Here is a 230686-nt window from a genome sequence, read left to right on the forward strand (position 1 = left end):
CAGCTTTAACTACCGCTAAATGGTATGATGCCGCCACTGGAGGAAACTTAGTAGGTACAGGAAATAGCTTTACTACTCCTCTGCTAACGACTACGACAACTTATTATGTTGCGATCGTTAAAAATGGCTGTACAGAAGAATCTATTAGGGTGCCAGCCTTGGTTACCGTGCTTCCAGCTCCAGATATCAGCCCAATTTTGGGAACATTAACTGCATGCGTTGGGAAAACAACTTCATTAAGCAGCTTAACTGCAGGGGGTAATTGGACTAGCGGTACTCCAACCGTGGCAACCATTGATCAAATTACAGGAATAGTGACAGGCCAAACTACTGGTACCTCAATTATCACCTATACAGTTACTGGCGCAAATAATTGCACCAAAAGTACTACAGCCATAGTAACGATCAATACATTACCTGCTGTTCCCACCATTAGCGGAACATTAACTGCCTGTGTGGGTAAAACCACTACATTAACAGGTAATCCAACTGGCGGAGTTTGGAGCAGTGCTACTCCAGCAGTTGCGACCATTGACCCGGCTACCGGAATTGTGACTGGTGTAACCTCCGGAACTTCTGTGATTACCTATACAGTGATCAATGCGAATGGTTGTACGTCTTCGCAAACAGCAACAGTCACCATCTACGCTTTACCTGTGGTTGCTGCTATTACAGGAATAATGAGCACCTGTATTGGTAAAACAACGCAGTTAGCAAATACCACAAGTCCGGGAGTATGGAGCAGCGCAAACCCAACCATTGCAACGGTAAACAGTACTGGTCTGGTAACTGGTATTGCTGTTGGAACTGCCACAATCAACTACACAGTGACCAATGGGAACGGGTGTATTACGATCGTTACGGCCAGCGTGACGGTTCATCTGCAACCGGCCCTCCCCACAATCACTCAGAAAAATTTATGCTTAGGACAGGCGGTAGACCTAAACACCTTAAATCCAAATGACGGAAACGGAACAACTGGTGGCACCTACTCCTGGTCTGCGATCAGCGCTGGAGGAACTCCTTTAAGTTCTACAACAGTTTCCCCGGCGCTTGGCAATACTACCTATTACTTACGGTACACAAAAGACGGTTGTTTTAGCGACAGCAGTGTGTTGATCATCATGCACCCGAAACCACCCACCCCACATGTCATTTTAAATTAACCTACATAAACTCTTAAAACTTAAATTATGAAAACGAAATTCAAAACCCTGAAACTAATTGCAATTGCAGTGACTCTATTTGCATTGCCTTTTAACGCGTCAGCAAGTGCCTTTGATCTGTATTTATGCGGAGGCGGAACAGCAAGTCTGCTCCCAGATGTGACAGTCACAGGTACACTTAAAGTGAATGACATCGTCGTTTGGCAGGAATTCAATGCGACAACCGATGTGCCAATGGGAACGGCAACGCAGCTGACGGTGACTGCAAATGGAGTTGCTCCTTCATTTCCACTTCCAGCATTAGGTACCGGTGCTCATAATTATAAAGTTTTTGTCATCTCGGCCAGTGCAAATTCTTGTTCTGGAGATGTATCCGATGCATTTAAAATATATGCATTGCCAGCACCAACAATTACGCTTGCCGCTCCAACACTTACTTTTTGTGAATCTGGTTCAAATACCGCTTTAACAAGTTCAGTAATTACCGCTACCGCAGCAGCACTTGCAACAGAACTGACAGATGTAAGCTACGAATTCGTATGGTCTGCAACAAAAGATGCTAACGCTGTAGGTGATGTCACCACAGTAGGTACTATCGATCCGATACTACCAGCAAGTTTAAACGTTAACACCTTCACTTTAAACAATACTGCAGGACATGGCGCTTATATATTTAAAGCAAAAATAAACTACAAAGTTGCGGCAGGTACGCTTAAAGGCGACACTGGTACTGGATGTATTGTGGAATCAGGGGCCTCGCCTACGATTAACGTAACGGCTAAACCAGCTAAACCAATAATTAGAATTGCACCATAATCATTAGTTCATAATTAATGTTTAACGGAAAAACAGGATTTGTGTCAGGTATGCTGTTGCTCAGTGCAACGGCATGCTTTGCGCAATCTAATGGCCAGGCAACCGCAGTAATTCCTGCGGGTTCGTCCTTAAAATTACGGGCCGCTTCTGTTAATGCAGTGAGTTATCAGTGGTTAAAAAATGGCGTCATTATACCTGAGGCCACTAATATTGAATATGCCGCTTTCGATCCTGGCATCTACACCGTGATTTCTTACAATACAAATGGTTGTGCTTCTGACATTTCAGACCCCCTCCTGCTCACTGGAGGGACGGTACTGGTATTGAGTGCAGACCTAATGATTACCAAAAGTTCAGAGAATAAATCGATTACCGTAAATGATGCTTTTGAATACTTGTTACAGGTAAAAAACAATGGTGTCGGCTCGGCCAGCAACGTGAAAGTTCAGGATATCCTTCCGGAAAACATGGTCTTAGAACAGTTGCTTCACCCTAGCTTAGGTTACGCCGATTATGCACTGGGCAGTAGAACCGTATTATGGCAGATTCCGAAACTGGAGAATGGAGAATCAGCAAGCTTAAGAATCAGAGTGAAACCTTCAAAACCCGGTATGCTGGAAAACACAGCGACTGTGTCCGCCACAGAATCAGATCCTGATCTGTCAAACAATACTTCTACCAACCGGAAATCGGTAACTGATTTAATTATTAGTAATGTATTTACGCCAAATGGCGATGGAAAAAATGACACCTTTACCATTCCAGGATTGGAAAGATATCCTGAAAATGAGCTGAGTATTTTCAACCGCTGGGGATCAGCGGTGCTGGAGAAAAAACCTTACAAGAATGACTGGGACGGATCACAACTGTCGGAAGGGACCTATTTCTACCTGCTGAAAGTTAAAATGGCCAATAACACCTGGGAAATTTACAAAGGATTTGTCACGATTATCCGCTAAAATAAAAACATGCGCTCGATTATTGAAAAAATCCGGCTCCTCTTCCTGAGGCAGCCGGATTTTTCATTTTTAGTTAAAACCCATTGTTCTGTGTCAGATTCTCATTTAATGTTCTTTCTGTTTCAGGAACAGGCATTAACAAGTATTTGTCATCCAAGGTGATGTTGTGTATTTTCAGCTGCTGCTGTTTCATTCTGCCTAATCTGAGCAGGTCATACCTTCTTTGTCCTTCAGCAGCAAACTCCCATCCCCTTTCCTCCACTAAAGCAGTGATGAAATCTTCTTTTGAAGGGGTAGTCACGGTGGTTAGCGGCGATAAGCCAGCTCTGTTTCTAACCGCATTGATCCCGTTAAATTTATTTGGGTCGCCGCTATTCAGCTGATTCATGGCTTCGGACTGCATTAATAACACATCTGCATAACGCAGAATTACCCAGTTGTTTCTCGCACTATTCCCTTGTCGGGCAGGATCAGTAAACTTCAGGTAATAGAAATTAGCAGTACCTGGAACTACACCAATAGTGGCTGCTTTTCGCAGGTCAGTATTACTGTAAGTTAAAGCAAACGCATTTTCTACGTAAAAAGCCTCATTTCCATCATTCGGGAACACCGATTTTGGCAGGTGCATTCTTGGCGTAATCGTGCCTGTACTTGGCGCCAGGCCAAACTGAACCACAAAGATCTCTTCTTTGTTGCCCACCTTTTTATCCGGATTAAAGACATCTGCAAAAGGCAATAAGGTGTAAACTGATGGGCTCACTGCGATGACCTTATTACAAGCGGCCAGGGCATCCTGATCATCGGTGGTTTCTGCTGCTGCACTCGCTGCTCTGGTCAGGTATACTTTTGCCATTAATGCGCTTGCAGCACCACTGGAAACGCGACCTTTACTTGCTGCAGGGATCTTATCTTCTTTCAGACAGTTTGCTTCTGCGAATTTTAAGTCTGCTAAAATCTGTTTGTACACTTCTTTGATGGGTGTTCTTAAAGGTTTCAAATCGTCTGAACCTTCAGTTGCCTTAAGGATTAATGGTACATCTCCAAAACTCCTAACCAGGTCAAAGTAAGCCAGAGCACGTAAAAACTTGGCATTACCAACAATGTTGTCTCTTATTGGAGCTGAAATCGGACCTGCTTCTACGTTTTGAATCACATCATTTGCACGGTTAATCAGTACATATGCATTGTTCCACCAGTTACTGATCTCTCCATTGGTGGAGGTATAGGTTTGGCTATACAATTCCGGCCTGTTTGTTTGAGGCAATCCAACTTTCATCTGATCACCGGTCAGGTCGTTCACCACCCAAACTGTACGACCGTAATATTGCTGCGTTTGCATGATGCTGATCACGCCGTTTAAAGCGGCGTTCGCATCCCCTTCTGTTTTATAAAATTTGTTCTGAGAAATAAAATCGTAAGCATCTTCCTGAAGGAACTTCTTGCAGGACGATAGATGAAGCACCACCAAAACGGCAATTAGTATATTTATCTTTTTCATTATCTTTTCTTAATAGGATTAAAATCTTAACAGTTGATCATTTAAAAGCCCAGCCTGATTCCTGCAGTATAGGTTCTAGTGGTTGGATACGCGTTATAATCCGTGTTTAAACTTAAACCATTGCTGAGTGCAAAAGAATTTACTTCAGGATCGTAACCACTGTAATCCGTGATGGTCAGCAAGTTGGTTCCGGTCATGTAAATACTGGCTGATTTAATGGTTTTACCCAATGCTTTGCCAATTGGCAGATTGTAGGCCATTGAAACCGTTTTCAGTCTTAAAAAACTGCCGTTTTCGACCACATCGCTGGTTACCCCTGTCCTTCTGCGCAAGGTAGAATTGGCTTTCGGAATGGTGTTGCTGCTATTGGGTCCCGTCCACCTATTCACTACCGAAGCCAGTTTATTGGTGGTAAAATCGCCAGATTCCATTTCATATCTGTTGAGGTTTAATACTTCAGATCCCTGTACCCCTTGAATAAAAACATTCAGGTTTAACCTACCATAAGTAAAGTTATTGGTGATCCCATAGATAAAATCCGGTTGCGCATGCCCAATGATTTCGCGATCTTTCGCATCAATTACTTTATCTCCGGTCAGGTCTGCATAACGTGGATCTCCAGGCAACACCCCTTTAATGCCACTGGCATCGATCTCTGCCTGAGTTTGCCAGATGCCCAAAAAACGGTATCCGAAAAATGAACCGATCGGTTCTCCTACTCTTAAAATACTAGTCCCTCCTGTTCCTGACGGGAACAATGCACTGCTGGCATCGCCAACAAAACGTTCTTTTTCTCCAGCCAAATCGGTCACTTTATTTCTGTTCATCGAGAAATTAAGATTGGTGCTCCATTGGAATTTTTCTCCGTTAACATTCTCTGTATTCAGTGCCAACTCAAATCCTTTATTTGACACCCCACCTGCGTTCAGTAAAATACTGGCATAACCCGCTGTCCTAGGCACAGAAACATTAAGCAGCAAATCTTTGGTCTTTTTGCGGTAGTAATCGGCAGTTAATGAAATCCTGTTGTTAAAAAAGGCAAGGTCTATACCCAGGTCAAATGAAGCGGTAGATTCCCAGGCCAGATTGGGATTAGGAATGTTATTCGGCGATACACCTACCACACGATTTCCACCCAAAGTGGCGCCATTCACACTGTAACGCGCAATAGATTGGTAGGGATCAATTTCCTGATTACCAGAAATCCCATAACTAGCCCTCAGTTTCAGGTCGCTCACAAATGGCAGAGTTTTCATAAAATCTTCTTGTATCACACGCCATGCCACCGCACCTGAAGGGAAATACCCCCATTTATTATTTACACCAAATTTCGAAGAACCATCGGCACGCATCGTGAAAGTCACCAGATACTTGTCCATGAAACGGTAATTAACACGACCAAAAAAGGAAGCCAGGTTATTCTTAACTTTTCCAGATCCGGGAACCAGTACGTTTGCGCCGATGCCAATATTATCAGCCCCCAGTACATTGGTGAAAAAATTATTACTTGCTGCAAAGAAGTCTGTGTTGTAGAACTCCTGCATACTGAATCCACCAATCACATTGATCGCATTGTCCTTATTAATTTGTTTGTCGTAGGTTAACGTATTTTCATTGACCCAACTGATGTTATCGGCATATTCTTTTCTGGCAGTGCCGAGTGTATTGCTGCCCACAAACAGGTCGGAAGGCACATAAAAATCCCTGGTCTGCAGATTAAAATCTGTACCGAATGTTGATTTCCATTTCAATCCTTTAATCATCTCATATTCTCCATAGAAATTAACCAGGCCGCGAAGATTCTTGTATTGATTTTTTGTTTTATTGGCATAAGCAACGGGATTTCCTAAAGCAAAAGCATAACCTGTAGGGCCATTTTGAAAGGTGTAATCTCCATCTGAATACACAGGTACCGCCGGATTTATCCGTAAGGCATCCAATAAAACTCCACCACCAGAACCGCCGCTGGTATTCACTAATGCACGTTTATCAAGGCCTGCAGTAAGATTTGACGTAAAACCGAAGTTCAGTTTCTCCCCAACTTTTTTATCCAGGTTAAAACGGACAGAGGCTCTTTTATAGCCGGAATTGATGACAATACCTTCCTGGTCAAAGTAATTCATACTCAGGTTGTATTTCGTATCTGTCGTTCCTCCGATAAAATTAAGCTGGTAATTACTGATCGCTGCTGTTCTAAAGATCTCATCCTGCCAATCTGTTCCTTTTCCTAAAGTGGCCAGCTGCGCATCGGTATAAGGTAATGCCTTTGCAGAAGCTGGGGTTTCGATATTGGTCAGCCTTTGTGCATCATTCAAAAAGTTAGCATATTCAGTTGCGTCCATCATTTTGTAAGGATTTCTTACCTTTTGAAGTCCATAATAGGCTTCAAAATTGATCGCCGACTGCCCCGCTGTCCCTTTTTTTGTCGTCACGATCACTACACCATTTGCGCCCCTGCTGCCATAAATAGCAATAGAAGAAGCGTCTTTCAAAATATCAATGGATAGAATATCGTTCGGATTTATGGCGCTTAAATTCCCTGCTCCAGGAAATCCATCAATCACAAATAAAGGCTCATTACTAGAATTAATGGAGTTGGTACCACGAATTCTCAAACTTACCGTTCCACCTGGCTGAGACTGGGTCTGCGTAACCTGCACCCCACTTGCGCGTCCTTGAATCATTTGATCCACACGCGTGATCGGCACATTTTCCAGGCTTTTTGCCGTAATGGAAGAGACTGCACCCGTCAGGTCTTTTTTCTTCTGAGTACCATAGCCGACCACCACAATTTCGTCTAAGTCGGTATTGTCTTCAGTCAGGATGATGTTGATCTGCACTCCGGCAACAGTATAGTTTTGTGAGGTAAAACCAATACTGGTAAATGTCAGCACATCCCCCTTTTTAGCCGCAATAGAAAATTTACCATCCGCATTGGTTAATGTTCCAAGTCCGGAGTTTTTCAGTTTTACGGAAACACCAGGGATCGGATTGTTCGATTTGTCTTTAACCGTACCAGTTAGGGGTATGGTTTGGGCAAATGCAATCATGCAGCAGAATTGCAGAAAAGCAATAAGAAGTGTGATTCTTTTTATCATAATATATTTGGTTTTGATGATTAGTTGCGGGTTTTCATTGATGGCGCTCAAATATTACGGCAGAAGATCTCTAATGAAATTTCCAATAGAGTGGTCGATACTTTCGAGAAAGTATCCGTTCATAAAATAAATATTTGGCAATCCAATGTAGGAATCGATAAGGTCACCGAGGGGTGAAATTCTTAAATCAATAGGAGGAAAATTATAAAATAAGTTAAAAAACAAATCATCTAGGCCTTATGTTATTAGCAACAACTGATGAATGCAATGGAATCGAAGGTAGAGGTACTTATTATAGGAGCTGGATTATCCGGATTAACGGCAGCGCTTCATTTTTTAAAATCAGGATTCCCCGTTACCCTGGTTGAAAAAGCTTCCTACCCTCATCATAAGGTTTGCGGAGAGTACTTATCAAATGAAGTATTACCCTATCTGGAATGGCTGGGCGTAGATTTGAACCTGTTATCCCCGGTATCAATTCATCAATTTCAATTTTCTACAAATGACGGACAACTGTTACAAACCACTCTGCCTTTAGGGGGATTGGGAATCAGCAGGTATGCTTTAGACCATTTCCTTTTTCAGGAAGCCATAGCCAGGGGCTGTCACATTCTACAGGATACGGTGGTAGACCTGAGTTTTAAAGAGGATTTGTTCCTTGTTAAAATGGCAAATCACGCCCCGATTACCGCAAAAATTGTGATTGGCGCTTATGGCAAACGGGATGGATTGGATCAAAAACTATCCAGGAGTTTTATGCAAAAGAAATCACCCTGGCTCGCCATAAAAGCGCATTATGAAGGGTCATTTCCTGATGATCTGGTTGGCCTTCACAATTTTGAAGGCGGCTATTGCGGCGTATCCAAAGTTGAAAATAATAAGATCAATATCTGTTACCTGGTAGAATATGCCTCATTTAAAAAGTATAGAAGCATTCCAGAACACCGGTTACAGGTACTTTATAAGAACCCTCATCTGAGGAAAATATTTGACGATTGTAAGCTCCTGTTCGACCAGCCATTGGCTATCGGACAAATCTCTTTTGAAAAGAAATCAATTCTGGAAAACCATGTGCTGATGATCGGTGATACTGCTGGCCTGATTCACCCATTCTGTGGAAATGGAATGGCCATGGCCATTCATAGTGCAAAACTTTGTGCATCCAGCGTGATCGACTACCTGGAAGGGAAATCTTCCTCAAGGACACAGCTGGAAAAGCAATACCGAAGTTTATGGAATCAACATTTCCTGAGTCGCATCACTGCTGGAAAAGTAATGTCTGGAATTTTAAGAAAAAAACAACTAACCCGCAGATTCATGCGTATATTAATAAAATATCCTTTTCTATTGTCTATGATGATCAAGCAAACCCATGGAAAACCCATCATACCCTAACTAATGGTAGATACAACTTACAGAAGCGAATTGCCGGAAGTCATGGATAACTTTTCCATGGAGGGAGAAATATTAAAAGATGCACTCGACAAAATAGCAGGAATTAACCAATTGCTGGGAGGTAACAAAGTAACGCTTGATGGTGTAAAAAAACTATTAAGCACAACGGCAGGAACAACTACAGAAATCAACATACTTGATGTTGGCTGCGGCAATGGTGATATGCTGCGTGTGTTAGCAGATTATGCTGCCACACATCATTTAAAATTCAAGCTCACAGGCATAGACGCCAACGCTTTTACCATTCAGCATGCGAGTCGGTTGTCTGCTGCCTATGAAAACATCAATTATGAATGCATTGATATTTTTGACAAATCGGCTTTATCAACCCCTTACGATATTATTTTATGCACGCTTACTTTACATCATTTTAAAGATCCAGAACTGCTGCAGTTACTCTCTATATTTAAAGAAAATGCTCAGTTAGGAATCGTCATTAACGACTTACAGCGGAGTGCAGTTCCTTATTACTTGTTTATTGCCTTATGCTTCGTGTTCCGACTAAATAAAATGTCAAAAGAAGACGGACTGGTATCCATCTTAAGGGGATTTAAAAGAAAAGATCTGCAGCAATACGCCAATCAATTGAAACTAGTAAACACCTCCATCCGTTGGAAATGGGCATTCCGTTACCAATGGATTATCCCGACCATATGAGCGTAAAAATTATAACAGTAGCAAAAGCAGTTCCTGAATTTTCCAGAACCACCAGCGAAATCATTCCATTTCTAGACAGCTGGCTGGCTGGACAGGATGACCGTTTCAAAAGAAAAGTAAAGAAAGTTTTTGAGAACGCCATGGTGGACCAACGATACTCCATGATGTCGCCAGAGGATGTTTTTGGAAAAGCTAGTTTTGAGGAACGCAATGACCTCTACATCCGGGAAGGTATCCAACTCGGCACGACCTGTTTAAGGGAGGCCCTGGCCAAGGCAAACTGGAAACCTGCAGACCTGGATTATATCATTACGGTCAGTTGTACCGGAATCATGATTCCCTCCTTAGATGCTTATCTGATCAATGCTTTAAACCTCAGACAAGACATTGTTCGCCTTCCAGTTACCGAAATGGGTTGTGCGGCAGGCATCTCCGGTATCATTTACGCGAAGAACTTCTTAAAAGCAAATCCTGGAAAACGCGCAGCTGTAGTGGCGGTAGAATCCCCAACAGCCACCCTGCAACTGAATGATTTTTCTATGGCTAATATGGTCAGTGCCGCTATTTTTGGTGATGGTGCAGCTTGTGTCTTATTATCAGCGGATGAAAATGATCCCGGGCCTGAAATCATTGGAGAAGAAATGTATCACTTTTACAATTCCGAGCAGCTTATGGGTTTTCATTTGAGCAATACCGGCTTGAAAATGGTGTTGGATGTAGACGTTCCTGAAAACATAGCCGCTCATTTTCCAGAAATCATCCATCCTTTCTTAAAGAAACATGATTTATCCCTGGAAGATATTGATCATTTGATCTTCCATCCGGGAGGAAAAAAAATCATTCAGGTGGTAGAAGAACTTTTCGGAAATTCCGGAAAAAACATCCTGGATACCAAAGAAATATTGCGGCAATACGGGAACATGTCCAGTGCTACTGTCCTGTATGTACTGGAACGTTTTATGGACAAGCAGCCGAAAAAAGGAGATCTTGGTCTGATGCTCAGCTTTGGACCTGGTTTTTCTGCGCAGAGAATATTATTAAAGTGGTAACTTTACCGGATAATTGAAACTATTATGAACAAAGAAGAAATCCTAACCCACTTACCTTATAGCAAGCCCTTTTTATTTGTTGACGAACTATTATCTATCGATGAAAATGGTTCTGTTGGAACTTATACCTACGATAAAAACCTTGATTTTTACAAAGGCCATTTCAAAGATAATCCGGTAACTCCTGGTGTAATTTTAACGGAAACGATGGCACAAATCGGATTGGTTTGCCTAGGTATTTTCCTGACTGCAACGACCAGTTCCGGACTTCCAGGACACGTAATGCTGACTTCTACGGCCATCGATTTCATGAAACCAGTTTTCCCGGGAGAAAAAGTAACAGTAACTACTGAAAAAGTTTATTTCCGCTTCAAAAAGCTCCATTGTAAGGTACAAATGACCAATGCTGCTGGTGATGTTGTTTGTAAAGGAACGATTTCTGGAATGGTAACCAATAAAATGAATGCTGAATAGAGTGGTCATAACGGGCATGGGTGTAGTTGCACCAAATGGAGTTGGTTTAACTCCATTTCTTGAGGCTATACAAAATGGCCGTTCCGGCATCAGTTACCATCCCTTATTGGCCAGCCTTGAATTTTCCTGTCAGATTGCAGGTACCCCTGTACTTTCGGATGCGTTAATTGCCAGGTATTTCTCTGAAATTGAATTGAGGAACTTCAACAGTTCCGGCATCCTTTATGGCGTAATCGCGGCAATGGATGCCTGGAAGGATGCAGGACTCACCATTGCAACATCCGATGAACCGGATTGGGACAGCGGAACGATATTTGGCAGCGGCACTTCCGGAGTGGATAAATTCCGGGAGGCCATTTACAAAATCGATGCCCTTCAAACCCGCCGTTTGGGCAGTAATGTGGTGTCCCAAACGATGGCCAGTGGCATCAGTGCCTATATTGGTGGAAAACTGGGACTGGGCAACCAGGTCAGCAGTAATTCATCGGCTTGTACAACTGGTACAGAAAGCATTTTAATGGCTTATGAGCGCATTAAATCCGGGCAGGCGAAGAGAATGCTTGCCGGAAGCACCAGCGACAGCGGGCCTTATATCTGGGCCGGATTTGACGCCATGAAAGTTTGTACATTTAAACATAATGAATCTCCGGAAACCGGCTCCCGGCCAATGAGTGCCAGTGCCAGCGGATTTGTACCCGGAAGCGGCGCAGGTGCATTTGTTTTAGAATCCCTGGACAGCGCTTTGGCCAGAGGTGCTAGAATTTATGCGGAAATTCTGGGTGGAAACCTCAATTCCGGCGGACAAAGAGGTAGCGGCACTATGACTGCTCCAAATGCGATGGCAGTACAGCGCTGTATCCGCAAAGCGATTCAAAACGCAGGCATAAAGCCCAGCGAAATCGACCTGATCAACGGACACCTCACCGCAACCTCAAAAGATGCTTTAGAGATCCAAAACTGGGCTGAAGCACTGGAAAGATCCGGCGAGGATTTTCCTTACATCAATTCTTTAAAATCAATGGTCGGTCATTGCCTGAGTGCTGCAGGCAGTATTGAATGTGTTGCTGCCCTATTGCAGATGCAGCACAGTTTTATCGCCCCAAACCTCAATTGCGAAGACCTGAATCCAGCAATCACCCCATTGATTTCGACCAATAAAATCCCCCAAAAACAAATCCCCCATCCCATTCATATCCTTGCCAAAGCCAGCTTCGGTTTCGGAGACGTAAATGCCTGTATCATTTTTAAAAAACATATTGACAACTGAGCTGTTTGTAAGAAACACCATCTATGATCCACCAATATGTTAGCCATACCATTTCAAAAACAAAACATGGACAGATCCGTTTTACTCTCCAAATTAAAAGTCATTGTTGCCAATTACAGCCATGATAAAGATGCTTTAGAGTACTTTAATGAAAGCACAGACTTCATTAAAGACCTTAAAATTAATTCTGCCAATCTGGTAGATGTGGTCTTAGACGTAGAAGAAGAATTCGATATCGAAATCGATAACCTCTCAATGGAAAGGATGGTCAATGTAAGTGCGGCGATGGAAATCATCAGCGACAAATTGAAAGAAAAATGATAGGAAATGATATTGTTGATTTGCGACAGGCCAGACTGGAAAGTAATTGGCGCAGAAAAGGATATCTGGAGAAACTGTTCTGCCCAAGAGAACAATTTTGGATCCTGGAAGCTAGCGATCAAACGCAAATGGTTTGGTTGTTATGGAGCATGAAAGAATCAGCCTATAAAATCCATTCCCGCAGAAAAAACTGGCGCGCATTTGCTCCTTTAAAACTCATTTGTCAGACGCTAGAAATCAAAGGAGCACTGGTTACGGGCAGCGTGCAATGCGAAAACATAACTTTTTTTACGCAAAGTATACTCAGTCAGCATTTCATTCATACTGTGGCAACGGAACAATTTCCCTTACCACCTATTAAAGTGAATATTAGCGGCTATAATCCTATGGACACCAGTTATAGAAATACGGAGCCAGCCACAGTGAGTCACCATGGCCGATACCTGGCATTGGCCTATACATAAACACTCCGCTTACTTATAGTTCTGCTGATTTAAGTTTTCTTCGATCAAAAGATTGATAATTCCATCCGCGAGTCCCACTTTAGGTACATAAATCTGCTTAATTCCTGTCCATTTTAACAAGGTGATGTAAATCTCACATGCCGGAATAATTACATCTGCCCGGTCCGGATTTAACCCAAAAACCTGGATCCGTTCCTTTAGTGAATGACTATTCAGGTTATTATAAAGCGTCTTTAATTTCAAAAATGACATTGGCATTCCTTCCTTCTCATCAGACATCCGGTACAATTTATTGATGTTACCACCTGTACCAATTCCCGCTAGATTTTTAAGTGATTTTGTGTTTTCTTTAACCCACAATTTCATTTCTTCCCAGGTCTCCTCTCTATCTTGATTGTCAAGAATTCTGATCGTACCAATATCAAAAGACTTAGAAGCCACTGGAATCCGGTTTACAAACACGGAAAGTTCCGTACTTCCTCCGCCCACATCGATATATAAATAACTTCTTTTATTGTCTAGTGTTTCCTCAATATGGTTGGCATAAATGATGTTTGCTTCCCTTTGGCCATGGATAATTTCCAGATTAAGGTCACATACCTCTTTGACCTGTTTGATGATTTCTCCCCCGTTTTCTGCCTCACGCATTGCCGAAGTAGCACAAGCCAGGTATTTAGATACCTGATAGACATCCATAAGGTTTTTAAATGCGCTCATGGTCTTTAATAAATCTTCCGTTTTTCTTTTAGAAATGCGGTGATCTAAGAACGCATCATCCCCCAAACGTAAGGGCACCCTGATCAATGTGTTTTTCTTAAAGCCAAAACCTTCCTCAGTTTTAGTGATGTCGGCAATTAACAACCTCACGGCATTGGATCCTATATCTATAGCAGCATATCTAAGCATTGGCTTTATTGATGTTTGTTTTTTAAGTAATTATAAGTTTGAACCTGCGCCCTTACCTTTGTTTTAAGTCTATTTTTATGGTATTTATTGTTGTTCATTTTGGTGATATCGCGAGCTTTTACATTATCCTGAAGTTGGAATTCGATGATGTCACGGATTTCTTGTTTTACCTCTTCATCCAGCACTGGAAAACCAACCTCTACACGGTGTTCGAAATTCCTGCTCATCAGATCCGCAGAAGAAAGGAACATTTCTTCTTTGCCATTATTCCCAAAAATGAAAACCCTGGCATGCTCCAAAAATTTATCAATGATACTGATGACGGTGATATGATCACTGAAACCAGCTATCCCAGGCACCAAGGTACAGATTCCTCTCACAATCATCTTTACCTGAACCCCTGCATTACTCGCCTCATATAATTTCTCTACGATTCCTTCATCCGCAAGACTGTTTACTTTCAGAATCATGTAGGCAGGTTTCCCTGACTTGGCGATCTTAATCTCCCGATCGATCAAGTGATAAAACTTAGTACGGCTTTCCAGTGGGGAAACGATCAGATGCTTAAATCCACTGACCACCGTTTTCTTGTTCAAGCCATCAAACAATTTTACCAGATCCTGTGTAATTTCTTTTTTTGCCGTAAAAATACTATGGTCACAATAGATACCTGCGGTTTTTTCATTGAAATTACCCGTGGCCAGGTTGGCATAATAAACCCCCTTCCCTTTTTCCATTCTTTTCACTAAACAGATTTTCGAATGTACTTTATAATCCGTCAATCCATAATTGACATTAACCCCTTCTTCCTTTAACCTTGTGCTCCAGAAAATATTGGCTTTTTCATCAAACCTTGCTTTTAACTCCACCAAACAGTTTACCTTTTTACCATTTTTAGCGGCATTGATTAAAGCATTGATCACTTTTGAGTTTTCAGCAAGGCGATACAGCGTGATATTAATTTCCGTCACCTTCGGATCAATCGCCGCTTCTCTCAGGAATAAAATGATGTAATCATAAGATTGATAAGGCAAGTTGACCAGATAATCCTTCTCTGCCAGCTTATTGAAAATACTTTCCGTACGGTGTAATCCAGCAACTTTCAAAGGAACATTTGGCGGATATTCCAGCTCTTTTCCTCCCACATTCGGGAAGGCAATAAAATCACCAAAACGATGGTACCTGTTTCCAGGAATCAAGCTCTCTGCTTCAATTTTCATCTTATTCAGCAATACGGTCAGCATCTCAAAAGGCATTTCTGTATCGTATAAAAGACGCATAGGTTTGCCTCTTTTTCGCTTATCCAAACTACTCTTTAATTCTTCAATAAATTTATCACTAACCCTTTTATCAATATCTAATTCTGCATCTCTAGTCAACTGTATAGAAAAGGCGTCAATTACATCATAATTAAACACATAAAAAATATCATCCAGACAATATTTAATAATATCCTCAGCCAGAATGATAAATTTTAATCCATTGGTTTCTGGTAACACCAGGAATCGGGGAAGATTAGTGGGCAATTCTATGAGTGCATATCTTGCACTTGTTTTGGAAGAAGCCTTTGAAAGGCGCACAAAGAAATAAAGATATCTGTCTTTTAACTCTGGAAATGGTTTATCCAGATCAATCATAATGGGCACCAGGTTGGAAAGGATTTTATCTCTAAAATGGTTCCTTACAAACTCTCCCCTGGCTACATTTAACTGCGTTTCATTGAGGATAAAAATCCTGTTTTGAGCCAGTTCATTGATCAAAGTGGCCTGGAATAGCAGTTCAAATTTCCGCTCCTGCTTCACCACAATATTCTTTATTTCATTTAAGATCTTTTTAGGATTAAAACCCAATAAGGCCTTCGCTTTTTCATTGAGATTTGCCAAACGGCTCATAGTGGCCACCCTTACCCTGTAGAACTCTTCCAGATTGGAAGAAAAAATAGAAAGGAATTTGATCCTTTCTATCAAGGGTACAGTTTCATCTGCCGCTTCCTGCAAAACCCGCTCGTTAAAATATAACCAGCTGATCTCTCTATTTAGGAATGGTGCCTTTTTTCGTGTCATGTATAAATAAAAAAATCCCTGTAAGAAACAGGGATGCTCAAAACTGCAAATTCTATTGTTAAGTCAGTGTTAATTATCACCTCCTCATAGAATTAAAACTTAACCTCCCGTTATTTGCTTTCTACAGCATCATTTACTGGGCTGAAATCTGTTCCCGCTATTTTTTCTTCCGCTGATTCCACAGGTGTATTTCCAGATTCAGGTGTTTTTGCCGGAGTTTTAGCTGCTGTAGGAGCCGCTGCTTTTTTAGCAGGTCTGCCTACACTCGCTTTAGCTGCAGGAACTTTTGCAGCCGGAGCTTTCGCTGCAGCAGGTTTTGGTGTGGCTGTTTTACTGGCAACAGGCTTTACTGCTGCAGTTTTAGGAGCAGCAGGAGTTTTAGCGGTAGCAGTTTTAGCTGGAGCTTTCGCTGTACCAGTAACTTCTTTCTTTACCACAGCCGCCTTTTCAGCTGCTGTTTTGGCAATAGACTTTGCTTTAACTGCTGCTTTTTTCAATGGCTTAGCCAAGGCAACAGCAGCTTTTTCTTCGGTAGCAATCGCTGGAACTTTTACGCTTTGAACTACAGGTTTAGCTTTTGCTACTGCTTTCTTAACTACTTTCTTGGCTTTCTTTACCTCCTTATTCAGTTCTTTTTTCAAAACTTTAGCCTTTTTCTCTGCTTTCTTTTTCAAAGGTTTATTCGCTTTGGCTGCTTCTTCCAGTTTTTGGTTTACAGCTTCTTTCACTTCAAGGAATTTCGTCGACAATTTTTTTGCGACTACTTTACTCGCTTTTGCAATGTCATCACCAATCTTCTCTGCATCATGTCCCAAATGTTTTACCACTTCGAAAAACTTCTCACTTAGACTTTTCTCCAATTGTTTTTTCGCCGCACTTTTAGCAACTTTCTTTTCTACTCTTGATTTTTTGCCTTTCATATTCTTTTATTTATAAGTTTTTAGATTGATCAGATAAATAGGACACTGCTCAGTTCATATTCCTTGTTTAATGTTTATATTTGTGATGATCACCCATTATGGGTTAAATTTTAATTAAATCTAATATTTTTTTTATTCTAAAGCTATAATCATGCCCACTTTCGATATTGTAAGTAAAGTTGACGCGCAAACATTTGATAACGCGATGAACAATGCCAAAAAAGAAATCCTAAACCGTTATGATTTCAATACTTCTAAGAGCACAATTGATCATGATAAAAAAACCAACCAGATCACCATTGTAACCGAAGATGATATGCGTTTAAAAGCTATTCAGGATGCTATCATCTCTAGAATGGTTAAACAAGGACTGGATTCCAATAGTTTGGACTTTGGAAAAGAAACTTATGCTTCTGGAAATATGATCAGAAAAGAGATTTCTATTAAAGAAGGTATTGACAAAGAAACTGCTAAAAAAATTGTTGCAAAAATAAAGGCCAGTGGATTAAAAGTTCAAGCTTCCATGATGGATGACCAAGTTCGAGTACAGAGTAAGAGCATTGATGACCTACAGGGTGTCATCGCACTTTGTAAAGGCGAAGATTTTGGCCAGCCCTTACAATTCATTAACATGCGCAACTAACCATCTGGTACTGCTATCCAACTGATCACCGCATTTACAATGCAGTGATCAGTTCATTTCGCGCTTCATTTTTTTCAAACCCCTCCACTAAAAACACGAGCCAATGGAAATTATTGATAGTGGATTTGTTTATTCTGATGATCCTCAGAAAATTGATCCGATTGCCATTCATCATTTTTTAAGCACTCAATCTTATTGGGCGCAGAATATCCCGTTGGAAACTGTAAAAAAGTCTATCGCTCACTCCCTGTGTTTTGGTATTTATACCGAAGGAAAACAAGTCGGTTTTGCAAGATGGATTACCGATCGGGCAACCTTTGCGTATATAGCAGATGTGTATGTAGAAGAAATTTACCGCGGACAAGGCCTGGCAAAAAAACTGATGTCCTTAATGCTTTTTCATCCTGATTTACAAGGTCTAAGAAGGTATATGCTGGCTACAATGGATGCCCACAATTTATACGCGCAATTTGGATTTAAACAGATTGACCACCCGGACCGCCTGATGGCGATTGTCATTAAAGATCCCTATCTGGATAACGAATAATATAAAATATTTATATATTGATATCTAGCTATCAATTACACAGTTTTCACGTCCCCTTCGCTGTAATCTCTGATATCAGCGATATATCCATTCAGGATCAGGAAGTCGAACAGTGGCTTTGCATCCGGAGTGACCGGCATATTCGCACTAGTAATTACTGTATTAGTCTTCTTATCCAGAAAAGGATAGGCAAATAAACGTACATTTTTACTAAACATATCACTCACATAACTCAGCAGCTGACTAGAATAGTTCTCTCCAAAATTACTCGAGTTGAACACGAATTTCAAGTTGTTGATGTTCGTAGAAATCCCTACACTTTTTGGCTTGCAGCGGTCCAGGTATTTCGCCAGCTTATTGTGTCTGGCAAAGTTGGATACCATCACAAGATTGCCTGTTTTACACATATCTTCTGCTCGTTTTGCAACAGCTTCCAGATCGAAACTTTCTGGCTCATCATCTCCTGCACTCAATACATTAGATAAAAGTACCTCGATCAATACGCTTAGGTTTTCTTTATGGACACTTTCTGAACGAACAAACTGGTCTACCGCCTTGTTTAACATGCTAAAGTTAGGATTTGATTTCTGCGCATATTTGGTGCGTAAGATCATGATGTCCTTTTTATAAAGCAAGTCTTTCGGCAGGCAAGGGTTTCCTAATGAATCAAAAATCGCTGCATCAGAAAAGTCTTTTACAATCAGATAAAGGTTCAAAAGGATATTGTTGATCTTTCCAAAAGCAGGACCGCTCACAGAAATAAGATCGATCTCTACAGAACCTACAGTCAGGTTATCTGCTAAAGATTCAATCATTGTTTTCGGATCATTGTTGTAATAAAAGGCTGCGTAAACCAAATTTACACCGATAATACCCAATACATTCTGCTGTAGCGCAGCATCAGTATCCAGCAGCCTTACGTGGAAGAATATCTCATTAGGCTCCCCTCCTGGTTCCGATTGAAAACGAATTCCAATCCATCCATGAGGATCATTTGATTTGTTGTAATTTAAAGTCGTTACCGTATCTGCGAACGCAAAGAAAGTACGGTCATCATACTTCTCCCCATTCAATCTTTCATTTAACAGGCCAAATTCATGACCCAGCATTTTCAACAATCTGGATTGACTCACATACCTTCCTGATTCTTCTACACCATAAATGGCATCACTAAAAGTCATGTCATACGCAGACATGGTTTTCGCAACCGTTCCAGAAGCAGCACCCGCAGTAAAAAAGTTACGGGCCACTTCTTGTCCCGCGCCAATTTCTGCAAAGGTTCCGTAAATCTTAGGGTTTAAGTTAATCTTCAAAGCCTTACGCTTGGTATCCAGAATTTCTCTTTCCATGCTGCAAAAATAACACAATAAGACGGAATTCAGGCCATAAAATTGCCTATCTTGAGTCAAAAATTTAAAGATCAAAACAAAGCTTAATTTCCGATGCTAAATGTGACCAACCTCCATATAAAATTCCTGAATAAAGAAGAAAATTCCTGGCACAATGCGGTGAGCGACATTAGTTTCCGTGTAGACAAAGGAAAAGTTTTGGGAATTGTAGGAGAATCGGGCTCAGGAAAATCGGTTACCTCTTTTTCCATTATGAGGCTTCATGATCCGCTGAATACAAAGATTTCCGGAGATATTGAGTTTGATCGAATCGACTTACTTCAGCTTTCTGCTGAGGAAATCCGCAAATATAGAGGCAATAAGATTGCCATGATTTTTCAGGAACCCATGACCTCCCTGAATCCGGTATTTACTTGCGGCTACCAGGTACAAGAAGCAATTATGCTCCACCAAAACAGCTCGAAAGCATTGGCCAGAGCCAAAACTATTGCCTTATTTGAGGAAGTACAAATGCCTCGCCCGGAGCAAATCTTTGAAAGCTATCCGCATCAACTTTCCGGCGGACAAAAGCAAAGGGTGATGATTGCGATGGCACTAAGTTGCAATCCAGAACTTTTAATTGCTGATGAACCTACTACAGCGCTCGATGTGACCGTCCAAAAAACAATCCTTCAACTGCTCATGCGGATAAAAAAAGAAAGGGATATGGCCATGATTTTCATCTCCCATGATTTGGCAGTAATCGCAGAAATTGCCGATCAGATTGCAGTGATGTATAAAGGCGAAATCGTAGAACAAGGAGACACAAAAAACATATTTGAATCTCCAAAACATCCCTATACAAAAGGTTTATTGGCTTGCAGACCAAACCCACTGCATCACTTAAAGAAACTACCAGTGGTGGCTGATTTTTTATCTGGTGATCCAGATCTGGCCGTCGCCCATCTTTTAGAAAGCAACACCTACCAGCCTCAGGAAATCAGCGATAGAAGATCATTTCTATATGGACAAAGGCCAATTTTACAGGTAAAGAATCTATGTACCTGGTTTCCCATCAGGAAAGGTCTGTTTGGAAAAACTACCGACTATGTAAAAGCGGTAAATCAGGTCAGTTTCGAGGTCTTTCCAGGAGAAACACTTGGTCTGGTTGGAGAATCTGGCTGTGGCAAAACAACTTTAGGCAGGAGCATTTTAAGGCTGATCAATCCAACGTCAGGTCAGCTGTTTTTTGAAGGAAAAGAGCTCTGTAAACTCCCTAAATCTGAACTGCGGAAAATAAGACGAGACATACAGATCATCTTCCAGGATCCTTACTCCTCTTTAAACCCAAGACTTACCATTGGGAACGCTTTAATGGAGCCTTTACAGGTGCATGAGTTATTTGGAAATGATACTAAAAGAAAAGCTCATGTCATGGAACTTCTGGAAAGAGTGGACTTAAATCCGGACACCTTTAATAAATATCCTCATGAATTTTCCGGCGGACAAAGGCAACGTATTGTGATCGCCAGAGCATTGGCTTTACAACCAAAATTCATCATCTGCGATGAATCCGTATCGGCCCTTGACGTTTCCGTACAGGCGCAGGTATTGAATTTATTGAAGCAATTACAGCAAGATTTCGGCCTGACCTACATCTTCATTTCGCACGATCTTTCTGTAGTAAAACACCTTTCCGATCGAATCATTGTGATGAACAAAGGAAAAATAGAAGAACTGGGCTTTCCAGAAGACATTTACTTCCATCCCAAATCGGAATACACGAAAAAACTAATTGCAGCAATACCTGGTTTTTCTCCTAAAGATTAATACCAAAAACCGAATCAATTGTTCAAATCCAGGTAGATTTTAATGAATTTCCGGTTCTGCTGAGCCGCTGGCCAACTGGATAATTGCCGTATTCAGCAACCTTCTTACTGCACGTTCTTTTACCTTATCATAATGTTTCAAAAGCACCATCACTTTAAAGACGGCAACATCTTTATTGATGGCAATCGTTTTGATCGACAAACCACCTTCTACTACATTATCAGCATCATTTTCAATCGATTTTTCCAGATATTCTTCCAAAAAATCCGGGGTATAACTGTGTCTCAGTGACAAGTCAAATTCTATACTCAATTTCTTCGTATTTTGCTTCGATTGGTTCACAATCACAGAACCAAAAGCCACTGAATTAGGAATAATCACCATATCACTGTCTTCATTCTGAAGAATCATATTGATCAGTGTAATGTCTAGAATTTTCCCTTCATACTCGCCCAACTTGATATGATCGCCTAAAGACAATCGATCTGAAAACATAATGATCAATCCATTGATCATATTGGTGATATAATCTTTAAACGTTACTGCTAATGCAGCCGCCACAATGGAAACACTAAACACCAGATCTAAAGGATTTACACTGAATAAAGTGGTTAAGGCCAGGGCCATAAATACCGTATTTAAGATCGATACCACCCTGTTGATTCCAAGGATAAAATTATCTTTAACCGTCTTTTTTAACCGATGTTTCTTGATGTACCAAAAAATTACGACCTGTCTGAGGACAGAAACCAGCAAACTTGGTCCTAAAAACAAGATACATGCTTTGTTTAATTTACCAAGAAAAGGAGAATTTTCATACAATTGCGGAACCTCGATGGCAAAATAAATCAGCACCATGCAAATCACTGCCTTAATCAGAATCACGATCAGCTCTTTGCCTGTTTCCCGCTCTTTATCGTCTATAGTTATCAAAACCTATTTTCTTTAATAAAACCTTATTTAGTCAAAGATACAAAAATCAGCCATCCATTATCACAGATTTAAGCCCATTTACAGCGTCGTATTGCCTGATTAAAGACATTTAACTGGGCATTTAACAGCTTTTCCACTTCAAATTGTTACCTTCGAATGATTCATATCTATACTATGGCAAAAAATAAATCATCTCACTTAGAACTCGTTTTAATACAATTAATCAGCGATGTTCTGGAGAAAAGCAATAAAGAGGCCCTGAATTACAAACAGGTGTCCGCAAAATTAAACATTACAGATTCCGATGCTAAGGAAACTATCCTCGATATATTGAAACAACAGGCTAAAAAAGGCATTTTCGCTGAACCTGAACGTGGCAAGTTCAGATTGAAAGACCTAAAAACGTTTATCATAGGAAAAGTCGACATGACTGCCGATGGTGCTGCGTTCATTGTCCCTGATGATGAGTTTGAAAAAGATGTATTCGTTTCTTCCCGTAAGCTTCACAATGCCCTTCATGGTGATAAAGTAAAAGTTTATATCTACGCCAAGAAAAGTGGCCGTAAGAACGAGGGAGAAGTAGTCGAGATCATTCAACGTGCAAAAACTGACTTCATTGGTGTCATCAAAATTTCGGACCGTTTCGCCTTTGTAAACGTGGACGACAAGAAAATGCTGCATGACATTTTTGTCCCATTGAGCGACCTTAACGGTGCGAAAAATGGGCAGAAAGTACAAGTTAGCATTACGGACTGGCCGGAAGGCGTGAAAAATCCAATTGGAAAAATAACGACTATCCTCGGAGAACAAGGAGAGAACAATACAGAAATGAATGCGATTCTTGCGCAGTATGGTTTTCCTCTGAGCTTCCCACCGGAAGTAGAAAAAGAGGCAAATGCCATCCCTGAGCAGGTTTCTGAAGCCGAAATTGAAGGTCGGAGAGATTTCAGAGATACCGTAACTTTCACGATTGACCCTGCTGATGCAAAAGATTTTGATGATGCCATTTCTTTCAAAAAGCTGGAGAATGGAAATTATGAAATCGGTGTGCACATTGCTGATGTTTCTCATTATGTAAGACCAAATTCAGCGCTTGATAAAGAAGCGTATGGCAGAGCAACCTCTGTTTACCTCGTAGATCGCGTGATTCCAATGCTTCCTGAGCGCCTGAGCAATGGCGTATGTTCTTTACGGCCAAATGAAGATAAGCTATGTTTCGCAGCCGTTTTTGAACTGGATGAAAAAGCAAACATCATTAACCAATGGTTTGGTCGTACGGTGATCCATTCCAACAGACAATTCAGCTATGAAGAAGCGCAGGAAGTGATTGAAACCAAGGAAGGCGATCATGCAGAAGAAATCCTTAAACTAAATGAACTGGCCTATATCCTGAGAGAAAAGAAATTTAAAGAAGGCGCGATCAGTTTTGAAAGTACCGAGGTTAAATTCAAACTCGATGAGCATGGCAAGCCGATTGGCGTGTATGTAAAAGAACGTAAAGATGCACATAAACTGATTGAAGACTATATGTTACTGGCCAATAGAAAAGTAGCAGAATTCATCTCCAAAAAAGGAAAAGGCAAGCAGAAATATACTTTCATTTACCGTTCACATGATTCCCCGAATCTGGAAACCTTAAACACTTTCGCACTTTTTGCGGCGCGTTTCGGTTACAAGATCAATACGAAATCAGATAAAGAGATTGCAAAATCACTGAATTACCTGATGGAAGATGTGGAAGGTAAAAAAGAGCAGAACGTATTGACACAGCTGGCGATTCGTTCTATGGCAAAAGCAGTTTATACCACTAAGAAAACCAGCCATTACGGCCTGGCATTCGACCACTATACCCACTTCACCTCTCCGATCAGACGGTACCCTGATGTGATGGTGCACCGCCTCCTTGCCGCTTATCTGAATGGTGAGAAATCTGCAAATGAAGAAGAATATGAAATTGCCGCTTCACACTCTTCTGCAATGGAAAAACGTGCTGCTGATGCAGAACGTGCTTCGATCAAATACAAACAAGCAGAATACCTGGAAGATAACATTGGAAACACCTACACAGGCCTCATTTCCGGCGTTACCGAATGGGGAATGTACATTGAGCTGATGGCCAATAAGTGCGAGGGTATGATTCGTCTGAGAGACCTGACGGACGATTTCTATGTACTTGACGAGAAGAACTATTGTATTGTTGGACAGCGTAAAAAGAAAACTTATCAGCTGGGCGATGAAGTACAGGTAAAAGTGAAAAAAGTAGACCTCTCGAAAAGACAAATAGATTTTTCTTTAATCCAATAATATTAAAACAGATACTTCGGTAAATTCCTTTGCAAAAACATGTATACTCCTACCCAATTACAAGAAATTATAGAAAATGCTATTTATAAGATCGAATACCCAGCACACCCTGCAAAACTTTATGAGCCGATCCGCTATATCATGAGCCTTGGTGGCAAAAGGATCAGACCAGCCTTAGTTTTAATGGCTGCTGATTTATTTGACACCGACATTGAGCAGGCGATCCCTGCGGCATTGGCCATCGAGACCTTTCATAATTTCACCTTAATTCATGATGACATTATGGACAATGCGCCATTGCGCAGAGGTCAGCAAAGTGTTCATGAAAAATGGGGCGTTAACAATGCCATCCTTAGCGGTGATGTCATGATGGTAGAGTCCAACAAACACCTCTCTATGTTAGCCAGCAATGTGCTGAAAAACGCTTTGGATACCTTTAACACCACTGCGCAAGGTGTTTGTGAAGGTCAGCAGCTCGACATGGAGTTTGAAGAACGTGAAGTCGTAGGCATCGCCGAATACATCAATATGATTCGTTTAAAAACAGCCGTTTTATTAGGCGGCGCGATGAAACTTGGTGCTCAGGTGGCAGGCGCAAGCGTAGAAGATGCGGAACAGCTCTATGAGTTTGGAGAAAACATAGGAATTGCCTTCCAATTACAGGACGACATTCTGGATGTTTATGGTGATCCGGAGAAATTTGGAAAACAGGTTGGCGGAGACATTATTGCCAATAAGAAGACCATGCTCCTGCTGAAACTAAAAGAACTGGCTGAACCTGCAGACCTGCTGGAGATGGAGCAGCAAAGCAGCAACATTGATTTCGATGATAAAATTGCCAACATGACCATTTTATATAATAAATACGACATCAGAGGTCTGGCGATTCTGGAAATGAGAAACTATTCCGATAAAGCCTTTCAGGCCCTAAGCGCATTAGCGGTCCCTGAAGAGCGAAAAAAAGAATTGAGACTATTAGCTAATCAGTTGATGAATAGAGAGCACTAAGGCGCTTAAAATCAATGCAAAACAAAGAAAGCAGCTGTAAGGGGAATGACTAATCTTCTAATAGCTGCTTTACTTTTTCTGCGGTCAGCGGTTTTACATAGAAATCCTTAACACACATAAAAGATTTGGCTCTCAATCGCTCTCTTGGATCTATAGACGAAGAAACAATAATGACATCCACAAAGATTTGATGTTCTTCCATCATCTGCAGAAAATTCCATCCATCAATTTCCGGCATGTGCAGGTCCAGCAGGATCAAATCAGGTTTGTGCTCTTTAATGTATCCTAAAGCGATTTCCGGATCGTTGAATAAGGCTATTTTTTTCTCATAGCATTGTTTCCGGATCAGCATTTGGTGCAGCCTGTTGGTGATCACGTCATCATCTACAAGTACAATATGGTTAGTATCGGTCTTTTCTGTCAGGTCTGCAAAAAGGTCTTCATCCTCCTGTTTGTGCATCATGGAATTGAGCATCTTAATGATTCCATCCAGTTTTACGGCCTGCAGGTTAATGTCATTCAGCAGCTGATTGATTTTAGTAATTTCAAAGCTCTCCAGCTGCTGGTAATTGGTCAGTGTAGAAAGGCTCAGAATATTGGTGATGGGTGCCCTCAATTCATGCGAAGTCAGGTGAGAATACTCGCCCAGCATTTTTAAAGAGCCAGAACGATCGTTATCATTCACCAGTGTACACAATACCTGATCAGCGATCCCGGCTTTAAACATAGGGGTAAAAATGATCTGAAGAAACAAATCATTGATATTTTCAATTCCAAATCGCTGTACAATGCTGAAACTTTGTCCGCCAAAACACCTAATCAGCAAACTTTGAAAATTCTTCCTGTATTTCTGTGTAATGATTTCCACAGCTGAGTCCCCAATTGAGGGAGATTTTAACAGAAAGCCTTCCAGATAATCCTGTGACTCCATTTTAAAAGATACCAGCTGGTAATTTTTATCAATGGTAAAAAACGAGCAGTCTGAAGCTTCGCAAATCCTTCTAATTGGCATATTTTAGGTCTTTTAACGCACTTAATGAGTATAAACAGCCTATAAATACTTTCCTCGTGGTTTTCATTTATTAGCCTTAGCATTCACACAATTGAATTCTGTTTCGGTTAAACTGGTACTAAAACAGATTATGGAGTCATAATTGTCTTATTTATTAAACAATTAACTCATTTGTAATCAACGCAAATCAACGAAATATATATTAGTTATGCAAGAAATTCTATCAAAGAAGGATATTGGGGACAGGATTAAAGACTTGAGGGCTAGAAATGGTCATTCCCAGTCATTAATTGCGGAAGTTCTTAATTTATCAAGAAGTAATTATTCTCAAATAGAACTTGGAAATCAATATCCCACCTTTCATACGCTCCAGAAACTGGCCAGGTATTATGGCAAAACCTACCATTGGCTGATTCACGGCGAAGAGGAAGAACATTGCGCAGCAGGCTTCGCTACTGCCAACCAGATCATTCAGGAGCTGGAGCAGACCTTAAAGCAGTTCAGCAGTACAGTAGATAAGCTGTCAAGGGAATTGGAAGTCCTGAAAGAGAAAGTCCACTAAAATAATTAAGCAAGCAAAAAAGGGCCATAACATTACGTCATGGCCCTTTTAAATATTGTTCTACTATTCTGCTTTAGCAGCTTTCTTAGCAGGTGCTTTTTTAGCTGGAGCAGCTTCTTCCGTTGCAGGAGCAGCTACTTTTTCAGCTTTAGCAACTGGTGCTACAACTTCTTCTTCAGTAATTACTACTGGAAAAGGCAGGATAGAAACATAAGATTTGTTATCTTGTTTCTTTTTGAAAATTACAGTACCGTCAACTAAAGCGAATAAAGTATGGTCTTTTCCGATACCTACTCCTTTATCTGGATGGTGTTTTGTACCGCGTTGGCGTACGATGATGTTTCCAGAGATTGCTACCTGTCCACCAAAGATTTTGATACCAAGGCGTTTACTATGCGATTCACGTCCGTTTCTCGAACTACCGGCTCCTTTTTTGTGTGCCATGATTTATATTTTATGAACTACCTGATGATCTGGTAATTCGTTTTGTTTAACAATTAATTATAAACTGATACCAGAGATCTGGATTTTAGTGAAGTACTGGCGGTGACCATTTTTCTTTTTGTAACCTTTTCTACGTTTCTTTTTGAAAACGATTACTTTATCACCTTTTAAATGAGACACGATCTTAGCTGAAACAGTAGCACCTTTCAAAGTAGGAGCACCTACTTGAATTTTACCATCTTCTTCAACCAACAATACATTGTCAAATTCAATACTAGCGCCTTCATCTCCTTGCAAACGGTGTACAAAAAGGTGCTGGTCTTTTGCAACTTTGAATTGCTGTCCTGCTATATTTACTATTGCGTACATTGTTAAATAATTATTATTTTAAACTGTTTATTTTTTTTATCGAGGTGCAAATATAGAATTAATTATTTTAAATCCATAACAGATTTACTTTTTCTTTCCATACCTTTCCTCTGCGTCATTGATACTCTGTGACACAAGGGTTTTCATTTGCTCTGCCAGCCCTTTTAATTTAGGAATTTCATTGTAATCCGTCAGGTAAATCACCTTTTTAGATTTTTTCTTGTAATTGAAAGTGATCTCATAGCGCAATGCCTGATTCGCATCCAGGTTGGTTCCCTGGTTGGCAATTACATCAGGAAAGTTCCAAAAACCAATCTCCGCAGCTTTGCTGTGTAAATAAAGCATGTCATTGTGACGAAGCTTTACGTTGGTTTTGATCACTGAGTCTCTCCCATCCACATACTGATAATCCCCTGTTTCGGAATTATAAGTATTCTCCAGATTATTGCCTACGCCCCATTTGTATTCAATAGATTTGAATTCAGTAGATTTAAAAGGCGCATTACGAAACATTGGCGTGTAATAGATGACACAATAGGCCAGGAAAGGGACGACAATGGTGAATAATAGGAAGATTTTCTTCGCGTTTGTACTCATGTTATATATGGTAATTATTGGTGTGTTTATAAATTAGTCGAGGGGCTCAGTGAGTTCACCTTCCCATTTGCTGACTACCGCTGTGGCGATGCTATTTCCAACTACGTTAGTTGCAGATCTACCCATATCCAATAATGGATCGATACCGATCAATAAAGCCAGTCCTGCTTCCGGAATGTTAAAGGTGGCAATTGTTCCTGCAATCACCACTAAAGATGCTCTAGGCACACCCGCTATCCCTTTACTGGTCAGCATCAGAATCAATAGCATCGTAATCTGCTGCTCAAATGACAAATGAATGCCATAAGATTGTGCAATAAATAAGGAAGCAAAGGTCATATACAGCATTGATCCATCCAAGTTAAAGGAATAACCCAGCGGCAATACAAAACTTACAATTTTATCTTTACAGCCAAAACGCTCGAGCTGAAGCATGGTTTTAGGGTATGCCGCTTCACTGCTGGCGGTACTAAAAGCAAGCAGTACTGGTTCTTTCATTCTGTTCATCAGGTTAAACACCCTACCTTTAAGAATGGTCCAGCCGATCAAAATCAAGACCACCCAAAGCAGGAACATACTGCCATAGAATTCTCCGATGAATATAGCGTAGGTAGACAATACACTTAAACCTTGCTTGGCCACAATCGCAGCCATGGCACCAAATACAGCGAAGGGTGCAAAATTCATCACATAACCTGTTACTTTAAGGATCACGTGTGCGACCGCATCAAAGAATTTAATGATGATCTGACCTTTCTCTCCTATTGCAGCTGTTGCTACCCCAAAGAACAGGGAGAACACCACAATTTGCAGGATTTCATTGGTTGCCATCGCCTCTGTCATACTTTTAGGGACGATGTGGGAGATGAAATCTTTCATGGAAAGTGCCACTTTATGAATCCCAGTGTCCGCATTTGCCGGCGGTAATGGTAAATTCATCGCTAATCCTGGTTCGAAAATATTGACCATGATCATTCCGAGAATCAGTGATAACAAGGACGCGCTCATGAACCATAACATAGTTTTACCACCAATACGTCCTACAGCTTTAATGTCACCCACTTTTGCTACACCTACCACCAGGGTGGAGAAAACAAGGGGGGCAACGATCATTTTGATCAGTCTCAAAAAAATATCACTTAGTAAAGTCAGTGGCTCTAATGCCTTCTCTCTCACTTTTTCAGCTTCTGCTCTTGCCTTTGTAGCGACTACCTTTTGCGTTTTCAGTTCTGCGTATTGCTGTACAGTTGTGTCTTTTACGCTGAGCAATTTCACTTCAACATTTTTGAGCTGAGTTTCTGATTTGGCAATGTTTTCATTGTAATCTTTAAATGAAGAGACATTTAAATAATATCCTAATCCAACGCCTAATACCAAGGCCAGAAAAATGAAAAATGTTAACTTATTATTTTTTGACATACTAACTTTTAAAGTATTTATACAGTTTGTAAAACTACAACAATTACTTTATTCTCTAAATATTATTACCAAAGCAACTAACTTTATACAATCAACTTGTAACAAAAAGCTATATTTTTATCTAACCCAATAATAAAAAGACGCATATTGAAAGAGAAAGACCTGTTATTTAAGCAAATCTTCGACACCAATTCCAAGAAAATATTCCATCTTTGTTACGGTTATACGGGCGATCAAGACGCTGCAAATGACCTGCTTCAGGAGACTTTTCTTAAGGTTTGGCAGAACCTGGACAAGTTCCGGAATAAGTCGCTGATCTCCACCTGGATTTATAGAATTGCAGTAAACACTTGCCTTACCTATTTGAGGTCAGAAAAGCGTCAGGCAAAAGACGAACTCACAGAAAACATCATTGAAACCCGTCCGGAAGAGCTCTCTGAAAAGAATGAGCAGGTCGCATTACTTTATAAATCGATCTCTCAACTGGAAGAAAACGACCGTTTAATCATTACGATGGTACTGGATGAATTGCCATATCATGAGATTGCGGATATTTCAGGAATCAGCGAGGGGAACCTGAGGGTAAAAATCCACCGCATAAAATTAAAACTTACAGAATTATACAATCAGCATGCAAGAATTTGATCAGATACAATCGCTTTGGCAATCCCATACTGTAGCAGTTAAACTATCTTCAGATGAGATGCTGGCACAGGCAAAAAAAGAAGTGAATACTATACGCAGAAAATCGATCTTAAACATCGCAGGTATGGGCATCTCTTTTCTTGCTGTGGCAAGTTTATGGGTTTTCTTTGATTTTCAATCCTGGACTACCGATGCCGGAATCGCAGTAGTGCTTCTGGCTATTGCCGCGTCTATATTTATGTTATATAAAGGTCACCTGTTAATTTCTAAAAATGATTTCACTACCCACCCAAATGAGTTTCTGAACCGATTGAAACAATATCAGCTCAGCAGATTCAACCTGTACCATCAGATGTACTGGATTTATACTGCTGCATTAAGTATTGGTTCGGCACTTTACCTCATTGAAATCGTGACTTATATGCCGCTCTGGGCACAGGTACTCATCGTTCTTTTCACGACCCTTTGGATGGTATTTTGTTCCACACTTGTGAGAAAAGCAGTTATTAAAAAAGACAAAGAAAGAATTTCTTTACTAATTGAGAAATTCGAACGTTTAGGAAGCCAATTTGAGGAAAGGTCCTAACCGGTTTCAATTTAACTAAACAAAATAACAAAGGGAGCGATGAAGATGGCTCCTTTTTTCTTGAAATTTAGCCTAGCATCAGGGTTTCATTTACCCGTCATTTGAGTCGGATTTATGGTCATTTCTCAGAGGGCTATCAGTAGGCGCCAGCAGGGGTCTGGCAGGGCCCAGCCACCTACCAAAGTCTAGCTAAGTAACTGTTACCTCCCGGCATCAACCGAGGACTACTGCCAGACCAGGTAAAGGGTATATAAAAAAAGTCAGCTCCATTACGAAGTTGACTTTTCCTTTTATTAACTAACCCAAATTTAAATCATCCGAAATTATCTTTGGATTTCCTGCTCCAAATATAGGTAGGAATCAAAATTCCTAATAAGCGAAAATCACCAAGTTAAATATTTTCATTAAACCTATTCACCTGTGTAATTTCCCAAAGACCTTCATCGCCACGTTCGATGGTAATATAACTGCGCTGTACAAACAGCGGAAATTTAAGGTCTACACGCACTATAGTCAGCGTACTGCTGCTGGATACAATTTCATAGTCGGATTCGCAGTTCAGATCTGTTTTACCGGTTTTTTTATAAAATGAAACCAATTGCTGTTTAGAATACTTTCCTATCTTTTTCCCCTGGCATACACCTACTTTTGCATTATCGCTCAATACTAAATGAAGCAGTTTGGCATCCATGTGCGTGCTTGCATCAATGAATGCATTTACAACCGTTAGGGGTTTACTATTAACTGTTTTTTTGAGCAGTTGATCATCATTATTTATCGGGCGACTGAAGCCGGATGTGCTGCCGATACAAAGCATCAGAAAACAGGCAAATAAAATATTTTTCATGAGCAGTTTTTTTTACTAAAAATACCACAATACACTGATTACCAATGTGCTAAAAACACTTATAATAAAATATCGATAGAAAAACTAGCGGTATTGACCGGGAGTAATGTGGAAAGAATTTCTAAAAAGCCTGATGAAGGAACTCGGGCATTCAAAACCTACGATATCTACAATTTCATTGACTGGATAATCGGTATTTCTTAGAAAATATTTGGCCTGACGGAGCCTGATGCTGGTCAGAAATTGATGCGGTGACTGATGATAGGCTTGTTTAAAAGTCCTCAGAAAATGGTTCACTGAAAGACAGGCAATCCTGGCAATTTCTTCTAAACAAATGTTCTTATTATAGTTGCTGATGATGTAATCCCTGGCGATGCTCAGCCTTCTCAGAATTTCTGATTTGGTAGTATGACTGAGAAATTTCAGAGCAGCTGCTCTGTTCAGTACTTCCGCATCATAGAGGGCATAATAGTTCAACAGGCAATGCTCTAGATAAGTGTTCAACAATAAATTATCCGTATTTCCTTCTTCAACCTGCTTTTTCAGGTTCAGGAGGTTAAATTTCATATCTCCCTGCAGCGGGTAAATGGCTTCGACAAAAACTGGTGCTATTCTTTGTTCAGCTTTAGGCTCATCCAATAACAGTTCATCTTTTGCCGTTCTGGAATACTCAAAATCAATCACAAAATCAGGATCGAAAAGCACAGACATCGCATCGACTTTCACAGAAGAATCAATTTTCCTCGAGTAGGAAGTATCCTGATTTAAAAAGATAAAATTTCCTGAGTAAAGATTCAATTCCCGATTGGCAATCGTATAGGCTGCAGCACCATTAAAGATCATCTGAATGGCGTACTTCCCTGTGGTCAGGGGAGAATTTGCCTCGTACGCAGACTCCATAATGACTTCATTTTTATCGACCAATGTTTTCTGAAACCTCATTTTTTTTAATTAAGCATCTGTATAATCTCTTTCCTCCAATAGCAAAATATGATTCCCTGAAGGGTCAAAAAACTCACATGACAGTCCTTTTGTCCGATAGATTGGAACAGAGAACATCTCTATACCCTTTCTTTTGAGCTTACAAAAATCCCGCAGGCAATCATCTGTATAAATCACTGTGGGTTCAGTTTCGGGTTCAAAATGTTTCAGCAGCATTAGACGATGGCCATTAAACATTTTCAACACCGGACAGTTTATCCCGGCAACCAACAAATCCTCTTCCTTTTTCAAATCCAGGTTCTCCATAAAAAAAGCTGCTGCTAATGAAACATCTCTGACAAAAATGACCTGGTAATTTAACTCATCAGTCATCATAGGAAGTAACGGGTTAGTTTTTTAATAATTTATTCAACAAATTTAAGCTTCACAAATCACCATCTGTTCCTCCCTGAGGGGGTATATTTCCCCTATTGCAAAAAATCACCCTTTAGGGGGTATTTTTTAATTCTATCAGTATAAATATATTTACACTGGTTTAAACCATGAATTCCCACCAAAGTGTATTACAAAACGATTTTTTCCATTGGGTTGTCCCTCCTGCTATGCAGTATGTACAGCTTCGCGCAGCGATATAATTTCCGACAGTATGATATTGAAGACGGCCTGACGCAATCACAGGTAACTGCTGTTACTCAGGATAGCAAACGCCGTTTATGGATCAGTACCCTCGGTGGTTTAAGCTGTTTTAATGGTAAACAGTTTTCCAGTTACACTAAAGCCAACGGCCTGAGTAACAATTTCGCCCTGGCCCTTAGTTTGGGGAAGAACGATGAAATATGGCTGGGAACTGCCCGGGGCATTTCTAAATTCAACGGCAATCGATTCGATAATTATGCGCAAACCAAAGAATGGGTGAGCAAACTCGTGACCAGTGCCAATGGAACAGTGTATGGACTCTCCTCTTCCCGACTTTTCAAAATCAACGAAAAGCAACACATTTTTTTGAATGTTAGCCATCATCCTCAGGAAAATGTGACTGCTTTAAAAGTAGACGATAAAGGAAAAATTGCCGTAGCAATTTTAGAAAAAGGTATTTTTTACCTGGAAAAAGACCGATGGGTGCCGCACCCGCAAAATGAGCTTTTAAAAGGCCTGATGATCTCTGATTTTTTCACAGATCATCAGCAGCACGATAAATTCTGGCTGCTGGCAGCCGATGGATTATATGGTTTGGATGCCAAGCGCATCCGTCAGTATGTATCTGGCAAATTTACAGCCATAGAACAGGATGCCAAGAACAATATATGGATCGGTTACAGTACAGGAGCCTATTACCTGACCAGCAACAGCTTAATTCACTTCAACGGAAAAAATGGGTTTACCAACAATATGGTCAATGCCATCTTTAAAGATGCAGAAAACAACATTTGGCTAGCGACGGATGGGACTGGCCTTTTCAGATATGTGGACAGGGACTATGTGATTTTCGATGAATCTCAGGGGCTCAATAGCAAAATCGTAATGAGTCTGGCGAATGGACCTGCTGCCGACGAAATATGGATTGGCACTTATGGTGGCTTATTTCAATATAAATCAGGAAAAATTAAGGAAATTCCTATCCCCTCCAAGCTGGAGGATACTAAGAACATCAATTTTCTATATAACGACCGTCAAAAAAACATCTGGATAGGAACAGTTTATGGCGGCCTTTGGTGTCATGATGGCAAGAAAATCATTCAGATGGCACTAGACGGTCATTCTATTGCTTATAATGCCATTTTAGAAGATAGCAAAGGTAAGATTTGGCTGTCCACCAATGCGGGTTGCTATTTGCTGAATAAAAAAACAAAACAATTGGAATGGGTGAGTAAGCAATTTGGTAGCACTCTTTTAGAAACTCCGGAGGGAGAAATTCTTGTAGGTACCCAGGATGGGGTTTACCCCATCAACATTCCAGGACAGACCAAACCTTTAAACCTGCCGCAGCTCAACAGTTCTTCCATCCTTTGTATGGAAAAATTAGGAAAAAACACCTTACTCTTCGGAACTTCCGATAACGGGATCCTAAGCTGGGATCGTAAAACCGGAAAAACCAGGATTATAAATACCCAAAATGGCCTGGCATCTGATCATATTTACAGCTTACTACTGGATCAGCAAGGCATTTTATGGGTAGGTACCGGTAAAGGCATTAATAAAATTAACATCAGGGACTTTAGTATAATCCGCAATAACAACGAACCTAATTTACTGGCAGAATGTAATCAAAATGCTATTCTTCAACGAGATAACGACATTTGGGTAGGTACCACAAAAGGCGCAGTAGTATACAACCGGAACCACGAGTTAAAACCTTCGGTCCCTCCTTTTATCTATATCAATTCGGTTACCTCATTTGCACAGAATAAAGGAAGACAAAATAAACTGCAAACGGTTTTCAAAGGGAATGAGCTGAGTAACATGGCCACACTTCCCTACCAGCAGAATAACCTGAACATTAATTTTACCGGTATCTTTTTAGCCAGTCCCGATGGATTAGTGTATCAGTACCGCTTGGTTGGCCTGGATAATAAGTACAGCGAAAGTATCAGCACTACTTCCATGAATTTCTCTTCGATTCCTCCGGGAAGGTATACTTTTCAGGTAAAGGCCATTACAAAAGCAGGGGTTGCTTCTTTAAATACGGCATCCTTTTCTTTTGAGATTACCCCTCCATATTATCAGACGGGTGTATTCCGACTGTTTATCTTTGTACTCATTGTATTCTTGATGTTACTCATGGTATACATTATTCTGAACTTAAACGAGCGTAAGCGAAAACTAAGGTTAACCATCAAGCTGGAAGAGCAATTTAAGGTTAGAAAACAGACGGCTGAAGATTTTCATGACGATCTCGGTAACAAATTGACCCGAATCTCCGTCTTATCAGAGGTATTGAGCAGTATGATCGATGAACATGATACGGAAAAGAGAGGTATCATCTCAAAAATCAACGACAATGTCAATGAATTATATAGGGGTACTAAAGACATATTGTGGTCACTAAATCCTAAAAATGATAAGTTAACCGAACTGTTGGGGCATATCCAGGAATTTGGAAAGGAAATGTTCAACAACACTAATATAGCGTTCCATTCTCATATTGACCTGGGAGGATACGATGGTAAATTATCATTAGATGTGAGCAGAAATCTGCTCATGATCTTTAAGGAGGCGATTCACAATGCGCTGAAACACGCAAAACCGGGGATGGTTGTGTTTTCAGCAACAGTAGATGGGGAAACTTTGAAAATCGTAGTAAAAGACGACGGACAAGGGCTTGATCCCATAGGATCCATGGATGGTCATGGGATAAACAATATGAATGTGAGAGCAAAAAGAATCAATGCAAAATTAAATATCAATTCAGACTCAACTGGTACAGAGATTAAATTAACGGTTAGTCTTTCCACTCTAATGCGTCTAAAAAATGTATAGTCAGCCGGAATCAAGAGTTGTGATCATTGAAGATGATCAGACCATTAGAGAAGGGTATGCCTACTTAATTAACCACACTTCTCCTTATCAGGTGGTGGCTACTTATCCTTCTTTCGATGCGGCAAAACATAAAATCAGTAAAGATCAGCCAGATGTGATCATTCTGGATATTCAGCTTCCGGGCACCAATGGCATCGATGCCCTTCCACAATTGAAGAGGCTGCTGCCACAGGTATATATCATTATGCTCACCGTTTATGAAACTGAAAAGACGATCCTTGATGCACTGGCAAATGGGGCATCCGGCTATTTCACCAAAAACACGCCTACAGCTAAGTTAATTGAAGCCATTAAAGATGTTTTGAATGGTGGTGGCCCGATGAGCCCTGATGTGGCTAAAACGGTGATCCTTTCTCTTCAAAAGAACCAGGACAGTCCGCTTACTAAAAGAGAGACGCAAATACTGGAGCTGATGACCACCGGTAAAGATCGAGGACAAATTGCCAAAGAACTTTTTATAGAGGTAGAAACTGTAAAGACACATACCAAAAACATCTACACGAAGCTGAATGTAAATACTAAAGCTGAAGCAATTCAGGTGGCAAAAGATAAAAGGCTAGTTTAGTAATTTGCTTAAACACCTAATAAAATGGCCATATCCTTTTTGGAATACGGCCATTTTACTTAATCAAGCAGCTATCTCGCTATTCTTTTATTTCATTGGTTGAAAAGCTGTTTCCATTTAACCGGTATTGCAGCATTTTAACTGTCCCCGCCTTATGGGTAGTATCTTTATCATCTTTTACAGGAAAAGACCGGAAAAGGTCTCCGTTTTTAATGATAAACTTATCTCCACCAGCATAATTTTTCTTCATGGAAGCGCTCAATGGAGGGAAGTTGATTTTCCTGAATTCTCCACCAGCGTACTCATATACATTCAGATCCAGCACATTTTTCTTGCTTAGTAACTCTATGTAAATTTCTGGGTTACCATCATTGTCAAGGTCCATATTCCAGGCATCAGTAATGATTCCTTTACGTTCATTAGAAAAAGATTTATAATTATTTCTTAGCGTATCTGACAAAAGAATCAGGTATCCCCCAATGCTATCCGCGCCTTTTCCCCAGCTGACTACTTCAAAGTTAACCCCTGGTCGGATGGCAATGTCCTTGTAAAAGGGAAACTGACCCTGCGTTTTTTTTGCTTCAGCGGTGTTGGCGGTGATCGATGGAGCAGCTATCTTTTCAGATGTACTGTTCCCGCAAGCGGCCAATAAAAGCAGTCCTGCAAATAACAGGGGCAGCTTTAGGAGATATTTACCTGGTTTCATTTTTATATTTATTTTGCAATGTATTTCGTTTTGCAGCCTATTTCGTTTTTACATCAGCAGCACCATTGTTCAGAATGGTTTCTGTAACGACACTTTGTTTACCCGTTGGAGTGATCACGATTGTTTTCAATACGCGTTTTTCTCCTTTAGGAACGATCACTTTCATTCCCTTAGTATACAAGTTTGCCGCTGTTGAAGGACGGGTAAGGTCTAGGGTATAGTAGATATTAGCTCCTGGCATTGGTTCTTTCAGATCAATACTGATCGTTTCTCCATTGATTACCTTTTCATTTAATCCCAGTGGTGTAGGTACCCAATAGTTAGTTCCTGTTTTATCTAATCTGGCCAAATGGACAGGAAGACGTTCTTCGGAGAAATTTTTCAAGTCTTTACGTTCTGGCTGTGACCAGGCAATTTCCGCAAGAGAGAAAATTCTTGGCAGGATCATGTATTCCACTTTTGCAGGTGTCTGGATGTATTCTGTCCATAAGTTAGCCTGAACACCGATGATATATTTCTGCTGATCTGCTGTCAGTTCTTTTGGCATTGGATCATAGTTGTAAACCTTCGCATAATTAGAAAGGCCGCCAATATTTGTTGGTTCATCCTCAGAAGTAGATTGTTTATGATCGAAATATAAACCACCACCGTTAGGCGTCATGATCACATCATGATTTTGCTGTGCTGCGGCAATACCGCCTTCAGTACCTCTCCAAGACATTACCGTTGCATTTGGAGCTAATCCGCCTTCTAAGATCTCATCCCATCCGATGATCTGACGGCCTTTTGCATTTACATGTTTTTCAATTCTTTGGATGAAATAGCTCTGTAATCCGTGCTCATCTTTCAGGTTCAAGTCTTTAATCATTTTCTGGCAGAAAGCACTTTCTTTCCAGTATTCTTTAGGACATTCATCACCACCGATGTGGATATATTTAGAGGGGAATAAAGCGATGACTTCATCTAATACATTTTCAAGGAACTTGAAAGTGTTGTCGCTAGGCACGAATACGTCATCAAATACACCGAATGTTTGTTGTACTTGTTTTCCTTTTCTGCTGCCCGACCATGGTGTTTTTGCATCTACAAAAGTATCTCTTTCCGGGAAACAGCTCAATTCTGGATAAGCGGCAATTGCTGCTGAAGCATGACCAGGAAGTTCAATTTCAGGAACCACATTGATATACCTAGCCGCAGCATAAGCAATCACGTCTTTCACTTCATTTTGCGTGTAATAACCTTTATATTCTTTATGATCTGTAGCGACACCTGGATGATGACCGATGATGGTTCCATTTCTTTTACCACCAACTTCGGTTAATCTAGGGTATTTTTTGATTTCGATTCTCCATCCTTGATCATCTGTTAAATGCCAGTGGAAATTGTTCATTTTATAGTCAGACATCACGTCGATGTATTTCTTAACCAGTGCGACCGGATACATGTGACGAGATACGTCCAGGTGCATTCCTCTGTATTTGAAACGTGGGTAATCGTTGATTTCTGCTGTAGAGATCAATACCTGGTTGTTTGCTTTTTCAGGCATCAGCTGCATCATAGATTTTAATCCATAAAACAAACCTGCTTCTGAACCAACAATTGTGATGTTCTTGTCTGTAATATTAATTTTATACCCTTCGGCAGGCAATTTATCAGCACCTACAGAAGTGAGGATGATCGCTCTTTCATTCCCTGCTGCTGCTTTAGCTGGTCTTAATGCAAATCCAGCTTTATTGGCTACAAAAGCATTGAATAGGTCTGCCATTCTCGAGTTTTTCGGTTCATTGGAGATTAAAACTACCGTTTTATCCAATTTAAAGTTACCATTGGACTTCTTTACAGATACCGGAGCGGGAATAATCCCCATGTTTTGATCCTGCTGTGCAGAAGCTTCTATTGCAATAAATGCCAACAGAACAATTGTAAATAATTTCTTCATTTGTTTTTCTTGTGTTTTTTAGTTTGGTTAATCGAGCGCAGTTTTAAATTGACTGCACAAGATAAAAAAAACCTTTGATACAAAAAAAAACGGAATTCTTACGAATTCCGCCTTTTCAAACAATATTGTTGTCGATTAAGATAAAACTTTTACCTCATCTTCTTTAGCAGCCAGGTAACGTTCTGCATCTAAAGCAGCCATACATCCTGAACCAGCGGCAGTTACTGCCTGACGGTAATAATGATCCTGTACATCACCAGCAGCAAAAACACCTTCTACATTAGTTTTTGTTGATCCCGGAATAGTTTTAAGATAACCGGTTTCATCCATATCTAACCATCCTTTAAAGATGTCTGTATTTGGCTTATGACCGATGGCCACGAAGAAACCATCTACAGGAATCTCAGATTCCACACCAGTTTGGTTGTTTAATACCCTTACCGCAGTAACATTTTTACCATTACCCAAGATTTCCTGAGTTTCCGTATGGTAAATGATTTCAATATTAGGAGTATTTAGCACCCTGCTTACCATTGCTTTTGAGGCTCTGAATTCGTCTCTTCTTACCAGCATGTATACTTTTTTACAAAGTTTAGCTAGGTAAGTTGCTTCTTCTGCTGCAGTATCACCAGCACCAACGATGGCTACATCCAGTCCTTTAAAGAAGAAACCGTCGCAAACTGCACAGGCAGAAACACCAAAGCCATTATATTTTTGCTCAGAAGGCAAGCCTAACCATTTTGCGGTGGCGCCAGTTGAGATAATTACCGTATCTGCAGTAATGGTTTTAATATCATCTACTACTACTTTATGTGGCATTGAAGAAAAATCCACTGAACTTACGTAACCAAAACGAATGTCAGTTCCAAAGCGTTCTGCTTGCTTACGGAAATCTTCCATCATTTCAGGACCCATTACTCCACCAGGATAACCTGGAAAATTATCAACGTCTGTGGTTTGTGTCAATTGCCCACCTGGCTCCATACCAGTATACATTACTGGTTTCAGTTCTGCACGAGCGGCATAAATTGCTGCGGTATATCCTGCCGGGCCGGAACCTATAATCAAACATTTAACGTGTTCTATTTCTTGTGACATATTATTTTTTCTGTTATACTACAAAATTACACTTTTCTACAACGCTTAGCAAGTCCCATTGCGCCAGAAGGCCGCATTATGAGGCAGCGATTATAAAATGATACCGGATGATTTGTTCGGAAAAATTAGGTTTGAATAATACCTACATTAAAAGCTTTTTTAATTGGCGATTGATTTGCAGCCTCTATGCCCATAGAAATCACCTTCCGCGTTTCCAGTGGATCGATTACGCCATCCACCCAAAGCCTGGAAGCGGCATAATATGGTGTCGTCTGACTGTTATACCGATCTGTAATTTCTTTTAGAAGTTCTGCTTCTTTCTCTGGAGTAATGGTTTCTCCTTTTGCTTTTAAAGACGCTTCCTGGATCTGCAGCAGTACTTTTGCCGCCTGAGACCCGCCCATTACCGCTATTTTAGCACTCGGCCAGGCATAGATCAATCGTGGATCATAGGCTTTGCCACACATCGCATAGTTACCTGCGCCATAAGAATTACCCAATACGATCGTGAATTTAGGTACTACAGAGTTGGCCACAGCATTCACCATTTTTGCTCCATCTTTAATGATCCCCCCTTGCTCAGACCTACTCCCTACCATAAACCCGGTCACATCCTGTAAAAATACCAAAGGAATTTTCTTCTGGTTACAGTTCATAATGAAGCGGGCTGCTTTATCGGCACTATCCGAATAGATTACGCCGCCAAACTGCATCTCTCCTTTTTTTGACTTCACTACTTTTCGCTGGTTAGCCACAATACCTACTGCCCAGCCATCTACCCTGCCCAATCCACAGATGATGCTTTGACCATACAGTTGTTTGTACTCGTCAAAATTGGAACCATCTACTAAGCGATGAATGATTTCCAGCATATCATAAGGTTTCTCCCTGCTTTCCGGCAGCATTCCGTAAATATCTTCCGGATTCAGTTTTGGCATTTCCGGTTTAATCCGGTCAAATCCTGCAACCTCCGGTTTACCCAGCATGCTCATGATGTTGCGAATGCTATCCAGACAAGCCTGGTCGTTGGGGTGTTTATAATCGGTTACACCAGAAATCTCACAATGGGTAGTTGCGCCACCTAAAGTTTCATTGTCGATATCCTCTCCAATGGCTGATTTCACCAGGTAAGAGCCCGCAAGAAAGACAGATCCTGTACCATCTACAATCATCGCTTCATCGCTCATAATCGGCAGGTAAGCACCTCCGGCAACACAGGAACCCATGATTGCAGAAATCTGTACGATTCCATCCGCAGACATCAGGGCGTTGTTCCTGAACATTCTTCCGAAGTGTTCTTTATCAGGGAAAATTTCATCTTGCATCGGAAGGTATACCCCGGCACTGTCTACCAGATAAATGACAGGCAAACGATTTTCCATGGCAATCTCTTGCGCCCTTAAATTCTTTTTGGCAGTCATAGGAAACCATGCACCGGCTTTTACCGTGGCATCATTGGCGATGATCATGCATTGTCTGCCGGAAACATAACCGATTCCAGCAACGACACCAGCAGAAGGGCATCCCCCTTGCTCGGCATACATGCCATCCGCAGCAAAAGCACCGACTTCCAAAAATTCGCTTTCTTTATCGATTAAATAAGCGATGCGCTCACGCGCTAAAAGCTTCCCTTTATCTTTTTGCTTTGCTGCATTCTTTGCTCCCCCACCTTCATATATCTTTTTAAGCCTCGTTTTCAACTCGTAAACCGACTGCTTATTCAAATCTTCATTTTTGTTGAATTCTATATTCATTTGGGCAAGTTAAATCTATTTTCCAATGAAACAAAAGTCCGTTTCGGGCTTTGGTATAAAGCTTTGATTTGTTTACTTTGCAGCTAGAAATTTCTGCCAATTATTTTTACCCATTATCTTCTTTTACCCTTTAAAATTCACAAAGTAATCCATTAGAAATAATCTAGTAATTTTTAGGATCAATAATTGCGATAATTTAAAAAATAAAGGCCATGAATGATCTATACAGCGTAGTCAAGAAGTTTTTCAATTATCGGTTCAACTTACAGGAAGACAGCGCTCCGCAGGCAGAAACCATCGCTTCTATTAAGAAGAATGTAGCTTTTAAAGGGGCCAATTTATGGACTTTGATTTTCGCAATTTTTGTAGCCTGTATAGGGCTAAATGTAAACTCCACCGCAGTGATTATTGGCGCCATGCTGATTTCCCCATTGATGGGACCTATTGTAGGAATTGGCCTTGGGATCGGCACTAACGACTTTGACCTGGTTAAAAAAGGGCTTAGAAACTTAACCCTGGCCACCATTATCAGTATTATTGCTTCCACGCTATATTTTACATTTACCCCACTTCATGAGACTTCTTCCGAGTTATTAGCCAGAACTTTCCCTTCCATATGGGATGTTTTTATTGCCACTTTAGGTGGATTAGCGGGTATTGTAGCTGCTACCAGAAAAGAAAAAAGCAATGTAATTCCAGGTGTAGCCATCGCAACAGCCTTAATGCCTCCATTATGTACTGCCGGATTCGGGATTGCCACAGGAAATCTATACTATTTTATGGGGGCTATTTACCTTTACTTCATCAATAGTGTCTTTATTTGCGTGTCTACCTTTCTGATCGTTCGTTACCTAAAATTTAAAAAGAGAACCTTTGAAAACATAGAGGATGAACAAAAAGTAAGTCGTTATATCCTGATCGTTGTGATGATTACGATCGCTCCAAGTATTTACCTTACTTATCAGATTGTCGGTAAAAGCATTTTTGAAAACAATGCGAATAGGTTTATCAGTCAGCAATTGAATTATAAGAATACACAAGTGATTTCAAAAAATCTGAAGTTCCACAGAAAAGGAAGTGAAATTGACTTATTATTGCTGGGTGCAGAACTTTCCAAGCTGGAATTGGATTCTTTAAACCAAAAGCTTTCGAATTATCAGTTGAAAGGTACAAAGCTGGTGATCAGACAAGGCTTGAATGCAAAAAATGAGGTGGATCTTTCCCAGATTAAAGCCAGTATTCTGGAAGATGTATTTAAAAGTAGTAAGGAATCTGCCGCTGTTAATGACCCATTGCAATTGCTCCTTCCAGACTTAAAGCCGGAGCTTCGCGTGCTTTATCCAGATTTAAAAGATTACAGCATCAGCAACACTGTATTTAACAGACTGGACACTAATAAATCAGATACACTAACAATGGTGGTCGCTTCTTTTTATAAGCCGATTCCAATAGCTGATCAGGATCGGCTGAGGTTATGGCTGAAAAGCAGGGTAAAAGCAGATTCTTTAAAGCTGATTGTTTTGTAAAATCTCCATCAGCCAGCAAAGAACAGGCATTTAACTTATATCAGCATTCATCTGTCATCCTTTAGGGCAGCAAATCAATGTACCAATACCCTGAGGTCTCCCCTTCTTCAGCCTTAGGTTTTGGAAACTCTTTGTATACTTTTTCTCCGAGACTGAATTGTATTGGATGCTTAAAAATCGGACCATCAAAAACAAAGGTGTGAAACTCTCCGTTCTCGCCGCAAGGATCAATCCCGGCAGGTAAATCGGCGATAAAATGCTCATCAATGACTCTTCCACAGAAATCTTCCAATCCTTTCTGGGCACAAACTACAATTGTTCGGTATCCCAGCGTGATAAACTCAGCAATCAGTTCCTTTGTATCACGTTTCCATAACGGGAATACTGCGTTTAACCCTATTTTCCTGAGTTCTTGCTCCCGGTACGTTCTCAGGTCTTCCAGAAAAATATCTCCAAAAATTGAATATTCCACACCCTTACTACGAAGTGTGTCCAGATGTTTGTGCATGCTTTCTTCATACGCCTCCATGGTTGGCGAGGCTGACAAGCGCACTTGGTACAACGGAATGCCTATACTTTCTGCCTGGGCAATGAGTAAAGCTTCCCTTACTCCATGCATACTCACCCTATTAAAAGCTTCATTTACGGTAGTCAATAAACAGCGAACCTCGAAAGTATTGGCTGCTAAAGTATGATGTAATGCCAGGCAGCTATCTTTTCCGCCACTCCAGTTAAAGAGGCTAATCTTTTTATCCATGAGGCTGCAATATTACAAGAAATTCTATTGCTGATTCAATAAAGACACTTTTTTAGTGGTATGAACGTTATATTAAATGTATGAAACTAAAAATTATTCTATTTCTTCTAGGCTGCCAGACTGCGGTTTACGCACAGAATTTCAAGTTTCCGACCTTAGCAAATCAAGGGAAATCGTTAGCCGATATGGTTCCTGCAAAATGGAAATTACTGGATTCTGTATCCGGAGATCTGAATCAGGATCAGGTAAAGGACTTGGCTGTTATTTTAGAATACCATCAGGAAATACGCGAAAGCAGGGCTTATGGTGATAATACTACAGACCTCATCACCGAAATTCAAAAACCAAGGATACTGGCTATCTATTTTAAAACCAGGAACGGTTATCAGCTGGCTACCCAGAACAACAACTTCATTTTACGGTCGGAAGAAGGCGGTAAGATGGGCGATCCTTTGCGTCCAATGGGCATTGAGCAAGGACAGCTTTCTTTATCCTTTCAGGGAGGCGGAGAATGGCGCTGGAAATTAAAATATAACTTCAAATACCAGGAAAAGAACTGGACCCTGGAAAAAGCAAGTAATTACTATTACAATGAGAATTCTGGGGAACTGACGGACAAGCAGTACGACTTTGTGAACCAGAAGCGGATGGTTACTACCGGACTCGGCCATCAGAGCAGGGTAGTTAATAAAACAGTTACTCAGGATTTCCCATTAAAAAACTTGCGTACTTTTCAAAGTTTTAAGAAGCCATGGACCTGGGAAATCAGCCCTGACGAATTCTTATAATAAAAACCTATTACTTTAAAATACAAAAGGGGGTATCCAAATCATGGATACCCCCTTTTGCTATGATCCATACACTAGCTTCTGCTAGAGTAGTTTGGTGATTCTTTAGTGATAGAAATATCATGTGGATGACTTTCTCTCATCCCTGCAGCAGTGATGCGTACAAATTTCGCTTTCTGAAGATCATCAATAGTTGCAGCTCCACAGTAGTGCATTCCAGCTCTCAATCCACCAACATACTGATAGATTACTTCTGCTAAAGTACCTTTGTAAGGAACGCGTCCAACGATTCCTTCCGGAACTAATTTGGTCACTACATCTTCTTCATCCTGGAAATAACGGTCTTTAGATCCTTGCTGCATTGCCTCTACAGAGCCCATACCACGGTAAGATTTAAATTTACGTCCTTCATAGATGATCGTTTCACCTGGAGATTCTTCTACTCCTGCGAACAATGAGCCTGCCATAATACAGCTTGCTCCTGCGGCGATTGCTTTTACAATATCACCGGTTTGTTTGATACCACCATCAGCGATTACAGGAATTCCTGTGCCAATTAATGCTTGTGCACACTCAAAAACTGCATACAATTGAGGTACACCAACACCAGCGATGATTCTTGTGGTACAAATAGAACCTGGACCAATACCAACTTTAACTGCATCTGCACCAGCTTCTGCCAATGCTCTTGCGGCGTCTGCGGTAGCGATATTTCCAGCGATCACCTGTAAATCAGGGAAACGAGCTTTAATGGCTTTTACCATATCAATTACTCCTTTAGAGTGACCATGCGCCGTATCAACGGTTACTACGTCTACTCCTGCGGCTACTAATGCCGCCACACGATCGATATTGTCAGCTGCTACACCTACAGCTGCACCAACGCGTAGTCTTCCACGTTCGTCTTTACAGGCTTTAGGGTAGTTTTTATATTTTTGGATGTCTTTGAAAGTGATTAAACCTGCAAGGTGCCCTTCTGCATTAATTACAGGTAACTTTTCAATTTTATAATCTTGTAAGATTTCTTCTGCTTGTAAAAGCGTCGTACCTTCCGGAGCAGTGATCAGATTTTCTCTGGTCATCACTTCTGAGACTTTACGTTGCATGTCTTTTTGGAAACGTAGATCTCTGTTGGTGATGATACCTACCAATTTATTGTCGGCATCAATCACAGGAATTCCACCTATTTTGAAATCCTTCATGATCTGGAATGCATCTGCTACTCTAGCATCTGCATTTAGTGTAACAGGATCCTGGATCATTCCACTTTCTGAACGTTTTACTTTTCTAACTTCTTCAGCCTGACGTTCGATGCTCATGTTCTTATGCAGCATTCCGATACCACCTGCCTGCGCGATGGCAATTGCCAAACCAGCTTCAGTTACGGTATCCATTGCTGCAGAAACTACAGGTACATTTAAACGTATTTTTTTAGTTAAAAAACTTCCGGTATCCACGTCACGTGGCAGAACTTCAGAATATGCAGGTACTAACAATACGTCATCGTATGTTAAACCTTCAGATATAAATTTATTGGGATCGAGTTGCATAGCAAATAATTTAGGAGTTACTATTTGCCGGGCAAACATACGATTATTATTGCAAATACGCAACAGGTCTGCAAATATGGGCAGTTTTAACCAAAAGATTACAAGAGATTAACATTTCTTAACTGCAGTAAAGAAATTGCTAGTGCTCCTCCGCCAGTGATGCATTGTTTTCCCTATTTTCTGGAGTCATCAGCTGCATGAACTCTTCATATCGATCGTCATGAAGCTAAAATAGAAAAAATCACAAAAACACAATAACGTCATGTCAGCAAGCCAACATGACGAATCGAGCTTAATATATAGGTATACTATTTGAAGTACTGAGCAATGTCTTTTTAAATTGAGAAAATATGGGCAGTATTCTGTTTAATGTTCCAATCGAAAAATCATCGAGATAAATGTAGCCGATATGCTTTCCTCCGCTTTCCATAGTTTGATAAATGGCTGGCTGGGCATAAGGTGTTAATCCAGCGATCATATTCAGTTCCCGATCTCCATCAAATACCCCATCCTGAAACTTTGCTAAAGTCAGCTGAGTGCTTCGACCACTGATCAGTTCTTTTTCCAAGGCCAGAATCCGATCTTTACTAAATTCCTGCCTATTAATTTTTCGGATATAATCACCTCTTTTCAAGCCATATCGCTCTGCGGGAGATCCCTTCAAGACAGATTTAACAACGCAGAGTACCTGCTTGCTCGCTGGTTCTTCAAATGCGGCATAGTCAAAACCGTATAAAGCGCGGGTGTTTATCGCAAAAGTACTGGCGTCACTGTCCAGATAAAGCCAGGAAAACCGGTCTGCTGAATTCCTGATGGAATTAAAAAATGCTGGTGGTGTTTGTTCGAGCCCTGCTGTTTTAGGCAAGACATCAGCCCAGTAATAATACTTTCGAAGGCTGTCTAAGATCCAGGTATTGATCTGTTCATGACTTCCTTCTGGATAAATGGGTGTGGATTTATCCTTTTTACAGGCCACAAACAACAGGAGCATAACCACACAGTAACACAGGCTTTTAAATTTCATAGGACAGCGTTAACCCTACAAAATTAAGGATGCAGTATAAACAAATTGTTAAGCCAGCAGGCTAAAAACATTACATTTGAACATTCAAATTATAGATTTATGACGACTTATCAGGCAGAATTTAAAAAGATCCCATTAACCACTTATCTAAACTTAAGAAAAGACTCAGGCCTGAGTCCTAAAACACTGGAAGCAGCAGAAATAGGTCTAAAAAACTCTGTCTGTGAAGTATTGGTGTCCGATCCGGAACAAGTTGGAAAATACATCGGCATGGGTAGGATTACCGGTGATGGCGGCTGCCATTGTCAGATTACTGACATGTGCGTATTGCCAGAATATCAGGGCAAAGGAATAGGTAAATCGATTATGGAGAAACTCATGGAATTTATCAATAATGAATTACCCGTTTCTTGTTACATCAGCTTAATCGCGGATGGGGATGCCTCGTTTTTATATGAGAAATTTGGCTTCAAAGACACTTTACCTGCCTCAAAAGGTATGGCCTATTTGAGGCGCTGATCTTTTTAGCATTAGCCCATATCTTAGTAAGATTTCGGAATCTCTGCTAGTTTCCTCCTTAAATACCATCCCCAACTTCTCCAAAAGTCAGATCATGCACATTCCGCTCGCCAATAAACTGCTTCCAGCCCCTTGTATTTAGCAGTTCCTGCATAAATGAAGCATCATTTATACTCAACTGATCCACTATAAGGCTGGAAGTAATTATCGGCTTCATTTAGATTATTTTTTGGGATTAAAAAGCTCAAAGCCTTTGTACAAAGCGTTGTGTAATACATTGGCATGGTTTCCTTCCGGAAAATACACAAAATGAACTTCTAAATTAGTGGTCTTTAAAGTTTCTGCTAGCTTTTTCGCATCATCCTCCATCACTGCTCCTTCTTTTCCTACCGCAACATAAACTTTGGTCTTTGCAGCTGGCAATGATCTCAAGAGTTCTGGTGCTTTGGCCAGTAAAGATTCATTATCCCACCATAGACTTGGACTCACAATCATGTATTGATGGAATAGCGCTGGCGATTTCAACAATATTTCTGTCGCTAAAAGGCCACCAAGGCTTTGGCCAATCAACATTTTACTAGCATTTGTTTGATAGTTCTTTTCGATATAGGGCTGCAACTCTTTTCCGATAAAATTGATGAACTTTTCCGAATGTCCCGTAGTAGGGTAATCTTTAATGTCCGCTGCAATTGTACTAGGAAAGGTATAGTCTCTTTTTCTATCCACGTTAGCAATACCTACTACAATCGATGCAGGCATAGTTTCCGTCATGCTTAAAAACTGAGTCAGGCCGGCAACGTGTACAAAATCTTCATTTGCGGAACCATCCAGCAGGTAAATTACCGGATAATTTTTTGCAGAATCAATATGGTAGCCATCGGGCAGGTAGATATTTAGTGTTCTGCTTTCGCCAAGTATGCTCGATTGAATTTTATCTGTCCGGCCAATAGAAAAAGGGCGGCTTTCAGTTTTTTCGCTGGTGGTTGACCTCGTTGTTGTTGAGGTGGTGATAGTGGTGGTTTTTCGGGCAGGTTTCTTTTGTTGTGCGCTGGAATCAATAGTCGTAAAAAGTCCCAAAATAAAAAGGGAATACAGGTATTTCATAAATAGGTGTTTTTTCAAAAATAGTGATCATTTGACACAAAAAAACCAAAACCAATGATTAAATATGATAATTTGCAGCACACATTTTACTATACCTACAAATGAAAACATCATCAAAAATTACTATTATTGGCCTGGGCGGAGTTGGTGGTTATTTCGGATTTAAATTGGCGCAACGCTATTCAAATCAAGAAGATACCAGGATCACTTTTGTGGCCAGAGGAGAAACCTATGAAATTGTGAAGAAAGACGGACTCCGCTTATTATCTCCTGAACATGAAAATCCAATAGCTCATCCTGCGGAAATTTATGCTGACTTAAGAGAAATACCTGCAACAGATGTATTCTTAATCTGTGTCAAAGAATATGATCTGGAAAAAATTTGTCTGCAGTTAAAAGACAAAATTAAAGCCGATACCGTGATTTTACCTTTAATGAACGGAGTAGATATTTATGAGCGGATCAGGAAGGTAATCAGTACTGGAATTGTACTTCCTGCCTGTGTGTATGTGGCTTCTCATATTAAAGAACGAGGAACTGTAGAACATAAAGGAAATGCAGGTAAAATTCTAGTTGGCAATGACCCAAGGCATCCGGATTACAATGCAGAGAAATTAATAGATTTAATGAAATCCGCGGGTATTGACGTTCAATATAAGCAGGATGCTTTCCCTGACATCTGGACAAAATTCTTCTTCATAGCAAGCTTTGGACTGGTTTCTGCCCGATATAATCAGTCGATTGGTCAAATCAATGAATTCCCGAAATTACGTGAAAGAGCAACCTGGATTATGGAAGAAATTAAAGCAATTGCGAACAAAAAAAACATAGCTATTCCAGCTGACATTATAGAAAAAACTTTCCAGAAAGCAGCTACTTTTCCTTACAGCACCCCTACTTCATTACAGCTGGATATTCAATCGGGAAAGGAACATACGGAACTGGAATTATTTGCCGGTGCAATTATAGATTATGGAAAAATACTGGAGCTTCCCGTGCTGGAAAGCAACAGAATATATGAAGAAATAAAATCAGGAAAGATCAGTTGATAGGAATGATCCGTAATTCAGTATTCATCAAAAAAAAGCAGGCCTTATCTTTTGATGAATACTGAATTGTCTTTTTATAAAGTGTGAAAGCGCCCATTTGTGGAGCCCTGTTTTTCTTTTTAAAACCCTGCAGCAGCTGGTCTTTTACCTTTCACATTAATGATCGTTCTACTGATCACTGGCTGAAGTGCAATCCACACGATAGTAAACAAACAAAGTGCAGTAATGATCTCGTAATAGTTGACACAATATTGGAGAAATGCTTGTTTTTGCACGGATTTATTTAGGAGTCCAACTGCAACTTTTGCTGCTTCATCTTTTAACATTCCATGACTGGTGAGCGCGTTTTGATAGCCCGTTAATCGCTCAGAGAAACCTAAATCCAACACCGTTAATCCGCCCCTCATGTCATTGTTATGGCTTCCTTTAAAATACAATTGAAAATAATTCATCAAGGCGAGACTCAGGCTGAAGGCTGAGAAACGCACCAATACCCCTACTGATGCTGCAGATTGGCTCATTTGAACTGGAACTGCCGACACGATAAACATCACTATTGGCGACATCACCATTCCTGCACCCAGCCCTTGCAAAAATAACGGCAGGATAAAAGTACTGGCATCTGCTTCTGTTGCAAACAGAAAGCACATCAGCGTAAAAAAAACCGCTAACAATGTAAATCCAGCAACCCATAATACCCGGAGCATTTTTTGCAGAATTAAGAAGCGAATCGCCATACAAGAGCCTGCAATAATCCCTAGAATATTGAAGATCATGAGCTCATTTGCATGTAAGGAATCCATTCCCAATACCATGATAAAGTAAGTACTCGTTAAAGTAAAAGCACCTCTGACCAAATATAAAATCACTAAAAACACAATTCCGATACTAAAATTGCGATACTTGAATACGGAAAGATTGACGGTAGGACGCTTTAAAGCTTTCTGTCGCAAAACAGAAAGAACAGCCAAGCTGAAAATAGACAATAGGCTGTAAACAATGCTATGATCTTCTAGCCAATCTTTTTGCTGGCCATATATTAATACGTAAGCAATAAGGATCAGCAGGATGACAAAAAGCAAAAAACTGGCCCAATCCAGTTGGTATAAAGGTTTTTTACGAATCAGGTGCACACGGTTTAAAATCGAAAACAGCAAAGCTGCGGTCGGCAAAAAGCAAAAGATAATTGCTTTATACAAGACATTATATTCAAAATTCTCTACTAAAGGTGCAGCAAATAATGCCGTAACCGGCGATACACACAGAATCATTCCATAAAATATCGTGTACCCTATTTCTCTGGAATGTTCAGATTTTAATCTTCCAAACAATAGCGTCAGACAAATACTGGTAATACCGCAATTGACAATTCCCTGTAGAAATCTAAAGGTAAAAACGAGCCATATTTCCCGGGTATGGTAACAGCAATAAGCGATCAGGATTTCGAGCACAATACAGATCAGGAGGTAATCTTTGGTGATGATTCGCTCAAGAAAACGTCGTTCTACCCCTGCAAAGCTGGCTACTGCGGCATAAAACAGTAATAAGGAAAATTGCACATCTGCAGGTTCCATACCATAATATCCAGCAGCTGCTGCCCCATCTGCAGTAGATAAGGCGAACAATAATACTGAGGACAGCAGCAGTAACAAAATGCTCAGCTTGATGAGCCATTCTGGAACCCATGATTTAAAAATGGGCAGTGATTTACTCATGGTCTTTTTTGATCTGAACAGTTGCGCTCATTCCAGCGTTTAATTTTGTTAAGGAGGCATCTGCACCTTCCAGACGGATTCTTACCGGAATACGTTGCGCTATTTTCACAAAATTACCAGTGGCATTATCAGGAGGTAATAAAGAAAACCTGGAACCTGTTGCTGCAGAAAGAGACTCTATTTTCCCTTTAAAGGACTGACCCGGGAAGGCGTCTACTTGAATAGTCACAGGTTCACCGACATACATTTTTCCGATCTGCGTTTCTTTAAAATTTGCAATCACCCATTTTCCTGCATCTTTGTCTACGATATAAGCGATCGTTTGCCCGCTTTGCAGCAATTGTCCCGGCTGAATGGTCCTCCTACCCATTTTACCGTTATAAGGTGCTAAAATCACAGTGTAAGAAGTATTCAAATGATTTCTTTTTAATACTGCTTCTCTACGTTGGATTTCAGAAAGGAGCACTGCTGACTGCACTTTTATGTCGTTCGTTTTAGAAATTGCCGCGGCATAGTCTTCCTGAGCGGCATTGTACTCCGCTTGTGCTACTTCCAGCATACTTTGCATACGCTCTAACTGCTGACGGGTAGCTGATTCTGCCTCAAATAGTTTTTTATAGCGATCATAATCTGCCTGTTGCTTCCATAATTTTGCTTTGGCTGCCGCAATTTTTGATTTACTTGCACTTGCAAGTGTACTAGCCGTTTGCACATTGCTCTGCAATACAGAAACCTGGGCTTTTGCATTGGAAAGCGAAGCTGCAGCTTCCTCTTGCTGTACGGTATAATCACTGTCATCAATCACGACCAGCGTATCTCCCTTTTTAACCTCTTGATTTTCGATATAACGAACAGATTTAATATATCCATTTACTCTTGCAGTAACTGGATTGATGTATTCCTCTATCTGGGCATCATTGGTTTCTTCAAAACGTAAATAACTGAAGACCGTTTTGCCTCCCCAGACCAACAAAACGACCATCACTATAGCCGCAATGACCGTCGTGACTACTGAAATTCTTTTATCTGTTTTATTTTGTGTTTGCGTGTTCATATTATAGGTTTCCTACAGCTTTTTCTAATTGATAGTATTGTATTTTGGCATTTACTTTGGCAGTTGTCAGTTCAAAACGCGATTGCAAAAGCTGGGTTTCTGCATCCAGTAAATCCGTCAGTAAAGACAACTGATTGAAATAGGTATTCTGTACGATTCGATAACTCTCTGCAGCTTGTTTAATGTTTTCATTTGCTACTTCAATTCGTTTCAATGACTCTGTATAACGGATGTAGTTCTCCTGTACTTCCTGACGGATATTGTCTTTCACCTCTTCGTCTTCTACTTCCTGTTGATGGAGTTTAATCTCTGCTACTTTAACCTTGTGTTTATTGGTATAAAGGTTAGAAATAGGGATTTTCAATTTGATACCGGCCATACCATTGCGATATGGTGCAAGTGCATAAGGATAAAACTGGATCTGCGGATAGGCCAGCATATATTCACCGAACAAGCCAACAGAAGGCAGGATATTAGATTTTACCTGTTTCAATTTCAACACCCTAAGTTTTTGTTCTTTCTCAGAGATCTGCAGCTTAAAAGAATTCGATTGTCCAGCTGCGAGGTAATTGGCCAATCCCTTGATTAAAACCGGATCATTTTCCTGATCAGAAATAACAGGTATTAGAGGCGTATCATCAGCCCTTCCTATTAGTATATTGAGCTTCTGCTCTGCAATATGGATGCTGTTTTGAATTTCTGTCAGCATCATTTTTTGCTTCGACAAGCGCAGTTCTGCACGCAGCACATCGCTTTTAAGGACCGTCCCATTTTTATATAGTACATTGATTTCCTGCAGTTGTTTTTCCCTGTCTTTAATGTCTTGCAGCAGCAGCGTCTGATACGACTGATTGCGGTAAACATCATAGAAATACACCGCAGCAAGGAAATGTATTTCCTGCTTATTCAGGTTCTTTTTGGCAATTGCCAACTCCGTTTCCGTCTTTGAAGCTTCGATTTCACGATTGGTTTTACCACCATTGTAAAGGTTCAGGTAAGCATCGCCGGATATTTTATAATACTTTGGCTCTACTGGAAATTGCGTGGGTGTATGAAACAAACCATTTTCATAAATGGGCATTTTAAAGATGTGCGCCAATACACCGTTTGCCGCAATTTCTGGCAGCCTTTCTGATTTGGCTGCTTTAATTCCTGCCTCGGAAGCTAGCACATCAAGGTGTGTCATTTGTATCTTCCTGCTGTTGCTATCTGTAAGCTGCCAAACCTGGCGAATTGAAAGTGGATTTCCGCTATCCACAGGCCCTTGTGCATGGGTAAAAAGAGAGGATAAAAGAAGGGTCATTCCGCCGAGAAATGTTCTTTTATACGAGCTATAATTCATATATATTATTTAATGCTACAAATTTCGGTTAACATTTCTTTCTTTATTTTATCTAAAGTGACATATATTTGTTCAAACCAGCCATATGGATCATAACAGTAAAGAAAGCCTTTTATCGGCCATAGATGAACAGCCAAAAAGTACCTATGTATGGCATAGTAAGTTTGAAGACCGCTTTCGTCACCACCAACATTTCAAAGGTCAGCTGACTTATGTGGAAGGTGGAGTAATTTTTCTATACGCGAACGACAAGTCGTACTTTTTACCGGGCCGTCATTACCTCTGGATTCCTGCAGGAGTTGCGCACCACTTGGAACACCGCTATCGCTCTGCGGTGGTAAGAAATATCTATTTTGCCCATGATGACTTAAACCAGGATCCTTTTTTCGATCGCATCGGCATTTATCCTGTGAATAATTTGTTATTGGAAATGCTGAAATACTCGGAACTTTGGAATGGAAATATTGTTCCTGGGAGCGCTCAGTATGATTTCTTAAATACACTAAAAAACATCCTGCCAGACATCAGCAAACATCCGCTTCCAATTGTGGTTCCTACCACCGACAATGAGCGTTTGCGCCCTGCTTTGCAATATATTCATCAGCATTTGTCAGAAGATTTAACGCTGGAAAGTATTGCCGCAGTAACCGGTTTTTCCGAACGCACGTTATCGCGTATTTTCCTGGCTTCTCTGGATATTTCTTTTTTTCAATACCTGAAGTTGGTCAGGATCACTAAGGCAATGGAAAAGTTATTAGAAAGCGATCTGACAATAAGTGAGATCGCTTATGAGGTAGGTTACGACAGTATCTCCTCCTTCAGTAATACCTTTTTCAAGATGACCGGAAGGAGACCTTCTTCGTTTAGGGCGCTGAAAACTGCTAGCCTCAGCACAGATTAGCGAATTACGCAGTCGGTTCTTCCGGATCTGGCTCAGTATGCAGTCTTTTTTGTTTCGGTCCTTGTGGCCAGATGTAACAGGTAGACTGTTTTTTCCAACCCAGACTTTTATAAAAATCACCTTTACCAGGAGCGGCAGTCAGGTTAACGAAATGATAATTGTCGCCCAGCTTTTCATTTAACGTATTTACCAGGTATTTACCCAGTCCATTTCCCTGAAAATCAGGATCCACAATGATATCTGCAAGAATGGCATAATACCTGCCATCGTCTATGGTTCTTCCAAACGCAATCAGCTGATCTCCCTTATAAATGAATAAAGTCCAGCTGCTTCTTCTGAAAGCTGCTTCTATGTCTGCTTCTACCCTTGTTCTCCAATCCACCTTATCAAATAACTCACATACGTAAGTCCAGTCGATCGTCGACAAATCAGGATTTATTTTGTAAGTCAGGTCGTTCACATCTATTTTAATCGGAGACATATTTAGCTTAAAGATTTTAATTGGGCACAAATATCAACAAATAATTCATCTGTATTTAATAGTTTAGATAATTGTGGAAAAATCAATTTCAGCCGTAAAAGGTCTAATTATCATTCGTTACGAGCAACATCAAGATAATTACTTTATTATAAAAATAAAAAACATCATGTTTTTTTTACTATAGAGAAAAAGTATTTATATTGCCCTATCAAATTAACGCTCATGAATAAAATCAAGTCCATACTGTTCATGACTTCCCTTTATACCTTTGCTCAGGAAAACGGGAAAGAAGTAAAAACCTCCAAATTTGGGAAGATAAATCCTATAGAATTTGACATTAAGCCGACGGGGGAAACGTGGTCATCAAAGATAACACACTGACTTACCAGCGCAAGATCATCATCTCTAATAAAACCTATCCTGCAGAAAGATATAATGATGATGTGGCTTTTCGTAAAAAGCTGCATCAGGCCGATAAACAAAAAATTGTCCTGGCTAAGCGCTAACAGCCAGGACAATTTTCATAAAAAATATGCTTATTTCTTTCCTACAATTACTTTACTAAAATCAGCAGTATTCAAGTATTGATTTGCCAGTTGTTTTAAATCTTCTGGAGTGATCGTTTTCACGGTTTTGATATAGTTCTCGTAATATGTGTAATCTAAGCCAGAAAAATAGGCGTTTTTAAACTTATCTGCATGAGAAAATGCATTTTCTAAACTGCCTAACATAGAACCTAACATATAGTTACGTACCAGGTTCAATTCTTCTTCCGAAACCAATTCGGATTTTAATAAATCAATCTCTTTCTCGATTTCAATCAAGGTGTTGCCACAAACCTCTGTCCCTACTTCCGTAGCGATAAAGAAATAACCAGCATCTTTTAAAGAAACAATTGCAGAGCCGATCCCATAAGTATATCCTTTATCCTCGCGAATGTTGGCCATTAAACGAGATCCGAAATATCCACCCAACAAACAGTTCATCACCTGAAATCCAGGGAAATCTCTATGTTTCCTGGTGATGGCTAATGCGCCCATACGGATGGCCGATTGGATCGCATCTGCTTTTTCAATCAGCAGCTCCTTCCCCGCTACCGGAGAAAAGTCAAATTTATTGAGGACAGATGCTTCGTTGTTATTCCAGGTTTTCCCTAAAATACTATTCAACAAATCAAACTCTGATTGTTCAAACTTACCTGCCACAAAGATGGTACAGTTTTCAGGTTTATAAGCTGCTTTAAAGTAGCTGAGTAAATCTGCCTGCTGTATGGCTTCGTAATCTGTAGCTGAGATATTTGAGCCATAGCTGGAATCTCCAAAAATAGCATGGGCAAAATGCTTTCTGGCTAGGAAGTCATTTTTTTGCAAGCTAACCTGTAAAGATTGCTTTTGATTCTGCACATAAATATCCAACTCCTGCTGAGGGAAAACACTCTCATTAAGAATGGATTGCAAAATCGGTAATACCGCAGCCAGGTGTTTATTCAAGGTATACACTTTTACGCTCGACTGGTCTGCACCATATTCTGTTTGCAGGAAAGCACCATAATAGTCTACTTTTTCAGCAATCTCTTTGGCCGTTAATTTTGCCGTTCCATTATTGATCAGGTGGCTCACTGTAACCGCCTGCAAAGGTTTATTCTGGTCCCAGTTTACGTTTTCAAAGATAAACTCAATACGTACCAGTTCCTGTTTACCAGCATTGATGGTAAATACCGGGATTCCATTATCCAGCTGCTGTTTTAATGGCTGTATAAAATTTATTTCCTCTACCTGTTTTGATTCAGGGGCTAATGTACGGTTAAGCATCTTGGGCAGTTAAATAGTATAAAATTGAAGACTGTTCTTTAACGAAGGTGCGTTTTGCCACCTCCAAAATACGCGATGAAGTCACTTCATGGTACCTGTCGATCTCTGTGTTGAGCATATTTGCATCCCCTAGCAGCTCGTAATAAGCCAGGTTCATGGCCTTATCTAAAAGGCTCATTTCTGCAAATACGATGATAGATTCCGACTTGTTTTTTACCTTAGTCAGCTCATCTATTGTCACTTCTTCGGCAGCAATAGCATTCAGTTCTTTCCAGATCGCGGCTTCTGCTGCTTCCATCGTCACCCCTTCTACTAATTTACCCTCAACGATGAATAAACCTTTGTCTATACTTCCAGTTAAGTAAGCATGAATATCACTGAACAATTGCTGTTCTTTCAATAGGCTATTGTATAATCTGGACGATTGACCCTGAGAAAGGATATCAGACATCAGGTCGTAAACCTGATAATCTTTATCGGCACGGTCAGGCATTTGGAAAGCCATATAAATCGCATTCAATGGTACTTCTGCCACCACTGTTTCCTCACGGGCTGCAGTTTGCTGTGGTTCTACAGGAAGATTTCTATCGGTTTGTTCCCCAGCAGGGATCGACGCGAACCACTTTTCAGCCAATGCTTTGACTTCTTCTGTTTTCACATTTCCTCCAACTACCATAATGGCATTCTTCGGGTGGTAATGTTTTTTGAAAAATGCTTTTACATCTTCCATTTTGGCATCTTCGATCTGCTTTAAATCTTGACCGATAGTTGCCCAGCGGTAAGGGTGTTCTTTATAAGCAAGTGGTCTCAGCTTCAACCAAACATCACCGTAAGGTTGATTCAAGTACCTTTGTTTGAACTCTTCACAAACCACATTTCGTTGTGTTTCCAGACTTTTCTCTGAAAAAGCAAGACTCAGCATGCGGTCACTTTCCAGCCAGAAAGCAGTTTCCAGATTTGTAGCCGGCAAGGTGATGTAATAGTTGGTGATGTCATTGCTGGTGAAAGCATTGTTTTCACCGCCAACTCTTTGCAAAGGCTCATCATAGCTGGGAATATTTACAGAACCGCCAAACATCAGGTGTTCAAATAAATGGGCAAAGCCGGTTTTATCTTGTTCTTCGTCTCTTGCACCAACGTCATATAGAATGTTCAACACCGCCATAGGCGTTGTATCATCTTCGTGTACCAGGACACGCAATCCATTGGCCAATGTAAAACGGTTAAAATCTACCATATGTATATCAATAATCTGTCAAAGATAAGCATAAAGCAAAAGGGAAATGTGATAATAATGTGAAATAAAAAGAAAGGAACTTATGGTATATTTGCAGTATGAATACAGCCGAATTATTGCATAGGGCGCTAAAATTCGACTTTCTTACACAAGAAGAAGGCGTTTTTCTGTATCACCATGCGTCAACTGCCGAACTGGCCTATGTGGCCAATGAACTTAGGAAAAAACAAGTACCTAGCGGGAAAGTCACCTGGCAGATAGACCGTAATGTAAACACTACCAATGTATGTATAGCAAATTGCAAATTCTGTAACTTCTTTAGAAGACCAGGACATGACGAAAGCTATATCACTGACATTGAAACTTATAAAGTTAAAATTGAAGAGACTTTCAGATTAGGCGGAGATCAGTTGTTATTGCAGGGTGGGCACCATCCAGACCTAGGACTGAAATTTTATGCCGATCTATTTAGAAAGTTAAAAGAGTTATATCCTGATTTGAAGCTCCATGCTTTAGGTCCGCCGGAAATTGCCCATGTGGCTAAACTGGAAGGAATTTCCCATACCGAAGTTTTAAGTGCTTTAAAAGCAGCCGGAATGGATTCCTTGCCTGGTGCAGGTGCTGAAATTCTGAACGATCGTGTGAGAAGGTTGATTTCCAAAGGCAAATGCGGTGGAAAAGAATGGTTAGACGTGATGCGTGCAGCGCATCAGCTCGACATCACCACCTCAGCAACCATGATGTTTGGTCATGTGGAAACCATTGAGGAACGTTTTGAACACTTGGTTTGGATCAGGGAAGTACAGAGCGAAAAACCAGCAGATGCCAAAGGTTTCCTTGCCTTTATCCCATGGCCTTTCCAGGATGATGGCACTTTATTGAAGCGATTAAGAGGCATCAGTAATAATGTTTCGGGAGATGAGTACATCAGAATGCTTGCACTGAGCAGAATTATGCTGCCTAACATTAAAAATATTCAGGCTTCCTGGCTTACGGTAGGTAAAAATGTAGCGGAGCTATGTTTACATGCAGGTGCCAATGATTTTGGATCGATTATGATTGAGGAAAATGTTGTTTCTGCCGCTGGTGCGCCACACCGTTTTACTGCGAAAGGCATTCAGGATGCGATCAGAGAAGCAGGTTTCGAGCCTCAGCTTCGCGGCCAGCAGTACAATTACCGCGACCTTCCAGAACATTTAGAAGAACAGGTGATCAATTATTAAAGAGTAGCTGATCGATCACTAAAAGAAAAAAGGGAAGGAGCACTTGCTCCTCCCCCCATCTTAAACCTAAACAAATCCCTATGTTATTTAAGAAACCCCAAATAGCTTCACAATATCTAATACTTGCTGTGTAGTTAATGGCTCATCAAATGATTCTGAAGCGGCATTCGCAGTTACTGCAGTTCCGTTAATTCCAGTAATCGTTAATCCTGCCTGGATCACATTTTCTTCTCCTGCATATACTGCTGCTGCATTTGGAACACCACTATCATTACCACCAGTTATCCATGGTTTAATAGAAACTCCATTTTGTGCACGCATGTATCGGATTTTTGCAGCATGACGGGCTTCCACAGAATGAATATTCAATGCTGCTTCTAACACGCCTCCCTGCCCCACTAATGCTGGAGCCTGACCTTTATAGGCACGAACTCCAGTATCTTCCAAAGCCTGGGCAACAGCAAGAAAAATACCGTAATTACCCACTGCAAAGGGATTTGGAAAAGCACCACTCGCAGTCCAGTCGTAACTAGGTTTAGCGGTAACTGCATCTGCACCAATCACTCCTTTTAAAAAGTTAACGTGTGAAGTTTCATGCGCAGAGATGATCCCAATAGCTGCTTTATCCAGCGTTGCCTGCTTAGATCCGGAGAAATCCGCACCACCAGTAGTTTTCAGCGCCTGAGTATAAAACGCAGCTTCAAAATGTTCCAGAGTTAAGGCAAATTGCAATACTGCTTTCACATTAGCCGGTAAAGTACTTTGTCCATATGCTTTGTTAAACATAGAGCCGAGTGCCAATGGAACTGCAGCCAGACTTATTTTTTTTCCTACATTGAAGAATTCCTTCATTGCAGTTCTACGTGGACTAAAGCGTTCATACACTTCTCCATCTACTTTTTCAATTTCTTCTAATATATCGACGATATTCATGATGTTTCAGGTTAAGGCTATAAATTAATCACGTTGATTTTTGTTTTAACAAACCCACCGGCAATAGCCAGTACCGCTTTTGGGTCACGGGAAGTCTCTAATCCGTTTACGGCATCGACTACTTCTAAGTTAGAGAAGGAGTTTGGGGAAATCAGCTCTCTGATGTAGGCAGCATGACGCGCTTCTACAGAAACAATCTTTCCAGCCAAAGTCAGGTAAGTTGTACTTTTCAATAATTTTCCAGCTCCATTATAAGCGGAAACGCCTAAATCTTCGAAAGCTTTTGCTGTGCCCAATACACTGGTTCTATCTGCGAAATTGATTTTTGAGAAGTCAACTTCCAATCCCGCGATTGCAGACGCGCCCAACGCATTTTTTAAAAATTCACGGTGTGCAATTTCATGAAACTGTATGTCTTTAAAATAGGCAAGCTCTGGAGCACTAATATTAGCATACGGAGTGGCGGCTACCTGAACATAAAATGCAGCCTCTAATTGTTCCAGGGCATAAGCATAATTTAATACGCCTACATCGTCTTTAAAATCAAGGGTGACGCCTCCCATACTTCCACCATTATCAATGATGTTTTTATCTTTTTTACATCCGGCGGCGATCAAAGCGATACCTGCCGCGCCTGCACCTGCAAATTGCAGAAATGAACGGCGTTGCAACGGAGCGGTAAGAATACTGCGTTCCTCTTGCAGCACTTCTTTTTCATCGTGTAAGTTTTTCATAGTTGTAGCTTTGGGTTAAAAAATCACGATTTTGCATCTGCAAATCATAATTCTAATTTTTAATTCAAAAGTTTATGAAACTTACCTGCGCAGGTTTTAGTTTTCTAAAATTTCTTAGGTTTTATAGAGGCACTTACGGTAGAAATGAACCCCTGGTTTTCAAACTGCTCAAAAAATATTCTTACATCCCTCATTTTTTTAATAAATTGACCCTATAAACCCCATAGAAGTGCTAAATACAATTATTGTTGATGATGAAGAATTTGCCCGATCCTCTCTATATTTCCTGGTTCAGGAGAATTGCGAGCACATTCATATCGCCGGGATTGCAAAATCTGTAGCTGAAGCGAGGCTGCTTTTGAGCAATAACCAGATCGATCTGATCTTTCTGGATATTGCTATGCCCGGTGAAAACGGATTTGAACTGATCCCTCAGGCACAGCAGTACAATTCTCATGTGATCTTTACGACCGCCTTTGATCAATATGCACTGAGGGCCATCAAAGCCAATGCATTGGATTATCTGTTGAAACCTATTGATATCGATGAGCTTAAACTGGCGGTGGAAAAGGCAGGAAAATACATCGCGCTGAATAAAAAAGAATACAACAGGAATGAAAGTTTACAGAACCTGGCTGCGAATCTTGCAGACCGCTCAGAAATCCGAAAAATTAGTCTGCCGAATGGTCAGGGCTATTCTTTAATTGACATCAACGATATTATTCATATTGAGGCAGACAGCAATTATTCTGTCTTCCATCTGGCTAATAAAGAAAAGATTACCGTTTCTAAGGTCTTAAAAGAATATGAAGAAATCCTTCCTGAGCAGCAGTTCGTTCGCATCCATAAGTCAAGTATTGTGAACCTGAACTACTTAAAGGAATACAATTCGAAAAATGGTGTAGAAGTACTTTTGAAAAACGGCGAAAAGATTGCCGTTTCCAGAAGACGTGCCAGTGATTTTGCGGAAAAAGTTAAATCCTATATCAGAATTGAAAGTGATAGATCTTAATAGAAAAATAGTCATAAGGCTAATTCTTTCCCTTATTATTTGCCTGTTGGGCAGCATAACGGTTTTTGCTCAAAGCACGTACCTCCAGCATTTTGACACCAAAGCCGGCTTGCCCAGCAACAATTGCTTTTATACCATGCAGGATAGTAAAGGCTATATCTGGATCGCGACGGATGCAGGAGTAAGTCGTTTTGACGGGAAAATTTTTGAAACTTTTTCTGTTAATGATGGTTTACCAGACAATCAAATCCTGCAATTAAAGGAAGATAAAGCTGGAAAAATCTGGTTTCTGGCTTTAAATGGTCAGCTCAGCTATTTTTTTAACGGTAAAATCTACAATGAAACCAATAACCAGCTGCTAAAACTGTTAAAATTCAATGCAGTGATTGTTTCTTTTTTTCAGGACAGCAGAGGAAGGATTTGGCTGGGTACCAATAAGAACACCCTCGTGATGTACAATGGGAAATCGATCACCAAATATATTTCGGCAAACCACGACCGTCAATTTATCAATACCTTTATCCATGAGGATGAACAGGGAAAAATATGGGCGATCAGCAATACCTCTGTGCGAGTCATGGAGCATAACACTTTCAAAGTTGTTCCACATGAAAGTTTGCCATTGTCTTATAAGACAGCCCTGAATCTACCGAATAAAACCATGGCCTATCTAGATAAAAAGGGCTTGAACATCAGAAGAGGCAGCCAGGAATTACTGAAGATAAAGCTGAGTCCAGACCTCCTGAACAATGATCCTGGATATTTCTATACCGATCAGAATATGGACCTCTGGGTGAGTAATGCCTCAGGGATTCAACATGTGGAAGCGGATGGAAATACCCGGCGCTATCTGAATAACATCGCTTCCAGTCAAGTTATCAAGGATGCAAAAGGGAATATGTGGTTTACCACTACTAATGGTATTTATATGCTGCCACAGCAAAATGAACGCTTATACGTGTTTAATAAAAGCTATGGACTGAGCAGTGATATCGTAAAAAGCATTACCCAAGACGACCGCAACAGGCTTTGGCTTGGTCTTGATGAAGCAAAAATCAATATCGTAGAACTTAAAGATGGGATGGTTAGTAAAATCGCATTGCCAGATCAAAAAAAATACAACATCATCAAACAACTTGCTTTTGACTCCTTGAACCATGCCATTTATTTTGCTTCTGATTATGGCCTGGGCAGGATTAACAACATAAAACAGAACAATCGGCAAATTGATTTCCTGAAGGAGACCAATAATTCTATGTTTGTGATCAAAAGCTTTAGCATTGCTGCAGGAAAAAATCTGGCATTGGCCCTTTCCTCTGGAGTAGTGATCCTCCCAGACCGCGAAAGAAGGTTCGAATTCACCTCATTGTCCTTTAAGCAAGGGGAAGATTTCTTTAACAACCGCTCTTACCGGGTGTTTTATGATGAGGCGCAGCAACTTTGGTTTTCTAATGTGAATGGGCTTTCGCTATTTTCTAAAGGCATATTGACCAATTTATATGTTAAACAACCACTGTTAACGAAAAGAATCAATGACATTCAGGAGCTTTCTGATCACACCCTTGTACTGGCGACAGATGGAAATGGCTTAATATTCATGAGAAATGGCCGTATTTTAAAGGTCATCACTCAGGAAGACGGGCTGGCAGATAACATTTGTAAAAGGCTGTTTGTAAAAGACGATCAAACCTGGGTAGTGACCAATAACGGCATCAATAAGATTGATTTCAAAAATGACAAAGCGGTAGTAGAATCCTTTGGTTTTACCAATTCCTTATTGACTGATGATGTCAATTGCTTATTTATAGGAGATAAAAATGCCTATTTCGCAACCAACAGCGGCCTGGTTTATTTTGATGTGAACTACTCTATTCACAAAAATGAAGCGCCAAAAGTGTACATCACTTCCGTGCTGAACAATAAAAACAAACTGGGCATGAACCATCCGGATCATGTATTGGAGCCTTCAAATAATAGTATTACGTTTTTTTACAGTGCTATTGATTTCCAGAATAAAAACATTTTATACCGGTATCGCCTAAAGCCTGATGCACCATGGACCGAGACCAGAAGCCGGAGGATTGAATTCTCTAGTTTAGAGCCTGGAGCTTACATTTTTGAACTGTCTGCAAAATCCAATAACAGTGGCTGGAGCAGCCCTGCTAAGGTGAGCTTTGTGCTGAAAGCTTATTTCTGGCAGACGACCTGGTTCCTCTTGCTGATATTTTTACTTGCAGGACTTGCTTTTTATAAGTTGGCAGTAGTAGTTACACGCCGTCAAAAGAACAAAGAACAGGAACAATTGCTGTTGAAGAATAAAATACTGATGCTGGAACAGCGAGCTTTACAAGCGATGATGAATCCCCACTTTGTATTTAATGTGATGAATTCTATTCAGCATTATATCAATACAAAAGATACCAATTCTGCCAATAAAATCCTGACAGGATTTGCAAAGCTGATCCGGAAAAACCTGGAAATCTGTACCCGAAGTTTCATTACATTGGAAGAAGAACTGGATTACCTGGAGCTTTACCTAAGCCTGGAAAAGAAAAGGTTTGGAGATAAGCTAATCTATCAGATCCGGGTGAGCCCTGCAATCGATAAGGAAGAAACGATGATTCCTTCCATGATTTTACAACCTTATATTGAAAATGCGATATGGCACGGCATTATGCCTAAAGAGGAAGGAGGAAAAATCGATATCCTCATTGACCTGCATGGTCCGGACCACCTCATCATTAAAATCATAGATGATGGTATCGGAATTGAAAACTCTTTGAAAAATAAAAAAGGAGAACACCAGAGTAAAGGAATGGATTTGACTAAAGAACGCATCCATTTATTGAACCAGGTAGAAGCAAATCCTATACAGATTAGTGTACAGCAAACTGGTTTATCAGGTACATTTGTATCCATTTCTATCCCTATGTACCCATAAATTACCGTTTACTCAATTATAAGTACCACTTACTAAGTAAAAAGAATTGATATCTAAATTTGCACTAATCTTGTTATAGATATTAAAACAAACATAGTTTGTAAAAAGCGTTCTTATAGAATTGATCAAAGATATTTTACCTAACCTAAAACTATATCTCAATTCAGGTTTCATTTGTGTGTTAAAAAATGGTAAAGCCTCAAACTTTACCATTTTTTTTGCCCTATATTTTTTGTAGCAAGGTCCAGTCCAGTCCTTTGCTAATTTGTCCAGGTATCCAATAAAACTTTTTTTAATTGTAGCAGTTAAGCTATTTTATGAAAAAGTGTAAACCGCTTCGCGTCCCCTATCCTTTGAATTGTTGGTGGATTGGAAATGATGACATCATCGCCTGTATTCTTTTTCACAAATACCCCAGCACCAACAATATTATGATTTCCGATGATCACATCTTCTTTCACAGAGGAATTGATGCCTAGGAAAGAATTGTTCCCCACCTTCACATTTCCAGCAAGGATATTACCAGAGAGCAATACATTATCTCCAATTGTGCAATGGTGGCCGATACGCGCACCAATTAACATACAATTATCACCAACAACAACAAAAGGCTGAATATCACAGCATTGATCTATAAAAACATTTTGTCCGACTATTAAATCCGGCCAGAGATTTGCTTTTGAGGAGATGTAATTTGCAAAACCATATCCAGCTTCCTCTACTTTATAATAAAGAATTTCTCTGGCACTATTTCTGCCGATTGCAATATGCATCACGTAGTCTTCTTTAGGATAATCGTCTAAAACCTGATCAAAACTAAGGATGGGCAATCCAAGAAGTGTAGTACCGGGTTCAGGCACGTAGGCGTGATCCACACAAAAAGCGACCACTTGATGAGGACTATCATTGTTAAAAGAATAGCAAATAAATTCTGCCATTTTTCCAGTTCCGTAAATAACTACTTTCATAATATTATGTCTTTCGTTTGGATATGTCAATTAAAGATATATTAAAATGAGCATAAACATGACACAAACAGCGCTATTGAGCAATACATATTACACAGATTTACAGTCAATTAATTAAAAAAACCTTCTTATAAAATCAACCATTGGACCACTTAGCTGTACCTATTTTCATCATCCAATGAAAGCAATCCTCTTTTGATCGGTGCCTGGATAAATGTTCGATTGTAAACCCTATTTACATTTTTAGTGTTTCAGCTTCACAGTTTTCAAAAGAGTGAAGCTTAGCTTTAAGCTCAAGTTATTGGTTCTAGGAGACTTAAAAAAAGATCAGCTCCTCATTTCCGTTCTATTAATTTTCCAAAAAAATATAATTCCAATTGAACTGATCGCTAAAGTATTTAAGCATCCACATATTTATCAAATCAGGAGAAATTCTTCTGTAATTAGGGGCAGATTTCAATAAAAATTATACTGGAAATTAAGCCCTGTCCAATTGAGATTTTTTTTTAAATAACTCTTCCCATAAAAATTTTTTATACTAATTTTGATGCACGAAAAAATCAAATAAACACTGTTGTGTATATTTAAAAAGATTTTTTGTAATTTTAACGTATCAATACAAACCTTACTGAATTTATTTTTTTGTAATGAAAGATCCAAAAAAACCTACTAGCAAAAGTTCATTAGTTGACCCTGAAACTGACATCGATGATTCAAGTGAAGAAACCGGCAACAAGAAGTCGTATCAAGATGAGGACGACGACTTTGACATGCCTTTAGATGATCTGGATGGCTTCGATAATTTCAGTGACGACGATGACGACGATTATTAAAGAATAGTACATAGTATATCTTTAAGCATCCCCCTATGGGGATGCTTTTTATTTTAATTCAGCCCAGCATACATGCAGATTATACCCGTATCCGATTCAAAGACAAAGCAGGAATTTTTAAATGTGGCCCGTTTTCTTTACAAAAATGACCCCAACTGGATTTGTCCACTAGATAATGATATTGAGCAAATATTTGATGCGAAGAAAAACACCTTCTTTAACCATGGAAAATGTGTCCGCTGGATTTTAAAAGATACTGCAGGCCAAACTATTGGCCGCGTTGCTGCTTTTATCAACGATAAAAAAGCCCACCAATATGAGCAGCCTACTGGCGGCATGGGCTTTTTCGAATGTACTGCTGATCAGCATGCAGCCTTCCTCCTGTTTGATACCGCAAAAAATTGGCTGCAGGAACAAGGAATGGAAGCGATGGATGGCCCAATCAATTTCGGGGAGAATGATTCTTTCTGGGGTTTGCTGGTAGAAGGCTTTACGCCGCCTTCTTACGGAATGAATTACCATCACCCATACTATCATGACTTTTTCAAAAACTACGGATTTGAGAAGTCTTATGAGCAAATTACCAATCACCTTGCGGTTAGAAAGCCTTTCCCAGAACGTTTTACCAAAATTGCCAACTGGGTAGCCAATAAACCTGGTTATACTTTTGAACATTTCTCCAAGAAGAATGCTGAAAAATACGTAAAGAACCTAATGGAAATCTACAACGATGGCTGGCAGGATTTTGAGAAGTTCGTTCCCATTAAAAAAGAAACTTTACAGGAAAGCTTTAAAAAAATGGAAACCATTATGGATGAAAAGCTGATCTGGTTCGCTTACATCAATGGGGAACCCGCCTCTTTTGTGGTGATCATTCCTGATGCCAATCAGATGATCAAGGGGTTTAAAGGTAAATTGGGTTTAATTGAGAAGTTAATGTTCCTTTACAAACGCTGGGTTGGCGTTAACAGAATGCGTGCAATCGTAATGGGAACCAAGAAATCTTTCCAGAAACATGGATTAGAATCTGCACTTTTTATTAAACTTAAAGAATATGTGCTGCCTTTAAATCAATATGATGAGCTGGAATTGAGTTGGGTGGGAGATTTTAACGACAAGATGCTGTCGATACATGAAGCAACAGGTGCCACTTTTGGCAAGCGACACCTGACGCTACGTAAAATATTTTAATAGCGCAAGCCTATCTTTCGCGGATCTCTTCATAAAGGTCAATCACCTTCTTTTGAAGCTTAATGATTTCCTCTTCTCTTAAAGCAAGTTTATCCTTAAGTGTATTAATTTCTTCAAAATTAAGTGACTGAGGGTTTTCACCTTCTTTGGAGATGATATCCATCGTCGATACCTGGAATAGGTTAGCAATTTGCTCTAATCTAGAGATGTTAATATCTGTAATACCTGTTTCTATTTTTGAAAAGGCAGGAATTGAAATATTTAGACGTTTGGCCACTTCCCCTTGGCTCCAGCCGTTCTTCTGGCGTAATTGTCTAATGTTTTTTCCAATGATATTCATGTGATAAATTTAGGTGTATTATTCTAGTTTGTACTTGATGTTAATTGGTAGTCAACTCACGTGCCAATTTCACTAAATCTAAACCACCAAAATTACCAGAGCTCATTAATAATAAATTTGTGTGATTAAAATTCATACTCATAAAGTAATCTTTTAATTCGTCAGAATTATTAAAAAACTGTAATTCATTACAATTAAACGCATTTTGCACATCTAATTTGCTAAATGGTTTAATCTTTTTATGTTTAAAAGTTTCTTCATCGATATATACAATGGAACAGTCAGCTTGTTTCATGGTATCTCGATATTGTGCTAAAAATTCTTTATTCAAACTACTAAATGTATGTAACTCTATACACGCCACCAATTTCCTTTCCGTAAACTGTGTTTTCACGGCTTCTATGGTTGCTTTCAACTTTGAGGGAGAATGCGCAAAGTCTTTATAAACGTTGGTATGGTCCTTTTTAATCAGCACTTCCAGTCTTTTTGCAGCGCCTGTAAAGGATGAAATAGCCGCATTAAACTGCTCATTGTCCAGTCCTAAAGCTTCACAAACCAAACGTGCCGCATTGAGGTTCATCAAGTTATGATTTCCAAATACATTTAATTCGATATGCTCGGGTAAAAGATAAGTCAGCCCATCTTTCAGTTCATGCTGAGGAATCCCGTATCCTATTTTCTGTACATTAGCAGTAGACCTGGCCACCAATTGATTTAAATCTTCATCGGCAGTGCAGTAAATCAATTTTCCTTCCGGTTGAATGGTATCGATAAACAATTCAAACTGGCGGGTATAATCTTCAAAAGTTGGGAAAACATTGATATGATCCCAGGCAATTCCGCTAATTACCGCAATATTTGCTTTATATAAATGAAATTTCGGTCTCCTGTCTATAGGAGAAGCCAGGTATTCATCTCCTTCGATAATGATGAGCGGAGCTTCATCTGTGACTTTCACCATCGTATCAAATCCCGCCAGCTGAGCACCTACCAGGTAATCAAAATCGCGGTTATAATAATTTAAGACATGAAGAATCATAGAAGTAATGGTGGTTTTCCCATGACTGCCACCGATCACTACGCGAAGTTTATCTTTGGTTTGCTCATAAATATATTCCGGGTAAGAATAGATTTTGAGGCCTAATTCCTGAGCTTTCAGCAATTCCGGATTATCCATCAAGGCATGCATTCCCAAAATTACCGCATCTAAATCTGCTGTAATCCGATTGGCATCCCAGCCCATTTGCTCCGGCAAAATACCATGTCGGGCTAATCTGCTTCCTGAAGGTTCAAAAATAACATCATCGGAACCTGTCACCTGATAACCTTTTTTATGTAAGGCAATGGCCAGATTGTGCATGGCACTACCGCCAATTGCTATAAAATGTATGCGCATATTTCAATGATAAAAATAAGGTACAAAAAATACCGCCGAAGCGGTATTGATCTTTAATCTTTTTTAAACTGGGCAGCCACCCATTCTCCTATTTTCTTATGATCCACATACCTGATCTGCAAAGCTTCACAAGCTATTCTAATCATATCCAGATCTGGACTTTCATAGAATCCACTGAAGAAAATACTTCCTCCTGAGGCGAGAACACCAGCATAAGTAGGGATTTGGTCTAATAAAATGTTTCTATTGATGTTTGCCAGAATAATGTCGAAAGTATGTTGAGGAATGGTCTCCTTACCACCGCAGGCAGCGGTTAAGTGCTGAATACCGTTCAGCTCAGCATTTTCTAAGGTACTCAGGTAACACACGTCATCGTTATCAATCGCGACCAATGATGCTGCACCTTTTTTAGCGGCTAAAATTGCAAGAATACCTGTTCCACAGCCCATATCCAGGATATTTTTCCCCTGAACATCGGTAGACAGAATATATTGCATCATCATGGTGGTGGTTTGATGGTGACCAGTACCAAAAGCCATCTTAGGATCAATCACAATCTCATATTGGTATTGTGGCTGAGGTTGATGGAAAGTCGCCCTTACATAGCATTGCTCGTCGATAATCAGGGGTTCGAAATTCTTCTCCCATTCCTCATTCCAGTTTTCCGCTGCAATCTCTGTAATGTCGTACGTAATTTCCAGTTCTTCTTTATAACTGTCCAGCACTTCCGTTAGATTTTCTAACGAATAACTGTCCAGGTCAATAAATGCGGCAAAGCCATTTTCGGTATCTTCAAATGTATTAAAGCCAATCTCCGCCAAATCACTGATCAGCAAATCCTGCTGATATTCTTCTATCGCTGTAAAGCTGAATGTTACCTTGATGTATTGCATTAAGAATTGAAAGTTTTAACGATGTCAGTAAAGTCTCTAGATTTCAATGAAGCACCACCGATTAAGCCACCATCAATATCGGGCTGAGCGAATAATTCTGCTGCATTTTTCGGATTACAGCTGCCACCATAAAGGATGCTCGTACCTTCTGCGATATCAATACCATATTTAGTAGCAATTTCAGCACGGATAAAAGCATGAACTTCCTGTGCTTGCTCAGAAGAAGCGGTTAAGCCTGTTCCGATTGCCCAAACTGGTTCGTAAGCGATCACAATTTTAGCAAAATCAGCAGCTTCTAAACCAAAAACACCGTTTACCAATTGAGATTTAAGGACATCAAAATAACTTCCATTATTTCTTTCGTCTAAAGTTTCACCGATACAAAAAAGTGGCGTTAGGCCGTTTTGTAAAGCAATTACTGTTTTTTGAGCCAATAACTCATCAGTTTCCGCAAAATACTGGCGTCTTTCTGAGTGTCCGATGATGACATATTCGCAGCCTACAGATTTGATCATCTTTGCAGAAGTCTCTCCTGTAAAAGCGCCGCTTTCGTTTTGGTGACAATTTTGAGCACCAATTTTAACGGTTTCACCACCTAATTGTGCCAAACTGTTTAAATGAATAAATGGAGAACAGATGATGGCGATTTGGTCACCTTTTTTCTCATCTCTTACCATGTTCACAATTTCTGAGAATAAAGATATCCCTTCGGCATAATCTAAATTCATTTTCCAATTTCCGGCAACGATTTTTTTTCTGGTCATAATTTTTATTGTTTTAGCGCCATGAAGCTAAGATAAAGGCTTCAATTCTACTGTTTTTTTAGTGATAATTAACTCCTGTATGACTTAGTCAATTCAAATACAGCGGTTAATATATTTCTTTCTTTCTCATCAAAAGGCAAGTTTCTACGCATAAACACCTGTTCTGCTGTTTCAAACATCTTCTCCAGGCGATAAGTTTCAAATCCTTGTGCCCCTCCCCATGAAAAATCAGGAAGGAAGGTTTTAGGGAATCCGGCGCCAAAAATATTGGCTCCTACACCTACAACGGATCCGGTATTGAACATGGTATTGATGCCGCATTTTGCATGGTCAGCCATGATCATTCCACAAAACAACATGCCTGTTTGCCTGAAATCATCCAGGGTATAGTCCCAGATTTTTACCGAGGCATAGTTATTTTTAAGGTTGGAGTTATTCGTATCTGCACCAATATTACACCACTGCCCCATTACAGAGTTGCCCAGATAACCTTCATGGCCTTTAGAGGAATACCCCCAGATCACGGCGTTATTGATTTCCCCGCCAACCCGGCTAAATGGACCTATGGTAGTCTGTCCGTAGATTTTCGCACCCATTTTTACTTGTGAGTCATGGCATAATGCAAAGGATCCACGAATGTGTGCTCCTTCCCAGATCTGGCTGTTTTTACCCACATAAATTGGTCCGCTTAAGCTGTTCAATGTTGCACACTCCGCTCCTCCACCTTCTTCTACAAAGACTTCTTCTCCAAGTATCACGTTAGTACTGCTTAATATTGCGGAAGAACGACCCTTTGTCAATAAACTAAAGTCTTTTCTCAGCTCTGTATCGTTGTTTTTAAAAACATCTTCCGGATGGAGGATTCTGATAATGGAAGGTTCATAGACAACTGCTTTCAGTGTGTTCAGTTCCTCTGGAAGCATCCCATAAGGCGCCCGGTAAGCAATGAGCAATTCCTGCTGCTTTAGCGCCTCACCATCGCGTAAACGATCTATCGCTTCCAGTAAGCCTTCATCAGGACAGACTGATCCGTTAATGGATAAGCTCGCGCCTACCTGTGCAGGATATTTAATAGAAAGATAAGGAATGGTAAGAAAGCCGGCAGTGGCATTTAAATGCCGCTCCCATTTTTGAGCTATGGTTAAAATTCCGACACGGAGGTCGGCAACCGGTCTTGTGAAAGATAGCGGACGTAAGGATGCCCAGGCATTATCATCAAATAAATTGATTGTCATAAGCAACAAAAATAAAAAAAGTCCCGAAGCAACAGCACCGGGACTTTAAAATAATTACTTTTTTGGTAGAATTACTTCTTAGCGTAACGAGTTTTAAATTTATCGATACGACCAGCTGTATCTACTAACTTCATTTTACCAGTATAGAAAGGGTGTGAAGTATGAGAAATCTCTAATTTGTATAGAGGGTATTCGTTACCATCTTCCCATTTGATGCTTTCTTTAGTATCTACACAAGATTTCGTTAAGAAAGAGTACTCATTTGACATATCTTTAAATACTACAAATCTATAGTTTGATGGATGCAGATCTTTTTTCATGATGCTTTTATATTATTATTTCCTTATTTCTCGCTTATTTTTAAGGTTGCAAATATCCTAAAATTATTTTTCATTAGCAAGGAAGTCATGAAAAATTATCTACTATACTTTTTTCGGGTCTCGATTTTCTCTTTTTGCCGCCTTAAATAGGCGTCAGCAATGACTTCAGCCGAAGGGAGTTCGGAATTACTGATCAAAAGACTTTTTAATTTCTCCTCATCTACATCTGTTCGGTACAAGATGTTCATCATTTTTGAGATGTCATTATCGAGCAGGTACGCAAAAGCTTGTACCAATCGCTCCCTAATCTGCGCTTCCGTCCAGATCTCTTCCACCTCAAAGTCTTTCCCGACAATGCTGCTTAATGCTTTTATATCTTCCATCCTCTATAAGGTTACTATCTCCTGACACAGTTCTACCAATACACCGTTTGTCCCTTTCGGATGAAGAAAACAGACCAGTTTATTGTCGGCACCCAGCTTAGGCTCCTCATTTAAAAGCACAAAACCGTCATTTTTTAACCGTTGCATCTCCGCCAGAATATCTTCTACATCAAAAGCAATATGATGAATGCCCTCTCCTTTTTTCTCCAGGAACTTTGCAATCGGACTTTCCGCGGTACTGGCAGACAGCAATTCAATTTTATGGGCTCCGACCTGAAAAAACGCGGTATTCACCCCTTCAGAAAGCACCGCTTCTTTTTTATAACAAGCGGTATTCAATAATTTCTCATAAAGATCGCAGGAAAAATCCAGGTCTTTTACAGCAATACCGATGTGCTCTATCTTTTTCATAATTAGTTAAACGGTTAGAAAAATGTAAAAATGCAGGTTTTACCTATACGGTCATAGCTATTATTTATAATTGTTGGCATTCTTTTTTCGTACATTTGTCTATTATTAAGAATAATTACATACGATGGAACTTCCTATTTACTTAGATAACAATGCGACTACTCCTCTTGATCCAAGGGTATTAGAAGCGATGCTACCATATTTCACCAACAAATTTGGTAATGCTGCCAGCCGTAACCACGCTTTTGGATGGGTGGCAGAAGAAGGTGTTGACTACGCTCGTGAACAAGTGGCGAAACTAATTGGCTGTACTGATAAAGAGATCATCTTTACTTCAGGTGCTACAGAAGCGGACAATTTAGGTATCAAAGGAGTTTACGAAATGTATCAGGACAAAGGTAACCATATCATTACCGCAACTACTGAGCACAAAGCAGTTTTAGATGCCTGTAAACACCTGGAAAAACTAGGTGCTAAAGTAACTTACTTACAAGTGAAAGCTGATGGTCTGATCGATCTTCAGGAACTTGAAGCTGCAATGACTGAACAAACGATTTTAGTAACCATCATGTATGGTAACAATGAGATCGGCGTAATTCAGCCAGTTAAAGAAATTTCTGCTATTGCCCATAAGCATGGTGCATTATTCATGACTGATGCGACACAAACTGTAGGAAAAATTCCTGTAGACGTAAACGCTGATGGTATTGACTTAATGGCATTTTCAGCACATAAAATGTATGGCCCTAAAGGCGTTGGTGCATTATATGTACGCCGCAAAAACCCAAGGGTTAAAGTAACTGCACAGATCGATGGTGGCGGTCATGAGCGCGGTATGCGTTCAGGAACATTAAATGTACCTGGTATCGTTGGTTTAGGTAAAGCATGTGAACTTTGCCGTTTGGAAATGGATGAAGAAGCAAAACGTTTATCTGCATTAAGAGATAAATTAGAGGGCGCTTTGTCTCAAATGGAAGAGAGTTATGTGAATGGTAACACAGCACACCGTTTGCCGCATGTAGCGAATATTTCCTTCAAATATGTAGAGGGTGAAGGCTTGATGATGTCAATGAAAGACCTTGCAGTATCTTCAGGATCTGCTTGTACTTCCGCTTCATTAGAACCTTCTTATGTATTAAAAAGCTTAGGTCTTTCTGATGATTTAGCACACTCTTCTATCCGTTTCGGATTGGGTCGTTTCACGACTGAAGAAGAAATTGACTTCGCTATTGAGCACACTAAAGCAGCAGTAAATCACTTAAGAGAACTTTCTCCACTATGGGAAATGTTTAAAGAAGGAATTGACTTAAGTAAAATTGAATGGGCTGAGCACTAAGCTGCACCCATTAATAAACAATATTTAAATACAATCCCCGGAGACGGAGATTTGGAGGAAAACAAAATGGCATACTCAGAAAAAGTAATGGAACATTATACCAACCCTAGAAATGTTGGTACTTTAAATAAAGATAGCAAGAATGTCGGAACAGGATTAGTTGGCGCACCTGAGTGCGGTGACGTAATGCGCCTGCAGATTGAAGTAGATGACAACAATGTGATCACAGATGCAAAATTCAAAACCTTTGGTTGCGGATCTGCAATTGCTTCTTCTTCTTTAGCTACAGAATGGTTAAAAGGAAAAACTGTAGATGAGGCTTTGACCATCGACAATATGGACATCGTGGAAGAATTGGCTTTGCCGCCGGTAAAAATCCACTGTTCAGTATTGGCTGAAGATGCGATCAAATCTGCAATTAACGATTACCGTGTTAAAAACGGTATGGAGCCAATTGCAATGCCTAAATCTCATCACTAATTTCAATCATAGTTTGGCAGGCAATGGATTTGTGATGCTAAACTTTAATTTTTAAAACGATGATTACGATAACCGATAAAGCAAAAAGCAAAATTGATCACCTGATGCAAGATGCGCAGATGGATGATACTTATTTTTTGCGCGTCTCTGTAAAAGGTGGAGGTTGCTCTGGTTTATCATACAATTTAGATTTTGATAACGAAGAAAAAACCGGAGATCAGTTTTTCGAAGACAGAGGAATCAGGATAGCATTAGACATGAAATCCTTCCTTTATCTTGCCGGTACTGAACTTGACTTTTCAGATGGTCTAAACGGAAAAGGATTTAATTTCCATAACCCTAACGCCAGTCGTTCCTGCGGTTGTGGCGAGAGTTTCTCTGTTTAATTCCTAAACCTTATTGATTTAAAAGGGCACTGATGTGCCCTTTTTTCATGAACTGATTTTTTCTTTACAAAGAAAAGTTTATCATTGTTCCTCCAATCAAACAAAATAAATTACCATGGTAACATTTAATGAGTTTTCTACCGTCCCAAGTCTCTTGAGAAATGTGGTGGAAAACATCCATAAACCCACCGAGACTTTTCTCATTCACAAGAAGAATGCAGACTGGGAAGAAATCTCATTTGAAACCACACTGGAACGTGCAGATGCTGTAGCTTCATTTTTCCTCGACAAAGGAATTGTTAAAGGTGACCGGATGGGCTTAATGATCGAAAACTCTCCAGACTATGTTTACTATGATCAGGGGATCCAGCAGATTGGTGCAATTAACGTTTCCATCTACCCTACGCTATCCGAACAAGAAGTTACTTATATCATCAATGATTCAGGAATCAGAGCAATTCTGATCGGCAATCCTTTTCTATATAAAAAAGTAACCAAAATAGCAGAGAACTGTAGAAACCTGGAATATATCATCCCAGTTTTTCCAGATTATCAAAAGATTGCTTTGCCAGAAGGAATGAAGGCAGAAATCATCCCTTTTTCTACGTTACTGGAAAGTCCGGTGAGCGAGGAAAGACGTGCGGAGATTACCCACATTCGTGAATCCCTGCGCCCTTCAGATACCTCCTCACTCATTTATACTTCCGGTACTACAGGCACACCAAAAGGAGTCGTCCTTTCGCACAACAACTTTGTACAAAACGTGAAAGTTTGCTTGCAGCAAATCCCTATCATCGACGAAACAGAAACTTTTTTATCTTTCCTACCCCTATCTCATGTGTTTGAGCGTACAGCAACCTACCATGTCTGCTGTGCCCAGGGTTGTAAGATTGCTTATGCACAAAGTTTAGAGCTGCTGGCCAAAAACATGGCAGAGATCAAACCAACGGTGATGAGCTGCGTGCCTCGATTATTGGAGAGAATCCACGACAAAGCCATCAAAAGCGGTACTGCAGACGGTGGCCTCAAAGCAAAAATTTTCCTTTGGGCTTTAGACATCGGACAAGAATACCGCAGCGAAAAAGAAGCAGGTAGAACCCCTGGCTTGGTCTTATCGGCTAAAAAAGCAATTGCCGAAAAACTGGTATTCAGCAAAATCAAAGAAAAAACCGGTGGCCGCTTAAAATTCATGCTATCCGGCGGTGCAGCATTGCCTAAAAATGTAGGTGAGTTTTTCGGAAACCTAGGCATTAAAGTTCTGGAAGGTTTTGGCCTGACAGAGACTTCCCCGGTAATGGCTGTTACGGAATACCACAGGCAAGTTTATGGTACCGTTGGCCGTGTCATTCCAGGTATTGAGATCGGCATTCAAAATGTAGAAACTAAAGAAATTATTAATATTCAAACGCATGAAACCTTTCAGGAGGATTTTGAATGTGCAGAAGGCGAAATCATTGTCCGCGGACATTGTGTGATGCAAGGCTATTTTAACAAGCCTGCAGAAACCGCAGAAGCCATTGATAAAGACAATTGGTTCCACACCGGTGACATTGGCCGTTTTTACAAAGGAAATCTCCAGATCACCGACCGTTTAAAAAACATGATCGTCAATGCTTACGGTAAAAATGTATACCCTACTCCGGTAGAAAACATTTACCTGAAAAGTCCTAAAATCGAACAATTGTTCCTTATTGGTGATAAAAGAGAATACCTGACCGCCATTGTTATTCCAAATAGAGAAACGCTGCAGGAGGAATTTAAATTAACAGAATCCTTTTTCCAGCAGCCGCAGCTATTTATTGAAGATAAAGAAATCATCGACTGGATGGCTAAAGACATCAAAAAACTCTCTAACGAGCTGGCCAAGTTTGAGCGCATCAAGAACTTCAAGATCAAAAGAAACCCTTTTAGCATTGAAGATGGAGAACTTACGCCAACCATGAAAGCAAAAAGAAAGGTAATTGAAAGTAAGTATGCCACAAACATCGACGAGATGTATCAGGAAGAAGTGGAGGCCGACTAAAACTCCTTTTATAACAAATGTTATATTAATGCCTCCTTTAATCGTTTAAAAACCTCACAAATCACTATTTTTGTGAGATCACAGAATTCTGTGAATATAATCAGCATAAAATAAACCTTTTCCGGCAAGAGGCCGGACAGATCACAAATATGAGTACAGGACTATCAGAACAAGAGTTGTTGCGTAGAAATTCGCTAAACCAACTTCGTGAATTAGGGATCGATCCCTACCCTGCTGAAGCATTTGAAATCAATGCCCATGCCGCAGATATTTTAGCTAACTACGAAAGAGATAAGACTGCCTATAAGAACATCAGCATTGCAGGCCGTATCATGACCCGCAGAATTATGGGGAGTGCTGCCTTCGTAGAATTGCAAGATTCGACAGGAAGAATACAAGTTTACTTAAAAAGAGACGAGTTGTGCCCTGATGAAGATAAAACCTTATACAATACCGTATTCAAGAAGTTATTGGATCTGGGCGACTTTATAGGCGTAAAAGGCTATGTTTTCACTACCCAGACTGGTGAGATCTCTGTACACCTTACAGAATTTAAATTGTTATCAAAATCCTTGAAGCCTTTACCAGTGGTAAAACGCGATGAGGAAGGAAATATTTACGATGGTTTTACTGATCCGGAATTGCGCTACAGACAGCGTTATGTGGATCTTACGGTAAACCCTGGATACAAACAGATTTTCATCAACCGTTCAAAAGTCATCAATACGATGAGAAACTACTTTGATGAACAAGGTTGGATGGAAGTAGAAACTCCGATTCTTCAGCCAATTCACGGTGGTGCAGCGGCGCGTCCATTTGCGACACACCACAACACCCTGGATATGCCTTTATACCTGCGTATTGCGAATGAGCTTTACCTGAAAAGGTTAATTGTAGCTGGTTTCGACGGCGTTTATGAGTTCGGTAAAATGTTCAGAAATGAAGGGATGGACCGTACGCATAACCCGGAATATACCGCAATGGAAATTTATGTAGCCTACAAAGACTACATCTGGATGATGGCCATGGTAGAAGAATGCCTGGAAAGAATCACGGTAGCGATTCATGGGAAAGCAGAAATTGAAGTAGGTAAACACAAAATCAATTTCGAAGGTCCTTATGAAAAACTGACCATGTATGAGTCTATTCAGAAGTATACAGATATCGATGTATCTGGTATGACGGAAGATCAGATCAGAGCAGTTTGTAAAAGCCTGAATATTGAGGTAGATAGCTCTATGGGCAGAGGAAAGCTGATAGATGAGTTGTTCAGCGAAAAAGTTGAAGCCAACTTAATCCAGCCTACTTACATCACGGATTATCCTTTGGAGATGACTCCATTGGCTAAAAAACACAGAAGCAAAGAAGGCCTGGTAGAAAGATTTGAGCTGTTTGTAAACGGCAAGGAAATTGCCAATGCTTATTCTGAGCTGAATGATCCTATTGATCAGAAAGAGCGTTTGGTAGAACAATTGAAACTTTCTGAAAGAGGTGATGATGAAGCGATGGCCATGGATGAAGATTTCCTTCGTGCATTGGAATATGGTATGCCTCCTACCTCAGGTTTAGGTGTGGGTATCGACAGATTGGTGATGTTAATGACGAACCAGTCAACCATCCAGGAAGTTTTATTCTTCCCTCAGATGAGACCAGAGAAAAAAGCGAAAGTAACTACTGATGAAGATTTCGTAAATGCAGGTATTCCAGCAGAATGGGTTCCTGTGATCAGAAAGATGAACATCAATACGATTGAAGAGTTGAAAGCGGCGAATCCAAATAAGGTATTTAACGACTTAGGGGGAATGCGCAAGAAACTGAAGCTGGAATTAACGATGCCTTCAAAAGAGGCTGTTGAAGCTTGGTTTGCTTAACAAACACATAACATAAACTTAAAGGCTTGCTGCATAATTTGTAGTAAGCCTTTTTTAATTTTAGGCATATTTAAAACCTAGAAATCATGTACAGCTCAAGTTTAGAAATCACAGACAACGAATACTGCATCAAACTCAACAAAGAAGATTTTGACTTGACACTGATCCGTCAGCTGATCACCAGAATCCAGTCGGAGCAATTGTTCTTCAGTAGAAAAAAAGACGATATGGAGGATGATATTATCAGCAGATCCAATCAGGATAACTACGAGAACTTTGACAGATTAAGTGAAAAATAAAAAGCCACATTTTCATGTGGCTTTTTATTAATTCTTTTAATATTTCCTATTTATATCTTACTTGTTGTTGTCTGTCCATCATTCCCATCTGATCTTTCATTTGTTTGATCTGGTCAGCAAGTAATTTATTCTTATCGGCTTTTTTCGCTTCTGCTAAATACATCTGCGCTTCTCTTTTATTTCTCTTTCCCATTGCAATTCCCGCAAGGCTTAACTTGGCCAATGCGATGTTGTGATCCATAGTCATTCCTAAAGTAAGTGCTTTCTTAAAGTACTTCTCAGAAGCCATTGGTGCTTTTCTCGATTCAATTAAACCGATCAGCAAGTTGTAATAACCATGCTGTGCTCTGATCAATTGTTTTTCATAATCAGTGATTCTTCTTAAGAAAACTTCCGATTTCGGCATGTTGTCTTTTCTCAAATACCACTGTGCAAGCAACATATTCTCATTGAAGAAGTAAGTTACCAGGATTAAAAGACTGATGAAAAATGCTAAAATTCCCCATCCCCATAAACCGAAGACCATCAGGGCGATGGCCCCTCCTAACACTGCGAAGCCTATAATAAGGCGAACTATATTTGGCATATTCCTTTTAAATTATTTTTTGCAAATATCGTGTTTATATCACAAAAAGCAGATTTAATTTATAATTTCAATAAAGAAAAGGAGGATGCTCCAGATCAACCTATAAAACCAACCCAAATCTGTGATGAAAAAGTTAATTACCATTACGCTATTATTATTTGCTATGACAGCCAGTTCACAAGAAATCAACAAGAAAACAAAAGACGCTGCCGGGAATACGACGGGATTGATCAATATCTGCAGCAGAGCCGGTTTACAGGCCCTGCCAGAGATGCAGCAACGATATGATGTCGAATATCCGGCTTACCAGCCAGATGCGAATACGATCATCGCTTTGCAGCCTTTGATGAAAGGTAAGAAGATCACCATTGTGATGGGTACCTGGTGCGGCGACAGTCAGCTGCAGGTTCCTCATTTTTACAAAATAATGGATGCCTTGCATTTCCCAGAAAAAGACATTACCCTGATCTGCGTAGACCATAGCAAGCAAGCGGAAAACGGATTGATCGATGGTATGAACATCAGTCACGTCCCTACTTTTATTCTTACTCATGAAGGAAAAGAGCTGGGCCGCATCACAGAATCACCAAGAGCAACACTGGAAAAAGATATGTTGAGTATCTTCGCCAAAAAATAAAATATGTTTATTGATATAGATAGGCCACTGAATTTAGATAAGAGCTGGCTAACCCATTTGGAACCAGAGTTTGATAAAGCTTATATGAAAGCTTTAAAAACATTTTTACTGGAGGAAAAGGAACAGGGTCATGAGATCTATCCGAAGACCAATGCCATATTTAATGCCTTAAACCATACACCATTCGACAAAGTGAAGGTGGTGATCCTTGGACAGGATCCTTATCATGGTCCCGGACAGGCACATGGCTTATCTTTTTCCGTGCAAAAAGGAGTCACCGTTCCGCCCTCTTTAAAAAACATTTATAAAGAGCTCAATACTGATATTGAAGGATTCAAAGCACCTGACCATGGAAATCTCAGCCAATGGGCAGATCAAGGAGTACTTTTGTTAAATGCCACACTTACTGTCAGGGCAAAAACAGCGGGCTCCCACCAGAAAAGAGGCTGGGAAACCTTTACCGACAACATTATTAAAGAATTATCAGAAAAAAGAACCGGATTGATTTTCATTCTCTGGGGCGCCTATGCGCAAAAGAAAATCGCCTTGATAGAGACGAGTAAACATACCGTGATCACTTCACCTCACCCCTCTCCCTTTTCAGCGTACAATGGCTTTTTTGGCAGCAAGCCATTTTCAAAAACAAATGCGCAATTGATCAAAGAAGGAAAAAGCCCGATCAACTGGCAAATCAGCTAAAAACCAAAAGGGCTGAAACATCATTGTCTCAGCCCTTTTAATCTTAAAACAGGATCCCCCTGTTTTTCTCCTCCTTGAATATTAGTATTCCAATGGAACGATTGGTTCTTTCTTTGTCGTAGACATGATCATCATCGTTTGAAAAGTTTTCACCACGGAGATCTTACTGATCTTATCCATAATCAAACGCTCGTAGGCTTTGATGTCATTCACATACACCTTTAACAGAAAATCTGCTTGTCCGGTTACATGGTGACATTCTGTGATCTCTTTGATTTGATTCACTTCATCCAGAAAAATCTGAATCGTGTTGTTCTTATGAAAATCCAATTGAACCTGGATGAAAGTTTTTATTCCTAAACCTAGCTTCTCTTCATCTACCAAGGCATGATAACTTTTTATGAAACCCGACATTTCCAGTTTACGTACCCTTTCTAAGGTAGGTGCCGGAGAAAGTCCGATTTCCTGGGATAAAAGAAGGTTGGTAATCCTACCGTTTTCTTGTAATAGTTTCAGTATTTTAAAGTCTGTTTTATCTAATTCTGCTGCCATCTGTGTTTAAAATATGATCAAAGGTAGACTACCAACGTAAAATCACCAAATTTTATTCTACAAATCGTACAAATAATTGTAGTTTATTTCTCTTTAATTTTTTAGATTTGTCTAAACATTTAGTTAGATACACAAAAATGCAATCATTCACAGAAGAGAACTACCTGAAAATCATCTATCATTTATCGCAGAACAATGAAGGGTCAGTACAGACCAATGCGATTGCTGAAAAAATGCAGACCAGGGCTGCTTCCGTAACCGATATGCTGAGAAAACTTTCAGAAAAGGAATTAATCCTCTATAAAAAATATCAGGGTGCACATTTAACTCCTGCCGGCCGACAAACCGCGATCAATGTGATCAGGAAACACCGCCTTTGGGAAGTGTTTTTAGTGGAAAAATTAAATTTTAAATGGGATGAAGTTCATGACATTGCGGAAGAGCTCGAGCACATCAATTCTCAGGAACTGGTGGAGCGGCTCGATGAATTCCTAGCTTTCCCAAAAAATGATCCCCATGGTGATCCGATTCCTGACAAAAACGGAAATTTCGATTTCGTTCCATTTATAAAGCTCAGTAAGCTTAAAAAAGATGATCGGGGCCTGATTATGGGTGTCAGTGAACATTCTTCTGCTTTTTTAAAGCACCTAGAGAAATTGGGCCTTACCCTTGGAAAATCGTTAACCATTAGTACCATCAATCAATTTGATGGATCCGTAGAAATTACTGTAGAAGAAAAGAAAATAAGTGTCACCAGAGAAATAGCCAAGCACATACTCATCAGGATCTAAAAATGAAGCATTCCGAATCTCTAAGCGAAGTAAATCAAAGTGTAGACACCAGCAAGCGCAAAGGCTGGCGTCGTATTTTATCATTCATCGGCCCTGCATATTTAGTGAGTGTCGGTTACATGGATCCTGGAAACTGGGCCACAGACATTGCCGGAGGTAGTAAATTCGGATACCAGCTGATCTGGATCCTGTTAATGTCCAATCTGATTGCCCTGCTCCTGCAATCTTTAAGTGCCAGATTGGGAATCGTTAGAGGACTGGATTTAGCTCAGGCCTCAAGAAATGCCTACCCTAAATGGATTAACATTCCCTTATTTGGTCTTGCGCAAACCGCGATTATTGCCTGTGACCTCGCGGAAATCATCGGTATGGCCATTGGTTTACAGCTATTATTCGGACTGCCTTTAATCTGGGGAATCAGTGTGACTATCCTTGATACCGTGCTGCTGCTATTTCTGATGAATAAAGGCATGCGTAAAATGGAGGCCTTTATCGTGTCGATGGTATTTATTGTAGGTCTCTCTTTTCTGGTGGAGATGTTTATTGTAGAACCGAATCTAAAAGAAATCGTTAAGGGACTTGAACCTTCTGTGTTATCAGGTGAAGCATTATATATTGCCATCGGGATTATTGGAGCGACAGTAATGCCCCACAACCTCTATCTTCACTCTTCTCTGGTGCAGACCAGGAAGTTTGAGCGTGACGAGAAAGGCATTAAAGAAGCCATCAAATTCAATTTCATCGATACTGCAGTCGCCCTAAATCTGGCATTTTTTGTCAACGCAGCAATCTTGATCCTTGCCGCAGCAGCTTTCTATAAAAACGGCTTACATGAGGTTGCGGAGATCCAGGATGCCCACAGATTATTGCAAAACATCTTTGGAGATGTGGCCCCTGCATTATTTGCCATTGCTTTAATTGCTGCCGGGCAAAGCTCGACAGTAACCGGTACCCTTGCAGGCCAAATCGTGATGGAAGGCCATTTAAAGCTGAGAATCCAGCCTTGGCTGCGTCGTTTAATTACCCGTTTACTTGCGATTATTCCTGCTTTCTTTACCATCTTAATTCTCGGCGACAATGCTTTAGGTGGATTATTGATTTTGAGTCAGGTGGTATTGAGTTTACAGCTGGGCTTTGCGGTGATTCCATTGATTCATTTCACTTCGGATAAAAAAACGATGAAAAGCTTCGCCATCAAGCCATGGGTAAAAGTCCTGGCCTGGATCAGCTCCATCCTTATTGTGGCACTAAATGTGAAACTCGTAATAGAAGAAATTAGCAGCTGGACCAGCGACAATCACAGTTGGTACTTATATGTATTGGTTATTCCTGCAGCCATCCTGATCGGCTTATTGTTATTATATGTCTTCATTTACCCACTCCTGAATAGGGCAAAGGAAGAACAGCACAATGTACCACATGGCGATGCTTTGGATATTGAAGAGGTGGAGAAAATCAATTACTTACGCATCGGCATCACTGTTGATTTCTCAAAGAATGACCGGAACACCATTCGCCACGCCCTGATTCAAGGCGGAAAAAAGGCGGATTACTACCTGATTCATGTTGTGGAAACGGCTGTTGCCAGGTATCATGGTAAAGCAGCGCTGGACGCTGAAACATTAAGTGATGCAGAAAACCTGGAGAAATACCGTGCAAATTTAAAAGCGCTGGGTTATAAATCTACCGCTCACATTGGCTACGGAGGAACTGTGAACGCTATTGTAGACATCAGTAAACAAAACGACCTGGAATTATTAGTAATGGGCGCGCATGGCCACCAAGGTTTAAAAGACCTGATTTTAGGAACTACAGTGAACTCTGTGAGACATAAAGTAACTATTCCCGTATTAATTGTCCGATAAAATTCAGAAATCCCTATTTCTTTCGGATATTAGCGGTATTCTTATAAAATCCGGCATAGAATAAATCTCTGCCGGGCTTTGTGAAAATTGATACAAATGAAGAACGATATTCAAATTAAAAATAAAAGAGCTTACTTCGATTACCATATTGTAGAGGAATTTAATGCCGGATTAGCCCTGTTGGGTACTGAGATTAAAGCCATCAGACAAGGTAAAGCGAATATGTCCGATGCCTTCTGCATGTTCATAGGTGATGTTCTTTATGTTAGAAACTTACATATTTCCGAATATAGCCACAGCTCTTTCCACCATCACGATATCAAACGTGACCGGGTTTTACTGCTCCATAAGAAAGAACTTAAGAAGTTAAAATTCAGAAGCGAAGAAAAAGGTTATACCATTGTCCCTTTGAGGATTTACACCAACGACAGAGGGTATGCAAAAATTCAGATTGCTTTGGCTCAGGGTAAAAAGGAATTCGACAAAAGAGACAGTATTAAAGACAGAGAATCCAAAAGAGAAATGGATCGTGCAATGAAAGAATAAAAGCCTGGATGTTCACCTACCAGGCCTGATCTCCTACTAAAGGTACAAAACGGAAGGTATCCAGTTCAATCCTATCGTAATCTGTTTCACTGACGCGGATTACGGTGACCATTTTCTGGGTATTTTCATCACCCACAGGGATCACCAGAATACCACCTATTTTCAGTTGCTTCAATAGCGTTTCAGGAACCCATGGTGCTCCTGCAGTCACAATAATTTTGTCGTAAGGCGCGTGCTCCACAATACCCTTAGAGCCATCGCCAAAGAAAAAATGGGCATTATATCCCATGCCTGGCAAAACGCGAATGGTATGGCGGTAAATGCTTTCCTGACGTTCAATCGTATACACATTGGCCCCAAGCTCCATTAGCACACAAGTTTGATAACCCGAACCTGTTCCGATTTCCAATACCTGATCTCCCTTTTTAATGTGGAGCAGTTCACTTTGATAAGCTACGGTATAAGGCTGTGAAATGGTTTGTCCATCGCCAATAGGGAAAGCAATATCTTTATAAGCCTGATTCCAAAAAGTTTCATCAAAGAAAAAATGACGGGGTACTTTCCCAATGGCGTCCAGCACCCTTTTATCGGTGATGCCTCTACCCTCAAGATGAGTAACCAATCTCTTTCTCGCTCCACGCTCCCTGTAATTATCTACAAACTTATATGCCATTACCCAAAAATAGCTTTTTGAAAGCTAATGCGAACACATAATCGGCAGCAAAATTATAATCCTCACAGTATCAATCGCAATAAAACTAGTAAGGGTCTACATCTACCTGAACAATTGCTCCACGGTAGTCCTTTTCTGCCTGAAATTGCAAAATAACGTCTTTTAATATCGATTTCACTTTAGTGATGGCCGTATTTTTATCCGTTTTAATAATGATTTGTTTGATATAATAATTTCTGATTCTGCCCACCATCGGCTGCTCTGGTCCGAGTACACGGCTTCCCAAATGTCCTTTTAAAACATTCGCGAATTTCTGCGCCGCAACATTCAGCAGGTTCATGTCCTTATGTTTAATATTGACAAAAATAACCCTGGTAAATGGCGGATATTGAAACTCTCTTCTCTCACGGATTTCATCCGTATACATTTCCTGGTATTTATTATCAATTACCTGAGTAATGATCCGGTGTTTATCATCATAAGCCTGAATGATTACCTTTCCTTGCTTGTCTCGTCTTCCAGCTCTACCGGCTACTTGTGCCAGCAATTGATAACTTCTTTCGAAGGCCCTGAAATCCGGATAGTTCAACAAAGTATCGGCATTGATCACCCCAATAAGGGTTACATTGTCAAAATCCAGTCCTTTAGCAACCATTTGTGTACCAATCAGGATATCAGTTTTCTTTTCTTGGAAATCGGAAATGATTTGCTGCAGTCCATTTTTTGTTCTGGTGCTGTCTACATCCAACCTCGCAATTTTCGCTTCCGGGAAGATCAGCGTCAGCTCCTCTTCCACCCTTTCCGTTCCAAAACCTTTTTGTTCGATATGCACAGAACCACAAGCAGGGCAGACATTGATACTGTTCTGATGGTAGCCGCAATAGTGACAATGTAACTTACCACTCGTTTTATGGTAGGTTAAACTCACATCACAGCTCACACATTTTGGGGCATAACCGCATGTTGCGCAAATCAGGATTGTGGCATAACCGCGTCTGTTCTGGAACAGGATCACCTGCTCTTTTAACTTCAAAGTATTTTCAATTTCTTCCACCAGCTGACTGGAGAAATAAGAAATCATCTTTTTCTTTTTCGTCTCTTCTGAAATGCTGATTACCTCCTGAATAGGTAAGGCTACCCCACCAAATCGTTCAGACATCGTAACTAATCCATATTTTTGGTGCAGCGCATTGAAATAGCTTTCAATAGATGGCGTTGCCGATCCCAAAACTACTTTTGCTTTATGTAACCAGGCCAGATACACTGCTGCATCTCTTGCCTGATAACGTGGTGCAGGTTCCTGCTGTTTATAAGAAGATTCATGCTCCTCATCAATTACGATCAGTTTTAAGTTCTGGAAAGGTAAAAATACTGCAGATCTTGCGCCTAAAACGATCCGATACTGACCATTGATCACTTTATTCCAGATTTCTACCCTTTCATTATTATTGAATTTAGAGTGATACACGCCAATCGCATCTCCAAAATAACGCTGAATCCGCTCTACAATTTGAGTAGTCAAGGCAATTTCCGGCAGGAGGAATAAAACTTGTCCGCCGTTTTCAATTGCTTTTTCAATCAACCTGATGTATACCTGCGTTTTTCCGGAAGCAGTAACCCCATGCAACAGCACCACATCTTTCTTTTCAAATTCCGTTTCAATTTGCGTCAAGGCAAGCTGCTGGCTTTCACTCAACTCAAAATTCAGCACAAAATCTTCATCCTGTTCTTTGAGTCTGCTCACCGGCTTCTTCTCTATGACAAAAACTTCTTTATCCATCAACGTTTTTAGCGCTGCAGGACCGCAATCGCTCTCTTCCTGCAGTTGTGCCTTCGGAATTGAACTTTGCTGTCTGGAGAGCTTTAAATAAGTCAGCAGCGCATTTAGTTGCTTTGGAGCACGCTCTAAAACAGCAAACAATTCTTTCAAATTCTCTTCATCCTGATAAAAGGGATGAAGGGTAACAAAAGATTTTAACAGCGGTTTATACTTCTCAATTACCTCTTCGGCAATATAAACCATCTCTTTATCCAGTAAAGTATTGATGATCGGATACACAGTTTTCTGACCTAATAAGGCGGATACCTGGTCTATGGTCAACCGACCATGCACTTTTAAAGCATTAACCAGTGTTTCTTGTTTAAGATTAAGTACTTCACCATCCTGAGGAAATTCTTCTTTCAGCACGATGATGGTTTCACTGGCCAGTTTCAGTCCTGCAGGCAATGCTGCCGACATCACTTCTCCTTCATTACAAAGGTAATAGCTCGTCATCCATTCCCAGAACTCCAGCTGTAAAGCCGTAATGACCGGGTGTTCATCCACCACATCGATGATGTATTTGGCCTGATAAATTTCCGGAGCCTGCCGACTGATACTTTTAATCAGCGCCGTATAAATTTTACTCTTCCCAAACTGAACCACCACACGCTTTCCTACAGCGATCTGATCATTCAGCTCAAAAGGCACTCTATAGATATAATTCTTCGCCAATGACAAGGGCAAGATCACTTCGATAAACAGCGTTTCACGTTCTTCGAATTCCAGCTGAACAGCACTCATCCTTACTTATTATTTGAAGCGGCGAAGAACAAACTTCCCCATCCAAGAATAAACAGCAAGCCACCAATTGGTGTAATCGGCCCTAAAACAGCGCCAAACCCAATGTGGGTAAGCTCTCTGGTGGCCAGTAGATATAGAGATCCTGAAAACAGGATAATTCCGAAAGTAAAGAAATAATAAGCCAGCTTAAGCAGCTTTGGCTGGTTCATACTCAGCAGAGAAAGAAACAATAAAGCAAAAGTATGATAAAACTGATATTCCACTCCTTTGCTCCATATTTCCAGGGCTTCCGGGCTAACCTGGCTTTTTAAACCATGGGCACCAAAGGCACCTAATACGACTGCTGTTAATCCAAATAGAGAGGCGGTTAAAATAATAGGTCTCTTGCTCATAAAATCGGCTTTTTTAATCTTCCAAAATTAAGAAACTTGGTTGCATTTTCTTAGTAATCCCAACTTATTAAATTAAATTTGTAAGGACAGCAATGAAAAAGATCCTACTCAGCATCATCGTACTCCTAACTGCCATTGTAACCATGGCCTATCTCTATTTTTCTAAATTAAATACCGCACATGCAGAGTCCGACCTCAGCCTCTATGCCGCGGTCAGTGAATCCGGATTTATCTTCTCTTTTGAGCAAGATAGAAGTGTGCTGGACCTGTTAAAAGAACAAGACAGTTTCGAGGAAATCATGGGCGCGGAGAAATTCAAAGCCCTGCAAGCTTTAAAAAAAGGCGTACTTTCCTCCCCTGTTTTAAACGCCTTGACACAAAAGCAAATGGTCTATCTGGCCATCCTTCCCGGACAGGGAAAAGAGCTGGATTTCATCCTCAGTACGCAGAGCGATAAAGACATCAGCAAAATACAGCTGTTTCAGGCTTTAAAAACAGCAGCTATTCAGGTAGACACCGCAGCGAATCAGACCAAACTGACCTTGGCCGACAGCAGTGTTTTTTACCTGGGCATCAAAGATCATTTGATCCTGCTCTCCAATCGCCCAGGGCCTATCAAAAAGATATTGACTAAAACTTATGATAAAAAAGACGAATCTTTTGTAGACTACATTAAATCGGGCAGTAAATTGGCTAAAAACAGCCTGGCCCAGCTTTATGTAAATTTCAATCGGATTCCCGCATTACTTAAGCCGATCGTTCCGGGCAAATTGAATGGCGAACTTGCGATCCTGGCTCATCAGGATGCTTTTGCCCTTTTAACCTATAATTACAGCAAAGAAAGGGTTCTTTTCACCGGAACTACCCAGATCAACAGCTCAGATAGTTATTACCTGTTATTTGCGGAGGAGAATCCTCAAAAAATGAGCATCCAAAATATTTTGCCGGAACGCACGGCTAATTATAGCATTTATGCCCTGGATAAATACGAGCCATGGATTAAAAAGCTGGACCATTGGTTTAAGGAACATAAGGAAGATCAAAAAAGAGCAAAACTGGCAGAGGCCATTAATCAGAAATACCACTTAAACCTGGATTTGCTGTTTCCGAAATACTTTCAAAATCAAATGATGACTTTTCAATTGAGTACCGGAGAAAAACTTGGCGCCATTAACCTGAGTAATGGTGATAAATTAGATCAGCTGCTGATTGATTTAAGTGAAGATTATTCCGAAGACCTGAAATTGTTTAAAGAGCAAGATTTGCTGTACACTTATTTCGGGCTTCCTTTTCAGTCCTTCAAAAAACCATATTACCTGATCATCGACAATTACCTGGTTTTTTCCAATAATGCAGCCACCTTACAATCTTTTCTAAGCGATTACAGAGCGAATAAATTGCTGATCAATACGCAGGCCTTTATCCATGTGAACAACCAATTGCCAAATAATTCCAATCTTAATTTCTACATAGACCAACGGAATTCCCGGAATTTATTGGCAAAAAATATTTATCTGCCATTTTTCAACCAACTAAACACCGAAAAAGCATTAAAAGACTATGAGTCTTTTGTGTATCAGTTGACTGGAGATCACGGAAAATTCCAAACCAATCTACTTATTAATAAAATTATAACGACAGAAAAAGATTTCTAATATTCTCATAATAAATCAGTAATAATCATCAAGTTTGTCAAGCAAATAACAATATATGTTAAAAAAGACGCTCTCTATTTGTTTCCTGTTACTATTCGCCCATCAAATAAAGGCGCAGCAATATGGTCTTTTCAATACGAAAACACTTTATGACGGCTTTGAAAACCCTGCTCAGAAGGTATTTACGCTGGATTCGTCCAGACAATACGCTTCGAATTTTTTCTTGCCATATCTGGGCCTGAACGCCGCAAGTAAAGGCAATTCCGACTATATACGGAGGCTCATTACAGAGGGTTCCAGCAATTCCAAGGACATTCCATTAGGTGGCGGGCTCAATACTGTTTATCAGCAAAGCAATGCCTATCTCCTGACCTTGAAAATATTCAATTCCTATAAATACCAAAAAGAGCTAGGCTTTTCCTGGCAGGTCAGGACCGATGCGCTGGCAAAATACACCAATGAAACATTAATCATCATTGACGATCCTGATCGGCTTACTAACCAGTCTTTTAGAGATGGCATCTTTAATGACAAGGGCTATGCGCAGAGTTATCATCAATTCAGTGTCACTTACCGGGAAAACTATACCAAAAGACTGGCCTTTGGTGCTAAACTAAGTCTTTTGAGCGGAACCAGTTACAACAAACTCAACATCAGGGAATCTGGAATAGAGAAAGATGGGCCAGCAGGCACCGCTCATGCCATTTTCAAAGGTGCTTACCGCAGTACTTTCATAGATGTAGATGAACTGAGCAGTAATACCTTTATGCCTACTTTTAGAAACCCGGGTGCTTCGATCAGTTTAGGTACTTCTTACCAAAGTAAAAGCGGGTATTTCCTGATGGGAAATTTAAAAGACCTTGGCTTTATCAGGTGGAACAGTCAATCGTATTATAAAAATGTAAACGCAAAAATCCTGCTGGACGGCAGCCCTGGGGAAGAACAAAGCGTCAAAAACGGAATTACAAATGCGCTGACAAAAAACGCCGATACGGGTGGTTTTTACTCCGCTACCAATGCAAAAATAGATTTTATGGTTTCCAAAAGTTTTGGGGTATGGACGCCTGCTTTTATTGTGTCTAAGCACCTGTTTTTCGAAGGCGGCGATGCAGTGATGGTCAATAAATTTAAGTACAATGGCTTCTCTGTAACAGCCAGTCCTACTTACAATTTCCACAATTTATTTTACCTGGGACTTCAAACCATGTATCAAACCCCCAATTTTGAAGTATTTCTGGGTTCAGACGACTTGCTGAAAACGACCAGTCAAGCACAGGGCCTCCTCAAAAAAGACGCCAGCATTGGCAAAGGTTATAACGGTGCTTCGGTATACCTTGGCGTTGGAATAAAGTTCGGTAATTATGTAGAACACCCACAAAACAGCAGTACAATGCCGGGTATTGGAGAAGAATCACCTGGATTATTCAAACGCATTTTCGGCATCTTCTCTAAGAAGTAACTTGTTTCACTTTTCCCGGAAAATACTAATTCTATTTTTTCTTGGGTGTAGTGAACACGAAATCCTTTAGATAGAAAGGCTCAAAATAGGCTACATCTTCAAACTTACCTTGTGTATAAGCCTGCATGGCCAGATGGCTCATGTTACCTGCCGAGTTATAATTGGCAGTAGAAAAATGCGCATTTTCATGTGTTAATGTCTCTGCGCATTTTGCGGCACCATCACCTATAAAGGTAACCTGGTTTGCCGTTAATAAGCTTTCAAAGCTTTTCTCATCAATAATTTTCGCTTCTACAGGGGATACGTAATCCAGTTGCGCATCAAAAACTGCAGTGAACACTTCCATTCTTCTGGCATCTATCATAGAGCAGATCAATCCTTCATGATCCGGCTCGGCTTTCAAAAAACCTTCTGCCATCATCTGCAAAGTATCGATTCCGATCAAAGGTTTGTCTAATGCAAAGCATAATCCTTTCGCCGTAGATACGCCAATTCTCAATCCGGTATAAGAACCAGGTCCTTTACTTACTGCAATGGCATCCAGCGCTGAGAACTTTAACCCTGCGGTATCCATCACCGATTGGATGAATAAAGTAAGGCTTCCCGCATGTATATTACTGGCCATTTCTTCTTTCAGTGCGATGGTTTTGCCATCCTGAGAGATAGCAGCAGAACAAACTTGTGTAGCGGTTTCGATTTGAAGTATGGTAATCATCGGGTCAATATAATTATTCAGGATTAAGGAACAGGATCATGGCCATGTGCGCCCCAGGGGTGACAACGGCCAATCCGCTTCAAAGTTAACCATCCTCCTTTAAAAGGGCCGTGTTTTTTTATCGCTTCTATTCCATATTGGGAGCAGGTTGGCGTAAACCGACAATTGGCACCCAATAACGGCGATATAAACCATTGATATAGCTTAATCAGTCCTAAAAAGAACCAACCGATCACCAGTTTAATTGCCTTGATCATTTTTGATGTTGCCGATTAACCTTTTCAAAGCAGCTTCCATTTTCTTCTCTAAGAAAGAGAACTCATAGATCTTCTTCCCTACATATTGAATAGAAAAGATCAACAGCTTTTCTGAATCTTCTAAAGACGGATAAAGCGCTATGTTCTTTTGCAGACGGTACACCTCACGAATCCTCCGCTTGATCAAATTCCTGTCGACCGCCCTTTTGAAGCGTTTCTTTGGGGCATTGATCACTACCTGAGCAGGGAAACTATGCGGTACATCTACAAAATGATAGGAAATGCGGAATGGGTATAATAAAAAAGAAGAACCGTCTTTAAATAGCAGATCTAAAAGTTTTCTACTACATAACCGTTCTTCTTTATTAAATGTGTTCATGTTTTTGATCGCAAATTTGCAGATATTGTGATCTGCTAACACTTATTGTGCTGCAATCAAAAATTATGCTTTGTGACGACGTTCGTCAGAAACTGATAGCTTACTTCTTCCTTTTGCACGACGAGAAGCTAATACTCTTCTACCGTTTGCTGTAGCCATTCTTTCGCGGAAGCCGTGTTTGTTTCTTCTCTTTCTTTGCGAAGGTTGGAATGTTCTTTTCATAACTGTATTATATCTTAGACTATTTTTTTAAATAAGAGGTGCAAATATAGCTTGATTTTATTTTAATTGCAAATAGAATTCAAGGTAGTTTTCATTTTTCCTTAAAATCTTACAAGCCAAGCGCTGCTTTAAGCTTAATATAGCCCGTTTTACTTACCGGAAGCCATATATCAGATTTTAAAAGAACAATATAACTGTCCTTTTCTTTCAGTTCTATTTTTGTCACCTGGGCCAAATTTATGATATATGATCGATGAATACGAATAAATTGTGAAGATTCTAACGTTTGCTCAAAAAAGCTCATCGTCTTATTCTTATGAAAAGCACCTTCAGTGGTGCTTAACTTCACATAATCATCGTCTGCTTCGAGGTAATGAATATCTGCAACGGCGATGATTTTTATGATGCCATTCTTCTTAACTACTACCCTATTCTGCTGCGCGGGATTCAATGCGGCCGAATCCAGTAGCTCCCGACTGTACTGCTCCGTCTGATTTAAACGGGCAGGTAATTTTTGTATCGCCAGGTCAAACCGGCTTTTTTCTATCGGCTTCAGCAGATAATCTACTGCATTCACTTCAAAAGCTTTAATCGCATACTCATCAAATGCGGTGGTAAAGATGACTGCTGGATGCTGTTCTACCAGCTCCAGCATTTCGAAACCATTGATCTTGGGCATTTGGATGTCCAGGAAAATAAAGTCCGGCTGGTGCTGTGTAATCGCTTTAATCCCCTCAAAGCCGTCACTGCATTCTGCCACTACCTCAATATCGGGAAAGCTGCTCAGATAATGCTTTACTACATCCCTCGCCAGGGATTCATCATCTATTAAAATCGTTCTCATCATTGGTTCTGAGGTATTTTTAAGGTTGTGCTATATATATTGTCTTTTGTTGCGCTGGTTTGGAGCAATTGCTCATCCCCAAACAACAAGTATAACCTGCGCTTTATGGCTGATAATCCGAATCCAGTGCCGCCTGTGGCCTTCATTTCCGGATCAAAAGGGTTCTGCACGGTCACTACCAGCCTGTTATTTTCTACTTTTACGAAGATAGAAATCGTAATGGCAGCAGCAGTATTGTACAAACCAAATTTAATGGCATTTTCTACAATCGGCTGTAACAGTGTACCTGGCAGACATAAATCTAAGGTTTCTTCTTCAACATTTACATCAATATTTAAGCGGTGACTAAAACGTACTTTTTCAATATCGAGGTACAGCTGAATGTATTCCATTTCTTCCGCTACTTTTATCCAGATATCATCGTCTCTTTTCAGATTCCCTCTTAAAAAAGAGGCCAGTTTCATGATCATCGTTCCTGCTTCTGTGGGATTCATAATCGTTAACGCATATACAGAATTAAGACTATTGAAAAGAAAGTGAGGCTGCAGCTGGTGGCGTAATTTGTTTAATTCTGCTTCTTTACTAAGGTTTTGGGCAGTAAGCAGGCGTTCCTGCGTGGCCGATTGTTCTTCTAATCGATACCATAAAATATTGGCTACTGCACACCAGGCGAGAAAAACAAAGACGATAATGAACCTTAGAATCAGCGAAAGCTGTAAAAAACTCCGGTACGTTAGCGCATTGGCAAACAAATAAGATAGGGATACATTGCTGATGAAAGTAATCAGTCCGGCCAGGATCAGGGTAATCACCAGCACAAACAAAATTGTTTCATTTTTTGGCTGGTAATAGCCCAGCATATTGCTTAAAATCATGCAGGCAAGTGCCAGCAAGCCATTTGTGACGAGGCTATCAGCAGCCGACATATACCAGCTAAAGTTTAAAGTATAATAGAAAAGCAGGACAAATATCGAGGTCCAGGCTAAAAAAATAACCAGGGCATATCGTTTAATGTTCTTATTGGCTAGCGGTCTGTTGGTCAAAATACAAGGAATTTAATTGGTGTTTGATGGTACATTTAAAAATTCCGAATCTCCACGCCGCCGAATAAGGCCAGTCCGGTAATCTTAATGATCTTTGTTCCCCCATCCGAAAGAACAACAGGACCTCTTTTGTCTTCTATCCCGCCAAAAATCGCCACCACTTCCGACTTCACTACCCAACTGGAAGGTATAATGATTTTAACGCCTCCAAAAATAGCTACAATCTCCAGCACAATTGCCCCTTCAAAATCTGCCTGCGTTAAATTCACATTGCAGCCTCCAAAAACAGCGATCATCTCTCCTCCTTTAAAATTTTTGGAATACACATGCTGATCTGTTCCACCAAAAACACATACCGCCGCGATCACATCATTTTCATCTACCCAGCCTGCTTTATCCTTTTCCGGTTCTGCTACATTGAGATCTTCCGCCGCAGTAAAATCTGGTGAATCTTTAAAAGCTGACGGACCTGCAAAAGTGCTATCTGTAAAATTAACTGGTTTCTTTTTCCATTTCGGACTATTGATGCGACTGGATTTAGGCCTGAAGATCAGGTAAAGTCCCATGATGATAAAGGCCATCGCAAAAAAATATTTAGACATATTGGCGTCAGTAACGCGCTGCAGTGTAAAAAATGCCCCTACTAATACCATGGCCAGCCAGCCACCCCCCTGAAAATTCTTTTTATAGCCAATCAACAAGCCAATCGCCAGCAGGATGGTATGCCAGCTCAATACCCAATATGGGAGCTGAACGCCTACATTTCTCAACAAGAAGACCAATCCAAAAACTAAAAGAAACAGCCCGGCCCAGGTGCTGTTATTTTTTTTACCATCATTCCACTTTTCCATCGTGCTCAATTTATTCGTTTAATCTATGTGTATTCTACTCAAATGTAACAGATCAATGCCCATTTAAAAATCCAAATTACCCCGGATGATGATAATGGTCGGTAAAGCCCCATTTTTTATCGGTAAAAATTATTCGTTAATTTGGAATAATTCTAATTAACGAACAGACAAGCAAAAACTATGAAAAAAATACTCGCTACACTGATTTGCATTTTGCCTTTATTATCCATTGCACAAGTGCCAATCGCACATTACAAAATTTATGATGTAAAAAAACAAAAGCTCATCCAGCTGGAGGAGATCCTCAGCAATATGAAGAATGTGGATGTATTATTTTTCGGCGAAGAACACAACGACGCTATTGCTCATCAGTTAGAACTTGAGCTTTATCAAAAAATGAGCAGCAGCTTCCCAAAAACAGTATTGAGCTTAGAAATGTTCCATAACGACGTTCAGCCGGTAATGGATGAATACCTATTGGGCTTGATTTCTGAGAAGAACTTTGTCAAAGAAGCTAGAGTCTGGAAGAATTACGACGACTATAAACCGATGATTGAATATGCTAAAGCCTATCATTTACCAGTAATCGCGGCCAACGCTGCCACCCGATACAGCAATGCAGTAAGTAAATCCGGCTTATCCATCCTGGATCAATTCCCAAAAAATTCAAGTCCTTTTCTTCCTCCCCTGCCTGTAGACACGGCAACGGGAAAATATTATGAGAAATTTATAGCCATGCTAGGCGGTCATGGCATGGGTACGATGAAAATCTACCAGACACAAAATCTTTGGGATGCCACCATGTCCTGGTCTATTGCCAAATATTTGAAAAGTAATAAAGGGACAAAAGTTTTCCAGGTAAACGGCCGTTTCCATAGTGACGAAAAATTAGGTACCCTGGCAAAATTGAAAACTTTGCTGCCGAAATTGAAAATCGCCAATATCTCCTGTTTTTCAGGCGAGGATTTTATTTCTCCCGACTGGGAGAAATACAGCAGTCTCGGCGACTATATCTTATTAACTGATCCTGCGGTTAAAAGAACCTTTTAAATCAAATTTTACAGTCCAAAAAGGCATCTATAATGCTCGGGAAGAGACCTGTTTTTCTGGGGGGTTCGGAGGGGGTTCGGTTAGGGTTGCTTTAGTAAACATTGCAGACCCCCTACGGCAACCCTAACCGAACCCCCTCCGAACCCTACAATAAGTCCGACCTCTTCCCGACCAGTGTCCGACTACCATTCAGTAAAAATTAGCTCAGGAATTTTCACAATAATCCCTCACTGAAAAACCCCTTAAATTGAAGAAAAACTCATTCAATCTAAGGGGTTTAAATTTTATAAAAAACAGTTTATTTGTTTCTCAGCAAATCGCGGATCTCTGTAAGTAATACTTGATCTTGTGTTGGTGCAGGAGCTGCAGCTGGAACTTCTTCTTGCTTTCTTTTCATTTTATTGATGGCTTTTACCATTAAGAAAATGATCATTGCAAGAATTAGGAAATTGATCACCTCTGTTGCAAAGTTTCCCCAGGCAAACACAGGACCTATTTTCCTGGCATCTTCCAGAGAAGCAGTAGGATTAGTCGCTACAAATTCTCTCACCTTCGCACTCAGCGGGACATAAAAATTGACAAATCCCTTATCACCAATCAGCAAACTGATTGGAGGCATAATCAAGTCATTGACCAGGGAGGTCACAATCTTGCCAAAAGCGCCCCCAATAATTACGCCGACAGCCAGGTCAATCACATTGCCTTTGACTGCAAATTCCTTAAATTCTTTTACAAAACTCATAAGTAGTATTAGCTTTTGATGTTAAACGTCCTAATAAAAGTAGGAAAATATTTTCAAAACCTGCATCTATTCTTGCTATTCAGCGATAATTCATTTTTTTCCTGCTTAAGACTCAGTACCTAACAGCGCTTTAATCCCAATTGTTTGCCAAAATAATAGCGGCCAAAATGGAGGATAGTAAAAAATGTTTTAAGAAAACCGGATTTCGAAAAAGCCTTTATTCTTGCTAAATACACAATAATACTTTGTCTTGATAGTTTATATGTAAACCAAATTCGTATTTTTGGAACGGGTACACATAATACCGCTTTGATAAAACATGCTTAAACAACATCTACAACAAAAATTACTTCAAAAGCTCTCCCCTCAGCAAATTCAATTTATTAAATTGCTGCAAGTACCTACTGTTGCATTAGATACCAGAATTAAGGAAGAATTGGAGGAAAATCCAGCGCTTGAAGATCCCAGCTTAATGATCGCTGAGGAGCCTAAAAGCGAGTATGATGATTTAAATGATACGCCGGATGATTTTGATCCAAGTGCGAAGGAAGAAAACACAGATGAATTTAACGTAGATGATTATTTACAGGACGATAATGTAAACGACTATAGCACCTCTTATAATAATGAGGATGATGAAGAGAAAAAAGAAACTCCAATTGCGATTGAAAGTACTTTTTTTGAGAGTTTACAGGAACAGCTGGACCTGGTTCCATTATCTGATCAGGATTTCATCATAGGAAAGCAGATCATTGGTAGTTTAGACGACGACGGTTATTTGCGGAGGCCGATTACCTCTATGATCGATGACCTTGCCTTCTCACAGAATGCGATGGTAGAAGAAGAGGATGTATTAGAAATGCTGAAGGTCATTCAAAGTTTCGATCCTCCGGGAATTGCTGCCAGAGATTTACAAGAGTGCCTTACCTTACAATTAAAGCGTAAAGACCCTTCAAATCCGATCATTCAAAAAGCCATTATCATCGTAGAAAACTACCTGGATGAGTTTACCAGGAAACACTATGATAAACTTGAAAAGGCTTTAGGACTGAATAGTGAAGACCTGAAAGAGATCATTGCAGAAATCCTGCGCTTAAACCCTAAACCTGGGGATTCCAATCAAGTGACCACGAAACAGCTGCAGGTGATTCCTGATTTTCATGTGAGCAATAATGATGGCACCTTGATTTTGACGTTAAATTCAAAAAATGCGCCTGAACTGAGGGTAAGCCGATCCTATATCGACATGTTTGATCATTATGATAAAGCAGCACAAAAAGATAAGAAATTAAAAGAGGCTGTTCAGTTCGTGAAACAGAAGCTGGATTCTGCAAAATGGTTTATTGATGCCATTAAGCAAAGACAGCAGACCTTGCTGAAAACAATGAACGCCATCATGCAGTACCAATATGAGTACCTGCTCACCGGCGACGAGCGCAAAATGCGTCCAATGATCTTAAAAGACATTGCCGATAAAATCGACATGGACATCTCTACGGTTTCCAGGGTAGCAAACTCAAAATATGTACAAACGGAATTCGGAACTTTTCTCTTGAAATCTTTCTTCTCTGAAGCCATCCAAACGGAAAGCGGCGAAGAAGTATCGAATAAAGAGGTGAAAAAAATCCTGGAAGACTGTATTGGAAATGAGGACAAACGCAAGCCATTGGCAGACGAGAAACTTACAGAAATCCTAAAAGAACAAGGCTATAATATTGCCAGAAGAACGGTTGCAAAATACAGGGAGCAAATGAATATCCCGGTAGCACGTTTAAGAAAAGAGCTGTAAAATACAAATGGGGACTATAAATCAGTCCCCATTCTCAATAAGTTTTCCAGTTTTTCATTGGCTACCAATAAGCTGGCGGTCAGATCTCTATTGTCTTTTCTCAAAGTATAAAGCTCAAATGCTTTCTCAATATTGATCCTCAAATCATCTTCCATCCAAGGTTTTTGAATGTATCGGTACACCTGCCCTTTATTAATGGCATCGATAACCGCATTAATGTCTGCATAACCTGTAAGTAAAATTCTTATCGGATCAGGAAAATCAGGGATAATAGATTCTAAAAACTCAATTCCAGTAGTGACCGGCATTCTTTGATCCGTAACAATCACATGGATATCCTCAGATTCTAAAACTTTTCTACCTTCAATTGCAGAATTTGCAATGAAAATATTGAATTTACGTCGGAAACTTGCTTTGAAAGCATTGAGGTTGTGAACTTCATCATCAACATAGAGAACGTTTACGGAAGTATCGGAGTTCATAGAATTTTTGCCTTTTTTTGTTAAATATATTTCAATTATTATGAACAAAAAAACTATTTAAAGATAAAAATTAATTGAGGTTTTATTCTTAAATAATTACACAAATTGGTATTAAAATATCATTAGAAGGCCATTCATTAAAGAAATCATCAAATTTTCATAAAGTACTTTTTCGGATCTATAGCAATATGAAATTGATATAGATCCGAAATTCTGGTCCTAATATTTAGGATAAGAGACTTTGACGGAATAAAAATTCCAGCTGCTGATTCACGATCAGTAACTTTTCCGTCAGCTCCCGGTTTTCTTTTCTTAACGAATAGATTTCAAAAGCTTTTTCAATATTGATCCGCAGATCTTCTGCCATCCAGGGCTTCTGGATGTACTTGTAAACTTGTCCTTTGTTGATGGCGTCAATTACAGCGTTAATATCAGCGTAACCTGTGAGCAATATTCTGATCGGTTCAGGAAAATCAGGAATAATAGATTCCAGGAATTCAATCCCCGTCATAACAGGCATCCGCTGATCGGTAATGATCACATGGATTAATTGCTTTTCCAAAACCTTTCTCCCCTCCTCTGCAGACTCAGCGGTAAAGACATTAAACATTCTTCTAAATCCAGCTTTAAAAGAGTTCAGATTGTGAGCTTCATCGTCTATGTACAGGACATTTATGGATGCGTTAGAATTCATCTTATGAATTTAATATAATTTTTTTAAATATATTGCTTTTATAAGGTTCAATGAAGTAATTTGGTTGAAATTTTACAACAATAGAATATTTCAATTCTATTGTTTGGGACAATAATCAAGGGAATAGAGCTCATTATTAGTGGGTAACGCGTTAATTAAAATTAACACCTCCATAATAATAAAAATTATACTTTCATTATCACGGTTAAAAGTATAATTTTAATAGAATTTTTGTAATGATTAAAGGGTATATCTCATAGAACAAATGCAATTAGATAAAGAATTACGTCAACTTAAAAAAGAGCTAGCTTCGCAAACCAAAAAGTATAGTGAAATCTATACTCCATTATTTTTTAGAATTCTAAATCCAGAAGATCAATCTTCGCTATTGAATTTGCTAAAAGAAAAACCACATATCCAGGTTTTTGACAGCATTACAAATCAACTTACTGACCTGGTTAAAGGCTTAAATCCAACCTTGGTGCTGAGTAAAGATCAAATCGACGAACTTATAGTAAAACGTTTGAATGGTCAGGACGCAGATACTTATGGAGTTTGGGTCTATTATCCTTGGATTGAGAAATTGGTTCATGTCCTTGACAAGGAAGAATTTATCCTGGTTCGGACCAATAGAAACAAGCATAAAATCACGCAGCAGGAGCAAGACCAGCTGATGGAGAAAAAAATTGGCGTGATTGGTCTTTCTGTGGGGCAATCTGTTTCCTTGACCCTGGCTATTGAGCGTGGCTGCGGTGAATTACGCATTGCAGATTTTGACCACCTGGACCTGACCAACCTCAACCGCATTCGCAGTGGGGTTCAAAATGTAGATTTAAGAAAGACGGTCATTGTGGCCAGAGAAATTGCGGAAATTGACCCTTTCCTGAAAGTAACCTGTTTCCATGAAGGAATTACGGAAGAAAATATTGAAAGCTTTTTAACTGAAAACGGAAAATTAGATCTTTTAATCGACGAGTGTGACGGCATCGACATTAAAATCCTTTGCAGAGTAAAGGCGAAAGCCCATCAGATTCCAGTATTAATGGAAGCCAGTGATAGAGGTACCATAGATATTGAGCGTTTCGATCTGGAACCAAACCGTCCGATTTTACATGGATATATAGAGCACCTGGACATTTCGAAAGTCAAACACCTTAAAACCAACGAAGAGAAAATACCTTATATATTACCAATTGCAGGCGTGGAAACCTTATCCACCAGGATGAAGGCTTCGATGATTGAAATCCAGCAAACCATCACTTCATGGCCACAGCTGGCCAGTGCCGTTACTTACGGCGGTGGAATCACAGCTGATTTGTCGAGGAGAATACTCCTTTCAGAACTTTCTGTTTCAGGTCGTTTCTTTGTAGACATCGAAGAAATCATCGCGGATCCCGTAAAAGAAAATACCAATACTGAAATCCTGAAGCCTGCAAAGGGAATTTCCTTTCCGGAAATGGAGGTACTGGCTGCGCAGTTAAAAATTGAAAAAGCAGAAAACGCGGTTGAATTAGACGGCGAACAACTGGACGAACTCATACATACTGCACAAAGAGGCAGTTCTGCAGGCAACAATCAACCTTGGAAATGGTTGTACAAAGACGGTGCACTACTTCTTTTCCATGATACTGAACGCTCCTTCTCTTTCGCAAATCATAAGAACATCATCGCCTATGTCGGTTTCGGATTAACCCTGGAGAGCATCCGGTTGAAAGCAGAAACGCTTCAGCTTCAGGTGATAGAACAGCTTTTTCCTGACCCTCAAATCCCTGAGTTAATTGCTGTACTGCAATTTTCAAAGGCAGCAGTAGGACATCAAAAAGACGGTCTGGCCGATTTTACAAGCATTAGAAATACCAATAGAAATCAGCCTAAAGTGATCAAAGCCATCCCTGCTGAGACCTTAGCCGAGATCAAAGCAGAAACAGAGCAGGTAGCAGGCGCGAAAATTTATTTCATTGAAGATCCTGCGGCCATCCAAAAGGTAGCAAATATCATGGGCGAATCGGATAAACTCCGTTTGTATACCCCTACCGGACACCATGAGTTATTTAACCTGGAATTGAGGTTTACCAAAGAAGAAAGTGAAAGAACCGGCGATGGATTAGATCTGGAATCTTTTGGTCTGACAGCTGGAGAAGCCATTGGGATGAGAATTGCAAAAGACCCAAAGGTACTGGACTTGCTGAAACACTGGAAAATGGGTACAGGATTGGAACGCCTCTCGAAAAAATCCGGTCTGGCTTCCTCCGCAATTGCCCTGGTCACCATGCCTAATTATACTTCAGACGATTTCATCAAAGGAGGAAAAGCAGTAGAAAGGATGTGGTTAACCGCCAATCGTGCTGGAATTTCCCTTCATCCGATGACAGCGAGCATTTTACACTTTAACATTTTAAAATACGGAGATGGACTGAATCAGGATTTTTATCTTAAAGACAAGTTTTCTGAATTAAATGAGATTTTCTACAATTGCTTTCCAACAGTAGATGAGCAGGAAGTGAGCGTTTTTCTATGTAGATTATTCTATGCAGAAGCAGAAGGAACTCCTTCTAAACGTTTACCAATAGAAAAAATATTCATAGCTAATTTAACCCAATAAATGGTAAAGTTCACCGCATTTAAGGCGACAGATAATGAGGCTTTATGTCATAAATTTATAGATGGCCATCGAAAGGTATTGGAAATCTACGGCATCACCATGATTACCTCGGCGAAACATGCCTGGATGCAGCATGAAAACACTTATGTGATCCTGGTAGAATCTACAGAAGATGGACGGGCATTGGGCGGTGCCCGCATTCAGATTGCTGATGAAGATTTACCACTCCCAATAGAAGACGCAATCGGAAAACTGGATCCTAAAATATTTGATCAGTTAAAAGAAAGAAAATTACTAAAAACCGGCGAACTTTGCGGCCTGTGGAACTCCAGGGAAATTGCAGGATTTGGAATTGGCAGTATCTTTTTAATCCGCGCTTCTGTGGCATTGGCTTACACACTTGGACTGCATAGTTTATTTGCTTTATGTGCGCCGGCTACCGTTAGAGGAGGTAAAAGAACAGGGTTTGATGTGAATATTGATGTTGGTAACAATGGTCAATTTTACTATCCCAAACTTGATCTGATTGCAACAGCAGTAATTATTGACAACCTTAGAACCCTGGAAAAAGCCGAGCCTACCATTAGAGAACTGGTTTTTGACCTCATTGAAAATCCTGTACAGGTACGATCAGAAACCGGCCCTAAAGGAGAAGTAGACATCATGTACGATTTAAAGTTTAACAGATAATGCAGTACCTAAATAGTTTAAAGCAGCTTCCGCAATTATTTTGTTTGGTGATGCTTTTTTTGCTGGGGTTCGGTCCTGCAAATGCACAATTGATTCAGCTAAACAGCGCAGCTACCGCGCCAATTAACATCAGCGACCAGGTTTCCACCTATGAAGATTCTTCTGGAAACCTTTCTCTGGAGGAAATCATTAAAAATGGTAAATTCGTTGCCAATCACCATAAAATTGCCAATTTCGGACTCACAAAATCCACAATCTGGATCAAGTTCAACGTGGCAGACATTCAAAATTCAACCGATTTTTTCCTTCAATTGAAAAGTCCGAATCTAGATAAAGTTGCATTTTATTATCAGGAACATGGACAATATAAAGAGATTAAATCAGGAAATGAGGTTTCGATTCACCATCGTGATGTGGTGCATCAGGACCCAATTTTTAGGCTGAGAACAAGTACAGATACCACAACGTATTACCTTAAAGTTTCTTCATCCAGTCCGGTTACACTCCCATTATTTATAGGTTCTTATACCTCAATTATGGAGGGCTTGAGCCTGGAAAGTAATGTTTTCAGCTTATATATTGGCCTCATCATCACCATGTTTTTATATAATATCTTTATATACTTCACGGTAAGAGACCGGAGCTACCTGTTTTATGTGGTTTATATTTTTAGCGTTGGCTTTACACAGCTTTCCTTACAGGGCTATGCTTTCTCCTTACTTTGGGGCGATAACTTGAATTTAAACAATCAGGGATTGATATTCTCCATTGTTTTCGTGGGTATCACCTCGATTCTCTTTACTAAAGAATTCCTGCACGTTAAATATTTCTATCCTAAGGTCAATCGTTACCTGAACATCCTGATCCTGTTTTACCTGCTTTGCTTTGCCATTAGTCTGGCTGGCTATCCTGTAGAAGCACAAATGGCTTTACAGCTGCTCACTATCATCGCATCCATATCAGTTATTGTTACAGGTATATTAATATATAGAAAAAAATATCGTCCAGCATTATACTTTACAATTTCATGGTCTTGCTTCCTAATTGGGGTAATAATATTTATCATGAAGGATATTGGTGTACTTTCTTATACTTTCTTAACGAATAATGCGATCCTGATTGGCTCTGGTTTAGAGGCTGTATTGCTATCTTTTGCACTTGCCGACAAGATCAACATCTTCAAGAAAGAGAAAGAAGAATCACAATCAGAAGCTTTGAGAATCCTGACTGAGAATGAAAAACTGGTACGTGAACAAAATGTCCTATTGGAAATTAAAGTAAAGGAAAGAACAGAAGCACTGGAAAACATCAACACCAGCTTAAACGATGCTTTATCTAACCTGAAAGAGACACAGTCTCAATTGGTAGATTCAGAGAAAATGGCTTCTTTAGGTCAGCTGACTGCCGGTATTGCACATGAGATCAACAATCCAATCAATTTTGTGACTTCCAATATCAAACCGCTTCAGATGGATATTGACGATCTGAATCAGCTGATTGATATGTATGAAAACGTTGATCCAACACAGGACCTCAATCCGCAGCTCAGCGAAATTGAAAATTTTAAAAGGTCTATTGACCTGGATTTCGTTAGAGAAGAGATTAAATCCCTGCTTTCAGGAATTGGTGAAGGTGCAACACGTACGGCAGAAATTATCAGAAGTCTTAAAAATTTCAGCAGACTGGATGAAAATGACACCAAGCCTGTCGACCTGAATGAAGGTCTGGATTCTACCCTTGTGTTATTGAGAAGTACATTTCCTGGAAATCTACAGATTGTCAAGAGTTATGGTACCCTGCCAAAAGTAGAATGTATGCCCGGAAAAATCAACCAGGTATTTATGAACCTGATCAGCAATGCCATCCAGGCAATTAAAGGAAAAGAAGTATCAAATACAGAGGAGCAATTGAGCATCAGCACCTGGCAAGAAGGAGAAGAAGTGAAAATCAGTATTAAGGATTCAGGATCAGGAATGACTGAAGAAGTCAAACAAAAGATTTTTGAACCGTTTTTTACGACTAAAGATGTTGGAGAAGGCACCGGATTAGGCTTATCCATCGTATTTAGGATCATTGAAAACCATCGTGGCCACATAGATGTTGTGACAAAAGTAAATCAAGGTACAGAATTTATTATTACCTTACCCGTAATCTCACGATAATAAACTTTATTATGAATGCCACAACTATACGTGTTCTGTATATTGATGATGAAGAAAATAACTTGCTCGCTTTCAAAGCAAGTTTTAGGCGACAGTATGAAATTTACACTGCCCTTTCTGCCGACGAAGGATTAAAAATCCTTGAGAACGTTGCAGTACAAGTGATTATTGCGGATCAGAAGATGCCGAATATTACAGGTGTGGAGTTTTTCAAAAACATCAAAAATACGTTTCCAGATCCTACCAGAATTTTATTGACTGGTTATACCGATATTGAGGCCTTGGCTGATGCGATCAATCATGGCGATATTTACCGGTATATTACCAAACCATGGAATGATCTGGAGCTGCACAACTCTATCAAAAATGCGTATGATGCTTATAAATCTAAAATAGACCTGAGAAATAAAGTCGCAGAATTAGAAAAAACCAATGATGAATTGAATCGCTTTATTTATAGTATTTCTCACGAATTACGGGCACCATTGGTTTCTACTATGGGAATTGTAAACCTGGTGAAAATGGAAGGCCTATTTAATTCTAGCGGTGAGTACTGGGGATTGATAGAAACCTGCTCCAACAGATTAGATTATTACATTCAGAAAACGCTGCAGTACTATAAAAACAACAAGACGGTTTCGGAACATACCGAAATTAACTTCAAAAAACTGGTTGCCGATCTGATTGAGCTCTATGCTTATACAGACAAAGACATGAAGTTCAATGTGAACATCATTCAGGATGAGTTGTTTTTTGGAGATGCCTTCCGCATTGAAGTGATCTTAGGAAACTTGATTTCCAATGCGATCAAGTATCAGAAAGAAACAGAACTGAACAAGCATGTAAATATTTCGGTGGAGGTTCAGCCAACTCAGGTGCACATTAGCATCAATGACAACGGTATGGGCATTCTAAACGAGCACTTAGAAAAGATATTCTTACAATTCTTTAAAAGTAAAATCAACCATGGAAGCGGCCTGGGCCTTTTCATTGTGAAAGAAGCGCTCAATAAAATCAACGGAAAGATTACAGTAAGTTCGAATGCTATAGAAGGTACCACCTTTAAAATCACAATTCCAAATGTTAAATAAGGTAAGAAAGGTTATGTTAATTGATGACAATGAAGTTGACTTGAAAATCAATTCCAAGATCATCACCATCACTAAATTATTTGATGAAATTATTCTTTGCCAATCTGGTGAAGAGGCGTTGAACTACCTCAGCAGGAACAAAAATGAAGAGGATAAGATTCCTGATTTCATTCTGCTGGACATTCAGATGCCGGAGATGGATGGTTTTGAGTTCCTGGAAATTTATAAAGGGCTCCCAAAGTCAATCACAGAGAAATGTGTGGTAGCGATACTCTCCTCCACATTGGATTTTGGAGACATCAAAAAAGCGGAAGCGAATCCACATGTGGTGAAGTTGTTCCGAAAACCATTGTTTCCGAAAGAACTGGAAGAAGAATTAAATAAACACTTATAAAATGAAAAGCGCCTCCAAATGGAAGCGCTTTTCTGTTATCCTGATAAATTGGTTTAAACCAATCCTGAAATTTCCACCATTTCATTCACGTCAGCCTCGTAATCAACACCTGCTACGTCAAAACCAAATAGGTTTAAGAAATCTTTTTTGTAACCAGCAAGATCGCCGATTGCAGGAAGTGTTTCAGTAGTCGCTTCTGGCCAAAGCGCAGCAATCTGCGCCTGAACGTCATCACGCATCTCTAAATCGTCTACACGGATTCTTCCTTGCTCATCTGTCAGTACTTCAGCACCTGTATACAAACGTTCTTTGAACAAACGTTGAATTTGCTCAATACATCCCTCATGAAGACCTTCTGCTTTCATAATTTTGTACAAAAGAGAAATGTACAATGGAATTACTGGAATTGCCGAACTCGCCTGAGTAACCAGAGCTTTGTTTACCGACACATAAGCTTTTCCATTGATATCTTTTAATTGATCAGCAATCTGGAACGCTGTGGCCTCTAAATGATCTTTAGCGCGGCCAATTGTACCCTTACGGTAAACTGCTTCTGTTAATGATGGGCCGATATAAGAATACGCAACTGTAGTTGCACCTGTTGCAAGTAAACCCGCGGCTTTCAATTCATCAATCCACATTGCCCAGTCTTCACCACCCATAACGGCAATTGTATTTTCAATATCATCACCTTGAGCAGGCTGAATAGAGATATCAGAAACGATTCCTGTATGGAAATCTACTGTTTTATTGGTATAAACTTCACCAATTGGTTTCAATACAGAGCTGTGTACGACACCTGTTACCGGGTGAACTCTTTTTGGAGAAGCCAAACTGTAAATCACCAAGTCAATTTGTCCCAGGTCAGCTTTGATCAATTCCAGAGTTTTTTCTTTGATCTCTTTTGAAAAGGCATCACCGTTGATACTTTTTGCATATAAACCAGCCTCTTGAGCCTGTGCTTCAAATGCAGCAGTATTGTACCAGCCCGCTGAAGCTGTTTTCCCAGGTGCTGGTGGTTTTTCGAAATATACACCAATAGTAGATGCATTAGATCCAAAGGCACTGGTAATCCTTGACGATAAACCAAAACCGGTTGATGCGCCAATAACCAGGACTCTTTTAGGTCCGTCAATAGGGCCTTTAGATTTCACGTAATTGATCTGGTTTAACACGTTTTGAGCGCAGCCATCAGGATGAGCAGTCAGGCAGATAAACCCACGAATTTTCGGTGCAATAATCATATTTATTCTCTTTATACGTTTTTTCTGTAAATTTCCGCAAGGCGGTTCTTATCAAATTATTCAGCAAACATAATTAAAACAAAATAAGTATGCCAGTTATGGGGAAAATTGGTTGGAAAAACTAGGTAAAGATTTTATGTGGTTTAAAGTTCGAAAACAATATATCTTTGGCCTTCAAAATAAACCATAATGCTTTTTAAAAATTCCGTGTATTTTATGGCCCTGATGGGTTCCAGTATAACATTAAATGCACAAACAACCAAACCTTTGGCTGACACCACAAAATTAAATGAAGTGATGGTACAAGAAAACCGACTTCAGCTTCCTTTTTCGAAACAAAATAGAAACATCTGGATCATTGACCGGGAAAAGATCAAGAGCTTACCGGCAAGGTCGGTTAGTGAATTGCTCAGCTATGTAACTGGTATTGATGTTCGACAGCGTGGTCCTGGAGGCAGTCAGGCCGACATTAGTATTGATGGTGGTACCTTTGATGAAACACTCGTTTTACTCAATGGGGTTAAAATTACGGATCCGCAGACTGGTCACAACATGATGAATCTACCCATCACTATGGACGATATTGACCATATTGAAGTCCTGCGTGGCTCTGCTTCGAGAGTATACGGTATAAACGCATTAACCGGAGCGATCAATATCGTAACCCGCAGTCCGCAGAAAACCAGTATTTCAGCCAATGTATTTGCTGGAAGCAGTTTTAAACAGCGGGATGGAGCTGGCGGCATTTACCTGAATAACGGTCAGCATCTGACTGGTACCCTCGCTTTAGCTCAATCCAGTCATTTATTTTCTATCGGACGGGAAGCAGGTAATGGGTATCGCTACAACACTGCTTTCAATAACCAGAAACTGTATTATCAAGGAAAAATCAAGGTAGGAAAAGAAGACCAGCTGGATGTAATGGCCGGCTATGTCTATAATAAATTCGGTGCAAATGGATTTTATGCTGCACCAAATGATAAGGAATCAGAAGAAACCGTAAAAACAGCCCTTGCTGCGCTGTCTTACACCACAAAGATTACGGAGCACTGGACGATGGTTCCAAGAATCAGTTACCGTAATAACGTAGATAATTACCTATTTAACAAGGTAACACTGGCTTATCCGGCCAACCATCACCTGAGTAATGTCCTGGATGCAGAGCTAAACAACACGATACAAACTAGCTTTGGTACTTTTGGATTAGGTCTGGAAACGAGAACAGAATACATCAAAAGCAGTAGCCTTGGCAAAAGAAATCGCAGCAACAGCGGATTCTTTGGAGAGTATAAGTTTGAACCTCTGGATCGATTATCCATTAATGTTGGCGCGTATACCAATTACAATTCCGACTATGGCTGGCAGGCTTTTCCCGGTTTGGACATTGGCTACCATATTTACGGGAACTGGAGATTGTATGGGAATTTAGGTACTGGACAGCGTTTACCTACTTATACCGACCTTTATTATAAAGGGCAAACCAATATTGGGAATGACCAGTTACGCCCTGAAAAATCAAAATATGCCGAAGCTGGAGTTAAATTCAACAACGCACATTTCTCCGCAAATGCCAGCTATTTTACGCGCCGGATAGAGGATTTCATTGATTGGGCAAAGGAAAAAATAACCGACCCATATCAGCCACAAAATTATGGTCAGGTCAACACCACAGGACTGACGTTAAGTGGAGATTATCGCTGGACTGCTCCTGCTGGTAGCAATGGTATCCTGAATGGCTTCAGATTGGGCGCTGCTTATACCTACCTGGATCCAACCATTAAAACGACTATTTCTACTGCTAACATCTCCAGATATGCATTGAGAAGTTTGAAGAATCAATTGAACGGTACTTTAACGACCTCTTTCTGCAAGGTAATGGATTTGACCATTGCTGCCCGTTATCAGGACCGCATCACTTATAAAGATTATACGGTAATCGATGCAAAACTGGCTTACAAGCAACCGCATTATAACATTTACGTGGATGCAGGTAACCTATTTAATGCACAATTTATTGAAGCGGAAGCCATTCCAATGCCAGGATCCTGGTATACTTTAGGCTTTAAGCTGAATTATTAATCTTCTGGAGAACAACAGCACGGAGGATGTCCACAATCCCTTCTTTTTGTAGGATGTATGTCCCTAAACGTTCTTCAGAAACACCCTCTTTGAGCCGGTAGGTAAATACCGGCTTTTCTCCTTCAAAATAGGTATCCAGATATTTGAAAGTAATGTGGTTTAGTGGCTGGAGTGCAGCTGCAAGCTCCACCAGATGCGTAGAGATAAAAAACATCGAATTACGAATGGCCGTCAGTTCTGAAATGATTAGCAAAGAAGCATCATAGGCATCTTTTACATTCGTTCCTCTAAAAAGTTCGTCAAAAACAATAAACATCCGGTTATTTTCCAGGAGTGCCGTGGCAGCTTCCTTTACTCGTTTTACTTCAGCATAATAATGGCTGAGTCCTTGTCCGAGCTGATCCGGCAGATTAATTGTGGTCAATAAACCATTAAAAACAGCTGTTTTCATTGAAATTGCAGGAACCGGAAAGCCTAAATGCGCCAGGTAAATTGCCAATCCTAATGACTTTAACAAAGATGATTTACCTGCCATATTGGACCCAGTAAGAAAAACCATGTTTTCAGTTTGGTTCAAAAAAATATCATTCTCAACTGGCTGATCAAAAGAAGGATGGAAGAAACCGACAAGTTCGAGTTCCAGGTTTTCGCCTTCAGAATATTCAGGAAAGCAAAATAGCCTTTTCCTCGCCACCGCAGCAATGGTTTCATAAGCGTCCAGTTCATAAATCAATTCGACTAAATGCAGGAGTTCCATTTTCTCTTTCCCACGAAAGCTATGGTCGAATTTGCTCACCTGATAAAACTTAAGGTTCTTTTCATGAAGTCCTGCAGCAGCCTTTAAAGACTCAATGTTCAATATCCTTTCTATTTCTTCTAGTTTATTCTTCAAATACTCTGGCATTATTGTCAGGTCCTGTTCGGCTATAAAACGGGAAACATATTTTACAGTACTGATTAGAAACTCTAATCCTTTGGTGACGATATAATAGTCGTTAGTAGAGTTATTCCCTATGAAATCCACCAAAGCATCCAGCATATTATTTCTGGAAAGTACTTTATTGAATTTCAGGTAATAGCCAATCAGGTCTAATTGCTCGCTTTTAACCTCCAGCTGTATCTTATAATCATAAAAATATTTGATGGCAGATTTACGCCCATTCAGCAAATGAAAATCTGATGATGGGTGCTCCATCATTTCCAGAATTTTCTCCTTCCCTCCTAGTGTCCTTGTTGCTTTAAAAAAACTAAAAATAGATTCATCCCCCGAAGCATCATTAAATACATTCAAATCTCTAAAAGTTTGACGATCCATCTTAAAATTGGTCATAATTCATTTTTGGGTTTTAATAAAGGGAGTAGCAGCTGATTTTTACCTTGGATACAGCAAGGTTTGAAACTCAATATAGCAAGAATGTTTAATTAATTAATCTTGCTAAATAGCACACATAAATAAATTGATGTGCTATATTCGTTATCTGATTGCATCTACCTTCTATATTAATATTAACGCCTTAAAAAACAAAAGAACAGATCAACAACATGGAAGAAAAGACTACCAGAAGCAGAGCATCCTGGCCAATAAAAGCAGTTATCATCATCATTTTAATCATTGGTGCTGGTTATTGGGCTTTAGAAAGCGGCAGATTTGATGCAGAAGCAACCAATTTAAATTCAATCTATACCCTAAAAAAGAAAGCGCTAGTCAGCAGTCCGGATGACCAGCGAGCATTTGATTATACCCCGGAAAAACCGGTGAATGGCGAGTACAAAGGTGTGGTGGAAGTAGGAGCCTCAGGTTTCAATTCTTTCATTGTAAATATAGACAAAGAGAAACGCTGGGAGATTGTTTCCAAAGATTTCGGAAAGTCATTTGTCTATGAGGGTATGGCCAGCACCACCGACATCAGAATGGGTTTAAAAGATTATATAGGTGGTATGTTCGATAAGGGAGTAAAATCAAAAAACATTCATTTTGTCATCAGTTCTGGTGCACAAAAAGAGCCTAAAACTGCCACCATCTCTTCAGAATTAAAAAAGATGGGCTATATCGTAAACTTGGTTACACCTGAAGAAGAAGGGAAATTAGCCCTAAAATCTGTATTGCCCGACGCCTATGCAAACACTTCCTTTGTGGTAGATATTGGTTCTGGAAACACGAAAATATGCTGGAAAGACAATGCCTTACATTTTGAAGAAATCCCAGGTGCTAAATATTATGAAAAAGACATGACTGATCAGGTAGTCTACGATCAAGTAAAACAGGCGGCTCAAAAAATACCTGATGCCCAGCGTAAGGTATGCTTTATCATTGGTGGTGTACCTTTTGAGCTTGCCAATCAAGGCAGGAAAGGAAAGGAAAGATATACTGTATTAAAAGATCCAGAAAGATACAAAACAGATAAAATCAAAATCAAAAGTGGCGTAAACATCTATCAGGGTATTGCAGATGCGACGAACTGTAATACCTTTGTATTTGATTGGGATTCGAATTTCACCATTGGGTTTTTATTATCGATCTAAACTTTAACCTGAAAAACAGACGATTTATTCGATCACCTATCGCTCAATTCTTATTGAAAGAAGTAGTATCAAAACGAAATAACCCCCAAAAGCTGGATAAAAACTTTTGGGGGTTAATATTTACAACCACACATCTGAATTAACCGTGTATCGCTTCTCTATTACCATAACTTTGGATCAGCTCCCCTTCAAACTCCAGCCATTCTTTCCATCTCGCATCCACATCTACATCAATGGTATATTTACGGGCAAAATTTAAGAATGTAGTATAATGACCCGCTTCAGATACCATGAGGTCATGGTAAAACTTCGCCAATTCAGGATCTTTGATGTTTTGTGACAGCACACGAAATCGTTCGCAGCTCCTTGCTTCAATCATTGCCGCAAATAATAGTCTGTCAATAAAGGCATTATTTCTACTGCCATCTCTACGGCTAAATTTCACCAATCGACCTACATAATCATCTTTACGCTCTCTTCCCAGAGTATATCCGCGTTTATTGATAATTTCGATCACCATTTGAAAATGCTGCATTTCTTCAATCGCAATGGCCGTGAGTTCTTCCACTAAATCCATGTGCTCAGAATTATTGGTAATTAAAGTAATCGCGTTTGTTGCGGCTTTTTGTTCGCACCAGGCATGATCCGTTAATATCTCTTCTAAATTTGATTCTGCAATATTGGCCCAACGGGGATCTGTTAATAATTTTAGTCCAAGCATGAGGGTATAAATAAAATTCTCTGCTCCAAAATTAGGAATAATCACAGGCTTTGCAGTAAAAACATCTATTTTGCGACAATTTTAAAGAAATGAGCGGAAAGAAAACATTTATCATAGGGTTAGTATGGCCAGAGCCATGCTCTTCAGCAGCGGGAACAAGGATGCTTCAGCTGATAGATTTCTTTATTGCTGAGGGACATCAGGTCACTTTTGCTTGTGCAGCTGCTAAAACGGCTTATAGTTTTGATCTGGGAGAAAAAGGCGTAGCAGAACTTGCTATTGAATTAAATGACGATGGTTTTAACGGATTGATTCGGGAAATCTGCCCGGATGCAGTACTTTTCGACCGCTTTGTGATGGAAGAACAATATGGCTGGCGGGTACAGCAGGAATGTCCGGATGCACTTAGAATTCTAGATACGGAAGACCTGCATTGTTTACGTCATGCGCGGCAAAAGGCTGTAAAAAGCGGACAGCCTTTTCACATCAGTGATTTGTTTAGCGATATGGCGAAAAGAGAAATCGCGGCTATACTCCGATGTGACCTTTCTTTGATCATTTCTGAAGTGGAAATGAATATTTTAAAAGATACTTTTCGTATTGATCCTTCTTTAATTTACTACCTCCCATTTTTAGAAGAAACATTGGAAGAAAAAGACCTTAAGCACTGGCCGTCTTTTGATGAAAGAGCAGGATTCGTGTTTATTGGCAATTACTTACATGAACCGAACTGGCATACGCTGCAAACCTTAAAAACAACAATATGGCCTGTGCTCCGGAAAAAACTACCGGGCGTACAGCTGCATATTTATGGGGCCTACAGCAATCAGAAAGTGATGCAGCTCCACAATGAAAAAGAAAAATTCCTGATTCATGGACGTGCTGAAGATGCTAAAACAGCAATTGCTCAGCATAAGGTATTACTTGCACCGATTCAATTTGGAGCTGGTTTGAAAGGGAAATTCATTGATGCCATAATAACAGGTACCCCGAATGTGACCAGTACCACTGGTGCAGAAGCCATGGCTGGGGATTTAGCATGGAATGGAATCATTGCCGATGATCCTGAGCACTTCATTGATGCAGCAGTTACTTTGTATCAAATGAAAGATCAATGGCTGAAAGCACAGCAAAACGGCATCCAGCTTTTAAATAAGAGATATGCTAAGTCTATATTTTTAACCGCTTTTGGAATGACCTTGAAAAATTTAAGCCAAGACCTAACCACTCATCGTCAGCATAATTTCTTTGGTCAGATCCTGCAATACCACCATTCGAACAGCACTAAATATATGTCTTTATGGATTACAGAAAAAAAACGACATCTCTCTTAAAACATTTAGGATCATTTCGTAATTTTACCTTGCTTCAACTTCCTTCTGTTCACCAGCACGTAGCAAATGTATAAAAGGAGAATCCAAGCGGGAATTAACTCCACTGAAAGTTTCATTCCAGTGATCCACATGATCACTAAAATTCCCAGTAAAAATACCAGACATATATAGTTAGACAATGGATAGATAAAAGAAGGAAACTTAGTTTTCACCAGTGCTGCATCTTTGGATTTCCTGAATTTCAAGTGGGTAATACTGATCATCAGCCAATTGATAATCAAAGAGGACACCACTAGTGACATCAATATTTCCAAAGCTTTTTCAGGAATCAGTTTATTGATGACGATACAAATTGCGGCGAAAAGACTGGATACCAGAATCGCTTTAATTGGCACATGATTTTTGTTCAGTTTCGACAAGAAAGCAGGTGCATTTCCTTGTTCGGCAAGGCCGAAAAGCATTCGGCTATTGCTATATACACAACTGTTATACACAGACAAAGCAGCTGTAAGCACAATCATATTCAGCACATTGGCAATGATGCTGGTAAAATATATTGTTTTCCCAAAAGCATGAATTTCAAAGCCTTTCAGACTTTCAAATACCATCACGAAAGGGCTGCTATCCGTGGTAATATTCTTCCATGGCGACAAGGAGAACAAAATGACCAATGCCCCTACATAGAAAATCAATATCCGATAGATCACCTGGTTGGTTGCTTTAGGGATAGTTTTCTCCGGATTTTCTGCTTCAGCAGCCGTAATACCGATGAGCTCCAGTCCGCCGAAAGAGAACATGATCAGCGCAATCGCAGCAAATAATCCTTGAAAGCCACCTTTTCCATCAGCGCTAAACCATCCTTTGGCAAAGAAACCGCCGTCATTCCATAGGTTTTGTACACTTGCCTGTTCTCCACCGCTCCCAGTCAGCAATAAATAAGCCCCAAAAGCAATCATGGCAATGATGGCCACCACTTTAATGATGGAAAACCAGAACTCTACTTCCCCGTATACCTTTACTGAGGTCAGATTTAAGGCATTGATCACGATGAAAAAGAAAAGACTGGAAGTCCACAATGGGATCTCAGGCCACCAGAAATGCACATAAATTCCAATAGCTGTCAATTCAGACATGCTCACCAAAATATACAATGCCCAATAATTCCAGCCGGAGGCAAATCCAGCAAAGGAGCCCCAATACTTAAAAGCAAAGTGACTGAAACTTCCTGACACAGGTTCTTCTACCACCATTTCGCCCAATTGGCGCATGATGAAGAAGGCGATAATCCCTGCCAGGGCATAACCTAAAATTACGGATGGACCTGCTAAAACTGCAGCAGAACCGATACCTAGAAATAAACCGGTTCCTATAGCACCACCAAGGGCGATGAGTTGGATATGTCTGTTTTGCAAACCCCTTTGAAGCTTCTGCTCCTCAGGTTTTTCTTCTACTTGCTTCAATCTTTATGGTATTGCGCTAATGATAAATGAATATAAGTTGCACAAAAGTGTGAACTTATATTCATTTGAACGATTAAAAGCCTAAAAAATTTACCTGAAAGCGGTAAAAAGCTTTTAATCAACTGTTATTGCCAGAATAGCAATAAAGAAATATTATTTTTTTGTGAATTTCATTGCTGGAACATCAGCCATCATTAGGGTAAGTGTATTCCCATCTACGGTATAAGCATCTACTTTTTTAAGCATTTCAAGGAATCTCATTTCCCCTTCACCTTCACAATGTTTCATTGTCATTGGCCCTGATAAATCAACTTTAAATTTGCTGCCTTTAACCTCTAATTTAGCACCAAAAGAATTACAGCTGGTGTTCCCACCAAGTTCATTAAGCGCCGCATTGATATTGATATTTGGTTTTGATTCTGGATACAAGCCATTAAAGGCGATTCTTACCCCAGTAATGTAATTTAACTCCCAGTTGCCGCTTAATTTTGAAGCTGCAGCATTTTGCGTGGTGTTTTGACCTTTGTTCATCATTTTACAAGATGTTAAAGCGGATACTGAGATCAAGATCGCGAAGATTGCCTTTTTCATAATTTTTCTTTTTTTACTAAACAACCTTATTTCCATTAAGTTCTAACGGTTTGTATAACCGATGGAGCGGTGTTTATTTCTTATGACAAATTTAAGCAAAGATCCGGCCATTTTATGGAAAAAACAGCGTTTTAAGGTAGTTTTCAGTCTGCTGGATAAATTACACTATTGAATTAAAAGGTCATATTAAGGCAAATCAAAGCCAAATTTCTTGTATATCTCACCTGCTTCTTCTCCTACCAGGAAATCCATAAAGTCCTTTGCTGCTTCTGGATGGTGTTTGTTCGATTCTGCTTTTTCCAGCGGTATATACATCAGATTTTATTGATGATTCGAACTGAGTTCTTTCAATGCCATCACCATAGGAGGATAAGGGCCGTACTTATGCTGCTCAGCAGAAAACCCATCCAAATAAGGTCCAAAAGGTGCATCAATCGGCTTTTTACTGCGATTTGGATAATCTTCTTTTTGTGCTTTATGAGGTCTGGGCTGAGCGTTGACAAATGCAGCTACGTCCCAAGATTCTTCATCTGTTAATTGTGCATCCGGGTAAGCCACCCCATAAGGCATATTGTTTTTCACGAAACCTGCAAAATTGCTCAATCTGTACATACCCGCAGCATCATTATAACTTTGCTGACCCCAAAGCGGTGGATATACAAAGGCCAGCTGATCCGCTGATTTAATTCCTTCCCCATGCTCTCCATGGCAGCTCTGGCATTTATTCTGGTAAACCAACAGCCCTTTTTCTGGATCTGCGGCCCTATCCATGTATTTCAATTTTTCCGTACCCGAACCAAAAGCTTTCTTTCCTTTTTCTTGTTCCGACCCAACCCATTTCATGTAGGCAAGCATCGCCTGCACTTCTTTTCCGGATAGATCAGGAACTTTTCCATTTAAGCTTCGCTGAAAGCAATCGGCGATGCGTTCGGTGGCTTCAGCCATTTTACCTGAGCGTGCGCTCTTTTTGGGATAGCTGGCAAAAAATATCGAATAATTATTGCCAAAAGTTTTCGTTCCTGCTTCCAGGTGGCAATTCTGACAGTTCATTCCATTGCTGATCCTGGCCACAGAACCGTTTGGTCCGAAATATTTTGCCGTATTCTTCACCAGTTCTCTTCCATAACGAATCATCTCTTCAGACCCATTCGCAGGAATAGTACTTTCGTCAGGAGATTTCCAGGCATCTGCTGGAATGGCCTTTTCGTGTATTACAGCTTTGGCATTTCCGCTTTTAATTATTCCCTCATCCAGCCCTGCGGCAGCAGGATTTTTTTGAGGTAAAGCCGCATCCTTAAAATAGTAAACACTGATCCCAATTAAACTGGCTAAAATAAACAACAAGGACACTAACACGACGGATTTCGCTGTATAAATGAGGGTTTGCCGGCTTTGGTTAGGTTTGGTCTCTTCGCTCAAAATATTTGGTTTGGTATCCAAAAATGCCATTAATTATGAGGATGACAAAAATATATAAAGTAATCAGTCATAACTAAAAGTTATAAGCTGCCGAGCGCAGTGATCCAAGCTACTTTATGGTCAGTTTACAGATTAAAGGCTGTCGGTTCATGAATTCCTATTTTATTATCCTAATTTTGCGCCCAAAGAACGGATTATGGAATCAAGCGAATTAAGAATAGGAAATTATACATTAGATCATGGCCATCCTGAACAAATCCCTTATGGATCTGACATTGATTCGGCTGGATTAATGGAACCTATTAAATTAACGGTAGACTGGTTGATTAAATTTGGCTTTGAGAAATTCGCCTTTGAATATGAAGAAGGCGTTGAAATCACTTACGTTTTAGAGAAAAAAAATGGCCATCAGTTTGTCTTAAGCGATGATTTTCAGCCTATGGATGGAGAAATTGCCATGTTAGACTATAAATTATTATATGTACACCAGTTACAAAATCTTTATTTCTGCCTGACAGCTGAAGAACTGGTTCTGAAAGCATAAACTGCGATAAGCTTTACATGAAATCATTCCAAAACCTATTTAGCATCCTCCTCCTCTCGGCCCTCACTTTATGTAGTGCATCCTGTAATTCCAGAAGCGCTTATGAAGATTGGAAAGCACGTGCTAAAACCGACATCAGGTTACTGCCTAAATATAGCGGCGTGGTAAAATCACAAAAGTATTTAAAGATAGACGAGCAATTCATTAAAGAAGCAACCGAACAATTTGGCACTAAAGAACGTGCTTCCTACGTTTATTCCAGGTGGGGAATGGAATATGCAAAAAAGGGGGATCCCAAAACAGCGATGTACCGTTTAAATCAAGCATGGCTACTCGATCCAAAAAATGCGGAAGCTTATCATGGATTTGGCTATGTAATGGCAGGATTGGGCGCCTTCAAAGAAGCCTTGAATGAATATCATGAAGGCTTGAAATTTGCACCGGAAAATGAGCAGATGAAAATAGAACGTGCCGCTGTTCAGCAAAAGCTTTAAATTCAATACCCCTTTCTACTATCGTTTTACAATTGTGATGACGATTTATAACTGATTCTCATCAGGTCCCAGTTTATTATGGTAGCTTTAGAAAATACAAAGAAAAGCTAAATCCTTCCTTAGCCCCATTCTTTTCTTATTCCCATTACTTTCAACCACTACCCTTTTACTAAGGACATGAAAAAAGACGATTCCGATGAATTGATTATTGCCAATAAAAAGATTGCTTTTCAACATCAGGAAAAAGAAAACAGAGCAGCAGAGTTAATCATCGCCAATAAAGAGCTTCTTTTTCTAAATGAAGAAAAAGAAAAAAGAGCGGAAGAACTTGCAATTGCCAATAAAGAGCTTCTTTTTCAAAATGCAGAAAAAGAAAACCGTGCTGCAGAACTAGTCATTGCCAATAAAGAGCTTGCCTTTCAAAATGAAGAAAAGGAAAAAAGAGCCAAGGAGTTAATTACTGCGAATAGAGAACTCAAGAAGGCGGAAGATGAAGTTCGTCAGCTCAATGACGAATTAGAGCAAAAAGTAGCAGAACGTACCGCACAATTAGAGTCCGTTAACAAAGAATTAGAATCCTTCTCCTATTCCGTATCTCATGATTTACGTGCCCCGATCAGGGCAATTAATGGTTATACTAAAATTTTAGTAGAGGACTATGAGGCGGTCATTGATGAAGATGGGCTGAAAATCTTGCAATCCATCATCAACAATTCTAAAAAAATGGGGGAATTAATCGATGACTTGCTCGCCTTCTCCAAATTGGGAAGAAAACAGGTTACGGTTTCAAATATAGACATGCTCGATCTTGTCGACCAGGTAAAAGAAGAAGTATTATTGGAAGGACATGAAAATAGGCCCGAATTTAATATCACCGAACTGCCAAATGCTAAAGGCGACAAATCATTGATCAAACAGGTCTGGATTAATCTGATCTCCAATGCCATTAAATACTCGCGCCACAAAGAAAAGACAGCAATAGAAATTGGTGCTTACGAGGAAGACGATCATATCGTATACTTTGTAAAGGATGGTGGTGCTGGTTTTGACATGCAATATTACGATAAGCTCTTCGGGGTTTTTCAGCGGTTACACTCCCAGGAAGAATTTGAAGGTACAGGTATCGGCCTCGCTATCGTCCATAGGATTGTTCAAAGACATCAGGGAAAAGTTTGGGCCGAATCCACATTAGACGAGGGCTCTTGCTTTTATTTCAGCTTACTCAACGTAAACCATTAACACTAAAAGACATGAACTATCATAATATTGAAATTTTATTTGTAGAAGACAGTGCTGACGATGCTGCATTAACAATTCGTGCGCTAAAAAAAGGTGGAGTAACCAATAAATTACATCATGTGATCAATGGCGCTGAAGCACTTGATTTTCTTTACTGCAAAGGTGAATTTGCCACAAGAAGCGATCAGGAGTTTCCTAAATTAATTCTATTGGATCTAAAAATGCCTAAGATCTCAGGACTACAGGTATTGGAAAAAATTAAATCTGATCCCAACCTAAAATCTATTCCAGTAGTGATGCTGACCTCCTCTAATGAAGGTCCGGATATAGAAAAGTGTTTTGCATTAGGTGCCAACAGCTATATCGTGAAGCCAGTAGATAGTGATAACTTTTTCAAAACTGTAAAAGAAATAGGTTTATACTGGCTGGTACTAAGCCAGCCCGCACATTAATAACTATTAAAAACTTTATAGGTTAAATTATGTCGTATATACAATGGCAATAACTCTTAGAATACTCATTGTTGAAGACAATGAAAGTGATGCTGACTTATTGCTTCGTGAACTGAAAAAATCTGACCTGAGTTTTACAGCAGCAGTGGTTCAAACGCGTGCCGAATTTGAGAAAGCCCTCGATGATTTTGCCCCTGACCTTATATTATCAGATTATTCGCTTCCTTCATTTGATGCGGAAAGCGCTTTCCATATCAAACAAGAGCAGCATCCAGATATCCCGTTTATCATTGTATCTGGCATCATTGGAGAGGAAAACGCCGTTAAACTGATTAAAGCTGGTGTGACTGATTATGTCTCAAAAAACAGCCTTTTCACTTTATCTACGAAAATCAACCGGGCCTTAAATGACACCCAGAGCAGGAAAGAAAAGTTACTGGCAGACGAGAAACTAAAGCAGATCAATGAAGAACTTTCACTGCTGAATCAGGAACTGGAAAACCGCGTGATCAACCGTACTAAAGCTTTGGCCGAAAGTGAGAGTCGTTTCCGCAGCATGATGGAAACCATTCCACAGCTTGCCTGGACAAATACCATTAAGGGAGAGGTGTTTTTTTACAACCAGCGATGCTCAGATTATACGGGCTTAAATCGTAAAATAAACAGAATGATCGCGTTTAAGTCGGTGATACATGAAGAAGATCTCCATGTTGCCATTGATCAATTCCGTTCCATACTAAATAACGATGAAGGTGGCGAATTTCAAATCCGTCTCAAACGGGCGGATGAGCTTTATAGATGGCATCTCATCCGTTTAATGCCCGTTAAAAATCAGGCTGGAAAGTTAGAGCTTTGGGTAGGTACCGCAACTGATATTCAAGAGCTTCGGCTATTACAGCAGCATAAAGATGATTTTATCATCATCGCCAGTCATGAGCTCAAAACTCCTATTACCAGTCTAAAAGCATCTTTACAACTCTTAGACCGGATAAAAGACAACCCACCAGCTACTGGTATGCTCGCTAAACTGGTTGTTCAAGCCAATAAAAGTTTAGGAAAAGTGAATACACTGATTGAAGACCTCTTAAACTCCAGCAAAGCCAACCAGGGACAGCTTCACATCAATCAGGAGAATTTTGTATTGTCCAGCATCATCAAAGACGCTTACCATGATTTAACCGCTGACGGAATTTATTCTATTAAAACAGAGGGTGATCTGGATATCGCAGTTTATGCCGATGCCATTCGGATTGAACAGATCGTGGTCAACTTCCTCAATAATGCGATAAAATATGCGAGCCAATCTAAAGAGATCAGGATCCGTATTGAAAAGGAAAATGATATGGCCAAAGTCTCCGTCATTGATCAGGGCCCTGGAATACCGCCTGAAAAATTGCGTTACCTATTTGACCGCTATTATCGTGCAGACAATTCTGGCAGTCAATATACTGGATTAGGACTCGGCCTATATATTTGTGCAGAAATCATCAAGCAACACAATGGACAAATTGGTGTAAAAAGCATATTGGATGAAGGCAGTAATTTCTGGTTTACCTTACCCATGGCCAATTAAACTATCGTCCTCCATTCCAGCTAAAACTAGCATTAACGCATTTAAAGATATCTAGATATCTTTAAATGCAACCTAAACAATAAAAATTATTGGCCTATAAATCAGCCATTAAAGTCTAAGAACAAAGATTCTCAACTAATAATCTACACAAAGATATCTCCACATCAATATATCTTAGTATCATTGCGTATTCGTATAAAGGATATATTGACATGAAGATTATAGCTGTTATAAATCATAAAGGTGGTACAGGAAAAACAACTTCTACCTTAAATATTGGCGCCGGTTTAGCTCGTGCGAAAAAGAGAACATTGCTAATTGATATTGACCCACAATCTAACTTAACAGAAGGCTTAGGATTCAGAGATGTTAAGGTGTCTATCTATGACAGTATCAAAAATGACACTCCTCTTCCCATAGAAAACATTTCAGAATATTTAGACATAGTCCCGTCCTCTCTGGATTTATTGGGTGCAGAGATTGAGCTGGTTTCCAGATTGGGCAGAGAAACTATTGTAAAAAGATTGCTGAAAGCAGTGGATGGAAAATACGACTATGTTCTGATCGATTGCGCGCCTGCTTTAGGCATGTTAACGGTAAACGCATTGGTTGCTGCAGATACGGTATTGATCCCATTGGAAGCAGAATATTTTGCCTACAGAGGTATTGACCGCCTGGTTTCCATAATTTCGGATGTCCGTACACATTACAATGAAAACCTGACAATTGGCGGTGTATTTATCACCAAAATAAACCCAAGAAGGGTGATTACCGAACAAATCACAGACAGTATCAAAAAGTATTTTAGTGATAAGTTATTTGATACTTCCATCAGGGTAAACGTAGCCTTGATAGAAGCGCAGCTGAAAGGCGTAGATGTATTTGAATATGCACCTTTATCGAATGGTGCTGTCGATTACGAAAACCTTACGGAAGAAATTTTAGTTAAATTATAAGATTATGGCAAAGAAAAATCTGGGTGGCATTGAGGATAACAATAAAAACTTAGGCGGTGTATCCGCATTGTTCAATTCTCCTTCAAAAGAGACGGCTCCTGTAAAAGGAGAAAAACAAGCCCCACTGCCGGACGACGAAACGGTTACTTATCCATTGAGACTTAAAAAAAGTGCTTTAAAAGCGTTGAAAATCCTGGGTGCACAGCAAGGAATCACTGTTAAAGACCTGATTTTAAAGGTCGTCGAAAAAGAATACAATTTATAATCTTAAGCATGACTTAAGATAATTTTATAGTCAAGATCGATGATGATCTCAAGATATTTTGAGATCATCATCGATCTTGACCTTCCCTTCCCCAAACACATCGCAGCAAATAACTGCCGAATTTTTTTTTCTCTGTATTTTATTCCTTACAAATAGATTTTTGGGTTGTAATTTGTGTTAACCACATACACACAAATGTAAACTATTATGAAAAAATTACTCTTAAGCGTGATGGCCTGCTATGCCCTGAGCGCTGGTGCACAAGAGGTGCCCGACAACAAAAACTATCTCTATCTTTATTCTGACTCCATCATCTACGCTAAAAAAATTCAGCTGAGACCTGATTTCTCAGGATATTGGCAGCTCAGGGTAGATTCACGCCGTGTTCCTGTGGATCAGGTGAAGTTTTTCAATAATGAAGATGGCTTCTTTGCGAACACAAAAAAGCTGACTTATGCCAGAATCAGCCAATTTTCAGAGCGGATTATAGCAGGAAAAATCAACCTTTACCAGGAAAGACCCTATGATCCATTCAGCTATGACAGGGCTTACAGAAATGGCTATAGCCACAGACCTGATCGCTATCCGGCTGTTGACCTGTCTATGTATTACAACAAAGGTTATGAGGATATAAAAAAGGTAAGCTACAAAAACCTGCAATATGATATGGCAGACAATCCGGAGAGCATGAAATTTCTAGATAAGTACAGAAAAAGCGCCAGTCGCAGTAAAATCATGTATGTCACTGCAGGGGCATCAATTATCGCTGGTTTTGTTTCCTTTCTAACTACGAGCACTGGCCATAATGATAGGCCATCTGGCTTTGGTTTTGACAAGCGTCCTAGCTTAAAACCTTCAAATTTTACCGCCAGTTATGTATTGATGGGTGTTGGTCTGGGAATGGCAGTAGGTGGATACGCAGTACAATCTGCTGGTGCGGGCAATATTGAAAATGCAGTAGATGCCTATAATAGAGAATTAAGATGATCCGATATAAAATGTAAACCTATAGCTTAAACTTCAATGCCCCCTCAATCACTCAAAATTGCTGGGGGTATTTTGGTTAAAGTAAATTGATTAAAAAGGAATTACCTTGATCACAATTCAGGAAAAACCTCCTATTTTTAGCACGATGAAAACTACAGCCCCCATCATTCTTTTTGTATACAACCGTTTATTACATACACAACAGGTTATCGCTGCTTTAAAAGAAAATCTTTTATCCCAAGACAGTGAACTATACATTTATGCAGATGCAGCAAAAGATGCGAATGCGCTGGATAAGGTGAATGAGCTTAGGGCTTATTTACCTAGTGTCACTGGATTTAAAAACCTTCATATCAGCCTGCGCGAGCACAATCTTGGAGTAGATGAAAATGTGATTCTGGGCGTAACAGAAATCATCAATAAGCATGGCAAAGCCATTGTGCTTGAAGATGATTTAGTGACCTCTCCATGGTTTTTAAAATACATGAATGATGCACTTGATTTTTATGAGAACAAGGAAGAAGTCATCTCTATACATGGTTACGTCTACCCGATTCCACAAAAATTAAAAGAAGTTTTCTTTTTAAAAGGAGCTGATTGCTGGGGTTGGGCCACCTGGAAAAGAGGATGGGATTTATTTGAACCAGATGGAAAAATACTCCTGGATAAAATGATAGCGCGCAATCTTCAGAAAGAATTTGATTTTGACCAAACAGCTACCTTCTTCAAATCATTAGAAGACCAGGCAAATGGCAAATCTACGGTTTGGGACATCAGGTGGTATGCTGCTGCTTTTTTAGCAGGAAAATTGACGCTTTATCCTGGCCAGTCGATGGTTGCTAATATTGGTCATGATGCAACTGGAGTACATTGCGGACATAGCACAAATTTTGATGTGGTGCTTGCTCAATCCCCCATATCTGTGGAAACAGAGACTGTCCCAGATCCGGAAGCCTTTCTCGCATTTTCAGATTTTCTCAAAAAGCTGTCTGCCGACCAAACACAACCAGCAAAAGGAATCCTATCCAGGTCTTTTAAAAAACTGAAAGAAAACACAAAAAAACTCATTAAAGCGATTTAATTCTTCCTTTTATATCCATTACCTACTAATTGCATTTTTTATGCACTAAAAGTTTAACCTATGAAAATCGCTTACGTCTCTTACCAAATTCAGGAAATATATACCTCCACTACCGAAGATGAAGAGTTTACACTTTTAAATTTCCTTTTAGATAAAGGGCTATCTATTGAGCGTGTCATCTGGAATGATCCCTTGGTTCAATGGGAAAATTATCAGCTCGCTATTCTAAAATCGCCATGGGATTACACCGAACATCTCACTGATTTTCAGAAATGGCTCCATCAGCTAGAGTCTTTAGGTATTCAGCTCCTGAATCCTTATGACCGCGTGAGATGGAACATGGACAAACATTACCTACAAGAAATTACAGAGTCCGGCTTGCCGGTAATCCCATCATCCTATCTCGAAAAAGGCAGTGTTCTTACTATTTTGCAAGTATTACTAAGCTCATTTAATGTCGATAAACTGATTATTAAACCCTGTATTAGTGCTGGAGCGCGGAATACATTTATCCTTACCGCAGAAAACTTCTCTGAAAAAAAAGAACTCATCAACAGCCTGCTGCAAAAGGAAGCTTTTATTGTTCAACCTTTTATGAAAGAGGTTTTTGATGGCGAATGGTCTTTTCTATTCTTTAACGGAAAATATAGTCATTGCCTTTTAAAAGTACCCAAAGATGGAGAGTTTAGAGTACAGCATTACTATGGCGCAAGCGTGAATGTAACACAAACGGCAAGCGTTTACATTCAGGAAGCACAGGCTTATGTGACTCAATTTGCAGCAGGATGTCTTTATGCAAGAGTCGACGGTTTGATCGTGAATGGTCAATTAAATCTCATGGAACTGGAACTTATTGAACCCTATCTTTTCCTAAGTACACAACCCGAGTCTTTTGAAAACTATTATCAGGCTTTATCAGCTCATTTTCGGGATTAACCTAACACGCATTCAATTCACTGCATTACCGGTAAATCACCATTAATTAAAACTCATGAAACCAACTATCCTCGTTGTAGATTACCATCCGAGTTGGCCAAAGCAATTTGAGGACCTAAAGCGCATATTTAATGATGCACTGGGAAATCTTGTGATCGCAATTGAGCATGTGGGCAGCACTTCGGTACCGGGCCTGGCTTCCAAACCTATTCTGGATATTGACTTGATCGTAAAAGAGGAAAGGCAATTAAATGAGGTTATTCCCATCTTGGTCACTTTAGGGTATCAATCTCGTGGTGAAATGGGCATTAAAGGCAGGTATGCATTCCATGCGATTTCCGAGTTTAGTCCGGAACAAGAAGAGAACATTACCAGGCCCAAGCACCACCTTTATTGTTGTATAGAAGGATCGCTCGGTCTCAACAACCATCTCCTATTCCGAAATGCATTAAGAAAATCGCCAGTCCTAATTACCCAATATGGGGAGCTAAAAAAGAAGCTGGCTTCCTTAACAGATGATATTGATCATTACGTCGAATCAAAAAGTGCTTTTATTGCTAGTGTTTTAACAAATTCCGGACTATCTTCCGATCATATCAAAGACGTAATTCATCAAAACAAGAAGAAATAATATGCTCCAGTGGAAATGCAAAATGTGACCACCGCCTGTACTTATGACTGACTTTGGTATGGTTTAGAGCTGAGAAATAGGATGAACATTTGAAGCCAATGATCAACAATTAGTATCAATTGTTTATTTTTCTTAGATTTAGGAAATATGAATAAGGCTAACAGAAGAAAATTTATTGGAACCGCAGCTGTGCTCTCCCTTGGAACAATGGCCAGTGCAATGCCCTTAACCAACACAAAAGACAATTATCCGGTGGTACATCATGTATTTTTCTGGTTGAAAAACCCAAACTCAACAGCAGATCGTGATCAATTGATTGCAGGTTTGAAAAAACTTTCTAAAATACCAACCGTACGCAAAATCCATGTTGGCATTACCGCAAGCACAGAAAAACGTGATGTCATTGACAGCAGCTGGAGCGTATCAGAATTGATGTTCTTTTCTGATCTTGAAGGGCAAGCCACTTACCAGACGCATCCGATACATTTGGAATTTATTAAGAACTGCAGTCATTTATGGGAGAAAGTAGTAGTTTATGATATAATTGAGGCTTAGTAAACCAGCTATCCAATTATCATGACCCATCCTTACCTAAAGCAAACCTGCTTTTTAATCTTTTTTATGGCCTGTTTTTTTTCCCAGGCATTCGCACAGCTCAGTAATGGCATCACTCTAAAAGGCATACTTAAAAACACAAAAAACGAAGGAATTGATGGCGCAACATTATTGTTAACCGACAGCAATAATGGCCAGCTAGTCAAGCAAGGATGGAGTAATCGAGATGGCAGCTTCTCCTTTGAGCTTGTTCCCGGAACCTACCTACTTTCAATTAGCTACTTAGCAGCACTTGCTTACCAAAGTGAACTATTGAAATTATCAGGCAGCATGGATTTAGGACTGATTAAAATAGAAACAGATCCGCGCAGTTTAAAAGAGGTCGTAATTCAGAGTTCCGGCAATAAACCTTTGATTAAAATCGATGGCCGGAAAATGATCTATAACATCGAGAAAAGTATCACCGGACAGGGGACCAACGCATTGGAAGCCCTCAAAAAGACGCCAGGTGTTATTGTAAATCAGGACAATTCTATTACGCTGAACGGATTTAGTGCGGCATTGGTGATGATCAATGGCCGACAAACTTATCTCCAGTCAGAAGAGCTGGCACAACTGCTAAAAACGATGTCGGCCTCCGACTTAAAATCCATAGAGGTCATTAAAAACCCATCTGCAGAATACGATGCTGCCGGAACTGGCGGTATTGTGAATCTTGTACTTCAAAAATCAGTAGCTGAAGGTTTCAATGGCAGTATCAACAATGGACTTGCCTACGGACGGAGCTTAAAACAAAACACCAATCTAAACCTCAACTTCCGCAAGGGAAAACTGAATGTCTTTGGTGGTTACAATCATAATTTAGGCCATTTTGCGATGGATTACGATAACGATAGAACCACCAATGGAAAAATCTATTTAAATGCGAACCACGACATAGATAAACGCCGCAATATCGGTTCCACAGTTGGTGCAGATTATACGATAGATACTACAAAAACAATTGGTATCGTCATGAACGCCAATTTTTCTAATGGTGGAGGTTTAATTATTCCAACCACAGACATCTACGATCAAGTTACAAATCAGCTTTTACAGCAGCTTAGAAGCGAGAGCAGCTATCCTGCTCAGCGTGCAAACCGATACAATGCCAACTTAAATTACCGTTATAAAGGCAAAAAGGGCACAAGCCTAGATATAGATGCAGATTATGGAATTTTTGATGCCGCTACAAAGAATCTGAGCACCAATTCCTTGTATGCTCCGGATGGTACCTTGCTCTCTACTAACAATTTTCTGGTCGCCAATAGTAGAGACATCAAATTATACGCAGTTAAAGCCGATTATGGCTTCCAAATTGGGAAAGGAAAAGTAATGGCCGGCGCAAAATTCTCTGAGGTGAACGCCGACAATGTATTCAATCAGTATGATAGGAACACGGAGCTTCCGGTGCTCCACATCAAATTATCCAATACTTTCAATTATAAGGAGCAAATCACTGCAGGTTACTTAAAATATGAGACTCCTATTGGGGATCAATTCAACCTGGATCTTGGCTTAAGGTTAGAAAACACACATTCCGAAGGCGATTTACAACCCTCAGCAGGCAGCAGCGTATTGGCCGCATCAGTAGTTAGAAATTATCTAGATGCTTTCCCAACTGCTGCTGTTACTTATAAAACCATCGAATCCGGCACTTATAACCTAAGTTTTGCACGCCGCATAGATCGTCCTGCTTACAATAACCTTAATCCATTTTCATACCCGGTTGATGAACTTTCCTATTGGAAAGGGAATCCATTTCTAAAGCCACAATACTCCAATACACTGGCGCTCCAGTATAGTCACAAAAAGACCACTGTTGCTGCCAGTTATGCGCGTACCAGTGACATTAGCAGTTCAATTACAGAAGTTTCTCAGGACAACCTGATTTATATGGTGCCTAGAAATATTGGCTTACAAAATAACCTGAACCTGACGGTAACACAGCAACTGGCCTTGGCAAAATGGTGGAACATCACCTTAACAGGCATAGGATACCGCTTAGAGCATAAAGTTGGGACAGCCGAATATGGGAATTACAACCGCAGTCGTTTTGCAGGCACCCTCAATGTCCAGCAGACCTTCAACCTCCCAGCTGGCATTACAGGAGAGCTGGCCAGTGTGGTCAATTCTAAAAATATAAGCGGTTTGAAAACTTATATCAGGGGAAATTCACAGATTGATCTTGGTTTTCAAAAGAACTTAATGAAGGAGAAGGCCTCCCTTAGATTGGCAGCTACTGACCTATTCTGGTCCAATAAAATCAGGACGGATACCCAGCTGAACAATTTGCTACTGCATACCACTTATGCTGGTGAAAGCCGTCAGATCCGATTAAATTTCAGTTACCGCTTTGGAAACAGTAAAATAAAGGCGAAAGATAGCCGCGAGTCCGGATTGGAAAATGAATCACAAAGACTATAAGAGCTGATCGTGCTGTGGAATACACAATTCTATTCCACAGCACGATCAGGAAAACAGGGCTTCATCGGCTAAACCCGGAGCTTATTTCTTAAAAAAAGCAATTACCTTTTTAGTACCTGTGATCACTGCAACCACAATTAATCCGGCAACCAATCCAATCAGTGCCTCTTTAATCATAGAAGGCCAGCCTGAAAGCAAGTGATGTAAAAATTCAACATTATGGACAAAAATGCCACCAGAAACCAAGATCAGCGCAATTGTTCCAACCACACTTAAAATCCTGATGATTATAGGTAATGCCTTCACCAAACCTCTCCCCAGACTAGCAAATACACCCTTATTATGGGAACGATTTATTAAGTTATGGCCAACGTCATCCATTCTTACAATCACTGCAACAATTCCGTAAACGCCTACTGTTGCCAATATAGCAACAACAGATACGGTCAGGATCTGTATTGGTAATGCTTCTTTTAATACGGTGCCCAATGCAATAATGACGATTTCTACAGAAAGAATGAAATCGGTGGTTACCGCAGATTTGACCTTCGCTTTTTCTGCCTCATTACCGTCTTGTTTGATGTCTTCGACTACTTCATGACCTTCCTTTGGACGATGAAAAAGGTATTCCACGATCTTCTCTACCCCTTCATAAGCAAGATAAAAACCACCTAAAACCAGGATAAATTTAATCGCCACCGGAAAAAACGCATTCAACAATAAGGCAATTGGAACAATGATAATCTTGTTCAGTAAGGAGCCTTTGGTAATTGCCCAAAGCACGGGTAACTCACGTGAAGACAGGAAACCGGTTGCTTTTTCTGCATTGACCGCCAAATCATCACCCAAAATTCCTGCAGTTTTTTTCGTCGCTATTTTCGCTGCAACTGAAACATCATCCATTAAAGCAGCTATATCGTCCAAAATCGCAAAAATACCTGAGGCCATATTTATTTATATTTTATTTAATTAATTCGCAAATTATAAATAGGATTTCAAATTAAAGCTAAAACAGCTGTATATTTTTCTAAAAATCTACGTTGATTGAAATATCCTGAAAAGTATACCTTACCTGATCTGCAGCAGTCATATCCAGATGAAAAAATCGATTTTACTTCGCTTTTGAAAATGCCATTTTTAGTGCAAGTCCGGTTAACACACTTGCCCTAAACCATTTCTGCACTTTTACCCAGGATAGTTTCTTAGCAAAAAACACGGACACTTTTGAAGCGGTCAATACAATCGTTGTACTCACCATTAAGCTCACTAAAATCTGAACAAAGCCCAATTCCTCCGTCCGCCCCTGTAATAAAAACTACACTGTCTTTTAACAACTGATCAATATTGTATTATTTCCAGAGCCCCAGCAAACGCCGGATGACTACAATTTCAGCAATATGGTAGGCGGTATGGTCCGCAATTTGAAGCGCTTCCCGCAGCAGGGTTTGTCCTGTGCCATGAGGAATCGGCTCATACAAATCTCTCTTCTGGATCAGTTCAATAAATGATTTTAAATCGCCTTCATATTGCATCAGCGTTTTATCCCAACTCTTTTCATCTGGCGGAGCTCCTTCTTTTGGCCAATATCTATCTGGCCATTCTGGTGATTTATGATGGGCGTCTTTGCTAAATGCCAGCATGTCCCATTGCGCAATTCTGATATGTTCCACCAACTGCCAAATACTATAAGGTAAATCATGCGGTTTTTCACCAAGGACTGCAAAAGGGATATTTGCCGTAGCTTCTCTTAATCCCACATGCGCTCCTCCACCTGCTAATAATTTTTTGAGTTCTTTTACTAATGGGTCCATATGATGAATCTAAATATTAGGTGTGATTTTTTAAAGCGCTCTTAATAATACAATTCATCAGAAGTAATGTTTCGGCATAATAAGCCTTGGTTAAATTACCTTTTTATTTCTCATCAGCATCAATGGAGCTGGAATATTCAGTAAGGTTCTTTACATTCATGTTTTCAAAAAACTATGAAACTACCATCGATTATACAACCTGAGCAATTGCTGACCTTAGGCAAAAAAGATTTCCTTCTTTTTGATGTAAGTGCAGGATCGAAACCCAGATATGATGAGCAGCACTTAAAGGATGCCTTTTATCTGGATTTAAATACGGACCTGGCCGATATTAAAGATTTCGCCATTGGTGGTCGGCATCCACTTCCAACTTTTGAGCATTTTGCACAGTTGTTAGGAAAATACGGGGTCGCAAAAGATACGCATGTAATTGTTTATGACGATAAAAACGGATCCAATGCTGCTGCAAGATTCTGGTGGATGCTAAAGTCAATTGGTCATGAACAGGTTCAGGTTTTAAACGGAGGTTATACTGCGGCAATCAAAGCAGGTTTTCCAGTGAATGCTGAAGTTCCAATAGCAAATCCAATTGCCCCTTATCAAATCAGCGCTTGGCAATTGCCATTGGCCAAAATAGAAGATGTCGAGGCTGCAACCCAGCTGGAACACCACGCTATTATTGATGTGCGTAATGCAAATCGCTTTGCTGGTTTAACCGAACCAATAGATTTAATTGCCGGACATATCCCTAACGCGACAAATATTCCTTTTACGGAGAACTTAGATGCTCATGGTGCTTTTTTAGCTCCTGAAATGCTAAAGGAAAAATATTCAAAAGCGCTGGCAGATTATAATATTGAAAATGTGATCGTACATTGCGGCTCTGGTGTCACCGCTTGTCACACGCTTTTAGCAATAGATTATGCAGGTTTACCCATCCCAAAATTGTATGTAGGCAGTTGGAGCGAATGGAGTAGAAACCATAAGAAAATGATTTTAGCTTAAATCTCCACCAGCCAATTACAGCAGAACTTCAATTGGCTGCTAGTATTTCCGGTATTCAATAATATTCAGCAACGTGTTTTCATCTTTTACCTCTTTGTAGGCTCTAAAAATAGAAAAGCCGAGTTTTTCAGGAATTTTCCTGCTGGGTAGATTATCCTCGGCAACTGGGTAAATCAAATAGCTGCATTTGAAATTTCCTTCAATAAAATTGATTAAGCCCGCTATGATTTACTTTTAAAGGAAACTGCATTGCTCCATCCATACTTCTTATCGCTAATTGCAATTATAAGCAATATTGCATATAATTGCACTACAGGTACTGATTTACAGTGCATCACCTTTGATCTCAAACCTATCCAATTTCAAACTAATAATAAACTAATTTTATGAAAAAAATCAAGGCATTCCTCACTGCCACAGCACTGACCGCGATGATGATTTCCGCCTGCAGCTCAGCAAAACTAAAGGACAATGAACTCTCCAGGGAGGAGCAGGCGCAAGGATATGAATTACTCTTCGATGGTAAAACTTTAAATGGCTGGCATGTCTACAATCAAGGAAAAATCTCCTCCTCCTGGGTGGCACAGGATGGAGCATTAACGTGCCTGCCAGGTACAGACGCCAGACACGGAGATCTCGTAACAGATCAGGAGTTTGAAAACTATGAATTCCAATTCGACTGGAAAATCTCCAAAGAAGGAAACAGTGGTGTATTCATTAATGTAGTCGAACGGGAAGATATATCCACTGCCTGGTCTTCAGGACCAGAATATCAGCTTCTCGATAAAGAGCATCAGGATTATGTTAAGGCTATGAAACGTCCGGGCTGTCTCTACAATTTCTCTCCGCAGTTGAATCCAGCAGAGCCGAAGTCCTCAGACGAATGGAACCACTCAGTCATCAAACAACAGCATGGAAAGATTGAATTTATGCTCAATGGGATAGTCACCGCTAAACAAGACTTTAGTACTGCCGACTGGAAAGCCGCCGTTGCCAATAGCAGTTTCAAGCATTTCCCAGAATTTGGTAAGCAAATCAAAGGTCGTATTGCCTTGCAGGACTGGAACAAAGGAGTGGCCTTTAAAAATCTAAAAATAAGAAAGCTGGAAAAAACCGCCGCACTGTAAAACGGCAATCATTAAATAATCTTCAGGTTCTTAAAACGCAGCTCGTCCAGCTTGGAATCATCACTTGGAAGCTCAGTAACCAGCACATGAATTCGTTGTAATTCACAAACCACAAAAGGTTCGTTGATACCGATTTTTTTGCTGTTGCTGAGCACTACCACAGATTTAGCACCTTTCAGCATGGCCTTCTTCACAGCCCCATCCTCTCTTACTGCAGCAGTAATACCGAAATCCTTAGAAATCGCGCAAGTGCCCATCAGGTAAAGATCAACCACAAACTCAGCGGCTTCCTCGCAGGTTTTAGCCCCTAAATTGGTTTGCGTGTTCCGGTCATAATTCCCGCCAAGTACAATTACCTCAAGATTCTTAAAGCGACCCAGCAAAGGAACAAGAGCGATATTATTCGTGATTACCCTTAATGAAGCATTCGCTGTTAAACATTCCGCAACCGCACACACGGTGGTACCACCATCCATAAATATAGTCATTCCAGACTTTAGTAAAGGTTGAACCTTCAACGCGATGATCTCCTTTTCTGTAGCATGAAAATCAGCGCGATCATGAAAAGAAAGCGGATTTTTATCACGTGATATGGCCCCGCCCCTAACTTTCGACAAAAGACCATTCTCATGAAGGTAGTCTATATCCCTGCGAATGGTGTCTTCAGAAACGGATAAATCCATAGACATTCCGCTATAAGTAACCGCACCTGTGTTCTTCAAACTCGAGATTATATGCTCAAACCGTTTTTCTCTGATCATTTCCCGACAAATATAATTCTTTCCTCCCGATGCCTAAAATCCTGATCCCATAATAATCGTTTTGTAAAATGCAAGCTATAATGCGATCGAAATGACCTATTAGTCCCCTTTTGTCAAAAGACAACATAAGCTATTATTTGCGAATTTGCAAGATTTTGCATTTATTTACAACATGAATAACCAAGAGATCATCACTGACGCCAAAAAAGCGACACAATATATATTCCTGGTCTGCGGCTTTGCGCTTTCCAGCTGGGCACCCATGGTCCCTATCGTAAAAGAGAAACTGCAGCTCGATGATGGCAACCTTGGCTTACTGCTCCTATTCTTTGGTGCAGGAGCGATTTCAATGATGCCTATCAGCGGATACCTCTCTAAACGTTATGGAACCCGAATCGTCATTTTGTTTTCAGGACTAGTCGCTGCAGTCTTCCTTCCCATCTTATTATTGATGCCAAATCCCTGGTTGATGGGAGCCGCCCTCTTTATTTTTGGAGGAGGAATTGGAGTGATTGATGTAGCGATGAATTCGCATGGCATCCATGTGCAGAACCGATACGGACGCCCGATTATGTCCTCCCTTCATGGCCTTTTCAGTGTAGGTGGCTTATGCGGTGCCTTAGGACTAGGATTATTAATGAAAGCAGGGCTCAACCCACTAACTGCTGCCATTTCAATTTCTACTCTCCTCTTGATCATCCTGATCTGGAAATTTAAGTCATTGTTCTCCAAAGAGCAGGAAATTGAAGCACCAGCACACCACACAACTGAGGAACACCAAACGAAAACAGCATCTGGCTGGTTTAGTACAAGCATAATCTTTCTTGGCGCTGCATGTTTTGCCGTCTTTCTTTCTGAAGGAGCAATGCTGGATTGGAGCGCGCTCTTCTTAAAGGAAAACAGAGGAGTAGCTGCAGAACTTGCTGGGGTTGGATACGCCACTTTTTCTATTGCAATGGCAGCCATGCGTCTTTTGGGAGACCGCATTGTGGAGCGCTTTAGTGGAAAAACCGTAGTGGTTGCTGGTGGTCTTATCGCTGCCTTAGGGATATTCCTGGCCGTATCAACGCCATGGATTCCAACCACACTGCTGGGATTTGTACTCTTGGGTATAGGCGCTGCAAACATCGTTCCCGTGTTCTTTAGTGAGGGAGGTAAACTTAAAGGGATCCCTGCATCAGTGGCCATTCCAGCAATCAGCACGATGGGCTACGCAGGCCAGCTCGCCGGACCAGCACTGCTAGGATTTATCGCCTACCATTTTTCGCTGACCATTGCGCTCACCTTCACTGGAGTATTGCTGTTAAGTGTTGCCCTGGCCTATGCCTTCAGGAAATCCAGTGTATAAAAGAAAAATAAAGCTTCCACCTTTAACCATTGCATGGATAGCGCCAAATAAGAGACCTAGTGCAGAAGATTATAAACCATCGCGAAAAGATTGAACTACGCGGTCAGCTCTGCAAAAATGCAGGACTAAGGCCTTAAACCTTAAGACCTTTTTAAAGCCAATCCTGGAAGATAGGTGATGTGGCATGTTAAAGACATGGACAAAGCGGATATGATCGGTTCCATCCAACAAAGCTGCAATTATATTAAAGCACAGATTCTAAAATAAACCGCTAAAAAAACCTTTCCTAAGGTTATTTGATTAAAAAAAGTCCTGTGGCATAGCTGAATAAATATTGCTGTCCCTTAAGCTGAATGAGCTTGGGTAAAGTCATATCATCGCATTTAAACTTGTACTGACCAACCTGATAATAGGCCAGATAAACAGGAGAAGCCATCCTTCCATTTTGCCAGCGAATCAATACGTCCTCATCGAAGCGCGCTGCCTCCACCGGTAGTTTAACAAAATCATTCTTGTACAGTTCCTCCTGCCTGACCAGCAAAACGTTGTTCCTGATTTCAAAAACATCACATCTTTCTCTGTTGACGATCTGATACTCACAAGGCTTCAATCCATACGGCTGCAGTAATTTAACTTCATAATCATCCAGCATTTTAAACTTTACACTGTCGGCAAATTTGGAACCGAGTACCTCAGACTTTTTATCAATACTGTCTTTAAAAACCACTGCTTTAAACGGCCCATGCTTTTTATAATCTGGATACTCGTATTTTTCCTGATTGAAGTATAGGTTTCCTAACTGATCCATGTAAAATGGCAGTTTCCAATCAAAACGCTGCTCCATGAGCACCTTTCCAGAAAGGTCTATAATTTTAAAAGGTAGATCGCTATGATCAGGCTTCAATAATATCCTGTCGTCCTTTAGGAAAGCCAGTTCAGAAAGGTGGTCAGTGCCGACCATTTGTTGAAACTTAGTGCCGTCTTTTAAAAGATCAGCTAGGAAAGGCACTTCCGGATGAGTATCCTTTTTAGGAAAAGGATTACATCCGGCAAGAAACACCATTGGAAATAAAAAACTAAGGGATAACAGCAGTATTAATATCGGGACTTTTCTCATCATATGATCTATTAAAGAACAGGGACAGGAGCCAATCATTCTTTTCTAACACCTAAAGTACGATCAATCTCTCAATAAAGTAGTAAACCTTCCACTGTGAATCCAGCGGAAGGTATAATTTAAATTATAAAATAGGATTTTGTGTGTAATCGCTCCAAAGCTGATCTACATTTTTACCGGTTTCTGATTGCCAAAAAGCACCATTATTATAAGTATTGGTACGTGCCGCAGTATTCAGTTTAACCATAAGTCCAGGGTTTCTGATCTCCAGCCAAACAAAGAAACGCGCGGTGATTCTATAAGCATCCGTATAATTTTGTCCGGCCTGATAATTCGGTAAGCTCCATTTAGCTGTAGCGTTGCTGAGGCCAATACGGTTACGTTCGTAATCTGCTAAACCTTCTGTAACCCATCCTGGTGCACCACCAGAATAAGCCTGCACGATGTGCATCATCTCATGAGTGGCTACATCTAAATCCAAAGGATTGGCTTTAAAATAAGCAGGGTCATAACGCACTACACCACCACCATAGGTTGCAGCAACGCCCTTGTAATCAGGATCCATAATAAAGGTAATACTGGTCAGCGCATTTGGATTATAGGTATCCACGGATTTACCATAGTTCTTTTTGAAAGCATCAATCAGTCCTGCTTTAACCGATGGCAATACATCTGTATTTCGGTCTACATAGGTAAGCGTATATTTCCCTTCTTTGATCGTTTCTACGGTCGCTGATGCTGGAGTAAGGGTTTGTTCCTTTTCTGGAACCTCTAATAAACGCCATTCCCCAAGCTGAAACAATACGTTTGCACCTGTCCTGTTTTGAGAAACCCCGCTCACATTCAAACGGTAATGCTTATAGCCTTTTGTATTTTTAAAGTTAAACCGCTTAGTCTGGGTTCTAAAACCAAAAGCTTCATATTCTCTTGCATCCAGCTGAACCCAGTTTGTGCCATCATTTGACGCCGTTATTTTCCAGTCTCGGGGATCTCTTTCCTGAGCATCATCTCCAGAAGTAAGCGTATATGCGGCCACCACTTGTTCTTTTGGAAAAGACAGCTGCATATAGGAAGCAGCATCGAAAGAATAAGTCAGGAACTTCGTCGTAGTGATATTGTCTACCAATTTCGAGGAACCTTCTTTTCCATTGGCACCTGAAGTATTCTCCCTGCTTACCGTAAGTGTACCTGATGCAGTTACATCCTGCTCTTTAACTGTTGAGGTAAGATCTGTGGTATTATTTTGTGCTGCTGTTCCTTTACTACAGGATGAATGCGCCACCAGCACGCAAAAAAGAGGGGCCATAAGGCATGAAAATTTTAGCATATCAATAGTTTATTTGTGTGTGTTATAGCATGAAAAAAGCAACCTTAAAAAGATTGCCTTAGTTTATTAATAGGTAATACCTGGAAAATCAATTTTAGCCTTTACCAATTGGGCTTTCCAATCATTTCCCTTTTCATCTTTATCTCCAAAGGCGATCATAGCCTGGTTTTCAAGATTGGCGCCCGCCGCTCCGCTCCAGAAATGGACAAATTCACCGAAGTTCATTTTACGGTCGTACTCCATATATTGTTTCCCGTTAACTACAATCTGGTGTTTTGGAAAATGCTCCGATAACTTGGTAAAAAAGGCATTTAATACGCGCGTTTTACCGAACTGATCATAAATTGGGAAGAACCAGTCTTTAAACCATTTTGTTCCGGCTCTAGGATAAGTATCAGTGGTATTCATCATCAGGTTATACCAGCGCTTCGCATCATCAGGTCTGTTTAAACCCAGATAGACATCGTATTGGTAGATTTCCATCCATTTACTATCATGCCATATATCCCATGCCGGTGAACCTTTCACTCCTTTTACAGCACCTTCAACAATATGGCCGATCTCATGTGTAGAAATGTCAATATCATTCTCTTTACCCGACATCCATGCATTGAAATCACCGGATCCACAATCGGTCACATTGCGATAATCATGGCTGGCATCCATATAAGTTGAAGGATGTCCGCCACCATATTTCCCTGCATGATAAATCACGAATAAACGACCATCATCACCAAAATTCCCATAGGTTTTCTTGGTATAATCCCAAGCCTCAGCCATATATTTAAATGGCCAGGTAATGCTTCCTTTCACATCACCATCATAATACACAGCAACACTGTTATCATAATATACCCGGTTCAGTACCTGAACATGGTCAAACCAATGTTCTTTCCATGTTTTAGGCGGTGCACCTGGCGGATCCTGAACTTCTACAATTGGAGGAGCTGGCGGAATTGGCTTTATGATTTCTTTTTTGGAATTACATCCAACACTAAAACCGGCTAAAAGCGTTACTATATATACTGTTTTCTTCATAAATCTAATTTAACAGGCAATAAATAACACCGGACGATCATGCCCCGCCCGATGTTAATACTGCCTTCATTTACCAACCTGTGTTTTGTACAATTTGGGGTACTTTCTGTATTTCACCATTTGGGATAGGCCACAAATAATGTCTTTTTTGGAATACTCTGTTTTCTGTAGTGACCACCGTATAAAATGCTGGGCTATTCTTCGTAATGTCTAGTCCACGGATAATATTATCAGTAGTTTCTGCGATTTTCCATTCTCTGGTATAGAAGTAACGGTCCAGCTCAAAAGCAAGTTCTACCCTTCTTTCTTTAGCGATCGCTGCTCTCATATCGGCAGGTACAGGCAGTCCGCCTGCACCATATTTTGGAATACCTGCACGTTCACGGATTCTGTTCAGGTAAAGTAACAGGTCAGGATTGGTAGGATCAGACTCCTGCAATGCCTCTGCATAATCCAGGTAGATTTCTGCCAAACGAATCATCGAGAACAACGTACGACTGGTAGTCCAACCTGCTACCGTCAGGTGTTTTCTTGAAGTATAACCTGTTTTAGTATAATCGGAATTGGCAATACCCGCTTTACCAGCATTCCCCGTATTCGTGAAATCGGTAATGATGTTCGACTGTGGATTAATCCATTTACGGCCTGTATACGTGATATTCGCATAAAAACGCGGCTCACGATTCACATACATATTGCTGATCGAGCGAACCGCATTCTGGTCATTCGGATCTGGTGCCTGATAGTTAGAGAAACCTGTTGAACTATAACTTGGGTCGTTGTTAATAGACAAACCATTTACAGTAAAAAACGCATCCACCATTTGCTGAGAAACAGACAGGAATGAACCACCTTTATCACCACCAGAAGCCCCATTATGATTCGGTGCTAATGAATATTGGTAACTGGTCACATCCCCTGCTCTTCCAAAGATCATTTCAGAATTCCAGCCATTCAAAAATACATCTCTGGTGGCCAGGAAAGCCCTATTGAATGCCGTGTTTGGAAGCCCAGTAGGCGTGCTGCTCACTGCATATAAACTGTAACCTGAGAAATTTGCATTGTTTAGGAATTCTCTGGCAGCAGTAGCCAGCCTTGTCCATTTAGCTGGACTATTGGTCTGACTGATCAATTGTTTACCATCTTGATTTTTTAGATTGGCATAATCAGTATTGCCATTAAACAAAGGTCTTGCTGCACTTAGCAATGCTTTTATTTTATAAGCCTGAGCAACTGATCCATTGATGTGTCCATAATCTTCAGATGATTGAGGGATAGGTGGAAGACCTGCAGTTGCCGCATCCAGCTCAGCCACAATATAGTCGATACATTCATCAAATGAATTACGAGGTTTGCTGATCTCAGCCAACGGCGAATCAGAAGCAATAGGTTCATTACCCAATAAGATTACCGGACCGTATTGACGTACTAAGTAATAGTAATAAATCGCCCTTAGCGCTCTTGCCTCGTTGTAATAACGACCCACAAAATCAATTCCCCCAAGGTTACAATCTGTACATCTGTTTACATTCGCCATGAAGGTACTGGCAGCTTGTATCCCTTTGTAGAAATTCTGCCAATGGTAATTTACTTCTCCCCTTGTGGCATCCCATGCCCCGGTATTCACGTTTTCAGAGAAATTGGCCAATGTATAATCTGCTTCATCAGAAGCGGCTGTCCATGGACCAATATTACCTGACTGACTTGGAAAACGATCCGAATTCTGGTTAGGCAAGGTCGAATACACATTTGCCAGGGCCTGCTCTACAGTCGCTTTCTTTTCAAAAGCCTGCGTAAAAGTCAATCGGTCATCAGGTACCTGGTCTAAAAATTTCTTACAACCATAATTTCCGGCAATTAGCAGAAAGGCTGTTGTATATATAAATATTCTTTTCATTATGTTTAAAAATTAGCGGTGAAACCCAGGGAATAATTTGAAGTCAGCGGATAACGGGTACCATTACTGGTTAACAGTTCTGGATCCCATAACTTAAACTTGCTGAAAGTATACACGTTATAACCCGTTGCATAAATTCTTAGACGTTTCACACCGATGGACTTAATGCCTTCTTTAAGGGTGTAACCCAAATCAACATTTTTCAATCTCAGGAAGCTCACATCACGTTTCCACCAAGTGCTCGACTGATAGTTGTTGTTGTTCGTGTTATAAGATAATCTAGGATAAGTAACATTCTGACTTGGGTTCGCTACCGTCCAACGGTCTGTAGCCACGGCCAGCATATTCCCTTGTCCTCCAGAGTTAGCAAATGAAGGAATGTCAATTAACATATCCGCATTGCTTTGTCCTTGGAAAAAGGCACCAAAATCAAAATTCTTATAGCTTACAGAGAAACCAAAACCATAAGTGGTCATTGGTATATCACCTCTTCCGATGATCGTCTTATCGAAATCATTGATTTCACCATCACCATTTAAATCCTTGTACTTAATATCACCTGGCATTAGGGTGCCAAATTGTTTCGGACTGGCATCAATCTCTGCCTGGCTATCGAACAATTTCTCTGCAATAAACCCAAAACGGGTCGCTGCTAAGATATTATATCCTCTTTGCTCCATCCATGGATAAGCTTTAGGTGCCTGGTCATTTTCAATCACTTTATCCTTATTGTAAGTATAATTCGCTCTGAAATTGATCGACAAATCCTGGCTGAACTGAGCATTGTACTCTATCGTACCGTCAATACCTTTATTTTTCACCTCACCAAGGTTACCCAGTGGGGTATTGGCAAGGCCGATATAGTTTGGCACTACACCACGGCTGATAAATGTCCCTGTTCTGTGTTCTTTAAACACATCTACAATCAGGGAAAGGTTGTTATTTAAGGTCTTCAACTCGAAACCTAAATCCTGCTTGCGCGTTTCTGCCCAGGTTACATCCACTCCATAAGCAGTAATCGCTAAACCGCCAAAGCTATTCTGTCCCGTCTGCCCGAAAGTATAACCAGGAATATTTGTATTGCTGATTTTGGTCAGGTAGAAGAAACGATCTGCTTCATTGTCTACATAATTAGCCGTACCCCCTCCGGATCCTACGATACCATCAGAATAACGGAATTTCACCATCTGGAAAGTATTTTTCAACTTCTCAAAGAAAGGCTCATTAGAAACCAACCATCCTACACCAAATGCTGGAAATGCACCATAACGTTTACTTGGCGCAAAATTCTCTGAACCATTATAACCCAGGTTAAACTCTGCAAAATACTTGTTATCATAAGCATACGTAGCACGTGTAGCCACACCCTGTAACCTGTAAGGTATAGAAAGTGTTAAATTACCGGCAAATGGGTTACTGTTGTCATTCTGATTGTAAAGTACCAAACCACTTACGGCATGTTTACCGAAAGTACGGTTGTAATTGATCCCTATTTCAGCATAAACTTTCTTGTCTCCACTATTTGTATTGGCATAGTTTAAGAAGTCCTGCCCTTGTAATACCAAGCCATATTTATAACCTGAACTTGGGTCGTTAGGGGTATTGTAAGGATCATTAGGGTTAATTCTGTACAAGGATTCTCTTTTTATCCTGTTGATGCGGTTATCGTTTTTAACATCGAATGAGAACATTCCTGTCATAGACAAACCAGGGGTAATCGCTTTTAAATCCTGCGTTAAACGAAGGTTGGAATACAGCTGAGTAGTATATCCAATGCGGTATCCATTTCTGGTGATGTCACCATAAGGGTTACGCTGATCGGCCTGTGGACTAATTCCTGGCAAGCTTCCGTTTGGATATAAGATTGGAAATGAAGTTGGATTGATCAGGAAAGCCTGACTAAAAATATCCTGTGCATTAAAGTTACTTGGGAAGTTAGTTTGTGATAACACCCCTTTTACGCCCAGATCCATCTTGGTGGTCCCCGTAATGTCCCAGTTTAAATTGGTGCTGACATTAAAACGGTCATAACTTTGGTTGATTTTCTTATTGTCTGCATCACTGGTTTTAAACAATCCGCTTTCACCATAATAACCTAAAGACACATAGTATCTCGCATTGCTCACCCCACCAGATAAATTGGCAGTAGCCGTTCTGTTTTGTCCAAAATCATTATAAATGGCATCAAACCAATTTACATTTGGATACAGGATTGGATCTGAACCATTTGCTGTCTTTTGAATCGCATCTAAACTGAAGACAGGATTAAAGGCTCCCGCTGCACCACCTCTCAGGTATTCCGTATATTTTGCCTCGTTAGCCAGGTTCATATAATCGACACCATCAATCAGCTGGGGCTTCCGAGTAAACTTGCTGATCCCCTGATAAAAATCTACAGAGATCTTTGGTACGCCAGTTTTACCTTGTTTAGTATTGATCAGGATTACCCCGTTTGCACCACGAATACCATATACCGCAGTCGCTGCAGCATCTTTAAGCACAGTAAAGTTCTCTACATCATAAACACTAATGTCATTCAGGTTTCTACCAGGAACACCATCTATGATAATCAAAGGACTTCTATCGCCAGCCGATTGTGAAGTAATACCACGGATAAAAATATCTGAACCTGTAGCTCCAGGTTCTCCGTTTCTGCTCACGTTAATCACACCAGGAATACGTCCAGCCAACATCTGACTTAAGCTGGATACCGGCTGCTTTAAATCGTCTACACTTACCGACGATTGTGCTCCTACCAGACTTTCTTTCTTCTGTGTACCAAAACCTACAATAGCGATCTCTTTCAAATCCTCGCCACCTTTTGGTTTCATCTCAATAGTTAAAGCTGTTTGTTTTCCGACAGCAACTTCCTGAGTTTCATAACTTACATAACTGACAATTAAAACCGCATTTTCATTCGGTATGCTGATGGTAAAAGCACCATTCACATCTGCAGCAGCAGTAGTGGTGGTTCCTTTAACCCTAATACCAGCACCCGGTAAAGGCAATCCTTTTTCATCCTTTATAATACCACGGATCGTAATGTCCGCGTTTGGCTTTGCTGTGGTGACAAACGTATCTGCTTTAACTGCAGGCACCGATGCTGAGGCAGTGCTGCAAGTTCCTGCAGCTACAGAAAAGGCCAGCACCCGAAGGGCAATATCCCTCGATAGCAGCTCTCTTCCAATTAACATTCGTAATTTTTTTCTCATAATCAATTTGATTGTATCTAATTTGTTGGTTGGTTTTTGATCTTTTTACTGTTGATCTTCGGGAACTTCTATCACTCTCCATTCACCCAGCTGAAATAAATCGCCAGCGCCAATTGAAGTAATACTAATGCGGTAATACTTGTACGCGTTAAGGTTTTTGAAATTGAAGAATCTGGTTTGTACACGTCCAGCAAAGGCTTCATCTGTCCTGGTATCCAATACCGTCCAGGTGCTGCCGTCGTTAGATCCGTTAAATGTCCAGTTCTTTGGATCTCTCAAAGGAGCATCCCCTCCAGAGGTTAGTGAGTAAGAAGCCACTTGCTGAGCTTGAGGAAACTCCAGCTGCATGTAGAAATTAGGCGCATAAGAAAAGATTAAGAATTTCGAATTGACATCGTCATCCACTACTTTCTTCGAGCCTTCCCCGCTATCAATCCCATCTCTGTTTTCTATGTTTACACTCAGCTTACCTTTTGAGGTCACATCTACCTTCGCCTTCCAGGTAAATAGTTCGGTTTTTGGATAGTCCTGCTTTTCACAGCTGGAACATAATGCGGCAACTAGGAAAAGCACTGGTGCTGCCTTCCTGGGCAATTTTAATAGGTCCATACAAATTTGGTTAATTAGTTCTTAGTTTGTTATTAAATTGGTCATTAATTGCTTCATTTTCTTCTCCTAGATACTGTTAAAAGGTTTTAGGAAAATCTTTAAATAAAAACATTTCAATAAAAATAGGCTTTGCCACATCTTGAAGTTGTTAAGGAAAACTTAATGAAATGTTAATGTTGATTTTAAAACAATTTGTTGTGATAAAACGATTATTTTAGCGTCAATGACCCTTAACAAAATACAAGCATCCCCTGGAACTCACAAGATAATTGCGCTGATTAGCCTCGTCATCCTTTCCTATCTACAATTCAATCTGATTTATACGACCTATAAATTAAAAGACAAACAGTATATCTTAAAGGAAAGTAGGAGCATTGAGAATAGCTATAAAGAAGTTGTTCGTAATGACAAGTTGTATCCTGGAGGACAGAAGATTGTAGATTCCATTATTTATAGGAATATGGAGGCGATGGAAGATACTTATGACCATGATCCTGCTGCTTTTACAAGACTTAAAGAGCGGGTTTGCGACAGTATCGTCCGGCACCTCCGTTTAAACAGCAATATGGATAGTGTCTTTACAGCGATGCTGAAAAAGGATGACCTGGACCGGGATTTAAAATATCTATTGGTCATGAACGACCTCGCCATTACCTTTAATGGTGTCAAGTACATTTCCTTGTACAAACCAGAAAAAGAAAAGCTGGCTTATCTGGATCCAAACATTCAAAATAAGTATGGAATTGCCATAGATGGTAACCTTAAAAATCCTACAAACCAAAATCATACCGCAGGCTTAATGGTCAGTTCTCCAACACCAAGAAGCTATTACATGGGCTTTGCGATCCATGTAGATTACGACAATAGGAAAATGATCATCCTGAAATCGATGTCCTTCACCCTATTGCTCTCCATCTCCTTTATTTTACTCGTCATCAGTATCTACTACTTTACGTTTAGAAATTGGTTGAGACAAAAGAAACTGGCAGATATGAAGACTGATTTTCTAAATAGCATTACTCATGAATTTAATACGCCTATCGCTACGATTTTAGTCGCCAACTCCAGTATCCAGAATAAGGAAATTATCGCTGACCCAGCCAAAGTCTATTCCCTTACAGAAGTCATTAAAAGGCAAACTCAGCGGCTTCAAACGCTAGTTAACCAAGCGCTAGACATTAGCCAGATGAATAAGAATGAGGTAGAGAAAGAGCTGTACAACATGGCTTCTCTTTTAGAAGAGCTCATCAACGACTATAAACTTAAAATCACCGAAAATGTAAACATCAGCTATAACTTTGAAGGTATTCATGCTTTGGTATTATTGAATCGATTTTTACTGACGACCATGCTTTATAATATTTTCGACAATGCCCTGAAATATAACACCAAAGACCCTAAAGAAATTAAGCTGGAACTGATACCCCATGGCCAAAATTTAACACTATGCATCAGAGATAATGGAGTAGGTATGAATAGAAAACTCATCAAATCCATATTCGACAAATTTTACCGTGGTAAAAATGGACTGAAGACCCGTGGATTAGGTTTAGGTCTATTCTATGTGAAACAAACCGTAGCAGCGCACAACTGGGAATTAAATTTAAGCAGTGAGCCAGATCAGCACAGTACCTTTTGTATTACCATGCCCATAGAAAAAGAGAAATAACCGCTTTACTTTTTGGAGAGTTCAGCAATACTGAATATATAACCCACACCATATACGTTCTGGATACTCACCTCCGAAGAATGATTTAAAGCCTTACGTAACCTGGAAATGAATACATCCAGACTTCTACCCAGAAAATAATCATTCTCGCCCCAGAGTTCCAGCAGAATATCCGCCCTCTTTAAAATGCGGTTCTGATGTAAAAACATATATTCTAGCAGCTGGGCTTCGCGTAGGGTTAATGAAATCACGGAATGGTTAGGTAAAAATAACTTTAACAAATCCTTTTTAAAAGTTAAATCTCCAATAGCCAGCTCAGTTTCATTTATAGTTGACACCAGCGCTTCAGTCAGCTCAAGCGGCTCATTCCTTTTTAAGATGTTTTTGATCCTGAGCACCAGCTCATCAATATCAAAAGGCTTTACAATGTAATCGTCAGCACCAATTTTTAAACCTCGGAGCCTGTCATTCTTTTCATTTCTCGCCGTAACAAAAATAAAACTCTGATGCTTATTCAGTGATTTAATCTTTTCTACCAATTCAAAACCATCATAATCTGCCAGTTGAATATCAAGGATCAATATATGAAATTTTGTGGTTTGGTAGATATTCAGCGCATCTTGGGCATTTAAACACCAGGTCACTTGAAATCCTACCAGCTCCAAATACTGCTTCACCACATTACCAAGATCCCTTTCATCTTCTACAAAAAGTACATGTTTTTTCATTGCTTCATAAGAATAAGATTAATTGACTCCAGCTCACAGCTGAACTGCCCCGAAGTAAACATATTCAAAAAAACAATTCAATCACAGTCGGTATAGATAAATTTTACACGAGTATTAGGACATATTGAGAAAACTATTTCGTTTTAGCATTCAAAACCAATCCCTAAAACGATTTTTAGTCCTTTTTGGAAGCTCAAATTTCGAGGTTAAAATTTCAACATTTTATTTCATGACTTCAACATTTTGTCTCAAAGTTTTCCATACCTGGGTTCCATATCCTGGGATTGCTTATAGTAATAAAGCCCTTAATAAACCAGAGTTCCATGCCTGGTATCAATTTCCGGAACTATTAAAAATTATAAGCAATTTTATGGGTTTAAGAAAGAAAATGAATTACGTCCTGCAATAATTTACAAGATGAGCAGCATTTGATTTTAAACTGTACTTTAGATATAAACTAACGCCTTAAATCATTTGAAATGAATATCCTACAAACATGGAAAGATTTCTTTGATTTTCTTTTAGCACCTGCGCTCGACAATACGGAACGCCGCCTGCTTCAAAAATCACTCATCGCCCTGTACATCTTTATCCTTAAAGTAATTCTGGTGATCGCCATGGGACTGCTGCTGCTGCTTTTATTCGGGAATCCAGATCCCAAAATACTAAATCACACCTTAATCCATACATCTATTTTTGTTGCTCTTTTTGCTGGTGTATTTGAAGAAATCGTTTATCGCTTATCACTGACTAAATTCAATCCCTGGTATCTTTCCATCTCCCTGACCGGCTTCCTGTTCATCCTCATCAAAAAGCTTTATTTCAGGAATATGCTGCTGGAAAGCGAAGGCCTGCTCCTTTCCGCCTTGATCGCCCTCGCCGCTTCTCCCATATTTTATTTAACAACAAAAAAATTCAGTGCTCCGCTTGAACGTTTCTTGCAGAAACATTTTGGAATTGTTTTCTACATCAGTGCTTTCCTATTTGCAATTTCTCATTTCTTTAACGCTAAAGAACTGGAGCTAACCAATTTAAAATCAAACATCAGCCACCTGCTTAGCGCATTCATCCTGGGCTATGTGCGCATCAGGTCGGGGATAATAGCTGCAATTCTACTTCATATCATCTGGGATTTAATACTCTGAACATTTACACCACTCCCTTTATGGCTTTCTCTTTCCTTAGCTGGATTAGAGAATAGCCATCCGACACAATAGCCAACAGCGCTAAATCCTTTTCCCAATCCCATAGCCAGTTTTAATCAAAATTTCAGCATTTTGTCTCAATCTCTAGTACATCCTAAAAGCAATGCTATATTTGATGAACGAGCCAAACTACATTGAGAATAACCACCTTCATTTTTTTGCTGCTATTCGCGAAAATATTAAACGCGCAACCCTATTATTTTAAACACTATCAGGTAGAAAACGGACTGTCCAACAACAGTGTATTTGCCGGTGTTCAAGATGATAAAGGATTCATGTGGTTTGGAACAAAGGATGGCTTAAATAGATTCGACGGCTATTCCTTCAAAACCTATCGCCATGAGCCTGCCGACCCAACCAGCCTGGGAAACGATAAAATTTACTCCTTATTCAGTGATAAAACTTTAGGCCTCTGGGTAGGTACTGATCTTGGTCTGTATAAGTACAACCCGGAGAAGGAAACCTTCAGCGCAATAAAGGAAACCCTGCATATCGGCATCCGCAGCATACATAGCGACAATAAAGGCTACCTATGGTTACTTTCCAACAGCAAAGTTTATCGCTATAATCCAGCGAAAAAAGAGTTTTCAGCCATCAAGGTGGACGACTCTTTTGAGGTCGGTTCTATTTATTGCCGCTCCAACGGAGAGGTCCTCATCACGAGTCCTGATGGCAAAATTGGCCTATATGATACCCAGCGCAATTCTTTTAAAACCCAGTACCAAATGAATAAAAAGGGTGCTGTGAATATTGGATGGATTCCAGTATTTACAGAGACCAAAGACCATCAGCTACTGCTGGGCTCCAGCAGCCAGGGAATCAAGTTGTTCAACCCCAAAACCAATGAGCTAAAAGATATCATTACCCAGAATAAAGACAAAACAAACATTTATGTCAGGGATATGCAGGCCAGAAATGATGATGAGTTTTGGATCGGTACCGAATCCGGATTATACATTTATAACCATCAAAACGGCAGCATTACCCACCAGCAAAAAAAATACAGCAATCTCTATACGATTTCAGACAATGCCATTTACTCGGTCTGCAAAGACAGAGATGGAGGCATGTGGGTGGGCACCTATTTTGGCGGAACAAATTACTACGCCCCTTCTTCCTCCATCTTCAGCAAATACTTCCCGGAGCAGCAGGCCAACGCCATTAGTGGCAGCGATGTACGCGAAATTTGCAAGGATAAAAACGGCAATTTCTGGATTGGTACTGAAGATGCTGGTTTAAATAAACTGGATCCAAAAACAGGCCGCTTTACCTCCTATTTTCCTACGGGAAATAAGGAGACCATTGCCCATTCCAATATTCATGGTTTGCTGCCGGATGGCGATAAACTATGGATCGGCACCTTTGAGCAAGGCCTGGATGTGATGAACATCAATACCGGCCTGGTGGTCAAACACTATGAAGCAGGAAAAAACAGTTCCCTGCGATCCAGTTTCGTATTGAGCCTGTTTAAAACCAAAACAGGAGATATCCTGCTGGCCACTACCGTAGGGCTCTATAAATATAACCGTAAAAAAGATGATTTTGATGCCATCCCTGACATCCCATTTTATTTCTTCAACAATATAATAGAAGACAGTGAGGGTTATATATGGGCTGGAACCTATGATAAAGGACTGCTTCGTTTCAGATTAGGCGAAAAAGGCTATACCAATTTCAAACACGAACAGGACGATAAAAACAGCCTGAGCAACAACACCATCAACGGAATATTCGAGGACAGTCAAAAGAACATCTGGATAGTGACAGATGGTGGGGGCTTATCCTTGCTGGATAAAAAAAAATCAACCTTCAAATCTTACCAGACCAACCATGGACTCCCAAGTAATTTCCTCTTCAGAATTCAGGAAGATCAGCACCATAAATTGTGGATCAGCAGTACCCGCGGATTATTTCGCTTTGATCCCCAGACCGCAGAAGTAAAGATATACACCAAGGCCGATGGCCTGCTCACAGATCAGTTTAATTACAACTCTTCTTTCAAAGATGCAGATGGCAGAATGTATTTTGGCAGCCTAAAAGGCATGGTGAGTTTCTTACCGGAACACCTGAATACGACCGCCAAAACAGCCCCGGTTTTTCTAACCGGATTCCAGATCGACAATACAGATAGTACTGACCCAGAACTAGATAAGATCCTAACTAAATCTGTTACTTACACCAATGAGATTACCCTGAAGCACAACCAATCCTCCTTTAGCATAGACTTTGCCGCACTCAGCTACGCCTCTCCTGTTACCACAGAATACGCCTACAAGATGACTGGCCTATACAATAGCTGGGAATACTTAAAAACCAATAGAAAGGTATACTTCACAAAGCTAGCCCCGGGAACCTATATATTTGAAGCCAAGGCCATGATTAAGGGCAGTAAGGAATGGAGTAATAACAACGTTAAATTACGCATTATTGTATTACTCCCATTCTGGAAAACCTCATTGGCCTATGTCCTGTATTCAATTTTATTCCTGGGCTTGCTCAGCGCCATCATCCTGGAGTATCATAAGAGAACGGACCTTAAAAACAAAAGACGGATGAAGCTTTTTGAACATCAAAAAGAAAAGGAAATCTACCAGGCCAAAATAGAATTTTTCACCAATGTAGCGCATGAAATCCGAACCCCACTCACCTTGATCAAAGGGCCAATGGAAAAGATCATGAAACTTTCAAAAGAGATACCCGCCATTGAAAAGAATTTGAAAACCATGAACCGAAATACAGACCGCCTACTGGAACTCACCAATCAGCTGCTGGACTTCAGAAAAACCGAGGTTCAGGGCTATTCTTTAAACTTTGTAAAAGTCGACATCTCCACACTTATCGAAGACATCAAGCTGCAGTTTCAGGATGCTGCTGAAAGTAAAAAGATCAGCTTTGAAACCCAACTCCCCTCCCCTCATTTTTTTGCTTATGTGGATACTGAAGCATTGTACAAAATCATGAGTAACTTAGTAGATAATGCCTTAAAATATGGTAAATCGAAAGTGAAAATCGTACTTAGCATAAACCCGGAACAAGATCAGTTCAGTATTCGGGTATTTAGTGATGGACCAAAGATTGCCCCGGAAATAAAGAATAAAATCTTTGAACCTTTTTTCAGGGCCAGAGAAACAGAAATGCAAAGAGGAACTGGTATCGGACTTTCCATATCAAGATCGCTCGCAGAGCTCCATCAAGGCTCGCTATGCCTGGAGGAAAGTGGCCCGGAGGGCAATGTATTTGTAATCGTACTCCCCATTCATCAGGCAATGGGATTTAACTTAGACGGAAAATGGAAAAAGAGATAACGATCTTACTCGTAGACGATAACGAAGAAATCTTAGAATTCATCGCCGATGACCTGACTGAAAAATATCAGGTTCTGACCGCCATGAACGGCATGGAAGCCCTCGCAGTACTCGAGACAGCAACTGTTCATTTGATCATTTCTGATGTCATGATGCCAGAAATGGATGGCTTTGAGTTCTGTAAAAGGCTAAAATCCAGCATTGAATTCAGCCACATTCCTTTAATTCTGCTGACTGCAAAAGATACCCTGGATTCCAAAATACAAGGCCTGGAACTGGGAGCCGATGTCTATGTAGAAAAACCGTTCTCACCGGAATTCCTGCAAGTACAAATCTCCAGTCTGATCGCCAACAGGAATAAAATCAAAGCTTATTTTTCGAGCTCACCACTGCTGCACCTTAAAGGAATTGCCCATTCCAAAGCGGATGAGCAATTCCTGGAAAAGATTCAATACATTATTGATAAAGACATTAGCAACCCTGAATTGGATGTAGAATACCTGGCCAACCACATGAACATGAGCAGGCCCACTCTGTATAGAAAAATCAAGTCTATTTCCAACCTGAGTCCCAACGAACTGATCAATATTTCCCGTTTAAAAAAGGGCGCTGAGCTATTGAAACAGAATGATTTGAAAATATATGAGATTTCCGAATTGGTCGGATATAGCTCTCAGACTCACTTTGGAAGAGTTTTCTCCAAACAATTCGGCATGTCCCCTACGGAATATGCAAACGATAAATCATAATTTGATTCCTATTCCATCACATGATCATTCTACTTTCCTGCACTTAAAGAAAATGGCCGATCAGTCGCTGCAAGACCTCTGGTCAGCGATGGCTGGTCTGACATCTCCAATTTCAGCACCCCGCCATTCAGGATATCACTATGGCGGATATAGTTGGCCGTATATGGCTTCCCGTTTAAGGTGGCAGATTTTATATAAACATTTTTAGCGCTGTTTGCCGGAGCCTCGATCACAAATTGCTTTCCATTTTCCAGGTTAATCGTCGTTTTCTTAAACATCGGACTGCCCATCACATACTGATCTGTACCAGGAGTCACGCTGTAAAATCCCAGCGCACTCAGCACATACCAGGACGAAGTCTGCCCCTGATCTTCATCTCCCGGATATCCGTTTTCTGTAGCATCATAAAGCTTAGACATCACATTCCTCGCATGAAACTGCGACTTCCAGGGCTGCCCCGCATAATTGTACAGGTACACCATGTGCTGAATCGGCTGATTGCCATGGGCATACTGCCCCATATTTGCCATCACCATTTCCGTCATCTCATGAATCATCCCACCGTAAGTACCTACATTCACCGTATTCGGTTCGGAAAACACAGCGTCCAGCTTAGCAGTAAAATTCTGCTCGCCCTTCATCAGGTCGATCAAACCTTTGACATCCTGAAATACAGACCAATGGTAATGCCAGGCATTCCCTTCCGTATAAGGCCCTCCCCATTCAAATGGATCAAAATTCGGCGTCCATTGACCATCCGCAGCCCTCCCTCTCATGAATTTTGTGGAAGGGTCATATACATTTTTATAATTGTACATCTGTCTTTCAAAAATACCAGCATAGAAATCGTTACCGGTCATTTTTGCCAAAGTCCATCCACAATAATCATCATAAGCATATTCCAATGTTTTTGCAGTGGCCTCTCTGTATTTAGGGTAAGGCACATAACCTAGCTCAAAGTATTCTTTCCAGCCATCTCTGCCATTAGCAGGGCCCCAAGGGCCTTTATTAGTGGATTCATGCAGGTACGCGGCCAGGGCTTCCTTGGGATCAAATGTTCTGATCCCTTTAGCCCAGGCATCTGCAAGCAGAGAGATCGCATGATTGCCAATCATGCTGCCGGCCTCACTTGGAAAGGACCAGGAAGGCAGCCAGCCGCATTGCTTGTAAGCATCCATCAAGGCCTGCATGTAACGTCCATGCATCTCCGGATGCATTAAGGTATTCAAAGGAAATTGAGCGCGAAAAGTATCCCAGAAACCGGTATCGGTAAACATGTAACCGGGATGTACTTTCCCGTCATACGGACTGAAATAATAAGGATTTCCATTGGCATCGATCTCATAAAACTTCCTGGAGAAAATACTCGCCCTAAAGAAACAGGAATAGAAGGTTGCTTTATCAGCTTCCGTTCCACCCTCCACCACCACTTTCGACAATGATGTGTTCCACACTTCCGCAGCTTTGGCCTTGGTCACTTCCAGGCTCTTATCTGCGCCCAGCTCCCTGCTCAGGTTCAATTCCGCCTGCGCCATACTGATGTAAGAAGAGGCCGTTTTCACCTGCACTTTTACCCCATCCTTAAACTGAACATAAGCACCCTTCCCTTCACCCTCAGCAGCTTTCTCCCCTGCATTGACCGTATTTTTTTTGTTTTCCCAGGTGCCATAAGCTTTAAAAGGCTGGTCAAAATAGATCACAAAAAAGCTCTTGAAGCCTTCTTTAAAACCCTCTCCGTTGTTTATAAAACCTGTAATCTTATTTTCTTCCGGATAGATGTTAACACCGCTAATCCCAGTATATCCATCCAAAACAAGGAAGCTTTTCTTCCCAGAGGGATAACTGAAACGCAAATGCGCAGCACGTTCAGAAGGCGAGATCTCGGTGCTGATCTGGTTTTCAAACGTCACCTTATAGTAATTGGGTTTCGCAACCTCATCATTGTGGCTGAACTTCGCTTCCCGATCATTTTCATTGACCACCAAACGGTCGGTCATGGGCATCAGGGAAAACACCGCATAATCCCGCGACCAAGAACTGCATTGATGTGCCTGTTGAAATCCCCTTATCTTATCCTTAAAATACTGGTATTTCCAGCCATCGCCGTTTCTCCCGGTCTGGGGTGTCCAGGTATGCATGGCAAAGGGTAAAGCAGTAGTCGGGTAGGTATTCCCCCGGGTCAGTTCATGTTTTGAATTGGTTCCCTGCAGGGTATTTACGTATTTAACGAGGTCGGCCTTTTGGGCCAAACCTCGTACACTAACCTGCACACAAATAAAAAAGACAATAAATTTAAGTTTCATACTCGGTAATAAATATTAGGGTATAATGATCGTTCCCTGCTGGTCTTCATCAGGAATTAAAGTATTTCGTTTTCTTTCCAGAATCATCGAGCCTACAAAGCGGTAGTCAATCGGGAAGGTCGGATTGGAAATGTCACTATACTCATATTCCAGGTAAACCGTGGTATAAATCCGCTCCAGATAGGGAAGCACCCCATCTTTTTCTTTCTTTACCGTAAAAGTTCCGCGCTGCTGGGAAAACCGGATCTCCGGATTATCACTACTCAGTTTCACCGTCTTATCTCCCTCATTAAAAGAAGCTTTGATTTTATAATCGCGGCGATCAAGCGCTTCTTCTTCCGTTACTCCTGCAAAGAAAAATACGGTCTTTTCATCCACTACGAAGGCATTCCTATAAGGCACCGTCAATGGCTTCTGCTCATTCTGAGGACGTCCCCGCTCCCATACCTCTGCAGCAATGGAATATTTCCCTGAATAATCATTGAAAGGAACGATCCGCATCAGCGATTTTTTATATCCCCTGCCTGTCGCAATTGCCAGAGAAGAAGTGGAAACGATCTGCACAGGTAAAATGTACTTATTGCTGAAATCAAGCCCTGCTAATTTCAGATTCAACTGATAAGAACCTTGATTATTACCCGATGGAATCGTGGTAGTCATGGATTCGAATTGGTAATATTCCTTAGGAAGCTCATTGAAATACAAATCACTCCTCAGCCTGAACCGTTCAAAATTGAGGTTCTTAAGCGTATCAACATCTGAACCAATGGTCACACTCACATCGCCCGTGTTCTCTGTAGATCCACTCACGATAATCGGAACTTTCACAGGGATGGAACCACCCGCAGCACTATATTTCACATGGACTTCCACCACGCCATTGTTCACAAAAGACACCGATTTCCGGAATAGCTCATCCTGCCATTCCTTATTACAGGAACTGATGAGCATGCAGCCGATTACAGCCATTATATATACTCTTTTCATAAATTTTCTAGTTAAAAGTAGTCCAACCTGGATTCTGGGTCAATTTTCTGTTCTTCCTCAATTCGCTGTGCGAAATCGGCCACAAGTACATTTTGTCAACAAAAATGGTAGGCATAGAAGGAATTGGGACGGGTGTATTGAATAAATCTCGCTGGCTTTCCGTCATATTCATATTACAGCCCAGCACCGGAGTCGCTTCTTCTACCGGCGCATCTTTCCATCGCCTCAGGTCAAAATACCGCTGACCTTCCGCAAACAGCTCAATCTGACGTTCTCTTTTTATCGCTTTCCTTAATAGCTCAGGACTGCCATAAACCTCATTTCCATAATCAGGAACACCGCCGCGGATGCGTACCTCAGAAATATATTTACTGATTTCCTGGATATCCCTGCTTACCATAATGGTCTCCGAACCCGTATAACTAGGTATGGAATAGCTGCCCGTTAATTCATTCATCGCCTCTGCATAGATCAGTAAAATATCCGCATACCTCATCGCCGGCTCTACCTTTGGAACGATAAAACCGCCCTCCATATAAGAGTCAATCGGATTGTAAAACTTCTTGATGCCCAAGCCAGTCCTGATGTAGAAATCAGGAGAGGAAGCTTGTTTCCCATTCGGGTGATCCCTATAATAAAAGACCTGTATGTGGCGGTTCTCAGGCTTTAAAGCACTGATATTTTCCCAAATACTTCCATTATAAGCTACAGAAGCATAGAAGCGAGGTTCTCTTTCAGCATACTGTAAGGATACTTTAGCAGGTAAAGGTAAATGACCCGTCGCATCAGTGGTATAGCCAGCCCTGCGGGGCGCAATTGCAATATTGGTCCCGTCATTCATATAGTAGGCATCGGCCTGTTTCTGTGTGATGCCATGGGTATTCCATCCTTTCATAGAAAAGGGCATCTGGTGCAGCACCATCTGATCAATTCCTTCAGAACTCTGTTCCATCACCCTGGAAAAGATCAGTTCAGGATTGTCAGAATAAGAGATTGCCCCATTGAACAATTGTCTGTAGGATTCAAAAGGATCAATATTTTTCCATCCCATAGGGAAACTCTGATCAGAATATTTTGGATGATAAGGCGGCACAATAGTTTTCGGCTGGCCCGGCCCCTGATCTGTAGCCTTAAATGGTGCAGTAAAAAGACGGTAAGTGTTCATGTTAATCACATCCTTTGCCGCTGCTGCCGCTTTAGCCCATTTTTCATTCTTATATTCCTGTGACACCAGTTTTTTGCCCTCATGATCGACTAAGTTCGCCAGGCCCGGATTCCCATTAAACAGCGGACTCGCAGCAAAAAGATACACTTTTGCCCTTGCGGCAAGTGCAGCACCTCTGGAAGCACGCCCCTTATCACGATTGGTATTGAAAAGCGGCAGATCCTTCGCAGCCAATGCAAACTCCGAAGTGATGAATTCCACGCATTCATCATAAGCACTTCTTGGTCTGGCGATATCCTGATAATCTTTGGTATAATCTTCACCTTCATCCGGCAATATTGGGATCGGTCCATATTTCCGAAGCAATAACCAGTAATAATATGCCCGCAGAAAACGCGCCTGTGCCTTGGTATCGGCTACTTCATTGGCCGTCATCTCTTTGTTCATATCAATGTTATGGATGTAAATTGAAGCATCACGAATGCCCTCATAACAAGAACCCCAGCTGCCCTGCTCCGAGCCTTCATCATACTCGCCATTTTTGAACCGCTTATAAGAATTACTCCGGTCGCCATAAAACATATCATCGGAGATGAAGTTGAATGGGGTTAAACCCTTACTGGCCACTTCTGCATTAGAACCACGGAGGTGGGTATAAACATCAGCAAGCCATTGATTCGAATAATTTTTATTGGTAAAAACCTTGTCCAGACTCAGGCGGTCTTCTTTAAAATAATGCTCCGTGTTGAGGTATTTTTTACAAGCTCCCAGGGAGAGCAGTAAAGTGGATAGCATCACGATATAAATATATTTTTTCATCTCTAATTTGTGATTAAAAGTTCATGGTCAGTCCTAAAGTGATGGTTTTTGAGATCGGGTAGTTCATACCGCTACCGCTGCCCAATTCCGGATCCCAGATTTTCAGGCTATCCCAAACTGCAAGGTTATACCCCATCAGATAGATCCTGGCCTTATTCATGTGGATGGACGATAATAAACGGGAAGGCAAGGTATAACCCAGCTCCACATTCTTTAAGCGCAGGTAAGCGCCATCTCTAAGCCAATAAGTCGATGCCCGGTAATTGTTTCCATTTCCACCGTAACTCAGCCTCGGGTATTTGGCATTTGGATTTTCAGTGGCCGGATCCCCGGAGATTTCCTGAGAGATCCAACGATTTTTAGGATTTCCGATCTCTGTGAGCACATTGCCCCAGCTGCCATCCACAAAAGGAAAAACACTGGCCCCATTGATAAAATAAGAAGAGCTTCCAGCACCTTGTAAATGGACATTCACATCAAAACCTTTCCACATCACCGAAAAACCAAATCCATAGATCAGACTCGGAATGCGTGAGGCCCCGATCGGCACCACATCATCATCGTTGATGATCCCATCCCCATTCACATCTTTATATTTGACATCGCCTGGCATATACTCCCCAAACATCTGTTTTGGGCTGTTCCTGATCTCTTCATAAGACTGGAATAAACCTAAGTCTATCAGACCTCTGGCCTGGCCGTAACGAAATCCCTGTGTCATCCGGTAAGGCAAATTATTCGCCTCTTCATCAAACTCCAGTACTTTATTTTTGGAATAAGTGACGTTACCACGGAAGGTGAAATCGACTTTATTGATGCGTTTGTTGATGTTAAATTGTCCGTCAAAACCCTGAGACTCCATTTTCCCAACATTTGCCCATGGATCACTGGATACGCCCACCATGTCAGGCAAATGCTGTCTTTGCTTAAAGATTTTCTCTCTGGTGTCTTTAAAGACATCAATTCTGAAAGAGAATAAATTACCCAGCACATTCAGGTCGAAACCCAGATTGTGCTTCTTCGCAACCTCCCAGGTCAGCTGATCAGAGGCCACCTGCGCATAATACAATCCTGGATAATAATTCGGACTGATGCTCTCCCCAAAATTATAACCTGGTCTTTCCCTGATGTCACTCAGGTAAGGAAAACGAATGTTACCAAAATTATCATTCCCCACTTCACCATAAGAATAACGCACTTTAAAAAGATCCAGCCATTTCGCATTTTTCTTTAGGAAAGTTTCCTCAGAGATATTCCAGCCTACAGAAACGGCAGGAAAAAATCCGAACTGATGTCCGATTTTAAAATTCTCTGACCCGGTATAACCGAAGTTAAATTCCGCTAGATAACGGTCTCTATAACCATACATCACACGACCAGATACCCCCATATTACGTCTGGCAATCCCTTTTATAATGTCGCCGCCAACGTTAGACGTTTCTCTTTGTTCGCGCTGATTGTACTTAATTAAAGCCCCAATGTTATGTCTTTCATTAATGACCGTATTGTAGATCAAGTCCGTTTCGAACATATTGATCCGCTCTCCCCAGGCATTGGATTCCTGATACATCAGCCTTTCCGGCGACAGACGTTTCATAATTAAATTACCATCCCTATCACGTCTGCGCTCTACATTATACTGTTCCGGCCATTTTATCCGGTTGATGTTATTGTCGTTATTGGTATCGTAAGCAAAACGCCCTATCGCTTGTAAGCCTTTAGTGATAAAATCCAATTTTTGCTCCAGCGTAACATTAATCTCATTTTTATTCTTCCAATACTCACGATATCCGGTTTGAGTAGCCAGTACCCATGGATTCGTCCGGTCGGCGGTACCATAGGAAGGCACCAATCCATTGGAGTACAATACAGGAGTGGATACCGGAGACTGCCCAACCAACGAATTCCAGATTCCTGAGGTCAGGCCTGGAAAGTTCTGCTTTTCAAGATAGCCCGATACACCCAGCTTCAACAAAGTGGTTTTGGTAATGTCCATATCTACATTGGCCCTGTAATTAGACCTCGACATGTTCGCGTTTGTATTATAATCCTTCAGTGATTTGTCCGATTTGTACATCCCTTCTTCTTCGAGGTAACTTCCAGACACGAAATAACGTACCGTCGAGCCCCCGCCATCCAGGTTCAGCGCTGCCCTGTAAGTATTGGCACCGTCGCGCAGCATGACGTCCTGCCAGTTCACATTCGGGTATAAGTCAGGATCAAGACCATTTTTAAAAAGCATCAGCTCGATGTCGGTATACAGGGGTTCCTGATTACGGGTGATCTTTGCTTCATTCACCAGTGCAGCATAGGCTGGGCCATCCACAAATTCGGGTGTCCGCGTCCTGGTCAGGTAACCATATTCTGTTTTAGCATTGATATTTATTTTCCCTGCATGTCCTTTTTTGGTAGTGATGAGTACCACCCCATTCGCCCCTTTTGAACCGTAAATTGCGGTCGCAGATGCATCTTTCAAAATCGAAAAGGACTCAATATCCTCTACATTGATTTCATTAAATGCACGCTCAAATCCATCTACGAGCACTAAAGCGGAAGTATTGGCACCAAAAGTCGAAATTCCACGAATCCAGAATTCAGACCTGTTGTTTCCCGGCTCTCCGGAACCCTGCATGGCAATCACGCCAGCTACATTTCCTGCCAGGGCATTGGTGATGTTCCCCGTTGGTGTGCGCAGGTCTTTCACATTCACGGTAGTGATTGCACCGGTTACCGTCACCTTCTTTTGAAGTCCGGTTCCGGTTACCACTACATCCGTCAGCACACTCGCCTCACTCTCTTTTAATACCATAGAAATCTTCGTTTTTCCGGCTACTTGAATTTCTTGCTTTTCATAACCCAGATAAGAAAAAATCAAGGTACTGTAAGTTCCCGTTTTGATTTTGTATAAGCCGGCTTCATTGGTCATAGTGCCCAATCCAGCACGATCTTTAACGACAACCGTTACCCCTGGGATAGGCTTTTTATGGACATCTGTGACCATTCCTGTTACTTCTATCTCGCCCTGCGCATACGTCATCAGGCTGCAGAATAGCAGAAGTAATGTGATATAATATAGTTTCATTTTAAGGCGTTTTTAGATTATTCGATGGAAATTGCGCGTATGCGGCGGTTAATTAAATCAGCAACATAGAAAGTACCGGTTGTGGAATCGTAAATGATCCCATAAGGCTGATCAAACTGTGCATCCCTGAGTGCACCATCTGCATAACCTGCACTCCTTGGCCGGCCGGCAAAAGTGCTGACCACCCCCTGAGGAGTGATTTTACGGATGCAATGGTTAAATATATCCGCGACATAAAAATTGTCATTCTCATCGAATGCGCCTTGATGCGGTTGGTCGAACCGGGCATCAACACCCACCCCGTCATTATGTCCTGCACGGCCTCTTCCACCAACAAAATGTACGGGCGCCTCCAGTTTTCTGGTTTGGCGGTTAAAGCGGGATTTCAGAATGTAATGCTGGTTAACGACTACGATATAAGCGAAATCGCCGCTCGGCGCAAACTGGATGTTGAACTCCCAGTTATTGTCGTCCACCCTAAATAGCAGCTCTGAAGCATTGTTTTCTTTGTTCCATTTGAATACCTCTCCCTTTTCATAACTGTTATAAAAAAAGTCTCCGGTCTGAGGATGAGACGCCCCTCCGTTAGTGGTTTTATTATAGATCAAGGAATTCCATTCGGTAAAACCGGAAGCAGGTGTCAAAGCAGCCGTACTCAAGCCCCTTTCGTCCCATTGGTCGTTGGTTACATATAAGGTATCCCAGGTTGGACTAAAAGAAAGTGTTCTCGGTCTATCCATACCTTTACCGGTCCTGAACAAGGTTTTCACCTCTTTTTTCGCCATATCGATAAAACGCAATCCACGACGCTGCTCCAGCAAATAGATATTTTTATGCTGATCAAATGTCATCCAGTAAGGCTCTTCAAACTGCGCTTTATCAAAAGTTCCGTCTACAATCGCAGTCTTGCCATCCTTATCGGTAAAGCCTACCAGGGTGCTGACCGCTGGCATGAAAACATACTTGAATGCGGTCTTGGAAATGATTTCCTGAGCCTGATCGCCCTTGCCCACCTCTACTCTTACCGGCCCTATATTTGCACGGGAAGGTACCAGGACATATAATGCGGAACTACTTGCACCAACCAATGGCGCCCGCTTGTTGTTAATGAATACCCTGATCAAAGAAGTATCACTTCCGAAGTTATTGCCTTCGATCACCAGCTGTGTCCCCACGCCTCCACTATCTGGAAGGAATCGCGACAATTCAATTGGTTGATTTGGATCGTAAACCTGCTGAGCGGATTCGGTGTCCTTTTTGCAGCCCCAGAGGAAAAACAGGACTGCAAGACAAAAAAGGCATAACTGGTTATGCACTTTTAAGTAGGTAAAAATTTTATTCATAATTGTTTATTTGGTTTATAATTTGGCTCATCGAATTGGCCTCTTGTCCGCCAGAAATTGTGCAATACAGTCCCTGACGACCTGTAAAAAGCCATCTGTTAAACATTAAAATAAAACGCAAAAGTTCTTTTGCGCAGACTAACACTAGGCTAGCCTGCTAACTGGAGTTCCCGAAATTAGAGTTGATGTTCATGGTCGTTTTGGTTTGGTTTATATATTTGGTTATTCTTGAATTCAACTTAATTTTGGTAACAGAACTTCATCTAAACAATATGAATTTAGTAGGTGTATGATTATTTTGTATGGCTATGCCCTTCTTTCTGCTGATTCCACTGACTTTCCAATAGCTTGATGAAATAGCCGCCCACCACACTTCTAGCTGTAAAATTCTGGCGAAGTCCATCTGTTGTTCCATGCCAGTCACTAAGCGGAGAACGGGAAGTAGTTTCTATCGCATACAAGTACATCGGGTCTATAAAAGCATCAAAATCTGCCCGGTGATCAGCCAATACTGAAGTCCAGATTACCCAATCAGATTTAGTATAGGATTTGCGGCTATCTAATGGTAAGCCGTATTTATTCTGCTTCCCTAAATAATACTTCACTTCTTTTTCATAAACCGTTTTAGGAAATAGATCAAGGCCTAATAACTTATCCCATACTAAATTATACTTCTGACTCCAGGTATCTTTTTGACCAAAAGCCAGACTATAGTGATCGCCGTCATCTGCAAGTTCCATCCATTTCTTCGCCATCTCTTTAGCCATATTGGTATATTTTAGTGCAGTCGATGTTTCTCCCATTTGCTGTGCCATCCAGCCATAAGCACCAAGCGCCACAATCGCTTTTGCGGATAAATTGGCATTTCTGTTCAGGTGACCGGCAAAATCATCCGTACACAACTGATTTCCTGGATCAAAGCCCTCTTTACTCAGGTATTCCGCCCAGGTAGTCAGGGTAGCCCAGTGTTCTTTTGCATAGGCAGGATTTCCTGCTGCTTTTACCGTTGCTGCAGTTACAATAATCATATTTCCAGCTTCCTCTACCGGCATATCTTCCCCATAAGTCTGGCCATTTGCCAAAGGGTAAGTGCCTAAATCATGTGCAGGATATGGTTTTTTCCACCTGCCGCTTTCAGAATATTCGAACATACCATTCAACAAACCTTTCACTAATTCCGGGTTATAAGCCAGGAATAAAGGCGCAGAGGGATAGGTCAGATCCACCGTATAAATAGAGCCGTTACTATAATTCTCTTTCGACATAAACAGCAATTCTCCCTTCGGACTTTTCACTAGTTTATGCGCAGAAATTGCTTGTCTATACGCAAGAATGCATAAACCTGCATATTTTTCTCCTCCGGATTTAACCGCAGCAGCATACATTTGGGTATCGAAGGCATTACATTTTTCTATAATCTGAGCATACTCATTGGCAGATTTCTGCAGCATGGAAGCGAAAGTAGTTTTGCCATCATTCGTCCAGTAGGCTTTCAGGTTTTTACCGAAATACTGGATCGACTCCAGGTCATCATAAGCCAGCATAACAAACTGCTGTTTTGCCTTATCGGCTACCTGACCAAAATCCAGCACGGTATTCAAAGCATACTTCGTTCCTTTAACTTTGCTGATGTTTTCAGGTTTTCTACCCGATTGGAATAGCGCTGGACTAAGAGAGGAAGGGGCAATAAACTGTGTACTTTTTTGAGACTGAGGTACGGCTACATAGGCATATCCCCAATCTATACGTACATTATCACCACTTTTTTGCAGCACTGGCTGCGAAGTAGTTCCGGCTTTAAGTACCGAAAGACCAGGAACATTCAAAGTGGAAACTTCCACTTCCTGCCCCGGTGTATTGATCGCTAAATCTGAAGATGCGGCAAAAAGAACTTTTACCTGATGCGCTTTTTTATCATTGGATTTAACGCGATAAGTCAGGTAAGAAACAGGTCTGGAAATCAAGTCCAGGTTGTCCATCAGCAATGGAGAAGTAAAGGCAAGCTCTAAATCAACCCCTCCTGCTTTAAAGGAATATGTCGTCTGAGTCGCTTTTACTATTCTGCTGGTCTGTGCAGCCAAGGTGACTTTAGGATGATTTGCAGGATCATCTGTGACCAGTCCTGCATCCAGCCATTGTCCGCCGGCAGTATTTTCAATGTGTATTGCCAATACATTCTTCCCTTTTTTCAGGCTTTTCAGCGCCGCCCCATTTATAGGAACATATGCATACTTGCCATCCGTGAAACCTGTTTTCTTAAAGACCTCCTGGCCATTTAAATACACTTCCACATTATCATCATGGTTGATTTTAAGGTATAAAACCTTTGGAATCTCGGCGCCGAGCTGAAAATCCCTAACTGCCCAAAGGTGTCTGCTTTTCCATTCTGTTCCTGCCTGATGAAAGCGGTCTCCGAAAGGTGCCGAACCTGATTTCCAGGTCGAAGCATCAAAACCAGGCGTATTCCATGCGCCATTTGGCGCTGTTTCCGTATAACGGAAGGAATAGATTTTCTCATCTGCGGCAGGCAATATGGTTTTATAAGTTCTTTCGGCATGGCCCATGAAATTATAGGATTTTCCGTCCACTTGTATCAATCCGCTCAATGCTTGTTCCGCACCTGTCCAGTGTGAAGTAGCGGATTCGTTCAGCTGATCGGTCGTAGACCAGATGCTGAAATAGGGATCGTGAGTAATTAAAGGATATGCTGGGGCCTTACTCTGCTGTGCCTGTGCGGATACTAAAGTAAGTCCGAGGGTAATAAATGTTAAAATTTGACGAATCATAGAATTAGGGAATCTTTTCAATTTGATTGGATACGGAAGTTAATTAGATACGGAATGCTATTTAGCTACCGAGAATTGATAAACGGACTGGCTCTGATAAGTCTCGCCGGGTTTCAAGACCGTAGTCGGAAAAGACGGCTGATTTGGACTATCAGGAAAATGCTGTGTTTCCAAAGCAAAAGCCGTTCTGAAATCATCTTTATGATTGCCTTTCATCGTGTTTTTACTTTGCATAAAATTCCCGCTGTAGAACTGCAACCCCGGCTGATCGGTATACACGCGCATCAAAATCCCGGTTTTATCGCCGGTCACAACAGCTACAGCATCATTCGCACCATGTGGATTCAACACAAAATTATGGTCATATCCTTTTCCATTCGCCAGCTGCAGGTTTTTAAGCTCAATGTCCTTTCCTATGGTTTTAGCCTTTGTAAAATCGAATGGTGTACCTTTTACCGCCTCTATTTTGCCAGATGGAATTAACGTGGAATCAACTGGGGTATATTTGTCTGCATTGATTTCAAGCAAATGATTTAATATGCTTCCGCTCGCTGAGCCATTCAAATTGAAAAAAGCATGATTTGTTAAATTGACAATCGTCTTTTTGTCGGTTGTTGCTTTGTAATTGATTTTAAGCGCATTGTCGTCGGTTAAAGTATAAGTGACGGTTACCTTTAAGTTTCCAGGGAAGCCCTCTTCCATATCTTTTGATAAGTACTGAAGTGCTAAAGTTTGTGCATCCGGCTGTGTGGCCTCCCAAACGACATCCTGATACCCTTTTTTTCCGCCATGTAAAGTATTCAGCCCATTATTGGTGAAAATCTTATAGGCTTTTCCGTCCAGGTTAAACTGTCCTTTCGCAATCCGGTTGCCATAGCGGCCGATGGTAGCCCCAAAATAGGGCTCTGTAGATTTCTGGTAACCGTCAATACGGTCAAATCCAGCCACCACATCCACTAATTTACCGGCTTTATCCGGAACAAATAGTCCAACCAGCCGGCCACCAAAATTGGTGACCAGCGCTTTCGAACCAAACTTATTTTTAAGACTGTACAGGCGAACCGGTTTACCCTCTATTTCTTTTTCAAAGTTCTTAGCGGCAATATTCGCAGTATCTGAAAGCCCTTGACTCGTGGCATCTGAAACGCCTTGATTTGCTGCAGACTTTTGCGAAGTCGAATTACAGGCTGCTGCCAGGAGCATCGTGCCTACCGCTAAAGCTGGAATAGTTTTATTTAAATATGCTTTCATTACCTTTTATTTAACTTATCGTCCAATAATTTCATAGAATATCCACCCACTACACTACGCGCCTGGAAGCCAACTTGTTTTCCGTCGGTCGTCTCATGCCAGTCACTCATGGGTACCCTGTCTGAGGTTTCAACCGCAAACTTGTAGATCGGATTAACCAGCTGATCAAAGTCGGCACGATTGTCCGTCAGCGTAGCTGTCCAGATGATCCAGTCCGATTTGGTATACGTCCTGCGACTGTCCAAAGGCAAGCCATAAGCTTTTTGCTGTTTCAGATAAAACTTGATTTCTTTATCATAAACAGCTTTTGGGAAAATGTCTAGTTTCAGAACTTTGTCCCAAACCAGGTTGTATTTTTGGCTCCAGCTGTCTTTATTGTCGAAAGTCAGTGCGTAATGGTCTCCGGCATCAGCCATCTGCATCCATTTTTGCGCCATCTCTTTTGCCATATTTTTATACTTCGCTGCGATCTCAGTTTTTCCTAATTGTTCCGCAAGCATGCCATAGCTGCCCAGGGCAACGATCGCTTTAACCGATAAATTGGCATTACGTGCCAGGTGACCCGCAAAATCATCTGTACAAAGCTGGTTCGCAGGATCAAATCCTTCTTTACTCAGGTAATCTGCCCAGATGCTCAGCGTTTCCCAGTGTTTTTTTGCATATTCCGCATTGCCTTCTACTTTGGCAAGGGCAGCAGTTAAAATGATCATGTTTCCAGACTCTTCTACCGGCATATCTTCGCCGTAAGTTTGCCCATTTCCTAATGGATAAGTCCCGATATCATGCGCTGCATACGGCTTTTTCCAACGACCGCTTTCACTATAATAAAAGATGCCGTTCATCATCCCTTTCAGCAATTCTGGATTATAAACCAAAAATAATGGTGCAGAAGGATAAGTGATATCTACCGTATTGATAGATCCGTTGCTAAAGTTCTCTTTGGAAAGAAAAAGTAATTCTCCATCCGGGCTTTTCACCAATTTATGAGCAGAAATCGCTTGTCTATAAGCCAGCACACAAAGTTTCGCGTATTTTTCGCCTCCGGCATCCAATACACTTTTATACATCGAGGCATCAAAATCCTCACATCTTTTTAGGAGCTGTTTGTAACTGTCGGCCGCAAGAACCAATTCGTTTTCAAAAGTTTTATCTCCATTGGTATTCCAGTAGGCTTTCAGGTTTTTCCCAAAAAACTGAACCGATTCCAGATCATCATAACCCAGCATCACATATTGTTCTTTGGGGGTACTTCCTACCTGTCCGAAAGAAAGTTGAGTACTTATTGATAATTTAGTTCCGGTAGCAGAACTTGATTTCGCAGCTTGATTAGACTTCATAAAGGCATCAACCGCATCTTTCAATGGAACTACATATTGACTGGCCGAAGCTCCAGCGGGCGTCGCCACATATAAATAACCCCAATCTATCCGAAGGTCGTCACCAGCTCTGCTCATGATCTTTTGATCCACCGTTCCTGCTTTCAGCACCGAAAGACCTTTCGCATTGGCCTTAGTTACTTTTACCTTCTGTCCGGAAGTATTCACAGCAAGATTGGTGGAGGCATTAAAAAGTACAGCTACCTGATGCGGTTTGCGATCATTGGATTTTACGCGATAAGTTACGTAGGAAATCGGTCTGGAGATCAGGTTCAAATCATCCATTAGTAAAGGAGAAGTGAAGGTAACGGAAAGATCTACCCCGCCTGCTTTGAACTCATAACTGGTTTGCGTTGCAGTGATGTCCACCTTTTTCTGGCTTGCCTGAGCAAGTGGTTTTAGCACTGGAGCAGAGGAAATCAATCCGGCATCCAGCCAGGCGTCACCAATGGTATTCTTAATATGAACAGCCAGTACATTTTTACCTTTTTTAAGATTTTTCAGTACCGCATCTTTTAAAGGAACATAAGTAAACCGGTTGCTGGTCCAGCCAATAAAGCTATAAATCAGATCACCGTTTAAGAAAACCTCTACGTTATCATCGTGGTTCAGTTTTAAAGTCAGGTCTTTCAATGCAGGATCTTTGAGTTCAAAAGTTCTGCGTACCCATAATTCTTTAGTCGTCCAGGCGGTCTTTGCCCCGTTCCGCAGATCGCCAAATGGTGCTCCGGCAGTTTTCCATCCGGCAGCATTAAAACCAATACTGTTCCAATTTCCTACTGGTGCAGATTCCGTATAGCTGAACTGATAATCCTCATCATCAGAGGTAGCCAGCACATTGGTATAAGGTTTAGACGCCGCACCTAAAAAGCTGTAGGGAACGCCATCAACTTTAATAATGCCAGTCAAGGATTGTTCTGTCCCTGTCCAATGTTTGGTAACAGATGAATTGACCTGATCCGTGGCAGACCAGACGCTAAAATAAGGGTCGTGTGTAATTAAAGGATATGATGGAGCAATGCGTTCCTGAGCGGAAGCATTCCACAGCATAGCCGATAAACCTAAAGTCATCAATAATCGTTTCATATATTTTGTAGTGTGTTTCTGTATTTGTGTGTTGTTGTGTTATTTGTGATTTCTTATTCCCTGCATGCGATAGCTCTATACACTTAGACTTCTAGACACCTAGATGCCTAGATATATAGACACCAGACATCTTAAAAAATTAAGGTTTTACGAAATACAACCTATCGTTTGCCCCTTTGATTTTTGCTTCAGGAAGTTTCATGATCCTGTCGTAGGTCATCAATCCATTTGTTTCCTGCTCCACATCGGTGGTCTGTGTATATACCGCAGCCGACAATCCCTTTTTGATTAAACCCTCCAGGCTTCGGATAAAGGAATCATACTTTTCAAAAAGTTCATCCGCAGTTTTAAAAGACTGGTATCCCCAGTTGTCTTTATCTTTCCAGGTATGCCCTGCAACCGGTAAGCCTAATCCACCAAATTCTCCAAGCACAATGGCATGAGTAGTACCAAAAAGATCTGGTCTTGGCATTTTTGGTTCCGGATAATGGTGTAAATCGACGATATCACCGGTGATGACATGATTGCCGCCACTTGCACTGTTGACCAATCTGGAAGGATCCTTCTTCTTCGTCCATTCTGCGATTTCCTTGGTTTTAAATTGTCCCCATGCCTCATTGAATGGCGTCCATACTACTATCGAAGGGAAATTGTGAAGGTCGTCCATGATTTTATTCCATTCTTTACGATACATGGCTTCTGATTCCGGACTGCGGTTTTTATCAGTTCCACCCATTGTGCCCAGGTTCGGTTCCCAATGGTTGCCAAGATCTCCGCTAGGCATATCCTGCCATACCAGCATTCCCAGCCGATCACATTCGTAATACCACCTTGCCGGCTCCACTTTAATGTGCTTGCGAATCATATTAAAGCCCATTTCTTTAGTCTTTAGGATATCGAAAATCATCGCTTCTTCTGTAGGTGCAGTATATAAACCATCTGGCCACCAACCCTGATCTAAAGGACCATATTGAAAGACAAATTCGTTATTGATCAGCATTCTTTCGATTCCATTCTGATCCTTAGCCATCGATGATTTACGCATGGCGAAGTAACTGCCCGCCTGATCGATGACCTTACCATTACGTAGCAATTCAATTTTCAGGTCATATAAGAAAGGGCTTGTAGTAGACCATAATTTTGGGTTTTCTATCGCTAAAGAAACCGCTTCATCAATCGCTGCTTCTTTTTTAGTGACTTCATTTTTACCATCCAATGCGGTGATTCTAACCTGATCGCCAGGTTGGGCAGCCGCAACGTTTACATTTACAGTCAGTATTTTTGCGTCTATATCAGGTGTTTGTTTAGTAGCTATTATATGTGTTTTTGGCACGCTTTCCAGCCAAACAGTCTGCCAGATACCAGTAACCGGGGTATACCAGATCCCTTCCGGTTTACGAACCTGTTTACCTCTTGGCTGCGGCCCTTCGTCTGTAGGATCCCAAACACGGACTTTGATTTCCTGTGTGCCGCTTTTTTTAAGCAGACTCGTGATATTAAAGGTAAAAGGATCGAAACCACCTTCATGCTGACCTGCACTTTTGCCGTTCACAAAAACTTCAGCCTGCCAGTCTACCGCACCGAAATGCAGCAGTACTTCTTTATTTTTTATACTGGCCGGAATGGTAATCGCATGCTTATACCATAATACACTGTCTTTACCTACAGTTTTTCCTACCCCAGACAATGCGGATTCTACAGCAAAAGGGACAAGGATACTGCCTTGGTATTTAACCGGTTCATTTTGATCTTTTGGGGCAATGGCATAACTCCAAAGGCCATTCAGGTTTTTCCAATTTTCTGAACGTACCAATTGAGGGCGGGGATAATCCGGCAAAGGGGCTTTCGGATTAACCTTTTCCGCCCAAGGGGTTGTTATTTTATTTTTAATTAATGTCCAATTTTTTTCTTGCGCATGTAATGAGGAATAGCTAAGCACAAATAGCAGTGCGCCGGATAATAGTCTGTTCATAAAATTCAATATTTGGTAATCAAATATTGGAATTTACGCTTTAGATCTCTCTACAGTTTTGTATCATAATTTCCTCATTTCGTCTCTATTTAATTAAAAATGAGCAGATAAGAATTTAAAGGCATTTAATACTGCTTTTATAGCTCCATTTCATTTGCCGCCTGAACAAATGCACAGAGCGGCCATAACCAGGAGTGTGGGTTTTCTTTTTGTATGGAATCTGTAGTCTCAAAATATAGCCCCGTCTTCTGATCCTTCAAAAGGAGGTTGATGTTTTTATGAATCGCCGAAGTATAGTCTTTAAATTTAGAGTTGCTTTCTTTAAAAGAAGAAGACTGGGCAAAGGCAGCGGAAGTTACTGTGCAGGCGATGCACGTAAAAAATGTAAATGTGCTCATAAATCGTTTATTTTGAGGAGCTGATTCCATAGTTCAAAGCTTAACGTAAGCTATGGGCTTTTGGCCAGCCTTTATTCAGCAAAATAGATCAACATTTCAACAAAAGGGATCATTTTAGAAGCATAAGTAATTGATATATGGTATTTTATAATAAACTTGTTTTTTAAACACACACAAAGAAACCATTTATAAATTATGAACCTCAGGAAATCCATGCTGTTGATGCTGGTTGTGATTCCGTCATGGCTATTTGCTCAAAGTGAATCCAACGGGCAATACATATTTAACCGAACTCCGCTAAATACTGCTGCATACGTACAACTTCCATTAGGCAGCATCAAAGCCAAAGGCTGGCTGCTGAAACAACTTCAGCTGCAAAAGGATGGCGCTACTGGAAATGCAGAAGCACTTTATCCGGAAAGTGGCAACCTCGGTACTGATTCCGACTGGCTAGGCGGAACCGGCGAAAGCTGGGAACGCGCGCCCTATTATGTAAAAGGACTCGTGGCATTAGCTTACACCCTCGGAGATCCGGAACTGAAAGCAAAATCGGAGAAATGGATCAACTGGACATTGGATCACCAACAGCCCAACGGTGCGTTTGGTCCAATTAAAATGACCGATTGGTGGCCTAGGATGCCCATGATGTATGCAATTCAAAGTTATTATGAAGCTACTGCCGACAAGCGGGTGATTCCATTTTTCAGCAAGTATTTTAAATATCAGCTGGAGAACCTGGATCAAAAACCTTTATACGAATGGAGTAAATCCAGAACTGCCGACAACATAGAAATTGTCCTTTGGCTCTATAACAGAACCGGAGAAAAATCGCTGTTAGTACTGGCAGAAAAACTGAAATCACAAGCCTATCCATGGGCAGCCATTTTTACAAACAACCAGTTTTACCATTATGGAGATGATTTCCATACCAAACACAGTGTGAGTGTCGGCCAGGCACTTAAATTCCCCTCCGTGTATTCACAGCTGAACAACACGCCATTTTACAGGGAGGCAACTCAGAAAGGGATTGACAATTTAATGAGAGACCATGGACAATCTACCGGCATTGCCTCTGGCACAGAATTTCTTGCCGGAAGAAGCTCCTTTCAGGGAACAGAAACCTGTACCGTAGTAGAATGGATGCAGAGTCTGGAAACCGCAGCAAGAATCATTCATGATGCTAAACTTGGCGACCGGCTGGAGAAGATTGCTTTTAATACCCTCCCGGCACAGTTTAGCAGGGACATTAAATCCCATTTATACTATACACAACCGAATCAGGTGCGCTGCAAACATGGCAATTCCGGTTTTGATGAAGATTATGATGGTGCTTTGCTTTTGAGCCCCTACTCAGGAATGGGCTGCTGCAGGTACAATATGCACATGGGCTGGCCATATTTCGTTAAAAACAGCTGGGCCGCTACGCCAGACAAAGGTCTGGCCGTAATTGCTTATGCTCCTGTTGAAGTCAATGCTTTCGTCGCAGATGGTACTCCAGTGCAGCTCCAGGTCATGACCGATTACCCTTTCGAAGAAGAGATCAAAATTAAAATAACGCTGGAAAAGACAGTCCGGTTCCCTCTCAAACTCCGCATTCCGGAATGGTGTAAAAACCCATTAATTGTGGTGAATGGCAAAGCATTGACAGGCTTAAAAAACGGCCAGATTTATACCATTGACAGAACATGGAACACCAGCGACCTGGTTAGTCTTAACTTCCCTATGGAAGTAAAATTGAGCCATCAGGTAAACAATTCGGTTACAGTAGAACGTGGACCAATTGTATACGGACTGCAAATGGATGCCACATACAGCATCAGTAAAAAACACCCGGTGGAAGGCTTTTACGATTATGAAGTTGTTTCAGCTTCTGCATGGAATTATGGATTGGTTTTAACAGGCAAAGACCCAACCGAAACCATCAAAGTTCAGCGTACTTCCATGCCCGAAAATCCATTTATACAAACCAGCACGCCGGTAAAATTAACGGTTAAAGCAAAGAAAATCCCTTCCTGGACTATGGCCTATAACTCGATGCATTCCCTTGAAGTACCGCGAAGTCCAGTAGTTTCCTCCGCACAGACAGTGGATATCACCTTGACGCCATTTGGATCAGAAAACATCAGAATCAGTAATTTCCCGGTCATTGGAGCACCGGAAAATCCAGGAAAAGCTTACAAAGAAACCTTCAGTAAGGCAACACTCAAAGATTGGCTCCTATATGGTGGCAGCTGGTTTATTAAAGATGGTGCCATCCATGCCGCCTCTAACAAAGGTTCCTGGGGATATGGCATACATGGCTCTAAAGCCATCGCCAGCAATACCAATTTTAAGGACCTCAGTTATGAAGCAAAAGTGCAGCTGAACTCCTCAGGTGATGCGGGACTGATGTTTAGGGTGACTGATCATGTCATCGGAGCTGATGCTTATAATGGTTATTATGTAGGCATCAATGCTGAGTCTGGCCAGATACAATTGGGCAAATCCTCCAATCAAAAGTGGATAGTACTGGCCTCTGCACAGCAGCAGCTGGAAATTGGCAAATCGTATCCAATTAGAATAGAAGCGAAAGGTGCTGATATCAAAGTATATTTCAACAATGCATTAAAGCCAATATTAGCTGTAACCGATGGGGAATTCAGTACCGGATCTATTGGCGTCAGGGCATTTGATGCGCTGGCTAGTATTACCGATTTACAAGCAACATCGATCAAACAATAGTCGCATTTCCCCCCTTAACTTGTCATTTTTGCACACGCTAACGTGCTCGCTATTACCGTAAATTTGAATAAACTAATCAGAAAAAACTCATGGCAACTCAAATTTTTGTAAACCTAGCCGTTAACGACCTCAACAAATCTGTAGAATTTTTCACCAAATTAGGTTACAGTTTTAATCCGAAATTTACCGACGAGAAAGCAACTTGCATGATCATCAGTGATACCATTTACATTATGCTGCTGACCAGACCTTTCTTTCAGACTTTTACCAAAAAGGAAATTATAGATGCTCACAAGTCTTTGGAATGCTCAATTTGCATATCAGCTGACAGTAAAGATGCCGTTAACGAAATGGTAGATAAAGCAGCAGCAGCAGGCGCCATTATACCAAATCCGGCCATCGACTACGGCTTTATGTACCAGCATAGCTTTGCAGACTTGGATGGACACCATTGGGAATTCGTATGGATGGATCCGAACGGCGCACCTGAGCACCAGGGATAAAATTAGAATAAACATCCCCATACTTACCTGTTCCTTGAGTAATAAGATGAGCTCAGCTGCTGCATAGTAATGACCAGCCAATGCCTCGTGTCCATCATATTGAGGAATTATTTGTCAGGGCTTTTATAGCTGGTTACTTGCAGGTTGATAGGGCCTAACTCGGCCTATAGCCTTATCAAGCCCTCTAAAAACTTCTAAGCTCTGGAGGCTTTGGCTGCTTCAATAGTAAAGCTTTTCCCTCTGCCGTACAATTCATTTAAGTGTATGGTGACCTTCGAAAAGATTGGGCTTCCAATTTCATAGATCGGATTTACACCTGCACCTCCGTCTGTTTGAAAGAGGCCAATCGCATTCATGATAAACCAGGCACTCATTTGTCCCTGATCTTCGTCGTCCAAATAAGCATTTGCAGGTCCATAACCATAGAAACGGTCAAGAATTGAACGGCTCCACTTTTGGGTTAACCATGGCTTTTCTGCCCAGTTAAACAAATAAGCAAAATGCATCGACTGCTGGTTGCCCTGAATTACTGGATAGTCCCAGTATTGATCACCTGGCGCATTGAAGCGAAGCTTATAGCTTTCTCCAAATCCCCATGACAGCCGGTCTGTAAAGCGATCTTTCCCTATTTTCTTAATCAATCCAGGAATATCCTGCGGCACAAAATAGGTCAGCTGCCAGGCATTCCCTTCCACATAATCTTCATTGGCACCGGATTTAAATGGATCAAAATCCGGAAACCAGCTGCCATCAGATTTCTTCAGACGTGAGGTCAGCTGAATTTCATTTCCTCCATTCCTCAGATTCTCAACGGGGATGGCTAATTTATAGGATTTTGCATGGGTTAGATCGCCTTTCAAGGAACCTTCTTTGTGTTCCCTTACCGGCAGCTGGGTGGTGCTGGCCTTTCCATTCACCATTACCTTAACGAGTGGAGGCAGCTTCCCCTGATAATCCAATACATCGATAATTAGGGTTCCTTTATTCTTTAAAGCTACATTTTCCAAGCCAAACAAAATGTTCAAAACCTGCGACCGGATGCCGGAAGTATTTCCTGTTCCACCCCATTCATCCGCAGGCCCAGGCATGGCATAAGGCCAATCCTTTTCGGCATTAGCATAACCGACCAGGTAAAAACGGTCTTCCCAGCCAAAATCTGCTGCCAGAAAATGGTGGTAATCCGAGGGGGCAAGCGCCATACCAACACTGCTGTGATCAGACTTACCTATTTCCCATACCGTCTTTTGCTGTGCAAAAACCAGGCTGGTCATCCAACAACAAAGGCACAGCAGCAGCCACAACAACAGCAACTTGCTGCTCAAATTCTAGCCGACTCGTCCTTAACCATGGTCGACAATCTCGCAAAGGATATCATTAAAGAGGGATTTAATGCCGGAAGCGGATACTCTCAAATCTGGGCACGGGACTTCAACACCCTCATTGAGACTTCCTTAGAGGTACATTCCAAAGAAAATGTTCGGGGAGCCATTCTGATATTTTTTGCGCTACAGCAAAAAAATGATGAGATGGTAGATGGCTACGTGGTCAAAAAAGATTTCACCTGGAATGACGATACCCCATATTACTCAGATGCCGCTCCAGGCCATGTAGGATTTAAAAATACAGTTGAAACTGATCAGGAGACCTCCTTAATCCAATTGGTAGGCAAATACATTAAAAAGACCGGAGATGTGGAGCTGTTACAGGAAAAGGTAGCGGGTACCACCGTACTCGTCCGAATGGAAAAGATGATTGATTACCTGCTGCGTGAGCGCTTCAATAAGAAATACGGTTTGTTATGGGGCGCCATGACGGCGGATTGGGGCGATGTACAGCCTAACGACAGCTTTGGCTGTGATTGGAATGAGCTGTCTGATGAAGCCATTGATGTATACGACAATACCATGTTCATGATCGCTCTGCAATATTTAATTGAAGTGGTACCAGACGCACAAAAAGCGGCGCAATGGGCCAAAATGAAGAAAGGGATTCATGAAAATGTTAGAAAACACCTATGGGACGCTAAGCAACAAAAATTCATACCACATATCTATCCGGGGAAATCACCTATCCCTGCCGGATTTGATGAAAACACCATCCACTATCATGGTGGAACTGCGGTTGCCATAGAAGCCGGCTTACTTTCTAAGAAAGAAATCGCTATAGTGAACCAGCAGATGGTGGAAAACGTAAAGCTTTCCGGCATGCCGAGCATTGGGCTCACTTTATATCCTACTTATCCTGATGGCTTTTTTAAAGGAGGCATGGCGAAAGCTTATCAGTATCAAAATGGTGGCGACTGGACCTGGTTTGGTGGAAGAATGATCCAGCAGCTGATTGCGAATGGTTTTGTAAAGGAGGCCTACGAAGAAGTCCGCCCAATGATCAATCGTGTTGTTAAAAACCAGGGCTTTTATGAATGGTATGGCAAAGGAGATGTTCCTGATGGCTCTGGTAAGTTTAAAGGATCTGCCGGAGTATTGAGTAAAGCGATTTTACAATTCAGGGAATGGGCAGTCGAAAATCAAAAATAAGAGCAGTCGAAAATCAAAAATAAACAAAGAAATTATTCAGGTTACACAATAACTTCTTTGTTTCAGCGTCTTTGTATATGAGAGCGTTAATTTAGATAAAGGGAAATTGTCTTCGGATAATTTCCCTTTTCTTTTATACAGGAAGGTAAGTTTAATTGTTGACCTAGTCCTCTTTTACTGGCTGATCGTCTTTCTTCACGGTAACTTCAACTTTAGTAGCCCCCGCCCTTGCCGCAGAAACCGCTTTACCAATTTCAGTCAGCCCTTTTGATTCATAAATCTTCATCGCAGTAACCACATCAATTGCCTGTCTGGTCTGCTCTTCAGGAATTGGAACAAAAGAAAGAAAGTTTATAGTCACTCCTTTTGTTTTCAATAAGTCATTTACATTCTTTAGCAATTCGGCTTCAAACTCATTTTGGTTGAAATCAACAATATCTTCCGTCAGCAGGAGATCCCTGGCTATTTCTTTAATCCTTTTATCGATCACCGAGTTTTCAGCAGTCTCATAGGCTTTTGAACTGTTCACCTCACTATCGCTGTCGCTATTCATCTTCCCCAAATATTTCGCTTCTCCGATATACAATTTGGCATCTGTAATAGAATAATCATAAGTCACTTCAATCTTGGCCATAACCCGGTTTTTGAAGGCACTTTTGAAAACGCTCTCCCCTTGCATTGGATAATCCGGCACAGTGATTTTATAAGAGCACATGCCCACTCCTTTGGGAACGGTTTCTCCGGCTTTAATCAGCTCCCAACTCACTCCGCAGTTACTGGTGTATAAAGTCTGTACATTTGATTGCGCGCGGTCGCAGGAAGTTAAAGAGATAGCCATCAGGCCGAAACAAATGGTGGTGGTAAATAAGTTTTTCATTGTTTAGCTATTTTTTATTCGTTTGATTAATAAGAAAGAAATGTAGAGAATGACAATTGGAATCAATGCGCCAATGAAGGTAAAGAATAAGCCCGCACTGGCGTAATACCTACCGGTCACATAAACCTGATACCAGAAATTGATCAGGATGACAGCTATTGCAGCGATCACAATATAGAGGGCTAATTTCATTTGGCTAAAATATAATTTTCGTTTGATTCTTGATTTAAATCCTCAATTATATCTTTCATATCTACATACCAAGACATATAGATATATTTATATAAACACATAAAAAAATGCCCTTATTCGGTTCAGAAAAAGGCTTTTATGCAAATGCGCACTGATTTCATCGGCTGCTTAATGGGCTAATATGCGCCCACTACTTTATCTTCAAAATCCAATTGGTCATGATCTCCAGTGTTTCCGGAGCAATGGTTTCTTCAATTACACCATACTCCTACTCTCCCAGTCTTTGCATGCTGAAAAAGATGATTTAAAAGCTGATCAAATCCTGCCAGATTTTCTTTTGCGCTTACCTGAATATCCTTTCCACCATTTAATGTCAGGAATGGAATTTGTATTTTAGTCAGAACAGGTCGCTAATGGCGCAATAATACCATCTTCATCTGCTAAAATTATTTAGAAGCCCCAACTTTCCCTAGCGGCGTATTAAGTTTAGAATCAACCACATCCAAGACCAATTCATCGTTAACAACATACAAATACAGCCTATATCTCATTGGATTCTCTGGAATGGTCACTTTAACACTTATTCCTTTACCGACCGGTATCATGGATATTGGTTTATTAAATCGATCCACTTTAGCCAACTTCCATTCAAAACTTAAGTGTTCTGAATTAGCAGCTAATACCCACTGATTACTCTTTTTAAGCATCACCTGATAACTTAGCTGTTGTCCAGGGAAAGTTCCCAGTGCTGGTTTCAGAATTTTAACCACAGGCTTCGTTGCAGGCAGCGGACCTTTATTCCAGGCATAAAAAAGCTGGGTAAATGCGAGTTTCTTCCTGCCCTGATCATCTTTTATCCCATCAAGTCTTACCCGGTTTGTTTTTCGTTCATCTTGCCAGTTTGCGATAAATGTACCGACCTGCTTATCCTTAAGACCATTGTAAGACGAAATTGAAATGTCACTAAAAAAATATGGTGCTTCCAAATTCTTCAACAATTCCGGAACTGCAGCATTAGCACTAACGACGAGACCATATAAATCAATTTCAGGAATCACCTTTCTATATCTTTCAATTGTAGAATTCATATGCTCTGAAACCTCAACATCTACAGTAACCGGCCTTTTAGGGTCTATTTTTTTGATATTAATAATTAACTTTTTAAGCCAAAACAGATAAGCATCCTGTTGATATATTAATTCTGGTTTATAATAGTAGATATCGAGTTTCTGCAACACCGCATTTCCAATATTCCAGGATTTGATGCTTTCTTCCTCTTTCAAGTCTTGAATAGATGCTAAGATTTTATCACTTAACAAAGTAAGTCCCTTAACATCGGATGCAAAATTCAGTTCATCATCGACCCAATATCCATAATGAATATTCATGTTTGTCTTTTTAGCGAGCTTTAATATATTATCATCATAAATATCCGGCCCATAACGCTTAATCGCATTGATTCCAATCTCCTTCATTTCCCTAAAATCAGCGATCATATCACGCATGGTCACTGTTTGATAATTTTTCGTCCAATCCTGACCACGATTATAGTTTATTCCTTTTATCGATTTAAAGGGATGACTGGAATTGCTGAGGGAGGAATTCACACCTGCCGCATTATTAGTATTGGTTAATAATGGAGGAGTTTTGGTCAGTATGTTATGATCAGAATTTTTATGATATGTTTTCAACAGTAACTTCATCTCCCCGACTTGCTGTATCCTCCAGTTCAACACACCTTCCTTTTCACCTATTGGTACATTTTTATCATAGCCTGAATCAAAAAACAGAAAGCCTTTAATTTCCGGGAACTTGCGTTTTGATTTGAAAGCTAATTTAAACCATTCCCCTTGTCGGCCGGCAGACACCAATGAACCCATTTCCGCCAACATCACTGGTAATCCAGAGCGAAAAATCGGATTTTGATGAAAAGGTTTATATAAGTCCTCCATAGATTGCCATACGGCCGATGAATTTAGTTGACCATAATTCAGATTTGTTACTCCTATCCAGTCTACATATTGCTTTCCTGGAAAATAAGCATCAATGGTTTCAGATTTCCATGGATTCCAAACCCAAATCACATTGTAAACCTCATTTTTTAAAAAATACTGGTGTATATATTTCCAGGCTGATCGATATTCATCTGGCGTATTGTTACCAATAGGAGACCAGGGATAAGATGGGTTGTCCATTTCATGGGCAAACCTGATATAAACTGGTTTACTTAATGTTTTAATCTGCTCTGAGAATTTTTTAAGGTATTTATCATAGTCTCCGTTGATGATGTTCTTAAAGACCTTCAGGTCTTTTTTACGCGCTCCATTCATTTTATTTTGAGCGAACAGATTCTGCCATGGTTCCCAGGTTACCATAGGAATGGAGCCATTATTGTAAATCGAATCTATAGTTTGCTGCGGAAGGTAACATTGCGATTGATCTCCCCAGGGAATATAAATTGAAACCAGGTCAAAATGGGTATTAAATACGCCTTGGCGCTCATTCACTTGATTTAATGAAGTTATCCCATTACCATTCACTGGCGCAAATATTCCAGTAAGGAAATAATCCTTTTTATGATTTAAAACTGGCAAATCAGCGTTTGTTTCCGTACCGGAAATAGCAAAATAAAGCACTGAAGAACAAAGCACCACTGTGATCATCAATGCGGTACTGCGTACTCCTGCGTAAATGCGTCGTCTCAAAAACCAAAATCTGATTTTTAATTGCTTAAGCCCATTCATAAAGCCATTCACATGCGCATGTCCAGCCTTATATGCTCGGAATTGTTGCTGTCTGCTGGCAGCAATATTAAAACACATAATGAGGCTATTTAAACCCGCAAAACCTGCCATAATAATATTATAAGGATTCCAGTCATAATATAACCCGTAAACAATTGCAGCCAGAGACAAGACAAGTATGATTAAATTAGGCACATTTAGTGGCCAATTATTCGCTTCATTACCATCTTTAGGTGTTGGAACATAAGGGACTTTTTTTCCAACAATAGTATATATCAATCCTAAAATGAAGATCCACCAGGTACCAATCATCAATAGTCCACCCACCACATGAAAGCCACGTTCTTCGTCTTCCATGACCCATAATTGTACAAAATGACGAATTAAGAGCGTCATCGTGACCAAGGGCAGGATAGTGAGTCCAAAAGTAGTAATGCTCATATTGATAGGGCTTACATCAAAAAACAAAGAAACTATAGGGATCAGGAAGTTAATCAAATAAATTACCCCGGAGAAATAATGCAGGGGGATGACTGCATAATGCAACTTTTGCTGCCAGGTGAAGCCCTTAAAAAGTTTCGGATATGCGGTGACCAATAGATCAAAAACTCCCCTGGACCATTTCAGCTGTTGCTTAAAGTACGCGGATAAAGTAGAGGGAACCAAGCCCCTAGCCAATACCTGAGGCACATAGACCGACTTCCATCCTTTCGAATGGAGCTGCATTGCCGTATGCATATCTTCTGCCAGGCCTGCGGCATGCCCACCAATAGACTCCAGTGCGGCACGCCTGAAAGTACAGTTGGCACCAATGGCAAGAACAGTCCCGTATTTGTTCATGGTCATCATCATCGGTCCATAGAACTGATAGGTTTGCTGTGCAGCACCTTTAGCAATTAGGTTCTCATCGTTATTACTGTAGGCCTGTACAATTTGGACAAAGCCAATTTCAGGATCATTAAAATGGTTGACGATAGGATCTAGAAAATTGGGCATTGGAACATGATCCGGATCTAAAACTACACAAAGCTCTCCAGAAGAAAAACTTAAGGCATTGTTGATATTTCCAGCTTTTGCATTGATTTTCTTTGTTCGGGTGACATGATGAATTCCTAGTTTGTCACAGAAATCCTTCAAATAGGGATCATTTGCTTCGTCACATAAATAGGTTTCATGAGGGTAAGTGATGGCTTTAATTGCAATCAGCGTTTCTTCAATCATTTCATAGGGTTCACCTGCACAAAATGTAGTGAAAATATCTACCGTATAAATCTTAGTTGTTTCGGGTGTTTTAGGAATGGTAATAAAGAAGTAATGAATCCATTCATGAATCGTTTTAATACTCATAAAAATAAATGTAGTGAGCAACAACCCATATAATAAGGGGGAGCCTACAATGGACGGATCCAACATGTTACGTAGAAAATAAACGATACAAATTAGTCCAACAATAATCATCAGTCTGAGCGTAAATCGCTCTTTTTTTGTTGGAGGAGAAGGGACTTTAACTACTTTCATTTATCCGTTACGACATAAAAAGGTGTATTACAGGTAGAGAAGTTACCATGATCATCATAAATGGTAGCAAAAACACGGTATGGACCCTCTATGCCGGGTGCCACAAAATTATGCTCCAAAAATCGATCTGTTTTGATTTGCTGAATTAAAGGCTGGAGCTTTTTATCATTATGAAGGTTGTTTTTTTTATACCAATCTTCAGGATATACCTCCCATTTAACATATTTAATTTTATCCTGATTCAGCAGGATTACCTTGGCTGAAAAAGTTTGTCCGGCCGACAAAAGGATATTATCCCTTGCGCCCCGCTCATTTAAAAGCATGTGTTTTACTTGAGGGAATGGAGATTCAAGATGTTTCCCTGTCCACAAATATTTCATGGCATCAACAACCTGTGATCTCCCATTGTGCTCATCAAACATACTAAACCAGGACTGGGTTCCCTCCTGTTTATTCCCCCAGAAAAATGCAAATGCGCCTAGAAAACCAGGACCTTCCTTAGGCATATATTTTATAAAGCGCTCCTGATACTGCTCCGCCTTCTTAGTACTGGTATCTTCAATATAGGCGCCCCATGCTGTTTGTGCGGTTCCTTCCCAAGGACCATCAGCTCCCCATTCTGTGACCATAAATGGACCATTCCAAAACCAGGAAACACTTTTAAGGTCATCTTTCAGGTAGGTTATTCTACCAAAAATATTGAAGGAAATGAGGTCAAGATTACAGCGTGTAATGAGGTTAAAAATGTATTTTTTATTGAAATTTAAAACGGTAGTGGTAATGGGATGATCCGGATCATCCTGGTGAATCATCTCTGTAAGTTGATTAAAAGCCTTATAAAAACTATGGTATGATGGTCTAAAAGGAAAATCTAGCTCATTACCAATACACCACATCAGCACTGAGGGATGATTTTTATATTTATTTACAACTGCTTTAAATGCGCGGTACTGGCGCTGCACTTTTGCTGAATCAGCGTAAAATTCCGTATAATCACTATTAAAAACTGGTAGGCCTACGATTACCGCGATCTGATGAGTTGCTGCACTATCCAGAATCACAGACAGTCCTGTGGTATCCCAAACTCGAATCGTATTCCCACCCATTTCTTTTAAAGTATGGAAATGGGCATTTCCGGCAGCGCCTTTGATTTCGTAAGGTTTACCCTCCCTATACAATCTGTACTTGCCCTCGATAGTTCTGATCTGCACCTTTCCTGAAGCAGTATCCGCTGGCTGGCGGCACCCTGAAAAAAATAAAACCATCAACAAGTTTAAAACACTAAACTTAACAAACGGATACTTTCCATCCAAAATTGACATACCTAATAATTAATTAGGTGAATATAATCAATAACTGCCAATTTAATACCCTGTAATCTTCAACAGTACCTAAGGTACTACTTTACAGCCAAATAATATTCGGGATGAATTACTTAAAATATTTTTCATTATACAACAATTAAAGAAAGGTGTAGTTCCTAATGGAAGCACACAAAAATTCCAGATATACTTTACAAGCTTTCCGACGTCTTTCTGGAAGCATTGTAGGGAATCCATGCACTCCACAATATGAGCGTTGCAATTACCGCCACCATCACTGTTCCTTTGGCCGTAAAAGCACAAAGTATATCTAACATGAGGGCAATAAAGCCTAATGAAAATGAAACGACCTGCAGTCCAAACTTATTTTGTCTTTTGATTTCTGCAGCTTCCTTTTCATCCACTACAATCACCTTTGCATCTCTTACTGCTTTAAGCAGATGTAAATCCAGGTACTCAGTACTTACCTTACCTTTTGCAGCAGCATATATTTCATAGGCCAATAATAGGGCAAAAGGCAGCAATACGCCCAGCAGCACTTCATTTGCACGACTCAGTTTGTCATCTGTCAGCAGTGGCAGTACGATCTTAAATATTACGTTTACTGCCAAACTGATCATGGTAATGAAAATGGTCGCTTTACCTGTAATGCGTTTCGAAAACAACGCCCAGATTGGCGGTGCCAATAAAGGAACACCAGTAATGGCGCCAACGCTCAATGTAAATTCTTCAATTCCACCGATATATGGAACAATCAGTGCAATCAAAATCATTCCGAAACCGAAGCACCAGGAAGAGGTACGTGCCACCTTCATTAATTTCTCATCGGATGCCCCAGGATGTCACTGGGATCAGTGGGAATTCAAGTGAAGAACCTACCAACTTGGATACAGAATACAATACTGAACCTTTAATAAACAACCATACCAGCATGAAAATATAGATAAAACCCTTCTGCACATTCTCTCCTAGTCTATCTTTTATAAATTCAGCCCCGGTCAGGTTCCCTGTTCCTTTCCATTTAGGGGCGATGTACAATCCAGTCACCAATCCGCCAATGCACATTGTCCACTGAATGGTCACTGCTACCCAGCCATATTTATAGGCAATAGATCCCCAAGCCACAAAAGTACCGGCTGAGAAGAAAATACAACGATAACTGTGGTGTCTATTACGGAGTTCATATAGTTTATTTAAAATTATAAATTCTTCACTGTTTTGCGGCAACACTTCTTAAATAGGCGGCAAAATCAGCAGGAACTTCTTTTGGCTGATATTTTAGTTTTTCGGGCGACAGTTTAAATAAAATGGCGTAACAGATTAAAGAGCCCAGGTATCTTCCGGATTCATTGGCGTGGTTAGGATCGAATACCAATGCATTGTCTTTCCAATAATAGCCCATGTTTAATGAATTGGTCTGGATGGGAAGGTTTGGTGCAACCGCATGGTCAGCATCAAAATTCATGTCTTTTGTAAATCGAAATTCCTGATCTGTAGCAACCGTATTAAAAGCATCTCCGCAAATAAAGTCGTTTGGATACTGGTCGTTTTAACACGCTAATAGCCGTTATCATCGCTCACAAAATTGATGATATTATCATTGGCACGATTTGGCGTTATAAAATCTGTGCCGGGCCAATATGGCACCCAATTTGGCTGGTACAGAAAGAGGTGACTATTGAGCTCATTCATACTCCGGTAAGGAAATGATTGTCATCAAAGCGTGCGGCCAAATTCATTCCAACTTTAAAATTATCGCTGACTTGTACATCTACATTTGACCGCAAATTATATTGTTTGACTTTAGTTGATCCAAACATATACTGCCCATCCTGCATCACTTCACCAAATGAAAGAAAGTATTGTGTACCATCACTACCACCAGAAACAGAAAGATCAGTTCTGTGCTGAGGAGTCCATTTTTTCACAATGAAGTCATACCAGTTAAAATTGGCATAACTGGGATCTGTTCCGGCTTTAAATTTCTCCAGCTCCTCCGCAGTATACTTTGCAGGGCGACCCTCTCCTGCTTCAATTTCATTATAAACATTAAAAAAGGTATAAGAATCTGCCATTACAGGATTTCTTGTAGGCCGTGTAAAACCCTGATTAAATAATAAATTAATAGTAGGTGCCGCATTAGCACTTCCGCGCTTAGTGGTCACCAATATAACTCCGTTAGCTGCGCGCGCGCCGTAGATTGCCGCTGACGCATCTTTAAGCACTGAAATACTTTCAATATCATTCGGGTTGATTTGTCCCAAACCACTCCGCTCCACCCTATCAATAATAAGAGCACAGATGAATTCCCCGTTGTACTGCGTCCACGAATACTGATTGAAGGATTGTCACGTCCTGGTTCACCCGCCCGATTATTAATGATCACACCCGGTAAACGGCCAGCTAATGAATTTGCCACATTAATGGAAGGACTTTTAACAATCTCACTGCCCTTAACGGATACTACAGAACCGGTAACAGTTGCTTTTTTCTGCGTACCATAACCAACAACCACTATTTCATTCAGGTTTCCTGCAACCGCCTCCATGGAAATATTAATAATGGTATTAGATTTAAGCGCTACTTCTTTTATTTGATAGCCAACAACAGAAAAAACCAGGGTACCAGAGTTTTGAGGTACATTCATATGATAATCACCATCAGCATTTGTCGCAGTAGTTGCCCCGGTTTCTTTGTGGCGTACCGTGGTTCCGGGAATTGGCATCCCCTGTTCGTCTGTCACTTTTCCTTTGATCGTTATCAGTTGGTAGGTCGAACGCATTAGGTCTCCGGCAGCATGTGCTGTGGTCAGTGTACTGGAAATGGCGACATTCCCATAGAAGAAGGCCATTCCAAGCAGCAGAACCTTCCGCCAATCAGCGATTTGTAGAAATCTTTTTTTCATAATTATTTCGTTTAATATTTGGTTAGCAACAGTTTGCAATTTGACAGGATGTATAAAAACACATAGGTTGGTTTTATCTATGTGTTTGCATACTGCTTCGAATACATCAAAAGTATTGACAGTTAAAATCTGCCGTATATCTTAAATTGACTTTTTTTTATACTTTTTGATAAATCATATTTTAGGAATCCAGGACCTTAGAACAAACTGCATTCTGTACATCAGAAATATCAAAAAGTATAAAATATTATCATTTATTTACTGTCGAGCGCTAATGGAAACCTATAGTTTTGAAATAATAGAACCTCATTTATGAAAAGCGAATTAAGCCTAAACCAGAAATAACAATATAAAAGAGATGGTTTTTTAATAATTGAAGACTTTTTATCACCAGAAGAACCCTATTTATAATCAAAAAAAAGCCGTTCTTCTCATCGAAAAACGGCTTTTTAAGCAGTGAGCCATGAGGCAAGCTTCGAAACATTTCCTTTCTGATTACGCCTAATAGCACATTTAGCCTCCTAAATGATTTGATTTATTAAACCTGGGTATCTATCCATAAAGGAACTAACAACAGGATAACCCTAATTATAAGATAATTAAAGCTGGCGATATTACTGGTGTGCTTAAGATATTACTTGTGCATCACAGAGGCAAAGCAGCGCCTCAATGAACGCATATCAAGCAATGGCTATGGTCCCTCTAGTTACCGTTACTAAGGTCCAGCTTTATGGTATTTCTTTCAGGCGATATTCTGAAAACAGTCTCCCCACCAGGTTTGCTAAATGTGCCCTGTAAGGTAGATATCCCATACTTCATATCCTCAAATTCTGCATCAAGGCGACGTGTACCAATCGCTTTGAACGGCAGTTTAAAACTTCCTGCCGTTGTCAGATCCAGAAACCAAATCAGAGCGCCCGCCCCTACTAAAGTGATCTTTGTTTGTTTTTCATTCATATCAATCTGAATGGTCCCCTTTTGTGCTTTCAAGGGCCATGAAATTTTAAGTCTGCCAGGAATTATATCAGAAATCACCGGATCCCCACCTTCAAGTAATTCTTCTTTTCCATTGATCACAGCTTTAAACCTTAACCCTGCCAATTGATGAGGCTTACTCCACAGATAACCATCGACCACAGGAAGTGTAAAAAAAGTACACTCATTAGACGTCGCTTTTTGTGTCGTATAAACAGAAGGGAATTTTTCGTCAAATAAATGAATATCACGAACCCTCAGACCACCTTTTTCCCATAAAAGGTTAAGTCTGTAATACCGGCTGTTAAACCAAACCGTTTTCAAGTCACTATTCTCCAGGTCCTTGTTCACCGTAAATGAAGTTGCAGGTGTAATTTTATAGTTTTTCTTAAACCACAAACCAGTTTTTTCCATGGTCTCTACGGTTACCTTCTTCTCATCTCTCAGACGTGCCAGCAATGGCAACTGTATTTCAAAACCTTTTTTCATGGCATCCCATGTGAAGGAATTTTCCTGTCCTGCCTGGGTATAATTGAATTCCATCGATTCTCCTTCAACAAATTCCTTTAAAAACCAATTTACCCAATTGGCATCACCTCCTGCCTCAGGATACACGGGCTCCAGTGTGATCACACCCTGCCTGCTGAAATTGATACCGGTATCGTACTGACGTACCGGATCGCTACCCAGCATTCTGAAAATCGGGACTGGAATCTGGTTTTTTTCGTTCTGAGCCGGCATATAAGAATTGATCTTGCTAGGATAATATGCCTGGTTCCAATAACCACCCCATAATGTATATCCATCAGTTCCATACTGATCCTTACAATTGGCGGAAGCTACGATCCTGTATTTTTCATACATGTAATTCAGACTATGGGCATCAATAAACCAGGAAGCAACAGATTTAGGATAAAATCCAAATATGTTTTTGAAGTCGGCCATATATACATCAATAATTTTTTCACGTTCCTGAGGTGTATAACCGGTAGAAAAACCTACATCCGCATGCCAGTCCCAGGCATAACGTCCTCGCCACTTCAAACCAGCTTTCTCAATTAGCGGCTGAGGAAGTTCCCACCACGCACCAATTTCAAATGTTCCTGCAGGTAAATCCTTCAGTAAACGTTGATACCTGGCATCCATAAGCGCATCGTATTGCAGTAAAAAAGTACCACCCAACTTGTACTTTTTCATCATTTCAACCTGCTTTACCACCGTTTCATAAAGCACCTCCTGGGTAATTTTAGGATCCCTGGGTTCAAGGAGTCTGATAAAATTGACGATGTTTACTATTTTAGGTTTAGGTTTCACCGAATCATTAGACAAGGATCTTTTGAGGTTAAAAGAACATAACAATAGTAGGCTTATCATGCCCATGCTGAATCCTAAAAAATTTCTTTTTAAATTAATTATCATTAGTATGTGTGTGTGTTTAAAAACGTATATAAGATTCCAATCTTTGCAGCCATATGCTTTCATCTCATCAATTAGATTTAGTTATTTTCGTATAAAAAGCTAGCCGACAAATTCGACTAGCTTAAGGATAAGGATAATCCTACCACCCTGGATTTTGCGCTAATTTGTGACCATTAGCCTGATAAAAGGCAACCTCTTTGGTCGGAAGCGGCCGTAGATAATCCTTAGCCGGATCGAACTTTCGGCTTTTCTCAGCAACCAGAAAACCATTCTCGTCTACCTTAGTCAGGTAGCTCGGATCGCTGTATGGCGCTTTAGAAGCCCATTCAGATCCTGTTATCTTAATTCCTTTAATATCCTGTGGCAATTCGGTCTCCGCAGTTTTCCATCTGCGTAAATCATCATAGCGGAATCCTTCCAAAGTGAGTTCAACGGTTCTTTCTCTCCTGATTTCATTTCTCATGTTCAGGTTATTGGCACTAACAAAAGTATTGGTAAGGTGTGGCATTCCTACCCTATCCCGTAATTTATTGACAGACAAATCGAGGTCACCATCAGTAATACTCCCCGTCTTTTCAAAAACAGCTTCTGCATAGATTAGTAACACCTCTGCATAACGAATGAGATGTCGGTCAAAGTCAAATATACTGGCATCTCCGTTTTGCCCGGAATTATTGGCCAATGGATCTTCCGACATATATTTATAGAGTATATATCCTGTATTGAAATTACGCTGAGGCTTATCTGGCCAGTTGGCGACCTTGGTTACCGGAAAGAAAACCCTGTTGGTTAGTGTTCCCGGAATGATCATGGTCATTGTCATCCGAGGATCCCTATCCTGGAATTCAGAGACGAATGTACCGTAACCTTTGAAAACCGTTCCTGGGGAGGTGATTGGCAAGCCATTCTTATCCAGATATAGATCCACCATCTTTTTGGTTGGATTGTATCCATTTCCGTCATATTGATAGGGAATATCATGCCCCAGAATATTTCTGGCATATCTCCTGTCCAGGATTGATTCCTTTGAGTCATCGCCATCTTCCAAAAATAAGTAGCGATAGCTTTGCAGTCCCTTGTCGGTATACACACGATAAGTACTACTGTTAATGATTTCTCTTGAAGCAGCAATAGCAACGTCGAGATATTTCATAGCATTGCCATCCGCCCTGAATTTCCCCCAGGTTCCCTCAAATAGTGCCACACGTGCAATTAAAGCACTTGCTGCGCCTTGGGTAATCCGACCTACATCAACAGAAGCGAGTGCTGACTGCAAAGGCAACTCAGTTTTCGCTTCCTCTAAATCTTTCAGGATAAAATCAACCGTTTCTGTTCTGCTTGATCTGGCAGTAAATAAAGCCGGATCATTTGTAGCTAAAACTTTTGAAATTAACGGCACCCCGCCGTACATCCTTAATAGCTTCCAATAATACCATGCCCTGAAAAATCTGGCCTCTGCCACATATCTTTTAATTTCCTTGTCAGTACTTGCCGTTCCTTTTTCAATGATGTTGTTGGATGACCGAATATAGCTATAGCTATCGGTCCATAGACCCTCTGACTCGGCGGGCTGCAGGTTTCCGTTACTTACTGAATTTGGGAAGTTAAATGCAATATCTGATTCGGTATCCTCAAAACCAAAGCGGTCAAGTCCGTTGTAAAGATTGTTTGCCGCCAGCTTAAAGTCTGCCCCTGTTTTCCAGAAAGTAGCATCCGTAATACTGTCCTCGGAAACCAGGTTAAGATCCTTCTTGCATCCGTTTAAAAACGCGGTAATGATAAACACGCCGGCAATTATTAATTTACTGTGATTTAAATATTTAAGTTTCATAAAGCTTGCATTTAAAATTTAACAATAAGGCCCAGTGAGTACACTTTATTAAAAGGGTAAGTCCCCTCATTTCTGAAACCGTCCTCTGGATCAAAGTTCCCGCCAAGTGTTCCTTTAGAGATGGTGAAAAGATCCTGGCCACTAAAGAATATCCTCGCGGTTTTCATCTTTAAGCTACTGGCGATACCAGCTGGAAGGTTATAGCCAAGAGTAATCACCTTGAACCTTAAATAGGCTACATTTTGCATGGTGAGCGATGAAGCGCGATAATCATAACTTCGGATGTCATCATAGCCTACACCACCTGGCAGATACCTTGGATATTTCGCATCCGTTTGCTGAGGCGTCCAAGTCTTGCCATTGTAATAAGAAAGTGAGGGCCAGTAAAATGTATTGGGCGTGGCAATGTTACCTTCATATCTAACATCTCTTTTTCCGACGCCCTGTATAAATACCTGAAGATCAAATTGCTTATATCCTACACTAATGTTGGAAGAAAAAGTATATCGCGGTATCAGGTTTCCCAGGTAAACCATATCACCATTAAGTCCCTTTGATTTATCCCCAAAAGCGGTCAGTTTTCCATCTCCATCAACATCCTGATACATCACATCGCCAATTGCGACACGGGCCGGAACACCGGTAAGTTTTTTATAATCATCCAACTGCTGTTGATTCTGGATGATACCATCGTACACGTAGCCGAAATAAGACCAGATGCCATAGCCTTGTCTGAATTTGTTAAGACCTTCCTGATAATTGTCCAGATTTTTCAATTCCACCAACTTGTTCCGGCTGTCACTGAGCTGAAGAGATACGCTATAGCGAAAATCGCCCACTTGGTCTTTCCAGGTAACTGAGCTTTCAAATCCTTTGGTGACCAGCTTTCCTTGATTTGAGGAAGGTGCATTACCGCCAAATGTTGCAGGTACCGCAATACCAACCAACATGTCGTTATTGGTTTTGTTATAGTAATCAAAAGAAAAATTAAGTCTGGATTTAAGTAGTGCTACATCGATACCGATGTTTTTGTTTTCTATCGTTTCCCAGGTTCTGTCTGTTGATGCCGGATTGGCATTGGCCCCGGTTAATCCTGAATTTGGACTGCCCATCGGATAATTTCCGTCGATCGAGATTAAAGGGATATAATCATACAGGCCTAGCTCTCCGATTTCCTGGTTACCCATTTTACCCCATGAAGCCCTGATCTTTAACCCATCAAAGGTGTTAAGAGATTTAATAAAAGTCTCTTCAGACAAATTATAAGCGAGTGCAACCGAAGGAAACACTGCACTCCAGCGTTTATCAGGAGAGAATTTGGAACTACCATCTGCTCGTGCAGTAAGGTCCAGTATCAGTTTTTCCTTAAAGGAATAGCTGAATCTACCAAAGTAAGAACCCAGCGCCTGATGACTCAGTCTGCCTGTGAAATTGGCGTAAGCGGCCTTGGTTCTGTCTGCCAGGTTTAGCGTAAAGATATCATTGCCAATGAAATTGTAGCCATAGGTAGTTTGGCCCTCAATTTTAGTCTTTTCAATTGATCCTCCGCCCGTAAAATTAATCCGGTGATCCGCACCAAGCTGCTTGTTGTAGTCCAGGTAAACCTGATAAAGTTCGTTTAAGCTCTTCAGATTAAGGTAAGAAGCAGAGTTTGGCGTATTTCGTATATCCTGGATCGCTCCCACATAATTGTAACGGGTAAAGGTACGCGAGGTACCATTGTCATTTAGATAATCCAGACCTATGGCCGCCTGTCCGATCAATTTAAGTCCTTCCAAAATGGTGTAATCAGCCTTAAAATTGGTCGCAAACCTGGAAGAGCTTCCGAGCTGAGTACCCGCTTCTTCCAAAGACTGAGCAGGGTTTTCATAACCTTGATAGCCATAGAACTGCCCATTCTGATTATAGACCGGTTGATAGGGAAACTGCCTTGTCACATTGGTCAGCGCATTTCCCAGCATAGTTGGGGTAACGGTAGACCTACTTTCAAAACTGCTGCGTGTTTCAAAGTTTAATTTAGGTGTCAGCCGGATATCATAGTTTAGACGAAGGTTATACCTGTTGGAATTGTTCTCACCGAACTTGAGCGATCCTTCGTCTTTATTGTAACCAGCGGATACCAGATAATTATTATTTTCTCCACCGCCAGATATGGAAAGGTTGTGCAATTGTTGGGTAGAATTTTTATAGATTTCGTTGTTCCAGTCGGTGGTACCATAAAATCCCGGATAACTGGTAATCCCATAATTCCAGCCACCCTCCAGTTCCGGTGCCGCATTTGCCCTGATTTTATCAAATACCTCCTGCGAAAATCCTTTGATACCGGCATTACGAAGACCCTCATCCATAAATTCAGCATATTCTAAGGTATTCTGAATTTTCCTGAGGTAAGTTGGCGTTTTCAGACCGACATTGCCACTATAAGTAACTTCAGGTTTGCCACTTTTTCCTTTTTTAGTAGTTACAATGATCACTCCATCTGCTGCCCGGGCACCATATATTGCTGCTGCAGCATCTTTTAACACAGATACTTCCGCAATATCATTTGGATTGATATCGTTAATATTTCCAGGGATGCCATCAATTAGCGTCAGAGGATTACTTTCATTCACGGAGGAGTAACCACGGATTTTTATCCCATAATTCTGATTTCCAGGCTGTCCGCTACCCTTGGTGATGGTTAGTCCGGGAATTGCCCCCTGCAATGCTTCCAAGCTATTATTAAGCGGACGGTTTTCAAATACATCAGACTTAACGGTCGAAATGGCACCTGTTATCGCCCCCTTCACACGCGTACCATAGCCCACCACCACCACCTCATTCAGGTTTGTATTCATCCTAATCATTTTTATCTCAATAGACTGCTGTCCGCTGATGGATACCCTTTGCGTGCGGTAGTCTAAATAAGAAAGCAACAGAACAAAATCCGGCTCCTGGTGGCTGATGATAAACCGACCATCCTTATCTGTTACTGCTCCTGTTTTAGTCCCCTCTATGAGAACCGACACGCCAATCAATGGCTCATTGGTTGCGGAATCCCTTACCAATCCTTTAAGCACCTGCCGAAGATAGCCCTGCTCTGTTGAAGAATAATCTGCTCTTTTCCTTGCTGTGATCAGCACGGTTTTATTCCGGATCTTGTATTCAAAAGGCTGTTTATCAAAGCATAGATCCAGGGCCTGTATCAGATCAAGATTTTTGATATCCAGGCTCACCGGGATTGCATCTTTAAGAGTAGCATTATTATACAGAAAATCAATATTCGTCTGCTTTTTAATCTCGGAGATCACATCCGTTATCAGGGCATTACGAACAGATATACTTATTTTCTGAGCAAAGCTTTCCGCCTTGATCTGGAAAATGGTAAAAAACAATAAGATATATGTCAGTTTCATCTTTAGGGATATTAGTCGAAGCATACAGGAATCCCTCCTGAAAACTATTTCAGTATTTTTTTTATACATTTGGTTAGGGTTTATTTAATTATTCGTTTAGTTGGAATCAGACCCAATTCCAGATTAATCTGGCATTCCAAGGGCGGCTCAAACGTCCTTGGTTTTTAGTGTCCTAATTTTCGGTTAGTTTTTACACATCTTGCTCCTTTCTTTAGTCTTTTTATCTTTGCTATTTTTAATGATTGATTAATGCGTACTAATTGCAGGAGAAACAATGATGCTTCGTTGTTCTATCTGAAAGTGAACATTCCCCAGTTCTTCCAGATTACCCAATAACTCTGACAGGTTTGAATTTCTGGAGAAGGTTCCTCCAAAGCGATCCTCTCCAGGTGTGTTCTTATAGATCACATCCACATCATACCAGCGGCTTATGGTTTTCATCACACTTTTAATATCCTGGTTATTGAATAAAAAATATCCGTTTTTCCAGGCAACTTCCTGATCAGTTTTCACCTGGCTAATGTCAATTTCTTTTCTGTTTTCAGTAATCTTAGCCTGTTGACCAGGGGCCAGTATCCTGGAATGACCAGAAGAGAGCTGATGAAGCTTCACGCTTCCTTTTAGCAAGGTTGTGTATATATTGGTATCCTCAGGATATCCTTTTATGTTGAAATTTGTACCCAATACCTGTACCAGCTGATTTCCGGTCGACACCTTAAATGGTAGCTGCTTGTTATGAGCTACTTCAAAATAGGCTTCCCCCTTTAACCTTACCTGACGGTCTTTTCCATTTGAAGTTACCGGGAAGTAGAGTGTAGATTCTGAATTTATCCAGACATTCGTACCGTCAGAAAGCATAACCTTATACTGCCCCCCTCTTGGTACATACAGGGTATTGTAGGCCATTTTATTCGGGGTAACTGTTGGCATTTTTGACGTCTTGTAAGCCAGAGTTCCACTATCCGTTTTAGTAATCAATACTCCGTTTTGTCTGGAGATTTCTCCGTTTTCACTGTCATCAAGAACCACTCTAGTCCCATCAGCAAGTGTCAGCACCGCTTTGTTTTCTCCCGGAAGTATGGCCGACTGAACAATTTCTGTATGAACCCCGACAGGGCTTGTAAACATGCTGTAAAATAAAGATCCCACAGTCAGCAAAATAAAAATCACCGCAGCAGAGATTTGCCATGACCAGGAAAAGAAGCTATTTTTTGCTGATTTTATTTTCTTATTAAAATTCTTAAACAATTCCTCTGCAAGCTGTCCCTCTCCTCCCGCCTGACTAATCCAATAATTAATTTGCTTGCTATCCGTACCTAGCTGTTCATACCATTGATTAAGTTCAGCCAGTTCTTGCTCTGTACAGCTTGAATTATGATAACGTGCTAATAAATATTTTAACCTCTCACTGTCCATAAACGATCTAATAGAATTTATATGTAATGGTAAGACGTATGAGAACCACCTAACCGTTATCCCCTTTTTTTTTTTCTGAGTCAATTAAGCGCCAAATGAGTATGCGAACAAGAGCAGGACAGTCAAGGACAGTTGACCTAATTATAATAATTACTTTCACCGCAAGGAATAGCAGCGCTGTTCAGCTACGCTAACAATTAGTTTTTGAAGATTATCGTTGAGCCAAATATATACTTATGCGTGTAGCGCTTAGTGATTCTGAATTGATATTGCTATGGCAGAATGGAGAAAATTATGCTTTTGAACAATTATACAAAAGATATGCTATCTGCCTGCTGGCAACTGCAATGAGTAAAACCGAGCATAGAGAACTTTCAGAAGAAATTGTCCAGGAGACATTTATGATGCTGTTCAGTCGAAAAAAGACAGCTAACCACATTCTTAATTTACCTGCATTCCTCCACACAGCGGTTAAGCATAAAATCATAGATCACTACCGACGCCAGAAACTTTTAAAAAAGTATGAAGAACATAGTTTTCATGTTTTCACAGAAACGGATAATTCAACCTTACAGGCAATTGAATACAGAGACCTGGAACAGCAGCTGGCTTTTCAGGTAGAAAAGCTCCCTTTAAGATGCAAAAGTGTTTTTGTCCTCAGCCGCAACCAACATCTCTCCAACAAAGAAATTGCCGCTCATTTGGATATTTCTGAAAACACTGTTGAACAGCATATGCGGAAAGCCCTGAGAATACTTCGCAATTATTTCTTTAGCCATAAAAAAGGACTTATCGTCTTCTGCCTGTTTGTAGTAAATCTCTTTTAGCTTTCAAATTAATTGCTGATTAAAGACCTTAAAAAGGTGTAAAACAATAGACTTAACCGAAACTGAGACATGTACTTCGCATTATCTATTAGCGAGACTATAGAGAGAAGCCAATTCTATTTACCAATAATTACTTTACGATGCGCTATTCCCCATTCTGCCAGGTTATTGATCATGGTCTTTAACGTCATACCATATTCTGTTAATTGATATTGAACTGATATAGGCTGTGTATCTAACACCGTTCGTGTTATCAGTTTATTGATCTCCAGTTCCTTTAATTCTTTACTCAACATTTTGTTTGATATTCCCTGTACATCATTCAAAATGTCCGAAAATCTTCTCTTGTTATAATAGCAAATGGACGAAATGATGGAGATTTTCCATTTCCCGTTCAAAATGTCCATTGCATCGTGGACAGCCATAATCTCTCTTTTGTGCTCTAATTGACATTCATTTTCAGTCATAAGTTACTTTGTTACTCGAAAGTTGCTGTTACTTTTCGTTAGAAAGTAACCTAAATAAATTTACCTATTCTAACTTTGCACCATAAACATTTAAAAATCTAATCATGAACTTTACAAATAAAAACGTCGTTATCACAGGTGGAACTACCGGAATAGGTCTAGAAACGGCAAAAGCATTTATTAGCGCAGGCGCAAATGTTTGGATTACAGGTAGAACTGCTGGCAATCTAGAAAAAGCAACCGCAGAAATAAATAGCCCAAAATTGTTTACTGTAGTATCGGACACTTCAAAACTCGAAGACATTTCAATCCTGGAAAAAGCAGTTGCAGAAAGTGAGAACAAATTAGATGTCCTTTTCCTGAATGCTGGAATTGCGACCTTTGAGCCAATAGAAAAAGTACTGAGGCAAATTTTGAGGCACAATTCAATACCAATGTCAAGGGGCATTTCTTCACATTGCAAAAATTACTTCCCCACCTCGCAGAGGGAGCATCAGTAATATTCACTTCTTCAACTGTTGCCACAGCGGCAAATTCGGGAGCTAGCGTGTATTCTGCAACCAAAGGAGCATTGAATAAAATTGCCCAGGTTTTGTGTTGACCTGAAACGACTTCAATTCTTCGGCGAGAGATTCGCTCAATCCGGCAACGGCAAATTTCGTGGAGCAATAAATACCAAATCCAGGGAAATTTGCAACAAATCCTCCTATAGAGGAAATATTAAAAATATGACCCGATCGTTGTTTTCGCAGGTAAGGCGTCGAATGTCTGATTACGTTTAATAAGCCAAAGACATTGACTTCGAAATTTTGTTTGACTTCTTTATCTGATAATTCCTCCAGCGTTCCAGTTTGGCTATAACCAGCATTATTAACAATAATATCAATTTGACCAAAATGATCTATTACTTTTTCAATTGAAGCTTTTACATTTTCATCGTTAGTAATGTCCATTTCCAATGGTAGAAAGGAATCAGAAAAATTTGGAATATTCTGTTTCAGAGCACTAATTGTTCTAGATGTAGCAGCTACCCGATAGTTATTTGCTAATAATTTTTTCACCAGTGATAATCCCAAACCTTTGGAAGCACCAGTAACGAACCATACTTTGTTTGTATTCATATTCTTTGTATTTGATTATGATGCAAAGTTGGTTAGAATGGAAATGATCTAGTTTTCCAAATCTAAGGTTGTATTGTCCAAATCTAAAGTCGTATATAAAAGCCAAAGAGGATGAAAGATATAACCTTAAAACAAATAGCCTATGAATTTCTAGACATCGTTTGACTTAATCTCCCTGTAGGGATTATTTTATGTGCAGATAAGAATGATGCCTTGGTGGAATACACCACCACCGGCTTGTCCAATGAAGTCTTTGTCTCCAAATATCTAGTTCAGTTGCCTAGCAATGAGACTTTAGAAACATTCATCCGAAACGAAATAAACCAGTAAGTATCTTAAGAGTGGTTTCCGTCGAAGACCAAAACAAACAAAACATTAAGCGATATAACCTATAAAGGAGTATGGAATATTGAATAGAGTCCTTTTGCAAGTAATACCTTTCGCAAAAAAATCTATTGAGCTCGAATCAAAAAATAGCCTTTACACTATTATTAAGGCCGATAAAAATTTCCATAAAAAAACAAAACCCTCTTTACGGAGTGTAAAGAGGGTTTGTGGGCCATGATGGGCTCGAACCATCGACCAAAAGATTATGAGTCTTCTACTCTAACCAGCTGAGCTAATGGCCCTGAAAAATCATATTGATTTTGCGAATGCAATGTTACATATTTGAATCGAATTTTGGAAACACTTTACATGAAAAAAATAAAAAACATCATCTTCGATTATGGCAACGTGATCTTTGAAATAGACTTTAAACGGGCTCAAGAAGCTCTTATCCAACTCGGTATCGAGAATATCGAAGACTTTTTTGCGCATAAAAGTCACCACAATATTTTTAATGATCTGGAGACCGCAGCGATCAGTCCAGCCGAATTTAGGACCGGAATTAGGGAAGCATCGTCAAAAAAAGACATCACAGATGAACAAATTGATGCTGCTTGGAACAGTTTATTGATTGGAGTTCCAGAAAATGTGCATGAAGTATTGTTAAAAGTGAAGGAAAAATACCGCACATTTTTACTGAGCAACAACAATGAAATCCATTACAACTGGATCGTGGATTACCTGAAAAGAGAATTCGATATGCCGGACAACAGCAGCCTATTTGAAAAAGCATACTATTCTCAGCAAATGTTCCTAAGAAAACCTCATGTAGAAATATTTGAAAAGGTTTTAAAAGAGAATAACCTCGATCCAGAAGAGACTTTGTTTATTGACGACAGTCCGCAGCACCTGGTTGGCGCAAAAGCCGCAGGTATGCAGACCTTATTGATGACAAAACACCCGAAATACCTTGAGGACGTATTAATAGCGCACGAGATCTTATAATGGCTCCCGAAAAAACTGTAAATTGCAGGCCTAAATAAAAATCACACGTAATGACTGAGCAAAAGTTTAAAACTCTGAAAGAATTCTATCCATACTATTTAACAGAGCATACAAATTTAACCAGTCGAGTGTTGCATTTTATAGGAACAGGGCTCGTTATTCTTTCTGTATTTACAGGAATCCTGTTTCATGAATGGCGTTTCATTTTAGCGACGCCATTCCTGGGATATGGTTTTGCCTGGATTGGTCATTTCTTTTTCGAAAAGAACAAACCTTCCACCTTCAAATATCCGATGTACAGTCTGGCCAGCGACTTCCTCTTGTTCTGGGATTTATTGACCGGGCATCAGGACTTCAAAGTAAAGTAGTTTCCAGATTATCAGCATAGAAAAACTCTATATCAGTATAGATATTTGCAGTTTGATGTCGAAAATTATTATCCATAGGTTTACAAAAAAACAATAAATCAATGTTTATGGAAAATAACAACACGAACAATCGTAAACTCACTACTGCATCTGGGAGACCTTATGCTGAACATGAGAATACACAATCTGTAGGAAGCCGTGGTCCATTACTTCTTCAAGACTTTATTCTCCATGAAAAGATGGCTCACTTTAATAGGGAAAGGATTCCTGAACGCGTAGTTCATGCAAAAGGCACCGGTGCTTACGGTATATTTAAAGTAACACACGACATCACCCAACATACAAAAGCCAAAATCTTCGGAGCTATTGGCAATGAATGCAAAGTATTTCTAAGATTTTCTACCGTTGGTGGTGAAAAAGGCAGTGCCGATTCTGAAAGAGATCCACGCGGCTTTGCTATTAAATTCTATACCGAAGACGGAAACTGGGATCTTGTTGGAAACAACACACCGGTATTCTTCGTTAAAGATCCTAAAAAATTCAGTGATTTCATTCATACTCAAAAGAGAGATCCAAGAACAAATTTGAAAAGCCCTACTATGATGTGGGATTTCTGGTCGCTAAATCCAGAAAGCTTACACCAGGTGCTGATTTTAATGTCTGATCGCGGTACTCCCTATTCGCTCCGTAATATGGACGGATTTGGAAGTCACACTTACTCCTTCATCAATAAAGATAATGAGCGTGTATGGGTAAAATTCCATTTTAAAACACAGCAGGGCATTAAGAACTTTACCGGTCCGGAAGCTGATGCGATGCGTACCCAGGATATGGATCATTCTCAACGCGATTTAGTTGAGGCGATTGACCGTGGCGACTTCCCTAAGTGGGACTTAAAAATCCAGGTAATGACTGAAGCGGAAGCAAAAACTTTTAGATGGAATCCATTTGACCTGACTAAAGTATGGCCGCATGGCGAATTCCCGCTGATAGATGTAGGCGTACTTGAATTGAATCAAATCCCTAGAAACTACTTCGCTCATGTGGAGCAGTCAGCATTTGCACCTTCTAATACTGTAGATGGTATTGGTTATTCGCCGGATAGAATGCTTCAGGGACGTATATTGTCTTATGCAGATGCACATCGCTATCGCTTAGGAGTAAATTATGAACAGATTCCTGTAAATGCCTGTCCGTTTATGGTAAACAATTACCACCGTGATGGTCAAATGAGGATTGACGACAATGGAAATGACGATCCAAATTACTACCCGAATAGCTTTGGGGATGTCATTCCTGATCAAAGCTATAAAGAGCCGGCATGGGAATTAGATTCTAACGTGGCCGATTGGTACGATAGAAATGCTGGTCCTGGTGATAACGACCATTATACTCAGCCAGGTGACCTTTATCGCAAAGTAATGAGCCCGGAAGACCGCATAAATCTGGTGAACAATATTGTGGGTGCTATGAGCGGCATCACTGGCCCCAAGAAAGCACAAATCATCAATTTACAATTGTGTCATTTCTTTAGAGCGGATATTCAATTGGGAATGTCTGTGGCTAAAGGATTGGGTGTAGATGTGGATCAGGCTATGGCAAGTAAACACTAGTCGAAACTTGTAAAAGTTCTAAATAAAAAATCCCCGTCTGATATTCAGGCGGGGATTTTCATTGGTCATCGAATTATAATCTTCTGCGTTGTTTTTCTTTCATGATCAAACCAAGCTCTCTGCTCGTTTGTCCGGCAATGGAAGTGTTTTCCTGTGCTCTTCTGAAAAGATACGGCATAACCGCTTTAATTGGTCCGTAAGGAACATATTTAGCTACATTGTAACCGGCATCTGAAAGGTTAAAACTTAAATTATCGCTCATTCCCAACAACTGTGCAAAATATACATGTGGATGGTTATGGTCTACTTTATGTTTGTCTAATAGTTCCGCAAGCACTCTACAGCTGTCTTCATTATGCGTACCACAAACAATAGCAATCTCCTCAATATGCGCCATGCAGTAGTTTAATGATTCATCATAATCTCTATCTGAGGCTGCTTTGTTAGGTTGAATTGGAGATAAATAGCCCATTTCTTCCGCTCTTTTTCTCTCTTTCTCCATATAAGCACCTCTTACCATTTTCACACCCAGAATATAACCTGCTGCTTTAGCGATCAAATGATCTGCTTTCATGTCAGCCAGTTTATCATGACGGTACATTTGATAAGTATTGTAAACAATGATACGCTCTCTGTTGAATAAACGCATCATATCTATTGCCAGCTCATCAATCGTATCCTGAATCCAGGTTTCTTCTGCATCCACCATGATTGGTACGTTTTTATCATAAGCCACTCTGCAAATCTTCTCACATCTGGCTTTCACTTTAGCAAATTCTGCTTCTTCAGCTGCAGTTAAAGCTTTTTTTGCATCTAGTTTTTCCAACAATCCGAAACGACCAATCCCCGTCACTTTAAATACAGAAATCGGAAGACGTTTATCTCCTGCTGCTCTGTTTATCGTTCTGATGATCTCTTCACAGGTAAAATCAAATACTGCTTCTTCCTCTTCTCCTTCTACCGAATAATCCAAAATGGTACCTACGTTTCCTGCTGCCAATTGCTCAATCGTGCGCTCACACTCCGCAATTGTTTCTCCACCACAAAAATGTTTAAAAATTGTAGCCTTGATGATTGATTTAATAGGCAAGCCTACATTTAGGAAAAAATTGGTGATTGGAGGGCCAACTTTTGTTAAAAAATTACTGCTGATTACCTTGAAAAGCCAATATCCAGCGTTTAGTTCTGAATTAGATTGGTTACGAAAAGCAACCTCGGTGTTGTCAAAGTTTAGTGTTTTTTTGGGGAAAATTTCCATTTAATTCGTATGGTTAGTCATATTGCATGCAAAAGTATAAATTCCAAGGCTATCCATGGTACAACACTTTATAAATAATTGTAAATTTGCAGGTATAATGATAGAATTCAAATTAGAAGGTGAGTTTATTCCACTCATTCAGTTGCTAAAAGCAACTTCACTAGTACAAAGTGGTGGCGAAGCACAAACTGTTGTAGAAGACGGTTTGGTAAGATATAATGGCAAAGTAGACTTCCGTAAGAGGTTGAAAGTACGCGTAGGCGATGTAATTAGCTTTATGGGTCAACAAATAACCGTAATTTAATGAACGTTATAGAAAGCTCAGGCCATAACATCCACTTTGAATCGGAACTTGCGCCATTAGCACAAATCATAGAAGAAGGCAACTACAGTAAGGTTTTTATCTTCGTAGACAGGAATACATCAGAATTTTGTTTGCCATTGCTTCAGGGGATGCTGGACGATTATACAAATTTCGATCTAATTGAAACCGATCCTGGGGAAGAGAACAAGAACATTGATTTTTGCATCGGTATCTGGAAGACCTTATTAGATTTTGAAGCAGATCGCAAATGTTTGATGATCAACCTCGGTGGGGGTGTGATTACAGATATGGGTGGTTTCATTGCATCAACTTATAAAAGGGGCATTGATTTCATCAATATTCCAACTACCTTATTGGCACAAGTTGATGCTTCTGTAGGTGGAAAAACAGGTATCGACATTGATAATGTAAAAAATATGGTAGGTACATTTGCCCTTCCACAAGCTGTATTTATCGAAACATCCTTCCTGAAAACACTTCCTGAAAGAGAATTACTATCTGGCTTTGCAGAGATGATCAAACATGGTTTGATTGTAGATGCCGCTTATTACGAGCGTTTAAAAGTTGCCGACTATAAAAACATCGCTCCTATTGAGGTTCACCGTTCTGTAGAAATCAAGAATGAGGTCGTTACTGAGGATCCTCAGGAAAAAGGTCGTCGTAAAATATTAAACTTTGGTCATACCATCGGTCATGCTGTAGAAAGTTATGCCCTGATTAATGATAAATCACCGCTTACTCATGGGGAGGCCATCGCCGTAGGAATGGTTGCGGAAGCTTACTTATCGAGCACAAATAACACGCTGACTCCTGAAGAACTGGAAGACATTACCAAGTATATCCTTAGCATCTACCCTGCATATCACATCAAAAAGGAAAGTTTTACCGACCTTTTAGGCTTCATGCAGAGTGACAAAAAGAACGAACACGGGCAAATTATGTTTTCTTTACTTAGTAAAATTGGTGCTTGCGACTATAATTGCATCGTTACAGAAAAGGATATTTTAGCTGCTCTGTCCTACTATAACAATCAGGCTAAATAAGGCGTTAAATAGATTTTTACTGCATTTTTTATAAAATAATTGTCGGCCCATTTTTCACAAAAACACCTAATGTTTTGTGATACAACGAATAACAACCGACACACCATAAATAATTTTTTTAAAGAAAGTATTGACAAATTAAATTTTGTTAGTACATTTGGAAAAACGAAAACGAAAAAACAATCGAGATGAAAAATGTTACTACATATTGGTTTGGTTACTTTTACTACTTTAGTAAGAGCCGGGACTGATATGCAACATAAATCATAAGATAAGAGTGTATATGAAAAGTCCCGGCCTAAAGCCGGGACTTTTTTTTTAAGAAAAAATTTGGACCCCGCAGAAGAACAGCAACACCATCCTTCCGGAAGCAATAAGAACCACAGAAAATTCAATTAGGCAAAATGAAACAGAAAAAAACAAGAGTAGCAATTCAAGGTATTAAAGCGTCATTTCACGAAGAAGCCGCTTTCAAGTTCTTCGGAAAAGACATTGAAACCATAGAATGTAATTCTTTTAAACAGACTTGCGAAAGCCTGGAAAACAAGCAGTCTGATTTTGTAATCATGGCTATTGAAAACTCTATTGCGGGGAGCCTTTTACCAAACTACACACTGATCCGTGAGTACAATTTCGCCATCGTTGGTGAGGTTTACCTGCCGATTCAATTGCACCTGATGGCTTTGCCAGGGGTTAAATTTGAAGACATTAAATTTGCGACTTCCCACCCGATTGCGATTCGTCAATGTGTAGATTTCTTCGATGATTTCCCACATATCCAAGTGATTGAAAGCAACGATACTGCAGCTTGTGCAAAACGCATTAAAGAAGAACAACTAACTGACACCGTAGCTATCGCAAATACTTTAGCTGCAGAATTATACGGACTAAACATCATTGAAAGAAGAATTGAGTCCAACAAAAAGAATTACACGCGTTTCCTAGTGTTAAAAAAAGACAAAACAGACGATTTGCCGGAAATCAACAAAGCATCCATCTGCTTCCAGGTAGGTAACCATGTTGGAGCCTTATCTAAAGTACTCAACATCTTTGCGGAGCAGGAAGTGAACTTAACAAAAATTCAAAGCATGCCTGTTCTTGGTAAAAGAAACGAATACTACTTCTATGTAGACATGGAATGGACCAGCAATGAACAATATGACAAAGCCATCCGTCAAACTTTAAAATACACGGTAAACTTCAATATCATGGGAGAATACTTAAGAAACGATAAAGTCTAATACAAGAAAACCCCGATACAAATAGAAAACCCTTCATAAAACATACAATAAAAACCCCAACAAAAATGAAATTACAATTGAACATCCAGCCAATCAGTACTTGGTTGAACACCAACAACGAACCACTAATCATTTCAGGACCATGCAGTGCAGAAACTGAAGAACAATTGTTAACTACCGCACATTTACTAGCTGCAACAGGTAAAGTATCTGTTCTTAGAGCTGGTATCTGGAAGCCACGTACTCGTCCAGGAGAATTCGAAGGTATCGGAAGCATTGGATTAGAGTGGTTGAAGAGAGCAAAAGCAGAAACAGGTTTACCTACTGCTGTAGAAGTTGCCAACGCAAAACATGTGGAAGAAGCTTTAGCGGCTGGTGTAGACATCCTTTGGATTGGTGCACGTTCAACTGTAAATCCATTCTGCGTACAGGAAATTGCTGACGCTTTAAGAGGTGTTGACGTTCCAGTATTGGTTAAAAACCCAGTTAATCCTGATCTTCAATTGTGGATTGGTGCATTAGAGCGTATCAACGGTGCTGGTATCACTAAATTAGGTGCGATTCACCGTGGTTTCTCTTCATTCGAGAAAAGCTCATTCCGTAACGAACCCATGTGGGAACTTGCGATTCAATTGAAAACTTTATGTCCTGATCTTCCGATCATCAACGACCCAAGTCATATCTGCGGTAACCGCGAATTAATCCCTTACATCTCCCAAAAAGCGCTTGATTTAGACATGCAAGGTCTAATGATTGAGTCCCATGTTGACCCATCAGTAGCCTGGACAGATGCTAAACAACAAGTAACTCCTGCAGCTTTAAGTGAGCTTGTAGAGCGTTTAACAGTTCGTGAGCCAGAATCTCAAAACGAAGCATTTGTAGATCAATTGGCTGATTTACGTAAGCAGATCGACAAAATTGACGATCAATTGTTACAGAAACTAGGTGAGCGTATGGCGATTGTAGGTAAAATTGGCGAGTTCAAACGCGATAACCAAGTAACTATTTTACAAGTTAACCGTTGGGATTCGATCATGAACAAAGGTAAAGCATTTGCAAAGGCATTGAAATTAGACCTGAGCTTTACTGAGAAATTCTTAGAATTGGTTCACGGTGAGTCTATCCGTAAGCAAACAGAAATCATGAACGCTGGCAAAGTAGAAAAAGGTCTTGCAGCAGAAACACATACAGAAGTTAAATCTTAAGAATGAGTAAGCATGCACTTGTTTCTTTTACCGGAAACACAGAAATCCATACAGAGATCACCCTTACGGGTTCAAAAAGCGAGTGCAACAGGGCATTAATCATTAGTGCTTCAAGTAAGGGAGCGGTAAAAGTAGAGAATATGTCTATCGCTGCCGATTCCGTTACACTTGAACGCATCTTAAATCAGATTTCAACCGCAGCTCCACATCAACAAACCGTTGATGTGGGACCAGCGGGTACTGCCATGCGCTTTTTAACGGCTTACCTTCCTACCCTTCCAGGTGAGTTTTTGCTCACTGGGACCGAAAGAATGAAACAACGTCCGATCGGTATTCTAGCAGAAGCTTTAAAAACAGTAGGCGCCGATATCAGCTATGCTGAACAAGAAGGCTTTCCTCCATTGAACATCCAGGGTCCATTAAAACAAACTCAGGCAACTGTAAAAATCAAGGGAGACATCAGCAGTCAGTATATTTCTGCCTTGCTGATGATTGCCCCGACTTTGGAACAGGGTCTTACTTTACAGATTGAAGGCGAATTAACCTCCCTTCCATATGTAAACATGACACTGAATATGCTGGAAGAAGCCGGTATCAGTCATTCTTGGGATGGCCAAAACATCAGCATCCAACCACAGCCTTTTAAAGCGGCAACATTAGTAGTAGAACCAGATTGGAGCGCTGCTTCTTACTGGTACAGCATTGCTTGTCTGGCTGAAAAAGCAGAAATCACGCTTCCTTATTTAAAAGAAAAAAGCTTGCAAGGTGATAGCCGAATCCGGTCTATCATGACTGCTTTTGGCGTAAAAACCACAACCACAGCTCAAGGAATTACGTTGACTTCTACGGATAAAGATTTCGGATCAGAAGTTTTAGACCTTAAAGATTGTCCGGATTTAGCACAGACCATTATCGTATGTGCAGCTGCTTTGAAGCAAAACCTTGCTTTCACCGGATTGGAAACCTTAAAAATTAAAGAAACCGACCGTGTTAAAGCCTTACAAAATGAACTTGCAAAAATTGGTGTAACTTTAAATGAAGACAACCTGGTTTATACTTTAGACTGCGAGAACCTTCATTTCCCTGAGCGCGTTACTTTCAGCACTTATGAAGATCACCGCATGGCGATGGCTTTTGCTCCGCTTAGTTTGCTGATCAAAGAAGTGGTATTGGAAGAAATGGATGTGGTAGAGAAATCATACCCAGACTTTTGGAAAGACCTGCAAAAAGCAGGATTTACAGTTACAGTGATTTAAATTAACCTATAAACTAACGAAAAATGGCAGGTAATACATTCGGACAATTATTTCGCATCAGCACTTTTGGCGAATCACATGGTGCAGCTATTGGTGTTATTTTAGATGGCTGTCCGGCACAATTGCCCATAGATCTGGATTTTATTCAGTCGGAACTGGATAAACGCAGACCCGGACAATCGAAAATTACCACACAAAGGAAAGAAAGCGATACTGTTCAGATTCTTTCTGGCGTATTTGAAGGTAAGAGTACTGGTACTCCTATTGCGATGCTGATTCCAAATGAAGATCAGCGCAGCAAAGACTACAGTCACAATACCGATGTTTACCGTCCTTCTCATGCAGATTACACTTATGATGCAAAATATGGCATCCGCGATCACCGTGGTGGTGGCCGTTCCTCCGCAAGAGAAACTGCTGCACGCGTAGCTGCTGGTGCGATTGCCAAGTTGTTTTTAAAACACCATGGTATTGAAATCTTTGCCCATGTATCTGCAGTAGGCAAAATTAATGCGCCAAACCTGGAAGCTTCTTTAACTGTAGATCAGCTATTGGAGATCAGAGAAGAAAACATCGTACGTTGCGCAGACCCTGCTACGGCAAAGGAAATGATCGAATGTATTGATGGCATTAGAAAAGATGGGGATACGATTGGTGGAAAAGTAAGCTGTATCATCAGAAATTGTCCGGTTGGCTTAGGCGAGCCTGTTTTTGATAAATTACATGCTGATCTTGGAAAAGCAATGCTGAGCATCAATGCGGTACATGGCTTTGAATATGGTTCAGGATTTAGCGGAAGCGAAATGAGAGGATCAGAACACAATGACATCTTCCTTGTTGGAAAAGATCAGCCTAGAACATTAACCAACTTCTCTGGAGGAATTCAGGGAGGTATTGCTAACGGCATGCAAATCGACTTTACAGTTGCCTTTAAGCCTGTAGCAACGATTATGCACAACCAACAGACTATCAATGCAGCTGGTGAGGCCGCAGAAATTAAAGGAAAAGGTCGTCATGATCCATGTGTGGTACCTCGTGCAGTCGTGATTGTGGAAGCAATGGCTGCCTTGGTGTTAGCAGATCAGTTACTTAGAAATAAGAGCAGCAAATTGGACTAATCCAAGCGCCGCTTAATGGTCAGAAATCTGGCTCATAAAAAAAGGTGTTCCTCATTGAGAAACACCTTTTTTTATATAAGTCAGAATTTATTAGAATATAGCGGGATATTTAACTGCATTATGTTCATGCATCATTTGGTAAACAGCTTCTACGATATCATCTACAGAAGGTTTAGTGAAATAATCACCATCTGAACCATACGGAGGACGATGCGCTTTTGCGCTGATCGTTTTTGGCTGTGCATCCAGGCTATAATAACCTTTTTGCTCTTCTAGCACTTGCTGTAAAATGAAAGCAGATCCACCACCTGGCACATCTTCATCTACCACCAGTAATTTGTTGGTTTTTGTTAATGACTGGGCGCAAAGTTTATCTGTATCGAAAGGAAGTAAGGTCTGAGGATCGATAATCTCCACAGAAATACCGAATTGAGCCAGTTCTTCAGCCGCTTCTTCGACTACTCTGAGCGTTGAACCGTAAGAAACGATCGTTAAATCTGTTCCTTCTTTTACCACTTCAGCTTTACCTAATGGAACGGTATATTCTCCTACATTTTCAGGAAGCTTTTCTTTTAATCTATATCCATTCAGACATTCAATGACTAAAGCGGGTTCGTCAGATCTAAATAAAGTATTGTACATACCGGCAGCCTGAGTCATGTTACGAGGCACACAAATGTGTAATCCGCGCAATGAACCTAAGATCATTCCCATAGGAGATCCAGAATGCCATACGCCTTCTAATCTGTGTCCGCGGGTTCTGATGATGACTGGTGCTTTTTGTCCAGCTTTAGTACGGTAAGATAAACTGGCCAGATCATCACTCAATACATTCAGTGCAAACAATAGGTAATCCAGGTATTGAATTTCAGCGATTGGCTTTAAGCCTCTCAATGCCAATCCAATTCCCTGACCAACAATCGTCATTTCTCTGATTCCTGTATCGGTAATTCTCAGGTCTCCATATTTAGCCTGTAAGCCAGCAAAACCCTGATTTACATCACCAATGGCACCTAAATCTTCTCCAAAAGCAACTAGTCTTGGATCACGGCCAAAGTTTGCATCAAAACAAGCGTTTAGCAATTCGCGTCCATCCACCATTTTGCTGGATTCAGAATACTCCGCATTAACCTCATTTACTAAGAATGGGCTTTCTTTTCCGTCGGTAAATAATTTCGAGTTGTATCTTTCTGCATTCAGCTCACTTTGCTCGTTATACCATTGCAACAGTGCTGTTCTTTCGCTGCTCAACTGATGAACGGTTAAGCGCAATGCTTTTCTCGCAGAAGAAATCACTTCTTTACGCATGGCATCAGGCGTACTGGCCAATTGAGCAGTAATTCTGGTAATTGCAGGATTTCCGTTAGCTACATTATTGATCAGCTCAATTACCTGGTCTTTTTCAGCTTTAATAGAGGCAAGGAATTCATTCCAGGCTTCTTTCTGGGTATCACGAACCATTTTCTTAGCCGTGTTTTCCATTTCCACCAATTCCTCATCAGAGATAATGGCAGATTCGATCATCCATTTACGCATCTGAAGGATACAATCGTACTCTTTTTCCCAATCTAAACGCGCTTTATCTTTATAGCGCTCATGAGAACCTGAAGTAGAGTGTCCTTGTGGCTGTGTCACCTCGGTGACGTGGATCATTACCGGTACATGTTCTGTACGGCAAACATCTATCGCTTTTTGGTAAGTTTCACATAGCGCCGGGTAGTCCCAGCCTCGTACTTTAAAGATCTCATATCCTTCTGCATTTTCATCCCTTTGAAAACCTTTGAGAATCTCAGAAATATCTTCTTTAGTGGTTTGAAATTTTGCAGGAACAGAAATTCCATATCCATCATCCCAAACAGAGATGGCCATAGGAATCTGTAATACACCAGCCGCGTTAATAGCTTCGAAAAAGATCCCTTCAGAAGTCGAGGCATTGCCGATCGTTCCGAAAGCTACTTCATTTCCTTCCACAGAAAAGTTTTTCAGGTATTCCAGTTCAGGATTCTGTCTGAATAATTTCGATGCATAAGCCAGTCCGACTAATCTCGCCATTTGTCCACCAGTTGGTGCAATGTCTGAAGAAGAGTTTTTCATGGCTGTCTGGTCTTTCCAATTTCCGTCTTCATCGATAGAACGGCTTGCAAAGTGACAGTTCATTTGTCTGCCTGCGGATGCAGGCTCAGCTTCAACGCTAGGGTTGGCATATAATTGGGCAAAAAATTCTTTGATGGTGCAGATGCCTGTCGCAAATGCAAAAGTCTGATCTCTGTAATACCCAGCGCGCCAATCTCCATTCTTAAAGGCCTTCGCCATGGCAATCTGTGGAATTTCCTTTCCATCACCAAAAATACCAAACTTAGCCTTGCCCGTTAATACCTCCTTACGACCTAATAAACTGGCTTGTCTACTTTCGAAAGCTATTTTATAATCGTTTACCACAATAGTCTTGAAGTCCTCAAAACTTAACTCTGAAGCGTCAATAGGATTGGTAGTAGGTGTAATATCCGGCATCATAAGCAATATTAGTTAGGGCACAAAGATACATAAAATCTAAAGTATGACTTATGGCTGTTCTGTAATTTATATATTGGAATACTTTTTGATTTATGAATCAAAAGTTTAAATTTGCTTTAAATCACCATAATCATGAAAAAGTTATTACTATTATTTACATTAATTTTAGGAGTAAGTATTGCTACTAATGCTCAAACTAAACCGGCTGAGTTCAAATTTGATAAGGAGCTGAACGATTTTGGTAAAATCCCTGTTAACAAAGCTGCAACCGTTGAATTTAAGTTCGTAAACATTGGCGATCAACCATTAATCATTTCAAAAGTAGAAACGACTTGTGGTTGTACTGTTCCTGAATACACTCAAATTCCTGTTAAAAAAGGAGAAGCTGGTAGCATCAAAGTTACTTATAACCCAACTGGTGCTGCAATGCCATTCAGCAAAGCGATTACGATCACTTCAAATGCTAAAACCACTACTAAAGTTTTATACATTAAAGGTGAAACTGTAGCGGCTCCTACTAAGTAATTTTATAAACGATATTTTTATTAAGACCTCGTTCCACAACGAGGTCTTTTATTTTTGCGATATGCCTAACATTTCAGAAAAAGGGTTCCAAATGCCCGCATCACCAATCAGAAAGCTAACTCCATTTGCTGACCAGGCAAAAAAAGATGGCAAAAAAGTGTTTCATTTGAACATTGGCCAACCAGATATAGCTACACCAGAAGGCATGTTAAATGCCATCAAAAACATAGACTTTGACGTATGGGCTTATACCCCATCAGAAGGGACGCTATCTTACAGGACCAAATTAGCGGAATACTATAACAAATTAGGTTATAACATCACTCCAGCAGATATTTTAGTGACGGTGGGTGGATCAGAGGCGATCACTATTGCCATGCAAACCTGCGTAAATGAAGGTGATGAGATCATTATTCCAGAGCCTTTCTACGCCAACTATAATGGTTTTGCCTGTATGAGTAATGTAGTGGTAAAACCGATCTTATCACATATTGAGAATGGCTTTGCCCTTCCTCCTATCGCTGAGTTCGAGAAATTAATCACGCCGCGCACCAAAGCAATTATTATCTGTAACCCGAATAACCCTACTGGTTATTTATACTCTAAAGAAGAATTAGAAGCGCTAAAAGAGCTTTGCTTGAAATACGATTTATTCTTGTTTTCTGATGAGGCTTACCGCGAATTCTGCTATGATGGAAAAGAGTTCATTTCTCCAATGCATTTAGATGGATTAGAAGAGAATGTAGTGATCATGGATACCGTATCTAAAAGATACAGTGCTTGTGGCGCAAGGTTAGGCTGTTTGATTACTAAAAACAAGGCAGTGATCCAATCTGGGTTAAAATTTGCTCAGGCAAGATTAAGTCCGGGAATGGTCGAACAGATTGCCGGTACCGCAGCAGTAGACACTCCAGACAGTTATTTTGAGGCCGTTAATAAAGAATATACGCTTCGCAGGGATACAATTGTAAAAAGATTGAATGCAATTGAAGGTGTTTTTTGTCCGAATCCAGGCGGTGCATTTTACGTGGTAGCGAAGTTTCCAATTGATGATGCTGACGTATTTTGTCAGTGGATGTTAGAAAGCTTTGAGCATAACAATCAAACAGTTATGATGGCTCCTGCTACAGGTTTCTACTCTACTCCTGGTTCTGGAAAAAACGAAGTGAGAATGGCTTATGTCTTAAATACTGATGATATTAACCAAGCTATGGATTGTCTGGAAATTGCATTAAAACAATATCCTGGTAGAACTATGGCATAAATTTCGTAGATTTGTGTTACTAACACATGGGGCCGTTTTGGATTTGACAGGGTGGCGCTACGTATGTTAGCATGCAGTGCGTTGTACGGCGAGCACTTAAAAGAGAACGTTCACACTATAATTGGCGAAAATAACTACGCCTTAGCTGCCTAATTTAGAATTACGCTAGCTTTTGTCCCTCTGACTGCTGCATTGTTAGGTTAGAATATGGGGCATCGAAATAACAATGCTGGCTGCTGATAGGTACGGATTAGCGGCGAGATAAAGTACCTAAGGAAAAAGACAAGGTAGGTTTCCGGCCCGTCTGCTCCCGACAATAAATTGGAAAACAAGCATGTAGAAGGCATAACTTATCACACAACTGGACAAGGGTTCGAACCCCTTCGGCTCCACAGTTAAAACCTCTATTTTACTGATCTACAGATAGTTAGTTCTTTAAAATAGAGGTTTGTTTTTTATTGGCGTATTTTTAAATACATGATAATCAAATAGATAAGAGTTCGACTCCCCTCCCACACCCGACTCATCGTTCAATCATGAACACAATCAACTGATTATCAACCCAACCCTCTATTCCGGTGGTTCATCTTTTGAATAAATCTCCTTTAGAGTTATGTCGAGGATAATTTTTGCAATTAAATTCAGTAAAGCTTCGGTTTTCATTTTTTCAGAATCACTGACTATCTTGCCAATTTGAAGGTCAATATCAATAACTGACTTAGTTCTTTTTGCTTTTCTCTTTTTCATAACCCTATTTTTTTAGAAGTTATTGAAAAAGGAAAAGCATCAGCCGGTTCTTTCCAGATTGTCTAATACGGTTGTCACTGGGCCATATCCTTGCCGCCCTGGAATACAACCTGCACAAGTAGTAAATTGTCGAGGGCGCTTAACTATATGTATTATTTTTCCTTATACCATGGCATCCAATAATTGTTATTATCTTTTTGCTGGTGGCAGTGGCAGCTTACATTTTTTTTATCAACAGCGAAATACATGCTTATAAGATCGTGTAATCTTGGATCATATAACTTTAATTTATCACGAGTGTTAATGTCATTGTGAATTCCGTTGGTGACCGCTTCTTTTTTATTTACTTTAAACCAAGATTGAACGCCTTCTGCAAAATATTCCGCCGGATTAGAAATAGCATAAGTGTCTTTCCAAAGTCCTTCGCTTAATGCTTGCGAATATATAGTGTTAAGCTTATTATTGAAATCAATATCAATAAAGGAAATTCCCATTGAGTGCATAGCGTGAGCGAACTCATGTATCAATATATCCTCACCATTATACCGATCGTTGTTCAAACATAAAATATTCTCTTCTCCACAACTAGTCAGAGGAAGCTCAGTTGTTCCACCAAAACCTCTTGCTCTCGTATTCATCTGCTCATCCATCCCGCTGTATTCAGGGATATCGATAGTTAACTCATTTTTACCTAGAATCGCTATTCTAGCATTGTTATCAATAAGCTTAGCTTTTATAGATGGACACTTTTCAAGCATCATCAAGATCACTTCTCTTGTTTTGTAAAAAGCTTCATCACTCACTGCCTTCGAACCAATAATTGGTAAACCTGCCGCATTTAAATACTTTTCATAAAATTTATCGAACTTAAAAACCGCTGGGACACCTGAAACACGAGAAAGAGAATCATTCAATAAAAAATCAGAAGTTATGATCTTTCCAAATTTGGAAGAAAAGTCGCCGGAAGAAATTACTCCCTGTTTAACAGTTGAAACATTTGAATCTTTTAAAATCGCCATTGGTAACGAAATATCTTGATTATCGATTAAAAGTTTTAAATTGTCAGCCCATAGTCGTCCTTTTCCAATTTGGTATAATCCGAAATCGATAGACACTACTGAATCAGGTAACTTCAACCTTATTGAATATTTTTTCCAGGAATTAGTACCGTTGAGATTCACATCTTTCATTTCCTCAGCAACTAAAGGTCCGTTCTTTCCATTAATGACTAAGACTAGCCCAGATCTTCCTTCGACATGATCTAATTTTAGATAACCCGATAATTCTACAATATCACCTTTAAACAATGATTCGATCCGATTTAAAACAAGAGCCATTGAATCTTTTTCTAACCTATTATCTTTAGATTTAATTAGTAGTGAGGAGCTCCCTCCGTATTTTTCGGAAAAATCGATTTTAACAGAATGTCCTTCTCCATATTTGATCCAAGAAGCAGGACTATAATTTACATCTGCAACATTTTCAAAATCTAAATTCAACGACAATGCTCTTTTCACAGGCTGAGCAATCACAGAAAGCGTACATAAAGATAAAATAATGGTTAGTCTAATCACTTTATTGTTTTGATTTTGTTATTCAACTAAATATATGATGTTTTATCATAAATAAATGTCCTAGGTAAACTAAGTCAACTGATTTTGCAAAAGTGATTTTTTGTTTGCCACAAATATTGTAATTCACGTGAATATTGCTTCTGCTTCCCTTTCATCAATCGTTTCTATATGCCGTATATTCCACTATAGTACCAGGATGTATATTTCGGGAAAAGTGGTTCTTCCCCACTTTTGGTCTGTGATCTGTATAATACTCCCCAAAATTAGGTCGATAGTTTAAGGCAAAAATAAAAGCCGTAAATTTAGGCAGGATGAAAAAAGTAAGCAGAAAGAAATTTAGTGCAGAATTCAAAGCAAAAGTAGCCATAGAGGCTTTAAAAGAGCAAAAGACACTTGCTGAACTCGCGGTTCAGTATGATATTCATCCTACCCAAATTTCCCTTTGGAAGAAACAATTCCTGGATAACAGCTCTTTATTGTTTTCGGAAAAGCCATCAAATAATAAAGAGCAGGAGGCAAATGAAGCGCGGCTATACGAGCAAATTGGCAAACTTCAGATGCAGAATGAGTGGCTAAAAAAAAGTTATAATGAAGTACTGCATTGCAGAACGCAGGCTGATGATTGTCAAAGATCTCCAGTTCAGCATCACCGATCAGTGTAGTATGTTGAATATTCACAGGTCAGGATTTACTATAAGCCTCAGGGTGAGAGTAATCTAAATCTTGAATTGATGCGGTTGATTGATAACTACTTTCTGGAACATCCTCATACTGGTGTAGTGACTCTTTGTGCTTATTTGTGCCTGAGCGAAGGCTATACGGTTAATGTAAAGCGGATACGCAGATTAATGCGATTAATGGGGCTTATGGCCGTATATCCCGCAAAAAAATTGAGTATAGGCAATAAAGCGCATAAGATTTATCCATATCTGTTAAGGGGTCTTATCATAAAACGGGTAAATCAGGTATGGCAAACTGATATCACTTACATCCCTATGAAAAAAGGATTTATGTACATGATGGCCGTTATTGATGTCAAAAGCAGGTATATCTTAAATTGGAGTGTTTCCAATACCATGGATGCAGCCTGGTGCACTGAAGTATTAGAGGAAACGATAGCCTTACATGGGAAGCCTGAGATATTTAATACCGATCAGGGTAGTCAGTTTACATCCGCTGAATTCCAAAAGGTATTGGATGACAACACAATACGGATATCGATGGATGGAAAAGGCAGAGCGTTGGACAATATTTTTATCCGTGCGCTTCTGGAGAAGCCTTAAATACGAACATATCTATTTAAAGCCTGCAGATGATGGCTTGGAATTATTCAGGGGAATCCAGGAGTACATTAATTTCTACAATAATCAGAGAAGGCATACCTCACTAAAAAGACAGACACCAGCTGAAAGTTATACACAATTGGCAGCATGAATCTAAAAGAAAAAAGAAGCAAAAAAGAAAAGGGTGTGGAAATATGGAAAACTCGGAAGGGAGTTTCCCACATTCCCACACCTCAAGCAACAACAACAAAATTAAATAATTAACATTGTAAGGATTATCGTCCTAACAATAGGGAGTACTTTACACCTTGTCGCGCCGAGAATCCTAACATTATTTTAGCTTATCATAAATTTAAGGATAAGGGCTTTACTGTATTAGGCGTTTCACTGGATGACAAGCAAACTAAAAAATCCTGGATAAAAGCCATTAAAGACGATAGACTTGATTGGACACAAGTATCAGACTTGAAAGGATGGAAAAATGAGGCAGCACTACTTTACGGCATAACCTCAATTCCCGCTAATATACTTATAGATCCCAGCGGGAAAATTGTAGCCCGTGATCTTAAAGATAAGGCTCTACTGGATAATCTTACTAAACTTCTGAAATAAATAAAACTTACCTATACGTTAAAGTTACTTAGGTATAAGACTCCCCATACTGCTACTTACTGCAGCAGTCTATTACGACAAATAGAATGCTGAGCAACTTTATCCTGTGCAATTGACTGTGCATAAGCTGTAAAATTGCTATTCAATAAGCAGATCAAAAGGGGCCCTGAAGACAATAGTTTGCTGTATAGCAGCAAACATTAAACAATCACTTCATCAGACTCTACATCTATCTCTACAAGTTTCATTTTACATTTCGGACAGGAACCTGGTAGATCACTCTGGACTTCAGGGTGCATTGGACAGGTATAAATTGGTTCTTTTGACATGATATTTATATTTAGGAATTCATAACTATTTAAGTGCTTCACCGTACTATCTCCTGAAATTTCATCCAGTCTTTTCCATTTTCCAACTCAAAATGAATATGAATATACACTGTATAATTCAATAACCTCCTGAGTTAGCAATTAGTTTTCCCAAAATATAAGGTGATATAAATTGTCCACCTGCTATGGTTTTAAAGTAAATTAGCGGAATTTCAATAATTACAAATAGATATGAATGTAAAAGAACTAAGAATTGGTAATTATGTATTCCCAAATGATGAAATCCTAAATGGGCTTGCTAATCCTTGCCAAGTACTTGGCATCCTGCCTAATCAAAAGATAGCTTACCAGAGAAACAGCAAAGATCCAGTCCAAATGGAATGCAGTCATGATCAGGTAAATCCAATTCTCATCAATGCGGATTGGCTAGTAAACCGGTTAGGATTTAAAGATAATGGTGGCGGATATTACCAGCATGAAGATCTCAACTTCTTCCTATTTCATGTAGAAGAAGATGAGTATTATGATTGCTATAAGCAGGTTCCGACAAATGACGATACCGGTGATTTTAAAACACTGCAGCATGTCCATAAATTACAGAATCTATTTTTTGAATTATTCGATGAGGAATTAATCAATAATGATTAGTCAGCAAATGTGCTTTTCCAGCATTCTTATGGTTTCATCTGTCTTTTGATCATAGATAATCCCCCCTAAAAAGAAGGGATTATCTATCATAGCTATTTTAGAAATTCTATCATCAGACTGGCAGTTTCCTGACGTTTCTCCTCCAGAATAAAATGACCAACAGGTCTGCGGCCAGCCTGGAATTAAAATTAAGGGTTCTCCCTTTCCAGCTTCAACTCGATATCATTGTCTTTTAATGCCTGATTATATCCTATAGAAAACTTAATGTGTCCCCAAGCAGTTAACATTAAGATCAAATCTTCTTCTTTTAATGCTCCAGTTACCTGAGCGCTGCAATAATCTAAGTATTCTTTTTCCGTCATCTGATGTTGCTTTTTAGCAGTAGTTTCTTCGTGATAAATCAATTAATCCTCATCAAAACGTAGTTTATGGGCCATTGATTTTCCAAAGATCGGAAAATATATTTTGATCATTAAAACTGAGGACCACATTCTGAACTGAAAAAGCTATATTAATCTTGATTTCAGAACTATTTACAGATGATAAAATTACACGCCACACTACTGCTTCTTTTTTGCAGCCTTTTTTCACAGGCTCAAAACGATATAAAGCAGTACAAAACCTATTTTGCAACTGGCAGTTACGAAGGAAAAAACATATTGGTTTTACGGCAATTTAAACAAGCGACGCAGCAATCTTACCTGATCGTAAACCCAGAGACACTGGAAACGCAAATCATTAACAGCCAACAGGTTGTACTGAAGCCGATTACCTTTCAGGAATTCGGGATATCCCTCAAAAACACCCCTTATTACAAAGCACTTCAAACTGCCCGGCAGCAATCGCTGCATCTTCAGGATGCAGGAATCACCCATGGCTTTCCCAAAGAAAAAGGGATCACGCTCACCATAGACCTCTGTCCATCCCATAAACCCTTAGACAGAAACATATTTACCGCATTGATCGCGGCCTTTCAAAAAGAAGAACGGCCAGTTCCTTTGGCTTTATCGATTACGGGAAAATTTATGCTCGGCCATGCCGATGATATCCGCTGGCTGCAGAGACTTCAAAAATCTGGCGAGCTGGACATTACCTGGACCAATCATACCTATAACCACCACTACAATCCAAAGGCGCCCTTAAATATCAACTTCCTGATGGAACCAGGAACAGACCTTAATTTTGAAATATTAGGCTTGGAACAAGCCATGATTGAACGGGGATTACTACCTTCGGTTTTCTTCAGGTTTCCAGGATTGGTATCTAATCAAAAGCTAGTAGATCAAGTGACAAGTTATGGCCTTATTCCCATTGGAAGTGACGCCTGGCTGGCAAAAGGACAGTCGAGTCATGCCGGAAGCCTCGTGCTGATCCATGGAAATGGCAACGAACCTATTGGCGTTAAAGATTTCATCAAGCTATTGGCTACCGAGAAAGCGACCATCAATCAACAGCAATGGCTGCTGTATGATTTGAGGTCGAGCGTTAAAAATGAGTTCAAGTAAATCATCATCAAAACAAAGCATATTAAAATTAAATAATGGAAATTGGGATCAGTACATTTGGAGAGCTACAACCAGATGGTGTAGCGGGAAAAGCGGTTAACGCGCATAAAAGGGTTCAGGAATTATTAGAAGAAGTAAAACTTGCGGATGAAGTAGGTCTTGATGTTTACGCATTTGGAGAACACCACCGCTCCGACTTTGTCATCTCCTCCCCTGAAATTATGATGGCAGCCGCAGCAGCCATTACTAAAAACATTAAACTTTCCAGTTCTGTGACCGTATTGAGCTCAGCAGATCCGGTACGGACTTTTCAAAACTTCGCTACCGTAGACCTCATCTCTAACGGAAGAGCAGAAATCATTGCAGGAAGAGGCTCATTTACAGAATCCTTCCCCCTATTTGGGTACAATCTGAACGACTATGATGATCTTTTCACAGAAAAACTAGGTTTATTGCTGCAGCTCAATGAAGAAGAAATCGTCACCTGGCAAGGAAAACATAGGAAGTCTATTGTGAAAAGAGGTGTATACCCCCGTCCGATACAATCATCCATTCCGATATGGATTGGCGTAGGCGGTACTCCTACCTCTGCACAGCGCGCAGGAAGAATGAACCTGCCTATGGCTGTGGCAATTTTAGGCAGTCCACCAGAGCAATTCGTACCTTTTATCAACCTCTATCGTAAATCTGCTGCGGAAGCAGGTCATGATCCCACTAAACTTCAATTGGCCATCAGTTCACAGTTTTATGTCGCAGAAAATGCACAGCAGGCAGCCGATGAATTCTACCCTTCTTATGAGCAATTAATGAACCGGGTAGGAAAGGATAGAGGCTGGTCGCCGATGAGCAGACAGCAATTCGATTATTTACGCAGTAATGGACCATTAGTGGTCGGAAGTCCGCAGCAAGCGATTGATAAAATCATGCACCAATATGAACTTTTCCAAAATACCAGATTCCTGGCACAACTAGTTACCGGATCAATTTCGCATAAACAGGTTTTGAAAACCATAGAATTACTAGGTACAGCGATTGCACCAGTGATTAGAAAAGAAACAAAAAAATAAAACAAAACTGCCCCCAAATAGTGTCTAACTTTTTGGGGACAGTTTAATTATTAAAGGCATTTTTTTATTTCCTCAGGTGCCAGGCTTTTGGCTTCACAAAAGCCCTAAATCCCTGATGGGAAAGTGTAGCGCCAAAACCAGAATGCTTCCGGCCGCTCCACGGTAAACCTGCGCTTACCCTATCGCAGCAATTCCAATATCCAGAACCAGCATCTATATCAGAAAGTATCCGCTGTGCTCGATCCACATCATGAGAATAAACCGCAGCAGTTAGGCCATAAGCAGTATCTTTCATAAAGATTAAGGCTTCCTCATCATCTTTTACTTTCATAATGCCGATAATAGGGCCAAAACTTTCTTCGCGCATCACTTTCATCTCATTCGTTACATTGACCAATACTGTGGGTTCAAAATAATAACCTTTACCTGCGCTTCTTTTTCCTCCATACAGCAATGTTGCGCCTTTTGACAAGGCATCCTGCACCTGGTCTTCCAATACATCCAATTGCTCTTTTCTGGTTAAAGCACCTATATAAACACCTTCTTCGGTGGGCAAACCTATTTTCCAGGACTGTACTTCTTTCAAAAATGCAGCTTCGTAGGCTTCATAAACAGACTCATGCACATAAATCCGCTCTACTGCGCAACAGCTTTGTCCGTTGTTATAAAAAGCACCATCGGCAGTACCTGCAGCTACTCCAGCCACATCCAGTACATCATCAGCAACATACAGGGGATCTTTCCCACCCAATTCCAGTTGACAAGGCACCATTTTATGTGCCACCTTTTCATAAATATGCTTGCCGGTACGGTAAGACCCTGTAAAAAAGTAGCCATCAAAGTCCAGTTCCAGCAGAGCCTCGCCTGTTTCTTTAGCACCTAGAGCAAGTTCAAAAACACCAGAAGGCAATCCTGCTTTTTTCCATAATTGCTCAATTTCCAGCCCCGTTAAACTAGCATATTCAGAGGGCTTATACATCACCGCATTTCCAGCCATTAATGCTGGTACAAATACATTTACACCCACCAGATAAGGGTAATTCCAGGCCGAAATATTGCAAATCACCCCGAGTGGTTCATAAGAAATCTTTTCTTGAAGCTCCTCCGTATCCGTAATTAGTTCTTCCGATAAATAGCGCTCAGCATGGCCCATCATCCAAAGTATCCTTGCCCTGGCTCCATTGATTTCGTTGCGGGATTGAGCTAAAGGTTTACCTACTTCGGCTGTTAAAACTGCGGCCAAACCTTCAATTTGCTCGCCCAGCAGCTCATAAAAGCGCTGTACCACTACTAACCTTTCCGACAGTTTTTTCAAGCCCCAGGCTTTCTGGGCCTGACGCAATACGGTATATTTTTCATGTAAAGCAGCAGGACTGTCTTCCTGAACCGTCTTTATAATTTCTTCTGTAGCGGGATTGATGATGTTCATTTCTGATGATTTCTTACTTCCTGAATAAACTGTTCTTTGATCTTTTGAGAGAAAGGGTGATTTTCTTTCTCTTTCATTCTTTCCGGATGCCATTGTACAGCGATCATAAAGCCACTATTCGTTTTATCCTTATACTCCAAACCTTCCACTATTCCATTCCCTGAAACCGCATACGCATTGATCATTAAATTCCGACCAAGCCGATTCGGATTCACTGCCTGGTGGTGTGCACTGTTCACGAGGCCTTGATCCTGCCCTGTAACTGACTCCAGCAAAGATCCTTTGACCACTTTTATCCCATGCACTTTATCCAGTTCTCCTTTTTTATGAAGCTCATTTTCAGGCGCACCAATATCATCAAATACCGCTCCTCCCTCCAAAATGTTGATGTATTGCATGCCTCTGCAAACTCCGAGTAAGGGCAATCGCTTTATTTTCGCAAATTCATAAATCTGTCTTTCAAATTCATCTCTTTCCGGCGAGAATACCGCAGGGCGATGAGGATAATCTTCCGCTCCACCAGAAATTGAAGGCGTCACATCAATCCCTCCCGTCAGCACAAAACCATCGCATTGCTCCATATCTTCTATATTTCCCTTTTCAAAAGAGAGTTGAAGTAATTCCAGGTCTTCTGCCAGTTCTGCAGCGGTAAACCAATTCCAATAATTTTGAAATCCTGCTTCTGTGAAGCTAATTCCTATCTTTTTCCGCATGGATTAAATACATTAACAATCATCAAATATTTTCTAAAGCGCTTCTAAATACAAAGCTTTAAAATCTTCCCTGCTCACTGGCTTAGGATTATTCGGATGCGCAAAATCTGCAAAAGCGAGATCCGCCAAGGTTTCTATATGTTCCATCCCAACGCCAATATCGCGCAAATGATGTGGAATCCCCAAACTAGAATTGAGTTCAAAAAGGTAATTTACTACCGCGGCACCGTTCTCTTCTTTCAGCTCCAGTACCTTCGCGATCCGCTTAAATTTATCTTCGAACCCAGCAATGTTAAAGGCCATCCCATAAGGGATATTCACTGCATTTGCTAAACCATGATGCGTATCCAACAAGGAAGAAAGCGGATGTGCCAAAGAATGGACTACGCCTAAACCTTTCTGAAAAGCAATTGCGCCCATCATAGAAGCCATCAGCATCTTGCTGCGGCTTTCCACATCTGGCCGATGCGTAGCAGTTTCCAAGGCACCTTTAATCAAATGAATTCCTTCCAAGGCAATTCCATCGCACATTGGATGGTAATTTTTAGCTAAGAAAGCCTCCATATTATGGGTTAAGGCGTCCATTCCGGTGGCAGCAGTAATATGCGGCGGCAAATCCATCGTCAAAAGGGGATCTGCAAATACGATTTTAGCCATCAGTTTGGGAGAAAATAAGATTTTCTTTTGATGTGTTTCATCATCAGAAATGATCGCACTTCTGCCCACTTCACTTCCTGTACCAGAGGTCGTAGGAACCGTAATAAAATGCGGCACTTCATTGGTCACGTACACATCTCCACCGATCAAATCATCATACTTGAACAGGTCTTCCCGATGGTTCACCCTTAAAACTATAGCTCTGGCTACATCTAAGGCAGCCCCACCACCAATTCCGATCACCACATCCCTCTCCTCTTCATCCCATACCTCAGTCCCTTTATAGACATCACTTTTTACCGGATTTTTATGAATGTCACTAAAAACCTCAACCGAAAAACCCTGTGCTTTCAGATCGGCCACAATACCGCTAAAGAAGGGCAGCGTTGCCACTATAGGATCAGAGACCAGCAAAGGACGGCTCAAGCCATTGGCTTTTAAATAGGCTGGCAATTCTTTGATGACACCTGCACCAAAACGAATCGTAGTTGGAAAATTAAATTGATGTATTTTATCAAATATCATGGTTCAGCGGATTTAAATAATTTCAAAATATCTTTTCATCTCCCAGTCGGTCACAGCCTTAGCATACTGCTTGCATTCCCATTCTCTGGTGAGCGTAAAATGTTCTACAAAGTCGGCACCAAATAAAGTGGCGGCCAAAGGCGATGCTTTCATTTTCCTGGTGGCCTCTTGTAAACTACCTGGAAGGATGCCATTGGAAATATCCAAATAACCATTTCCTGCTGTTGCGGCTTTAGTTAATACCAGGTTATTTTTAATTCCATAAAGTCCCGCAGCCAGGCAGGCCGACAAAGCCAGGTATGGGTTCGTATCTGAGCCTACCACCCTGGTTTCCAACCTTGTGGTTTTGGTATGACCAGGTAATGCGCGTAAAGCCACCGTTCTATTGTCGATTCCCCAGGTTAAAGTTGTAGGTGCCCAGGCGCCTTCCACTAACCTTTTATAACTATTGATCGTCGGTGCAATCATGGGTAAAATATAGGGCAAACAATGGAGCTGTCCGGCAATATAGGACTTCATCAACGCCGACATTTTGAATGGATCTTTCTCCTCATAAAACAGGTTTTGTTTGCTTTCCAGATCCCATAGGCTTTGGTGGACATGGCCACTGCAACCCGGAAGATTTTCATTGATTTTAGCCATAAAAGTGGCCATGATATTATGCTGGTAGGCAATCTCTTTGACTGCTGTTTTAAACAAAATCGCCTGGTCTGCCGCTTCCAAAACCCCTGCATATTTAATGGCGGCTTCATACACGCCTGGTCCTGTTTCTGTGTGCAGTCCTTCAATAGGAATTCCAAATTTGCAGAGGAGCTCAAACAAATCCGACATATAACTATTTTTCAAACTGCTCCTTAAAATGGAATAGCCGAACATTCCTGGTGTTAAAGGCTGCAGCTGCTGAAAATTCTTCTGGTGTACGGATTCCGGTGTTTCGGCGAAATTAAACCACTCAAATTCCTGAGAAAAATAAGGTTTGAAACCTAGAGATTCGGCCTCCGAACGTATTTTAAGCAGCATTTGCCGCGGACAAGCATACAGGGCTTTACCTTCCTCATTTACAAAATCACCCAAGAAAAAAGGAAGGTCATTTTCCCAGGGGATCTTACGGAAAGTTTGCAGGTCTAACTTCACCTGAGCATCAGGATAACCGGTATGCCAGCCTGTAAAGCGGACATTATCGTAGGCTGCATCGCCCATATCCCAACCAAAAGTCACGTCACAAAAGCCTAACCTTCCCTCCAGAATAGAGAGAAATTTCTCTGCTGCAATATATTTACCCCTCAGCACGCCATCAATATCTGCAACAGCCACTTTTACTTTACCTGAGGGATGTTGTTTTACATAAGCTAAAATTTCTTCTGTTGTCATTGATCTGCAGATTTAAAAGTCCGGTATAATAAAAAGGTAACCGCTAAAATGGAGAAGTAAATCAGTCCAAGTTTAGGATTAAAAATAAACATCGCGATGATGGATATACTGGCGATGATCAGCGCAATAATGGGAAATAAAGGATAGAAACGCAGTCGGAATGGACGTGGTAAATCCGGTTCTCTATTCCTTAAAATCATAATGGAGACCATCGAAATGATGTAAAGTGTCAGTGCTCCAAATACGGAAACGATAATAATTTCCGAGGTTTTTCCGGAGAGCAGCGCTAGAATACCGATCAGCATATTCCCAATCAGGGCGTTTGCGGGGGTATGAAATCGCGAGGATATTTTCCCTAAAAACGAAGGGATATGATGCACACGCCCCATTTCATAAGTGGAGCGACCTGCGGCCAGAATCAGTCCATGAAAGGAAGCGATCAATCCAAAAAGCCCAACTGTAATCAGTAAATGATACATCAAATGGTTATTTCCGGTGATTTTCGCCAATGCCAGCGGAAGCGGCGAGTCGGAAGTTTCACCGCTCAGTCCGTTTTTATAAACGATGGCTTCCCAACCAGCAATCCCTGTTGCCGTCACAAAAACCAGGACACACAAAATGGCCAGTGTGAAAATCGCCCAGCCAAATCCTCTGCTGATGTCCCTTTGTGGGTTCTTTGTTTCTTCAGCCACATTCGCAATTCCTTCAATCCCTAGAAAGAACCAGATGGCAAAAGGAAGGGCAGCAAAGACCCCGCTCCAACCATTAGGCAGCGCATGATGTGTGAGGTTTTGCATTTCAAACTTCGGCATGGCAATTCCGGAAAACAGCAGTAACTCGCCAACGGCAAAAACCGTGATGATCACCTCAAATGAAGCTGCTGCTTTTACGCCATACACGTTCAATGCAGTAAAGATAAAATAGATAGAAATGGCACTAGTGAGAATAGGTACCTGAGGATAGAAAGCATTAAAATAGGCACCGATCGCAAAAGCGATTGCGGGCGGTGCCAATATAAATTCGACAATTTGGGCAATACCGGCTACAAAGCCGATATTTTCCCCCATTGCTCTTTTTGCATAATCGAATACGCCTCCTGCTTTAGGAATTGCGCAAGCCAGTTCTGCGTAACTAAATGTAAAAGTAACGTACATCAGCATGATGGCAAGGGTGGCAATGGCCATCCCTCCAGTTCCTCCTTTTTCAAGGCCGAGATTCCAGCCGAAATACATTCCTGAGATGACATATCCAACGCCAAGTCCCCATAACATAAAAGGAGTCAGTGTTTTTTTTAAACCCTTGCTTTGTGTCATTGGCCGTTCTGTTTTAGGTATTTACATAGAATTTACCGTATTATAAATATAACATAAAATCTTACTTTAAGATCC

Annotated in this window: 209 protein-coding genes, 1 tRNA gene, 1 other RNA gene and 2 pseudogenes (2 of these 213 only partly in view); 100 read left to right on the forward strand and 113 right to left on the reverse strand. The window is 40.4% G+C overall.

Annotated elements, in window-relative coordinates:
* The 3 genes in view from H9X96_RS01390 to H9X96_RS01400 are tightly spaced (at most 27 nt apart) and all read left to right on the forward strand, a layout consistent with a single transcriptional unit that may run on beyond the window.
* Window positions 1-1166 carry the 3' portion of an Ig-like domain-containing protein gene (locus tag H9X96_RS01390; protein WP_187664555.1) on the forward strand. Its footprint begins 1132 nt before the window's first position, so 1166 of the gene's 2298 nt are visible here — the last part of the coding sequence; its start codon lies beyond the left edge, outside the window; its stop codon occupies window positions 1164-1166.
* Between the two features lie 27 nt (window positions 1167-1193).
* On the forward strand, window positions 1194-1982 hold the full coding sequence (locus tag H9X96_RS01395; protein WP_187664556.1) for a hypothetical protein: 789 nt from the start codon (window positions 1194-1196) through the stop codon (window positions 1980-1982).
* A 17-nt stretch (window positions 1983-1999) separates the two neighbouring features.
* Complete coding sequence (locus H9X96_RS01400; RefSeq protein ID WP_187664557.1) at window positions 2000-2941, forward strand: gliding motility-associated C-terminal domain-containing protein; 942 nt, start codon at window positions 2000-2002, stop codon at window positions 2939-2941.
* A gap of 73 nt (window positions 2942-3014) precedes the next feature.
* Here H9X96_RS01400 and H9X96_RS01405 read toward each other — a convergent pair whose 3' ends face one another.
* Entirely contained in the window at window positions 3015-4439 is a 1425-nt protein-coding gene (locus tag H9X96_RS01405) for a RagB/SusD family nutrient uptake outer membrane protein (RefSeq protein ID WP_187664558.1), read from the reverse strand.
* A 41-nt stretch (window positions 4440-4480) separates the two neighbouring features.
* Complete coding sequence (locus H9X96_RS01410) at window positions 4481-7537, reverse strand: TonB-dependent receptor (protein WP_187664559.1); 3057 nt, start codon at window positions 7535-7537, stop codon at window positions 4481-4483.
* A 267-nt stretch (window positions 7538-7804) separates the two neighbouring features.
* Here H9X96_RS01410 and H9X96_RS01415 point away from each other — a divergent pair, with 267 nt between their 5' ends.
* From H9X96_RS01415 to H9X96_RS01445, 7 genes are all read left to right on the forward strand, one after another.
* On the forward strand, window positions 7805-8932 hold the full coding sequence (locus H9X96_RS01415) for an NAD(P)/FAD-dependent oxidoreductase (protein ID WP_187664560.1): 1128 nt from the start codon (window positions 7805-7807) through the stop codon (window positions 8930-8932).
* 3 nt (window positions 8933-8935) lie between these two features.
* Complete coding sequence (locus H9X96_RS01420; RefSeq protein ID WP_222943809.1) at window positions 8936-9649, forward strand: methyltransferase domain-containing protein; 714 nt, start codon at window positions 8936-8938, stop codon at window positions 9647-9649.
* Complete coding sequence (locus H9X96_RS01425) at window positions 9646-10698, forward strand: type III polyketide synthase (protein WP_187664561.1); 1053 nt, start codon at window positions 9646-9648, stop codon at window positions 10696-10698. Before H9X96_RS01420 ends, H9X96_RS01425 begins: the two co-directional genes overlap by 4 nt.
* Window positions 10699-10722: 24 nt before the next feature.
* Window positions 10723-11172, forward strand: a complete 450-nt coding sequence (locus H9X96_RS01430; protein WP_187664562.1) for a 3-hydroxyacyl-ACP dehydratase FabZ family protein — start codon at window positions 10723-10725, stop codon at window positions 11170-11172.
* Window positions 11162-12439 carry a beta-ketoacyl synthase gene (locus tag H9X96_RS01435; protein WP_187664563.1) on the forward strand — a complete coding sequence of 426 codons (1278 nt, stop codon included), beginning with the start codon at window positions 11162-11164 and terminating at the stop codon, window positions 12437-12439. The genes H9X96_RS01430 and H9X96_RS01435 overlap by 11 nt, the downstream gene beginning before the upstream one ends.
* Window positions 12440-12505: 66 nt before the next feature.
* Entirely contained in the window at window positions 12506-12760 is a 255-nt protein-coding gene (locus tag H9X96_RS01440; protein ID WP_187664564.1) for an acyl carrier protein, read from the forward strand.
* Complete coding sequence (locus H9X96_RS01445) at window positions 12757-13224, forward strand: 4'-phosphopantetheinyl transferase superfamily protein (protein ID WP_187664565.1); 468 nt, start codon at window positions 12757-12759, stop codon at window positions 13222-13224. The genes H9X96_RS01440 and H9X96_RS01445 overlap by 4 nt, the downstream gene beginning before the upstream one ends.
* Before the next feature lie 9 nt (window positions 13225-13233).
* Here H9X96_RS01445 and H9X96_RS01450 read toward each other — a convergent pair whose 3' ends face one another.
* From H9X96_RS01450 to H9X96_RS01460, 3 genes are all read right to left on the reverse strand, one after another.
* On the reverse strand, window positions 13234-14130 hold the full coding sequence (locus tag H9X96_RS01450; protein ID WP_187664566.1) for an exopolyphosphatase: 897 nt from the start codon (window positions 14128-14130) through the stop codon (window positions 13234-13236).
* 5 nt (window positions 14131-14135) lie between these two features.
* The gene (gene ppk1 / locus H9X96_RS01455) at window positions 14136-16193 is read right to left on the reverse strand and encodes a polyphosphate kinase 1 (protein WP_187664567.1); all 2058 of its coding nucleotides are present in this window, start codon (window positions 16191-16193) and stop codon (window positions 14136-14138) included.
* Between the two features lie 110 nt (window positions 16194-16303).
* Entirely contained in the window at window positions 16304-17113 is an 810-nt protein-coding gene (locus H9X96_RS01460) for a hypothetical protein (protein WP_187664568.1), read from the reverse strand.
* Between the two features lie 151 nt (window positions 17114-17264).
* On the opposite strand from H9X96_RS01460, the gene H9X96_RS01465 reads away from it, so the two are divergent.
* The gene (locus H9X96_RS01465) at window positions 17265-17756 is read left to right on the forward strand and encodes a YajQ family cyclic di-GMP-binding protein (RefSeq protein WP_062549667.1); all 492 of its coding nucleotides are present in this window, start codon (window positions 17265-17267) and stop codon (window positions 17754-17756) included.
* Window positions 17757-17859: 103 nt separating this feature from the next.
* Complete coding sequence (locus H9X96_RS01470; protein WP_187664569.1) at window positions 17860-18303, forward strand: GNAT family N-acetyltransferase; 444 nt, start codon at window positions 17860-17862, stop codon at window positions 18301-18303.
* A gap of 35 nt (window positions 18304-18338) precedes the next feature.
* On the opposite strand, the gene H9X96_RS01475 is transcribed toward H9X96_RS01470, so the two are convergent.
* Window positions 18339-19652 (reverse strand): nicotinamide mononucleotide adenylyltransferase, encoded by a 1314-nt coding sequence (locus tag H9X96_RS01475; protein WP_187664570.1) that lies wholly within the window; start codon window positions 19650-19652, stop codon window positions 18339-18341.
* Window positions 19653-19745: 93 nt separating this feature from the next.
* On the opposite strand from H9X96_RS01475, the gene H9X96_RS01480 reads away from it, so the two are divergent.
* Window positions 19746-21461 (forward strand): ABC transporter ATP-binding protein, encoded by a 1716-nt coding sequence (locus tag H9X96_RS01480; protein ID WP_187664571.1) that lies wholly within the window; start codon window positions 19746-19748, stop codon window positions 21459-21461.
* A 39-nt stretch (window positions 21462-21500) separates the two neighbouring features.
* Here the strand turns inward: H9X96_RS01480 and H9X96_RS01485 are convergent, their stop codons facing one another.
* Window positions 21501-22394, reverse strand: coding sequence for a mechanosensitive ion channel family protein (locus tag H9X96_RS01485; protein ID WP_255430947.1), 894 nt, complete (start codon window positions 22392-22394; stop codon window positions 21501-21503).
* 174 nt (window positions 22395-22568) lie between these two features.
* Between H9X96_RS01485 and rnr the strand changes: the two genes are divergently transcribed.
* Complete coding sequence (rnr, locus tag H9X96_RS01490) at window positions 22569-24698, forward strand: ribonuclease R (protein ID WP_187664572.1); 2130 nt, start codon at window positions 22569-22571, stop codon at window positions 24696-24698.
* A 39-nt stretch (window positions 24699-24737) separates the two neighbouring features.
* Window positions 24738-25706, forward strand: a complete 969-nt coding sequence (locus tag H9X96_RS01495; RefSeq protein WP_187664573.1) for a polyprenyl synthetase family protein — start codon at window positions 24738-24740, stop codon at window positions 25704-25706.
* A gap of 49 nt (window positions 25707-25755) precedes the next feature.
* On the opposite strand, the gene H9X96_RS01500 is transcribed toward H9X96_RS01495, so the two are convergent.
* Window positions 25756-26718 (reverse strand): response regulator, encoded by a 963-nt coding sequence (locus tag H9X96_RS01500; RefSeq protein ID WP_187664574.1) that lies wholly within the window; start codon window positions 26716-26718, stop codon window positions 25756-25758.
* A 208-nt stretch (window positions 26719-26926) separates the two neighbouring features.
* Between H9X96_RS01500 and H9X96_RS01505 the strand changes: the two genes are divergently transcribed.
* Entirely contained in the window at window positions 26927-27280 is a 354-nt protein-coding gene (locus tag H9X96_RS01505; RefSeq protein WP_187664575.1) for a helix-turn-helix domain-containing protein, read from the forward strand.
* A 63-nt stretch (window positions 27281-27343) separates the two neighbouring features.
* Here the strand turns inward: H9X96_RS01505 and rpmA are convergent, their stop codons facing one another.
* The 4 genes from rpmA to H9X96_RS01525 form a co-directional block, all read right to left on the reverse strand.
* On the reverse strand, window positions 27344-27724 hold the full coding sequence (gene rpmA / locus H9X96_RS01510; protein ID WP_187664576.1) for a 50S ribosomal protein L27: 381 nt from the start codon (window positions 27722-27724) through the stop codon (window positions 27344-27346).
* Between the two features lie 57 nt (window positions 27725-27781).
* The gene (gene rplU / locus H9X96_RS01515; RefSeq protein WP_187664577.1) at window positions 27782-28093 is read right to left on the reverse strand and encodes a 50S ribosomal protein L21; all 312 of its coding nucleotides are present in this window, start codon (window positions 28091-28093) and stop codon (window positions 27782-27784) included.
* An 84-nt stretch (window positions 28094-28177) separates the two neighbouring features.
* Window positions 28178-28690 (reverse strand): hypothetical protein, encoded by a 513-nt coding sequence (locus tag H9X96_RS01520; protein ID WP_187664578.1) that lies wholly within the window; start codon window positions 28688-28690, stop codon window positions 28178-28180.
* 33 nt (window positions 28691-28723) lie between these two features.
* Entirely contained in the window at window positions 28724-30109 is a 1386-nt protein-coding gene (locus tag H9X96_RS01525) for a dicarboxylate/amino acid:cation symporter (protein ID WP_187664579.1), read from the reverse strand.
* Window positions 30110-30256: 147 nt separating this feature from the next.
* On the opposite strand from H9X96_RS01525, the gene H9X96_RS01530 reads away from it, so the two are divergent.
* Together H9X96_RS01530 and H9X96_RS01535 are read left to right on the forward strand one after the other, a co-directional pair.
* Entirely contained in the window at window positions 30257-30754 is a 498-nt protein-coding gene (locus H9X96_RS01530; protein ID WP_062549678.1) for an RNA polymerase sigma factor, read from the forward strand.
* Complete coding sequence (locus H9X96_RS01535) at window positions 30741-31340, forward strand: hypothetical protein (RefSeq protein WP_187664580.1); 600 nt, start codon at window positions 30741-30743, stop codon at window positions 31338-31340. The genes H9X96_RS01530 and H9X96_RS01535 overlap by 14 nt, the downstream gene beginning before the upstream one ends.
* 391 nt (window positions 31341-31731) lie before the next feature.
* Here the strand turns inward: H9X96_RS01535 and H9X96_RS01540 are convergent, their stop codons facing one another.
* From H9X96_RS01540 to H9X96_RS01550, 3 genes are all read right to left on the reverse strand, one after another.
* Entirely contained in the window at window positions 31732-32187 is a 456-nt protein-coding gene (locus H9X96_RS01540; RefSeq protein WP_187664581.1) for a hypothetical protein, read from the reverse strand.
* An 84-nt stretch (window positions 32188-32271) separates the two neighbouring features.
* A complete protein-coding gene (locus H9X96_RS01545) occupies window positions 32272-33129 on the reverse strand; it encodes a helix-turn-helix transcriptional regulator (RefSeq protein ID WP_187664582.1) in 858 nt (285 codons plus the stop codon).
* Between the two features lie 9 nt (window positions 33130-33138).
* Window positions 33139-33504, reverse strand: a complete 366-nt coding sequence (locus H9X96_RS01550; protein ID WP_187664583.1) for a VOC family protein — start codon at window positions 33502-33504, stop codon at window positions 33139-33141.
* Between the two features lie 234 nt (window positions 33505-33738).
* Here H9X96_RS01550 and H9X96_RS01555 point away from each other — a divergent pair, with 234 nt between their 5' ends.
* Both H9X96_RS01555 and H9X96_RS01560 read left to right on the forward strand, forming a co-directional pair.
* Window positions 33739-36606 (forward strand): two-component regulator propeller domain-containing protein, encoded by a 2868-nt coding sequence (locus H9X96_RS01555; protein WP_187664584.1) that lies wholly within the window; start codon window positions 33739-33741, stop codon window positions 36604-36606.
* The gene (locus H9X96_RS01560) at window positions 36599-37231 is read left to right on the forward strand and encodes a response regulator transcription factor (RefSeq protein WP_187664585.1); all 633 of its coding nucleotides are present in this window, start codon (window positions 36599-36601) and stop codon (window positions 37229-37231) included. Before H9X96_RS01555 ends, H9X96_RS01560 begins: the two co-directional genes overlap by 8 nt.
* A 79-nt stretch (window positions 37232-37310) precedes the next feature.
* On the opposite strand, the gene H9X96_RS01565 is transcribed toward H9X96_RS01560, so the two are convergent.
* From H9X96_RS01565 to H9X96_RS01580, 4 genes are all read right to left on the reverse strand, one after another.
* Window positions 37311-37937: a hypothetical protein gene (locus H9X96_RS01565; protein WP_187664586.1), complete on the reverse strand. Its 627-nt coding sequence runs from the start codon at window positions 37935-37937 to the stop codon at window positions 37311-37313.
* 37 nt (window positions 37938-37974) lie between these two features.
* The gene (locus H9X96_RS01570; protein ID WP_187664587.1) at window positions 37975-39876 is read right to left on the reverse strand and encodes a beta-N-acetylhexosaminidase; all 1902 of its coding nucleotides are present in this window, start codon (window positions 39874-39876) and stop codon (window positions 37975-37977) included.
* Between the two features lie 135 nt (window positions 39877-40011).
* Entirely contained in the window at window positions 40012-40974 is a 963-nt protein-coding gene (gene trxB, locus H9X96_RS01575; RefSeq protein ID WP_187664588.1) for a thioredoxin-disulfide reductase, read from the reverse strand.
* Between the two features lie 125 nt (window positions 40975-41099).
* The gene (locus H9X96_RS01580; RefSeq protein WP_187664589.1) at window positions 41100-42728 is read right to left on the reverse strand and encodes an acyl-CoA carboxylase subunit beta; all 1629 of its coding nucleotides are present in this window, start codon (window positions 42726-42728) and stop codon (window positions 41100-41102) included.
* 212 nt (window positions 42729-42940) lie between these two features.
* Here H9X96_RS01580 and H9X96_RS01585 point away from each other — a divergent pair, with 212 nt between their 5' ends.
* Window positions 42941-44254 carry a TIGR00341 family protein gene (locus H9X96_RS01585; protein WP_187664590.1) on the forward strand — a complete coding sequence of 438 codons (1314 nt, stop codon included), beginning with the start codon at window positions 42941-42943 and terminating at the stop codon, window positions 44252-44254.
* A gap of 61 nt (window positions 44255-44315) precedes the next feature.
* Here the strand turns inward: H9X96_RS01585 and H9X96_RS01590 are convergent, their stop codons facing one another.
* Entirely contained in the window at window positions 44316-45011 is a 696-nt protein-coding gene (locus H9X96_RS01590; RefSeq protein WP_187664591.1) for a diphthine--ammonia ligase, read from the reverse strand.
* 80 nt (window positions 45012-45091) lie between these two features.
* Here H9X96_RS01590 and H9X96_RS01595 point away from each other — a divergent pair, with 80 nt between their 5' ends.
* Window positions 45092-45799 (forward strand): hypothetical protein, encoded by a 708-nt coding sequence (locus H9X96_RS01595; protein WP_187664592.1) that lies wholly within the window; start codon window positions 45092-45094, stop codon window positions 45797-45799.
* Window positions 45800-45873: 74 nt separating this feature from the next.
* On the opposite strand, the gene guaB is transcribed toward H9X96_RS01595, so the two are convergent.
* On the reverse strand, window positions 45874-47349 hold the full coding sequence (gene guaB, locus H9X96_RS01600; RefSeq protein WP_187664593.1) for an IMP dehydrogenase: 1476 nt from the start codon (window positions 47347-47349) through the stop codon (window positions 45874-45876).
* Window positions 47350-47641: 292 nt separating this feature from the next.
* Window positions 47642-48373 (reverse strand): PDZ domain-containing protein, encoded by a 732-nt coding sequence (locus H9X96_RS01605; RefSeq protein WP_187664594.1) that lies wholly within the window; start codon window positions 48371-48373, stop codon window positions 47642-47644.
* Window positions 48374-48472: 99 nt separating this feature from the next.
* Between H9X96_RS01605 and H9X96_RS01610 the strand changes: the two genes are divergently transcribed.
* Window positions 48473-48892, forward strand: a complete 420-nt coding sequence (locus tag H9X96_RS01610) for a GNAT family N-acetyltransferase (RefSeq protein WP_187664595.1) — start codon at window positions 48473-48475, stop codon at window positions 48890-48892.
* 58 nt (window positions 48893-48950) lie between these two features.
* On the opposite strand, the gene H9X96_RS01615 is transcribed toward H9X96_RS01610, so the two are convergent.
* Window positions 48951-49109 carry a hypothetical protein gene (locus tag H9X96_RS01615; RefSeq protein ID WP_187664596.1) on the reverse strand — a complete coding sequence of 53 codons (159 nt, stop codon included), beginning with the start codon at window positions 49107-49109 and terminating at the stop codon, window positions 48951-48953.
* A gap of 5 nt (window positions 49110-49114) precedes the next feature.
* The gene (locus H9X96_RS01620) at window positions 49115-49996 is read right to left on the reverse strand and encodes an alpha/beta hydrolase (RefSeq protein ID WP_187664597.1); all 882 of its coding nucleotides are present in this window, start codon (window positions 49994-49996) and stop codon (window positions 49115-49117) included.
* Between the two features lie 101 nt (window positions 49997-50097).
* On the opposite strand from H9X96_RS01620, the gene H9X96_RS01625 reads away from it, so the two are divergent.
* On the forward strand, window positions 50098-51045 hold the full coding sequence (locus tag H9X96_RS01625; RefSeq protein ID WP_187664598.1) for a ketopantoate reductase family protein: 948 nt from the start codon (window positions 50098-50100) through the stop codon (window positions 51043-51045).
* A 119-nt stretch (window positions 51046-51164) separates the two neighbouring features.
* On the opposite strand, the gene H9X96_RS01630 is transcribed toward H9X96_RS01625, so the two are convergent.
* From H9X96_RS01630 to H9X96_RS01640, 3 genes are read right to left on the reverse strand one after another with little or no spacing between them, the layout of a single operon-like run.
* Window positions 51165-52760, reverse strand: coding sequence for an MFS transporter (locus H9X96_RS01630; protein ID WP_187664599.1), 1596 nt, complete (start codon window positions 52758-52760; stop codon window positions 51165-51167).
* A complete protein-coding gene (locus H9X96_RS01635; RefSeq protein ID WP_187664600.1) occupies window positions 52753-53814 on the reverse strand; it encodes an HlyD family secretion protein in 1062 nt (353 codons plus the stop codon). Before H9X96_RS01635 ends, H9X96_RS01630 begins: the two co-directional genes overlap by 8 nt.
* Window position 53815: 1 nt before the next feature.
* Window positions 53816-55156: a TolC family protein gene (locus H9X96_RS01640; protein WP_187664601.1), complete on the reverse strand. Its 1341-nt coding sequence runs from the start codon at window positions 55154-55156 to the stop codon at window positions 53816-53818.
* An 85-nt stretch (window positions 55157-55241) separates the two neighbouring features.
* Here H9X96_RS01640 and H9X96_RS01645 point away from each other — a divergent pair, with 85 nt between their 5' ends.
* Window positions 55242-56057 carry an AraC family transcriptional regulator gene (locus H9X96_RS01645; RefSeq protein ID WP_187664602.1) on the forward strand — a complete coding sequence of 272 codons (816 nt, stop codon included), beginning with the start codon at window positions 55242-55244 and terminating at the stop codon, window positions 56055-56057.
* A 4-nt stretch (window positions 56058-56061) separates the two neighbouring features.
* Here H9X96_RS01645 and H9X96_RS01650 read toward each other — a convergent pair whose 3' ends face one another.
* A complete protein-coding gene (locus H9X96_RS01650; protein ID WP_187664603.1) occupies window positions 56062-56538 on the reverse strand; it encodes a GNAT family N-acetyltransferase in 477 nt (158 codons plus the stop codon).
* 356 nt (window positions 56539-56894) lie between these two features.
* Here H9X96_RS01650 and H9X96_RS01655 point away from each other — a divergent pair, with 356 nt between their 5' ends.
* Window positions 56895-57044 carry a hypothetical protein gene (locus tag H9X96_RS01655; protein WP_187664604.1) on the forward strand — a complete coding sequence of 50 codons (150 nt, stop codon included), beginning with the start codon at window positions 56895-56897 and terminating at the stop codon, window positions 57042-57044.
* A gap of 30 nt (window positions 57045-57074) precedes the next feature.
* Here H9X96_RS01655 and H9X96_RS01660 read toward each other — a convergent pair whose 3' ends face one another.
* A complete protein-coding gene (locus H9X96_RS01660; protein WP_187664605.1) occupies window positions 57075-58349 on the reverse strand; it encodes a pitrilysin family protein in 1275 nt (424 codons plus the stop codon).
* On the reverse strand, window positions 58342-59586 hold the full coding sequence (locus H9X96_RS01665) for a pitrilysin family protein (protein WP_187664606.1): 1245 nt from the start codon (window positions 59584-59586) through the stop codon (window positions 58342-58344). The genes H9X96_RS01660 and H9X96_RS01665 overlap by 8 nt, the downstream gene beginning before the upstream one ends.
* A gap of 98 nt (window positions 59587-59684) precedes the next feature.
* Between H9X96_RS01665 and mqnC the strand changes: the two genes are divergently transcribed.
* Window positions 59685-60809, forward strand: a complete 1125-nt coding sequence (gene mqnC, locus H9X96_RS01670; RefSeq protein ID WP_187664607.1) for a cyclic dehypoxanthinyl futalosine synthase — start codon at window positions 59685-59687, stop codon at window positions 60807-60809.
* An 87-nt stretch (window positions 60810-60896) separates the two neighbouring features.
* Here mqnC and H9X96_RS01675 read toward each other — a convergent pair whose 3' ends face one another.
* Both H9X96_RS01675 and H9X96_RS01680 read right to left on the reverse strand, forming a co-directional pair.
* Window positions 60897-61742 (reverse strand): ferritin-like domain-containing protein, encoded by an 846-nt coding sequence (locus H9X96_RS01675; protein ID WP_187664608.1) that lies wholly within the window; start codon window positions 61740-61742, stop codon window positions 60897-60899.
* A gap of 17 nt (window positions 61743-61759) precedes the next feature.
* Window positions 61760-62476, reverse strand: a complete 717-nt coding sequence (locus H9X96_RS01680) for a ferritin-like domain-containing protein (RefSeq protein ID WP_187664609.1) — start codon at window positions 62474-62476, stop codon at window positions 61760-61762.
* Window positions 62477-62705: 229 nt separating this feature from the next.
* On the opposite strand from H9X96_RS01680, the gene H9X96_RS23045 reads away from it, so the two are divergent.
* Both H9X96_RS23045 and H9X96_RS01690 read left to right on the forward strand, forming a co-directional pair.
* The gene (locus tag H9X96_RS23045; RefSeq protein ID WP_187664610.1) at window positions 62706-63488 is read left to right on the forward strand and encodes a LytTR family DNA-binding domain-containing protein; all 783 of its coding nucleotides are present in this window, start codon (window positions 62706-62708) and stop codon (window positions 63486-63488) included.
* Window positions 63489-63534: 46 nt separating this feature from the next.
* Window positions 63535-66429, forward strand: a complete 2895-nt coding sequence (locus H9X96_RS01690; protein ID WP_255430948.1) for a two-component regulator propeller domain-containing protein — start codon at window positions 63535-63537, stop codon at window positions 66427-66429.
* A gap of 305 nt (window positions 66430-66734) precedes the next feature.
* Here H9X96_RS01690 and H9X96_RS01695 read toward each other — a convergent pair whose 3' ends face one another.
* Complete coding sequence (locus H9X96_RS01695; protein ID WP_187664611.1) at window positions 66735-67397, reverse strand: acetyltransferase; 663 nt, start codon at window positions 67395-67397, stop codon at window positions 66735-66737.
* 647 nt (window positions 67398-68044) lie between these two features.
* Here H9X96_RS01695 and H9X96_RS01700 point away from each other — a divergent pair.
* Window positions 68045-68230 (forward strand): hypothetical protein, encoded by a 186-nt coding sequence (locus H9X96_RS01700; protein ID WP_062549719.1) that lies wholly within the window; start codon window positions 68045-68047, stop codon window positions 68228-68230.
* Window positions 68231-68302: 72 nt separating this feature from the next.
* Entirely contained in the window at window positions 68303-69421 is a 1119-nt protein-coding gene (locus tag H9X96_RS01705) for a GNAT family N-acetyltransferase (RefSeq protein WP_187664612.1), read from the forward strand.
* Window positions 69422-69431: 10 nt separating this feature from the next.
* Here the strand turns inward: H9X96_RS01705 and H9X96_RS01710 are convergent, their stop codons facing one another.
* The 8 genes from H9X96_RS01710 to mce all read right to left on the reverse strand — a co-directional run bounded on the left by H9X96_RS01710 (window position 69432) and on the right by mce (window position 75163).
* Window positions 69432-69761, reverse strand: a complete 330-nt coding sequence (locus tag H9X96_RS01710; protein WP_187664613.1) for a helix-turn-helix domain-containing protein — start codon at window positions 69759-69761, stop codon at window positions 69432-69434.
* Between the two features lie 40 nt (window positions 69762-69801).
* A complete protein-coding gene (gene murC / locus H9X96_RS01715) occupies window positions 69802-71157 on the reverse strand; it encodes a UDP-N-acetylmuramate--L-alanine ligase (protein WP_187664614.1) in 1356 nt (451 codons plus the stop codon).
* 53 nt (window positions 71158-71210) lie between these two features.
* On the reverse strand, window positions 71211-72050 hold the full coding sequence (gene prmA / locus H9X96_RS01720) for a 50S ribosomal protein L11 methyltransferase (RefSeq protein WP_187664615.1): 840 nt from the start codon (window positions 72048-72050) through the stop codon (window positions 71211-71213).
* Window positions 72050-72814 (reverse strand): triose-phosphate isomerase, encoded by a 765-nt coding sequence (gene tpiA / locus H9X96_RS01725; RefSeq protein WP_187664616.1) that lies wholly within the window; start codon window positions 72812-72814, stop codon window positions 72050-72052. The genes prmA and tpiA overlap by 1 nt, the downstream gene beginning before the upstream one ends.
* A gap of 68 nt (window positions 72815-72882) precedes the next feature.
* Window positions 72883-74049 (reverse strand): putative sugar nucleotidyl transferase, encoded by a 1167-nt coding sequence (locus H9X96_RS01730; RefSeq protein ID WP_187664617.1) that lies wholly within the window; start codon window positions 74047-74049, stop codon window positions 72883-72885.
* Window positions 74050-74120: 71 nt separating this feature from the next.
* Entirely contained in the window at window positions 74121-74369 is a 249-nt protein-coding gene (locus H9X96_RS01735) for a type B 50S ribosomal protein L31 (protein WP_062549726.1), read from the reverse strand.
* Between the two features lie 95 nt (window positions 74370-74464).
* Window positions 74465-74752 carry a hypothetical protein gene (locus H9X96_RS01740; RefSeq protein ID WP_187664618.1) on the reverse strand — a complete coding sequence of 96 codons (288 nt, stop codon included), beginning with the start codon at window positions 74750-74752 and terminating at the stop codon, window positions 74465-74467.
* Window positions 74753-74755: 3 nt separating this feature from the next.
* The gene (mce, locus tag H9X96_RS01745; protein ID WP_187664619.1) at window positions 74756-75163 is read right to left on the reverse strand and encodes a methylmalonyl-CoA epimerase; all 408 of its coding nucleotides are present in this window, start codon (window positions 75161-75163) and stop codon (window positions 74756-74758) included.
* 124 nt (window positions 75164-75287) lie between these two features.
* Between mce and H9X96_RS01750 the strand changes: the two genes are divergently transcribed.
* The 6 genes from H9X96_RS01750 (at window position 75288) to H9X96_RS01775 (ending at window position 81558) form a co-directional block, all read left to right on the forward strand.
* Entirely contained in the window at window positions 75288-76499 is a 1212-nt protein-coding gene (locus tag H9X96_RS01750) for an IscS subfamily cysteine desulfurase (protein WP_187664620.1), read from the forward strand.
* Window positions 76500-76565: 66 nt separating this feature from the next.
* Window positions 76566-76979 carry a Fe-S cluster assembly scaffold IscU gene (iscU, locus tag H9X96_RS01755; RefSeq protein ID WP_062549730.1) on the forward strand — a complete coding sequence of 138 codons (414 nt, stop codon included), beginning with the start codon at window positions 76566-76568 and terminating at the stop codon, window positions 76977-76979.
* Window positions 76980-77038: 59 nt separating this feature from the next.
* Entirely contained in the window at window positions 77039-77365 is a 327-nt protein-coding gene (locus H9X96_RS01760; RefSeq protein ID WP_062549731.1) for an iron-sulfur cluster assembly accessory protein, read from the forward strand.
* Window positions 77366-77480: 115 nt separating this feature from the next.
* Window positions 77481-79388, forward strand: coding sequence for a long-chain fatty acid--CoA ligase (locus H9X96_RS01765; RefSeq protein WP_187664621.1), 1908 nt, complete (start codon window positions 77481-77483; stop codon window positions 79386-79388).
* 149 nt (window positions 79389-79537) lie between these two features.
* Complete coding sequence (gene lysS, locus H9X96_RS01770; RefSeq protein ID WP_187664622.1) at window positions 79538-81259, forward strand: lysine--tRNA ligase; 1722 nt, start codon at window positions 79538-79540, stop codon at window positions 81257-81259.
* Window positions 81260-81345: 86 nt separating this feature from the next.
* Window positions 81346-81558: a hypothetical protein gene (locus tag H9X96_RS01775; RefSeq protein ID WP_187664623.1), complete on the forward strand. Its 213-nt coding sequence runs from the start codon at window positions 81346-81348 to the stop codon at window positions 81556-81558.
* 46 nt (window positions 81559-81604) lie between these two features.
* Here the strand turns inward: H9X96_RS01775 and H9X96_RS01780 are convergent, their stop codons facing one another.
* Complete coding sequence (locus H9X96_RS01780; protein WP_062549735.1) at window positions 81605-82144, reverse strand: hypothetical protein; 540 nt, start codon at window positions 82142-82144, stop codon at window positions 81605-81607.
* Window positions 82145-82268: 124 nt separating this feature from the next.
* On the opposite strand from H9X96_RS01780, the gene H9X96_RS01785 reads away from it, so the two are divergent.
* Together H9X96_RS01785 and ung are read left to right on the forward strand one after the other, a co-directional pair.
* Window positions 82269-82781, forward strand: a complete 513-nt coding sequence (locus H9X96_RS01785) for a thioredoxin family protein (RefSeq protein ID WP_187664624.1) — start codon at window positions 82269-82271, stop codon at window positions 82779-82781.
* Between the two features lie 3 nt (window positions 82782-82784).
* Window positions 82785-83480, forward strand: a complete 696-nt coding sequence (gene ung, locus H9X96_RS01790; protein WP_187664625.1) for a uracil-DNA glycosylase — start codon at window positions 82785-82787, stop codon at window positions 83478-83480.
* Window positions 83481-83561: 81 nt separating this feature from the next.
* On the opposite strand, the gene H9X96_RS01795 is transcribed toward ung, so the two are convergent.
* Entirely contained in the window at window positions 83562-84032 is a 471-nt protein-coding gene (locus H9X96_RS01795; RefSeq protein ID WP_048906633.1) for an Lrp/AsnC family transcriptional regulator, read from the reverse strand.
* A 137-nt stretch (window positions 84033-84169) separates the two neighbouring features.
* On the opposite strand from H9X96_RS01795, the gene H9X96_RS01800 reads away from it, so the two are divergent.
* From H9X96_RS01800 to smpB, 3 genes are all read left to right on the forward strand, one after another.
* Window positions 84170-84823, forward strand: coding sequence for a metal-dependent transcriptional regulator (locus H9X96_RS01800; protein ID WP_187664626.1), 654 nt, complete (start codon window positions 84170-84172; stop codon window positions 84821-84823).
* A gap of 2 nt (window positions 84824-84825) precedes the next feature.
* Entirely contained in the window at window positions 84826-86688 is a 1863-nt protein-coding gene (locus H9X96_RS01805) for an Nramp family divalent metal transporter (RefSeq protein ID WP_187664627.1), read from the forward strand.
* Window positions 86689-86784: 96 nt separating this feature from the next.
* Complete coding sequence (gene smpB, locus H9X96_RS01810; protein ID WP_182961031.1) at window positions 86785-87234, forward strand: SsrA-binding protein SmpB; 450 nt, start codon at window positions 86785-86787, stop codon at window positions 87232-87234.
* Between the two features lie 16 nt (window positions 87235-87250).
* On the opposite strand, the gene H9X96_RS01815 is transcribed toward smpB, so the two are convergent.
* From H9X96_RS01815 to H9X96_RS01825, 3 genes are all read right to left on the reverse strand, one after another.
* Window positions 87251-87907, reverse strand: coding sequence for a protein-L-isoaspartate(D-aspartate) O-methyltransferase (locus H9X96_RS01815; RefSeq protein ID WP_187664628.1), 657 nt, complete (start codon window positions 87905-87907; stop codon window positions 87251-87253).
* A gap of 85 nt (window positions 87908-87992) precedes the next feature.
* Window positions 87993-90470, reverse strand: coding sequence for a primosomal protein N' (gene priA / locus H9X96_RS01820; RefSeq protein WP_187664629.1), 2478 nt, complete (start codon window positions 90468-90470; stop codon window positions 87993-87995).
* A 2-nt stretch (window positions 90471-90472) separates the two neighbouring features.
* Window positions 90473-90862, reverse strand: coding sequence for a DUF423 domain-containing protein (locus tag H9X96_RS01825; protein WP_187664630.1), 390 nt, complete (start codon window positions 90860-90862; stop codon window positions 90473-90475).
* Window positions 90863-90954: 92 nt separating this feature from the next.
* Here H9X96_RS01825 and H9X96_RS01830 point away from each other — a divergent pair, with 92 nt between their 5' ends.
* A complete protein-coding gene (locus H9X96_RS01830; protein ID WP_187664631.1) occupies window positions 90955-92517 on the forward strand; it encodes a hypothetical protein in 1563 nt (520 codons plus the stop codon).
* A 55-nt stretch (window positions 92518-92572) separates the two neighbouring features.
* Window positions 92573-93976, forward strand: a complete 1404-nt coding sequence (locus H9X96_RS01835; protein WP_187664632.1) for a DUF5723 family protein — start codon at window positions 92573-92575, stop codon at window positions 93974-93976.
* 31 nt (window positions 93977-94007) lie between these two features.
* On the opposite strand, the gene tsaB is transcribed toward H9X96_RS01835, so the two are convergent.
* The 7 genes from tsaB to H9X96_RS01870 form a co-directional block, all read right to left on the reverse strand.
* Window positions 94008-94691: a tRNA (adenosine(37)-N6)-threonylcarbamoyltransferase complex dimerization subunit type 1 TsaB gene (gene tsaB, locus H9X96_RS01840; protein WP_187664633.1), complete on the reverse strand. Its 684-nt coding sequence runs from the start codon at window positions 94689-94691 to the stop codon at window positions 94008-94010.
* 23 nt (window positions 94692-94714) lie between these two features.
* Entirely contained in the window at window positions 94715-94948 is a 234-nt protein-coding gene (gene yidD, locus H9X96_RS01845; RefSeq protein ID WP_187664634.1) for a membrane protein insertion efficiency factor YidD, read from the reverse strand.
* Window positions 94932-95327, reverse strand: coding sequence for a ribonuclease P protein component (locus tag H9X96_RS01850; protein WP_187664635.1), 396 nt, complete (start codon window positions 95325-95327; stop codon window positions 94932-94934). The genes yidD and H9X96_RS01850 overlap by 17 nt, the downstream gene beginning before the upstream one ends.
* Window positions 95328-95390: 63 nt before the next feature.
* A complete protein-coding gene (rpmH, locus tag H9X96_RS01855; protein WP_073232865.1) occupies window positions 95391-95549 on the reverse strand; it encodes a 50S ribosomal protein L34 in 159 nt (52 codons plus the stop codon).
* Window positions 95550-95658: 109 nt separating this feature from the next.
* Window positions 95659-96396: a LytTR family DNA-binding domain-containing protein gene (locus H9X96_RS01860; protein WP_187664636.1), complete on the reverse strand. Its 738-nt coding sequence runs from the start codon at window positions 96394-96396 to the stop codon at window positions 95659-95661.
* The gene (locus H9X96_RS01865; RefSeq protein WP_255430949.1) at window positions 96393-97436 is read right to left on the reverse strand and encodes a sensor histidine kinase; all 1044 of its coding nucleotides are present in this window, start codon (window positions 97434-97436) and stop codon (window positions 96393-96395) included. The genes H9X96_RS01860 and H9X96_RS01865 overlap by 4 nt, the downstream gene beginning before the upstream one ends.
* 35 nt (window positions 97437-97471) lie before the next feature.
* Window positions 97472-98287, reverse strand: coding sequence for a LiaF domain-containing protein (locus H9X96_RS01870; RefSeq protein WP_187664637.1), 816 nt, complete (start codon window positions 98285-98287; stop codon window positions 97472-97474).
* A 180-nt stretch (window positions 98288-98467) separates the two neighbouring features.
* Here H9X96_RS01870 and H9X96_RS01875 point away from each other — a divergent pair, with 180 nt between their 5' ends.
* A complete protein-coding gene (locus H9X96_RS01875) occupies window positions 98468-99337 on the forward strand; it encodes a ChaN family lipoprotein (protein ID WP_187664638.1) in 870 nt (289 codons plus the stop codon).
* Between the two features lie 298 nt (window positions 99338-99635).
* On the opposite strand, the gene mscL is transcribed toward H9X96_RS01875, so the two are convergent.
* Window positions 99636-100079 (reverse strand): large conductance mechanosensitive channel protein MscL, encoded by a 444-nt coding sequence (gene mscL / locus H9X96_RS01880; protein ID WP_062549750.1) that lies wholly within the window; start codon window positions 100077-100079, stop codon window positions 99636-99638.
* Between the two features lie 319 nt (window positions 100080-100398).
* On the opposite strand from mscL, the gene rpoN reads away from it, so the two are divergent.
* The gene (gene rpoN, locus H9X96_RS01885; protein WP_187664639.1) at window positions 100399-101868 is read left to right on the forward strand and encodes an RNA polymerase factor sigma-54; all 1470 of its coding nucleotides are present in this window, start codon (window positions 100399-100401) and stop codon (window positions 101866-101868) included.
* 14 nt (window positions 101869-101882) lie between these two features.
* Here rpoN and H9X96_RS01890 read toward each other — a convergent pair whose 3' ends face one another.
* Window positions 101883-102350, reverse strand: a complete 468-nt coding sequence (locus H9X96_RS01890; protein WP_062549752.1) for a response regulator — start codon at window positions 102348-102350, stop codon at window positions 101883-101885.
* A gap of 226 nt (window positions 102351-102576) precedes the next feature.
* Entirely contained in the window at window positions 102577-103044 is a 468-nt protein-coding gene (locus H9X96_RS01895; protein WP_062549753.1) for a response regulator, read from the reverse strand.
* 265 nt (window positions 103045-103309) lie between these two features.
* Between H9X96_RS01895 and H9X96_RS01900 the strand changes: the two genes are divergently transcribed.
* Genes H9X96_RS01900 through H9X96_RS01920 form a run of 5 tightly spaced genes read left to right on the forward strand, consistent with a single transcriptional unit; the run spans window position 103310 to window position 109983 of the window.
* Window positions 103310-105646: an Rv1355c family protein gene (locus H9X96_RS01900; RefSeq protein ID WP_187664640.1), complete on the forward strand. Its 2337-nt coding sequence runs from the start codon at window positions 103310-103312 to the stop codon at window positions 105644-105646.
* A complete protein-coding gene (locus H9X96_RS01905; RefSeq protein WP_187664641.1) occupies window positions 105647-106336 on the forward strand; it encodes a hypothetical protein in 690 nt (229 codons plus the stop codon). It begins immediately after the preceding gene.
* Window positions 106336-108498, forward strand: coding sequence for a 7TM diverse intracellular signaling domain-containing protein (locus H9X96_RS01910; protein ID WP_187664642.1), 2163 nt, complete (start codon window positions 106336-106338; stop codon window positions 108496-108498). Before H9X96_RS01905 ends, H9X96_RS01910 begins: the two co-directional genes overlap by 1 nt.
* Window positions 108499-108509: 11 nt before the next feature.
* A complete protein-coding gene (locus H9X96_RS01915) occupies window positions 108510-109589 on the forward strand; it encodes a hybrid sensor histidine kinase/response regulator (RefSeq protein ID WP_187664643.1) in 1080 nt (359 codons plus the stop codon).
* Complete coding sequence (locus tag H9X96_RS01920) at window positions 109579-109983, forward strand: response regulator (protein ID WP_187664644.1); 405 nt, start codon at window positions 109579-109581, stop codon at window positions 109981-109983. The genes H9X96_RS01915 and H9X96_RS01920 overlap by 11 nt, the downstream gene beginning before the upstream one ends.
* A 53-nt stretch (window positions 109984-110036) precedes the next feature.
* Here the strand turns inward: H9X96_RS01920 and fabV are convergent, their stop codons facing one another.
* A complete protein-coding gene (gene fabV, locus H9X96_RS01925) occupies window positions 110037-111227 on the reverse strand; it encodes an enoyl-ACP reductase FabV (RefSeq protein ID WP_187664645.1) in 1191 nt (396 codons plus the stop codon).
* Between the two features lie 189 nt (window positions 111228-111416).
* On the opposite strand from fabV, the gene H9X96_RS01930 reads away from it, so the two are divergent.
* Window positions 111417-113306, forward strand: coding sequence for a TonB-dependent siderophore receptor (locus H9X96_RS01930; RefSeq protein ID WP_187664646.1), 1890 nt, complete (start codon window positions 111417-111419; stop codon window positions 113304-113306).
* Here the strand turns inward: H9X96_RS01930 and H9X96_RS01935 are convergent.
* On the reverse strand, window positions 113290-114636 hold the full coding sequence (locus H9X96_RS01935) for a hypothetical protein (RefSeq protein ID WP_187664647.1): 1347 nt from the start codon (window positions 114634-114636) through the stop codon (window positions 113290-113292). The genes H9X96_RS01930 and H9X96_RS01935 overlap by 17 nt on opposite strands.
* Before the next feature lie 212 nt (window positions 114637-114848).
* Here H9X96_RS01935 and H9X96_RS01940 point away from each other — a divergent pair, with 212 nt between their 5' ends.
* Window positions 114849-115829: a hypothetical protein gene (locus H9X96_RS01940; RefSeq protein WP_187664648.1), complete on the forward strand. Its 981-nt coding sequence runs from the start codon at window positions 114849-114851 to the stop codon at window positions 115827-115829.
* Between the two features lie 139 nt (window positions 115830-115968).
* Here the strand turns inward: H9X96_RS01940 and H9X96_RS01945 are convergent, their stop codons facing one another.
* The gene (locus H9X96_RS01945; RefSeq protein WP_187664649.1) at window positions 115969-116550 is read right to left on the reverse strand and encodes a tRNA-(ms[2]io[6]A)-hydroxylase; all 582 of its coding nucleotides are present in this window, start codon (window positions 116548-116550) and stop codon (window positions 115969-115971) included.
* An 89-nt stretch (window positions 116551-116639) separates the two neighbouring features.
* Here H9X96_RS01945 and H9X96_RS01950 point away from each other — a divergent pair, with 89 nt between their 5' ends.
* Complete coding sequence (locus H9X96_RS01950; RefSeq protein ID WP_187664650.1) at window positions 116640-117884, forward strand: glycosyltransferase; 1245 nt, start codon at window positions 116640-116642, stop codon at window positions 117882-117884.
* A gap of 11 nt (window positions 117885-117895) precedes the next feature.
* Here H9X96_RS01950 and H9X96_RS01955 read toward each other — a convergent pair whose 3' ends face one another.
* The 4 genes from H9X96_RS01955 to H9X96_RS01970 all read right to left on the reverse strand — a co-directional run bounded on the left by H9X96_RS01955 (window position 117896) and on the right by H9X96_RS01970 (window position 121384).
* A complete protein-coding gene (locus H9X96_RS01955; RefSeq protein WP_187664651.1) occupies window positions 117896-119344 on the reverse strand; it encodes an amino acid permease in 1449 nt (482 codons plus the stop codon).
* A gap of 153 nt (window positions 119345-119497) precedes the next feature.
* Window positions 119498-119935 (reverse strand): META domain-containing protein, encoded by a 438-nt coding sequence (locus tag H9X96_RS01960; RefSeq protein ID WP_187664652.1) that lies wholly within the window; start codon window positions 119933-119935, stop codon window positions 119498-119500.
* A gap of 186 nt (window positions 119936-120121) precedes the next feature.
* Window positions 120122-120250: a substrate-binding domain-containing protein gene (locus tag H9X96_RS01965; protein ID WP_187664653.1), complete on the reverse strand. Its 129-nt coding sequence runs from the start codon at window positions 120248-120250 to the stop codon at window positions 120122-120124.
* Window positions 120251-120256: 6 nt separating this feature from the next.
* On the reverse strand, window positions 120257-121384 hold the full coding sequence (locus H9X96_RS01970; protein WP_187664654.1) for a c-type cytochrome: 1128 nt from the start codon (window positions 121382-121384) through the stop codon (window positions 120257-120259).
* A gap of 166 nt (window positions 121385-121550) precedes the next feature.
* Here H9X96_RS01970 and H9X96_RS01975 point away from each other — a divergent pair, with 166 nt between their 5' ends.
* The 13 genes from H9X96_RS01975 (at window position 121551) to H9X96_RS02035 (ending at window position 133533) form a co-directional block, all read left to right on the forward strand.
* Complete coding sequence (locus H9X96_RS01975; RefSeq protein WP_187664655.1) at window positions 121551-121898, forward strand: hypothetical protein; 348 nt, start codon at window positions 121551-121553, stop codon at window positions 121896-121898.
* Window positions 121899-121915: 17 nt separating this feature from the next.
* Window positions 121916-122392 (forward strand): M48 family metallopeptidase, encoded by a 477-nt coding sequence (locus tag H9X96_RS01980; protein WP_187664656.1) that lies wholly within the window; start codon window positions 121916-121918, stop codon window positions 122390-122392.
* A 177-nt stretch (window positions 122393-122569) separates the two neighbouring features.
* Window positions 122570-123631, forward strand: a complete 1062-nt coding sequence (locus H9X96_RS01985) for an ATP-binding protein (RefSeq protein ID WP_187664657.1) — start codon at window positions 122570-122572, stop codon at window positions 123629-123631.
* A gap of 11 nt (window positions 123632-123642) precedes the next feature.
* On the forward strand, window positions 123643-124083 hold the full coding sequence (locus H9X96_RS01990; RefSeq protein ID WP_187664658.1) for a response regulator: 441 nt from the start codon (window positions 123643-123645) through the stop codon (window positions 124081-124083).
* Window positions 124084-124126: 43 nt separating this feature from the next.
* Window positions 124127-125656 carry an ATP-binding protein gene (locus H9X96_RS01995; RefSeq protein ID WP_187664659.1) on the forward strand — a complete coding sequence of 510 codons (1530 nt, stop codon included), beginning with the start codon at window positions 124127-124129 and terminating at the stop codon, window positions 125654-125656.
* Between the two features lie 212 nt (window positions 125657-125868).
* Window positions 125869-126612 carry a ParA family protein gene (locus H9X96_RS02000; protein WP_187664660.1) on the forward strand — a complete coding sequence of 248 codons (744 nt, stop codon included), beginning with the start codon at window positions 125869-125871 and terminating at the stop codon, window positions 126610-126612.
* Between the two features lie 4 nt (window positions 126613-126616).
* A complete protein-coding gene (locus H9X96_RS02005; protein ID WP_187664661.1) occupies window positions 126617-126877 on the forward strand; it encodes a hypothetical protein in 261 nt (86 codons plus the stop codon).
* 207 nt (window positions 126878-127084) lie between these two features.
* A complete protein-coding gene (locus H9X96_RS02010; protein WP_187664662.1) occupies window positions 127085-127864 on the forward strand; it encodes a hypothetical protein in 780 nt (259 codons plus the stop codon).
* Between the two features lie 145 nt (window positions 127865-128009).
* On the forward strand, window positions 128010-128945 hold the full coding sequence (locus H9X96_RS02015; protein WP_187664663.1) for a glycosyltransferase family 2 protein: 936 nt from the start codon (window positions 128010-128012) through the stop codon (window positions 128943-128945).
* Window positions 128946-129005: 60 nt separating this feature from the next.
* On the forward strand, window positions 129006-129881 hold the full coding sequence (locus tag H9X96_RS02020; protein ID WP_187664664.1) for a RimK family alpha-L-glutamate ligase: 876 nt from the start codon (window positions 129006-129008) through the stop codon (window positions 129879-129881).
* Window positions 129882-129936: 55 nt separating this feature from the next.
* Complete coding sequence (locus H9X96_RS02025) at window positions 129937-130512, forward strand: GrpB family protein (RefSeq protein WP_187664665.1); 576 nt, start codon at window positions 129937-129939, stop codon at window positions 130510-130512.
* Between the two features lie 147 nt (window positions 130513-130659).
* The gene (locus H9X96_RS02030) at window positions 130660-131067 is read left to right on the forward strand and encodes a Dabb family protein (protein ID WP_187664666.1); all 408 of its coding nucleotides are present in this window, start codon (window positions 130660-130662) and stop codon (window positions 131065-131067) included.
* A gap of 66 nt (window positions 131068-131133) precedes the next feature.
* Entirely contained in the window at window positions 131134-133533 is a 2400-nt protein-coding gene (locus H9X96_RS02035; protein ID WP_187664667.1) for an outer membrane beta-barrel protein, read from the forward strand.
* An 81-nt stretch (window positions 133534-133614) separates the two neighbouring features.
* Here H9X96_RS02035 and H9X96_RS02040 read toward each other — a convergent pair whose 3' ends face one another.
* From H9X96_RS02040 to H9X96_RS02050, 3 genes are all read right to left on the reverse strand, one after another.
* Window positions 133615-134481 (reverse strand): DUF808 domain-containing protein, encoded by an 867-nt coding sequence (locus tag H9X96_RS02040; protein ID WP_187664668.1) that lies wholly within the window; start codon window positions 134479-134481, stop codon window positions 133615-133617.
* A 163-nt stretch (window positions 134482-134644) separates the two neighbouring features.
* Window positions 134645-134791 carry a lysine transporter LysE gene (locus H9X96_RS02045; protein WP_187664669.1) on the reverse strand — a complete coding sequence of 49 codons (147 nt, stop codon included), beginning with the start codon at window positions 134789-134791 and terminating at the stop codon, window positions 134645-134647.
* A gap of 91 nt (window positions 134792-134882) precedes the next feature.
* On the reverse strand, window positions 134883-135344 hold the full coding sequence (locus H9X96_RS02050) for a DinB family protein (RefSeq protein ID WP_187664670.1): 462 nt from the start codon (window positions 135342-135344) through the stop codon (window positions 134883-134885).
* A 174-nt stretch (window positions 135345-135518) separates the two neighbouring features.
* Between H9X96_RS02050 and H9X96_RS02055 the strand changes: the two genes are divergently transcribed.
* Complete coding sequence (locus H9X96_RS02055; protein ID WP_187664671.1) at window positions 135519-136349, forward strand: sulfurtransferase; 831 nt, start codon at window positions 135519-135521, stop codon at window positions 136347-136349.
* A gap of 386 nt (window positions 136350-136735) precedes the next feature.
* Window positions 136736-137476 carry a DUF1080 domain-containing protein gene (locus H9X96_RS02060; protein WP_187664672.1) on the forward strand — a complete coding sequence of 247 codons (741 nt, stop codon included), beginning with the start codon at window positions 136736-136738 and terminating at the stop codon, window positions 137474-137476.
* An 11-nt stretch (window positions 137477-137487) separates the two neighbouring features.
* Here the strand turns inward: H9X96_RS02060 and H9X96_RS02065 are convergent, their stop codons facing one another.
* Window positions 137488-138237: a DeoR/GlpR family DNA-binding transcription regulator gene (locus H9X96_RS02065; RefSeq protein WP_187664673.1), complete on the reverse strand. Its 750-nt coding sequence runs from the start codon at window positions 138235-138237 to the stop codon at window positions 137488-137490.
* Window positions 138238-138409: 172 nt separating this feature from the next.
* On the opposite strand from H9X96_RS02065, the gene H9X96_RS02070 reads away from it, so the two are divergent.
* Window positions 138410-139585: an MFS transporter gene (locus tag H9X96_RS02070; RefSeq protein WP_187664674.1), complete on the forward strand. Its 1176-nt coding sequence runs from the start codon at window positions 138410-138412 to the stop codon at window positions 139583-139585.
* Between the two features lie 292 nt (window positions 139586-139877).
* On the opposite strand, the gene H9X96_RS02075 is transcribed toward H9X96_RS02070, so the two are convergent.
* The 6 genes from H9X96_RS02075 to H9X96_RS02100 all read right to left on the reverse strand — a co-directional run bounded on the left by H9X96_RS02075 (window position 139878) and on the right by H9X96_RS02100 (window position 148785).
* Complete coding sequence (locus H9X96_RS02075; protein ID WP_187664675.1) at window positions 139878-140705, reverse strand: hypothetical protein; 828 nt, start codon at window positions 140703-140705, stop codon at window positions 139878-139880.
* Window positions 140706-140826: 121 nt separating this feature from the next.
* A complete protein-coding gene (locus H9X96_RS02080) occupies window positions 140827-142008 on the reverse strand; it encodes a basic secretory protein-like protein (protein WP_187664676.1) in 1182 nt (393 codons plus the stop codon).
* Between the two features lie 87 nt (window positions 142009-142095).
* Window positions 142096-143067: a hypothetical protein gene (locus H9X96_RS02085; protein WP_187664677.1), complete on the reverse strand. Its 972-nt coding sequence runs from the start codon at window positions 143065-143067 to the stop codon at window positions 142096-142098.
* A 70-nt stretch (window positions 143068-143137) separates the two neighbouring features.
* A complete protein-coding gene (locus H9X96_RS02090; protein ID WP_187664678.1) occupies window positions 143138-144964 on the reverse strand; it encodes a RagB/SusD family nutrient uptake outer membrane protein in 1827 nt (608 codons plus the stop codon).
* A gap of 5 nt (window positions 144965-144969) precedes the next feature.
* Window positions 144970-148176, reverse strand: coding sequence for a TonB-dependent receptor (locus tag H9X96_RS02095; protein ID WP_187664679.1), 3207 nt, complete (start codon window positions 148174-148176; stop codon window positions 144970-144972).
* 45 nt (window positions 148177-148221) lie between these two features.
* Complete coding sequence (locus H9X96_RS02100; RefSeq protein ID WP_187664680.1) at window positions 148222-148785, reverse strand: ATP/GTP-binding protein; 564 nt, start codon at window positions 148783-148785, stop codon at window positions 148222-148224.
* 223 nt (window positions 148786-149008) lie between these two features.
* Here H9X96_RS02100 and H9X96_RS02105 point away from each other — a divergent pair, with 223 nt between their 5' ends.
* A complete protein-coding gene (locus H9X96_RS02105; protein ID WP_187664681.1) occupies window positions 149009-150454 on the forward strand; it encodes a sensor histidine kinase KdpD in 1446 nt (481 codons plus the stop codon).
* Between the two features lie 5 nt (window positions 150455-150459).
* On the opposite strand, the gene H9X96_RS02110 is transcribed toward H9X96_RS02105, so the two are convergent.
* A complete protein-coding gene (locus H9X96_RS02110; RefSeq protein WP_187664682.1) occupies window positions 150460-151182 on the reverse strand; it encodes a response regulator transcription factor in 723 nt (240 codons plus the stop codon).
* Between the two features lie 479 nt (window positions 151183-151661).
* Here H9X96_RS02110 and H9X96_RS02115 point away from each other — a divergent pair, with 479 nt between their 5' ends.
* The 3 genes from H9X96_RS02115 (at window position 151662) to H9X96_RS02125 (ending at window position 156441) form a co-directional block, all read left to right on the forward strand.
* On the forward strand, window positions 151662-152327 hold the full coding sequence (locus H9X96_RS02115) for a type II CAAX prenyl endopeptidase Rce1 family protein (protein WP_187664683.1): 666 nt from the start codon (window positions 151662-151664) through the stop codon (window positions 152325-152327).
* 218 nt (window positions 152328-152545) lie between these two features.
* The gene (locus H9X96_RS02120; RefSeq protein ID WP_187664684.1) at window positions 152546-155692 is read left to right on the forward strand and encodes a two-component regulator propeller domain-containing protein; all 3147 of its coding nucleotides are present in this window, start codon (window positions 152546-152548) and stop codon (window positions 155690-155692) included.
* Window positions 155677-156441, forward strand: a complete 765-nt coding sequence (locus tag H9X96_RS02125) for a response regulator (RefSeq protein WP_187664685.1) — start codon at window positions 155677-155679, stop codon at window positions 156439-156441. The genes H9X96_RS02120 and H9X96_RS02125 overlap by 16 nt, the downstream gene beginning before the upstream one ends.
* Window positions 156442-156470: 29 nt before the next feature.
* On the opposite strand, the gene H9X96_RS02130 is transcribed toward H9X96_RS02125, so the two are convergent.
* The 10 genes from H9X96_RS02130 to H9X96_RS02175 all read right to left on the reverse strand — a co-directional run bounded on the left by H9X96_RS02130 (window position 156471) and on the right by H9X96_RS02175 (window position 175009).
* Entirely contained in the window at window positions 156471-158744 is a 2274-nt protein-coding gene (locus tag H9X96_RS02130; RefSeq protein WP_187664686.1) for a GH92 family glycosyl hydrolase, read from the reverse strand.
* A gap of 15 nt (window positions 158745-158759) precedes the next feature.
* Window positions 158760-159731 carry a DUF4973 domain-containing protein gene (locus tag H9X96_RS02135; protein ID WP_187664687.1) on the reverse strand — a complete coding sequence of 324 codons (972 nt, stop codon included), beginning with the start codon at window positions 159729-159731 and terminating at the stop codon, window positions 158760-158762.
* Between the two features lie 7 nt (window positions 159732-159738).
* Window positions 159739-161715 (reverse strand): RagB/SusD family nutrient uptake outer membrane protein, encoded by a 1977-nt coding sequence (locus H9X96_RS02140; RefSeq protein ID WP_187664688.1) that lies wholly within the window; start codon window positions 161713-161715, stop codon window positions 159739-159741.
* Window positions 161716-161728: 13 nt separating this feature from the next.
* Window positions 161729-164797, reverse strand: coding sequence for a TonB-dependent receptor (locus H9X96_RS02145; protein WP_187664689.1), 3069 nt, complete (start codon window positions 164795-164797; stop codon window positions 161729-161731).
* Between the two features lie 17 nt (window positions 164798-164814).
* Window positions 164815-166140 carry an IPT/TIG domain-containing protein gene (locus tag H9X96_RS02150; RefSeq protein WP_187664690.1) on the reverse strand — a complete coding sequence of 442 codons (1326 nt, stop codon included), beginning with the start codon at window positions 166138-166140 and terminating at the stop codon, window positions 164815-164817.
* 293 nt (window positions 166141-166433) lie between these two features.
* The gene (locus H9X96_RS02155) at window positions 166434-168926 is read right to left on the reverse strand and encodes a glutaminase family protein (RefSeq protein WP_187664691.1); all 2493 of its coding nucleotides are present in this window, start codon (window positions 168924-168926) and stop codon (window positions 166434-166436) included.
* 57 nt (window positions 168927-168983) lie between these two features.
* Window positions 168984-170177 carry an aldose epimerase family protein gene (locus H9X96_RS02160; protein WP_255430950.1) on the reverse strand — a complete coding sequence of 398 codons (1194 nt, stop codon included), beginning with the start codon at window positions 170175-170177 and terminating at the stop codon, window positions 168984-168986.
* Complete coding sequence (locus tag H9X96_RS02165) at window positions 170177-172639, reverse strand: glutaminase family protein (RefSeq protein ID WP_187664692.1); 2463 nt, start codon at window positions 172637-172639, stop codon at window positions 170177-170179. The genes H9X96_RS02160 and H9X96_RS02165 overlap by 1 nt, the downstream gene beginning before the upstream one ends.
* Before the next feature lie 139 nt (window positions 172640-172778).
* Entirely contained in the window at window positions 172779-174611 is a 1833-nt protein-coding gene (locus H9X96_RS02170) for a glycoside hydrolase family 2 protein (RefSeq protein WP_187664693.1), read from the reverse strand.
* A 137-nt stretch (window positions 174612-174748) separates the two neighbouring features.
* Window positions 174749-175009, reverse strand: coding sequence for a hypothetical protein (locus tag H9X96_RS02175; RefSeq protein WP_187664694.1), 261 nt, complete (start codon window positions 175007-175009; stop codon window positions 174749-174751).
* Between the two features lie 195 nt (window positions 175010-175204).
* Between H9X96_RS02175 and H9X96_RS02180 the strand changes: the two genes are divergently transcribed.
* Both H9X96_RS02180 and H9X96_RS02185 read left to right on the forward strand, forming a co-directional pair.
* Window positions 175205-177730: a beta-L-arabinofuranosidase domain-containing protein gene (locus H9X96_RS02180; protein WP_255430951.1), complete on the forward strand. Its 2526-nt coding sequence runs from the start codon at window positions 175205-175207 to the stop codon at window positions 177728-177730.
* 89 nt (window positions 177731-177819) lie between these two features.
* The gene (locus H9X96_RS02185; protein WP_187664695.1) at window positions 177820-178233 is read left to right on the forward strand and encodes a VOC family protein; all 414 of its coding nucleotides are present in this window, start codon (window positions 177820-177822) and stop codon (window positions 178231-178233) included.
* A 194-nt stretch (window positions 178234-178427) separates the two neighbouring features.
* Here the strand turns inward: H9X96_RS02185 and H9X96_RS02190 are convergent, their stop codons facing one another.
* Complete coding sequence (locus H9X96_RS02190; protein WP_255430952.1) at window positions 178428-179432, reverse strand: glycoside hydrolase domain-containing protein; 1005 nt, start codon at window positions 179430-179432, stop codon at window positions 178428-178430.
* Window positions 179433-179444: 12 nt separating this feature from the next.
* On the opposite strand from H9X96_RS02190, the gene H9X96_RS02195 reads away from it, so the two are divergent.
* The gene (locus H9X96_RS02195; protein ID WP_370576700.1) at window positions 179445-180767 is read left to right on the forward strand and encodes a hypothetical protein; all 1323 of its coding nucleotides are present in this window, start codon (window positions 179445-179447) and stop codon (window positions 180765-180767) included.
* Between the two features lie 163 nt (window positions 180768-180930).
* Here the strand turns inward: H9X96_RS02195 and H9X96_RS02200 are convergent, their stop codons facing one another.
* Window positions 180931-181644 (reverse strand): SPFH domain-containing protein, encoded by a 714-nt coding sequence (locus H9X96_RS02200; RefSeq protein WP_187664697.1) that lies wholly within the window; start codon window positions 181642-181644, stop codon window positions 180931-180933.
* A gap of 3 nt (window positions 181645-181647) precedes the next feature.
* Window positions 181648-181836, reverse strand: a complete 189-nt coding sequence (locus tag H9X96_RS02205) for a hypothetical protein (protein WP_187664698.1) — start codon at window positions 181834-181836, stop codon at window positions 181648-181650.
* Window positions 181837-182017: 181 nt separating this feature from the next.
* Between H9X96_RS02205 and H9X96_RS02210 the strand changes: the two genes are divergently transcribed.
* Complete coding sequence (locus tag H9X96_RS02210) at window positions 182018-182233, forward strand: hypothetical protein (protein WP_187664699.1); 216 nt, start codon at window positions 182018-182020, stop codon at window positions 182231-182233.
* A 49-nt stretch (window positions 182234-182282) separates the two neighbouring features.
* On the opposite strand, the gene H9X96_RS02215 is transcribed toward H9X96_RS02210, so the two are convergent.
* The 11 genes from H9X96_RS02215 to H9X96_RS02260 all read right to left on the reverse strand — a co-directional run bounded on the left by H9X96_RS02215 (window position 182283) and on the right by H9X96_RS02260 (window position 199361).
* Window positions 182283-185927 carry a glycosyltransferase family 2 protein gene (locus H9X96_RS02215; protein ID WP_222943810.1) on the reverse strand — a complete coding sequence of 1215 codons (3645 nt, stop codon included), beginning with the start codon at window positions 185925-185927 and terminating at the stop codon, window positions 182283-182285.
* A gap of 167 nt (window positions 185928-186094) precedes the next feature.
* Window positions 186095-187363, reverse strand: a complete 1269-nt coding sequence (locus H9X96_RS02220; RefSeq protein WP_222943811.1) for a glycoside hydrolase family 2 TIM barrel-domain containing protein — start codon at window positions 187361-187363, stop codon at window positions 186095-186097.
* Between the two features lie 248 nt (window positions 187364-187611).
* The gene (locus H9X96_RS22655; protein ID WP_222943812.1) at window positions 187612-188229 is read right to left on the reverse strand and encodes a hypothetical protein; all 618 of its coding nucleotides are present in this window, start codon (window positions 188227-188229) and stop codon (window positions 187612-187614) included.
* 13 nt (window positions 188230-188242) lie between these two features.
* Window positions 188243-188650 (reverse strand): hypothetical protein, encoded by a 408-nt coding sequence (locus H9X96_RS22660; protein WP_222943813.1) that lies wholly within the window; start codon window positions 188648-188650, stop codon window positions 188243-188245.
* On the reverse strand, window positions 188631-188885 hold the full coding sequence (locus tag H9X96_RS02230) for a hypothetical protein (protein ID WP_187664701.1): 255 nt from the start codon (window positions 188883-188885) through the stop codon (window positions 188631-188633). The genes H9X96_RS22660 and H9X96_RS02230 overlap by 20 nt, the downstream gene beginning before the upstream one ends.
* 223 nt (window positions 188886-189108) lie before the next feature.
* Complete coding sequence (locus tag H9X96_RS02235) at window positions 189109-189699, reverse strand: TonB-dependent receptor plug domain-containing protein (RefSeq protein WP_370576701.1); 591 nt, start codon at window positions 189697-189699, stop codon at window positions 189109-189111.
* Complete coding sequence (locus H9X96_RS02240) at window positions 189582-190325, reverse strand: carboxypeptidase-like regulatory domain-containing protein (protein WP_187664703.1); 744 nt, start codon at window positions 190323-190325, stop codon at window positions 189582-189584. Before H9X96_RS02240 ends, H9X96_RS02235 begins: the two co-directional genes overlap by 118 nt.
* A 702-nt stretch (window positions 190326-191027) precedes the next feature.
* Entirely contained in the window at window positions 191028-192500 is a 1473-nt protein-coding gene (locus H9X96_RS02245) for a hypothetical protein (protein WP_222943814.1), read from the reverse strand.
* A gap of 358 nt (window positions 192501-192858) precedes the next feature.
* A complete protein-coding gene (locus tag H9X96_RS02250; RefSeq protein ID WP_187664704.1) occupies window positions 192859-194550 on the reverse strand; it encodes a RagB/SusD family nutrient uptake outer membrane protein in 1692 nt (563 codons plus the stop codon).
* An 11-nt stretch (window positions 194551-194561) separates the two neighbouring features.
* A complete protein-coding gene (locus H9X96_RS02255; protein WP_187664705.1) occupies window positions 194562-197945 on the reverse strand; it encodes a SusC/RagA family TonB-linked outer membrane protein in 3384 nt (1127 codons plus the stop codon).
* A 246-nt stretch (window positions 197946-198191) separates the two neighbouring features.
* On the reverse strand, window positions 198192-199361 hold the full coding sequence (locus H9X96_RS02260) for a FecR family protein (RefSeq protein WP_187664706.1): 1170 nt from the start codon (window positions 199359-199361) through the stop codon (window positions 198192-198194).
* A gap of 236 nt (window positions 199362-199597) precedes the next feature.
* On the opposite strand from H9X96_RS02260, the gene H9X96_RS02265 reads away from it, so the two are divergent.
* A complete protein-coding gene (locus H9X96_RS02265) occupies window positions 199598-200188 on the forward strand; it encodes an RNA polymerase sigma-70 factor (RefSeq protein ID WP_187664707.1) in 591 nt (196 codons plus the stop codon).
* Between the two features lie 116 nt (window positions 200189-200304).
* On the opposite strand, the gene H9X96_RS02270 is transcribed toward H9X96_RS02265, so the two are convergent.
* Window positions 200305-200655 carry a helix-turn-helix domain-containing protein gene (locus tag H9X96_RS02270; protein ID WP_187664708.1) on the reverse strand — a complete coding sequence of 117 codons (351 nt, stop codon included), beginning with the start codon at window positions 200653-200655 and terminating at the stop codon, window positions 200305-200307.
* Window positions 200656-200759: 104 nt separating this feature from the next.
* Here H9X96_RS02270 and H9X96_RS02275 point away from each other — a divergent pair.
* Window positions 200760-201256, forward strand: a pseudogene (locus tag H9X96_RS02275) (SDR family NAD(P)-dependent oxidoreductase).
* Here H9X96_RS02275 and H9X96_RS02280 read toward each other — a convergent pair.
* Window positions 201198-201776, reverse strand: a complete 579-nt coding sequence (locus H9X96_RS02280) for an SDR family oxidoreductase (protein WP_187664709.1) — start codon at window positions 201774-201776, stop codon at window positions 201198-201200. The pseudogene H9X96_RS02275 and the gene H9X96_RS02280 overlap by 59 nt on opposite strands.
* 183 nt (window positions 201777-201959) lie before the next feature.
* On the opposite strand from H9X96_RS02280, the gene H9X96_RS02285 reads away from it, so the two are divergent.
* Window positions 201960-202106: a hypothetical protein gene (locus tag H9X96_RS02285; RefSeq protein ID WP_370576707.1), complete on the forward strand. Its 147-nt coding sequence runs from the start codon at window positions 201960-201962 to the stop codon at window positions 202104-202106.
* 225 nt (window positions 202107-202331) lie between these two features.
* Here the strand turns inward: H9X96_RS02285 and H9X96_RS02290 are convergent.
* A tRNA-Ile gene (locus H9X96_RS02290) sits at window positions 202332-202405 on the reverse strand.
* A 67-nt stretch (window positions 202406-202472) separates the two neighbouring features.
* On the opposite strand from H9X96_RS02290, the gene H9X96_RS02295 reads away from it, so the two are divergent.
* The 3 genes from H9X96_RS02295 (at window position 202473) to H9X96_RS02305 (ending at window position 205089) form a co-directional block, all read left to right on the forward strand.
* Window positions 202473-203108: an HAD family phosphatase gene (locus H9X96_RS02295; protein WP_187664710.1), complete on the forward strand. Its 636-nt coding sequence runs from the start codon at window positions 202473-202475 to the stop codon at window positions 203106-203108.
* Between the two features lie 50 nt (window positions 203109-203158).
* Window positions 203159-203476: a DUF962 domain-containing protein gene (locus H9X96_RS02300; protein ID WP_062549866.1), complete on the forward strand. Its 318-nt coding sequence runs from the start codon at window positions 203159-203161 to the stop codon at window positions 203474-203476.
* A gap of 107 nt (window positions 203477-203583) precedes the next feature.
* Window positions 203584-205089: a catalase gene (locus tag H9X96_RS02305; RefSeq protein ID WP_187664711.1), complete on the forward strand. Its 1506-nt coding sequence runs from the start codon at window positions 203584-203586 to the stop codon at window positions 205087-205089.
* Between the two features lie 73 nt (window positions 205090-205162).
* Here H9X96_RS02305 and H9X96_RS02310 read toward each other — a convergent pair whose 3' ends face one another.
* On the reverse strand, window positions 205163-206347 hold the full coding sequence (locus H9X96_RS02310; protein WP_187664712.1) for a proline dehydrogenase family protein: 1185 nt from the start codon (window positions 206345-206347) through the stop codon (window positions 205163-205165).
* Between the two features lie 97 nt (window positions 206348-206444).
* Between H9X96_RS02310 and H9X96_RS02315 the strand changes: the two genes are divergently transcribed.
* The 6 genes from H9X96_RS02315 to aroC all read left to right on the forward strand — a co-directional run bounded on the left by H9X96_RS02315 (window position 206445) and on the right by aroC (window position 212535).
* Window positions 206445-206651, forward strand: a complete 207-nt coding sequence (locus H9X96_RS02315; RefSeq protein ID WP_062551138.1) for an RNA-binding S4 domain-containing protein — start codon at window positions 206445-206447, stop codon at window positions 206649-206651.
* A complete protein-coding gene (aroB, locus tag H9X96_RS02320) occupies window positions 206651-207715 on the forward strand; it encodes a 3-dehydroquinate synthase (protein ID WP_187664713.1) in 1065 nt (354 codons plus the stop codon). Before H9X96_RS02315 ends, aroB begins: the two co-directional genes overlap by 1 nt.
* Before the next feature lie 404 nt (window positions 207716-208119).
* Complete coding sequence (locus tag H9X96_RS02325) at window positions 208120-208956, forward strand: prephenate dehydratase (RefSeq protein WP_187664714.1); 837 nt, start codon at window positions 208120-208122, stop codon at window positions 208954-208956.
* Window positions 208957-209021: 65 nt separating this feature from the next.
* On the forward strand, window positions 209022-210161 hold the full coding sequence (locus tag H9X96_RS02330) for a chorismate mutase (RefSeq protein ID WP_187664715.1): 1140 nt from the start codon (window positions 209022-209024) through the stop codon (window positions 210159-210161).
* Window positions 210162-210163: 2 nt separating this feature from the next.
* Window positions 210164-211417: a 3-phosphoshikimate 1-carboxyvinyltransferase gene (gene aroA, locus H9X96_RS02335; protein WP_187664716.1), complete on the forward strand. Its 1254-nt coding sequence runs from the start codon at window positions 210164-210166 to the stop codon at window positions 211415-211417.
* Between the two features lie 23 nt (window positions 211418-211440).
* Entirely contained in the window at window positions 211441-212535 is a 1095-nt protein-coding gene (gene aroC, locus H9X96_RS02340) for a chorismate synthase (protein WP_187664717.1), read from the forward strand.
* Between the two features lie 90 nt (window positions 212536-212625).
* On the opposite strand, the gene H9X96_RS02345 is transcribed toward aroC, so the two are convergent.
* Window positions 212626-215049, reverse strand: coding sequence for a thiamine pyrophosphate-dependent enzyme (locus tag H9X96_RS02345; protein WP_187664718.1), 2424 nt, complete (start codon window positions 215047-215049; stop codon window positions 212626-212628).
* Window positions 215050-215181: 132 nt separating this feature from the next.
* On the opposite strand from H9X96_RS02345, the gene H9X96_RS02350 reads away from it, so the two are divergent.
* The 3 genes from H9X96_RS02350 to ssrA all read left to right on the forward strand — a co-directional run bounded on the left by H9X96_RS02350 (window position 215182) and on the right by ssrA (window position 217233).
* Window positions 215182-215574, forward strand: coding sequence for a DUF1573 domain-containing protein (locus H9X96_RS02350; protein ID WP_187664719.1), 393 nt, complete (start codon window positions 215182-215184; stop codon window positions 215572-215574).
* A 61-nt stretch (window positions 215575-215635) separates the two neighbouring features.
* The gene (locus tag H9X96_RS02355) at window positions 215636-216838 is read left to right on the forward strand and encodes a pyridoxal phosphate-dependent aminotransferase (RefSeq protein WP_187664720.1); all 1203 of its coding nucleotides are present in this window, start codon (window positions 215636-215638) and stop codon (window positions 216836-216838) included.
* Between the two features lie 28 nt (window positions 216839-216866).
* Window positions 216867-217233: a transfer-messenger RNA gene (gene ssrA, locus H9X96_RS02360) on the forward strand.
* 175 nt (window positions 217234-217408) lie between these two features.
* On the opposite strand, the gene H9X96_RS02365 is transcribed toward ssrA, so the two are convergent.
* Window positions 217409-217585 carry a hypothetical protein gene (locus H9X96_RS02365; protein WP_187664721.1) on the reverse strand — a complete coding sequence of 59 codons (177 nt, stop codon included), beginning with the start codon at window positions 217583-217585 and terminating at the stop codon, window positions 217409-217411.
* Between the two features lie 152 nt (window positions 217586-217737).
* Window positions 217738-219159 carry a hypothetical protein gene (locus H9X96_RS02370; protein ID WP_187664722.1) on the reverse strand — a complete coding sequence of 474 codons (1422 nt, stop codon included), beginning with the start codon at window positions 219157-219159 and terminating at the stop codon, window positions 217738-217740.
* Window positions 219160-219470: 311 nt separating this feature from the next.
* Between H9X96_RS02370 and H9X96_RS02375 the strand changes: the two genes are divergently transcribed.
* The 4 genes and pseudogenes from H9X96_RS02375 to H9X96_RS02390 all read left to right on the forward strand — a co-directional run.
* A complete protein-coding gene (locus H9X96_RS02375) occupies window positions 219471-219821 on the forward strand; it encodes a transposase (protein WP_187664723.1) in 351 nt (116 codons plus the stop codon).
* 24 nt (window positions 219822-219845) lie between these two features.
* Window positions 219846-220442, forward strand: a complete 597-nt coding sequence (locus H9X96_RS02380) for an IS3 family transposase (RefSeq protein WP_370576708.1) — start codon at window positions 219846-219848, stop codon at window positions 220440-220442.
* Window positions 220384-220593, forward strand: a complete 210-nt coding sequence (locus tag H9X96_RS23050; protein ID WP_370576702.1) for an integrase core domain-containing protein — start codon at window positions 220384-220386, stop codon at window positions 220591-220593. The genes H9X96_RS02380 and H9X96_RS23050 overlap by 59 nt, the downstream gene beginning before the upstream one ends.
* A 164-nt stretch (window positions 220594-220757) precedes the next feature.
* Window positions 220758-221054: pseudogene (locus tag H9X96_RS02390) on the forward strand (peroxiredoxin family protein); the annotation flags it as partial.
* A 200-nt stretch (window positions 221055-221254) separates the two neighbouring features.
* Here the strand turns inward: H9X96_RS02390 and H9X96_RS22665 are convergent.
* Window positions 221255-221383: a heavy metal-binding domain-containing protein gene (locus tag H9X96_RS22665; RefSeq protein ID WP_222943815.1), complete on the reverse strand. Its 129-nt coding sequence runs from the start codon at window positions 221381-221383 to the stop codon at window positions 221255-221257.
* Window positions 221384-221614: 231 nt separating this feature from the next.
* Here H9X96_RS22665 and H9X96_RS02395 point away from each other — a divergent pair, with 231 nt between their 5' ends.
* Entirely contained in the window at window positions 221615-222031 is a 417-nt protein-coding gene (locus H9X96_RS02395) for a hypothetical protein (protein ID WP_187664726.1), read from the forward strand.
* 188 nt (window positions 222032-222219) lie between these two features.
* Here the strand turns inward: H9X96_RS02395 and H9X96_RS02400 are convergent, their stop codons facing one another.
* On the reverse strand, window positions 222220-222393 hold the full coding sequence (locus H9X96_RS02400) for a hypothetical protein (RefSeq protein ID WP_187664727.1): 174 nt from the start codon (window positions 222391-222393) through the stop codon (window positions 222220-222222).
* 177 nt (window positions 222394-222570) lie between these two features.
* On the opposite strand from H9X96_RS02400, the gene H9X96_RS02405 reads away from it, so the two are divergent.
* Together H9X96_RS02405 and H9X96_RS02410 are read left to right on the forward strand one after the other, a co-directional pair.
* On the forward strand, window positions 222571-223536 hold the full coding sequence (locus H9X96_RS02405; RefSeq protein ID WP_187664728.1) for a polysaccharide deacetylase: 966 nt from the start codon (window positions 222571-222573) through the stop codon (window positions 223534-223536).
* Window positions 223537-223571: 35 nt separating this feature from the next.
* Window positions 223572-224603: an Atu2307/SP_0267 family LLM class monooxygenase gene (locus H9X96_RS02410; RefSeq protein WP_187664729.1), complete on the forward strand. Its 1032-nt coding sequence runs from the start codon at window positions 223572-223574 to the stop codon at window positions 224601-224603.
* A gap of 64 nt (window positions 224604-224667) precedes the next feature.
* On the opposite strand, the gene H9X96_RS02415 is transcribed toward H9X96_RS02410, so the two are convergent.
* The 6 genes from H9X96_RS02415 to H9X96_RS02440 all read right to left on the reverse strand — a co-directional run.
* On the reverse strand, window positions 224668-226032 hold the full coding sequence (locus H9X96_RS02415; RefSeq protein ID WP_187664730.1) for an aldehyde dehydrogenase family protein: 1365 nt from the start codon (window positions 226030-226032) through the stop codon (window positions 224668-224670).
* Window positions 226029-226745 (reverse strand): gamma-glutamyl-gamma-aminobutyrate hydrolase family protein, encoded by a 717-nt coding sequence (locus H9X96_RS02420; RefSeq protein ID WP_187664731.1) that lies wholly within the window; start codon window positions 226743-226745, stop codon window positions 226029-226031. Before H9X96_RS02420 ends, H9X96_RS02415 begins: the two co-directional genes overlap by 4 nt.
* 33 nt (window positions 226746-226778) lie before the next feature.
* The gene (locus tag H9X96_RS02425) at window positions 226779-227927 is read right to left on the reverse strand and encodes an iron-containing alcohol dehydrogenase (protein WP_187664732.1); all 1149 of its coding nucleotides are present in this window, start codon (window positions 227925-227927) and stop codon (window positions 226779-226781) included.
* Between the two features lie 12 nt (window positions 227928-227939).
* On the reverse strand, window positions 227940-229298 hold the full coding sequence (locus tag H9X96_RS02430; protein ID WP_187664733.1) for a glutamine synthetase family protein: 1359 nt from the start codon (window positions 229296-229298) through the stop codon (window positions 227940-227942).
* A complete protein-coding gene (gene eat, locus H9X96_RS02435) occupies window positions 229295-230611 on the reverse strand; it encodes an ethanolamine permease (protein ID WP_187664734.1) in 1317 nt (438 codons plus the stop codon). The genes H9X96_RS02430 and eat overlap by 4 nt, the downstream gene beginning before the upstream one ends.
* 61 nt (window positions 230612-230672) lie before the next feature.
* Window positions 230673-230686 carry the 3' portion of a SusD/RagB family nutrient-binding outer membrane lipoprotein gene (locus tag H9X96_RS02440; RefSeq protein ID WP_187664735.1) on the reverse strand. The gene runs 1549 nt beyond the window's last position, so only the last 14 of its 1563 coding nucleotides appear in the window; the start codon falls outside the window, past its right edge; it ends in the stop codon at window positions 230673-230675.

The sequence above is a fragment of the Pedobacter sp. N36a genome, assembly GCF_014472395.1.
Classification (GTDB): Bacteria; Bacteroidota; Bacteroidia; order Sphingobacteriales; family Sphingobacteriaceae; genus Pedobacter.

Bases quoted from the DNA above. Each gene is read 5' to 3' on its own strand.
- H9X96_RS01710 (WP_187664613.1), bottom strand. From the start codon at position 69,761: ATGAATATCATTGGAAAAAACATTAGACAATTACGCCAGAAGAACGGC.
- H9X96_RS22665 (WP_222943815.1), bottom strand. From the start codon at position 221,383: ATGTCAAAAGAACCAATTTATACCTGTCCAATGCACCCTGAAGTCCAG.
- H9X96_RS01415 (WP_187664560.1), top strand. From the start codon at position 7,805: ATGGAATCGAAGGTAGAGGTACTTATTATAGGAGCTGGATTATCCGGA.
- H9X96_RS02150 (WP_187664690.1), bottom strand. From the start codon at position 166,140: ATGAATAAAATTTTTACCTACTTAAAAGTGCATAACCAGTTATGCCTT.
- H9X96_RS01965 (WP_187664653.1), bottom strand. From the start codon at position 120,250: ATGTATATACCGCTGGAAAAAGCAGAATCGAACAAACACCATCCAGAA.
- H9X96_RS01875 (WP_187664638.1), top strand. From the start codon at position 98,468: ATGAAAAAAATACTCGCTACACTGATTTGCATTTTGCCTTTATTATCC.
- H9X96_RS02260 (WP_187664706.1), bottom strand. From the start codon at position 199,361: ATGGACAGTGAGAGGTTAAAATATTTATTAGCACGTTATCATAATTCA.
- H9X96_RS02125 (WP_187664685.1), top strand. From the start codon at position 155,677: ATGGAAAAAGAGATAACGATCTTACTCGTAGACGATAACGAAGAAATC.
- H9X96_RS01975 (WP_187664655.1), top strand. From the start codon at position 121,551: ATGGAATCAAGCGAATTAAGAATAGGAAATTATACATTAGATCATGGC.
- H9X96_RS01480 (WP_187664571.1), top strand. From the start codon at position 19,746: ATGCTAAATGTGACCAACCTCCATATAAAATTCCTGAATAAAGAAGAA.
- H9X96_RS02035 (WP_187664667.1), top strand. From the start codon at position 131,134: ATGGCCTGTTTTTTTTCCCAGGCATTCGCACAGCTCAGTAATGGCATC.
- H9X96_RS01940 (WP_187664648.1), top strand. From the start codon at position 114,849: ATGGAAGAAAAGACTACCAGAAGCAGAGCATCCTGGCCAATAAAAGCA.
- aroB (WP_187664713.1), top strand. From the start codon at position 206,651: ATGAACGTTATAGAAAGCTCAGGCCATAACATCCACTTTGAATCGGAA.
- H9X96_RS02010 (WP_187664662.1), top strand. From the start codon at position 127,085: ATGAAAAAATTACTCTTAAGCGTGATGGCCTGCTATGCCCTGAGCGCT.
- H9X96_RS02350 (WP_187664719.1), top strand. From the start codon at position 215,182: ATGAAAAAGTTATTACTATTATTTACATTAATTTTAGGAGTAAGTATT.
- tpiA (WP_187664616.1), bottom strand. From the start codon at position 72,814: ATGACCAGAAAAAAAATCGTTGCCGGAAATTGGAAAATGAATTTAGAT.
- H9X96_RS02270 (WP_187664708.1), bottom strand. From the start codon at position 200,655: ATGACTGAAAATGAATGTCAATTAGAGCACAAAAGAGAGATTATGGCT.
- H9X96_RS01430 (WP_187664562.1), top strand. From the start codon at position 10,723: ATGAACAAAGAAGAAATCCTAACCCACTTACCTTATAGCAAGCCCTTT.
- H9X96_RS02430 (WP_187664733.1), bottom strand. From the start codon at position 229,298: ATGACAACAGAAGAAATTTTAGCTTATGTAAAACAACATCCCTCAGGT.
- H9X96_RS01915 (WP_187664643.1), top strand. From the start codon at position 108,510: ATGAATGCCACAACTATACGTGTTCTGTATATTGATGATGAAGAAAAT.
- lysS (WP_187664622.1), top strand. From the start codon at position 79,538: ATGAGTACAGGACTATCAGAACAAGAGTTGTTGCGTAGAAATTCGCTA.
- H9X96_RS01580 (WP_187664589.1), bottom strand. From the start codon at position 42,728: ATGAATATAGAATTCAACAAAAATGAAGATTTGAATAAGCAGTCGGTT.
- H9X96_RS01830 (WP_187664631.1), top strand. From the start codon at position 90,955: ATGAAAAAGATCCTACTCAGCATCATCGTACTCCTAACTGCCATTGTA.
- H9X96_RS01815 (WP_187664628.1), bottom strand. From the start codon at position 87,907: ATGGCATATAAGTTTGTAGATAATTACAGGGAGCGTGGAGCGAGAAAG.
- H9X96_RS02410 (WP_187664729.1), top strand. From the start codon at position 223,572: ATGGAAATTGGGATCAGTACATTTGGAGAGCTACAACCAGATGGTGTA.
- H9X96_RS02190 (WP_255430952.1), bottom strand. From the start codon at position 179,432: ATGGCGCTTGCCCCCTCGGATTACCACCATTTTCTGGCAGCAGATTTT.
- H9X96_RS02140 (WP_187664688.1), bottom strand. From the start codon at position 161,715: ATGAAAAAATATATTTATATCGTGATGCTATCCACTTTACTGCTCTCC.
- H9X96_RS02230 (WP_187664701.1), bottom strand. From the start codon at position 188,885: ATGAATTTTGATGCTGACCATGCGGTTGCACCAAACCTTCCCATCCAG.
- H9X96_RS02025 (WP_187664665.1), top strand. From the start codon at position 129,937: ATGAAACCAACTATCCTCGTTGTAGATTACCATCCGAGTTGGCCAAAG.
- H9X96_RS02135 (WP_187664687.1), bottom strand. From the start codon at position 159,731: ATGAAAAGAGTATATATAATGGCTGTAATCGGCTGCATGCTCATCAGT.
- H9X96_RS01425 (WP_187664561.1), top strand. From the start codon at position 9,646: ATGAGCGTAAAAATTATAACAGTAGCAAAAGCAGTTCCTGAATTTTCC.
- H9X96_RS02130 (WP_187664686.1), bottom strand. From the start codon at position 158,744: ATGAAACTTAAATTTATTGTCTTTTTTATTTGTGTGCAGGTTAGTGTA.
- H9X96_RS02015 (WP_187664663.1), top strand. From the start codon at position 128,010: ATGAAAACTACAGCCCCCATCATTCTTTTTGTATACAACCGTTTATTA.
- H9X96_RS02375 (WP_187664723.1), top strand. From the start codon at position 219,471: ATGAAAAAAGTAAGCAGAAAGAAATTTAGTGCAGAATTCAAAGCAAAA.
- H9X96_RS01985 (WP_187664657.1), top strand. From the start codon at position 122,570: ATGAAAAAAGACGATTCCGATGAATTGATTATTGCCAATAAAAAGATT.
- H9X96_RS01730 (WP_187664617.1), bottom strand. From the start codon at position 74,049: ATGACAATCAATTTATTTGATGATAATGCCTGGGCATCCTTACGTCCG.
- H9X96_RS01495 (WP_187664573.1), top strand. From the start codon at position 24,738: ATGTATACTCCTACCCAATTACAAGAAATTATAGAAAATGCTATTTAT.
- H9X96_RS02345 (WP_187664718.1), bottom strand. From the start codon at position 215,049: ATGATGCCGGATATTACACCTACTACCAATCCTATTGACGCTTCAGAG.
- H9X96_RS02065 (WP_187664673.1), bottom strand. From the start codon at position 138,237: ATGATCAGAGAAAAACGGTTTGAGCATATAATCTCGAGTTTGAAGAAC.
- rpmH (WP_073232865.1), bottom strand. From the start codon at position 95,549: ATGAAAAGAACATTCCAACCTTCGCAAAGAAAGAGAAGAAACAAACAC.
- H9X96_RS02145 (WP_187664689.1), bottom strand. From the start codon at position 164,797: ATGAAACTATATTATATCACATTACTTCTGCTATTCTGCAGCCTGATG.
- H9X96_RS01525 (WP_187664579.1), bottom strand. From the start codon at position 30,109: ATGTCAAAAAATAATAAGTTAACATTTTTCATTTTTCTGGCCTTGGTA.
- H9X96_RS02355 (WP_187664720.1), top strand. From the start codon at position 215,636: ATGCCTAACATTTCAGAAAAAGGGTTCCAAATGCCCGCATCACCAATC.
- H9X96_RS01395 (WP_187664556.1), top strand. From the start codon at position 1,194: ATGAAAACGAAATTCAAAACCCTGAAACTAATTGCAATTGCAGTGACT.
- H9X96_RS02110 (WP_187664682.1), bottom strand. From the start codon at position 151,182: ATGAAAAAACATGTACTTTTTGTAGAAGATGAAAGGGATCTTGGTAAT.
- H9X96_RS02075 (WP_187664675.1), bottom strand. From the start codon at position 140,705: ATGATGAGAAAAGTCCCGATATTAATACTGCTGTTATCCCTTAGTTTT.
- H9X96_RS01860 (WP_187664636.1), bottom strand. From the start codon at position 96,396: ATGATGAGAACGATTTTAATAGATGATGAATCCCTGGCGAGGGATGTA.
- H9X96_RS02080 (WP_187664676.1), bottom strand. From the start codon at position 142,008: ATGGCCCCTCTTTTTTGCGTGCTGGTGGCGCATTCATCCTGTAGTAAA.
- H9X96_RS02240 (WP_187664703.1), bottom strand. From the start codon at position 190,325: ATGAAAAAAAGATTTCTACAAATCGCTGATTGGCGGAAGGTTCTGCTG.
- H9X96_RS02055 (WP_187664671.1), top strand. From the start codon at position 135,519: ATGAAACTACCATCGATTATACAACCTGAGCAATTGCTGACCTTAGGC.
- H9X96_RS02205 (WP_187664698.1), bottom strand. From the start codon at position 181,836: ATGAAATTAGCCCTCTATATTGTGATCGCTGCAATAGCTGTCATCCTG.
- H9X96_RS02005 (WP_187664661.1), top strand. From the start codon at position 126,617: ATGGCAAAGAAAAATCTGGGTGGCATTGAGGATAACAATAAAAACTTA.
- smpB (WP_182961031.1), top strand. From the start codon at position 86,785: ATGAAGAACGATATTCAAATTAAAAATAAAAGAGCTTACTTCGATTAC.
- H9X96_RS01890 (WP_062549752.1), bottom strand. From the start codon at position 102,350: ATGAACTCCGATACTTCCGTAAACGTTCTCTATGTTGATGATGAAGTT.
- H9X96_RS01775 (WP_187664623.1), top strand. From the start codon at position 81,346: ATGTACAGCTCAAGTTTAGAAATCACAGACAACGAATACTGCATCAAA.
- H9X96_RS02100 (WP_187664680.1), bottom strand. From the start codon at position 148,785: ATGGACCTATTAAAATTGCCCAGGAAGGCAGCACCAGTGCTTTTCCTA.
- mqnC (WP_187664607.1), top strand. From the start codon at position 59,685: ATGAATACAGCCGAATTATTGCATAGGGCGCTAAAATTCGACTTTCTT.
- rpmA (WP_187664576.1), bottom strand. From the start codon at position 27,724: ATGGCACACAAAAAAGGAGCCGGTAGTTCGAGAAACGGACGTGAATCG.
- rplU (WP_187664577.1), bottom strand. From the start codon at position 28,093: ATGTACGCAATAGTAAATATAGCAGGACAGCAATTCAAAGTTGCAAAA.
- H9X96_RS01760 (WP_062549731.1), top strand. From the start codon at position 77,039: ATGATTACGATAACCGATAAAGCAAAAAGCAAAATTGATCACCTGATG.
- H9X96_RS02265 (WP_187664707.1), top strand. From the start codon at position 199,598: ATGCGTGTAGCGCTTAGTGATTCTGAATTGATATTGCTATGGCAGAAT.
- H9X96_RS02250 (WP_187664704.1), bottom strand. From the start codon at position 194,550: ATGAAACTTAAATATTTAAATCACAGTAAATTAATAATTGCCGGCGTG.
- H9X96_RS02105 (WP_187664681.1), top strand. From the start codon at position 149,009: ATGACCCTTAACAAAATACAAGCATCCCCTGGAACTCACAAGATAATT.
- H9X96_RS02185 (WP_187664695.1), top strand. From the start codon at position 177,820: ATGGCAACTCAAATTTTTGTAAACCTAGCCGTTAACGACCTCAACAAA.
- H9X96_RS02295 (WP_187664710.1), top strand. From the start codon at position 202,473: ATGAAAAAAATAAAAAACATCATCTTCGATTATGGCAACGTGATCTTT.
- H9X96_RS01825 (WP_187664630.1), bottom strand. From the start codon at position 90,862: ATGAGCAAGAGACCTATTATTTTAACCGCCTCTCTATTTGGATTAACA.
- H9X96_RS01945 (WP_187664649.1), bottom strand. From the start codon at position 116,550: ATGCTTGGACTAAAATTATTAACAGATCCCCGTTGGGCCAATATTGCA.
- H9X96_RS01750 (WP_187664620.1), top strand. From the start codon at position 75,288: ATGGAACTTCCTATTTACTTAGATAACAATGCGACTACTCCTCTTGAT.
- H9X96_RS01705 (WP_187664612.1), top strand. From the start codon at position 68,303: ATGCAGATTATACCCGTATCCGATTCAAAGACAAAGCAGGAATTTTTA.
- H9X96_RS01960 (WP_187664652.1), bottom strand. From the start codon at position 119,935: ATGAAAAAGGCAATCTTCGCGATCTTGATCTCAGTATCCGCTTTAACA.
- fabV (WP_187664645.1), bottom strand. From the start codon at position 111,227: ATGATTATTGCACCGAAAATTCGTGGGTTTATCTGCCTGACTGCTCAT.
- H9X96_RS01470 (WP_187664569.1), top strand. From the start codon at position 17,860: ATGGAAATTATTGATAGTGGATTTGTTTATTCTGATGATCCTCAGAAA.
- H9X96_RS01970 (WP_187664654.1), bottom strand. From the start codon at position 121,384: ATGGCATTTTTGGATACCAAACCAAATATTTTGAGCGAAGAGACCAAA.
- H9X96_RS02165 (WP_187664692.1), bottom strand. From the start codon at position 172,639: ATGAAACGATTATTGATGACTTTAGGTTTATCGGCTATGCTGTGGAAT.
- H9X96_RS02330 (WP_187664715.1), top strand. From the start codon at position 209,022: ATGAAATTACAATTGAACATCCAGCCAATCAGTACTTGGTTGAACACC.
- H9X96_RS01785 (WP_187664624.1), top strand. From the start codon at position 82,269: ATGAAAAAGTTAATTACCATTACGCTATTATTATTTGCTATGACAGCC.
- H9X96_RS01620 (WP_187664597.1), bottom strand. From the start codon at position 49,996: ATGAAATACCTGTATTCCCTTTTTATTTTGGGACTTTTTACGACTATT.
- H9X96_RS23050 (WP_370576702.1), top strand. From the start codon at position 220,384: ATGGAAAAGGCAGAGCGTTGGACAATATTTTTATCCGTGCGCTTCTGG.
- rnr (WP_187664572.1), top strand. From the start codon at position 22,569: ATGGCAAAAAATAAATCATCTCACTTAGAACTCGTTTTAATACAATTA.
- H9X96_RS01475 (WP_187664570.1), bottom strand. From the start codon at position 19,652: ATGGAAAGAGAAATTCTGGATACCAAGCGTAAGGCTTTGAAGATTAAC.
- H9X96_RS02215 (WP_222943810.1), bottom strand. From the start codon at position 185,927: ATGAGTATTAAAACGATTCATGAATGGATTCATTACTTCTTTATTACC.
- H9X96_RS01535 (WP_187664580.1), top strand. From the start codon at position 30,741: ATGCAAGAATTTGATCAGATACAATCGCTTTGGCAATCCCATACTGTA.
- H9X96_RS01650 (WP_187664603.1), bottom strand. From the start codon at position 56,538: ATGTCTCCGATTAAAATAGATGTGAACGACCTGACTTACAAAATAAAT.
- H9X96_RS02155 (WP_187664691.1), bottom strand. From the start codon at position 168,926: ATGATTCGTCAAATTTTAACATTTATTACCCTCGGACTTACTTTAGTA.
- H9X96_RS01910 (WP_187664642.1), top strand. From the start codon at position 106,336: ATGCAGTACCTAAATAGTTTAAAGCAGCTTCCGCAATTATTTTGTTTG.
- H9X96_RS02070 (WP_187664674.1), top strand. From the start codon at position 138,410: ATGAATAACCAAGAGATCATCACTGACGCCAAAAAAGCGACACAATAT.
- H9X96_RS02045 (WP_187664669.1), bottom strand. From the start codon at position 134,791: ATGGTGAGTACAACGATTGTATTGACCGCTTCAAAAGTGTCCGTGTTT.
- aroC (WP_187664717.1), top strand. From the start codon at position 211,441: ATGGCAGGTAATACATTCGGACAATTATTTCGCATCAGCACTTTTGGC.
- H9X96_RS02175 (WP_187664694.1), bottom strand. From the start codon at position 175,009: ATGAGCACATTTACATTTTTTACGTGCATCGCCTGCACAGTAACTTCC.
- H9X96_RS01585 (WP_187664590.1), top strand. From the start codon at position 42,941: ATGAATGATCTATACAGCGTAGTCAAGAAGTTTTTCAATTATCGGTTC.
- H9X96_RS02160 (WP_255430950.1), bottom strand. From the start codon at position 170,177: ATGAAAGCATATTTAAATAAAACTATTCCAGCTTTAGCGGTAGGCACG.
- iscU (WP_062549730.1), top strand. From the start codon at position 76,566: ATGGCATACTCAGAAAAAGTAATGGAACATTATACCAACCCTAGAAAT.
- H9X96_RS02030 (WP_187664666.1), top strand. From the start codon at position 130,660: ATGAATAAGGCTAACAGAAGAAAATTTATTGGAACCGCAGCTGTGCTC.
- H9X96_RS01990 (WP_187664658.1), top strand. From the start codon at position 123,643: ATGAACTATCATAATATTGAAATTTTATTTGTAGAAGACAGTGCTGAC.
- H9X96_RS01675 (WP_187664608.1), bottom strand. From the start codon at position 61,742: ATGAATATCGTCGATATATTAGAAGAAATTGAAAAAGTAGATGGAGAA.
- H9X96_RS01900 (WP_187664640.1), top strand. From the start codon at position 103,310: ATGCAATTAGATAAAGAATTACGTCAACTTAAAAAAGAGCTAGCTTCG.
- H9X96_RS02300 (WP_062549866.1), top strand. From the start codon at position 203,159: ATGACTGAGCAAAAGTTTAAAACTCTGAAAGAATTCTATCCATACTAT.
- H9X96_RS01735 (WP_062549726.1), bottom strand. From the start codon at position 74,369: ATGAAAAAAGATCTGCATCCATCAAACTATAGATTTGTAGTATTTAAA.
- H9X96_RS01850 (WP_187664635.1), bottom strand. From the start codon at position 95,327: ATGAACACATTTAATAAAGAAGAACGGTTATGTAGTAGAAAACTTTTA.
- H9X96_RS01610 (WP_187664595.1), top strand. From the start codon at position 48,473: ATGACGACTTATCAGGCAGAATTTAAAAAGATCCCATTAACCACTTAT.
- H9X96_RS02200 (WP_187664697.1), bottom strand. From the start codon at position 181,644: ATGAAAAACTTATTTACCACCACCATTTGTTTCGGCCTGATGGCTATC.
- H9X96_RS01660 (WP_187664605.1), bottom strand. From the start codon at position 58,349: ATGCTTAACCGTACATTAGCCCCTGAATCAAAACAGGTAGAGGAAATA.
- H9X96_RS02255 (WP_187664705.1), bottom strand. From the start codon at position 197,945: ATGAAACTGACATATATCTTATTGTTTTTTACCATTTTCCAGATCAAG.
- H9X96_RS02415 (WP_187664730.1), bottom strand. From the start codon at position 226,032: ATGAACATCATCAATCCCGCTACAGAAGAAATTATAAAGACGGTTCAG.
- H9X96_RS01740 (WP_187664618.1), bottom strand. From the start codon at position 74,752: ATGGAAGATATAAAAGCATTAAGCAGCATTGTCGGGAAAGACTTTGAG.
- mscL (WP_062549750.1), bottom strand. From the start codon at position 100,079: ATGAGTTTTGTAAAAGAATTTAAGGAATTTGCAGTCAAAGGCAATGTG.
- H9X96_RS02050 (WP_187664670.1), bottom strand. From the start codon at position 135,344: ATGGACCCATTAGTAAAAGAACTCAAAAAATTATTAGCAGGTGGAGGA.
- H9X96_RS01870 (WP_187664637.1), bottom strand. From the start codon at position 98,287: ATGGAAAAGTGGAATGATGGTAAAAAAAATAACAGCACCTGGGCCGGG.
- H9X96_RS02245 (WP_222943814.1), bottom strand. From the start codon at position 192,500: ATGATGAAAAAGTACAAGTTGGGTGGTACTTTTTTACTGCAATACGAT.
- yidD (WP_187664634.1), bottom strand. From the start codon at position 94,948: ATGATCAAGGCAATTAAACTGGTGATCGGTTGGTTCTTTTTAGGACTG.
- H9X96_RS01905 (WP_187664641.1), top strand. From the start codon at position 105,647: ATGGTAAAGTTCACCGCATTTAAGGCGACAGATAATGAGGCTTTATGT.
- H9X96_RS01995 (WP_187664659.1), top strand. From the start codon at position 124,127: ATGGCAATAACTCTTAGAATACTCATTGTTGAAGACAATGAAAGTGAT.
- H9X96_RS01630 (WP_187664599.1), bottom strand. From the start codon at position 52,760: ATGAGTAAATCACTGCCCATTTTTAAATCATGGGTTCCAGAATGGCTC.
- ung (WP_187664625.1), top strand. From the start codon at position 82,785: ATGTTTATTGATATAGATAGGCCACTGAATTTAGATAAGAGCTGGCTA.
- trxB (WP_187664588.1), bottom strand. From the start codon at position 40,974: ATGTCACAAGAAATAGAACACGTTAAATGTTTGATTATAGGTTCCGGC.
- H9X96_RS02420 (WP_187664731.1), bottom strand. From the start codon at position 226,745: ATGCGGAAAAAGATAGGAATTAGCTTCACAGAAGCAGGATTTCAAAAT.
- H9X96_RS01920 (WP_187664644.1), top strand. From the start codon at position 109,579: ATGTTAAATAAGGTAAGAAAGGTTATGTTAATTGATGACAATGAAGTT.
- prmA (WP_187664615.1), bottom strand. From the start codon at position 72,050: ATGCAATACATCAAGGTAACATTCAGCTTTACAGCGATAGAAGAATAT.
- H9X96_RS01590 (WP_187664591.1), bottom strand. From the start codon at position 45,011: ATGGATAAAAAGATTAGCCTCTTTAACTGGAGTGGCGGAAAAGATAGC.
- H9X96_RS01930 (WP_187664646.1), top strand. From the start codon at position 111,417: ATGCTTTTTAAAAATTCCGTGTATTTTATGGCCCTGATGGGTTCCAGT.
- H9X96_RS01700 (WP_062549719.1), top strand. From the start codon at position 68,045: ATGAAAGATCCAAAAAAACCTACTAGCAAAAGTTCATTAGTTGACCCT.
- H9X96_RS01435 (WP_187664563.1), top strand. From the start codon at position 11,162: ATGCTGAATAGAGTGGTCATAACGGGCATGGGTGTAGTTGCACCAAAT.
- H9X96_RS02315 (WP_062551138.1), top strand. From the start codon at position 206,445: ATGATAGAATTCAAATTAGAAGGTGAGTTTATTCCACTCATTCAGTTG.
- rpoN (WP_187664639.1), top strand. From the start codon at position 100,399: ATGCTTAAACAACATCTACAACAAAAATTACTTCAAAAGCTCTCCCCT.
- H9X96_RS01570 (WP_187664587.1), bottom strand. From the start codon at position 39,876: ATGAAGAAATTATTTACAATTGTTCTGTTGGCATTTATTGCAATAGAA.
- H9X96_RS02280 (WP_187664709.1), bottom strand. From the start codon at position 201,776: ATGAATACAAACAAAGTATGGTTCGTTACTGGTGCTTCCAAAGGTTTG.
- H9X96_RS01795 (WP_048906633.1), bottom strand. From the start codon at position 84,032: ATGGCAGCAGAATTAGATAAAACAGACTTTAAAATACTGAAACTATTA.
- H9X96_RS01640 (WP_187664601.1), bottom strand. From the start codon at position 55,156: ATGAATTATAGCTCGTATAAAAGAACATTTCTCGGCGGAATGACCCTT.
- H9X96_RS01835 (WP_187664632.1), top strand. From the start codon at position 92,573: ATGTTAAAAAAGACGCTCTCTATTTGTTTCCTGTTACTATTCGCCCAT.
- eat (WP_187664734.1), bottom strand. From the start codon at position 230,611: ATGACACAAAGCAAGGGTTTAAAAAAAACACTGACTCCTTTTATGTTA.
- H9X96_RS01555 (WP_187664584.1), top strand. From the start codon at position 33,739: ATGTACAGCTTCGCGCAGCGATATAATTTCCGACAGTATGATATTGAA.
- H9X96_RS01895 (WP_062549753.1), bottom strand. From the start codon at position 103,044: ATGAATTCTAACGCATCCATAAATGTCCTGTACATAGACGATGAAGCT.
- tsaB (WP_187664633.1), bottom strand. From the start codon at position 94,691: ATGATTACCATACTTCAAATCGAAACCGCTACACAAGTTTGTTCTGCT.
- H9X96_RS01560 (WP_187664585.1), top strand. From the start codon at position 36,599: ATGTATAGTCAGCCGGAATCAAGAGTTGTGATCATTGAAGATGATCAG.
- H9X96_RS02210 (WP_187664699.1), top strand. From the start codon at position 182,018: ATGCGCCCACTACTTTATCTTCAAAATCCAATTGGTCATGATCTCCAG.
- H9X96_RS01765 (WP_187664621.1), top strand. From the start codon at position 77,481: ATGGTAACATTTAATGAGTTTTCTACCGTCCCAAGTCTCTTGAGAAAT.
- H9X96_RS01520 (WP_187664578.1), bottom strand. From the start codon at position 28,690: ATGAGTACAAACGCGAAGAAAATCTTCCTATTATTCACCATTGTCGTC.
- H9X96_RS01540 (WP_187664581.1), bottom strand. From the start codon at position 32,187: ATGAAAAATATTTTATTTGCCTGTTTTCTGATGCTTTGTATCGGCAGC.
- H9X96_RS02020 (WP_187664664.1), top strand. From the start codon at position 129,006: ATGAAAATCGCTTACGTCTCTTACCAAATTCAGGAAATATATACCTCC.
- H9X96_RS01800 (WP_187664626.1), top strand. From the start codon at position 84,170: ATGCAATCATTCACAGAAGAGAACTACCTGAAAATCATCTATCATTTA.
- H9X96_RS01680 (WP_187664609.1), bottom strand. From the start codon at position 62,476: ATGAAAAACTTACACGATGAAAAAGAAGTGCTGCAAGAGGAACGCAGT.
- H9X96_RS01410 (WP_187664559.1), bottom strand. From the start codon at position 7,537: ATGATAAAAAGAATCACACTTCTTATTGCTTTTCTGCAATTCTGCTGC.
- H9X96_RS02060 (WP_187664672.1), top strand. From the start codon at position 136,736: ATGAAAAAAATCAAGGCATTCCTCACTGCCACAGCACTGACCGCGATG.
- H9X96_RS02395 (WP_187664726.1), top strand. From the start codon at position 221,615: ATGAATGTAAAAGAACTAAGAATTGGTAATTATGTATTCCCAAATGAT.
- guaB (WP_187664593.1), bottom strand. From the start codon at position 47,349: ATGCAACTCGATCCCAATAAATTTATATCTGAAGGTTTAACATACGAT.
- H9X96_RS01545 (WP_187664582.1), bottom strand. From the start codon at position 33,129: ATGAGGTTTCAGAAAACATTGGTCGATAAAAATGAAGTCATTATGGAG.
- H9X96_RS01400 (WP_187664557.1), top strand. From the start codon at position 2,000: ATGTTTAACGGAAAAACAGGATTTGTGTCAGGTATGCTGTTGCTCAGT.
- H9X96_RS01550 (WP_187664583.1), bottom strand. From the start codon at position 33,504: ATGATGACTGATGAGTTAAATTACCAGGTCATTTTTGTCAGAGATGTT.
- H9X96_RS02085 (WP_187664677.1), bottom strand. From the start codon at position 143,067: ATGAAGAAAACAGTATATATAGTAACGCTTTTAGCCGGTTTTAGTGTT.
- H9X96_RS01635 (WP_187664600.1), bottom strand. From the start codon at position 53,814: ATGAACACGCAAACACAAAATAAAACAGATAAAAGAATTTCAGTAGTC.
- H9X96_RS02220 (WP_222943811.1), bottom strand. From the start codon at position 187,363: ATGGTTTTATTTTTTTCAGGGTGCCGCCAGCCAGCGGATACTGCTTCA.
- ppk1 (WP_187664567.1), bottom strand. From the start codon at position 16,193: ATGACACGAAAAAAGGCACCATTCCTAAATAGAGAGATCAGCTGGTTA.
- H9X96_RS01605 (WP_187664594.1), bottom strand. From the start codon at position 48,373: ATGAAATTTAAAAGCCTGTGTTACTGTGTGGTTATGCTCCTGTTGTTT.
- H9X96_RS01500 (WP_187664574.1), bottom strand. From the start codon at position 26,718: ATGCCAATTAGAAGGATTTGCGAAGCTTCAGACTGCTCGTTTTTTACC.
- H9X96_RS01805 (WP_187664627.1), top strand. From the start codon at position 84,826: ATGAAGCATTCCGAATCTCTAAGCGAAGTAAATCAAAGTGTAGACACC.
- H9X96_RS02400 (WP_187664727.1), bottom strand. From the start codon at position 222,393: ATGACGGAAAAAGAATACTTAGATTATTGCAGCGCTCAGGTAACTGGA.
- H9X96_RS01780 (WP_062549735.1), bottom strand. From the start codon at position 82,144: ATGCCAAATATAGTTCGCCTTATTATAGGCTTCGCAGTGTTAGGAGGG.
- mce (WP_187664619.1), bottom strand. From the start codon at position 75,163: ATGAAAAAGATAGAGCACATCGGTATTGCTGTAAAAGACCTGGATTTT.
- H9X96_RS02325 (WP_187664714.1), top strand. From the start codon at position 208,120: ATGAAACAGAAAAAAACAAGAGTAGCAATTCAAGGTATTAAAGCGTCA.
- H9X96_RS02305 (WP_187664711.1), top strand. From the start codon at position 203,584: ATGGAAAATAACAACACGAACAATCGTAAACTCACTACTGCATCTGGG.
- murC (WP_187664614.1), bottom strand. From the start codon at position 71,157: ATGCGCATACATTTTATAGCAATTGGCGGTAGTGCCATGCACAATCTG.
- H9X96_RS01935 (WP_187664647.1), bottom strand. From the start codon at position 114,636: ATGACCAATTTTAAGATGGATCGTCAAACTTTTAGAGATTTGAATGTA.
- H9X96_RS01645 (WP_187664602.1), top strand. From the start codon at position 55,242: ATGGATCATAACAGTAAAGAAAGCCTTTTATCGGCCATAGATGAACAG.
- H9X96_RS01665 (WP_187664606.1), bottom strand. From the start codon at position 59,586: ATGGTAGATTTTAACCGTTTTACATTGGCCAATGGATTGCGTGTCCTG.
- H9X96_RS02180 (WP_255430951.1), top strand. From the start codon at position 175,205: ATGAACCTCAGGAAATCCATGCTGTTGATGCTGGTTGTGATTCCGTCA.
- H9X96_RS02095 (WP_187664679.1), bottom strand. From the start codon at position 148,176: ATGAGAAAAAAATTACGAATGTTAATTGGAAGAGAGCTGCTATCGAGG.
- H9X96_RS01460 (WP_187664568.1), bottom strand. From the start codon at position 17,113: ATGAAAGGCAAAAAATCAAGAGTAGAAAAGAAAGTTGCTAAAAGTGCG.
- H9X96_RS02425 (WP_187664732.1), bottom strand. From the start codon at position 227,927: ATGATATTTGATAAAATACATCAATTTAATTTTCCAACTACGATTCGT.
- H9X96_RS01440 (WP_187664564.1), top strand. From the start codon at position 12,506: ATGGACAGATCCGTTTTACTCTCCAAATTAAAAGTCATTGTTGCCAAT.
- H9X96_RS01595 (WP_187664592.1), top strand. From the start codon at position 45,092: ATGAAACTAAAAATTATTCTATTTCTTCTAGGCTGCCAGACTGCGGTT.
- H9X96_RS01950 (WP_187664650.1), top strand. From the start codon at position 116,640: ATGAGCGGAAAGAAAACATTTATCATAGGGTTAGTATGGCCAGAGCCA.
- H9X96_RS01465 (WP_062549667.1), top strand. From the start codon at position 17,265: ATGCCCACTTTCGATATTGTAAGTAAAGTTGACGCGCAAACATTTGAT.
- H9X96_RS02170 (WP_187664693.1), bottom strand. From the start codon at position 174,611: ATGAACAGACTATTATCCGGCGCACTGCTATTTGTGCTTAGCTATTCC.
- H9X96_RS01420 (WP_222943809.1), top strand. From the start codon at position 8,936: ATGGTAGATACAACTTACAGAAGCGAATTGCCGGAAGTCATGGATAAC.
- aroA (WP_187664716.1), top strand. From the start codon at position 210,164: ATGAGTAAGCATGCACTTGTTTCTTTTACCGGAAACACAGAAATCCAT.
- H9X96_RS02090 (WP_187664678.1), bottom strand. From the start codon at position 144,964: ATGAAAAGAATATTTATATATACAACAGCCTTTCTGCTAATTGCCGGA.
- H9X96_RS02115 (WP_187664683.1), top strand. From the start codon at position 151,662: ATGAATATCCTACAAACATGGAAAGATTTCTTTGATTTTCTTTTAGCA.
- H9X96_RS01980 (WP_187664656.1), top strand. From the start codon at position 121,916: ATGAAATCATTCCAAAACCTATTTAGCATCCTCCTCCTCTCGGCCCTC.
- H9X96_RS01565 (WP_187664586.1), bottom strand. From the start codon at position 37,937: ATGAAACCAGGTAAATATCTCCTAAAGCTGCCCCTGTTATTTGCAGGA.
- H9X96_RS01445 (WP_187664565.1), top strand. From the start codon at position 12,757: ATGATAGGAAATGATATTGTTGATTTGCGACAGGCCAGACTGGAAAGT.
- H9X96_RS01615 (WP_187664596.1), bottom strand. From the start codon at position 49,109: ATGAAGCCGATAATTACTTCCAGCCTTATAGTGGATCAGTTGAGTATA.
- H9X96_RS01505 (WP_187664575.1), top strand. From the start codon at position 26,927: ATGCAAGAAATTCTATCAAAGAAGGATATTGGGGACAGGATTAAAGAC.
- H9X96_RS02040 (WP_187664668.1), bottom strand. From the start codon at position 134,481: ATGGCCTCAGGTATTTTTGCGATTTTGGACGATATAGCTGCTTTAATG.
- H9X96_RS02405 (WP_187664728.1), top strand. From the start codon at position 222,571: ATGATAAAATTACACGCCACACTACTGCTTCTTTTTTGCAGCCTTTTT.
- H9X96_RS01695 (WP_187664611.1), bottom strand. From the start codon at position 67,397: ATGAAAGTAGTTATTTACGGAACTGGAAAAATGGCAGAATTTATTTGC.
- H9X96_RS01405 (WP_187664558.1), bottom strand. From the start codon at position 4,439: ATGAAAAAGATAAATATACTAATTGCCGTTTTGGTGGTGCTTCATCTA.
- H9X96_RS02365 (WP_187664721.1), bottom strand. From the start codon at position 217,585: ATGAAAAAGAGAAAAGCAAAAAGAACTAAGTCAGTTATTGATATTGAC.
- H9X96_RS02310 (WP_187664712.1), bottom strand. From the start codon at position 206,347: ATGGAAATTTTCCCCAAAAAAACACTAAACTTTGACAACACCGAGGTT.
- H9X96_RS01625 (WP_187664598.1), top strand. From the start codon at position 50,098: ATGAAAACATCATCAAAAATTACTATTATTGGCCTGGGCGGAGTTGGT.
- H9X96_RS02000 (WP_187664660.1), top strand. From the start codon at position 125,869: ATGAAGATTATAGCTGTTATAAATCATAAAGGTGGTACAGGAAAAACA.
- priA (WP_187664629.1), bottom strand. From the start codon at position 90,470: ATGAGTGCTGTTCAGCTGGAATTCGAAGAACGTGAAACGCTGTTTATC.
- H9X96_RS01450 (WP_187664566.1), bottom strand. From the start codon at position 14,130: ATGCTTAGATATGCTGCTATAGATATAGGATCCAATGCCGTGAGGTTG.